This is a genomic window from Corynebacterium sp. J010B-136 (assembly GCF_002967075.1).
Lineage (GTDB): Bacteria > Actinomycetota > Actinomycetes > Mycobacteriales > Mycobacteriaceae > Corynebacterium.
Genome location: NZ_PUGE01000004.1, coordinates 115344 through 304723 on the forward strand (window position 1 = coordinate 115344; position 189380 = coordinate 304723).

172 protein-coding genes, 6 tRNA genes and 2 pseudogenes (1 of these 180 only partly in view) are annotated in these 189380 nt (G+C 55.8%); 109 read left to right on the plus strand and 71 right to left on the minus strand.

The features are described from left to right. From dnaJ to C5Y44_RS07985, 4 genes are all read left to right on the plus strand, one after another. Nucleotides 1-721: the 3' portion of a molecular chaperone DnaJ gene (gene dnaJ / locus C5Y44_RS07970; RefSeq protein WP_066796626.1), read on the plus strand. The gene continues 458 nt to the left of window position 1, outside the view; the window shows 721 of its 1179 coding nt (coding positions 459-1179); its start codon lies beyond the left edge, outside the window; it ends in the stop codon at nucleotides 719-721. 11 nt (nucleotides 722-732) lie between these two features. Then, complete coding sequence (locus C5Y44_RS07975; RefSeq protein WP_105324448.1) at nucleotides 733-1134, plus strand: heat shock protein transcriptional repressor HspR; 402 nt, start codon at nucleotides 733-735, stop codon at nucleotides 1132-1134. 142 nt (nucleotides 1135-1276) lie between these two features. After that, nucleotides 1277-1471, plus strand: a complete 195-nt coding sequence (locus tag C5Y44_RS07980; protein ID WP_105324449.1) for a PspC domain-containing protein — start codon at nucleotides 1277-1279, stop codon at nucleotides 1469-1471. A gap of 158 nt (nucleotides 1472-1629) precedes the next feature. Next, nucleotides 1630-3150: an aldehyde dehydrogenase family protein gene (locus C5Y44_RS07985; RefSeq protein ID WP_105324450.1), complete on the plus strand. Its 1521-nt coding sequence runs from the start codon at nucleotides 1630-1632 to the stop codon at nucleotides 3148-3150. Here C5Y44_RS07985 and C5Y44_RS07990 read toward each other — a convergent pair. Beyond that, nucleotides 3147-4274: an alpha/beta hydrolase gene (locus tag C5Y44_RS07990; RefSeq protein WP_105324451.1), complete on the minus strand. Its 1128-nt coding sequence runs from the start codon at nucleotides 4272-4274 to the stop codon at nucleotides 3147-3149. The genes C5Y44_RS07985 and C5Y44_RS07990 overlap by 4 nt on opposite strands. Before the next feature lie 370 nt (nucleotides 4275-4644). Here C5Y44_RS07990 and C5Y44_RS08000 point away from each other — a divergent pair, with 370 nt between their 5' ends. Beyond that, nucleotides 4645-5460 carry a carbon-nitrogen hydrolase family protein gene (locus tag C5Y44_RS08000; protein ID WP_105324452.1) on the plus strand — a complete coding sequence of 272 codons (816 nt, stop codon included), beginning with the start codon at nucleotides 4645-4647 and terminating at the stop codon, nucleotides 5458-5460. Here the strand turns inward: C5Y44_RS08000 and C5Y44_RS08005 are convergent. Further along, the gene (locus C5Y44_RS08005) at nucleotides 5410-6654 is read right to left on the minus strand and encodes a hypothetical protein (protein WP_105324453.1); all 1245 of its coding nucleotides are present in this window, start codon (nucleotides 6652-6654) and stop codon (nucleotides 5410-5412) included. The two genes, C5Y44_RS08000 and C5Y44_RS08005, sit on opposite strands and share 51 nt — an antisense overlap. Before the next feature lie 75 nt (nucleotides 6655-6729). Here C5Y44_RS08005 and C5Y44_RS13465 point away from each other — a divergent pair, with 75 nt between their 5' ends. The 4 genes from C5Y44_RS13465 (at nucleotide 6730) to C5Y44_RS08020 (ending at nucleotide 8573) form a co-directional block, all read left to right on the plus strand. Continuing rightward, entirely contained in the window at nucleotides 6730-6903 is a 174-nt protein-coding gene (locus C5Y44_RS13465; RefSeq protein ID WP_233189912.1) for a TetR/AcrR family transcriptional regulator, read from the plus strand. A 72-nt stretch (nucleotides 6904-6975) separates the two neighbouring features. Continuing rightward, nucleotides 6976-7299 (plus strand): hypothetical protein, encoded by a 324-nt coding sequence (locus C5Y44_RS13470; RefSeq protein ID WP_233189913.1) that lies wholly within the window; start codon nucleotides 6976-6978, stop codon nucleotides 7297-7299. Between the two features lie 27 nt (nucleotides 7300-7326). After that, nucleotides 7327-7731, plus strand: coding sequence for a thioesterase family protein (locus C5Y44_RS08015; RefSeq protein WP_105324454.1), 405 nt, complete (start codon nucleotides 7327-7329; stop codon nucleotides 7729-7731). An 83-nt stretch (nucleotides 7732-7814) separates the two neighbouring features. After that, nucleotides 7815-8573 carry an amidohydrolase gene (locus tag C5Y44_RS08020; protein ID WP_105324455.1) on the plus strand — a complete coding sequence of 253 codons (759 nt, stop codon included), beginning with the start codon at nucleotides 7815-7817 and terminating at the stop codon, nucleotides 8571-8573. On the opposite strand, the gene C5Y44_RS08025 is transcribed toward C5Y44_RS08020, so the two are convergent. Continuing rightward, on the minus strand, nucleotides 8570-9634 hold the full coding sequence (locus tag C5Y44_RS08025) for an LLM class flavin-dependent oxidoreductase (protein WP_105324456.1): 1065 nt from the start codon (nucleotides 9632-9634) through the stop codon (nucleotides 8570-8572). The two genes, C5Y44_RS08020 and C5Y44_RS08025, sit on opposite strands and share 4 nt — an antisense overlap. Before the next feature lie 254 nt (nucleotides 9635-9888). Between C5Y44_RS08025 and C5Y44_RS08030 the strand changes: the two genes are divergently transcribed. Further along, entirely contained in the window at nucleotides 9889-10539 is a 651-nt protein-coding gene (locus C5Y44_RS08030) for a LysE family translocator (protein WP_105324457.1), read from the plus strand. A 38-nt stretch (nucleotides 10540-10577) separates the two neighbouring features. On the opposite strand, the gene C5Y44_RS08035 is transcribed toward C5Y44_RS08030, so the two are convergent. Then, a complete protein-coding gene (locus tag C5Y44_RS08035) occupies nucleotides 10578-11027 on the minus strand; it encodes an Lrp/AsnC family transcriptional regulator (protein ID WP_105324458.1) in 450 nt (149 codons plus the stop codon). Nucleotides 11028-11078: 51 nt separating this feature from the next. On the opposite strand from C5Y44_RS08035, the gene C5Y44_RS08040 reads away from it, so the two are divergent. The 13 genes and pseudogenes from C5Y44_RS08040 to C5Y44_RS08100 all read left to right on the plus strand — a co-directional run bounded on the left by C5Y44_RS08040 (nucleotide 11079) and on the right by C5Y44_RS08100 (nucleotide 25439). Further along, entirely contained in the window at nucleotides 11079-11420 is a 342-nt protein-coding gene (locus C5Y44_RS08040) for a hypothetical protein (protein ID WP_105324459.1), read from the plus strand. Between the two features lie 203 nt (nucleotides 11421-11623). Continuing rightward, a complete protein-coding gene (locus C5Y44_RS08045; RefSeq protein WP_105324460.1) occupies nucleotides 11624-13021 on the plus strand; it encodes a sodium/glutamate symporter in 1398 nt (465 codons plus the stop codon). A 185-nt stretch (nucleotides 13022-13206) separates the two neighbouring features. Then, nucleotides 13207-14064: pseudogene (locus tag C5Y44_RS08050) on the plus strand (MetQ/NlpA family ABC transporter substrate-binding protein). A gap of 9 nt (nucleotides 14065-14073) precedes the next feature. Next, nucleotides 14074-15096 (plus strand): methionine ABC transporter ATP-binding protein, encoded by a 1023-nt coding sequence (locus tag C5Y44_RS08055; protein ID WP_199186011.1) that lies wholly within the window; start codon nucleotides 14074-14076, stop codon nucleotides 15094-15096. Next, a pseudogene (locus tag C5Y44_RS08060) lies at nucleotides 15096-15764 on the plus strand (methionine ABC transporter permease); the annotation flags it as partial. The gene C5Y44_RS08055 and the pseudogene C5Y44_RS08060, both read left to right, overlap by 1 nt. Nucleotides 15765-15897: 133 nt before the next feature. Next, nucleotides 15898-18453, plus strand: coding sequence for an ATP-dependent chaperone ClpB (clpB, locus tag C5Y44_RS08065; RefSeq protein WP_105324462.1), 2556 nt, complete (start codon nucleotides 15898-15900; stop codon nucleotides 18451-18453). Nucleotides 18454-18551: 98 nt separating this feature from the next. Then, nucleotides 18552-19406: a sulfurtransferase gene (locus tag C5Y44_RS08070; RefSeq protein WP_105324463.1), complete on the plus strand. Its 855-nt coding sequence runs from the start codon at nucleotides 18552-18554 to the stop codon at nucleotides 19404-19406. Between the two features lie 30 nt (nucleotides 19407-19436). Beyond that, nucleotides 19437-20630, plus strand: a complete 1194-nt coding sequence (locus tag C5Y44_RS08075; protein ID WP_105324464.1) for a hypothetical protein — start codon at nucleotides 19437-19439, stop codon at nucleotides 20628-20630. A 42-nt stretch (nucleotides 20631-20672) separates the two neighbouring features. Continuing rightward, entirely contained in the window at nucleotides 20673-21215 is a 543-nt protein-coding gene (gene pyrE, locus C5Y44_RS08080) for an orotate phosphoribosyltransferase (RefSeq protein ID WP_066796556.1), read from the plus strand. Next, a complete protein-coding gene (locus C5Y44_RS08085) occupies nucleotides 21216-21866 on the plus strand; it encodes a TrmH family RNA methyltransferase (RefSeq protein ID WP_066838611.1) in 651 nt (216 codons plus the stop codon). Between the two features lie 46 nt (nucleotides 21867-21912). Beyond that, nucleotides 21913-23106, plus strand: coding sequence for a glycoside hydrolase family 76 protein (locus tag C5Y44_RS08090; RefSeq protein ID WP_105324465.1), 1194 nt, complete (start codon nucleotides 21913-21915; stop codon nucleotides 23104-23106). An 87-nt stretch (nucleotides 23107-23193) separates the two neighbouring features. Next, nucleotides 23194-24228 carry a class II fructose-bisphosphate aldolase gene (gene fbaA, locus C5Y44_RS08095; RefSeq protein ID WP_105324466.1) on the plus strand — a complete coding sequence of 345 codons (1035 nt, stop codon included), beginning with the start codon at nucleotides 23194-23196 and terminating at the stop codon, nucleotides 24226-24228. A gap of 26 nt (nucleotides 24229-24254) precedes the next feature. Further along, nucleotides 24255-25439, plus strand: coding sequence for an aromatic acid exporter family protein (locus C5Y44_RS08100; RefSeq protein WP_105324467.1), 1185 nt, complete (start codon nucleotides 24255-24257; stop codon nucleotides 25437-25439). Nucleotides 25440-25463: 24 nt separating this feature from the next. Here the strand turns inward: C5Y44_RS08100 and C5Y44_RS08105 are convergent, their stop codons facing one another. After that, the gene (locus C5Y44_RS08105) at nucleotides 25464-26339 is read right to left on the minus strand and encodes a hypothetical protein (protein WP_105324468.1); all 876 of its coding nucleotides are present in this window, start codon (nucleotides 26337-26339) and stop codon (nucleotides 25464-25466) included. A 75-nt stretch (nucleotides 26340-26414) separates the two neighbouring features. Between C5Y44_RS08105 and C5Y44_RS08110 the strand changes: the two genes are divergently transcribed. Beyond that, nucleotides 26415-27707, plus strand: a complete 1293-nt coding sequence (locus C5Y44_RS08110; protein ID WP_105324469.1) for an adenylosuccinate synthase — start codon at nucleotides 26415-26417, stop codon at nucleotides 27705-27707. A 65-nt stretch (nucleotides 27708-27772) separates the two neighbouring features. Then, complete coding sequence (gene purT, locus C5Y44_RS08115) at nucleotides 27773-29008, plus strand: formate-dependent phosphoribosylglycinamide formyltransferase (RefSeq protein WP_233189922.1); 1236 nt, start codon at nucleotides 27773-27775, stop codon at nucleotides 29006-29008. On the opposite strand, the gene C5Y44_RS13595 is transcribed toward purT, so the two are convergent. The 3 genes from C5Y44_RS13595 to C5Y44_RS08125 form a co-directional block, all read right to left on the minus strand. After that, nucleotides 28976-29431: an HNH endonuclease signature motif containing protein gene (locus C5Y44_RS13595; protein ID WP_369831079.1), complete on the minus strand. Its 456-nt coding sequence runs from the start codon at nucleotides 29429-29431 to the stop codon at nucleotides 28976-28978. The genes purT and C5Y44_RS13595 overlap by 33 nt on opposite strands. Before the next feature lie 20 nt (nucleotides 29432-29451). Further along, entirely contained in the window at nucleotides 29452-30111 is a 660-nt protein-coding gene (locus tag C5Y44_RS13600) for a hypothetical protein (protein WP_369831080.1), read from the minus strand. Between the two features lie 187 nt (nucleotides 30112-30298). Next, nucleotides 30299-31687, minus strand: a complete 1389-nt coding sequence (locus tag C5Y44_RS08125; protein WP_105324470.1) for an FAD-dependent oxidoreductase — start codon at nucleotides 31685-31687, stop codon at nucleotides 30299-30301. Between the two features lie 253 nt (nucleotides 31688-31940). On the opposite strand from C5Y44_RS08125, the gene pta reads away from it, so the two are divergent. Both pta and C5Y44_RS08135 read left to right on the plus strand, forming a co-directional pair. After that, on the plus strand, nucleotides 31941-33314 hold the full coding sequence (gene pta / locus C5Y44_RS08130; protein ID WP_105324471.1) for a phosphate acetyltransferase: 1374 nt from the start codon (nucleotides 31941-31943) through the stop codon (nucleotides 33312-33314). Next, nucleotides 33311-34510, plus strand: coding sequence for an acetate kinase (locus C5Y44_RS08135; protein ID WP_105324472.1), 1200 nt, complete (start codon nucleotides 33311-33313; stop codon nucleotides 34508-34510). The genes pta and C5Y44_RS08135 overlap by 4 nt, the downstream gene beginning before the upstream one ends. Nucleotides 34511-34554: 44 nt before the next feature. Here C5Y44_RS08135 and C5Y44_RS08140 read toward each other — a convergent pair whose 3' ends face one another. The 3 genes from C5Y44_RS08140 to C5Y44_RS08150 are packed head-to-tail and all read right to left on the minus strand — an operon-like array spanning nucleotide 34555 to nucleotide 39790. After that, the gene (locus C5Y44_RS08140) at nucleotides 34555-37215 is read right to left on the minus strand and encodes a serine/threonine protein kinase (RefSeq protein WP_105324473.1); all 2661 of its coding nucleotides are present in this window, start codon (nucleotides 37213-37215) and stop codon (nucleotides 34555-34557) included. Continuing rightward, complete coding sequence (locus C5Y44_RS08145; protein ID WP_105324474.1) at nucleotides 37212-38306, minus strand: glutamate ABC transporter substrate-binding protein; 1095 nt, start codon at nucleotides 38304-38306, stop codon at nucleotides 37212-37214. The genes C5Y44_RS08140 and C5Y44_RS08145 overlap by 4 nt, the downstream gene beginning before the upstream one ends. Beyond that, nucleotides 38306-39790: a hypothetical protein gene (locus tag C5Y44_RS08150; protein WP_233189914.1), complete on the minus strand. Its 1485-nt coding sequence runs from the start codon at nucleotides 39788-39790 to the stop codon at nucleotides 38306-38308. Before C5Y44_RS08150 ends, C5Y44_RS08145 begins: the two co-directional genes overlap by 1 nt. 118 nt (nucleotides 39791-39908) lie before the next feature. Here C5Y44_RS08150 and C5Y44_RS08155 point away from each other — a divergent pair, with 118 nt between their 5' ends. From C5Y44_RS08155 to C5Y44_RS08170, 4 genes are read left to right on the plus strand one after another with little or no spacing between them, the layout of a single operon-like run. Further along, on the plus strand, nucleotides 39909-40424 hold the full coding sequence (locus tag C5Y44_RS08155) for an NUDIX domain-containing protein (protein ID WP_105324475.1): 516 nt from the start codon (nucleotides 39909-39911) through the stop codon (nucleotides 40422-40424). Nucleotides 40425-40481: 57 nt separating this feature from the next. Next, nucleotides 40482-41426, plus strand: coding sequence for an ABC transporter ATP-binding protein (locus C5Y44_RS08160; protein WP_066796516.1), 945 nt, complete (start codon nucleotides 40482-40484; stop codon nucleotides 41424-41426). Then, entirely contained in the window at nucleotides 41416-42180 is a 765-nt protein-coding gene (locus tag C5Y44_RS08165) for an ABC transporter permease (RefSeq protein ID WP_105324476.1), read from the plus strand. Before C5Y44_RS08160 ends, C5Y44_RS08165 begins: the two co-directional genes overlap by 11 nt. Further along, a complete protein-coding gene (locus C5Y44_RS08170) occupies nucleotides 42181-43380 on the plus strand; it encodes a multidrug effflux MFS transporter (protein ID WP_105324477.1) in 1200 nt (399 codons plus the stop codon). It abuts the gene before it with no gap. Nucleotides 43381-43407: 27 nt separating this feature from the next. Here the strand turns inward: C5Y44_RS08170 and C5Y44_RS08175 are convergent, their stop codons facing one another. From C5Y44_RS08175 to C5Y44_RS08190, 4 genes are read right to left on the minus strand one after another with little or no spacing between them, the layout of a single operon-like run. Next, nucleotides 43408-44910, minus strand: a complete 1503-nt coding sequence (locus C5Y44_RS08175) for a phospholipase D-like domain-containing protein (RefSeq protein ID WP_105324478.1) — start codon at nucleotides 44908-44910, stop codon at nucleotides 43408-43410. A 9-nt stretch (nucleotides 44911-44919) separates the two neighbouring features. Next, nucleotides 44920-45729 (minus strand): exodeoxyribonuclease III, encoded by an 810-nt coding sequence (locus C5Y44_RS08180; RefSeq protein ID WP_105324479.1) that lies wholly within the window; start codon nucleotides 45727-45729, stop codon nucleotides 44920-44922. 3 nt (nucleotides 45730-45732) lie between these two features. Continuing rightward, the gene (locus C5Y44_RS08185; protein WP_105324480.1) at nucleotides 45733-46701 is read right to left on the minus strand and encodes a GNAT family N-acetyltransferase; all 969 of its coding nucleotides are present in this window, start codon (nucleotides 46699-46701) and stop codon (nucleotides 45733-45735) included. 18 nt (nucleotides 46702-46719) lie between these two features. Beyond that, nucleotides 46720-47310, minus strand: coding sequence for a peptide deformylase (locus C5Y44_RS08190; RefSeq protein ID WP_105324592.1), 591 nt, complete (start codon nucleotides 47308-47310; stop codon nucleotides 46720-46722). Nucleotides 47311-47326: 16 nt separating this feature from the next. Here C5Y44_RS08190 and C5Y44_RS08195 point away from each other — a divergent pair, with 16 nt between their 5' ends. The 4 genes from C5Y44_RS08195 to C5Y44_RS08210 all read left to right on the plus strand — a co-directional run bounded on the left by C5Y44_RS08195 (nucleotide 47327) and on the right by C5Y44_RS08210 (nucleotide 50763). After that, nucleotides 47327-47614 carry a DUF3263 domain-containing protein gene (locus C5Y44_RS08195; RefSeq protein ID WP_105324481.1) on the plus strand — a complete coding sequence of 96 codons (288 nt, stop codon included), beginning with the start codon at nucleotides 47327-47329 and terminating at the stop codon, nucleotides 47612-47614. Between the two features lie 10 nt (nucleotides 47615-47624). Continuing rightward, nucleotides 47625-48317 (plus strand): LytR C-terminal domain-containing protein, encoded by a 693-nt coding sequence (locus tag C5Y44_RS08200; RefSeq protein ID WP_105324482.1) that lies wholly within the window; start codon nucleotides 47625-47627, stop codon nucleotides 48315-48317. Between the two features lie 54 nt (nucleotides 48318-48371). After that, a complete protein-coding gene (locus C5Y44_RS08205; RefSeq protein ID WP_233189915.1) occupies nucleotides 48372-49529 on the plus strand; it encodes a glutamate--cysteine ligase in 1158 nt (385 codons plus the stop codon). Between the two features lie 112 nt (nucleotides 49530-49641). After that, entirely contained in the window at nucleotides 49642-50763 is a 1122-nt protein-coding gene (locus C5Y44_RS08210) for an HNH endonuclease signature motif containing protein (RefSeq protein ID WP_105324593.1), read from the plus strand. 59 nt (nucleotides 50764-50822) lie between these two features. On the opposite strand, the gene C5Y44_RS08215 is transcribed toward C5Y44_RS08210, so the two are convergent. The 9 genes from C5Y44_RS08215 to C5Y44_RS08255 all read right to left on the minus strand — a co-directional run bounded on the left by C5Y44_RS08215 (nucleotide 50823) and on the right by C5Y44_RS08255 (nucleotide 61843). Then, on the minus strand, nucleotides 50823-52034 hold the full coding sequence (locus tag C5Y44_RS08215; protein ID WP_105324484.1) for a glycosyltransferase 87 family protein: 1212 nt from the start codon (nucleotides 52032-52034) through the stop codon (nucleotides 50823-50825). A gap of 69 nt (nucleotides 52035-52103) precedes the next feature. Continuing rightward, on the minus strand, nucleotides 52104-52484 hold the full coding sequence (locus C5Y44_RS08220; protein WP_105324485.1) for a monovalent cation/H(+) antiporter subunit G: 381 nt from the start codon (nucleotides 52482-52484) through the stop codon (nucleotides 52104-52106). Next, the gene (locus C5Y44_RS08225) at nucleotides 52484-52756 is read right to left on the minus strand and encodes a monovalent cation/H+ antiporter complex subunit F (protein ID WP_105324486.1); all 273 of its coding nucleotides are present in this window, start codon (nucleotides 52754-52756) and stop codon (nucleotides 52484-52486) included. The genes C5Y44_RS08220 and C5Y44_RS08225 overlap by 1 nt, the downstream gene beginning before the upstream one ends. After that, complete coding sequence (locus C5Y44_RS08230; protein ID WP_105324487.1) at nucleotides 52756-53280, minus strand: Na+/H+ antiporter subunit E; 525 nt, start codon at nucleotides 53278-53280, stop codon at nucleotides 52756-52758. Before C5Y44_RS08230 ends, C5Y44_RS08225 begins: the two co-directional genes overlap by 1 nt. Then, nucleotides 53280-55046 carry a Na+/H+ antiporter subunit D gene (locus tag C5Y44_RS08235; RefSeq protein WP_105324488.1) on the minus strand — a complete coding sequence of 589 codons (1767 nt, stop codon included), beginning with the start codon at nucleotides 55044-55046 and terminating at the stop codon, nucleotides 53280-53282. The genes C5Y44_RS08230 and C5Y44_RS08235 overlap by 1 nt, the downstream gene beginning before the upstream one ends. Continuing rightward, complete coding sequence (locus tag C5Y44_RS08240; protein ID WP_066838692.1) at nucleotides 55039-55530, minus strand: Na(+)/H(+) antiporter subunit C; 492 nt, start codon at nucleotides 55528-55530, stop codon at nucleotides 55039-55041. The genes C5Y44_RS08235 and C5Y44_RS08240 overlap by 8 nt, the downstream gene beginning before the upstream one ends. Beyond that, nucleotides 55531-58590, minus strand: a complete 3060-nt coding sequence (locus C5Y44_RS08245) for a Na+/H+ antiporter subunit A (protein ID WP_105324489.1) — start codon at nucleotides 58588-58590, stop codon at nucleotides 55531-55533. Nucleotides 58591-59088: 498 nt separating this feature from the next. Continuing rightward, a complete protein-coding gene (locus C5Y44_RS08250) occupies nucleotides 59089-60426 on the minus strand; it encodes a M20/M25/M40 family metallo-hydrolase (RefSeq protein ID WP_105324490.1) in 1338 nt (445 codons plus the stop codon). Between the two features lie 76 nt (nucleotides 60427-60502). After that, nucleotides 60503-61843: a dipeptidase gene (locus tag C5Y44_RS08255; RefSeq protein ID WP_105324491.1), complete on the minus strand. Its 1341-nt coding sequence runs from the start codon at nucleotides 61841-61843 to the stop codon at nucleotides 60503-60505. 320 nt (nucleotides 61844-62163) lie between these two features. Here C5Y44_RS08255 and groL point away from each other — a divergent pair, with 320 nt between their 5' ends. The 4 genes from groL to ppk2 all read left to right on the plus strand — a co-directional run bounded on the left by groL (nucleotide 62164) and on the right by ppk2 (nucleotide 66023). After that, nucleotides 62164-63801 carry a chaperonin GroEL gene (gene groL, locus C5Y44_RS08260; RefSeq protein ID WP_066838704.1) on the plus strand — a complete coding sequence of 546 codons (1638 nt, stop codon included), beginning with the start codon at nucleotides 62164-62166 and terminating at the stop codon, nucleotides 63799-63801. Between the two features lie 675 nt (nucleotides 63802-64476). After that, complete coding sequence (locus C5Y44_RS08265) at nucleotides 64477-64773, plus strand: PorH family porin (RefSeq protein WP_105324492.1); 297 nt, start codon at nucleotides 64477-64479, stop codon at nucleotides 64771-64773. Nucleotides 64774-64861: 88 nt separating this feature from the next. Further along, on the plus strand, nucleotides 64862-64987 hold the full coding sequence (locus C5Y44_RS13380; protein ID WP_199186012.1) for a porin: 126 nt from the start codon (nucleotides 64862-64864) through the stop codon (nucleotides 64985-64987). Between the two features lie 136 nt (nucleotides 64988-65123). After that, the gene (ppk2, locus tag C5Y44_RS08270) at nucleotides 65124-66023 is read left to right on the plus strand and encodes a polyphosphate kinase 2 (RefSeq protein ID WP_105324493.1); all 900 of its coding nucleotides are present in this window, start codon (nucleotides 65124-65126) and stop codon (nucleotides 66021-66023) included. 80 nt (nucleotides 66024-66103) lie between these two features. On the opposite strand, the gene C5Y44_RS08275 is transcribed toward ppk2, so the two are convergent. Then, nucleotides 66104-66976, minus strand: coding sequence for a cytochrome b/b6 domain-containing protein (locus tag C5Y44_RS08275; protein ID WP_233189916.1), 873 nt, complete (start codon nucleotides 66974-66976; stop codon nucleotides 66104-66106). A gap of 49 nt (nucleotides 66977-67025) precedes the next feature. Between C5Y44_RS08275 and C5Y44_RS08280 the strand changes: the two genes are divergently transcribed. Then, complete coding sequence (locus tag C5Y44_RS08280) at nucleotides 67026-67532, plus strand: hypothetical protein (RefSeq protein WP_105324494.1); 507 nt, start codon at nucleotides 67026-67028, stop codon at nucleotides 67530-67532. Between the two features lie 415 nt (nucleotides 67533-67947). On the opposite strand, the gene C5Y44_RS08285 is transcribed toward C5Y44_RS08280, so the two are convergent. The 5 genes from C5Y44_RS08285 to C5Y44_RS08305 all read right to left on the minus strand — a co-directional run bounded on the left by C5Y44_RS08285 (nucleotide 67948) and on the right by C5Y44_RS08305 (nucleotide 74309). Further along, nucleotides 67948-68706, minus strand: a complete 759-nt coding sequence (locus C5Y44_RS08285) for an SDR family NAD(P)-dependent oxidoreductase (RefSeq protein ID WP_105324495.1) — start codon at nucleotides 68704-68706, stop codon at nucleotides 67948-67950. Between the two features lie 306 nt (nucleotides 68707-69012). Next, complete coding sequence (locus C5Y44_RS08290; protein ID WP_105324496.1) at nucleotides 69013-72870, minus strand: Pls/PosA family non-ribosomal peptide synthetase; 3858 nt, start codon at nucleotides 72868-72870, stop codon at nucleotides 69013-69015. 3 nt (nucleotides 72871-72873) lie between these two features. Further along, nucleotides 72874-73338, minus strand: coding sequence for a MarR family winged helix-turn-helix transcriptional regulator (locus C5Y44_RS08295; RefSeq protein ID WP_105324497.1), 465 nt, complete (start codon nucleotides 73336-73338; stop codon nucleotides 72874-72876). Between the two features lie 70 nt (nucleotides 73339-73408). Continuing rightward, complete coding sequence (locus C5Y44_RS08300; protein ID WP_075723550.1) at nucleotides 73409-73711, minus strand: rhodanese-like domain-containing protein; 303 nt, start codon at nucleotides 73709-73711, stop codon at nucleotides 73409-73411. Between the two features lie 121 nt (nucleotides 73712-73832). Further along, the gene (locus C5Y44_RS08305) at nucleotides 73833-74309 is read right to left on the minus strand and encodes an inorganic diphosphatase (protein WP_066796430.1); all 477 of its coding nucleotides are present in this window, start codon (nucleotides 74307-74309) and stop codon (nucleotides 73833-73835) included. Nucleotides 74310-74455: 146 nt separating this feature from the next. Here C5Y44_RS08305 and dacB point away from each other — a divergent pair, with 146 nt between their 5' ends. The 12 genes from dacB to C5Y44_RS08365 all read left to right on the plus strand — a co-directional run bounded on the left by dacB (nucleotide 74456) and on the right by C5Y44_RS08365 (nucleotide 85741). Next, nucleotides 74456-75751, plus strand: coding sequence for a D-alanyl-D-alanine carboxypeptidase/D-alanyl-D-alanine-endopeptidase (gene dacB / locus C5Y44_RS08310; protein ID WP_105324498.1), 1296 nt, complete (start codon nucleotides 74456-74458; stop codon nucleotides 75749-75751). Continuing rightward, nucleotides 75720-76835: a tRNA lysidine(34) synthetase TilS gene (gene tilS / locus C5Y44_RS08315; protein ID WP_105324499.1), complete on the plus strand. Its 1116-nt coding sequence runs from the start codon at nucleotides 75720-75722 to the stop codon at nucleotides 76833-76835. Before dacB ends, tilS begins: the two co-directional genes overlap by 32 nt. Before the next feature lie 44 nt (nucleotides 76836-76879). Beyond that, complete coding sequence (hpt, locus tag C5Y44_RS08320; protein WP_105324500.1) at nucleotides 76880-77488, plus strand: hypoxanthine phosphoribosyltransferase; 609 nt, start codon at nucleotides 76880-76882, stop codon at nucleotides 77486-77488. 13 nt (nucleotides 77489-77501) lie between these two features. Continuing rightward, nucleotides 77502-80042: an ATP-dependent zinc metalloprotease FtsH gene (ftsH, locus tag C5Y44_RS08325; protein WP_105324501.1), complete on the plus strand. Its 2541-nt coding sequence runs from the start codon at nucleotides 77502-77504 to the stop codon at nucleotides 80040-80042. 80 nt (nucleotides 80043-80122) lie between these two features. After that, a complete protein-coding gene (gene folE / locus C5Y44_RS08330) occupies nucleotides 80123-80716 on the plus strand; it encodes a GTP cyclohydrolase I FolE (protein ID WP_105324502.1) in 594 nt (197 codons plus the stop codon). Nucleotides 80717-80774: 58 nt separating this feature from the next. Further along, a complete protein-coding gene (gene folP / locus C5Y44_RS08335; protein WP_105324503.1) occupies nucleotides 80775-81650 on the plus strand; it encodes a dihydropteroate synthase in 876 nt (291 codons plus the stop codon). Further along, nucleotides 81651-82028 (plus strand): dihydroneopterin aldolase, encoded by a 378-nt coding sequence (folB, locus tag C5Y44_RS08340; RefSeq protein ID WP_066838748.1) that lies wholly within the window; start codon nucleotides 81651-81653, stop codon nucleotides 82026-82028. A gap of 3 nt (nucleotides 82029-82031) precedes the next feature. After that, nucleotides 82032-82517 carry a 2-amino-4-hydroxy-6-hydroxymethyldihydropteridine diphosphokinase gene (gene folK, locus C5Y44_RS08345; RefSeq protein WP_105324504.1) on the plus strand — a complete coding sequence of 162 codons (486 nt, stop codon included), beginning with the start codon at nucleotides 82032-82034 and terminating at the stop codon, nucleotides 82515-82517. After that, nucleotides 82514-82990 carry a DUF3180 domain-containing protein gene (locus C5Y44_RS08350; RefSeq protein ID WP_105324505.1) on the plus strand — a complete coding sequence of 159 codons (477 nt, stop codon included), beginning with the start codon at nucleotides 82514-82516 and terminating at the stop codon, nucleotides 82988-82990. The genes folK and C5Y44_RS08350 overlap by 4 nt, the downstream gene beginning before the upstream one ends. A gap of 4 nt (nucleotides 82991-82994) precedes the next feature. Next, nucleotides 82995-84200 carry a DUF6779 domain-containing protein gene (locus C5Y44_RS08355; protein WP_105324506.1) on the plus strand — a complete coding sequence of 402 codons (1206 nt, stop codon included), beginning with the start codon at nucleotides 82995-82997 and terminating at the stop codon, nucleotides 84198-84200. 6 nt (nucleotides 84201-84206) lie between these two features. After that, nucleotides 84207-84893: a hypothetical protein gene (locus C5Y44_RS08360; protein ID WP_233189917.1), complete on the plus strand. Its 687-nt coding sequence runs from the start codon at nucleotides 84207-84209 to the stop codon at nucleotides 84891-84893. Then, nucleotides 84890-85741 carry a pantoate--beta-alanine ligase gene (locus tag C5Y44_RS08365; protein ID WP_105324507.1) on the plus strand — a complete coding sequence of 284 codons (852 nt, stop codon included), beginning with the start codon at nucleotides 84890-84892 and terminating at the stop codon, nucleotides 85739-85741. The genes C5Y44_RS08360 and C5Y44_RS08365 overlap by 4 nt, the downstream gene beginning before the upstream one ends. On the opposite strand, the gene C5Y44_RS08370 is transcribed toward C5Y44_RS08365, so the two are convergent. From C5Y44_RS08370 to C5Y44_RS08385, 4 genes are all read right to left on the minus strand, one after another. Next, on the minus strand, nucleotides 85738-86706 hold the full coding sequence (locus C5Y44_RS08370; protein ID WP_199186013.1) for an ArsA family ATPase: 969 nt from the start codon (nucleotides 86704-86706) through the stop codon (nucleotides 85738-85740). The two genes, C5Y44_RS08365 and C5Y44_RS08370, sit on opposite strands and share 4 nt — an antisense overlap. Then, nucleotides 86697-86960: a cory-CC-star protein gene (locus C5Y44_RS08375; RefSeq protein ID WP_105324508.1), complete on the minus strand. Its 264-nt coding sequence runs from the start codon at nucleotides 86958-86960 to the stop codon at nucleotides 86697-86699. The genes C5Y44_RS08370 and C5Y44_RS08375 overlap by 10 nt, the downstream gene beginning before the upstream one ends. Before the next feature lie 3 nt (nucleotides 86961-86963). Then, nucleotides 86964-88679 carry a carbon starvation protein A gene (locus C5Y44_RS08380; protein WP_105324509.1) on the minus strand — a complete coding sequence of 572 codons (1716 nt, stop codon included), beginning with the start codon at nucleotides 88677-88679 and terminating at the stop codon, nucleotides 86964-86966. A gap of 276 nt (nucleotides 88680-88955) precedes the next feature. After that, nucleotides 88956-91046 (minus strand): PhoX family phosphatase, encoded by a 2091-nt coding sequence (locus C5Y44_RS08385; protein ID WP_105324510.1) that lies wholly within the window; start codon nucleotides 91044-91046, stop codon nucleotides 88956-88958. Nucleotides 91047-91262: 216 nt separating this feature from the next. On the opposite strand from C5Y44_RS08385, the gene lysS reads away from it, so the two are divergent. Together lysS and C5Y44_RS08395 are read left to right on the plus strand one after the other, a co-directional pair. Next, the gene (gene lysS / locus C5Y44_RS08390; protein WP_105324597.1) at nucleotides 91263-92846 is read left to right on the plus strand and encodes a lysine--tRNA ligase; all 1584 of its coding nucleotides are present in this window, start codon (nucleotides 91263-91265) and stop codon (nucleotides 92844-92846) included. 63 nt (nucleotides 92847-92909) lie between these two features. Continuing rightward, nucleotides 92910-93461 (plus strand): NADPH-dependent FMN reductase, encoded by a 552-nt coding sequence (locus C5Y44_RS08395; RefSeq protein ID WP_105324511.1) that lies wholly within the window; start codon nucleotides 92910-92912, stop codon nucleotides 93459-93461. Between the two features lie 88 nt (nucleotides 93462-93549). Here the strand turns inward: C5Y44_RS08395 and C5Y44_RS08400 are convergent, their stop codons facing one another. Then, the gene (locus C5Y44_RS08400; RefSeq protein ID WP_105324512.1) at nucleotides 93550-94089 is read right to left on the minus strand and encodes a CAP domain-containing protein; all 540 of its coding nucleotides are present in this window, start codon (nucleotides 94087-94089) and stop codon (nucleotides 93550-93552) included. A 402-nt stretch (nucleotides 94090-94491) separates the two neighbouring features. Here C5Y44_RS08400 and C5Y44_RS08405 point away from each other — a divergent pair, with 402 nt between their 5' ends. The 5 genes from C5Y44_RS08405 (at nucleotide 94492) to C5Y44_RS08425 (ending at nucleotide 102186) form a co-directional block, all read left to right on the plus strand. Then, a complete protein-coding gene (locus tag C5Y44_RS08405) occupies nucleotides 94492-95394 on the plus strand; it encodes a phytoene/squalene synthase family protein (protein WP_105324598.1) in 903 nt (300 codons plus the stop codon). A 6-nt stretch (nucleotides 95395-95400) separates the two neighbouring features. Then, entirely contained in the window at nucleotides 95401-97077 is a 1677-nt protein-coding gene (gene crtI / locus C5Y44_RS08410) for a phytoene desaturase family protein (RefSeq protein WP_105324513.1), read from the plus strand. A 381-nt stretch (nucleotides 97078-97458) separates the two neighbouring features. After that, a complete protein-coding gene (locus tag C5Y44_RS08415) occupies nucleotides 97459-98880 on the plus strand; it encodes an MDR family MFS transporter (RefSeq protein ID WP_105324599.1) in 1422 nt (473 codons plus the stop codon). Nucleotides 98881-99161: 281 nt separating this feature from the next. After that, nucleotides 99162-101879 (plus strand): ATP-dependent Clp protease ATP-binding subunit, encoded by a 2718-nt coding sequence (locus tag C5Y44_RS08420; protein ID WP_105324514.1) that lies wholly within the window; start codon nucleotides 99162-99164, stop codon nucleotides 101877-101879. Between the two features lie 136 nt (nucleotides 101880-102015). Beyond that, nucleotides 102016-102186, plus strand: coding sequence for a DUF4236 domain-containing protein (locus C5Y44_RS08425; protein ID WP_105324515.1), 171 nt, complete (start codon nucleotides 102016-102018; stop codon nucleotides 102184-102186). 73 nt (nucleotides 102187-102259) lie between these two features. Here the strand turns inward: C5Y44_RS08425 and C5Y44_RS08430 are convergent, their stop codons facing one another. Beyond that, nucleotides 102260-103123, minus strand: coding sequence for an A/G-specific adenine glycosylase (locus tag C5Y44_RS08430; protein ID WP_199186014.1), 864 nt, complete (start codon nucleotides 103121-103123; stop codon nucleotides 102260-102262). Nucleotides 103124-103164: 41 nt separating this feature from the next. Between C5Y44_RS08430 and C5Y44_RS08435 the strand changes: the two genes are divergently transcribed. Then, entirely contained in the window at nucleotides 103165-103791 is a 627-nt protein-coding gene (locus C5Y44_RS08435; protein WP_233189918.1) for a carbonic anhydrase, read from the plus strand. 127 nt (nucleotides 103792-103918) lie between these two features. Beyond that, complete coding sequence (locus C5Y44_RS08440) at nucleotides 103919-104656, plus strand: hypothetical protein (protein ID WP_369831081.1); 738 nt, start codon at nucleotides 103919-103921, stop codon at nucleotides 104654-104656. A 13-nt stretch (nucleotides 104657-104669) separates the two neighbouring features. Here C5Y44_RS08440 and radA read toward each other — a convergent pair whose 3' ends face one another. After that, nucleotides 104670-106061 carry a DNA repair protein RadA gene (gene radA / locus C5Y44_RS08445; protein WP_105324602.1) on the minus strand — a complete coding sequence of 464 codons (1392 nt, stop codon included), beginning with the start codon at nucleotides 106059-106061 and terminating at the stop codon, nucleotides 104670-104672. A 335-nt stretch (nucleotides 106062-106396) separates the two neighbouring features. After that, nucleotides 106397-106963 carry a hypothetical protein gene (locus tag C5Y44_RS08450; protein WP_199186020.1) on the minus strand — a complete coding sequence of 189 codons (567 nt, stop codon included), beginning with the start codon at nucleotides 106961-106963 and terminating at the stop codon, nucleotides 106397-106399. Nucleotides 106964-107452: 489 nt separating this feature from the next. Here C5Y44_RS08450 and C5Y44_RS08455 point away from each other — a divergent pair, with 489 nt between their 5' ends. From C5Y44_RS08455 to C5Y44_RS08490, 8 genes are all read left to right on the plus strand, one after another. After that, a complete protein-coding gene (locus tag C5Y44_RS08455) occupies nucleotides 107453-108040 on the plus strand; it encodes a CarD family transcriptional regulator (protein WP_066796361.1) in 588 nt (195 codons plus the stop codon). A gap of 3 nt (nucleotides 108041-108043) precedes the next feature. After that, complete coding sequence (gene ispD, locus C5Y44_RS08460) at nucleotides 108044-108739, plus strand: 2-C-methyl-D-erythritol 4-phosphate cytidylyltransferase (protein WP_105324518.1); 696 nt, start codon at nucleotides 108044-108046, stop codon at nucleotides 108737-108739. A 21-nt stretch (nucleotides 108740-108760) separates the two neighbouring features. Beyond that, entirely contained in the window at nucleotides 108761-109249 is a 489-nt protein-coding gene (gene ispF / locus C5Y44_RS08465; RefSeq protein ID WP_105324519.1) for a 2-C-methyl-D-erythritol 2,4-cyclodiphosphate synthase, read from the plus strand. A gap of 130 nt (nucleotides 109250-109379) precedes the next feature. Further along, a complete protein-coding gene (gene nagE, locus C5Y44_RS08470; RefSeq protein ID WP_105324520.1) occupies nucleotides 109380-111512 on the plus strand; it encodes an N-acetylglucosamine-specific PTS transporter subunit IIBC in 2133 nt (710 codons plus the stop codon). Between the two features lie 130 nt (nucleotides 111513-111642). Continuing rightward, complete coding sequence (gene nagB / locus C5Y44_RS08475) at nucleotides 111643-112407, plus strand: glucosamine-6-phosphate deaminase (RefSeq protein ID WP_105324521.1); 765 nt, start codon at nucleotides 111643-111645, stop codon at nucleotides 112405-112407. Nucleotides 112408-112462: 55 nt separating this feature from the next. Continuing rightward, complete coding sequence (gene cysS / locus C5Y44_RS08480; RefSeq protein ID WP_105324522.1) at nucleotides 112463-113851, plus strand: cysteine--tRNA ligase; 1389 nt, start codon at nucleotides 112463-112465, stop codon at nucleotides 113849-113851. A 24-nt stretch (nucleotides 113852-113875) separates the two neighbouring features. Further along, the gene (rlmB, locus tag C5Y44_RS08485) at nucleotides 113876-114829 is read left to right on the plus strand and encodes a 23S rRNA (guanosine(2251)-2'-O)-methyltransferase RlmB (protein WP_105324523.1); all 954 of its coding nucleotides are present in this window, start codon (nucleotides 113876-113878) and stop codon (nucleotides 114827-114829) included. Between the two features lie 161 nt (nucleotides 114830-114990). Then, on the plus strand, nucleotides 114991-116124 hold the full coding sequence (locus C5Y44_RS08490) for an HNH endonuclease signature motif containing protein (RefSeq protein ID WP_105324524.1): 1134 nt from the start codon (nucleotides 114991-114993) through the stop codon (nucleotides 116122-116124). Nucleotides 116125-116218: 94 nt separating this feature from the next. Here the strand turns inward: C5Y44_RS08490 and C5Y44_RS08495 are convergent, their stop codons facing one another. From C5Y44_RS08495 to C5Y44_RS08510, 4 genes are read right to left on the minus strand one after another with little or no spacing between them, the layout of a single operon-like run. Next, nucleotides 116219-117040: a PHB depolymerase family esterase gene (locus C5Y44_RS08495; RefSeq protein ID WP_105324525.1), complete on the minus strand. Its 822-nt coding sequence runs from the start codon at nucleotides 117038-117040 to the stop codon at nucleotides 116219-116221. An 11-nt stretch (nucleotides 117041-117051) separates the two neighbouring features. After that, nucleotides 117052-118020, minus strand: coding sequence for a metal ABC transporter permease (locus C5Y44_RS08500; protein ID WP_105324526.1), 969 nt, complete (start codon nucleotides 118018-118020; stop codon nucleotides 117052-117054). Beyond that, entirely contained in the window at nucleotides 118020-118721 is a 702-nt protein-coding gene (locus tag C5Y44_RS08505; RefSeq protein ID WP_105324527.1) for a metal ABC transporter ATP-binding protein, read from the minus strand. Before C5Y44_RS08505 ends, C5Y44_RS08500 begins: the two co-directional genes overlap by 1 nt. Nucleotides 118722-118778: 57 nt before the next feature. After that, entirely contained in the window at nucleotides 118779-119819 is a 1041-nt protein-coding gene (locus C5Y44_RS08510) for a metal ABC transporter solute-binding protein, Zn/Mn family (protein ID WP_105324528.1), read from the minus strand. A gap of 159 nt (nucleotides 119820-119978) precedes the next feature. Here C5Y44_RS08510 and C5Y44_RS08515 point away from each other — a divergent pair, with 159 nt between their 5' ends. Further along, complete coding sequence (locus C5Y44_RS08515; protein ID WP_105324529.1) at nucleotides 119979-121097, plus strand: LacI family DNA-binding transcriptional regulator; 1119 nt, start codon at nucleotides 119979-119981, stop codon at nucleotides 121095-121097. 12 nt (nucleotides 121098-121109) lie between these two features. Here the strand turns inward: C5Y44_RS08515 and otsB are convergent, their stop codons facing one another. From otsB to C5Y44_RS08535, 5 genes are all read right to left on the minus strand, one after another. After that, the gene (gene otsB, locus C5Y44_RS08520; RefSeq protein ID WP_199186015.1) at nucleotides 121110-121904 is read right to left on the minus strand and encodes a trehalose-phosphatase; all 795 of its coding nucleotides are present in this window, start codon (nucleotides 121902-121904) and stop codon (nucleotides 121110-121112) included. A 53-nt stretch (nucleotides 121905-121957) separates the two neighbouring features. Next, entirely contained in the window at nucleotides 121958-122488 is a 531-nt protein-coding gene (locus C5Y44_RS08525) for a hypothetical protein (RefSeq protein WP_105324530.1), read from the minus strand. 12 nt (nucleotides 122489-122500) lie between these two features. Further along, nucleotides 122501-123976 carry a trehalose-6-phosphate synthase gene (locus C5Y44_RS08530; protein WP_105324531.1) on the minus strand — a complete coding sequence of 492 codons (1476 nt, stop codon included), beginning with the start codon at nucleotides 123974-123976 and terminating at the stop codon, nucleotides 122501-122503. 45 nt (nucleotides 123977-124021) lie between these two features. Then, nucleotides 124022-124372 (minus strand): hypothetical protein, encoded by a 351-nt coding sequence (locus C5Y44_RS13245; RefSeq protein WP_066796322.1) that lies wholly within the window; start codon nucleotides 124370-124372, stop codon nucleotides 124022-124024. 80 nt (nucleotides 124373-124452) lie between these two features. After that, nucleotides 124453-126210 carry a threonine/serine exporter ThrE family protein gene (locus C5Y44_RS08535; protein WP_233189923.1) on the minus strand — a complete coding sequence of 586 codons (1758 nt, stop codon included), beginning with the start codon at nucleotides 126208-126210 and terminating at the stop codon, nucleotides 124453-124455. Nucleotides 126211-126598: 388 nt separating this feature from the next. Here C5Y44_RS08535 and C5Y44_RS08540 point away from each other — a divergent pair. Then, a tRNA-Thr gene (locus tag C5Y44_RS08540) sits at nucleotides 126599-126671 on the plus strand. Nucleotides 126672-127299: 628 nt separating this feature from the next. Here the strand turns inward: C5Y44_RS08540 and C5Y44_RS08545 are convergent. Further along, nucleotides 127300-127833 (minus strand): TetR/AcrR family transcriptional regulator, encoded by a 534-nt coding sequence (locus C5Y44_RS08545; protein WP_105324532.1) that lies wholly within the window; start codon nucleotides 127831-127833, stop codon nucleotides 127300-127302. After that, a complete protein-coding gene (locus C5Y44_RS08550) occupies nucleotides 127820-129334 on the minus strand; it encodes an MFS transporter (RefSeq protein ID WP_105324533.1) in 1515 nt (504 codons plus the stop codon). The genes C5Y44_RS08545 and C5Y44_RS08550 overlap by 14 nt, the downstream gene beginning before the upstream one ends. A 188-nt stretch (nucleotides 129335-129522) precedes the next feature. Between C5Y44_RS08550 and C5Y44_RS08555 the strand changes: the two genes are divergently transcribed. After that, a complete protein-coding gene (locus tag C5Y44_RS08555; protein ID WP_105324534.1) occupies nucleotides 129523-131274 on the plus strand; it encodes a pyruvate dehydrogenase in 1752 nt (583 codons plus the stop codon). A 47-nt stretch (nucleotides 131275-131321) separates the two neighbouring features. Here C5Y44_RS08555 and C5Y44_RS08560 read toward each other — a convergent pair whose 3' ends face one another. After that, complete coding sequence (locus C5Y44_RS08560) at nucleotides 131322-132662, minus strand: MFS transporter (protein WP_105324535.1); 1341 nt, start codon at nucleotides 132660-132662, stop codon at nucleotides 131322-131324. Between the two features lie 112 nt (nucleotides 132663-132774). On the opposite strand from C5Y44_RS08560, the gene C5Y44_RS08565 reads away from it, so the two are divergent. The 3 genes from C5Y44_RS08565 (at nucleotide 132775) to C5Y44_RS08575 (ending at nucleotide 136062) form a co-directional block, all read left to right on the plus strand. Further along, complete coding sequence (locus tag C5Y44_RS08565) at nucleotides 132775-133566, plus strand: MerR family transcriptional regulator (protein ID WP_105324536.1); 792 nt, start codon at nucleotides 132775-132777, stop codon at nucleotides 133564-133566. Nucleotides 133567-133694: 128 nt separating this feature from the next. Beyond that, nucleotides 133695-134405, plus strand: a complete 711-nt coding sequence (locus tag C5Y44_RS08570) for a response regulator transcription factor (protein WP_105324537.1) — start codon at nucleotides 133695-133697, stop codon at nucleotides 134403-134405. Nucleotides 134406-134421: 16 nt separating this feature from the next. Beyond that, nucleotides 134422-136062, plus strand: coding sequence for a sensor histidine kinase (locus C5Y44_RS08575; protein ID WP_369831082.1), 1641 nt, complete (start codon nucleotides 134422-134424; stop codon nucleotides 136060-136062). Here the strand turns inward: C5Y44_RS08575 and C5Y44_RS08580 are convergent. After that, entirely contained in the window at nucleotides 136059-136499 is a 441-nt protein-coding gene (locus C5Y44_RS08580) for an HIT family protein (RefSeq protein WP_105324538.1), read from the minus strand. The two genes, C5Y44_RS08575 and C5Y44_RS08580, sit on opposite strands and share 4 nt — an antisense overlap. A 68-nt stretch (nucleotides 136500-136567) precedes the next feature. On the opposite strand from C5Y44_RS08580, the gene purD reads away from it, so the two are divergent. From purD to C5Y44_RS08605, 5 genes are all read left to right on the plus strand, one after another. Continuing rightward, nucleotides 136568-137848, plus strand: coding sequence for a phosphoribosylamine--glycine ligase (purD, locus tag C5Y44_RS08585; protein ID WP_105324539.1), 1281 nt, complete (start codon nucleotides 136568-136570; stop codon nucleotides 137846-137848). A gap of 103 nt (nucleotides 137849-137951) precedes the next feature. Next, complete coding sequence (gene purB, locus C5Y44_RS08590; RefSeq protein ID WP_105324540.1) at nucleotides 137952-139391, plus strand: adenylosuccinate lyase; 1440 nt, start codon at nucleotides 137952-137954, stop codon at nucleotides 139389-139391. A gap of 105 nt (nucleotides 139392-139496) precedes the next feature. Beyond that, nucleotides 139497-140384 carry a phosphoribosylaminoimidazolesuccinocarboxamide synthase gene (locus C5Y44_RS08595; protein WP_105324541.1) on the plus strand — a complete coding sequence of 296 codons (888 nt, stop codon included), beginning with the start codon at nucleotides 139497-139499 and terminating at the stop codon, nucleotides 140382-140384. Between the two features lie 36 nt (nucleotides 140385-140420). Further along, nucleotides 140421-142559 (plus strand): S9 family peptidase, encoded by a 2139-nt coding sequence (locus C5Y44_RS08600; RefSeq protein WP_105324542.1) that lies wholly within the window; start codon nucleotides 140421-140423, stop codon nucleotides 142557-142559. Between the two features lie 51 nt (nucleotides 142560-142610). Then, nucleotides 142611-143339 (plus strand): DUF2334 domain-containing protein, encoded by a 729-nt coding sequence (locus C5Y44_RS08605; protein ID WP_105324543.1) that lies wholly within the window; start codon nucleotides 142611-142613, stop codon nucleotides 143337-143339. Here the strand turns inward: C5Y44_RS08605 and C5Y44_RS08610 are convergent. From C5Y44_RS08610 to C5Y44_RS08620, 3 genes are all read right to left on the minus strand, one after another. Further along, entirely contained in the window at nucleotides 143295-144209 is a 915-nt protein-coding gene (locus C5Y44_RS08610; protein ID WP_105324544.1) for an iron-siderophore ABC transporter substrate-binding protein, read from the minus strand. The two genes, C5Y44_RS08605 and C5Y44_RS08610, sit on opposite strands and share 45 nt — an antisense overlap. 168 nt (nucleotides 144210-144377) lie before the next feature. Next, nucleotides 144378-145520, minus strand: coding sequence for an HNH endonuclease signature motif containing protein (locus C5Y44_RS08615; protein ID WP_105324545.1), 1143 nt, complete (start codon nucleotides 145518-145520; stop codon nucleotides 144378-144380). Nucleotides 145521-145729: 209 nt separating this feature from the next. Next, the gene (locus C5Y44_RS08620; protein ID WP_233189919.1) at nucleotides 145730-148813 is read right to left on the minus strand and encodes an ExeM/NucH family extracellular endonuclease; all 3084 of its coding nucleotides are present in this window, start codon (nucleotides 148811-148813) and stop codon (nucleotides 145730-145732) included. Between the two features lie 369 nt (nucleotides 148814-149182). On the opposite strand from C5Y44_RS08620, the gene purS reads away from it, so the two are divergent. The 3 genes from purS to purL are packed head-to-tail and all read left to right on the plus strand — an operon-like array spanning nucleotide 149183 to nucleotide 152390. After that, nucleotides 149183-149425: a phosphoribosylformylglycinamidine synthase subunit PurS gene (gene purS, locus C5Y44_RS08625; RefSeq protein WP_006823163.1), complete on the plus strand. Its 243-nt coding sequence runs from the start codon at nucleotides 149183-149185 to the stop codon at nucleotides 149423-149425. 1 nt (nucleotide 149426) lies between these two features. Further along, nucleotides 149427-150104: a phosphoribosylformylglycinamidine synthase subunit PurQ gene (purQ, locus tag C5Y44_RS08630; protein WP_066796259.1), complete on the plus strand. Its 678-nt coding sequence runs from the start codon at nucleotides 149427-149429 to the stop codon at nucleotides 150102-150104. A 9-nt stretch (nucleotides 150105-150113) separates the two neighbouring features. Continuing rightward, entirely contained in the window at nucleotides 150114-152390 is a 2277-nt protein-coding gene (purL, locus tag C5Y44_RS08635; protein ID WP_105324546.1) for a phosphoribosylformylglycinamidine synthase subunit PurL, read from the plus strand. A gap of 68 nt (nucleotides 152391-152458) precedes the next feature. Here purL and C5Y44_RS08640 read toward each other — a convergent pair whose 3' ends face one another. Beyond that, entirely contained in the window at nucleotides 152459-152866 is a 408-nt protein-coding gene (locus tag C5Y44_RS08640) for a PepSY domain-containing protein (protein ID WP_105324547.1), read from the minus strand. A 209-nt stretch (nucleotides 152867-153075) separates the two neighbouring features. Beyond that, on the minus strand, nucleotides 153076-154713 hold the full coding sequence (locus C5Y44_RS08645; protein WP_105324548.1) for a thiamine pyrophosphate-binding protein: 1638 nt from the start codon (nucleotides 154711-154713) through the stop codon (nucleotides 153076-153078). 291 nt (nucleotides 154714-155004) lie between these two features. Here C5Y44_RS08645 and C5Y44_RS08650 point away from each other — a divergent pair, with 291 nt between their 5' ends. Both C5Y44_RS08650 and C5Y44_RS08655 read left to right on the plus strand, forming a co-directional pair. Beyond that, nucleotides 155005-155247, plus strand: a complete 243-nt coding sequence (locus tag C5Y44_RS08650; RefSeq protein ID WP_105324549.1) for a hypothetical protein — start codon at nucleotides 155005-155007, stop codon at nucleotides 155245-155247. Between the two features lie 409 nt (nucleotides 155248-155656). Further along, nucleotides 155657-156394: a hemolysin III family protein gene (locus C5Y44_RS08655; RefSeq protein ID WP_105324550.1), complete on the plus strand. Its 738-nt coding sequence runs from the start codon at nucleotides 155657-155659 to the stop codon at nucleotides 156392-156394. Here C5Y44_RS08655 and C5Y44_RS08660 read toward each other — a convergent pair. Continuing rightward, nucleotides 156391-157341 carry an acyl-CoA thioesterase gene (locus C5Y44_RS08660; protein WP_105324606.1) on the minus strand — a complete coding sequence of 317 codons (951 nt, stop codon included), beginning with the start codon at nucleotides 157339-157341 and terminating at the stop codon, nucleotides 156391-156393. The two genes, C5Y44_RS08655 and C5Y44_RS08660, sit on opposite strands and share 4 nt — an antisense overlap. A 149-nt stretch (nucleotides 157342-157490) precedes the next feature. Between C5Y44_RS08660 and C5Y44_RS08665 the strand changes: the two genes are divergently transcribed. From C5Y44_RS08665 to purM, 3 genes are all read left to right on the plus strand, one after another. After that, a complete protein-coding gene (locus tag C5Y44_RS08665) occupies nucleotides 157491-157889 on the plus strand; it encodes a sterol carrier family protein (RefSeq protein ID WP_105324551.1) in 399 nt (132 codons plus the stop codon). Between the two features lie 83 nt (nucleotides 157890-157972). Next, nucleotides 157973-159472: an amidophosphoribosyltransferase gene (purF, locus tag C5Y44_RS08670; RefSeq protein ID WP_105324552.1), complete on the plus strand. Its 1500-nt coding sequence runs from the start codon at nucleotides 157973-157975 to the stop codon at nucleotides 159470-159472. A gap of 15 nt (nucleotides 159473-159487) precedes the next feature. Next, nucleotides 159488-160543 (plus strand): phosphoribosylformylglycinamidine cyclo-ligase, encoded by a 1056-nt coding sequence (gene purM, locus C5Y44_RS08675; RefSeq protein WP_105324553.1) that lies wholly within the window; start codon nucleotides 159488-159490, stop codon nucleotides 160541-160543. 255 nt (nucleotides 160544-160798) lie between these two features. Here purM and C5Y44_RS08680 read toward each other — a convergent pair whose 3' ends face one another. Continuing rightward, nucleotides 160799-161017: a DUF3073 domain-containing protein gene (locus tag C5Y44_RS08680; RefSeq protein ID WP_199186017.1), complete on the minus strand. Its 219-nt coding sequence runs from the start codon at nucleotides 161015-161017 to the stop codon at nucleotides 160799-160801. Nucleotides 161018-161368: 351 nt separating this feature from the next. Further along, nucleotides 161369-162469 (minus strand): folate-binding protein YgfZ, encoded by a 1101-nt coding sequence (locus C5Y44_RS08685; RefSeq protein WP_369831083.1) that lies wholly within the window; start codon nucleotides 162467-162469, stop codon nucleotides 161369-161371. Between the two features lie 121 nt (nucleotides 162470-162590). On the opposite strand from C5Y44_RS08685, the gene C5Y44_RS08690 reads away from it, so the two are divergent. Then, entirely contained in the window at nucleotides 162591-163439 is an 849-nt protein-coding gene (locus tag C5Y44_RS08690) for an aminodeoxychorismate lyase (protein ID WP_105324556.1), read from the plus strand. 36 nt (nucleotides 163440-163475) lie between these two features. On the opposite strand, the gene C5Y44_RS08695 is transcribed toward C5Y44_RS08690, so the two are convergent. Further along, on the minus strand, nucleotides 163476-164180 hold the full coding sequence (locus C5Y44_RS08695; RefSeq protein ID WP_105324557.1) for an FABP family protein: 705 nt from the start codon (nucleotides 164178-164180) through the stop codon (nucleotides 163476-163478). An 84-nt stretch (nucleotides 164181-164264) separates the two neighbouring features. On the opposite strand from C5Y44_RS08695, the gene C5Y44_RS08700 reads away from it, so the two are divergent. Next, nucleotides 164265-165290: a diacylglycerol kinase family protein gene (locus tag C5Y44_RS08700; RefSeq protein WP_105324558.1), complete on the plus strand. Its 1026-nt coding sequence runs from the start codon at nucleotides 164265-164267 to the stop codon at nucleotides 165288-165290. Nucleotides 165291-165299: 9 nt separating this feature from the next. On the opposite strand, the gene C5Y44_RS08705 is transcribed toward C5Y44_RS08700, so the two are convergent. Next, nucleotides 165300-166145, minus strand: a complete 846-nt coding sequence (locus C5Y44_RS08705; protein ID WP_233189920.1) for a DUF2993 domain-containing protein — start codon at nucleotides 166143-166145, stop codon at nucleotides 165300-165302. A gap of 73 nt (nucleotides 166146-166218) precedes the next feature. Between C5Y44_RS08705 and mshD the strand changes: the two genes are divergently transcribed. The 5 genes from mshD (at nucleotide 166219) to pstB (ending at nucleotide 171503) form a co-directional block, all read left to right on the plus strand. Further along, complete coding sequence (mshD, locus tag C5Y44_RS08710; RefSeq protein ID WP_105324559.1) at nucleotides 166219-167136, plus strand: mycothiol synthase; 918 nt, start codon at nucleotides 166219-166221, stop codon at nucleotides 167134-167136. A 248-nt stretch (nucleotides 167137-167384) separates the two neighbouring features. After that, a complete protein-coding gene (pstS, locus tag C5Y44_RS08715; RefSeq protein ID WP_105324560.1) occupies nucleotides 167385-168503 on the plus strand; it encodes a phosphate ABC transporter substrate-binding protein PstS in 1119 nt (372 codons plus the stop codon). 184 nt (nucleotides 168504-168687) lie between these two features. Then, nucleotides 168688-169758, plus strand: a complete 1071-nt coding sequence (gene pstC, locus C5Y44_RS08720; RefSeq protein ID WP_066797928.1) for a phosphate ABC transporter permease subunit PstC — start codon at nucleotides 168688-168690, stop codon at nucleotides 169756-169758. A gap of 14 nt (nucleotides 169759-169772) precedes the next feature. After that, nucleotides 169773-170690 carry a phosphate ABC transporter permease PstA gene (gene pstA, locus C5Y44_RS08725; protein WP_105324561.1) on the plus strand — a complete coding sequence of 306 codons (918 nt, stop codon included), beginning with the start codon at nucleotides 169773-169775 and terminating at the stop codon, nucleotides 170688-170690. A 39-nt stretch (nucleotides 170691-170729) separates the two neighbouring features. Continuing rightward, the gene (gene pstB, locus C5Y44_RS08730; protein ID WP_066796200.1) at nucleotides 170730-171503 is read left to right on the plus strand and encodes a phosphate ABC transporter ATP-binding protein PstB; all 774 of its coding nucleotides are present in this window, start codon (nucleotides 170730-170732) and stop codon (nucleotides 171501-171503) included. Between the two features lie 135 nt (nucleotides 171504-171638). On the opposite strand, the gene phoU is transcribed toward pstB, so the two are convergent. After that, nucleotides 171639-172367 carry a phosphate signaling complex protein PhoU gene (gene phoU / locus C5Y44_RS08735; protein ID WP_105324562.1) on the minus strand — a complete coding sequence of 243 codons (729 nt, stop codon included), beginning with the start codon at nucleotides 172365-172367 and terminating at the stop codon, nucleotides 171639-171641. A 109-nt stretch (nucleotides 172368-172476) separates the two neighbouring features. Continuing rightward, nucleotides 172477-173622, minus strand: a complete 1146-nt coding sequence (dusB, locus tag C5Y44_RS08740) for a tRNA dihydrouridine synthase DusB (protein WP_105324563.1) — start codon at nucleotides 173620-173622, stop codon at nucleotides 172477-172479. A 234-nt stretch (nucleotides 173623-173856) separates the two neighbouring features. Between dusB and C5Y44_RS08745 the strand changes: the two genes are divergently transcribed. From C5Y44_RS08745 to C5Y44_RS08765, 5 genes are all read left to right on the plus strand, one after another. After that, nucleotides 173857-175362, plus strand: a complete 1506-nt coding sequence (locus C5Y44_RS08745) for an acetyl-CoA hydrolase/transferase family protein (protein ID WP_105324564.1) — start codon at nucleotides 173857-173859, stop codon at nucleotides 175360-175362. Between the two features lie 187 nt (nucleotides 175363-175549). Then, nucleotides 175550-175625 (plus strand) — tRNA-Lys (locus tag C5Y44_RS08750). A 92-nt stretch (nucleotides 175626-175717) separates the two neighbouring features. Next, complete coding sequence (locus C5Y44_RS08755) at nucleotides 175718-176839, plus strand: cytochrome P450 (protein ID WP_233189924.1); 1122 nt, start codon at nucleotides 175718-175720, stop codon at nucleotides 176837-176839. A 40-nt stretch (nucleotides 176840-176879) separates the two neighbouring features. Next, nucleotides 176880-177371 (plus strand): hypothetical protein, encoded by a 492-nt coding sequence (locus C5Y44_RS08760; protein ID WP_105324565.1) that lies wholly within the window; start codon nucleotides 176880-176882, stop codon nucleotides 177369-177371. Between the two features lie 28 nt (nucleotides 177372-177399). Next, nucleotides 177400-177867 (plus strand): SgcJ/EcaC family oxidoreductase, encoded by a 468-nt coding sequence (locus C5Y44_RS08765; RefSeq protein WP_105324566.1) that lies wholly within the window; start codon nucleotides 177400-177402, stop codon nucleotides 177865-177867. 19 nt (nucleotides 177868-177886) lie between these two features. Here the strand turns inward: C5Y44_RS08765 and C5Y44_RS08770 are convergent, their stop codons facing one another. From C5Y44_RS08770 to C5Y44_RS08795, 6 genes are all read right to left on the minus strand, one after another. Continuing rightward, the gene (locus C5Y44_RS08770; RefSeq protein WP_105324567.1) at nucleotides 177887-178801 is read right to left on the minus strand and encodes an AlkA N-terminal domain-containing protein; all 915 of its coding nucleotides are present in this window, start codon (nucleotides 178799-178801) and stop codon (nucleotides 177887-177889) included. Continuing rightward, on the minus strand, nucleotides 178798-179430 hold the full coding sequence (locus tag C5Y44_RS08775) for a DNA-3-methyladenine glycosylase I (protein WP_105324568.1): 633 nt from the start codon (nucleotides 179428-179430) through the stop codon (nucleotides 178798-178800). Before C5Y44_RS08775 ends, C5Y44_RS08770 begins: the two co-directional genes overlap by 4 nt. After that, entirely contained in the window at nucleotides 179427-180017 is a 591-nt protein-coding gene (locus C5Y44_RS08780) for a methylated-DNA--[protein]-cysteine S-methyltransferase (protein ID WP_105324569.1), read from the minus strand. The genes C5Y44_RS08775 and C5Y44_RS08780 overlap by 4 nt, the downstream gene beginning before the upstream one ends. Further along, on the minus strand, nucleotides 180010-180495 hold the full coding sequence (locus C5Y44_RS08785; RefSeq protein ID WP_105324570.1) for an RNA polymerase sigma factor: 486 nt from the start codon (nucleotides 180493-180495) through the stop codon (nucleotides 180010-180012). The genes C5Y44_RS08780 and C5Y44_RS08785 overlap by 8 nt, the downstream gene beginning before the upstream one ends. Before the next feature lie 36 nt (nucleotides 180496-180531). After that, nucleotides 180532-181047, minus strand: a complete 516-nt coding sequence (locus C5Y44_RS08790; RefSeq protein ID WP_105324571.1) for a methylated-DNA--[protein]-cysteine S-methyltransferase — start codon at nucleotides 181045-181047, stop codon at nucleotides 180532-180534. A gap of 91 nt (nucleotides 181048-181138) precedes the next feature. Next, nucleotides 181139-181471 carry a metal-sensitive transcriptional regulator gene (locus C5Y44_RS08795; RefSeq protein ID WP_105324572.1) on the minus strand — a complete coding sequence of 111 codons (333 nt, stop codon included), beginning with the start codon at nucleotides 181469-181471 and terminating at the stop codon, nucleotides 181139-181141. An 88-nt stretch (nucleotides 181472-181559) separates the two neighbouring features. Between C5Y44_RS08795 and C5Y44_RS08800 the strand changes: the two genes are divergently transcribed. The 7 genes from C5Y44_RS08800 to C5Y44_RS08830 all read left to right on the plus strand — a co-directional run bounded on the left by C5Y44_RS08800 (nucleotide 181560) and on the right by C5Y44_RS08830 (nucleotide 184915). Beyond that, nucleotides 181560-181632 (plus strand) — tRNA-Glu (locus tag C5Y44_RS08800). A 23-nt stretch (nucleotides 181633-181655) separates the two neighbouring features. Continuing rightward, nucleotides 181656-181729, plus strand: a tRNA-Asp gene (locus C5Y44_RS08805). Nucleotides 181730-181937: 208 nt separating this feature from the next. Beyond that, the gene (locus C5Y44_RS08810) at nucleotides 181938-183932 is read left to right on the plus strand and encodes a VWA domain-containing protein (protein WP_105324573.1); all 1995 of its coding nucleotides are present in this window, start codon (nucleotides 181938-181940) and stop codon (nucleotides 183930-183932) included. Between the two features lie 112 nt (nucleotides 183933-184044). Continuing rightward, nucleotides 184045-184118: transfer RNA gene (locus C5Y44_RS08815), tRNA-Asp, on the plus strand. A gap of 25 nt (nucleotides 184119-184143) precedes the next feature. Next, nucleotides 184144-184216: transfer RNA gene (locus tag C5Y44_RS08820), tRNA-Phe, on the plus strand. A 66-nt stretch (nucleotides 184217-184282) separates the two neighbouring features. Beyond that, entirely contained in the window at nucleotides 184283-184567 is a 285-nt protein-coding gene (locus C5Y44_RS08825) for a GNAT family N-acetyltransferase (protein ID WP_066796146.1), read from the plus strand. A 24-nt stretch (nucleotides 184568-184591) separates the two neighbouring features. Then, complete coding sequence (locus tag C5Y44_RS08830) at nucleotides 184592-184915, plus strand: GNAT family N-acetyltransferase (protein ID WP_105324574.1); 324 nt, start codon at nucleotides 184592-184594, stop codon at nucleotides 184913-184915. Between the two features lie 94 nt (nucleotides 184916-185009). Here C5Y44_RS08830 and epsC read toward each other — a convergent pair whose 3' ends face one another. Further along, the gene (epsC, locus tag C5Y44_RS08835) at nucleotides 185010-185582 is read right to left on the minus strand and encodes a serine O-acetyltransferase EpsC (protein WP_066796132.1); all 573 of its coding nucleotides are present in this window, start codon (nucleotides 185580-185582) and stop codon (nucleotides 185010-185012) included. A gap of 121 nt (nucleotides 185583-185703) precedes the next feature. Further along, a complete protein-coding gene (gene cysK / locus C5Y44_RS08840) occupies nucleotides 185704-186639 on the minus strand; it encodes a cysteine synthase A (RefSeq protein ID WP_105324575.1) in 936 nt (311 codons plus the stop codon). A gap of 296 nt (nucleotides 186640-186935) precedes the next feature. Between cysK and ramA the strand changes: the two genes are divergently transcribed. Next, nucleotides 186936-187775 carry an acetate metabolism transcriptional regulator RamA gene (ramA, locus tag C5Y44_RS08845; protein WP_066796122.1) on the plus strand — a complete coding sequence of 280 codons (840 nt, stop codon included), beginning with the start codon at nucleotides 186936-186938 and terminating at the stop codon, nucleotides 187773-187775. Nucleotides 187776-187786: 11 nt separating this feature from the next. Further along, nucleotides 187787-189055, plus strand: coding sequence for a UDP-N-acetylglucosamine 1-carboxyvinyltransferase (murA, locus tag C5Y44_RS08850; protein WP_105324576.1), 1269 nt, complete (start codon nucleotides 187787-187789; stop codon nucleotides 189053-189055). Nucleotides 189056-189380: the final 325 nt, after the last annotated feature.

Genomic DNA, 189380 nt, shown 5'->3' on the forward strand with positions numbered 1-189380 from the left:
CCTCGAATTCCGCGAAGCAGCCAAGGGAACCACCATTCCTTTGCAGCTTTCCGGTGAGGCACCGTGCACAACCTGTCATGGTTCCGGTTCGAAATCTGGCAAGACCACTACGTGTTCTAACTGTGGCGGTACTGGTTTTGCCAGTGAAAACCGCGGCGCTTTCGCATTCTCTAGCCCATGTACCGTGTGTGGCGGCTCCGGCCGCGCGGTTACCGACCCATGTGATGATTGCAAGGGCCAAGGCACCGTGCACCGTACCCGGTCCATCACCGTTCGTATCCCAGCGGGGGTCATCGACGGGCAAAAGGTGCGTTTGGCAGGCCAAGGTGAGGCAGGGCCTAACGGCACTCCATCCGGAGACCTCTTCGTCAAAGTTAAGGTCAAGCCGGATAAGGTATTCACTCGTGAAGGCGACGACTTGCACGTAACCGTGCCGGTAAGCTTTGCGGAACTGACCTTAGGCGACACCATTAACGTGCCAACCTTGGATGCGCCAGTGCGCGTGAAGGTACCTGCAGGCACTCCCGATGGCCGTACCCTGCGTGTACGCGGACGTGGAGTTCCAAAGCGCGGCGGTACTGCCGGCGACCTGATGGTCACAGTCCAGGTAAAGGTTCCTTCGAACTTGGATGCAGCGGCATCGTCAGCATTGCGTACTTACGCCCAGGCAGAAAAGGAATCTGGTTTCAATCCCCGTGCTGGGTGGGCGGGGAATGCGTAGGAGGTGTGAAAATGAGCGAGAAAACTCTCTACGTCATTTCTGTAGCCGCCGAACGTGCCGGGATGCACGCGCAGACGCTGCGCACCTATGACCGTCTTGGTCTGGTGACCCCGGAGCGCACCTCCGGCGGTGGCCGGCGCTATTCCGATCGCGATATTAAGCTGTTGCGCCGAATTCAAGAGCTCTCTCAAGAAGACGGCGTAAACCTAGCTGGAATTAAAGCGATTATTGAGTTGACCGAAGAACGCGACCGACTGCGTGAAGAACGCGATGCGCTAGCGCAAGAGCTGCATGCTGTGCGCTCGGCGCAGGCGCAGGCCCGTGGCCAGCGTGGAGGCGAGCTTGTCCACGTTCCCCGGTCCACGTCCGTGGTCATGTGGAAACCACGACGTCGTCGCAGCAGCGAGTCGTAGAAAAATTTCAGTAGATAAGACCCCGTATTCATGTAGTTGAGTGCGGGGTCTTTTGCCATCAGTGGTGGAGTACTCCCAAGGGCAAGGCTGCGGTGTGAATCCTGTCCTTTAAAAATAGTCCGTGCTGTCATAGGTTGGGGGTGTGAAGCAGAAATACTATCTTCTCTCTGATGGAAAGATACTGGGTGGGGTGTGCTCAGGGATTGCTGACCGGCGCGGTTTTGACCCGAATGTTATCCGGTTTTGGTTTGTGCTTCCCATGGTGTTTGGGGTTCCCATGGTTGCGGTCTACCTGTGGGTGTGGCTGACATTCCCGGAGAAAGCAGAGGTTAATTAAGGGATCTAGCCGCGGCGGGGGTGTCTTGTTAATTTCGTGGCTTAAACATTCAACATGTATTAACATGGTGGCAGACGTGACTTGGTTCATGTTCCATCCATATTGGGGCGTGCATTACTGCTGCGGTTGTGGTGTGCGCATTCGAAGAGAGGCTAATCATGACTGTTTATGCACAACCTGGAACTGAAGGCTCAATCGTCAACTACCGCGAACGCTACGACAACTTCATCGGCGGTGAATGGGTCGCACCGGCTGACGGTGAATACATGGACAACATCAGCCCTGTCACCGGTGAAGTCTTCTGCCAGGTCGCGCGCAGTAAGGCAGCGGATATCGACAAGGCAGTAGATGCTGCGGAGAAGGCTTTTGAAACCTGGGGTAAGACCTCAGCCGCAGAGCGCTCTTTGGTGCTGCTGCGCATCGCGGACATCATCGAAGAGAACCTGGAAGAAATCGCTGTCGCTGAGACCTGGGAAAACGGTAAGGCTGTGCGTGAGTGTCTCGCAGCGGATATCCCATTGGCAGTAGACCACTTCCGTTACTTCGCAGGTGTTCTGCGTGCTCAGGAAGGTCGCCTGTCCCAGATTGATGATGACACCGTGGCTTATCACTTCTATGAGCCACTCGGCGTGGTGGGTCAGATCATTCCATGGAACTTCCCAATCCTCATGGCAACCTGGAAGATTGCGCCAGCACTGGCAACCGGTAACTGCATTGTGATGAAGCCAGCAGAGCAGACCCCAGCGTCCATCTTGTACTTGATTGAAAAGATTAAGGATGTTGTGCCAGCAGGTGTTCTCAACATCGTCAACGGCCTGGGTGAGGAAGCCGGTGCGGCGCTGACCGCGAATGAGCGCATTAAGAAGATTGCGTTTACCGGTTCCACTCCTGTGGGCAAGATGATTAACAAGAGCACCGCCGAGCGCATCATCCCAGTGACTTTGGAGCTGGGCGGTAAGTCCCCATCCATCTTCTTCAAGGACATCATGGATGAGGATGATGACTTCCTGGAGAAGTGTGTTGAGGGCTTTACGATGTTCGCGCTGAACCAGGGCGAGGTCTGTACCTGTCCATCGCGTGCGCTGATCCACGAGGACATCGCAGAGGACTTCCTCAAGCTTGCCATTGAGCGCGTGAAGGCTATCAAGATTGGTAACCCACTGGATACTGAAACCATGATGGGTGCGCAGGCTTCCGTGGAGCAGATGGAAAAGATTAAGTCCTACCTGGAGATTGGCCCAGCAGAAGGTGCAGAAACCCTTATCGGTGGTGGCATCAACAAGATTGATGGCCTGGAAAACGGCTACTACATTGAGCCAACCGTCTTCCGCGGCAACAATGACATGAAGATCTTCCGCGATGAGATCTTCGGCCCAGTCCTGGCAGTGGCAACATTCAAGGACTATGACGAAGCCATCAAGATTGCCAATGACACCAACTTTGGTCTTGGCGGCGGTGTCTGGACCCGTGGCCAAAACACCGCATACCGTGCCGGCCGTGACATCCAGGCTGGTCGCGTGTGGGTCAACCACTACCACGTCTACCCAGCGCACTCCGCTTTCGGCGGCTACAAGGAGTCGGGACTTGGCCGTGAGAACCACCTGATGATGATGTCTCACTACCAAGAAACCAAGAACATGTTGGTCTCTTACTCTGAGAAGCCGGCTGGCTTGTTCTAGCGCGTAGCTATGGTGCGCAGCCCTTCTAAAAACACCGGGTCAGTCCAGTAGGACGTATGGGTTCCTTTCGGTCTGGTGGGGAAGGGCTGCGCACCAAATGTTGGTGCTGTGGGGTCTACTCCATGGGCACCGCCATAGTTGCCGCCAGTAAAAGATATAGGATCTCCATCATTGGTTACCGCTACCACTGAACCGTCAAAGCCCAGTTGAGACGAGTGCGAAACACCGACTCCGGGGCTGCCCACGAGCACTAATTCATCCGCCTCCAAGCCTTCGCGTGCGGCGTATCCAGAAACCACTGACCCGTAAGAGTATCCGGTAACCACCTTTTTGGCAGCGGGAAAGCGCTGGCTTAAGCTGCGTTGAAAGCGCGCTAGCTCACCGCCGGCAGCTTCGGCGGGCGCGGCATGGACGGCACGGGAAAGATTCGCTGGTGCCCTGTATCCCAACCATAAGGCTGTGACGCCGCCGGTGGCATTCGCAATAGAACGCGAACGCTCGATTGTGGTCGGCCATCGAGTTTTATCAGAAGAGCCAACGCCTTCGACAAAAGTCGTCACTGAGCTTGGTGAGGTTTTTACCTCGTGCGGGTCTATGATCGCCACCATGGTGTCCTCGCCGACTTCGAGCAAATACACATCCGGGTTGGCCTCGGCTAAAGCTTGAATTTCTGGCGGAGCTTGGGCCATATTGAGCTCATGAATAGCATCGAGGGAAAGCTCGCCGAACTCATCCAGTCTCTTCGGCGGTGGGGTAGCAACTGGCGTGCATAAAGCATCGATGCTGCGCGCACATGCCCAATCTAAGGCATCGCCGAGCGCGTTGAGATTCGTCATTAAATCTTCGCCCAGGCTGCTCAGCATCAGCTTTTCAGCACGCTGTTGCAAGGTGGCAAATACTTCCAAGACCGTAGAGGCAACGGCCATTTTGTGCACGGGAGCATTTAAGCTTGTCGATGCCTCCTGCACATTTCCCAACGCGATTTCCAAAGCATGACCGCTTAAACCAGCATGGGTAATCTCGCGTTGATAGCCCTCGGATTCCTCACGGAACTGCGCGAGCGAAACGGAGTGCTGGCGCAGCATCGCCGCAGCCTTAAACATTTCAGCACTGTGTAGTTTCATAGAATCCGCCTTAACTGCGCTGCCAGCGAATTATCGTCACTGCGCATTCGCGTTAACATGGCCGCGACAGAATGTAATTGGTCCGCACAGGCGTGCGTTGATTGCGCAATTGCACTAGACCAAGAAGTAGTGGCACTAGATAAGGCATGCGCGGTTAAAGAATCGGGGCGAAGGTGGTGAGCGACCTGCCCAATTTCCTGCGGAAGCAGCGAATTCGTGGTGAGATCTAAATAGTCATGGATGAGGTTTTCACTGGCATTATTAAAGAAAATGTTCATGCCATAATCATTGCGACGCCTATCGTCGCAGTCTAGGGTGGGCACTATTAGCTTGTGGATAACTTCCTCGAGATCCGCGAAGAAAGGCAAACATGAAGGTAGCAGCTGTGCAATTTGTATCCGGCGGAGAGATTGACGCCAATCTTTCGCGCGCGAAAGAGCTGATTTCTACCGCCGCGGGCGAAGGCGCGAAGCTCATCGTGCTGCCGGAGGCTACCGCGCAATCTTTTGCCTCGGGGCGCTTAGATTCTCAAGCGCAAGAACTCGATGGCGATTTTGCGAGCCAGTTAAAAGCGCACGCTGAATCTTTAGGCGTCACGGTGGTCGCGGGCATGTTCCGGCCCGCTGACACCGTGGATAAAGACGGCAAGACTATTAACCGCGTGTATAACACCGCGTTGATTACCGGTCCTGGCGTGCACCTGGGCTACAACAAGATCCACACCTATGATGCTTTCAACTACCGCGAATCTGACACCGTGAAACCCGGCAATGAACTGGTCACTTTTGAACTAGATGGCATAACTATCGGGGTAGCGGTGTGCTACGACGTGCGCTTCCCCGAGCAGTTCAAGGCGCTGGCTCGACAGGGTGCGGAAATCATCGTGGTGCCCACCAGCTGGGCAGACGGTCCAGAAAAACTGGAGCAGTGGCGTTTACTCTCAGCCACCCGGGCGCTCGATTCCACCTCTTTTGTCATCTGTGCCGGGCAAGCGCGCCCAGGCGGGCTGGCCAAGGCCGGAGAAACTTCGGGGCCAACCGGTATTGGGCACTCGGTCATCGTCAGCCCTACTGCCGAGCGCCTGGCCGAAGCGGGCTACGAAGAAGAAATCATCTACGCTGAGTTGGACCCAGAGTTAGTCGCTAAGACCCGGAAAACTTTGCCCGTACTTGAGGCTTTGAGTTAATTGCCCTTCGCCCCAGGGGTGGGTTTCAATAATACAATCGACAATCCCTGCGCGCGCTAGCCCAACATTTAAAATGCCGGCGCCCTCCGTAACCTCATCGGCTGGGCCAACAAGCACGCAGCGGCGGAAGACGTGAGGATTAGAAAGCAACGCCTCCAAAGCCACGTGCGCTGGATTATCAATCACCGTCATTTCCGGGATAGCAGTGTGCTCAGGAAAAGCCCGGTGCGTGCCGTACAGGACGGGGTCGTGGTCCTGGCTGACGGTATGTTGCATGGAAATCTCTGGCGCTAGTTCCACCAGGTTATTTTGCAGCAACAAGTCATAGTGCCCACCGGGGCTTTCCGCGTGCGCTAATACCGCGACCGGTTGGGAATCTCCGTCGGCAATTTTGCCCAGAAGATATGACCTCACCGCCGCCCAACCGGTGCCGTAACAGAGGAAAAGATCAGGGCTGGTTGCTGCATCGCCTAGATAGGTGACGTCAAGATCCTCAGGGAATTTCCCCCGCGCATTGCCTAAAGTCCACACATCACCAGGCCGGGCGAGTGTAAGCAACGTGGAGGCATCGCCAGCATCGGTGATGTGGAAAGACACCTGCGCGGTCTCATCGGAGATATTCGCAGGCGTGAGCAAACGCCACACTCCAGGCAGGTGCGCGGTGGTCACGGGCAGGGCTTGCCCAGGCTGAAAGTCAATCGGAAAAGCCGATTCTAAATGCACCACTGCGGTCTTGCGGTTTGGGCGTTCAACGGCTGCGACCGTGGCAGTATGCGCGGGAGGGATACCATCCCAGTCGGCCTTGACCGCGGCATCTTTCATGATGGTGCAGATGCTGCGTAGGCGGGCGGAGGTGGCATCGATAAGCTTGGGCGACAGGTCAAATAAATCCAGCGCATCAATTAAGCACTGCGCAAAAGTGTCATAAATGTCCGGCGGGAAACCCAAACGGCGGTGGTCTTGGCCCAGCTGGGCAGCCAACGGATCGACTGTGGCGGCCGGATTTTCCAACGCCCACGCAATCGCCACGGTCAAATCCACATGCCGGGAGCTACGCGCGGGGGCAAAGACCTGACGAGCCTCAAAAATTCGGCTAAAGAGCAGCTCATGCACCCTCTCGCGGTACTGCGCATCGGCTTCGCGCAAGGCTAAAGCCAGTTCCCGAAATGTCGTTAAAGTTGAAGTGCCCGTCACAGAAAACCAGCCTACCGCGTAAATAATTTCTGCAAATCCACAGACAGGACTTAACAGACCTGTAAGTTAAGCGGCATGGAGTATTCAGCATCAGGCGAACGCCTCCTAGAAATCGCGTCACAGCTTTTCTACGCCGAAGGTATCGGAGCGATTGGCGTGGACCGCGTGGCCGAGGAAGCAGGGATTTCGAAACCCACGTTGTATGCGCAGTTTAAAAATAAAGCTGGGCTTGCCGCTGCGGTCTTGTAGCGTCGGCGCGAGACACGGGAGCGCACCATCACTGCCTATCTCGACGAGCTACCGGAAGGTGAGCCGAGCAAGGTGTTGGCGCTGTTTGATTTCTTCATCCAAGGGCATGCCAAGCCGGGCTTTCGCGGTTGTCCATTTACCAATGCAGCCGCAGAGCTTCCCGATGCCACCCACCCCGCCCGCCTTGTCATCGGTGAGTACAAAGCGTGGATGCGCAGCCTGCTCACCGAGCTGGCAGAAGCCGATGGATTGGATAGTCCCGCCTGGTGGGGTTCGACGCTGATGCTGCTTATCGATGGCGCCAATGCCCGCGTGATCACCACCGGGGATAAGAACTCCATGAAAGATGCTCGTCAATCTGCGGCCGCGATGCTTCAGGCGCTTCAGCGTCAATAATTCCGCACAATACTAAAGGAGAAGATCATGAAAGATACTTTGCAGCCAGGAATTACCCACACCATGACTTATAAGGTGCCAGACAACCGCACCGTGCCAAATCTTCTGCCCGAGGCACCTGAATTTGTCGCTATGCCAGAGGTTCTCGCAACCGGCTATATGGTCGGCATTATTGAACTTGCCTGCATGCAAGCCCTGCACGGCTACCTTGATGACGATGAAATCACCCTGGGCACGCATGTGAACTTCTCCCATGCCGCGCCAACTGTTCCTGGATCCACGGTGACCGTGGACGTGAAACTCACGGACGTCGACCGCCGCGCGCTGACCTTCGAGATTGAAGCACGCGATGAGCACTCCACCATTAGCACCGGCACGCATCAGCGCGGCGTGGTCAACCGTGAGCGCTTCGAATCCCGGCTGAGCCGCTAGTTAGCGGTTCAGCGAAAGTACGGCAACGGGTGGAAACGAGGCAGCGGTTCAGGCAAATTCAGAACAAAAACAAGGAGAAATTAGTGACCAACAAAGTATTTGATACCCACTTGCACATCATTGACCCAGCGCACCCGCTGCAAGAAAACAACGGCTACATGCCAGATCCTTTCACTGTCGCGGACTACCAGAAGCGCATCGAAGGGCTGAATGTCCAAGGCGGTGCGGTGGTCTCCGGCTCTTTTCAGGGCTTTGACCAGGGCTATCTTATCGATGCCCTCAAAGCGCTGGGCTCTAACTACGTAGGAGTTACGCAGATTCCGGGAGATACGGAAGACGAGCGAATTCTTGAACTACATGAGGCAGGCGTGCGCGCGGTGCGTTTTAATGTCGCACGCGGTGGTTCGGCGAACTTGGATGAGCTCGAAAATCTGGCGCGCCGGGTCTATGACTTGGCTGGCTGGCACGCGGAATTTTATATCGATGCCCGCACTATCGATGAAGACTTATCGCAGCGTATCGCGGCGTTACCAGCGGCCAGCATCGACCACCTCGGCATGCACGAAGATGGCTTGGACAATCTCCTGCGCCTAGTGGAGAAGGGCATCAAGGTCAAAGCCACCGGCTTCGGGCGCGTGGAGTTGGATCCAACCGCAACTATCAAGGCCATTGTGGATGTCGATCCGACAGCGTTGATGGTGGGCACGGATTTGCCATCGACACGCGCAAAGCGCCCTTTTGACAATGCCGACTTTGACCTTATCGCCCAGGCCCTCACCCCTGAGCAAGCCGCGGCAGTGTTCTGGGACAACGCTGCGGCTTTCTACTTGGGTGATAATTAGTCAATTGGGTAGCCGGACGGGCGGCCTTCCGTATTGGGAATCCAGCCTAATGCTGGGGCGACGTGCTCGGCGAAGTTTTGCAGAATCTTCGTGTTCACGTCCACGCCCATGCCGGTAGGAATAGCGATGAGCAGGCTGTCTGCTTCCATCACGGCGGGGTCGGCCTTGAGCTGTTCAATAAGTACGTCCGGCTCGTCGGCGTAGGTACGGCCAAAGATAGCGGCGCCAGCTTCTGGCAGCATGCCGACCTGGTCAGTGCTGGTGCCGTGCAGGCCGAACATGCGGCGGTCGGCGTCATCAACAATCGGGAAGATAGAACGGGAAACGCTCACACGCGGGGTCCACTCGTGACCGGCTTCCTTCCAGGCCGCGCGGTAACGGCGAATCTGCTCCACCTGCACCTCGCCTAAAGTTTCGGCGGAAGTTTCAGAGACCAGGGTCGAGGACATCAAGTTCACGCCATCTTGCGCGGCCTGCTCCGCCGATGCGTGGGTGCCGGAACCGTAGAAAATGCGCTGACGCACGCCAGGAGAATGCGGGAAGACGGGCAGTGGAATGCCTGGCTGATACATGTTCGGGTATTGGCGCTCGAGTGGTGCAGCTGTTGCCATGCCGTGGCCGTCCAAAGCATCCATCAAGCGCAGGAAGTTTGCGCGCGCTAAATCCGCACCATTGGGTGCTTCAGACTTATAGCCAAATGCTTCCCAGCCGCGGTCGGCAGCTTCTGGTGCGCCGCGGGAAACACCCAAAGCAATGCGGCCTTCAGCAATCTGGTCCAGGCTCGCGATCTCCTCTGCCAAATACAGTGGATTTTCATAGCGCATATCAATAACGCCAGTGCCCACTTCAATGTGCTTAGTCGAGCCCGCAATCGCGCCCAGCAGCGGCATGGGGGCGGCGGCCTGTGGTACGAAATGGTGCACGCGGAAAGAAGCATTATTAACGCCAATCTCATCAGCGTTCTTTGCTAGTTCCAGGTGGATTTTCGCCATGTCAGTGGCGTTAGGTTTGTTGTTGCCCAGTGCGTAGTGACCGAAACTTAAAAAGCCAAATGATTTCATAGCGTGCAGTCTACCTCAGATTGTTGATTTGTCACTTAAATGTTGAAGTGATTTCTCTCGCCGTTGTGCCCTGTGTGGCACAGCTTATTCGCACCCGCATTATTGGCTCCGGAAGAATCTTGCGCCCCGCGGGCATTTGCGCGATAAATCTTCCGCAACTTCCCTGTCTGTGCCTGAAAGTAGGGAGCACATTGCGCGGCTTTCGCCGTAGAGTTTTCCCAGGTAAGCAAGCTGAAACTCAAAGGAGAGATACTGTGGAAACAAGCGTAATCATGGCATTCGCGGCGCTGTCTTTGGCGCTCATCGCCGTTCCAGGCGCCGACTGGGCATACATCATCGCAGCCGGAATTCGCGGCCGCGTGGTAGCGCCCGCTGTTAGTGGGCTCATGCTTGGATATGTCGTGATTACGGCTGTGGTCGTGCTTGGTCTAGGTCCAATAGCGGCGAATGCACCGATGTTTCTAGTTCTGCTGACCATCGGCGGCGCGGGATATCTGATTTACCTTGGGATAAAGACACTGCGCAGCACCGCGCAGATGGCAAACATGGAATTAGCGCTCGCGCCGGCTGGCAGTTCCATGGGCTATGTCTGGCGTGGCGCTGCGGTGAGCGGCCTGAACCCGAAGGGCGTGCTGTTCTTCTTGTCCATCTTGCCGCAGTTTGTGCGCACGTCCAGTGACTGGCCGCTTTCGGTGCAGATGGGTGTTTTGGGCCTGGTGTGGATTGTCATTGGCGGCATCTTCTACGCCATCCTCGGCTCCGCTATCGGGCGCGTGATGGCCACCCGCCCGCAGTTTGCGCGGGTTACCACCAAAGTGGCAGGCGTCGCGATGATTATGCTCGGCGTGGTCATGCTGGGTGAGAAGGTCATCGAGTTCAGCCAGACCGGCGGCATGCTGGCGTAAGTCCACTGGACTTACGGGTGATTAAAATTTCAGGCCTATTAAATAGGAGGGTGGTGCGCCACCACCGTCTTCATCACCATGGTGGAGGTTAGCCGCCCCGCGCCGGGCAGCACGGACAGCTTACGGTCATAAAGTTCCTGGTAGTGCAGCTTCGATTTCGCCGCCACCAGCAGCTGATAATCAGGCTCGCCGAACAGGCGGTGGGCTTGCACTACGTTGGGAATTTTGGCCAGGGCCTCTTCAAATTCCAGCACGGCTTTGCCGTTGCTCTCGCGCAGGGTGACAAAAACTAGCGTCTCGAACGGAAAACCCATCAGCTCATGGTTGAGGTCGGCACTAAAACCGCGGATGACACCGGTTGTTTGCAGGTCGCGGAAGCGACGGTGGCAGGCAGACAGACTGAGCTTTACCTTCTGCGCAATCTCAGTCATCGTCGCGCGTCCGTCTTGCTGCAGAAGAGTCAAAATCTCCCGGTCAATTGCATCCATGCCTACAGATTCTACAAAGCCGGCAAGTGTTAGCTGTGCAATAATGCGATTATGGAGATTACGCTTCCTTCTGACTGTGGAAATTCGCCCCGCATGGCGCTGGTCGCAGACCTCGCCGTCGCATGGGCAGCCGATGATAAGGACACGCTAGGGCAGTGGCTTGCCGATGATTCCTCATGGTCCACTTTCGGCCCCTCCTTACCGCAAACCGCGATTTCGGAAGTGGTTGTTCTCGGCGCAATCAATCACGGGCGCGCGGCATCGTGTGATGGTTATCTCGAATTTGCGGACAGCGAACAGCCGCGGGTGCGCTTTAGTCACGTGTTCGCATTTTCCTCCACTACTAAAACAGCCAAGGTCAAAGCAGTACGCACGTATCTCACAGTCTCGTAGCAGAACCGTCACGATTGATGTGTGCGCCTTAGGACATTCGGTTAACAATCGTGGTTTGCGATACAGTACCTAATGACTCTCCTACGATCTAGGGAGAAATATGCAGTTTTTGCTGGTAATCCCAGTAGAAAACGCTCAATCCGTACATGAAATTCTCTAATACATCACAAGAGGGTGCTTACAAAGACTTATAACGTCTTTAAATGAAAGGAAAAGAACACGTGGAATTCTCCGCCTTTGATCTGATGGTAGACGTCGGGTTAATTTCAATCCTGATGGTTGTCGGCAATGTCCTGCGTCACCGCATCAAATTTATTTTCCAGGACCTGCTGCTTCCAGCACCAGTTACTGCCGGCCTGCTGGGCCTTCTACTTGGCCCTAATGTGCTTGGTATCTTCCGCTTTTCGGATTCGATGGGGGATTACACCACCATCTTGATCGCCGTCGTCTTTGCATCTATGGCCTATTCCATGGATGTCGGCGGAAATATGCGTAAGGGTGCGCGGAATATGTGGGCGTATTCCACGGTCATGTTCTTGGGCCAGTGGGGCCTGTTTATCCTGCTCGGTCTGTACTTCTTCCGCCCTGTCTTTGATACGCCAGACTGGTTCGGCATGATGCTGCCCGTTGGCTTTACTGGCGGTTTCGGTACTGCTGCCGCCGTGGGTGGCGCGCTGGAAGACATCGGCGCTTCCGATGCTGCCTCCTTGGGCTTTACTTCCGCTACCGTGGGTACTTTGGCCGCTATCGTCGGCGGTATTATTGCCGCGAACTGGGGTATTCGCCGTGGCAAGGTTGCAGAAGTTCCTTCTGAAGGCCTGCCTGAGGACCTGCGCAAGGGCTACATCGCGAAGGTTGAAGACCGCCCATCTGTGGGCCGTGCAACCACCAACCCTTCTGCGATTGAGCCACTGACCCTGCACTTGGGCTTCATCGTGCTGACCGTCGTTGCTGCTTACGGTCTCAATAACTTTATTTCCAGCATCTGGGAGCAGGTTTCCATTCCGCTGTTCGCGATGTCGATTGTCTTAGGCCTAGTATTCCGCGCGATTATGAATGCCATCGGCGCGAAGGACTACCTGGACCGTGAGACCACCTCTGCGGTTTCCGGTGCTGCAACGGATTACCTGATTGCCTTCGGTATCGCCGCGATTGCACCAGCTGCAATTGCTAGCTACTGGGTGCCACTGTCGATCATGTTCGTGCTCGGCACCATCTTCTGTGTCTTCTTCCTGCTGTGGTTCCCAGCAGAATTCTTCGGCGAGAACTGGATTGAGCGCGCACTCTTCGGCTGGGGCTGGGCAACCGCTGCCGTCTCCACCGGTATTGCGCTGCTGAAGATCGTGGACCCGAAGCTCAAGTCCGGCACTCTGTCCGAATACGGCATGGCATACGTTGGCTTTGGTCCATTCGAAATCGGTATGACGGTTATCGCACCAATCGCGGTGGTTTACGGCATGACTGCTGGACTCGGTTGGCTCTCGGTACTGCTTGCCGTTGGCATCTACCTCCTAGCGAAGTTCGGCGGGTGGATGCCGCCGCGCGGTACGATTTTCGCCCGCGGAATCGGGCATGTGGGAGAAAAGGCTCCCAAGGGCTAGCTTCTAACTAACTAGCTCTTAATTGAATAGAAAAGCACCCAGGCTCTTTTGCCTGGGTGCTTTTCTATCCCTGACCGGGGGTAAATGCACCCTACTGTACCAAGTTGTCTATGTTGTGTGGAATACTCAGTCTTGTCCTGGTGTTGTCATCAAGGCAAGCAGTTTTCCCAAACATTTCCCTACAAGTGAGGTTTTATCATGGCTTTTCCACCGGTAAGAAACTTCTAGCAGCCCTAGCGGCAGGTTCCGCAGTATTTACCCTCGCAGCGTGCAGCTCTTCTGATAGCGACAATGCTGCTGATGGTGAGACCACCCAGATTCGCGTTGGCACCTCTCCAGGTCCTTACTCTGAACTCTTCCGTGAAGGCATCGATCCAATCTTGACCGCGCAGGACTACGAGATTGATTACACGGAATTTACTGACCTGCGCCAAGCTGATGTCGCTTTGAGCGAAAATGATGTTGACCTCAACGTCGACCAGCACACCGCGTACATGAACGTCTTTAATGATGAAACCGGCTCGGATCTGGCCAATATCACTGATATTCCGACCGTTGCGACCAAGATTTACTCCAACGACTTGAAGTCTTTGGATGATGTCGCAGACGGGCAGACCATTGGTATTCCTGCTGATGGATCCAACCAAACCCGCGCATTCCGTTTGCTGATTAAGCTCGGCTGGATCACGGTTAACGAAGATGCCGATCAGAACCTGCTGACTCCATCCGATATCAAGGACAATCCTCATAACCTGGACATCCAGCCTATGGATTCCGCTACCATTCCACGCGCTTTAGGTGACTTGGACTGGGGTGTTATCCCGGGTTCCATCGCATATTCTTCCCAGGTTGACCCAGCGTTAGCGCTCGAAGAAGATCTGACCGATGACCTCATCTAGCAGGCGGTCACCACTGAAGGGCAGGTTGATTCTGACTGGGCGAAGGCAGTTGCTGAGGCCTACCGTTCTGAAGAATTCCTTGATTTCGTGGCCGAGCAAAACGAGGATAACTACTGGTTCATCCCTGAGTCCCTGCAGAAGTAGAGCTAAATTTTGGTAGCTGTTTCATTCCGCAACGTATCCAAAGTCTTCGAGAGCAAGGCCGGCGCAATCACAGCGCTTGACGATGTCAACGCTGAAGTCCCCGCCGGCTCCATCTTCGGAGTAGTCGGCACCTCTGGTGCTGGTAAGTCCACCTTGTTGCGCACCGTCAATGGTCTGGAAAGTCCAAGCTCGGGCACCGTGCAGGTGCTCGGCAAAGAGGTCACCGCCCTGGGCGGGGCAGATCTTCGTGCCTTGCGCCGTGACGTGTCCATGGTCTTTCAGCACTACAACCTGCTTAATAGTCAGTCAGTAGCGCACAATGTCGGCTTGCCGCTGATTTTGGCCGGCACGCCCCGCGCGCAAGTTAAAAAGCGGGTCGCGGAAGTGCTAGCGATGGTGGGGCTTGAAAGCCGTGCGGAAAATGCTCCGAAACAGCTCTCCGGAGGTCAGCGCCAGCGCGTCGGCAATGCCCGAGCGCTGGTGACGAACCCGAAAATCTTGATTTGTGATGAGCCGACCTCGGCACTGGATCCGATTACCGCCAACCAAATCTTGGACGTGTTGATGAAGGTCAACAGCGAGCTGGGGATTACGGTGTTAATTATTACCCACCAGATGTCGGTGGTCTCGCGCATCGCGGACCAGGTCGCGGTGATGGAACATGGCCGCGTGATTGAACAAGGTGATGTCGCGCAAGTCTTTGCCCATCCGCAGCAGGAGTTAACGCGGCAATTTGTTGAAACCGTGGTGCCGCAAAAGCTTCCGCTCGCTATTGAGCAAGAAGTGCACAGCGGCAAGTTCAACCGCGTTATCCGCGCCGTGCACACCGGTGGGGCAGCACGTGACCTCATTTCAGATTTTGGTGCGCAGGGTGTGCACGCATCGTTATTGCATGCCTCTAATGCTGCTTTGCGCAGGCAGTCCGTCGGCACGGTGGTCTTAGGGCTTTCTGCGCAAAACGCCTCGCTTATCGATGCCTCCCTGGCATCCCTATCGAACCGACCCGGCCTGGACGTGGAGGAAGTGAACTAATGGATGTAACCGATATTTTTGACACTCGCGTCGGGTTGGAAAAGTACGGCGAGGCCGCTGTTGAAACCTTGTACATGGTGGGCATTTCTTTGCTCGTCGGCACGCTTTTAGGCGCAGCTCTTGGCGTTATCTTGGTGCTCAACCGACCTAGTGGATTGCGTCCTATTCGGTGGCTGTACGAAGTCGTAAACTTTGTGGTCAACACCGTGCGTTCGCTGCCTTTTATTATCTTGATGGTCGCGATTTTGCCCTTTACCCGCGTGATTGTCGGCTCTTCGATTGGCACTACTGCAGCGCTAGTCCCACTGACCATCTTCATCGCGCCCTTTATGGCTCGTCTGATTGAGCAGTCAGTCCTAGATGTTGATTCTGGAATCTTGAAAACCGCCGAATCCATGGGCGCAACGACCTGGCAAACCATTCGCTACTTCCTGCTTCCCGAAGCCAAAGCCGGCATCATTTTGGCGCTCACGACATCGACCATCACGTTGATTTCTGCCACTGCCATGGCCGGTACCATCGGCGGCGGTGGCGTGGGTGACCTCGCCATTTCTTATGGTTACCAGCAGTTCGACACCATAGCGATCATCATTACCGTGATTATCCTCATTGTGGTCGTCCAGCTCATCCAAGCTTTTGGTACGTGGTGGGCACGCAGAGCCCGCAACGATTACTTGATCCAAATAGGCTCAACTTTTTTCAAAATATTTGAACCTGAGTGGAATAGACTCAACTTGGGCTGCGTTGGAACAAGTGAAGCACCTATGATGGAGGCTGAAGAAATAGCTAAAAGGAGAACTAATGAACTCATTTAATCCCACCACGAAAACCCAAGAAGCCTTGCAGCAAGCGCTCGCCAAGGCTTCCGCTAATGGCAACCCGGATATCCGCCCAGCGCACTTGCTGGCCGCAATCTTGGATCAAAAAGACGGGATCGCTGTCCCCGTATTGAAAGCAACCGGTGTCGATCCTGACACCGTGCTGGCTGAAGCACGCGCATTAGTAGATAGCTATCCCAAGGCTGAGGGCCAGAATATGGCCAACCCTAATTTCAACCGCGATGGTCTCAACGTACTGACCAACGCGCAAGAACTCGCCGGGGAGCTGGGGGATGAATTCGTCTCCACGGAAGTATTGCTCGCTGCTATTGCAGCATCAAAGTCAGATGCCGCAGAGCTGCTTATTTCCCGTGGCGCTACCGCAGAAGCTATTAAAGGCGCATTTCCATCTGTGCGCGGTGCTGCGAAAGTAACCAGCGAGAACCCGGAAGAGCAGTTCCAGGCATTAGAGAAATACTCCACGGACTTAACCGCACGTGCGCGCGAAGGCAAGATTGACCCGGTTATCGGCCGCGATCAAGAAATTCGCCGCGTCGTGCAGGTCCTGTCCCGCCGCACGAAGAATAACCCAGTTCTGATCGGTGAGCCTGGTGTAGGTAAGACCTCCATCGTGGAAGGCCTTGCCCGCCGAATTGTTGCCGGTGACGTCCCAGAGTCACTTAAGGGCAAGACGTTGCTGTCGTTGGATCTTGGTTCCATGATTGCGGGTGCGAAATACCGCGGTGAATTCGAAGAGCGCCTGAAGGCCGTCTTGGATGAAATTAAGGCATCTGAAGGCCAGATTATTACCTTCATCGATGAGCTGCACACGCTTGTCGGCGCGGGCGCTACCGGCGAAGGCTCGATGGACGCCGGCAACATGATTAAACCCATGCTGGCGCGCGGTGAGCTGCGCCTAGTCGGTGCAACCACCTTGGATGAGTACCGCAAGTACATCGAAAAGGACGCCGCGCTGGAACGCCGTTTCCAGCAAGTCTATGCCGCTGAGCCTTCTGTGGAAGACACCATCGGTATTTTGCGTGGTCTGAAAGAGCGCTACGAGGTCCACCACGGTGTCCGCATTATGGACTCCGCGCTCGTTGCGGCAGCAGAGTTGTCGAATCGCTACATCACCAACCGTTTCTTGCCGGATAAGGCTATTGACTTGGTCGATGAGGCCGGCTCGCGCCTGCGCATGGAGATTGACTCCTCCCCGCAGGAAATCGATGAGCTGGAGCGCATCGTCCGCCGTATGGAAATCGAAGAGTTGGCGCTGAAGAAAGAATCAGATGCCGCCAGCCAGGATCGCTTGTCCAAGTTGCAGCAAGAGCTTGCTGATGAACGCGAAAAACTCGGCGAGCTGCAAGCCCGGTGGAATAATGAGAAGAAGTCCATCGATGATGTCCAGCAGGCCAAAGAGGAACTGGAGAACCTGCGCCGCGAGGCAGAAATCGCCGAGCGCGACGGTGACTATGAGCTAGCTTCTGAGCTGCGCTACGGCCGGATTCCGAAGCTGGAAACCCAGGTCGAGGAAGCTGAAGAGCGCGCGAACCAGCAGCACAACACCATGCTGGTGGAAGAAGTCTCCCCAGATGTCATCGCTGAGGTTGTCTCCGCCTGGACCGGTATTCCTGCCGGCAAGATGCTCGAGGGTGAAACCGAGAAGCTTCTGCACATGGAAAAGGTTCTGGGCCGTCGCGTGGTCGGGCAGTCTGAGGCAGTTACTGCTGTCTCCGATGCCGTGCGTCGTTCGCGTGCAGGCATTGCCGATCCGAACCGCCCAACTGGTTCCTTCCTCTTCCTAGGCCCAACGGGTGTCGGTAAGACGGAGCTTGCCAAGGCACTGTCGGAGTTTCTCTTCGATGATGAATCCGCCATGGTGCGCATCGACATGTCGGAGTACGGCGAGAAGCACTCGGTTGCACGTCTTATCGGTGCGCCTCCGGGATATGTCGGCCACGAGGCTGGCGGTCAGCTCACCGAGGCAGTGCGTCGTCGTCCGTACACGCTGGTGCTTTTCGATGAAGTTGAGAAAGCCCACTCGGATGTCTTCGATATCTTGCTGCAGGTGCTTGACGATGGCCGCCTGACCGATGGCCAAGGCCGCACCGTCGATTTCCGCAATACGGTTATCATTTTGACCTCGAATCTTGGTGCCGGTGGTGACCGCGAGCAGGTCATGGCAGCAGTGAAGAAGGCATTCAAGCCGGAGTTTATTAACCGTCTTGATGACGTGGTTGTCTTTGAACCACTGTCTACTGAGTTGCTTGAGGGCATCGTCGATATCCAGCTGCAAAGCCTGGCGTCGCGTCTGGAGCAGCGCCGTCTGGAACTCGATGTTGATCTCTCTGCCAAGCACTGGCTCGCGGAACGCGGCTACGACCCAGATTATGGTGCTCGTCCGCTGCGTCGTCTGATTCAGCAGTCGATTGGTGACCAGCTCGCCCGCGAGCTGCTCGCTGGCCAAGTCCGCGACGGCGATACGGTGCATGTCACCACCGCCGAAGACGGTGAATCACTGACTCTGTCCACCAACTAATCCCACCCTTCTCTAGCGCGCAGCGTCCATTCATTGCGATTCTGCGCGCTAGCGCATTTGCGCTGCCGACTCAGTGCTGAGCTTATAGAATGAGCAGCATGAGTATTTTGGTATCTCCGCAAGCCCTCAATGATCTAATTCATCAAGGTCAGCGCTACACCTTGTTGGCCTCGCTGTGGGGAACTAGCGAATATGACGGCGCACAACAGTTCCAGTCTTTGCACATTCCTACTGCCCAGTACTGCGATACCGCTGGCGCGCTGGCTGGATTGCCTGGCTCGCGTGATGGCCGCAACCCGATGCCTGATCCGAAGCTGTTGCAAAAGCACTTTGAAACCTGGGGCCTGCGCCAAGACCGCCCCGTTATCGTCTACGACGAAGGCCGCGGACTATTCGCTGGCCGCGCCTGGTGGATTTTGCGCTGGGCAGGTGTAAAGAACGTGCAGATCCTCGACGGCGGCTTTGCGAATTGGCGTCGGCATAAGCTGCCAACGCTTACCGGCCCGGGCAATATCTCCGTGGAAACTGATCAGATTGTGGAGCCGCAGCCGCAGATGGTGGCCACGATCGAAGACGTCAAGGCGCATACCGGACTGCTGCTCGATGCCCGTGAAGCCAACCGTTTTGCCGGGCGCCGTGAAAACCTGGACCTAAAAGCTGGCCACATCCCAGGTGCCGTCAATATTCCACAGCGCAACTTCCATCACCCAGACCGCACCTGGAAATCCAAGGAAGAAATCTCCGAGATTTCCGACCAAGCCGGCATCACCAAAGACAATGTCAAAGACGCCATTGTCTATTCTGGCTCCGGCAATCACTCAGCGCTGGCACTTGCGGCGCTGGAATTAGTTGGTCTGACCGGCGCACGGCACTATGTCGGTGGCTGGTCGCAGTGGTCGGCAAATCCCGCTAACCCCGTAGAACGCGGAGATCGCACGGCAATAAGCATTTAAACCCCGTGCAGGCAGTAAAGTAGAGAAGCGATGGCTATTGTACTTCTCCTTCTCTCCCTGGGCGCAGCCGTAGCGGCTATTGCGCTGTGGCGCGCTGCCAACAAACAGGAACTGCCCGCGCCCGCACCAGCTGCGCAGCCAGAAATTGAGGCCGAGGCCCAGCCTGAGCCCGAACCTAAGCTCTCGTCGGAAGCGGAACCAGCACCCTTACCGGAACCTTTGCCCGAACCCATGGCGGAGCCAGAAGCTGAGCCAGATTCCGAACCAGCGCCTGAGCCCGAACCCGAACCCGAGTTACAGCCGCAGCCACAAACACAGGCGCAGCCCGAGCATCACGCTCGCTTGATGCTGCCAGGGGCTCTAAAGCGTGAACGTCGGCACTGGGCAGAGGCGAAGAACTTCGAGTTCTTAAAATCCGATGACTACCTCGCGGATGAGTGGACACGCGGTGCTGCTGCCAGTGGTGCTGCCCCGCGCGATATTGTCGTTGGCAATGTCTTTGGCCACGAAATGCTGCTGATGGATCTTGGCGGAATTAACGTCATGGCCATGCGCACGGGCGCGGCTTCAGAAGAGGTCATTGATTTCCGCCGCGATAATGCCTTGACGCAAGAATCCTCCAATGACTTGCTTGAAGCCTTTTCCGCCGCGGATTTCACCGCGCTGGCTACTGATACCGCCGTGGCTCAGCGCATGCGTGATATCCGCGTGGATGTTGCGCTCGAGCGCATGCCCAAGGAAGTCACGGGCATTTGGATGGAATCCGAATGGGTGCTTGCACAAACCACCAAAAATGCCATGTCGCCGGTCTGGGAAGAGATGCTCGCCCCACTCGCATTGCTTGCCGATGCCGCCCGCACCCTTCCACCACGGCCATCTTCTGGCCAGGAACTGCGCTTAGAAGACGGCGACCCCACCCGTCCCGCACCACCCGCGGGCCCGGTGGAACTTTCGGGGCTGCCCACAATCCGCACGAGCCCGGAGCACTTTGAGCACCCACCCGTGCAAAGGCCGGAAGAACCCATCGAATTGCCCACCCGCGTGATTGATGATTCCCGTGGTGACTTCGATGACAATGACACCGACGCGTACGATATTGGCGCTGATGATGTCGACGCAATCGGCGACCAACCCGCTGAAAATCAGACTCCCAACCCCACGGATGTGCGCATCACCCGCCAACAAGGCACTGATGCTTCCATTTTTGAAGATTACGACGATTAATCAACCGAATAATTGACCCGAATAGAAAGGCCCGAAATTATCATGAGCTTGGACCCGCAACTCAAAGCCCGCCTGGCAGAACTAGTTAAAGAACTTGCTGTTGTCCACGGCAAAGTCACCTTGTCCTCAGGCAAGGAAGCTGATTACTACGTGGATCTGCGCAGGGCGACGTTGCAGCATGAGGCGTCACGGCTCATCGGTAAGCTTTTGCGTGAGCTCACAGCTGACTGGGACTATGTCGCCGTAGGCGGCCTGACCTTGGGTGCTGACCCTGTTGCCACCTCGATCATGCATGCCGACGGCCGCGATATTGATGCTTTTGTAGTGCGCAAGGAAGCCAAGAAGCACGGCATGCAGCGCCGTATTGAAGGCGCGAATATCGTCGGGCAAAAAGTCCTAGTCGTTGAAGATACGACCACCACCGGCAACTCGCCGCTGACTGCTGTCGCCGCGCTGCGCGAAGCTGGCGCTGAGGTCGTTGGCGTCGCCACCGTCGTGGACCGTGCCACCGGCGCCGCTGATGTCATCGCCGCGGAAGGTCTCGAATACCGCTACCTGCTCGACCTTGCTGACCTAGGCCTGTAGATGGAAACACAACAACCCGGCCCCACCGAATGGAATGAAGGCCGCCACGGCGTTGGCCCCTGGGAAGGCGAGCTGCCCACCGATGAGCACTATGATTCGCAATTGCTTGTCGATGGCGACCGCCGCAACGTCGTCGACGCCTATCGCTATTGGAGTCGCGAAGCGATTGTCGCTGATATCGATACCCGCCGGCACTCGCTGCACATCGCGATTGAGAATTTCGAAAACGACGCCAATATCGGCACCGTTGTGCGCACCGCTAATGCCTTTGCCGTTGATACCGTGCATATCGTGGGCCGGCGCCGCTGGAATCGCCGCGGCGCGATGGTGACCGACCGCTATCAGCACCTGCAGCACCACGACACCGTCGGTGAGCTGATGGCCTGGGCACGCGAGCAAGACTTAACCGTGGTGGCCATCGATAACACCCCCGGAAGTGTTCCTTTAGAAACCGCCGAATTACCTTCGCATTGCCTGCTACTATTTGGTCAGGAAGGCCCCGGGGTGACCGAAGAAGCGCAGGCAAGCGCAAAAATGACCTGTTCGATCGCTCAGTTTGGTTCAACACGCTCCATTAACGCGGGTGTAGCAGCGGGTATAGCCATGCACACGTGGATTCGCCAGCACGCAGATTTATCGCGCGCATGGTGATATAAATCTTGTATTGAATACCAACTTGAGGAGTGATAAAGCCGCCGTGGAAGAGAAATGGTCGCATCGCGCCGACCTTGCTGAGTCGGCAATTCATGATCGGCATGCAACGTCTGTGTGGTCATTGCCCCGGACGAACCTAGCGGTCGTGAGCTGGCCACCCGTGTCCAAAGAGCGCCTCTTTGTGCATTGGCACTACTGGTGGCAAGCTCACTATGTCGATTGTCAGGTGGATGCGGCTTTGCGTCATAACACCAAGACTCGACGCAAAAGAATTGCTGACACTCTCCGCGGTATCCGACGTCGCAACATTACGGCTTTGACTAAAAACCGTTATTATGACGACAAGTTGTGGCTGGCTCTGGCCATGGACCGAGTGGCGAAGCTGCCGAAGATGTCACGGCCGAAAAGCCTGACATCGTTGCAAAACAACATCCTTGACGGCCGGGATAAGACCTTCGGTGTGCTGCCGTGGCGCGAAGGCGAGACCTTTTTAAACGTGCCCACCAATGGCCCTGCGGCGATCATGCTCGCGCGCATGGGGCGAATTGATGAAGCCCGGCACATCGTGGACTGGATTTATGACAACTTGGTCGACGATGACGGCTTCATCATGGACGGGCTGCGCATGCGCATGGACGGTCCGGAGCTGGTGCGCAATATCCACCCTTACTGCCAAGGCGTTGTGTTAGGCGCGTGTTTGGAGATCGCATTAGCGTTGCGCGAAGAGGCCGGAGTGGGCTCTTTGGAGCAAATAGATTCAGTCCGCGACGCCGAGCTTGCCGATGAAACCATGCGCTATCTCACCCGCATCCGCGGCCTCGTGCAGGCCGTGGCTTCGGAGATGGCAACGCCTGCTGGTGTTATCGATTGGGACACTGGCGATGGCGACGGCGGGCTGTTTAAAGGCATTCTGGCGCGCTATTTAGCTGAAGTTGCGGTGCGTTTGCCGGCCGATTCTCCGGCGAACCGCGCAGCGCGCAAACTTGCGGCAAGGTTGGTCATGGCCTCGGCAAACTCCGTGTGGGAGCACCGCCTAGAAGTCGACGGCTTGCCAATTTTCGGCACCGACTGGACCGCGGACGCACGCTTGCCCCATAACTACGGCGTCGGGGCGAGCTCGCTTGGAGAAAAAGTCGGTGTCATCCGCATTGCCGAGCGCGATCTTTCGGTGCAGCTATCAGGCTGGATGCTGCTCGAAGCAGCCGCGCGGGTAGCCGGCACGCTCGAAGAAAGTTAATTTCCTAGCTAAGTTCGCGGCAAGAATTCCTTCACGCAGGCATACTAGTTAGTGACATTTCATTCCACGCGTAAGAAGGAAGAATTCATGCCTATCGCAACTCCTGAAATTTATAACGCAATGCTTGACACCGCCAAGAAGGACGGCTTTGCGTTTCCCGCGATCAACTGCACCTCCTCGGAGACCATCAACGCAGCGTTGAAGGGCTTCGCCGAAGCAGAATCCGACGGCATCATCCAATTTTCCACCGGTGGTGCTGAATTCGGTTCCGGTCTGGGTGTAAAGAACAAGGTCGCTGGCGCACAGGCGTTGGCTGCGTTTGCTCATGAGGCAGCGAAGCACTACGGCATCAACGTCGCACTGCACACTGACCACTGCCAGAAGGAAGTGCTCGATGAGTTCGTGCGTCCATTGATTGCGATTTCCCAGGAGCGCGTCGACCGCGGCGAGCTGCCACTGTTCCAGTCCCACATGTGGGATGGCTCCGCTGTGCCTATCGACGAAAACCTCGAAATCGGCCAGGAACTGCTCGCAAAGGCGAGCGCTGCCAACATCATTTTGGAAGTTGAAATCGGCGTCGTCGGCGGCGAAGAAGATGGCGTTGAAGCCAAGGCCGGCGCGAACCTGTACACCACCGAAGAAGACTTCGCCAAGACCATCGATGCCCTAGGCACCGGCGAAAATGGCCGCTACCTGCTGGCTGCAACCTTCGGCAACGTGCACGGCGTGTACAAGCCAGGCAACGTGAAGCTACGCCCAGAGATCTTGGACATGGGCCAGAAGGTCGCCGAAGAAAAGCTCGGCCTCGCTGCTGGTTCTAACCCATTCGACTTCGTCTTCCACGGTGGCTCCGGCTCCGAGAAGGAAAAGATCGAAGAAGCGCTGCGCTACGGCGTTATCAAGATGAACGTCGACACCGATACCCAGTACGCGTTCACCAACCCAATCGCGCGCCACATGTTCGGCAACTACGACGGCGTGTTCAAGATTGACGGCGAAGTCGGCAACAAGAAGGTCTACGACCCACGCTCTTACCTGAAGAAGGCAGAGCAGTCCATGGCTGAGCGCATCATCGAGTCTTGCCAGGACCTTAAGTCTGTTGGCAAGTCCGTCAGCAAGTAAGAGCTTTACGACTAAGCTCGGTATACATGGCAGGAAAGGGCAAAGGCACACACGGCGGCAAGATCAACACCCGTGAGCGACTCCAGGTAGTTGAACACTCGCTTCGTTCGCGAATCAACCGTGTGCGCACCCGCTTTCCGTACATGCTCCAAGCCACCATTGGTGCTGGCTTGGCCTATTGGGTGGCCCACGGATTAGTGGGCCACCCACAGCCGTTCTTCGCGCCGATGTCCGTGGTCATTATCCTCGGACTCTCCGGCGGCGACCGGCTCAGCCGCGCCTTCGAAATGGCGATGGGCGGCGTGATGGGCGTCGCCCTGGGAGATTTGCTCTTCCACTCCACCGGCATGACTGGGCCGCTGCAAATTACCCTCATTGTGTTCATCGCGCTGATTGTCGGCTCGCTGCTGACAAAATCAGTGCTGGTGAGCAACCAGATCGTCATCGGCTCTATCCTTATCGCCACGATCTTGCCGCCCGATGTCTCCAACGGCGGGCTCGAGCGCGCGATAGACGCGCTGATTGGCTGCGTCATCGGTATCGCCACCATCGCGCTATTGCCGAATTCGCCGTTGACCAACGGGCGCAATGAGATTTCCAAGGTACTGGCGATTATCTCCTCGGTGCTTGACGATGTCGTCGCCGGCCTACGCGACAATGACTCCAAAGTCATCGACCAAGCCATGGATGCGGTCAACAACTCACAGACCGAGATCAACAGCATGCTGGCGGCCGCGAAATCCGGCAAGGAAGTCACTAAAGTCTCGCCGTTGATGTGGAGCTCGCGCCGGCAGCTGCGCTCTTTTGAGCGCATGCTCGACCCCGTCGGCAACTGCGTACGCCTGGTCCAAGTGCTCGCGCGCCGGGCTGGCGTGCTGTGTGAAGACGGCGATAAGGTCAGCGATAAACAAATCGCGCTGCTGGAAGAACTCGCCGATATCGCACTGGGGCTATCGTCGGTCTATCAAAAACGCACCAAAGTCATCGAAGCCCAAGAAATCCCCGCGCTAATTAACCGCTTGCGCGACGTTGCCGCAGAATCCGGCACCGAGGTCTTGGATAAAAATTCGGTGCTCTCTGCCTATGCCATTCTCGCGCAGACCCGCTCAGTGGCAGTCGATTTGATGATCGTGTGCGGCATGTCGCGCGAATCTGCCGTGGCACAGCTTAAACCGACCTCGAAGACTCCGGCGTTTCCACCCGAGGTCTAGCCCTCGTCGTCTAGCCCTTGCCGTCTAGCTCTCTGCGCGCACGACCTGTAAATCGCGCAGGTGGCGGTAAAACGTCGAACGCTTCACGGGGCGCTTCGCGCTGACGCCATCGACGGTCACGCGCAAATCAGGCCCACCAGCCTGCAGCGCCCTGCCGGTGAGCGCCGAAGCAGAATCCAACTGCCCCAGCGCTGCTTGACCCGCGACCTTTTGCTTCAACCGCTCCCACCGGCTTTTTGCCTCTGGGTACGCGAAAGGCGTGCGCGCGGCAGCGGCCACGATCCCGGGCGCATCCAGCATCGGCACTAGGCGCGCCCCAAACTGCTGCGACCCGGCAACCAGCGTCGTGTCATCGACAATAATTTCGCCGACTAGCGGCCCGTTCTCCCACGCGCTGATGACCGCGGAACCCGCCACCGCAAGCCCGGTGTCATTGCGAATCAACGGCACCGGATGTACCGAACCCTCCAAGGCCAGCTTCATCGCGGAATCGATATCAGCCGGAATATTCCAGTTCTGCGCGGCAGTGGAGACTTGCGCTCCACTGCCGGCTTTTTTCGACGCTCCTTCGCCAAGGACAGGGACGTAACCGACCTCCGCCCACATATAATCCGCTCGCATCATGCGCGTTAACACAGCTGAAAGCGCGGCATCGTCGCCGATGACCACAATGCGTAAGGGATCATCGATAGGCTGCGGTGCAAACTGCGGCGCGCCCAAATGCGATACATCCGGCTGCTTCGCAATTTCATCCAGCGACGGGGTAGGGTCAACCGGCAAAATTGCCGCCGCAGCTTCATCGATTATTTTTAGTTCTTGACGCGTCGGAATCGCCGATACCTGGTGATATTCAACATCTGGCACCGGGACATCACCGCAGCGCAAAATACGAACCTGCATGGCTAAATACATTATCACTGGCGATAAAGGTAGAGTTAACGCGTATTTAGCCTTAAATCTAGGAAGTGAATAACCATGGCAGCTATCGTTATCGTCGGCGCCCAATGGGGCGACGAAGGCAAGGGCAAAGCTACAGACATCCTGGGTGGACGCGTGGACTACGTCGTCAAGCCCAACGGTGGTAACAATGCTGGCCACACCGTTGTAGTCGGTGGCGAAAAGTACGAACTCAAGCTGCTGCCCGCCGGCATCCTCTCCGAAAACGCCGTGCCAGTGCTGGGCAATGGCGTAGTTATCAACCTCGAAGCACTCTTTGAGGAAATTGAAGGCCTCGAAGCCCGCGGCGCTGATGCCTCCCGCTTGCGCATTTCCGCCAACGCGCACCTAGTTGCGCCATACCACCAGACCTTAGACCGCGTGCAGGAACGCTTCTTGGGCAAGCGCGCGATTGGCACCACCGGCCGCGGTATCGGCCCAGCATATGCCGACAAGGTCGCGCGCGTCGGCATTCGCGTGCAGGACATCTTCGACGAATCCATCCTGCGCCAGAAGATCGAGTCCGCACTGGATATCAAAAACCAGATGCTGGTCAAGATGTACAACCGCAAGGCGATTGACCCGGAGACCATCGTTGAATACTTCCTGTCCTACCGTGATCGCCTCGAACCTATGGTCGTGGACTCCGAGTACGAGCTCAACACCGCGCTCGATGCCGGCAAGCACGTGCTCATGGAAGGCGGCCAGGCCACCATGCTCGACGTCGACCACGGTACCTACCCATTCGTGACCTCGTCCAACCCGACCGCCGGCGGCGCATCGGTAGGCTCTGGCATCGGTCCAACCCGCATCACCCACTCCCTGGGCATCATCAAGGCGTACACCACCCGCGTGGGCGCCGGACCATTCCCAACCGAGCTCTTCGATAAGTGGGGCGAATACCTCCAAACCACCGGCGGCGAGGTCGGCGTCAACACCGGCCGCACCCGTCGTTGTGGCTGGTACGACTCCGTGATTGCGCGCTACGCATCGCGCGTCAACGGTTTTACTGATTACTTCCTCACCAAGCTCGACGTACTCACCGGCATTGGCGAAATCCCCATCTGCGTGGCCTACGACGTCGATGGCGAGCGCTTCGACGAAATGCCACTAACTCAGTCGCAGTTCCACCACGCGCAGCCGATTTATGAAACCATGCCAGCGTGGGACGAAGACATTACCGGCTGCACCACCTTTGAGGAGCTGCCACAAAAGGCACAGGATTACGTGCTGCGCCTCGAGGAGCTGTCCGGCACCCGCATGTCCTACATCGGCGTTGGCCCTGGCCGCGATCAGACCATCGTGCGCCACGACGTGCTCGACGAGAAATAGTAAAAGGAGCAGCCTTGGAGTCCTATATCGGTAGCCCCCTGACCTCGAATGCTGTTCGGGTTCTCATGCTCGGCGGTGGTGAGCTGGCCAAAGGTTTGGTGGGCGCGTTTCAAAATTTGGGCTTGGAAGTCCACGTGGTTGACCGCTATGAGGGGTCTCCAGCGCAGCAGGTTGCACACTTTAGCTACACCGCGGATATCGATGATGAAAAGGCCGTGCTCGATTTAGTCGAGCACATCAAGCCGGCTTATGTCGTGCCAGAAATCGAGGGCGTAGCAGATGAGGCTTTGCATGCGCTTCACGATGACTCCGCTGTCACCGTTGTGCCCACCGCCCGGGCGTGTGAGCTTACAAGTGACCGCAAGAAGCTCCGCGAAGTCGCAGAAAGCCTCGGCTTGCCAACGACCGCGTACAAGGTCGTAGAAACCTTCGACGCTTTGAAAGAAGCGGTGAACGAGCTCGGTTTGCCGTGCATTATTAAGCCAGATGTTGCAACCTCTGGGCGCGGGCATGTGCTGGTCAAAGACGAAGACCAACTCAAAGACGCGTGGGATAATGTGCGTCGCGGCAAAAAGAACTCCTGGGTTGTCGCCGAGCGCTTTGTGGATTTTGACTATGAAGTCATCATCATGGCGGTGCGCTCGATTGACCCAGAAACGGGCAAGCTCGCAACGTGGTTCTCAGAGCCGATTGGCTATGAACATGCGCGTGGCAACCTCGTGGATTGCTGGCAGCCGAAGACGATGAGCCAGCGTGCCTTTGAAAATGCGCGCTCGGTAGCAGCGCGTATTTCTAACGAGCTCGGCGGCCGCGGCATCTTCGCGGTGGAGCTGTTTGTCGCAGGCGACGATATCTACTTCTCCTCGGTGACCCCACGTCCTTCTGATAAAGCGATGCTGACCGAAGCCACCCAACGCTTTTCGCAGTATGAATTGCATGCGCGCGCCATTTTGGGCCTGCCGATTGACATCACGCTGGTCTCACCGGGCGCTAGTTCTTTGCTGCACGCAACCGAAGAGATCGACGAAGTCACCTACTCGGGCGTTGAAGAAGCCCTGCAGGTTGCAGAAACCGATGTCCGCCTATTCGGTAAGCCTTCGGCATACCCCGGTCGGCGCATGGGGCTTATCATGGCCACCGCCGACGATGTCTCCGAAGCCCGCGACCGCGCTGCGATCGCGGCATCGAAGATCACCATTAGCGCCGCCCCGGGGTTAGTTCCTAAACCGGAACTAACCGAAGAGAACGGGGCGACCTCTGAAAAGGAGTTATCCTCCGATGAGGTCGAAAGCTCCGAGTGAGCTATTAAGGTGCGTGTTTGAATACTCGCGCCCGCTTGGGCTGCGATAACGCACACGCCCCCGGCGGTGCATGCGCCCACGCCGGGGTGGCGCATTCGGGTCATCGTCGTTAGCGCCGTTGTGGTACTTGCACAACATCGCAAGATTCTCCGGCGTAGTCTGCCCACCCAGGTTGTGAGGATCTAGGTGGTGCACTGGGCAACGGTCAGCAGGTACTGCACACCCGGGCCACGGGCACACGAGGTTTTCTGCAGTCGCCAAGATGCGCTGTTTCACCGAAGCGAAGCGCGCCTGGTATAAATTCACCGGTCCGCGCGTGGGGTGAAAGAGCCCGGCGAAAATATCGCTACCTAATTGCCCAGCGAGCAGAGCTGAGAGAAACTCCGCGCCGGTCATGGTGGTGCCATCGGAAAGCCCCAGCACTACGTCATCGCCGCGACCTCCTAAGATTTTACGCAGTCATCCAGCCCCACGGCAATTACTGTGCGATACACCGGCTCCACCAGCGCTGCGCCGCTGTCTAAATGCTGCCACAGCGCAGCCAACAGCTGCTTCGAGCGCTTCTGCGGCACAGCTACTCGGGTAGCTGCGGTGCTGCCAGCATCAGTGCGGTGCTTGATTACGGCGTCGAGGGTCTTTTCCAAGTCCGCGATGCGACGCTGCGAATCAGTAACCGACATCGTGCGCATGCCGTGTTTCGGGCGTCCAAAGCGTACCCCAGCCTCGGGCGGCCGCGGGCCTAAAATCTCTTCCACGCGCGCCGCAGCATGCGCGTTGACTTCCTCATAAGAACCAGTCATTGCCACGAGCTCCGCGCGCAAAGCCCACGCTTGCCCGCGGGATTTGAGACGCAGGGCGTGGCGGTTGATCATCGTCAAGCGATCAATGCTTAACCCGGCCTGCTCCGCCGCAGCGACTGTCTCGCGCTGTACCTTCGGCGAATCTGCCGGACCCAGAAAAGACTCCGCCGTGCGCTTCCATGCCTTGGCTTGGGACGGCGAATAACCCAGCTCTATGACGTCATACGCGCTGCGGAATTGGCACGCGCGCATGACCGCAACGCCATGTGCGGCAATCTGAGCAAGCGACTGGAAGATGTCCATGTATTCGAGCTAAGCCCAGCTTCCAAAGCCTGTCTAGCCCAAGCCGCCCGAGCCTGTGGATAACTGCGTTGACACGTCACCCAACCCCCGGAGTTATCCACAGGCAGGCGTTGGGGCATAGGAAAAGCGCGGGAGACTAAAACGTCTCCCGCGCTGAAGGTCTCCCGCGCTGATTCTCTGTTGCGTTTTAAGCCTGTGGGCCTGCGTGGCGGATCATGTCCTCCCACTCCACAATCTTTACGCGCTCGCGCTCGAATTCTTCACCAGCGGCGCGCTCGGCTGCGTCCAAGCGACCCCAGCCTTCCCAGGTGGTGATCGCTACATCGCGGGACTCCAACAGGTTAACAATCGCTTCAGGGTCGCGCTTGTCAGCTGCGGTGAGCTTGCCGGACACGTAGTCCTCAATGAGCATGGTGGTGGTGTCCTTGGCATCGGACTTGGTGTTACCAATCAAGCCGATAGGACCGCGTTTAATCCAGCCGGTGGCGTAGAGGCCAGGGATGGATTCACCGGTGGAAGAGTCGATGACGTGGCCGCCGTCGTTCGGGATGACGGACTTCTTCTCATCGAAAGGCACACCGTCGACGTGCTGTGGGTGGTAACCAATCGCACGGTAGACAGCCTGTACTGGCCAGTCGGTGAACTCGCCGGTGCCGGTGACGTTGCCGTTGCCGTCGAGCTGGGTGCGCTCGGTGCGAATGCCCACGACCTTGCCGTCTTCGCCGACAATCTCGGTTGGAGATTCGAAGAAGTGGATGTAGATCTTGTGCGGGGCATCGCCTGGCTCGCGCATGGCGTAGCTTTCCAGCGTCTGGCAGACCAGGTCAACGGACTTGGACTCGCGGCGCGCAGCTTCCGATGCGGCGTCGTAGTCGATGTCCTCTGGTGCGACGATGACCTCGATGGTTGGGGACTCGTCGAGCTCCTTGAGTTCCTTCGGGGTGTACTTTGCCTGCGCTGGGCCGCGGCGGCCGAACACGTGGACTTCCTTGGCCTTGTTCTCCTTGAGCGACTGGTAGACGTTGTCTGGGATTTCGGTAACCAGCAGCTCATCGGCGGTCTTAGCCAAGATGCGGGAAACGTCCAAAGACACGTTACCCACGCCGATAACAGCGACGGACTCAGCGCTCAAGTCCCATTCGCGCTTGAAGTTAGGGTTGCCGTCGTAAAAGCCCACGAACTCAGCGGAGCCGAAGCTGCCGTCGAGTTCTTCACCAGGCAGACCCATGGCCTTGTCCTGGGTCGCGCCGGTAGCGAAGATGATGGCGTCGTAGTATTCGTGCATTTCATCGACGGTGATGTCGCGGCCGACCTCAATGTTGCCGAGGAAGCGAATCTCATTCTTTTCCATCACGTTGTGCAAAGACTGCACGATGCCCTTGATGCGTGGGTGGTCAGGGGCAACGCCGTAGCGGATGAGGCCGAATGGGGCTGGCATCTTCTCAAACAGGTCAATCTGGACGTCCAGTTCAGATTTCACCAGAAGGTCAGAAGCGTAAATGCCGGCAGGGCCAGAGCCAATAACAGCAATCCGGGCAGGCTGGTTGGACGCGTGGACGTCCGCGGTGGTGCTCATCGGAAGATTCGTCTCCTTGATAATTCGAATAGTGCTTAAAGTCTACGTTGTAGAATAGGCGATGTCTGTGGTAACAATCACCTCTCACCTTGGGTTTTAAGCCCCTCCTAACAGCGTTTGGCCAGTGTATTGGCGGTGCGCGGCGGGTGCATAAAAATATTGCTACTTTTCGTATTCCGCGTGGATTGTGCGCTGCTCGGATAGAATTGAGGGCAGTATCCATGCCTTTAAAACGAAAGGTCTACTTTCAATTATGCCTGAAACCCGTTCGGCGCTTCTGAGCGCGCTTGGTTTGAGTTTCGACGAGATTGATGTGGCCGGCTTGGCTGCAAAATCGGGGGTCGCCGTCGTGCGTCTTTCGCAGCAGCCGCCGAAGGTGGCAGAGATTGTTGCTGCGCAGCCGCTTGCCGATGGCCCCGCGTTCGTCGAAGGCTCCGGCGATAGTCACTTTGATGCTGTGGTGGCAGCGGCGTTGGGAATCCCGTTGGTCATTATTGCTCGCGGGGATTCGCGCGCGGCGATGTTGGCTGAGCGCCACGCTAAGGATATGCACGCCACGGTGGCGGGTGTGTTTAGCCCAGAGCAGCTTAGCGATGAACGCGCGTTGCGCCGTGCGGTGAATTTGAACGTGAAGCCGGTTATGTCGGCGCCGGTCTTTGAGCACAACCTTTTGGAGCAAGCGAAGAAGGTTGGCGCGCACGTGGTGCTGCCGGAAGGCGACGATGACCGCATCTTGTTAGCCGCTGGTGCTTTGTTGGAAAAGGGCGTGGTGAAGCTAACCATCTTGGGTGAGCCGGAAGCTTTGGAATCGCGGGCAGCGCAGCTGGGCGTGGATTTACATGATGCGACCTTGCTGGATCATGTGCGCTCACCGTTGCTGGAGGAATACGCGCAGAAATTTGAGCAGCTGCGTAAATCCAAGGGCGTGACCATCGCGCAGGCGCGTGAGACCATGAAAGATATCTCGTACTTCGCCACCATGATGGTGCACTGTGGCGCAGCCGATGGCATGGTCTCGGGTGCCGCGCACACGACCGCGCACACGATTAAGCCGTCGTTCCAAATCATTAAGACGGTGCCGGAAGCATCTGTGGTTTCGTCGATCTTTTTGATGGTCATGCGCGGGCGCCTGTGGGCATTTGGTGATTGTGCGGTTAATCCCAATCCGACGGCAGAGCAGCTGGGGGAGATCGCGGTGGTCTCAGCGCGCACGGCGAAGCAATTTGGTATCGACCCGCGCGTGGCGATGTTGTCTTATTCCACCGGCACCTCCGGCGCTGGGCCAGACGTTGAGCGCGCGGCGGCAGCGGTTGCTAGTGCCAAGGCGATTGACCCACAGGTCAAAATTGACGGTCCGCTGCAATTTGATGCTGCTTGTGACCCTGGCGTTGCGGCGAAGAAGATGCCGGACTCCGAAGTCGCAGGGCACGCGAATGTCTTTATCTTCCCGGACCTGGAAGCCGGAAATATCGGCTATAAAACCGCGCAGCGCACGGGTGATGCCTTGGCGGTGGGGCCAATTTTGCAGGGCTTGAAAAAGCCGATCAATGACCTCTCACGTGGTGCGACGGTGCCGGATATCATCAACACGGTTGCGATCACGGCGATCCAAGCGGGAGGGAAATAATGTACTGCTTGGTTATTAACTCAGGGTCTTCGTCGATCAAATTTCAGATCGTGGATCCGGAGTCTTCGGCAACTGATGAGCCTTTGGCCTCTGGTCTGGTTGAGCAGATTGGTGAGCCACAGGGCGCTATCAATATCACCGTCGAAGGCGAGAAATCGCGCGAGGAGCTCGAGGTTGTCGACCACACCCAGGGCTTAAAGCGCGCATTTGAGCTTCTCGATGCCCGCGGGGTCGGCCCTTCGCAGTTGGATTTCTTCGCGGTCGGGCACCGCGTGGTGCACGGTGGCAAGCTCTTTTCAGAGCCAGTGCTTATCGATGCCCAAATTGAGTCCATGATCGAAGACTTGATTCCTTTGGCGCCGCTGCATAACCCAGCGAACTTAGATGGCATCCGCGTCGCCCGGGAAATCCTGCCGGACCTGCCGCACGTGGCGGTCTTTGATACGGCCTTTTTCAATCACATGCCGCCGGCAGCGGCGCTATATGCGATCAATAATGAGGTCGCATCGCAGTACGATATTCGCCGTTACGGCTTTCATGGGACCTCGCATGAGTTTATTTCCCAGCAGGTCCCGAAAGTACTCGGCCGGGATCCGGAGCACACGCGGCAGATTACGCTGCACTTGGGCAATGGTGCATCGGCAGCTGCGGTGCACAATGGTCGCGCGATGGATACCTCGATGGGGCTAACTCCGCTCGCAGGTTTGGTTATGGGTACGCGCACCGGCGATATTGACCCCGGCATCATCTTCCATCTGGCGCGTGAGGCGCAGATGAGCATCGACGAGATTGATGTCTTGCTGAATAAAAAGTCCGGTGTCAAAGGCCTGGCCGGTGTCAACGACTTCCGCGCGCTGCGCGAGATGATCGATGACGGCAATTCCGATGCCTGGCTGGCCTATAACATCTATATCCACCAGCTGCGCCGATTCATCGGCTCCTACATGATCATTTTGGGCCGCGTCGACGCGATTACTTTCACCGCTGGTGTGGGCGAAAATGACGTCGAAGTGCGCGCGGATGCGCTTGCGGACTTAGAGGTCTACGGCATCAAGATTGATCCCGAGCGCAACGCCGTGCGCTCCGATGAACCGCGCGTGATTTCCACCGATGATTCCACGGTGAAAGTCCTGGTCGTGCCCACGAACGAGGAACTCGCTATCGCGCAAAAAGCCGCGGCACTTACCCAGGGGTAAGCGCCTGAAAGCATCAACGGTGCGCGGGCGAAAGCCCAAGCGCCCTAGAACATCGTGACGGGACGGACTTGGTTTGCCAAGTCCACTAGCGCGTAGCGGTGACGGCTAAACGGCGCTTGGCGCGCGAGCGCACGCAGCGTATCGGCCAAGCCGTAGCGCAGGCCTCGCTGGGTGAACGGATACTCAAAAAGGTCATTTGGGGAGGCAGCTGCCTTGAGATTGGCGTCGCGCAAGAAGCTTAAACCAGCAGAAATGACGGCGATTTTGATCTGCAAAAAGCGCGGCTCATTCGTTGGGATTTCTTCCAGTCGGCGCGCAGCGCGGCGTACCCGCGATTCGTTGACGTCATAAGAGATGAGCTGCACAATCGTGGTCAACTGCGCCATGCGATGATGCCGTGAAGCATTCGGAACTCGGTCCAAGGTCGCAACCGCCGTTTCCACTTGGTTTTCCGCACGCAGCAAGCGGGCTAGGCCGAAAGCTGAAGAAACGGTCGTAGGGTTGGTGGACCACACCGTGCCATAAAGGCGCAGCGAGTTAAAGCGAATGCGCTTGGGGTCGGTGGTGACGTGTTCCCAGATGGTGGGGTCTTCAAAATAAGACTCGTCGAGCTCGAAGAGGTTCGAGGTAATATTCGCACACGCGCGCGCCACTGGCGGTTCCAAAAGCTGCTGTTCGGAATAGCCCAAAGACTGCAGCAGCAGCTCATTGACTGCCGCGAGCGCAAGCTTTGGCGCAGATTCGCCGGGCAAAATCTCCAAAATATTGGAAAAGTGCAGCTGCGCTGCTTCATAATCTTCCAAAAGCAGCTGGGTCACACCCGAATACCACTGGTAGCGCCAGTCCTGGCCGAGCCTTTGCTCGAGCTTATCCAGCCATTGCTTGGCCTGGCCGGTATAGCCAAGATCCAGCATAGAGCGCACCACGCCGAAAGGAATCTCAGCGGACTTTTCATATTCCACAGCTTGCATCGCCTGGCGCAGCGTTTCTAGCGCTTCCTGGGGCTCAGTATAGGAATAGCCCTGCAGCAGTGCTGCGCCGACATCGTCATGGTCCAGCAGTGGCGTGGGCAGCGCCGATACGACCTCGGGGGCGGTAATACGCACGGTGCGCTCGATGCCATCGATAAGCTGGTCGGTGCGAAACACCATGTGCTTGGTACCGAACGTGGAACGCGCCGGGGAAAATAGCGAGTGCTGCGCCGGGTGCTGGATGCCATCGCGAATGGCGATGATCTCGCGCAGCACACCGTAGAGCTGGGTACGCAGTTCGCTGATATCTTTGAAGCGCTTTTTCGGATCCGGGTTGGTCGCGCGCGTTAACAAGCGGTAGAAGGACACGTGCCGGCGCAGGCGCGGCTGCTCCGTCGGGTTGGGAATACCGGGCAAAAAGACGCCGTCTTCGCTCGGCAATTTCAAGGTCAGCGCAGCCAAAGTACGCCCGATGGTGTAGATATCGCTGGCTACCGATGGTCCTTCGGTGGGGACCTCTGGGGCCTGGAAACCCTTGGTGCCGTAGATATAGCCGAAAGCCCCGATGCCTGAGACCGCGCCCAAGTCAATGAGTTTGACCTGGTCTTCGGTGACAATGATGTTGTCCGGCTTAAGATCGTTGTAGACCACTCCGCGCGAGTGCAGGTAATCCAGCGCCGGCAGAAGCTCCAAGATATAGGCAATCGCGATGCTAAACGGCAAACGCTTATTAGGCAGTTCATTACGCCGTTTGCGCAGCGATGGACCGCCGACGTACTCCATGACGATGAACCCGCCCGGCACGCGCTCATCATCGATGAAGTTGAAGATCTTTACGATGCCCGGGTGAGTAATATCGGCCAGAAATTCCCGCTCGGCTTGCGCGGCGGCAGTTTCATCAGCGGATTTATGCGCCTGCATGCCTTTGAGTACCACCACACGCCCGGAGACAAAGTGGTCGTTGGCCAGGTAAATCCATCCCATGCCGCCGTGCGCAATCACGCCGAGGATTTCATACTGGCTGGCGACGATATCGCCGGGCTTGAGCTGCGGCGGAGAAAGCTTCTTTTCCTTAATAGCCTCCGTCGGGTCCATGAGCGCATCTTCGGGTGCGGTGGGAACCACAAACGGCAAGGTGACCATGCCATCGGCAACTTCGCGGTTGGTGCGCGCTGCCAAGCGCAGCTCGCGGAAAGTATCCAGCGCCTGCTGGCGTGAACGCTGCGAAGTATCTAGTAGATCGCCGCTCTGCTTTTCATTCCGATCGCGCAGCTGGCCCAAGTCTTTAATCAGCGCAGCAATATTATCAGGGTCGGTAAAAGACGCCTCGGAATCGTCGTCATCATCCTCGTCGGCAAAGGGGTCAAAAGCAACAGCGTCAGTGCGCTGGTTATCGCCGTCAGCATCGCCGAATTCATCATCATCGTCGGCAAAAGGATCGAAGGCAACTGCCTCGGTCGCAGCGCCCGTATCGCCATCGCCGCCCGCGGTGTTGTCACCCACAGCGTCGTCACTGGCAGTGCCATGACCAGCACCGACTTGCCGCAGCAGCGCGGCTACCTCAGCATCGGCAGCATTGTGGCTAGCGTCGGTGAATTCATCGTCGTCATCGGCGAAAGGATCGAAGGCAACCGCCTCGGTACCGGGCTCGGTTTTCTCCCCGTCTTCATCTTTGCCCTTATCGTCTTCCGGGGTGAGGTAGTTGAGCTCATCGTCAGAGAAATTATGCGTCATGACTGCTCCTCATCATCGTTGTCGCCGTTGTCGCCGCGGCGGCCTTCTTCTATATACTTCGGCTCCGGCAAAGTGGGAACGGGTAAGTAAGGGCCGAACCATTCATCGAAAAGCGAGCGCCACGTGCCATCTTCTTGGATGCGGTCGAGCGTGGAATTGACCTGGCGGATAAGCCCGCGGGAATCAAAGTGCTGGTCCGGTTTGCGCACGCCAATACCGTAAGTCTCCGTCGCCAAAGACTCACCCACGATGGAGGAGTACGGGTCCTGCGCCATCATCCCGGAAAGCAAAGTGTCATCAACAACTACCGCATTGGTCTGCCCCAACTGCAGCGACATTAAACAATCGCCCCAAGATTTGGTGATGAGCAAATTGGAATGAGGTGCGAAATCGGGGATTTTATCCAGCGCCGTTGAACCTTCCACCGCGCACAATGTACGCCCAGAGGTTTGCTCCACGGAAGTAATCCCGGAGCTTGTAGGCACCAACATGCGCGTATCGGTGATCATGTACGGCTGTGAAAACGCGATTTCCTTCTCACGGTCGGGCGTAATAGTCATCGTGCGAATAACTATATCCACGGTGCCATTAGCCAACGCGCGCGTACGGTCCGCGGACTGCAGGAAACGAAAATCCACTCGGTCGCGGTCGCCAAAGATGTCTTCAGCGATTTCGTGCGCGATCTCGACTTCGAAACCGCGCAGCTCACCGGTGGCGGCATCACGATAGGACAGCAGATTATGCGACTGATCCACGCCCACAATCAACCGGCCGCGCTCAATGATATTGGGCACGCGCTCTTCCGGGTCTTTGTCATCCGGGCGGTATGTACCGCGCAGTTCCGCATCGAAGTTGGACTCTTTCGGCGTGTATTCACTCGCCGGCATCCAGCGTGAGCCCACCGGCAGCGGGGAACCAGCAATGGGCGCGGTCAACGGGTCGGAATTCATTGCGCGCGGCAGTTCATTGGTCTCTTCATTTTGCTGCAGCGCCGGATCCGGCGGGATCTTACCGTCGTTGCGGGTGCCGCATGCGGTCATCGTCAAGCAAGCTGCGAGCAGCAACGCCGAAAGTGCACGAGTCTTAGTCATTAGAGGTACTCCTGCAATCGAGGGCGAATACCCAGCCACACGGCAAAGAGCGCAAGGACCGTGAGCATCATGACGGCAGAGGCCACAAAGGTCATCGCGGCAAGACCTTCGGAGATATAAGCGCGCATGGTTTCGCGCGAATCGGCAATCAGCTTGGTCAAAGCGTTATCCAGCGAGTTAAAGGCGGAGGCAGCGGTGGCGTCTTCGCCGGGGTCGGGGTTGGCTGCGGTGGCAAGGTGCAGGGCATCGTCATAGCGGCCAGAGCGCAGGGCGGAGACAAATTCCTCATGGGATACGCTCCAGGCATCAAGCGCTTCGCGCGCGGTGTTAATGGCCAGCTGGGTGCTGGTCAGGTCATCAGGTTCGGTGGAAGCCGGGGTGGTGGCTTCAAATTCGTCGAGGGCCTCGCGGATAGAGGATTCGACTTGCACGAAGGATACGGAGTCGTCTTCGGAATCGCGGCGCACCAAGGCCAAGGTTTCGGTCGTGCGGGCTTGCTGGGCGGCAATGCGCGAGGTGGTCAATGAGCTCCACGGGCTGGAGGCTTCTTCAAAGGCCTGGGAGCCCGCGGACCAGGTGGCGATATTGGCAATTGAGACCCAGAAAATAGCCAGGGTCATTAGCGAGGTGGCGGTGACAAACCCGCGGTTGAGGCGGCGGCGGGTAACGCGCCACAGCCACCATTGCGCCAGCAGCAGGAAGAATACGGCGGCGAAAAGGCCGGACAGTGGCACCCATTGTGGGGAGGTCAAGCTGCGTTGTTCATCGGCTACGCGCGAGGAGGTTATCGAGTACAGCCGGGAGGCAGCAGGCAGGATTTCTTCACGCATGATGGCCGAAGCATTAGACATGTACGCCGCGGAAACGGCATTGGACATGCGGTGGTTGGCGCGTGCATTTTCGACCATGCCGGTATATACCGGTAATTCGCGCTGGATAAATTGCACAAGTTGCCGGATTTCATGGTCGGCGGTGCCAGCGCCTTGAACGGCTTGGGTGGCAGCTACAGCAGCACGGTCGATGGCCTCGTTGTACTTTTGCCTGCTTTGCGATGATTCCACCCCGCCTTGCACAAAGCCTGTCGATGCCACAGTGTCCGCCAGTGACAGCGAAGTATAGAGATTATGCGCGGCATTGGCGGTGGGCTCAGTAATGGTGAGCAGCCGGTCGAGATCGTCTTGGCGCTCAGCGGAAGAATTCGACATGGATACACCGGCAGCGGCCAAAGCAACAGAAAGGGCGACGGTGATGGCGAACATGCGACCGGGGGTGGTCGTCATGAAATTCCAAATGCGCCGCAAAAGGCGCACGGGCCCTGAGAAGGTGGAGAGCGCGAATTGGGTGGCGGGATTGAACACCGGATTTGAGGGTTCTGTGACCTCATCTAGCCAGTGGTCATGGGAGCCGGGATCGGTTGATTCAGGAGAGGGGAAATCCTCGTCTTTAAGCTGCACATCTCGCTGCGCATCCCGATGCCCGGTCATTGTTTAAGACTAACGCAATCAAAGTGTGATCTTCTACCCACTGACACGAAATGTTGTGAAAATTGGGGCTGATGTGATTCGCTTCGCGCGCGCAGATGCTCGAGTAGGATAAATAACTATGGCTGGACGGGAAGCACTACACGCAAATGGTGACGGTTGGGCAGCAGGGCCCGGTGGGGTTCGCATGTGGGGACGCTATGGTGCTGCCGGGTTATTTCTTCTCGCGCGAAATAGTTCCGGGCCAGTGGTGTTGATGCAGCATCGCGCTGCGTGGACCAATTTCGGTGATACATGGGGCATTCCAGGAGGCGCGCGCGACCTTCACGAAAGTGCCGAAGAGGCAGCTGTGCGTGAAACCGTAGAAGAATGCGCAATAGATCCAAATCACGTCTCGGTGGTGGGGGCGGAAGTAACCGCCGGTCCTTTTGAGGCGGTAGCGGACTTACCCGGCGGGTGGACTTATACCACTGTTATTGCTCAAACCAGTGATGGGAATACGCTTGCTACCACGGCAAATGAAGAATCTAAGGAGCTGCGCTGGGTGCCAGTAGACCAGCTGGAAGAGTTGCAGCTCATTGCGCCGTTTCGGCAGGCACTGCCAAGGATTAGGCAGCTGATTGAACCCTTGATTTAAGGGGTAATCGGTGGGGTCAGCGGCCACACGAGAGGATTTTATGGCAACGTTGTGTGCATGATTGAAGTTCAAGGATTGACGAAACAATATCGGTCAGTCCGTGCGGTTGATGACCTCTCTTTTGAAGTCAAGCCTGGGAAAGTAACTGGGTTTTTAGGTCCTAACGGCGCGGGCAAGTCCACTACCATGCGCATGATTGTCGGACTTGATGAGCCAACCGCAGGTAGCGCGCTCATTCACGGCACGCCTTATTCGAAGCTGAAGAACCCACTGCGCACCATCGGCTGTTTGCTCGACGCCAAGGCAGTACACCCGAACCGCTCGGCGGCGGCGCACTTAAAGTGGATGGCGCAATCCAATGGCATTGCCACCTCACGGGTGAAGGAAGTCTTAGAACTTGTGGGCCTAAGTGATGTGGCCAAGAAGAAAGCCGGCGGCTTTTCGCTCGGCATGGGCCAACGTTTGGGCCTTGCCAGCGCTTTGCTGGGCGACCCAGAGATTTTGATTCTGGATGAGCCAGTCAACGGCCTTGACCCCGAAGGTATCCGCTGGGTGCGCTCTTTGGTGCGCGCGCTGGCGGCAGAAGGCCGCTCGGTTTTGATTTCCTCCCACTTGCTCTCAGAGATGGCCTTGACCGCAGACCACCTGGTTGTCATCGGACGCGGAAAATTGATTGCGGACCAGCCAACTTATGAGTTCGTGAAAGAGCACTCGGCGTCCAATGTCTTGGTGCGAACCGATTTCGTGCCGGAATTTTCCCAAGCTTTGGAAAATGAGAACGTGGAATTTACTTCCACCCACGATGAAGAAGGCCGCGAGCAGCTGCTCATTCGCGATCAAACCACTGATTACGTGGGCAACCTCGCTTATTCGGTGGGCGTGCCGCTGACTGAGCTAACGCTCAAGCGCGCTTCGCTGGAAGACGCTTTTATGGATCTCACTAGCGATTCCGTGCAGTACCATGCTGAGGCTCTACCGGGAGAGGACTCCGATGCTTCTTAATACTTTTCGCTCAGAGCTGACCAAGTTATTTACTACCCGCTCGGTGTGGTGGACAACCGGAGTATTCTTCTTCCTCGCCATCGGCTGGACTTTGTTGATGGTTCTTCCGGGCAACTCCCAGCCGGTGGAAGAGCAGATTCCTGTGCCACCTAATGCTTTAGTCACGGGTGTCTACAGCTTGGCTATGCCAGTGCTGCTCATCCAAGCCGTCATGGTCGTGACCACCGAATACCGCTTCGGGGTCCAAACCAACACGTATATGGCGAATCAAAACCGCGCGATGGTCGCGATTGTGAAAGCCGTGATGTACGCGGCTATCGCCGCAATCCTCGTGGTTGTCGCTATTTTGGCAGTCCTGGTGCTGGCGAAGCTGTTGCTGGCTGGTGAGATGGGCGAGCAATTTGAGATCTTTGACGATTTCACCAAACGCGCGCTGTGGGTCTTCCCGCTGGGCATGCTCATGCTCGTTATCTTTAGCCAGGGCTTAGGCCTGATTATGCGCCAGACCACCGGTGCGGTGGCGCTGTCGCTGATTTTGTACTTAGGTATCGACGGCATGGTGACCATGATTCCGAAAATCGGCGAGGACATCGTGCACTACATGCCATTTTCCGCGCTCAACACGTGGATCATGGATGGTGATGTTGCGGGTGCACCGTGGGATTCCGTGACCGGATCCGGACTGGTCTTTGCGGTCTGGGCGTTAGTAGCCTGGATTATCGGGCTAGTTTTGTTGGTCAAACGAGACGCATAGATGGCCGTTTCTTTACTTTTGGCATTGGCGCTGTTGTCCGCAACAGCGCCTTTTGCGACCGATATGTATCTTCCCACCCTGCCAGCGGTGGGTGCAGAGTTCGGTGCCCCTGACTCGGTAGTGCAGCTGACCCTCTCAGGGTTCTTTGTCGGCATGGCGCTGGGGCAACTGCTGGTGGGCCCGATTTCAGATGTCATCGGCAGGCGCCGGCTGCTCATTGCCGGCGCGATTGTGGCGCTTTTAGCCTCCGCTATCGCAGCACTCTCGCCGAGTATCGCCATCTTTGTCGCCGCACGCTTTTTACAAGGCTTAGGCGGCGGGGCATGCGTGGTGCTTGCGCGCGCCATGGTGCCCGACCTGCTATCTGGGCGCGAAGCCGCCAAGACCTACTCGATGCTGATGGCTATCTTGGCAATTGCCCCCGCCGTCGCACCAATCGTCGGCGGCCTGCTGGCAGAGCCGATTGGCTGGCGCGGCATCTACTGGGTGCTGACTGGCCTACACGGCGTGCAGCTACTAGTGGTCCTAAAAATCGTTCCCGAAACCGGTGGGCAAAGCCCCAGCGGCCAAAACCCCGACGGGCATGGCCCTGTAAATCAGGCTTTCTTGGTGCGCGTGTTATCGAACTACGCCACCGTGCTCAAAAGCCCGCGCTTTTGGGGATTTCTTACCGCGATGGCCTTCGCCTTCGCTTCCATGTTTTGCTACATCGCAGCATCGTCGTTTGTCTTCCAGCAGGAATTTGGGCTCAGCCCGCGCGGCTATGCCGCAGTCTTTGCGCTCAATGCCTTGGGCATGTGCGTGGGAAGTTTTGTGAACTCACGGTGCATCGACAAGCTAGGCACCAAGAAAGTCATGCTGGGCGGGCTGTGCCTGGCGCTCTTGGGCAATGTGCTGCTGCTGATTGCGGTCCTATCCGGCGCCGGACTGGTCTGGATTATTCTTGCGCTGCTGCTGTGCATTTCGCCCAACGGCGTCATCATGGGCAATTCCACGGCGATGGCAACTGGGCTCATGCGCACGCGCGCCGGCTCGGTCACTGCGATTATGGGCTTTGGGCAATCAGTGCTCGCTGCAGTCGTTGGTCCGCTGATGGGCCTAGGCGGAAATACCGCCGTGGTGATGTCCCTGGGTATGTCAGCGTGCATCGCGATTGCAGCGGCTGGCGCTGTGCTGGCAACTCGCGGTTTCACGGATTAGTCGCTGCACGCTGCTAATCCGTAAAAACTATTGCAGAGCCGACGACAGGCGCATGACATTGTCGATATAACGGCGTGCGAAACTGCGCTTATTCCACTCTTCCAAGGTCAATTCATGCGAGACCGCGCGGTAATTGGCGGCGAGCTCATTAAACTCCGTAATCAAATCACCCTGAGCAACCAACATGGTGGATTCATAATTGAGGCCGAAAGAACGCATGTCCAGGTTGGAAGAGCCAAACGCTGCCAGCGGATGCGACTTCAGGCGCAGGCCATCGTGGGTTTCTTCGGGGTCGGCGCGGCCGGCATCGGGGTCGGCGAGCACGAACTTCGAATGCAGCACAAAAGGCTCGGGGAATTGATAAATGTGCACGCCGGCTTCAAGCAGCGTTTGGTAGTACGAGGATTGCGAGTGGTCGACGACGAATTGGTCAGCGCGCCGGGATACATATAGCTCAACGCGGACGTCGCGGTAGGCAGCGGTGGTCACGGCATCGAGGAGTGCTTCATCGGGCACGAAATACGGCGAGCAGATAATCAACCGGCTCTTGGCGTGGTGGATGAGCGAGGTAAACATCCGTAGGTTCGGCTCGGTGGTATAGCCCGGGCCGGAAGGAATCAGCTGCAGATAGTTGGAATCGGGGGTTTCGCCTAGGTCCTCGAGCTCAGTGAGCATTTCGATGTACTCGCCCGACTCGGTGTACCAGTCCACAGCGAAGACCGACTGCAAAGAAACCACGATGGGACCCGTGAGCTCCACCATGTAATCAATCCAGGCGCGGTCTTTGGTCTTATACGCACGTTTGATGAGATTGAGCGAGCCGATGAAACCGCGGTTGCCGTCGATGATGACCAGCTTGCGGTGATTGCGCAGATCGGGGCGGCGGAAGCGGAATTTATGCAGCTGGATGGGCAGCATAAGCCGCCAGTCGACGTCGATGGCGCTGAGCCTTTTCCCAAGCGTGCGATAGCCCTTGTACTTGAAACTGCCAATCTGGTCGAAGAGGAATTTTACTTCCACCCCGCGCTGGCGGGCACGTGCGAGTGCTTGGAAAAAGGGGTCGGTCTCTTCGTCCCAGCTGGTGATGTAGATTTCGACATAGACATAGCGCTCTGCCTTGTCGATGGCATCGGCCATGGCCTGGATGCATTTTTTATAGTCAGCGTGTATGCCGATGTTGTGGCCAACGACCGCAGGAAAGCCCGTCAGGTGGCGGTTGAGCTTGATGATGGATTCGACTTCAGGCTGGATAATCTCAAAAGGATGGTCTGGCACGTCTTTGTGCGCGTCATCGATGGCGTCATCTGCCTGTTGCTGAATGCGGTGACGGCGCCGATTGATCTGCGGAGAACCCATGAGCAAAAACAGCGGCAGACCGATGAAAGGTAGCAGCAAAATAGCCAGCAGCCACGCCGTGGAAGAAGAAGGACGGCGGCCTTCAGGAACGAATCCGACAGCAAAGATTTTGATGGCGTAATCCAAAATGAAAAACGCCGCCTGCCAGAAACTTAAATCCAGGGATAAGCTCATGAAAAGGTACTAACGAACGGAATCGAAATCGGGAAGGTCATAATCTGCCCACAACAATACGTGGTCAGAGCTGCCTTTCTCAGCACGCTCATTTTTATCCAGGCCCGCGCCCGTGACTTTTTCCGCAAGTGAGGCAGAAGCCATCTGGAAATCGATGCGCATGCCTTCGTCTTTTTGAAAGCGCATCGACTTGTAGTCGTAGTAGGTCCAGCGGTCTTTTTCCGTAAAGCGGCGGGTGACTTCTTCCAGACCTGCTTCTTCTAAGCGCTGAAAAGCAGCACGCTCAGGTTCGGTGACGTGTGTCTTGCCGCGAAATAGCTCTAGGTCCCACACGTCTTCATTGCGCGGCGCGATATTAAAGTCACCGGTGAGCAGCAGCTTCTCGCGCTTTTTGCCCTCGGCATAGCGCGCCAAGCCGTAGAGGAAATCTAACTTATAGTCATAGTGGCGCTGAGTGATTTCACGACCATTAGGAACATACAGCGACCAGATTTCGACATTGCGAATCACCGCACCCAAAGCACGCGCTTCAGGGGCCTGTTCTTTTTCCTCATCATTGTGATAGCCCGGCTGGCCCGGAAAACCGGTGATGACCTCGGTAGGTTCTTCACGGCTGACAATCGCCACCCCATTCCACTGGTTCAAACCGTGGAACACGACATGGTAGCCGGCGTCTTCAAATAGGGCCCGGGGAAATTTATCGTCAGCGACTTTGGTTTCTTGCAGACACAACACGTCGATGTCGTGTTTGTCCATCAAGTTCAATGCTCGCTCACCGCGAGTGCGTACCGAGTTAATATTCCACGTGGCTATCCGCATGATTTATAGGTTACCTGGAATAACTTCGATATAGCGATGCCGGTGGTGCTCTAGCATCCCCAACTTCTCATACAGCGCCACCGCAGCGTCATTTCCTACGCTGACTTGCAGGTAGCACTTCTTAGCGCCCTCGGCAGCACCCCAGGCCATGGCAGCGGCAACCAAACGCGCGGCCAAGCGCTGACGACGTGCAGATTCGCTGACTTTCACACATGCAATGCCCAACCACTTGGTGCCGTCTTCGGACTTCGTGATGGTCGCGCGCAGCACTGCGCCGGCAGTCGCGGTGAAAAAGGCGAGGGGGGCATCGATAAGCGATGCATCTGTGAGATCAGTGCCGCCGTGATCAGTAATCTCCAGCCAGGCGGGGGTGGGCTCGGGAGAAATATCAACCTCGAGGGTGTCGTCGAGGTAGGGCTGGATATCGCTTAAATCATCCAGCGTGCGGGTCATGACGATCTTTTCCACATCGATATGCTCGTGCGGAAGCTTCAGCGCCGAATTGCCGATGCGCTCTGGCACCAACAACACGCACGGCAAATTATGGCTTGCGTAAAACGCCATGAGTTCTGCAATCGGCGCGGGCTCGAAACCGGCCGAAGGACCCAGCGGGACCGCAGAATTGGTGCGCTTGGTGATGCCATCGCCGGCGCGCATAAGCCACTGGCCATTGCTCGTCCACTGAGTGGCGTGCCCAAGATAGGACTTAGCCGAGGCGACTTCGACATGGCGAATATCTGAATTACGCACCGTGCGCGGCGACAGCTTTTTCACGACATAAAGCTCTTCTGCCGGGATGACTACCTCCGGCAGCGCAGAAGGAAACCCACCGACCATCTGCGGCCGGATAGTCAGTGGCTCGACTGCCACGACATGGCCGATGACATCGCTGTGCCCACCGCCTTTGAATTTGCGGCGTGCGACCACGCGGTCATCAACGCGGACGGGATCGGAGCGAAATGCCTTAGCCATAATTTAAAAGTGCCGTCTTTACTCGTCGTCGTGTCCAAATGGGTCAATATCTTCACCAGGCATCCAGGTTAAGCCGGCAACATTCCAGCCATTAGCCTTAATAGCCTTCTTGGCGGCGCGCTTATTACGGCCAATGAGAGTATCGGTGTACACAAAGCCATCGAGGTGGCCAACTTCGTGCTGCAGACAGCGCGCGAAAAAGCCGGTGCCTTCAACCTCAACCTCTTCGCCCTTTTCATTCAGGCCCGTAACCTTGGCCCAGTCGGCGCGACCGGTTGGAAAACCTTCGCCCGGCACAGACAGGCAGCCTTCGTCGTCAGAGCCGTCATCGGCAGGCATGGTCTCTGGAATCTCAGAAGTTTCCAGCACCGGGTTGATAACGCAGCCCTTGTGCATGTGGCCGTCATCATCGGGGCAGTCATACACAAAAAGACGCTTGGCGATGCCAACCTGATTTGCCGCCAGTCCCACGCCGTGGGCAGCAGCCATGGTTTCATACATGTCTGCGATAAGTGTTTGTAATTCGGGGGAATCGATCGGCTCCGTGACCGGTTCAGTGGGATTATGAAGGACAGGGTCGCCGTGGATCACAATTGCGCGGATAGTCATGGAATACAGTTTAAGCATGACTAGCGCCAGCGACAGTAACGGGCATGAAGAATTAAGCCCCTTTGATCAGCAAATTTTGGATTTTGAGGCCCACGCGCCCAAAGCCATTGCGTTGAAAGAAAAAGCGATTCGCGCTGAGCTGGATATTTCGCCTGTGCGTTACCATCAGCGCCTCAACGTAATTGTGGAGCTGCCAGCGGCCTTGGCCTATAACCCGGTGTTGGTCAAAAGGCTGCTTAGAAAACGTGGAGAACGCGAAGAAATTCGGCGTGCCGCGCACGAAAACCCATCCTCCGACAACTAGTGTTACTGGTGTGACTAATGAGACTGTAGACAATTCAGGGAACGAAGCTAGCCAATCTGCTGGTGCAGGAGCTACCGCCACCACGTTGCCGCTGCGCGGTTTCGCGATGGTGCTCATCGCCGTTGCGGTCATGTTCGGCCTGTGGGCGCTATATGCCTTCACCCAAGATGACAGCTCTGAGCAAGCGGCTGAGCAAAGCAATGAATCCAGCGAGCAGGAACCAGGCACTGTTGGCGCCGATACCGCCGAGCAATCCACCGATATTCCAGGTGACGAAGCGGGCGATGTGCAGGCTGACGCTGATAATGACAACCCAGAAGCCAAACCTGAGCAAGATGACGCAGACCGTGCTGAAGCTGAAAAGGCCAAGGAGGCATCGACAGGCGATGGCGCACCCGCTGCCGCTCCTGCCGCCCCTGCTGCGCCGCTGAAGGTCAATGTCTTGAATAACTCGATGACCCAAGGCCTAGCTGCCGATGTCGCCGACCGCCTGCGCGCCGATGGCCGCGAGTTGGGCGAGGTAGGAAACTTCGCCGATGAAATCCTGCCCGAAACCACCGTATTTTTCCCCAAAGGCAATGCTGCTGCCGAACAAACCGCGCGCGAGCTCGCCGATCAATACCATGGCGTTGCCCGCGAGCACAGCAATATTTTGCCTGATAACACCCGCGACGGCGTGACCATTGTCTTAACTGACAACTAAAAATTAAAGAATGTAATCACGCCTGGCCTCATGTCGGTTGGGTACGATGGATTAGTGAGTAACACGGAATACGTCGAAGAAATCTTCGCCCGCTCCCCGCAGCCCACGCTGGGGGTTGAGTGGGAAGTCGCGCTTGTTGACCCCGTAACCCGTGACCTGGTGCCACGGGCATCAGAAATTGTGGATGCGGTCGCAGAAATAGCGCCCGAGATTCACCTCGAAAAAGAATTTCTGCAAAACACAGTTGAGCTGGTCACCGGCATTTGCAACACCGTTCCGGAAGCAATTGCTGAGCTCAACACTGGTATTCGCGCCGTGCAAGCCGCTGCGAAGCAACACGATATCCGTGTCTGGGGATCCGGCGGGCACCCCTTTTCGGATTTTCGGAAGAACCCGGTCTCGGAAAAAGAATCCTATTCTGAGATCATCAACCGCACTCAATACTGGGGGCAGCAGATGCTGCTGTGGGGAACGCATGTGCACGTGGGCATTTCCCATGAGGACCGCGTGTGGCCCATCATTAATGCTTTGATGACAAAGTACCCGCACTTGTTGGCGATTTCCGCGTGCTCGCCGGGCTGGGACGGTTTGGACACCGGCTACGCCTCCAACCGCACCATGCTGTACCAGCAGTTGCCAACAGCTGGCATGCCTTATCAATTCAAGGACTGGGCCGCGTGGCAGGACTACATGCGGGACCAGTCGATTTCCGGCGTTATCAACCACACCGGTTCCATGCACTTTGATATCCGCCCGGCCTCGAAGTGGGGCACCGTGGAAGTCCGCGTATCTGATGCTTCCTCGAACCTGCGGGAGCTCTCCGCCGTGGTGGCGCTAACCCACTGCCTGGTGGTGCACCATGACCGCATGATTGATGAGGGCAAACCGCTGCCTATTTTGCAGCAGTGGCACGTTGCGGAAAATAAGTGGCGCGGTGCCCGTTATGGCATGGATGCTTTGGTGATTACCTCGCGCGCTACCGATGAACGCTGGGTTAAAGACGAACTCGCCGACCTGGTCGAGGAGCTAACCCCGCTGGCGAAGGAACTCGGCTGCGCGCGGGAGCTGCAGCTGGTGCTGGAAATCATCGACCGCGGCGCCGGTTACGAACGCCAGCGCAAGCAATTCCAAGCCAGCGGCGATTGGGAGAGCGTTGTTGACATGACGTGCGATGAGCTAGACACTCTATTGCCGCTTGTCGATGAACCCTAAATCACCCGCCTGTGGATAACTTTGCCCGTTGCGTGATGTGTCATCGTAGTTATCCACAGGTTTTTGGCCTTGCCCTAGCGCGGGCTTGCGTTTGCGTTTTAGTGTCGAAGGCATGGATAAATACGAAGAATTTATGGCTCTCACCAGCCAAGCAATAGGCATCTTAAGAGACATGTCTAAACGCTCGCCGTATGACATGGCAAGCGATGGGATGGCTCGCAAGACTGCAAAAAGTTTCACCTCGCTGGCCGATGTTCTTTTCGGCCCCACCGACTCACCGCGGCTGCAACGCGAATCGGTAGCTCTCGCGGAAGAGCGGGGGTTAAGCCTTGAGTATTTAGAGATGGTGGAAAAGCACGCCAAGAAGTTGAAGAAGCGCGGTGCCGCCTGGCGCTTGCGTGCTGAACTTATCGCGTTTGAGGGCACCTTCGAAGAAGTCGAAGCTTACGCCAAGAAACGTGTCACGGAAGAAGGCGGCGACACCAAGAAGAAACCGGGCGTGAGTCTCGGCCGCGTCATTGACGGCCTGCGAACTATCAGCATCACCGATACCCAGCGCCGCATCACCGATTTAGAAAAGACCCTCGACGCCGCCATCACCGATGAAGACCAGCCGCGCTCCGAAGCATTGCTCGAGCCTTTCTGGGACTTAGTCGAGGGCAACGGCACCGGCCTTATCAAGCCCGAGTACCGCACGGTCATCGCCATTGGTCTCGACGATTTCGCGAAAGTCTCGTGCGGTAAAGGCAACGACGTCATCATCGGCCTTTCCGATGGCACGACCATGACTGGCGCAGAGTTCATCAACGCTGTGATGGAAGGTGCACTCGGCGATAAGCTCTACGTCGGACTCTTTCACCCGACCGCAGGCCCGGTCAATCTTTACGAAGCACGGTTCGCCTCCGACAAGCTGCGAACTTTAGCCATGGCGGAGAATCTCGTCTGTCCGTGGCAGGACTGCAATGTTCCGGCTGATAGGTGCCAGGTCCACCATATCGACGCCCACAAGAACGGTGGGCATACAAAGCCGTCGAACCTGACGATGCTCTGTAAGTACCACAACGGTGTGAATGATGATGACGGTCCAGCTTCGCCGAGCCGGAAGAAACGAGGCAAACCGAGTCGCGGGAGAATGCGACGCCACCGCGGCAAGGTCCGCCTGCACACGCCTGGTGGGAAGCTTGTGGGCAACACGCATGACTTGAGCAGCATGGGGGCGATGGACCTGATTTAAAACAGGGGCGATCCCCACAGCTAGCGAAAGCTAACTAGCCAACCGGGCTGGTTGGCCAATTAGGCGATCGCTTTTTCGGAAGGGCGCGTGCGGAGAAGGCCGGTGAGTGCGTAGCCAGCGATAAAAATTACGCCGGTGCCGGTAAAAGCTAGTGCGCCTAAGGTGCCAAAGTCATCGAGGTGCTGATAAGCCGTACCTTCCCAGGCCTGCTTGGCGACAAAGGGCAGCGCGAAGATAATCATCACCACGAATGAAACCAACCCCGCAACCTGTGCGCCGAGGATTCCAGGTAGGCGCTGGCCCAGCCACTGGTTGACAGTGAGCATGAGTGCGAGCAGCAGCGGAAGCACCCACACCCAGTGGTGATACCAGGAAAACGGCGAAATCAGACACGAAGAAATACCGGTCAGCGCCATGGCGATGGTGCTGTTGTGCTGCTTGCACGCAAGAGATACCGCGATGCAGGTTAGTGTGAAGACAATCACGATGGCAATAACCCACCAGAGGCCGCCTTCGATGTTGAATTCGCGCTCTAGAATCGAGCGGATTGATTGCGCCCCGGGATTTGTGTGATCGCCGACGCGCGAGGAATCAAAGATGGCGCGCTCCCAGAAATCCTGGGCATCGGGGATCGTGAGAAAGCCGATCCCCACGGTCAGTGCAAAAGTCACCACCGATATCCCTGCTGCCCACCAGCGACGCTGAAATAACAAGACCAAGCCCAAAAATGCAGGGGTCAGCTTTAGACCCGCGGCAAGGCCGATGCCGATGCCAGGCAGTCGCCGCTTGGGCAAGAAATCTAGGGCCACCAGGAGCATTAAGAAGATGTTGATCTGGCCGAAGAAAAGCGTGCCATGAAAAGGCGCGAGAGCTAGCGCTGCGGCGGTGAGCAGGAGAGATAGCAGCCAATTAGACGCGCGGTAGCCGTAGCCGCGCTCGCGGAAGACCAGCAAAAAGACAGTGAAAAGCGCGAGCGCCGTGCCTGCCTGCCACAGGATAACCAGCCAATTTTCGCTCAAATAACTCAGCGCCATAAAAATGGTGCCGGCGAAAGGCGGGTAGGTGAAAGGCAATTTACCGACGTAGGCTGCATCGTAAAGCTGCCCGCCCGCGGCAACATCTGTGCCTGCGGCCGCATAGATATAAAGGTCCAAAGGCACACGCCACGTCAAAGCGTGGCGGCCATCAAAGTGGAGAATCTGAAAGACTGCCCACGCCGCAAACGCGGCTAGGGCAAGGGCTAGGGAAGTGACTCCCCAGGTCTTTTTCACGCTTGGTATCTCTATCTACTCGTGTGGCAACAGTTGCATTAGAACTACACCAAGCGTACGCGCAGATTTTTATTTGCGCCGCATCTGCTTTGTTGCCGGCTGGTCATTGCGCGACATATCTTCATCGTCGGCATAGAGACCTTCGCGGCGCGAAATACGCGTCATGCGCTGGGCCGTGACCGGGCTGGTAGCCAAGGCAAAGACAACCAGCAAGAATAAAATGCCTAAGTCGCCGCGCTCAGCGACACCGAAAGACTCGGAGCCGGTCACGCGAATAGCTGCGCCCAGGATGGTGAAAATCAAGCCTACGGTCTGCGGCTTTGTGACAAAGTGAATGCGCGACATCGGGTCTTGGAAGCGCGCCACTCCAATCGCCGCGGATAACACCAGCAGCGCACCGGCGAAAATCAGGATGAGGGAAACAACATCGGCAAAAAGTGCGTAACTCATTAGTTATCCCTCTTCCTAAAGCGAGTGACAGAAACCGTGGAAATAAAGCCCAGCAGCGCAACCACCAGCATGGCATTAGTCACCGTGGTATCCAGCGTCCAGCAGATGTAGACGGCTACGGCACACTGGAACATCGCGATGAATCCGTCCATGCCCACCAGGCGGTCCATGGAGTTTGGGCCTTTGACAATGCGCCAGGTGGTGAGAAGGAAAGAGATAACAAACATCGCCGCGGCGATAGACAAAATCGTGTTATAAATTGCGGGATCCATTACTTGTGTTTCCCTTCGAAGATAGAAATCATGCGGCGCTCCAGGCTGACCAAGTTGGCAACTTCGCGGTCGATATCAGCTTGGGTGGTGGCGTCAAGAACGTGCACGGTGAGCATGCGGTTCGCGATATCAATTTCTGCGACCGTGCCTCCGGGCTGCAGGTTATACAAGACCACGGCGAAGCTTAAGACCAGCTCATTTTCAACGCGCATCGGCCCGCGCAAAATAGCGTTCTTAGGCTTTTCTCCGGGACGAATAGCAATCCAGCCGACCTTGACCGAAGCCCATAACAATTCACCGGTCCAGATGAACATGTATCGAATGAGCCGGCCCCAGGAGACGTTGAGCTCAGAAATCGGCATCGCCGGCAGCGGTAGGAAGAAGACAATGCCAAGGCCGACCAGCATGCCGCCGAAGACATTAGCCCAGGTGAACTCGCCCATCAGCAGGCACCACATGATGGTCAGCCACAGGATGAATGAGGGACGGAAACGATGCCGTGCGCCAGTTAAATACTTGTTCACTAGTTCTCCTCCCCAGCATCAGTTGCCGTATCCGCAAAAGAAGCGGAGCCATTAGCTGCCGGCTCAGGTTCTGGAAGCGGGTGGTTGCGGTTTTCAATCGAATCCCGGTCAAGATAACGATCCTGCGGGTCCAAGTGCCGGGTGGGATCATCTGCGTAATCGCCCAAGACGGCATCTTGATAAATCGACTGGTCTTGCGCCGACTCCGCTGAACGCGAGGCGACACCAGAGACAGGACCTGCAACAAAAGTAATGACAGTCGATGCCAGAACCAGCAAAGCAGTAGAACCAAACATGCCAAAAGGCAGGCGGCCAACATCGGCGCGTTCAGAGTAGGCGACTTCGTCGGTGACATCGGCAAGCGGTGCCGGACGAGCCAGGGCTACATGTCCTTCTGGGGCATCGGCGCGGTCGCGCAAGAAGCCCTTTGACCAGACCAAAACCATGACGTACAGGGTCAACAGCGAGGTGACCACGGCGCCGCCGATGAGAACCCAGGACATCCAGGTGCCATTATTAGCGCCGGCCTGCAGCAGCATAATCTTGCCCATAAAGCCGGAGAAAGGTGGAATGCCGCCTAGGTTCATCGCGGGGATGAAGTACAAGATGGCAATCACCGGCGCGGTGTAAAGCAAAGAACCCAAACGCCGCAGCGAGGAAGTGCCAGATTGCCTTTCGATGAGACCCACGACCAAAAACAGTGCGGTCTGCACCAAAATGTGGTGCACGGCGTAGAAGATGGCGCCGGAGAGCCCCTGCGCGGTACCGAGTGCGACACCGAAGATCATGTAACCGATGTGACTGACCAAGGTAAATGACAACAAACGCTTGATATCGGTCTGCGCCATCGCGCCTAAAATACCGACGATCATCGTCGCCAGTGCCACCCACATCAGGAGCCCATCAAGTGAGCCGTCCGTAAAGACAGCCGAGCGCATGCGGATGATGGAGTAGACGCCGACCTTGGTCAAAAGGCCTGCGAAGACTGCGGTAACCAGCGCGGGTGCGGTGGGGTAGGAGTCGGGCAGCCAGGCATCGAGTGGCACCACGGCAGCTTTGATACCGAAGGCAACCAGCAGCACGCCGAAAATTGCGGTGCGTGTGCCCTCGGGGATTTCTTGGATGCGAATACCGATTTGCGCCATGTTCACGGTGCCCACGGCGGCATAGGTCAGGCCGATGCCGAGCAGGAAGATCATGGAGGAGACCATGGAGACCATGACGTAGCCGACACCAGCGCGCACGCGGGCAGGTGAAGCGCCCAAGGTCAGCAGCACATAGGACGCCACCAAGAAGATTTCAAAGCCGACATACAGGTTGAACAAGTCGCCGGCGAGGAAGGAGACATTCACGCCCATCGTCAAAAGCATGTAGGTCGGCAAAAAGACCGTGACGGGTTCATCTTTACCGCCATCGCGCACACCTTGCGAAATGGCGTACCACATCACCGAAAAGAGCACGATGGAGGAGGTAAAGAGCATGACCGTGGACAAGCGGTCCGCGACCAAAGTAATACCAACCGGTGCATCCCAGCCGCCGACCTGCAGGGTTTGAATGCCGTCGATATCAGCTATCAACAACAAAGTCAGGCTGATGATTGACGAGAATGCCAGCATGAAGAAAGCCACCTGGGACTGCAAACGCTGAAAGCGTGCCAGCAGCAACGTCAGGGCTGCGCCCGCGACAGGAATCAAAACCGGCAGCGGGATGAGGAAGCTGGTGTAAGGAAGAAGCAGCTGTACAAAGGATGTAATCAAATCACTCATCCTTGACCCCCTTTACTGGTTCTTCGAAGAAGCGTGGGCCGAAGGTATCGCCTTGCTTGGTATCACGGCCGGTCGTCGGATCAGAAGAAGCATCCAAGTCAGGGGCCGCAGATGGGCGCGTAGCTATCGATGCCACCGCTACGTCATCCACATCATCTTCAATAACGTCATCGGTGCGGTAGCGGTACTGACGATAAGCAAGCGTCAAGATAAATGCTGTCAACGCCATGGAAATAACAATCGCCGTCAAAATCATCGCCTGCGCCAGCGGATCCGCGATCTCTTCGCCGTGCGGCTGGGAATCACGGCCCATAATCGGAGGTGATCCGGCATCGCCGCCAGCCTGAATGATAATCAGGTTGACGCCGTTACCGATGAGCAAGATACCCAGCAGCATTTTCGTCATGGCGCGATCGAGTACCAAGTAAACGCCCGCGGCCATCAAAGCCCCGGAAGCGAGAAGAAACATGAGGTTGGCTTCCATTTACTTCTCCTTTCCGTCATTATTGGTGTTTTGGGCATTTGGACTAGATGATGAATCTGGTCCTTCTTTGCGTGGCGGGACTTCGGTTGGCATATCTATTTCTGCTGTACCGGTTGTATCCGTTGGTGCCTCTGATGTTGAGGAGGAAGGCATAGGTGCCGTGGTGCGCGCGGTAGCTGCGGCTTTGACGCGTGCTTTGCGCTGACGGTTTTTCCGCGCCAGTGAACGTGCACGGTCACGGGCACGCTGCTTACGAATTTCTTCTTCCTCATCGAGCTTGCCGCCCAAGGAGTGCAGGATGTGCATCGTCAAGCCAATGACCACGAGGTATACGCCGAGGTCGAAGACCAACGCCGAAGGCAAGGAGACTGAACCGACCAGCGGGATATCAATCGTGTCGTAGGCAGAAGCCAGCGGTGGAAGACCCCAGAGCATGGGGCCAAGTGCTGCGGCAATCGCGAAGAAGAGGCCTGCGCCCATGATACGGCCGCCATCGATAGGCAATGCTTCTTCGAGCTCCGCGCGGCCACCGGCGAGGTAGCGCAAGATAAACGCCAAGGCTGCGACCAGGCCACCGGCGAAACCGCCGCCTGGGGCGTTGTGGCCGGTGAAGAAGAAGTACAGCGACAACGCAATCATCGATGGGAAAAGCACGCGCGTTGAAACATCAACCATCAGCGAGCGGTTGAGCTGCTGTTCGGTTTCCACGCCCGCTGCCAACCAGCGGCGTCCCGTGGCGCGCAGGGTAGGGCGGCGGGATTCGCGGGTAAAGGACTGCGTGCGGTAGATAAGCGAGGCAACACCGGTCGCAGCGATAACCAGCACGGTGATTTCACCGAAGGTATCCCACGCACGGATATCAACCAGAAGAACGTTGACGGCATTGGCGCCGTGACCGATCTCCTTGGCCAAATCCGGCATGTGAATGGAGATGGATTCTTCCGTGCGGGCATTGACGGCGAACATGGTCAAAATGACCGTGAGCAGGCCGACGCCAATTGCCAACCAGGCGCGCATGCGGTTGTGGCGGGGTTCGCCGCGCCACTCGGTGTTCGGGGGCATTTTGCGCAGAACCAGCATGAACAAGACCATGATGATGGTCTCGACCAGAAGCTGCGTGAGTGCCAAGTCCGGTGCGCCGTGCAGCGCGAAGATAAAGGATAGTCCGTAGCCGGTAATGCCGACGATGATGACGCCGGATAAACGGTTGTGCGTAATCGTGGAGCCCAGCGCCGCAGCGATGATGATAAACGCTGCGAAGAACTGCCACGGGTTTTCCGCGACAATCATGCGCACATTGGTGAGGTCACCGAATATGATGGCGAAAGTTGGCAGCAGGATTAGACACACGAAAATCGTGGTCAAGTTCAGCTGCAGCGAGCCACGCTGGGTATTTGCCGTAATGCGCAGCGAGAGATTACGCAGGCCAACCAGGACGGCATCATAAGCGTTATCCGCATTGCCCAGGGCAGCGTATTCGCCCTGAAAAGGCTTGAGCAGGTGACGCTGCCAGTGCAGCAAGCAACCAGCCAGGATGATGACGGCAGAAATGCCCAACGCCAGGTTGAACCCGTGCCACAGGGAAAGGTCAGAACCTTCAGCGCCGTAGAGACGGTTCAAATGCTGGTTGATGGGGTCGGACATGAACTTCGGGAAGAGTCCGAAAAACACCGTCAGCGCAGTCAGGACAGTGGGTGCAATCCACAAGATTGGTTCAATCTTGTGCATCTTCTCCACGGCTTCAGAGGTTGCGCCGTCCTTTGTTGCAAAAGCTCCCCACAAAAAGCGCAGGGCATAAGCCATGGTAAATACCGAGCCCAGGATGATTGCGATGAGCATCAAATTGCGCGGCATGCCAATCAGCAGTGGCTCATTCATGACCGAATCAATGACGGCTTCTTTGGTGACAAAACCGAACAGCGGCGGGATGCCAGCCATGGACAAAGCGGAAAGAATGGCCAGGCCAAAGATGAAAGGCTCTTTGCGCGCCAGGCCCGAAAGCTTGGGAATCTCACGCGTACCCGTGGCGTGGTCAATGGCGCCGACAATCATAAATAGCGTTGCCTTGAACAAGGAGTGCGCAAAGGTCAGCGCCAGCGCAGCCAGCATGGCCTCGCGTGAGCCGATGGCCATAATCGAGGTGATAAAGCCCAGCTGGGAGACAGTACCGTAAGCCAAGACCAGCTTGAGGTCGATCTGTTTCAGCGCCATCCAGCCGCCCATCAGCATGGTGGCTAAGCCAATGGGGATGACCACCAAGTGCCAGGCGGAAACGCCGTTAAATTCTGGGGCAAGACGCGCAACCAGGTAGATACCGGCCTTGACCATGGCGGCAGAGTGCAGGTATGCCGAGACCGGAGTCGGTGCGGCCATTGCGCCCGGAAGCCAGAAGTGGAACGGGATATTCGCGGACTTTGACAGCGCGCCAGCCAGAATCAGGCACAGCGCCACGGTGACATATGGGGTTTGTGCCCAGCCGTCGTAGCTGGTGATTTCGCTAAAGTGCCACACGCCAGTTTGACGGCCCAAGATGATGATGCCGACCAACATGGCCAGACCACCAGCGGCAGTGACCATCAGCGCCTGGGTGGCAGAGCGGCGCGAGGATGCGCGCTCACCGTAGTACGCCACCAGCAGGAAGGACAGCACCGAGGTGATTTCCCAGAAGACGTACATCAGCAGCAGGGAATCGGAGATGACCAGGCCATACATCGCGGTGGCAAAGCCGATCATTTCCGCACCGAAGAGGTTCAGGCGCCGGGGGACGGTATCAAAATAGCCCCAACAATAAACTAGGACCAGTGCGCCGACTCCTAAGATGATGAGGGAGAAAAGCGCGGCTAGGCCGTCGAGGCGAAAGTCTAGGTTGAGGTGCGCGGCCGGCATCCATTCGATGCTGGCTTTATGGTCTAAGTTGCCTTGGACCAGCTGTTGCACAACCCAGATAAAGCCTCCGGCTGGCACGAGCGCCAGGATTCCGAAGGCAGGCCGACCGAGCGTGTGGATCAAAAAAGGTGCACACAGCGTCGCGGCAATTAGAGCTAACAGCAATATCAGCACAGTATTCGGTGCTCTCCTACTTTAGTTAGCGAAGCAATAGAGCTCCTTAAAACGGACAGGGTAGGGGCCACCGGTTTTCCGTTTATCGACTTTCAACCCGCGCTGTCCCAGCGGCGGCAAAGCAAGCTTCTTTAAAAAGTGCTGTTTCACCTTGAATTACTGCAACATCTAAGGAATCACCAACATGGACTTGCGCATCTCGTGATGAGGGTTACTCAAAGAAACATGTTGAGGCGGCGTCGATAGAAAACGGCGCGGCCAACACAGCCAATAGTAGCGTGACGTGGGATATTTTGAAAGATAATTCAAAAATACACAGTATTATATGGAGCGGGTACGGACTTTCTGTCGATTAACAGTTGATGGGACTTATCTGTGACTGTGCTGTGCGCTGGTTCGTTGTGCACTTAGAGGGACTTTGTGGGGTGTAGAGCCAAGCTTTTCGATGTCCCATCCGCCGCTTTTGTAATCTTTACCACACTATGGGGTAGTGGGTGGCTAGTGAAAGCGCGTGAGGAATAAAGCTTCGGTTTGCACCATGTGTTCAATTTCTGCGGGGTCGACGGATTCTTGCGGGGAGTGGATGGCAGAGGTCAGGTCAGCTGCGCCGAAAAGAGCAATCTCTGAGTCGGGGAAAGCTTCGTGTAGCTCCACCGTCAAGGGGATGGAACCGCCGGTGCCGATTTCGTTGGCATCCATGCCGTAGGCATCGGACATGCACTCGCGCAAGAGGTTAAGAATCTCCCCATCTTCATCAGCGGCATAGGAGCGGTTGATGGCTAAGATTTCGGCACCGACCTGCGCGCCCCACGGCGTGTGCTTTTGCAGGTGCTCGATAAGCAGCTTGGCAGTTTTGGCAGTGGTGATGCGCTTGCCGGCGCTATTGCGCTGCCGGGGTGGGACACGCAGGTTCAAGTGCGCCTGAGCGGTGGCGGGGACGGCGTTGATGGCGTCTTCGACAGGCGTGGAAGAAAAACCGGTAATCGAGACCGCTGGGCGTGCCCAGATGAAACTGGCGATATCTCCTTCGGGCAATTCAGTGCCATCAAGCATGCCGGTATCTGCGCGGAATTTCTCTTCGGGGTATTCTTCACCGCTCCACTCGCCGGTGCAGTCCACGCCATCGATGACGCAGCGACCTTCTTCATCACGGACGGAATCGAGGGCGCGAATGAGTGCTGCGACGGCATCGACAGCAGCGCCGCCAAATTTGCCGGAGTGCACCGGTGCTTCCATGGTTTCGCAGTGCACGCGGATTTGCGCCGATCCGCGTTGTAAGGTGACTATCGATGGCACCCCAGGCTCCGTATTGCCGGTATCGACGACGAAGATTGCTTCAGCCTCGAAAAGTTCTGGGCGCTCTTCTAAAAGGTGCTTGAGGCCGAGCCCGCCGTTTTCTTCCGAGCCTTCAATGACGAATTTGATAGTCGGCAGGTTTGGTTCGTCTTTGATGAGACGCAGCACCTCGAGGTGCATGGCGATGTGCCCTTTGCAGTCCGCGGTCCCGCGCCCCCACCAACGCCCGTCTTTTTCGGTGATTTCTAAAGGCTCGTGGTCCCAGTCTTCGCGTGGGCCCAAAGGCACAATGTCATGGTGGGCATAGAGCAACACCGTGCGCTCATTGGCTGGGTCACCGGGAATCTCGCCGAGGATAGCTAGGGATTTATCAATCCCTTCAATGATCTGGGTTGTAGCCCCGACCTCTACAAACGCATCGTGCACCCACTGCGCGCATGCTTCATACTGCGCGCGCAGTGAGGAGTCGACATGCACCGACTCGAAGGCGACCATCTGTGAGAGGTCATCGAAGATACGTTTTCTGGAGGGGCTAAACATAAAAATAGCTTAGCCCCAATAAATGTGGCCAAGCTAGAAAGACCCTTATGCGTAGGTACTGTAGTTACTGCTGTAACTACTGGTAGCGCTGCAAAAATAGTGCTTCTGCAATAGCGATATGTTCAATCTCCGATGGATCGACGGATTCATTAGGGGAGTGGATAGCACATAGTGGCTCTTCGACACCGAACAGTGCAATCTCTGCATCTGGGTGCGCATCTTGGAGCTCCACCGTCAGCGGAATAGAGCCGCCCATGCCGGTGGTCGTCGTCTCTTTGCCATAAGAATCGGCCAGGCACTGCTCGAGAACCTTCAGCGCCGGCTTGGTGAGGTCAGTTTCGAAGCCGCGTGCAGCTTCGATGATCTCAGCGGTAATGTGCGCGCCGAAAGGAGTGTGCGCCTTTAGGTGTGCAACAACAGCTTCGGCAATTTCTTGTGGGTCGGAGGCGGCGGGCACGCGTACATTGAGCAGCGCTTCTGCGGTTGCAGGCACCGCATTGACCGCTTGGTCAACAGGAGTGGAGGTAAAACCGGTAACAGTGACCGAAGGACGTGCCCACACCAAGTCACCAGGATTAGTGTCTTCATCGCCGGCAATTTCTGTGCCTTCCAGCAAGCGTGCATCCTTGCGGAATTCCTCAGCTGGATAAGGACGACCCTCCCACTTAGCTGCGGAATCGGTGCCGTCGATAACGGTGGCACCGGAGGCATCGTAAAGCGAATCTAGCGTGCGCATCAACGCCTTAACCGCATCTGGTGCTGCACCACCGAACTGGCCGGAGTGCGCGGGGCTCGAAAGCGTATCCATCTGCACGCGAATCTGGGCCGAGCCACGCAGAGAAGAAGTCAAGGTTGGCTCGCCTACGGCCCAGTTGCCGCAATCGGCAATCAAGATGGCATCGGCAGCAAATGCTTCGGGGCTTTGCGCAATCAGCTTGGACAGGCCAGCGCCGCCCATTTCTTCGGAGCCTTCAATGAGCACCTTGATATTAAGGTCCGAACCGCCAGTTTCATCCAGCGCGCGCAAAGCGGCTAAGTGCATAACCACATTGCCCTTGCAGTCTGCTGCGCCGCGGGCGTACCAGCGGCCATTACGCTCGGTGAGGGTGAACGGATCGGACTCCCACTTATCGAGGTCACCTGCCGGCACCACGTCATAGTGCGAATAGAGAAGAACCGTCTTGGCGCCTTCCTTGCCGGCGCGGGTGCCCAAGAGCGTGACGGAGCCATCTTCGGTAACGTGTTCTTCAACCTGAAGACCTGCTTCTTGCAGCGCCGTGGAAACCCACGACTTCGCGCCGTCCATCTGGTCTTTGAGTTCGGCAAAGGTGTGAACCGAGTTGAAACTAACAAGTTCAGATAATTGGGCGAAGATTTTCTCGCGATCGCCTTGAATAATTTCCTTAATGTCAGCCATGTTCCCCAACTTACACCGCGGGCTTGTTCCATTACATGGAATGACCAAGAATGGCAGGGAATGCGACGAAATTGACTGTGTCGGGAGCTTCTGGTCCGATGCTGCCAACTAGGAGAGAAAATAATGACATGTGCAGCCACGCTGGTGAGCTGGAGATTTATGATCGCCAGTAGCTTTTTTCTTGCACTCGAGGGGGCTGAGTGCCAGAATGGTTGCTGACACCAGGTTGAGGTTGGTACACACTCACCAATCCTGCCGTCGCGGGCGCCTGCGTGGAACATAAACCTTGAGTGAAACCCAATCTAGGAGATTAAAACACTATGGCAAAGATTATTGCCTTCGATGAAGAGGCACGTCGTGGTCTTGAGAGTGGTCTTAACACTCTGGCAGATGCAGTAAAGGTGACACTTGGACCAAAGGGACGCAACGTCGTTTTGGAAAAGAGCTGGGGCGCTCCAACCATTACTAATGACGGTGTTTCCATCGCTCGCGAAATTGAGCTCGAGGATCCATACGAAAAGATCGGCGCTGAGCTGGTTAAGGAAGTTGCCAAGAAGACTGATGACGTCGCTGGCGACGGCACCACCACCGCAACCGTTTTGGCTCAGGCTCTGGTTCGCGAAGGTCTGCGCAACGTAGCTGCTGGCTCTAACCCAATGGGCATCAAGCGCGGCATTGAGGCAGCAACCAAGACTGTTGTTGAAGCTCTTCTGGCTTCCGCTAAGGAAATTGAAACCCAGGAGCAGATTGCTACCACCGCTGGCATTTCCGCAGCGGACCCAGCAATCGGCGAGAAGATCGCTGAAGCTATGTACACCGTCGGCAACGGTGCTGTAAACAAGGACTCCGTTATCACCGTCGAAGAGTCCAACACCTTTGGTGTTGACCTCGAGGTTACCGAAGGTATGCGCTTCGACAAGGGCTACATCTCTGGCTACTTCGCAACCGACGTTGAGCGTCAGGAAGCAGTCCTTGAAGACCCATACATCCTGCTGGTCTCCTCCAAGATTGCAAACATCAAGGACCTCGTTCCACTACTGGAGAAGGTCATGCAGTCCGGCAAGCCACTTTTGATCATCGCTGAAGATGTCGAGGGCGAAGCACTGTCCACCCTGGTTGTTAACAAGATCCGCGGCACCTTCAAGTCCGTTGCTGTTAAGGCACCTGGCTTCGGCGACCGCCGTAAGGCAACCCTGCAGGACATGGCAATCTTGACCGGCGGCCAGGTTATTTCTGAAGAAGTTGGCCTGTCTCTAGAGACCGCTGACCTGCCATTGCTGGGTCAGGCACGCAAGGTTGTTGTCACCAAGGATGAGACCACCATCGTTCAGGGTGCTGGCTCCCAGGAGCAGATCGACGGCCGCATCAAGCAGATCCGCGCTGAGATCGATAACTCCGATTCCGATTACGACCGCGAGAAGCTGCAGGAGCGCTTGGCTAAGCTCTCCGGCGGTGTCGCAGTCCTGAAGGTCGGCGCTGCAACTGAGGTTGAGCTCAAGGAACGCAAGCACCGCATTGAGGACGCAGTCCGCAACGCAAAGGCTGCTGTTGAAGAGGGCATCGTTGCCGGCGGTGGCGTAGCGCTGCTACAGGCTGCTGCTGCTCTGGACTCCCTCGAGCTGACCGGTGATGAGGCAACCGGTGCGAACATCGTTCGCTCCGCACTGTCCGCTCCACTGAAGCAGATTGCTTTCAACGCTGGTCTCGAGCCAGGCGTTGTTGCTGACAAGGTTGCGTCCCTGCCTGACGGCCAGGGCCTGAACGCTCAGACCGGTGAGTACGTTGACCTGATGGAAGCTGGCATCAACGACCCAGTTAAGGTCACCCGCTCTGCTCTGCAGAACGCTACCTCCATTGCTGCACTGTTCCTCACCACTGAGGCAGTCGTTGCTGACAAGCCAGAGCCAAACGCTCCAGCTATGCCAGACGCTGACGCAATGGGCGGCATGGGCTTCTAAGTCCATCCCCGCTATAAACGCGGCACAGCGCTTTTAGCGCTTGTTTAAAAGCCCACCGTTTCCTTCAATTAAGGATACGGTGGGCTTTGTCGTGCCTGAAGAGTAGAAGGAGCTCAAGTTTCAGCGGCAGTATTATCTCAAATTGATAACAAAATGTAGGTTTGTCCCCAAAACTAGCCAACTGTGACGTATTAGATATAGATACAAACCCATTCCGTGTTCCGAGCTTTTTCTAAGACTTCAATCAATTTTCGCCATTTCCGGCGGCGTTGAAGATTTGAAGCGCGCTTAAATTAACCCCGGATTTGGGTAGTGATGCCTTCTGCCTTAAAACTTTTTGACCAAAATTTCAGGTACTTAACGGCCGCCTGTCAATAGTTTAAGCGTAAACCAATATTTACCTTGGTGAATTCTGCAAAACTCCACGTAAACACCACATTAAACCCCCTGCTCAGGATCGCAACTTCATGCCCAGGGATTATTGTTAATTAACCTTCTGAAGGAAGGTAAGGCTGCCTTTAGTGGGTTGGCAATATTTCCGGTAAAACTTTTTTCTGTTTTGCCCTTGAAAAGTGACCCAATTGTGACAAGATACATGGAGTGACGCCCGATAGGGTGTCTGCAAATCCGCAAACACCTCCGGGCAAGAGTCCGGACTTCACATAGGAGACCCACATGGATCTGTCTTTCATCAAGGAACAGCTCGAAACCTTCTCTACCTTCGCAGGCGCAATTGGCGACTTCCTGCAGCTTCCTGCACAGATTTTGAGCAAGGTTTTCGGCTGGTTCGGTGACGGCTTCGTAACCGGTGAAGGCGAGAAGGAGGCTACCCACATTTTTGAGAACGACTTGGACTTCACCTCCAGCTTGCTCAGCTCCTCCGACGACACCTCTAACGCTGACACCGGTCTGTCGTCTGAAGGCTCCGATGCTGAAGCTGGCCTGTCTTCCAAGGCAGAAGACGCTGAGTAATTCGGTTGCCATTTAGGCACCAATCAACTATTTATCTTTCAGTGCGCAGTAATAAAGTCTTGTGCATTGCACCCCTAAAGGAGTAAAAATGGATTTTCTCGAAACTTGGAACACCCTGTCCTCTGATGGCGTCATCGGTTCCCTAATCTTGATTTTGGAGCCAGCTGGCAAGTGGGCTGGCGCTGCAGCTAAGCTCATCGGCTTGGTTTCCTAATAACCTTTAGCTACTGCCTTTGTTGTAGCTAACCCGAAGCCCCTGCTTTTGAGCGGGGGCTTTGTTGATCAAACTTAGTGATAAATAACAGGTTGCTCACCGCGCCGGAAATACTTTTAGCGATTAAACTAGCAGCATGGCTGATATTAAAGATGATGAATTACCAGTAATCGATCTGGCAAAGACCGACGGTTATGTCGTCGACGACTCGGACGAGGATGATCCGAGCCTGATTATGCCGGATGGTTCCGCCGTTCAAACTTGGCGCGAGAACTACCCGTATGAAGAGCGTATGTCGCGCGAAGAATACGAAGTTACCAAGCGCGCTCTGCAAATTGAGCTGCTGAAGTGGCAGAACTGGACCAAGGAGACAGGACAGCGCCACATCATCTTGTTTGAAGGCCGTGACGCCGCCGGTAAGGGTGGAACTATCAAGCGCTTTAATGAGCACCTTAATCCGCGTGGTGCGCGCACTGTGGCCTTAGAAAAGCCATCGCCGCGCGAATCTACCTCGTGGTACTTCCAGCGCTACATCAAGCACTTCCCAGCCGGCGGAGAAATCGTATTCTTCGACCGCTCCTGGTACAACCGTTCCGGTGTTGAGCGAGTTATGGGTTTTTGTACCGAATCACAGCACGCGGAATTCTTGCGTGAAGTACCGATGCTAGAAAACATGCTTTTAGGATCTGGAATCTCCCTGACAAAGCTGTGGTTCTCTGTCACTCGTAAAGAACAGCGCACGCGCTTCGCTATCCGCCAGATTGACCCGGTGCGCCAGTGGAAGCTATCTCCGATGGACTTGGCATCTTTGGATAAGTGGGATGACTACACCCGCGCCAAAGAGGAGCAATTCCGTTACACGGATACGGATGAGTCTCCGTGGATTACGATCAAGTCGAATGACAAGAAACGCGCTCGTATTAATGCGATGCGCTATGTCTTAAGCAAGTTTGAATACACCAATAAAGACCATGCGGTCGTGGGGGAGCCTGACGAGAATATCGTCAAGCGTGGTCGTAACCAGATTGGTGATTAATACGGCTTAGTGTCAGTCAAAGAAAAGTGATGGTCGCTGCGAATCTTCGCAGCGACCATCACTTTTTAGAACCTGAGAAACTAGCGGGCTGTCACCTTGCCAAACAGTCGCGCAACTGGCGCTAGCACCATCGGGCGGGCAGCAACCCAAGCGGCTGCAATAGCCACCAGTGCACCGAGGAAGAAGAAGAACCCGGTCCAGTTATTTGCGTACACTGACGGGTCGACATCGCCTTGCGCAGCGAACATGGAGTTGAGGTTTCGCAGCATGCCAGTGCTGACGACAAGTACTACGTGAATCACGATAAAGATGACGAAGTAGAGCATCACAGGCAGGTGAATCTTGCGTGCCACCGGAGCTGGGTAGAACTGGGACGCCTTTGTCCACTTCTTGGACCAGAAGCTGCTGAGTCGGAAACCAGAGATGATAGCCAGGGGAGCAGCGATAAAAATCGTGACAAAGTACGACAGCAACTGAAGCGCGTTGTAATTGACCCAACCATTTTCAGTTGGCCAGTCCAAGGTCAGATATTGCAGACCGGCCGATAGAGCGTTCGGGAACACGTCCCAACTGGTTGGAACAACACGCATCCAGTGACCAGTAACAAACAGCAGAATGATGAAAATTAGACCATTGACAACCCAAAGGATATCCAGCGAGAGGTGGAACCACATGGTCAAGCTGATTTTCTTCTTCGACAGCTTCGGTGTGACATAAGCGCTTGGCTTGCGCTCATATCGGATCTGCAGACCACTGCGAATAATCAGCACGATGAAGAAGAAGTTGAAGAAGTGCTGCCAGCTCATCCAGGCAGGGATGCCGACTGGCGCATCATCAGGCAGCGCCGTGTGTCCGGAGTAGCGGTTAAGAAAATCTGTACCCATCTCTGTCGTGAAGAAATACCTTGCCGCAAAAACTGCTAATGCAAGAAGAACTGCCAGGCCGATGATCACGAGGATTCCTCCACCGATCCATTGTTTTAGCGTGAAGCGACCATAACTCTTGTCAGCGGCCTTCTTTGCCTCGGCGGGCTTTGCAGTCGACTTCGCTGCTGCTGGCTTGTGCGTTGCTGGAGCCGCTGGCTTGGAAGGCGCACTTGCTTGTGGCGCAGCCGGAGTGGAAGGTGCGTTGGGGCTACTCGGTGCCGCAGGGGCGGACGGTGCGCCGGGAACGCTCGGGGCAGCGGGAGCCCCCGGCGCCGCGGAAGTTGGCGCTAGTGGTGCCTGCGGTGCGCTTGCAGCCGCGGGAGCACCAGGAACACTTGGTGCGGCGGGTATCGCGGATGCAGGCGCTGCCGGAGGTGTCGGAGCAGCTGGTGCTTGGGGCGCACTCGGTGCGCCGGGCACAGGTGTGTCCGTACTAGTTGGAGGTGCGGGCGCAGCCGGCGCAGCAGGTGCCGCGGGTGCGGTGGAAGCTACAGGTGTTGCGGGTGCTAGCGGTGCAGCCGCAACATTGGGGGCCGTCGGAGCAGCAGGAACATTTGGTGCGGCAGGTACAGCGGAGGCGTGAGCCGACGGTGTCGGAGCAGCTGGTGCTTGAGGCGCACTCGGTGCGCTGGGCACAGTAGGTTCCGTATTGCTTGGAGGTGCGGGCGCGGCGGGTACGGCCGATGCGGCAGGTGTAGTTGGAGTGGTGGGAGCAGACGGAGCTGAAGGCACGCCAGCGGTGGGAGCAGGAGGGGCAGAAGGCGGTGGTACGTTGCCTTCTTTATTAGGGAGGCCATCGTGAAGATTGCCGGTCATCTATTTGTCCCTTCTACGCTCACTCACGTCACCCAGACTGCAGTTTATCTGGAAGTAATCATCAGTCCTATTGTCTGTGACGAATGCACGGCATCCAAATGGAGAGCCGAATTACCAAAAGTATGCAGGTCTGACTATGAACTTATTTGGTGGGCAGGAAGGAGAACTTTGACGTACTTGTGCTAACGCATTCCCATGCGGATGGCGCCGTCTAGGCGAATGGTTTCTCCGTTGAGCATCGGATTACGGATGATGGATTCCACTAACTGAGCGTACTCAGTGGGCTTTCCCAAACGGGCAGGGTGCGGAACTTGCTTACCTAAAGAGTCTTTAACCTCGTCTGACATAGTCGCCACCATGGGCGTTTCAAAAGTGCCGGGTGCGATGGCAACAACCCGAATGAGCGAACGCGCAAGGTCACGCGCAACAGGCAGAGTCAATCCAGCAATGCCAGCCTTTGAGGCAGCGTAAGCAGCTTGCCCCATTTGACCGTCGAATGCTGCGACCGATGCCGTGTTAACAATCACGCCGCGTTCTTCGCCATCGGCAGGATTATCCAGCATTGCTTGGGCACTCAAGCGGATAACATTAAAAGTGCCATTCAGATTTACGTCGACGACCTTGGTGAAATCTTCGAAGGGAAATGGGCCTTTAGAACCCGCAGTCTTAAACCCGTTAAGCATGCCAGCGCAGTTGACTACGATAGCCAGGTCGTGGTTTTCATTCGCGATATCAACAGCGCGCTGCACGTCGTCCTCGCTGGTGACATCGGCAGGCGCGAAGACAACATCCCCTTCGATGTCATTGAGAAGGCTTTGATCGGCGCTCGGCAGGTCAATGACCACAACACGGGCGCCCGCAAGTGCCAGCATGGTTGTGGTGGCAAGCCCAAGCCCGGAAGCGCCACCGGTTACTAGTGCGGTCTTTGCAGAGATATCCATGATTTATCCTTTTCCAACTGAAGATTTGTGTACATGGCTTTGCCCGCTGCGGAGAACTGCGAGCACTCCGGCAGCAATAGGCGCGGGATTTGGTAAAGCTGTGACGCCCTTGCAAGGCAGAAGTTGTTTCGCCATACTGCTCCTCTCATCCACCAGAAGGTGATGTGGATTACTGTAAAGGCGCGCCCCTGGGGAATCTAGGAATCTGTGAAATTTCGCGATCTGAGCCGGTAAATATGCAGGCCACGTGGGGGTGAACGACATTTTTGCTGAGACGAAAACGCCACACTGTCGAGCTCTACTCGATTAATTCACGGGTTCAATCGGATTACCTTGCCAGGTGGTGTGACCCGGAACTTGGTCCCCGCGCATTACCAAAGAGCCAGGAGCAACCGTTGCGCCGGCATGAATACGAGCTGCTGGTAGCGCCACCGAGTGTGCGGCCAAGGTAGCGCCGTCATCGACAGTGACGGTGTCCAGGCTCATTACGCGGTCCTGGAAAAGGTGCGTTTGCACGACCGTGCCCGGTCCGACGGTAGCGCCGGCACCGATGTGGCATAGGTCCGTTTCGGGGAACCAGTAGGACTCAATCCAGGCGCCGCGGCCGATCTTAACGCCGAGGAGACGCAGGGAGGTATTAAGTTCTGCAGTACCCATGGAGTGGTTGAAAAACCACGGTGCGGCGACGGTTTCCACAAAGGCATCTTGAAGCTCATTCAGCCATACGAATGCCGACCACAATGGGTGATCAGCGGCCTTGTGCTTACCCACGCACACCCACTTGACCACGATTGTTACGGTCACGGCGATGATGCCGGCGGCTATCAGCACCAGACCCGAAAGCAGCCAGGTTAGGCCAAGACCAACGGAATTGAGCAAAACCACCATGGTGCTCAGTACTGCGGCAAGCAGCATGGCAGAGGCAGCAGAAGCCAATAGGCGCAAAGTTTCCACGACACCGCGCGCGACCTTTGCACGCAGTGGCGGGTTGTAGGTCAAAGACTCGCCTTCGCCTACCGATGCTTCCACACGGCGCATGCGCTCCGGTGGGGATCCCCACCAGTTAGCGCCCGACTTAGTCTTCTTTGGTGTTGAAGACAGCACTGCCACCAGGGAGTTCTTTGCCAACTTGCGCCCTGGCGCTGTAATGCCAGAGTTACCAACGAAGGAACGCTTGCCCACTTTGGCAAGTCCGGAGGACATCCAGCCGCCGCCAAGTTCATAGCCGCCGATAAGCGTGTCATCGGCAAGGAAAGCGCCGTCTTTCACTTCGGTGAATTTTGGAACCATCACGGCAGTGGAGATTTCCACGTCCTTGCCAATGGTGGCGCCCAAAGAACGCAGCCACAGCGGAGTTAATTGACCGGCATAGAGCGGAAAGAGATAGGTGCGGGCATCGTCCATCAGCTTTTCGATGGCCCAAATCCGCCAGCCGCGAGCAGAACGAACCGGAAAGACTCCCGGCTGCAGCCCAATCGACAGAATACGAACTCCGAGCCAGGTCTGCACCATGTAGAAGGCGAAGGCAGCAAGCGCGCCGACCGGGGCAAAGAGCACCGCGCCGACAAACCCATTGCCATCGGTGAGCTGAACCAAAGAGATGATGACAAAAGCTGCGAGTGCAATCGCTACCAAAGGCTGAGCCGCGAGCAGCATAGAGGTCGCACCGTAAATAGGGACCCACCAGGCGCGACGGGAAGGTGCGTGGTCCGGGAAGCGGTGCTTAGAACGGCCCACTTTCTTGGCGGGAGAACCCGACCAGCGTGCGTGCGCTTTGACTTTCTTCTCACCGGTGACGGTAGAGCCAGCTTCGATGTGGGCTTCTTCGCCGATAACCGTGCCCGGCATCAGTTGCGAGCGTGCGCCAATACGAGCGCCGGCTTGCACTTCAATGGCACCGACGCGCAGGATATCGCCGTCGAGCCAGTAGCCAGCTAAGTCGACTTCCGGTTCGATCGCGCAGTGCTCGCCTAAGGTCAATAGGCCTGTGACCGGTGGGAGTGAGTGCAAGTCAACGGATTTGCCAACTTTTACGCCCAATAGGCGCGCATACGTCAAAACCCAGGTTGCACCTGCAATAGAGCGTGCGCCCGAGGCATCACTCCAGCGTTCTGCAGCCCAAATGCGCATGTGCACGGAGCCGCCACGTGGGTAATTGCCAGGCGTAATACCGGCTGTGAGCAAGCGCGCGCCAAAAGCTCCAATAGGAATGCGGCCCAATGGGGAAGCAAAGACAAGGAGGAAGACGATGACCAGTGGCCAGGAAGTGTGCGGGGCGAAATCCACGCCGAGCGCGTCGGCAATATTAGAACCGAAGAGTAGCCAGGCTAGCCAATTGGTTGCTGCCAAAGTCATTGTTGGAAGCTGCCATAAAAACTGCAGCAAACGCGTGCCGGCGCCAACGGGTTTCACGTGGCGCTTTTCCATATTTTGTGCCGAAGGCGCAGTGGCATCGATGATTTCTGCCAAAGAACCAAGGCGTGGATGATCATAGAGATCACGCACCGCAACAGTGGGGAAGCGCTCACGGATGCGGCCGACTAAAGTCGCCGCCGCGAGGGAAGTACCGCCGAGGGTGAAGAAATCGGCGTCTTCGTCTTCAACGGAGACGCCCAAAACGTCAACGAAGAGCTGGGCGAGCCACTCTTCGGTCTCGCTTAGACCGACTGCTTCGATACCCACACCAGGTAGTGGCCACGGCAAGGCTTTCTTATCGACCTTGCCGGAGGTACGAATCGGAAGCTCATCCATCACGCAAATGCGCGGAACCAGCGCGGCAGGCATGGTTTCAGCCAGGCGTTCTTTGGCAGCTCGGTGGTCAAAGCCTAAATCTGGGTCTTCTAAAGATACGTAGCCGACAAGTACTGATTCCCCAGCGGCAGTCTTGTTGACCGCGACAGCGGAGTTGTAGACGTTCGGCAAAGCAGCGACGTTGGCTTCGACCTCACCGAGCTCAATGCGGCGGCCACCGATTTTGACTTGGTCATCGACGCGGCCGACAAAGTACAGACCATCTTCTTCCAAGCGCACGTGGTCACCGGTGCGGTAAGCACGTTCCCATCCGACAGAAGGTAGCGGGGCGTATTTCTCCGCGTCCTTTTCGGCATCGAGATAGCGGGCAAGACCCACGCCGCCGATGACGAGCTCGCCGACTTCCCCAGGGCGAACCGGGTTTTCCTCACTATCGATGACAACAAGGTCCCAACCATTAAGCGGCAGGCCAATGGATACGGGGTGATCTGGTTGCAGCATGGCTGCTGAGGCGACGACCGTTGCTTCGGTTGGACCGTAGGTGTTCCACATTTCCCGGTCCGAGGTAGCTAAGCGGTTGACGAGTTCTTGAGAACATGCCTCGCCGCCGACGATAAGCAGGCGGACATTATCTAAAGCTTCTGCTGGCCACAGACCCGCCAGCGTCGGAACGGTGGAGACTACCGTGATGTCTCGGCGGATTAGCCAAGGGCCAAGATCCATGCCAGAGCGCACCAAAGCACGTGGGGCCGGAACCAAACACGCGCCGTGCCCCCAAGCCAGCCACATTTCCTCACAAGAGGCATCGAAAGCAACGGAAAGTCCCGCGAGCACGCGGTCTTCAGGACCGAGTGGGTTATCTTGCAAAAATAAGGCTGCCTCGGCATCAACAAAGGCAGCAGCGGAGCGGTGCGTAACCGCAACGCCTTTGGGCTTGCCCGTGGAGCCAGAGGTAAAAATGATCCAGGCGGTATCTTCTAGATGCGGTTCATCTTGGTCAACGCCGGTGGAAGGGTTGAGCTTGCGAAAGCCCTCATCGGTGAAAATACCATTGATTCCTGCTTCGCCGAAGACCATCTCGGCGCGCTCATCAGGATCGTCGGCATCGACAGGCACGTAGGCGGCACCTGCGGCAAGGGTTGCCAAAATCGCAAGGTAGAGATCGCGTTGGCCAGAGCTCATGCGGATGCCGATGTGGTCACCGCGCATTACTCCATGCTGGCGTAAATCAGCTGCCCAGGCTTCTACATCTTGGATGAGCTCGGCGTAGGTCAAAATTTCGCCGTCATCGATGGCGGCGGCTTCGGGATACTGCGCAGCAGAAGCGCGCACTACATCCCAGAGGGTCCGAGGGGCGGGAGCTTTGTCTTGTAGGAGGTACTGGTCCGGAATAGTGGCCAGGGGGTCGCTCATTTCTTATTGGCCCTCATCTTCTGAGTCGGCATCAATAATGACCTGCGCCAGTTTACGCAAATGCTTCAGCTGCTTCGAGGTGGAATCATTCAAAGCCTCATCCTCAGCAGCAACAACCAGCTCGGCGAGCTCTGCTTGGGTCTTGGTGCCCTTCTTTGTGGAGGCCACAATCTGACGGCGGCGGTCTTTCGGGTCGCGCTCACGCTTGGCCCAGCCACGCTTTTCCAGAGCGTCAATCAAACGCACCATATCGGAGGCATCGATAGCTAGCGTTTCGGAAAGAAAAGACTGGGAGGCAGCGTCTTCTTCCACCAGACAGGTGAGAACCCAGAACTCACGGATGGTGGTCTTATGCGCAGCAAGGGCAGCGTCGACGCAATCGCGGGTGCGACGGCGCAGGCGTTCTAATTGAAAAGATGGGGATTGCAGCAGTGAAGTTGGCACTGCGTGGGAATTAGTGGAACTCATAAGACGATAGTAGCGCCCCTACCATTCGTTGTCTAAATGATTGTGGTTGTCCACTAATTATTTTAGGCGCTTAGCTGGGTGTTTCCATCGGCAAGCCCTGATCGCGCCACGCATCGGTGCCGCCGGCGACGTTGATCACATTGTCCCAACCCAAAGCATTTTCTAGGTAGCCACAGACCTGCATGGAACGTCCACCTGCTTTGCAGATGACGTAGATATCTTTGTCCGGGTCAATTTCTTTGTAGCGTTCGGGGATATCTCCCATGGGAATGTGGATGACGCCTTGGGCGCGGTCGATTGCGTATTCGTCGTCCTCGCGGACATCGATTAGCTGTGCGTTAGCGGGAACATCTTTTGGTGATACCTCATACATGTCCACCATCTTACGTTTGTTTTGCCCAGAGATCGCAAGACCCGGGTAGCAATTCAACCGTTAAATAAGCGGCCGTGCTACCCGGGTGCAAAGTAAGTACTTACTTTGTAGATGTTTGCGACTAGTTACCGAAGCGCTCGATGGCTTCCTTGTGGATTTCTTCTGCTTCAGCCTTGTCGCCCCAGCCGGAACCGGTTACTTCCTTGTTTGGCTCCAGGTCCTTGTAGCGGGTGAAGAAGTGCTCGATTTCATCCTTGATGTGCTGCTCAACATCGCCGATGTCCTGGTAGCGCTCGGAACGTGGGTCGTCGACAACGCACAGCAACTTGTCGTCTCCGCCAGCTTCATCGGTCATCTTGAAGACGCCGAGGATGCGAGCCTTCACAACTACACCTGGGAAGACGGACTCTGGCAGCAGAACCAGTGCGTCTAGTGGGTCGCCGTCTTCGCCCAAGGTGTGGTCAATGAAGCCATAGTCTGCTGGGTAAGCCATTGGGGTAAACAGGTAACGATCAAGGTAGACCTTGCCGGTTTCATGATCGATTTCGTACTTATTACGCGAACCCTTTGGGATTTCAATGGTTACTTCAACGCTCACGATTGACGCGTCCTTTCCTTAACTAACGGTGTAATTTCCCAGTGAGCTACCCATGCTGGTCGCTCACGTATTGCGGGAGGAGATAGTACGAGCCATAGTCTACCTTTTGCCGCCCCGTGAGTTGCCGCGCGCTAGGCTAAAGGGCGATGAAAGCTAAACACGTCGCCTGGATTGCAGTAACAGTTGTCACCGCCGCAGCTGTCGGTTCGACCGCGGCGCTGGGAGTTGCTGTGCATCAGGAGTACAGCGAGCTGGATCATGGCCAGGCTCCGCAGCCGCCCGAGGTAAGTCAGTTGGTGCAGCCGCAACAGCCACAAGCGGTGGATACCGCGGATATGCCCGCGCGTTTAGATGAGATGGCACAAAGCCCAGCGCTGCCGACCTTGGGCGCACAAGTCATCAACACCTCAACGGGGGAAGTGCTGTGGGAGCATGATGCTAAAGAGGCGTTGATTCCAGCATCGTCAACCAAGGTCTTAACCGCGGCAGCTGCCGCATTGCTTATCGATGACAACGAGAAGCTGAAAACCGAAGTCCTGCGCGCTCCGGGCAGTAACACGGTGGTTATTAAAGCTGCCGGCGATGTATGGATGACTACTGAGCAAATGGATGAGCTGGCTGAAGAGATTCAGGCCAGCGGTGAAGGTGCAGACAGTATAGATACGGTCTTGATTGATACCAGCATTTGGTCCGGCGATGACCAAGCGCCTGGCTGGGATCCGACCAATGTGGACGGCGGCTTTGTAGCACCTATGCAGCCAGCGATGTTGTACGGCGGTCGCTTAGGCGATACGGAAGGTGATGTGCCGCGCTCACATACTCCAGCTGTGGATGTGGCCAGCGCACTCGCTGAGCGTATCGATGCCCCCAATGTTGGCACCGGCGAAGTCCCCGAGGGGGCTGAACCTATTGCTGCCGTGGAATCCGAACCTTTTGGCATTCGCGCAGAGCAGATGATGAAACATTCCGACAATGTCATGGCTGAAGCTATCGCTCGGGAGCTTGCTCTGGCCGCTGGTGCTGAGCCGAGCTTTGAGGGTGCAACCAAAGCAACCTTAAAGACTCTTTCGGATGCTTCCTTCAATACTGAGGGCATCACGATTAAGGACAATTCGGGGCTGTCGGAAGATAACCGCATCACCGCGGACTTGCTCACGCACATCATTGCTGATGCTGCTAGCAATGAACCGCTGCGAGAAGTACTGGGATATCTTCCCGTGGCAGGCGGTGAAGGCACCTTGGCTGACCGCTACGCAGACCTATCGGGTAAAGGTTTTGTGCGCGCAAAGACTGGCACTTTGACGGGAGTATCAGCACTAAGTGGAACCGCTCTGGGTGAATCCGGCACAGTGTATGCCTTTACCTTCTTAGTCAATGATGGCGATATCTTAGGTGCTCGTCAGGCTCAAGATGCCATGGCGAGTGTGCTGCGGGAGTACTAAGAACGTGTCTAGCGCACCTTTTTGGCCCCGGAAATCCCCGCACTTTCTGCAAGTGCGCGTCGCAGTCCGGCGTAGCCTTGAAGATTTGGGATACCCCGAGGTCGTGTGCGTCGGACTCTCCGGCGGCGCAGATTCTTTAGCGCTGTGTGCAGCCCTTTGTGCTGAAACCCGTGAAAGAGATACGAGGGTTCTCGCTCTGTGCATCGATCATGGACTGCAGGAAGGATCACGTGAGGTCGCAGAAGCCGCTGCCGCCCAGGCGCGACGCTGGGGTGCCAAGGCACTGGTGATTCCAGTGCACGTTGCACCTGCTGCTGCCGATGGTATGGAAGCCGAAGCGCGCCGGGTTCGCTACGCGGCGTTTTCGGAATCCTCAAACGCCGTGCGGTCTGATCAATCCACTGGGGATGACTTGTCTATGGGGGATGAGCGTTTAGCGAATCCCCCTGTTTTTGTCGCGCACACCGCTGAAGATCAAGCCGAGACGCTGCTTTTAAGTGCGCTGCGCGGGCGTGCCAGGGCCATGTCTTATGAAACCGAGATTGAAGGCGCGCGCATTGTGCGCCCGCTGCTGCAGATTCGTCGGGCCAATACTCAAGGCGCCTGTGCTGAACTGGAAGTGGAAGCTTGGCAGGATCCGCACAATGAGCGCGAGGATTTTCGTCGCGTGGCCATGCGCAAGCAGATTTTGCCAATGCTCTCAGAGATCATCGGCGGAGACGCCATCGCGCCTTTGGCCGCAGCGGGAGATGATATCGCCGCCGATGAAGATTTCTTTGCCACCGTGATTTCAGAGTATGAAAAAGGTGGTGGAAAAAGCATCGAAAAGAGCGAAGAGCTGGACTGCAACAACCTGAGCGCCCTTGCCCAACCTGTAAGAAAGCGAATAATTGCCCGCTGGTTAGTTGCCAAAGATATCTTCGTTTCGCGCGCCGGGCTCGCAGCAATTGACGCTTTATGCAGCGCCTGGAGCGGACAAGGCGGTGTAGCCGTGGGTGATGCGCACGCGAAAAACCCGGATAGTAGGTTGGAAGTCGTGCGAGATGGTGGCAAACTGAGACTATTGCGTTCTAACGCACCCTAAGCCACCTTAAAGGTCCTAAAACCGGCTCATTAGAAAGGGCGACCATGGCTCACAATGAAACTGCGCTAGTAGAATCCAAAGACTTTAACGTCCCACCACACCGTTATGGCAACGACGTTGAATCAGTCCTGATTAGCGAGGAGAACCTCCAAGCAAGAATCCAGGAGCTCGCGGACAAAGTCTCCAAAGACTACGCAGATGCAGAAGAGGACCTGCTGCTCATCTGCGTACTCAAGGGCGCAGTTTACTTCCTCACCGACTTTGCGCGCGCACTGTCTATCCCGTCCCAGATTGAGTTCATGGCTGTTTCCTCTTATGGAAACTCCACCTCATCGTCTGGCGTCGTGCGAATTTTGAAGGACCTGGACCGCGAGATTGAAAACCGCGATGTGCTCATCGTGGAAGACATCATTGACTCCGGCCTGACCCTGTCCTGGTTGCTGCGCAACCTCAAAGGCCGTCACCCGAAGTCTTTGGAAGTTATTACTTTGCTGCGTAAGCCAGAAGTAGTCACCGCCAAGATTGACCTTTATGACGTGGGCTTTGACATCCCTAATGAATTCGCCATCGGCTACGGCCTGGACTATGCAGAGCGCTACCGCGACCTGCCATACATTGGCACTTTGCACCCAGACGTTTACTCCAACCACTAAACTGTAACGCTTGATGAAAAACTCTTCTTGGATTAAATACGGTGGCATCGCTGCAGTCGTACTTGTAGCGCTGTACATCTTCACCTTCTTTTCTGACGACACCCGCTCTTTCATGCGGGTGGATACCTCAATCGCTATTGAGCAGCTCAACAACCAAAACGTTGAGGAAGCTCAAATCGACGACCGCGAACAACAACTTCGCCTGACCTTGCGCGAACCGATCACGGTCGAAGAGCAAGAAGGCGTCGAAGAAGTCATCGCGAAGTATCCAGCGCGGACCTCGCCAGAAATCTTTGACTCCGTGCGCAATTCTGGTGCTGAAAATTACCAGACCAACGTCACGCAAGACTCGATCTTCATGTCGATGTTCTCGTTCTTGCTGCCGATGTTGATCCTGTTTGCGGTGCTGTTCTGGTTCATGTCGCGCATGCAATCGGGTGCCGGCGGAATGTTCGGTATCGGCGGTTCCAAGGCCAAGGAACTGACCAAGGACATGCCGACCAACACCTTTGAGGATGTTGCCGGCGCTGATGAAGCAGTCGATGAACTGCAAGAAATCAAGGACTTCCTTGAAGACCCAACGCGCTATCACGAACTCGGCGCAAAGATTCCACGCGGCGTGCTGCTCTACGGCCCTCCGGGTACAGGTAAGACCTTGCTCGCTCGCGCGGTTGCGGGCGAGGCAGGCGTTCCTTTCTACTCCATCTCCGGCTCGGACTTCGTAGAAATGTTCGTCGGTGTTGGTGCCTCGCGCGTGCGTGACCTGTTTAAGCAGGCCAAGGAAAATAGCCCTTGTATCATCTTCGTCGACGAGATCGACGCGGTTGGTCGCCAGCGTGGCTCCGGCACGGGTGGCGGACACGATGAGCGCGAGCAAACCCTTAACCAGCTGCTGGTTGAAATGGACGGCTTTGGCGACCGCGAAGGGGTTATCCTCATCGCTGCTACTAACCGTCCTGATATTTTGGACCCTGCGCTGTTGCGCCCTGGCCGCTTTGACCGTCAGATCCCTGTCACCCCACCTGACTTGGCTGGCCGTGAACAGATTCTGCGCGTGCACTCGAAGAACAAGCCTTTGGCTAAAGACGTCGACGTCACCCAGCTGGCCAAGCGCACCGCCGGTATGTCCGGTGCGGACCTTGCCAACGTGCTCAATGAAGCAGCGTTGTTGACCGCGCGTATTGGCGGCAACGTGATTACTGCTGACGCACTGGAAGAAGCCACCGACCGCGTCGTTGGCGGACCACGCCGTCAGTCCAAGGTGATCTCTGAGCAGGAAAAGAAGATCACCGCCTACCACGAAGGCGGACATACCCTGTCCGCGTGGGCACTGAAGGATATTGAGCGCGTCTACAAGGTGACCATCTTGGCGCGTGGTCGCACCGGTGGCCATGCGATGACCGCGCAAGAAGACGACAAGGGCATGTACACCCGCGATGAACTTTTCGCGCGTCTGATCTTCGCCATGGGTGGCCGTGCTGCCGAAGAGCTCGTCTTTGGTACGCCAACCACAGGTGCATCTTCTGATATTGAGCAAGCCACCAAGATTGCTCGCGCCATGATTACCGAATACGGCTTTAGCCCGGAATTGGGCACCGTGAAATACGGTCAAGAACAAGGCGACCCAATGTCGTACATGGGCGGCGGCGGAGTGTTGGAATACTCCGATGCTGTTGCGGCGAAGATCGATGGCCAGATCTCCTATCTTCTGGACTCTGCACACCAGCAGGCCTATGACATTTTGGCCGAGCACCGTGACTACCTGGATTCTCTGGCAGAAGCCCTGCTGGAAAAGGAAACCCTGCGTCGACCTGACCTGGAAGCACTTTTCGATGGCATCGAGCCACGCGAATTGCATGAGGTATTCCCGGGCGAAAGCGTGCGCTTCCCAGCCCAAGCAGGCCGCGAACCAGTGAAAACCCCAGTGGAGATTGCCATCGAGCGCGGCGAAGAGCCACCACGCCGCTTTACCTTGTTGGATGCATCGCGCCAGGCGCGTGAACGCCGTCTAGCTCTGGAAGAAGCTGCAGAAAACTCCGGCAATGAATCCGATGCTGACAAGGATTCGCAGGACAAGACTGCCAATGAACCAGAGATTGGCTTTAACTTTGGCCAGCACGCCGGTGACTGGACTGAAGAAGGCTTTAAGCCAGCAAAACCTCAGAAGCCATCGTTTGCGATGTCGGAACCAAAGGATCACGCCGAAACCGCCCCGAAGCCTTCCTTCGCGATGTCTGAGCCGAAGGACTCGACTCCTGAAGACTCGAAACCAGAAGCCCCGAAGCAGAAGGCAGAGGACAAGCCTGCTGAGCGCCAGTCGGTCAAGGAGGAGCCTGCGGAAGCTGAGAAGAAATCTGAGCGTCGTCCAAGTGAAGATGACACGACAGAGATTCCGATTGGCCGCCACCACAAGCCGCCGATGAGCGATGACGAGGGCTGGCAGTCCCCAGGTTTTAACAACCGCGATGCCGCCCGTAACCCTTATGCACCACAGCCTGAGGCTAAGCAACCGGAGGAAGGCAAAGACCGCCACCCCGGTGAAGATAATTACTAGGGGAATTTAGCTGTGTGCTTCCCGAGCATTAGCGTGGGAAGCACCAAGAAAAGTTTTTAAACACAAGGAAATCCGACATTATGAGTGAAAGCTTGATTCCAGCCCGCGCACCTTTTGACCAGGAGCGTGCTGAAGCAGCAATTCGCGAACTGCTGATTGCAGTTGGTGAAGACCCTGACCGCGAGGGCCTTTTAGAAACCCCCGCCCGAGTTGCGCGCTCATATGCGGAAATCTTTGCCGGTTTGCACACCGATCCCACCGAAGTGCTGCACAAGACCTTCGATGAGAATCACCAGGAGCTAGTGCTAGTTCGTGATATCCCTATTTACTCCACCTGTGAGCACCATCTGGTGCCGTTTTACGGCGTTGCCCACATCGGATACATTCCGGGCAAGGAAGGCAATGTCACAGGTCTTTCGAAGCTGGCTCGCTTGGCCGATGGCTTTGCCAAGCGCCCGCAGGTCCAAGAGCGCCTGACGCGACAGATCGCTGATGCATTAACGGAGACTCTGCATGCGCAGTCTGTCATCGTGGTCATTGAGTGCGAGCACCTGTGCATGGGCATGCGTGGAGTGAAAAAGCCTGGCTCTGTGACAACAACATCGGCTGTCCGCGGTGGGTTTAAGACCAACGCTGCATCCCGCGCTGAGGTCTTAAGCCTCATTCGCAGCTAAAGACTACAAGCCGCAGGTGTCCTAGCTGGCCGTCCCTATCTTGAAAAGAGCAATCAATATGCAGGTTTCAGAAATTTGTCCCGATGCCGCCGCCAAGCGCACTTTGGTGATGGGCATCGTTAACGTCACGGAAGATTCTTTCTCTGATGGCGGCAAGTGGATAAATATTGATAATGCTATTGCGCATGGCCGTGAGCTAGTAGCCCAAGGCGCTGACATGATCGATGTTGGCGGCGAATCGACCCGCCCTGGTGCTACCCGCGTCGCTGCAGAGGTCGAGCGGGAGCGCATCACGCCAGTCGTTAAGGCTTTGGCACAAGAGGGCATCATGGTCTCCGTCGACACCATGCGAGCCAGCGTTGCAGAGGCCGCAGTGGAGGCCGGTGCAGTGCTGCTTAACGATGTCTCCGGTGGGCTTGCTGATGAAAATATGTACAAAGTTATGGCGCAAGCCCAAGTGCCGGTGTGCTTGATGCACTGGCGGACCGTGCGCTTTGGCGATGCCGCAGGTTCTGCTGACCACAACGGCGATGTCGTTCAAGACGTGCATGATACTTTGGCACGCTTGACGGATAACGCCCTCAAAGCAGGCGTGGGACCAGAACTTATTTCCTTGGATCCAGGTTTAGGCTTTGCGAAGACTCCCCAGGATAACTGGGCATTATTGAAAGCTTTGCCAGAATTTATCGCCGGCGACTATCCCATCTTGGTGGGCGCATCTCGCAAGCGGTTTTTATCCGCTATCCGCGAAGACCGCGGTGCAGAACACGGCCCGCACCTCGCGGATCCCGCAACTGCCGCGGTGACAGCATTATCAGCGCAGCTTGGTGCGTGGGCCGTGCGCGTTCACGATGTACCTGTCTCACGTGACGCAGTGGATGTTGCTGCAGCTTGGGCAGCAGGGGCCAACTACGTCTCAGGAGGACACAGTTAAATGGCTGATCGTATTGAATTAAAGGGCTTGGAATGCTTTGGCTACCACGGCGTATTTGACCACGAAAAACAGCAAGGTCAAAAGTTCATCGTGGATCTCACCTGCTGGCTGGATTTTAAAGAAGCCGCGGCTACTGATGATCTAGAAAAAACCGTCAGCTATGCCGACTTGGCTGATATCGCAGCAGATATCGTCGAAGGTCCTGCGCGTGATTTGATTGAAACGGTTGCGATTGAAATCGCCGACAAAATCATGGCTAGTGACCCGATCTTATTCGCCGTTGAAGTTACCGTGCACAAACCGGATGCGCCGATTGAGCGCACCTTCCGCGACGTGTCCGTAGTGGCGCGCCGCTCCCGGAAGACAGAACGGCGATAAGTCATGCGCGCAGTATTATCAATCGGGTCTAATATGCAAGGCCGCGTGGAGCACCTCAAGTCGGTCTTTGCTGAATTTCAGGATGAAATTGTTGCCTCGTCATCGGTGTACTCGACTCCGCCGTGGGGAGATACCGACCAAGACGAGTTTTACAATGCGATCATCATCGTCGAGGTTGACCAAACCCCGTTGGAGCTTCTGCACCGCGGGCAGGCCTTGGAACAGGCGGCCGACCGCGTGCGGGAGCGTCACTGGGGACCGCGTACGCTCGATGTCGATATCGTAGAGATTGAAGGGTTTAGCTCTGATACGCAAGAGCTGACTGTGCCTCACCCGCATGCCGCTGAGCGTGGCTTTGTTCTCATTCCTTGGCTTGCAGCGGATGTACACGCTACCTTGGGTGGTAAACCAGTCGCCGGACTCATTGGCAATATCCCGCAGGAAGATATTGACGGCATTAAAGTATTGGGTCGAATCGAGAAGCTGTGAAAAAGACATCAATTGCCGTCCTTGTAGGCGTTGCTGTCTTTACTACCCTGGCGGTGTTTATTCTCACCCGCGGGTTTTATGGCTCCATGATGGCCATTCCCACCACAGTGTCAATCACCTTGTGGGCCATGGCAATTTTATGCGCTGGCCTGGCCTGGAAGGTGCACCAAGCTAAAGGCGAGGACGCCCATGGCATTGGACTAGACCGCAGTCAGATGAATCCCATGACCATCGCGCGCTTTATGGTGGTCGGGAAAGCTTCGGCCTGGACAGGCACCATCGTCGGTGCCGCCTACCTTGGTATCGCGCTGTATGTGGTCCCCATGGCAGGCCAGATTGCCGCAGCTCAAGACGATGTAACTGGGGTAGTAAGCTCCGTTCTTGGTGGCGTGGCGATGGCAATTGCTGGGTTAATCTTGGAGCGACACTGTGAGGTGCCACCTCCAACTGATGGTGCACACGCGATAGAGTAGACACATGACCGCCAACGACGAAGAGAAGACAATCGACTCGGAACGCTTTAAAGACTCAGGCAGCTCTGATCGCTCATCTGATGAGTTTGCAGGTCACGATGTCGATTCGTACTCTAACGACGATTTTCGCGATGATCACTCAACCGGTTCTTCGGCCGGGAAGAAGTTGAACCTAGACAATGGCTCGATCGTAGTAATTGTCTTGGTGGCGCTCGCTGTTATCGCCTCCATTGTGATGTTGATTGCCAGTTCCACAGCTGCGTTAAAGATTGCTTTGCTCGCAGCCCTATGGGCAGCTGTTGGCGGAATCTTCTTGGTTACTCGCTACCGCAACCAGGTACGCGACCGCGAAGAAGAAATGTATGTTCGCGAAGATCTCTACCACGCGGAACTAGATAAGCTGCGTGCAGAGGCAGAGACGAACCAGGCACTGGAGCGTTTAGAAAACTCTCCACACGTGGATATGGACGTGCTGGCAGAGATTCGGGCTGAGCTGGCATCCATTCGTGAGCAGCTCGAAGAACTTTCGGGTCGCGAATTTACTTATGTCCCCGCTGCTTTGCAGGCCGAGGCACGTCGCATCATGGAAATCGAAGCGCGCGCAAAAGCTGCAGAGTCGAATAATTCCAGTTATACCTCCAGCTATGGCGCAGATGTCGATGCCGAGCCAGAAGCTCCAGTCGTGGAATTTACGCAGCCTTCCGGCGGCAAGCCTTCGGCTGATGCGATTGCGGGGCGAATCGGTAATACTCCGACTTATTCCCGCAATGACAATCCACTGGCGGAATTCATCAATGAGATGAATAGCGAATCCACCAATGAGACGCCGAAGAAGGCTGACAAGAGCAGCGCGGCTGGCGCAGGTGGCAAGACAGAAGCAAAGATGGCATCGACAAGCGCTGCTTCTGCGAAGGCTGACTCTAAGCCGGCGAAGCCAGCAGAAGAAAAGCCTGCGGCAAAGACCAAGGAAGTTTCCAGCGATAAGCCCAAGGAATTTAACACTGGTTCGTTCCAGGCAGTTCGTTGGGACACGGGCGGCGATGATGCTGCTAAGACGGGCGCGAAGCACACAGAGAAGGCAGAGTCCGCCGAGGTAGCAGAAGACGACGAGCCACGTCGCGGACGTCGTCGCAGCGATGCTCACCGCGAAGGCACCGTTTCCGTTGCTGAGTTGCTTGCGGCGGCGAAAAAGCGTCAGAAGGATTCTTAAGGTTCAATGCCAGCACCACGCATGGTTGTCGGTTGGTTTGGCCGCGAAAACCGATTTCGAGCACTGCTCGAAGCCCAAGGCCATGACATTGTTGAGCTTTCATCGCCTGCTGCGGCAGTAGATTGTGAAGCCCTTGTCATTGCTACGTCCCAAGCGCAGATAGAAGGCACTGTTGAAGCGCTCGAACCGCACATTCGCCGCGGACAAATTGTCATCCACACCAGTATCGGCTTGGGCGTGCAAGTCCTCGATCCGGTTGAAGTGCACGGCGCATTAGCCATGGCGATAGCCCATGTCGGCGCTGATAGGTGGGTGGTTACCACCAGTGATGAGCTTGCGCAAGGAATTGCTGAAGTTCTTCTGTTTGAATCCGGCCAAGTCAGCCTTGCCAAGACGGATGCCGAGCGCGTCGAGCTCGCGCCAAAGATTGCCTACGCGCAGATGGTGCGCCAATTAGCGCGCGCAGCACATCGAGATTTGAAAGAGCTTCTCGATGAACAAGCCGTGCCCTCAGAGCAAGAACAGGGTGAGTTTTTAGCGCCGCGGTTTGAAGCCAGCGACATTTACGCGGCTTTCCAGTCGATCACGGACCCGGGCTTTCGGAAAGCTTTTGTCGAAGCGGCACGCCGAGTAGGCGAATTGGAACACAATATGGAATTAGAGATGTGGGGATTGCAGGAGGAGCTTCGATGAGCATTGGTCGCGGGCAAGCAACGGTAGTAACCGAGCTAGATATGATTTCTAAGGTGGGCTCAGCCTTTAAAAAGACCGGAGCACCCGTTGTGCTGGTCCCTTTGGGGCGCGGGGTGCATGCTGGCCATATCGCTTTGGTGCGCGCAGCCAAAGCCATCCGCGGGGCCGTCGTGGTTGTGGCGATTGCCTCCGAAGACGAAGGCGATCTCAACGCGTTGCGCACGGAGTCCGTGGATGTCATCTGGCAGTACACGGATGAAAAGCTATGGCCCAAGGGTCAGCACTTGCACCTTGCCGCGAAGCAAGACGGCTTAGAACCTGCCGATGAGCTTTCCGATGCCCTCACGCGCAACCTCGCCTTAATCGGCGCCCTTGCCCCCAGCGATGTCGTGGTCGGCGAAAAGGATTATGAACTACTTATCGCCCTGAACCAGGCTATTCGTGACTTCCACATTCAAGTGCGCCTGCAGGGCGTTCCCACCGTGCGCATGCCCGATGGCCTCGCGCTGTCCTTGCGCAACATGGAAGTCGAAGAATCCGCGCGTGAAAAAGCCAGCACCTTGTCCGCCGCGCTGACCGCTGGTGCCCATGCTGCTGAAGCTGGTGCAGAACAGGTCTTGGACGTAGTCAATACCGTCTTGAATGCCGCCGGCATTGAACCTGAATATGTTGAACTACGTGGCCTGGACCTTGGCCCCGCACCCGAAATTGGCGATGCCCGCCTGTTTGTGGCTGCGAATATCGGTGGCGTGCGCCTGACCGATAACGTTGGTCTGCCTTTGGGCATTGGCTTCCGCAATATCGAAGCGCATGCTGAGGGCGCTGACAACGCACTGGGAACACTCTAAAGGTAAGTAGCGATATCTTCTAGCGCCTGCGGTGAACCAACATCGTGAGCGCGCAGGGGAATCTGCACGACTGGGAGATCCGGCAGGCGACGGTGCAGATCAGCCAGTGCCTCGTCCTCGTATGTGCGGCGAGAGGCTAAGAATTCGCCTTGGTCTGCAGGTGAGCGGCGGTTAACAATAAGCGCGCCGACGTGCACGCCATTGGCAGTGAGCTCGGCGTGGAACTCATCTGTTTCTAACACCGGCAGACGCTCCGCGGTGAGGACAATGTTGAAGGTGCACGCGGTGGCATCGTTAAGCACTGCGCGAAGACGCTCAAACCGGTGACGGCGCTTGAGCAAAATGGAACGCAACTCTTGGTTGCGGCGGTCGACCGGATCGATGGCCGTAGTCACCGTAGTGTCCTTACCCGTCGGTGACATCCCGCGCACCAGATCGGAGAACTTCTCTGATTTCGCGCGGCGTTCCAACAACCCATCAGTCCACGCGGACATGAGCTCCGGCAAGGCCATCAAGCGTGCGGTATGGCCTGAAGGCGCCGTATCAAAGATGATGTGGTCATAACTTTCGCCGTACTCTTCCAACAAGATGGCGATGCGCTCCAAGAGTGCGGCCTCATGCGTGCCTGGCGAATGCTTGGCTAAGTTGAGGTGCTTGCTAACTTCTTTGTGCAAATGCTCCGGCATCATCCGGCGCATCGTGTCGCCAGCTTGTTTGAGATGCTCGTTGGTGGCACGCGCGGGGTCAAGCTCCAGCACATCCACGCCTGGGCGCACCGTGGTTGGGGTATCCCCAACCTTGGTGTTCCACAGGTGACCAACGTTGTGTGCTGGGTCTGTGGATACCACCAATGTGGAAGCATGGGCTGAGAGTTTCAGCGCGGTTGCATTAGCGATGGTTGTTTTACCCACTCCACCTTTGCCACCAAAGAACATGACGGGGGAGGTAGGAACATTTAACAGCACTGAATATTCTCCAACGGTGAGTTTGCCATTCCCATCCGGCGGTGCCAGGCGTGGAAATCCTCATAAATGACAGGAAGCAGCTCGAGGGTATAGAAACTGGCCGGGTTCGGAATGCCGAGAGCCTCGGACATCACCAGCAGCATAAAGAGGTCATCTTCTTGCTGCTGCGCCTTTGCAAAGGCTGCCCGGTAGGGTGCGGAATAGTACTCTTGAAGCTCCGCGCTCAACCGTGCCAGTTTGTCCATTAATGACATGAGCTAAATCCTATTTTCAACCATTTCTGGGGATGGGGCATCGATATCTTCATCGCTCCATTCCACCTTCTTGGTGTGCTTCATACGGCCCACCGCGAGGATAACCTCGACGATGATCCAGATAGCAGCGAGGACGATGATGACGTCCATAACAAACAGCAGCCAGTTGCCATCGCGGTAGAAGGTGCCCAGCTGGATGAAGGCCGCCCACAGACTCATGATGGTCAGGAAGAGAAGTGGGATGAGAATTGGCCAGGTTGGGCGCCGCAGGTGCATGAGAATCAGCAGCAGGATAGATAGCGACAGACCGGCCATGAGCTGGTTGGTGGTACCGAACAGCGGCCAAATGGTCATGCCGCCTGAGCCGTCGGTGCCCTGAGAGAAGGTCAAGCCGAAGGCCACGAGCACCGCGATGCACGTAGCGATGAAGGTGTTGATCTTGATTCCTGCAGTATCGCCCATTTCCTGGACCACGATGCGCTGCAGACGTACGCCGGAGTCCATGGTGGTCGCGGCGAATAGCACGGCCATGGTCGCCAGGATTGTTGCCGAAAGCGAGGTGGAAATCCCGAGGCCCTCATTGAGCAAGTTGCCGCCGCCTTCGACGAAAGCGTTAACACCACCTGCGTTGAATTCGGAGTAGATAGATTCCCATTCTTGGTAAGTGCGGTAGCCAGACGTGGTGGCAATGATCGTGCCCAGTGCGAGTAGGCCTTCGCCGACCGCGCCGAAGTAGCCAACGAAGCGGGAGTCGGTTTCTTTATCTAGCTGCTTCGAGGACGTACCGGAGGCCACCATGCCGTGGAAGCCGGAAATAGCACCACACGCGATGGTCACAAACAGAAGTGGGAACATGCCCGGGGTACCGGCGGGGACGTCATCACGCAATGCGGGAGCAACAATTTCAGGACTGGTGAATAGGAAGGATGCGTATAAAATACCCAAGCCGATAAATAGCTGCAGGCCGTTGATGTAATCACGAGGTTGCAGCAGCATCCACACTGGCAGCAGGGATGCAAAGAAGGCATAGATGAACAAGATGATGATCCAGACACCAGCGGCTGGGATACCCAGGACGGTTTCTGGCAATGAGATTGGGTACTTATCGCCAATGAGCATCAGCGAGTACAACGCCACCACACCAACGATTGAGACCAAAGGCAGATTCCACTTGAAGCGGTAAATAGCCTGGCCAATACATAGCGCAACCGCGATAGCGCCCCAGGTAGGAATGACTGATGACGGGGTGGAAATGAGCAGACCCGAGATAACCACACCGAATGCGGTGTTAACCATCAGCAACAGTAGGAAGATGACCACAAGAAAGAGCATGCGGCCGCGCTTGCCGATGTAGCGTCCCGACAACAACCCGATGGATTGACCACGGTGGCGTTGGGATGCCCAGAGCACACCCATATCGTGCATACCAGCGGCGAAGACCGTACCGATGGTCACCCATAAGAATGCCGGGAACCAGCCCCAAATTACTGCAACGGCCGGGCCGATAATAGGCGCAGCACCCGCAACGGAGGTGAAGTGGTGACCCCACAGGACGTATTTGTTGGTGGGGACAAAATCCACACCGTCTTCCATAGTGTGGGCTGGAGTTTTATAGTTTGGTGAAAGCTGGAAAACCTTCTTACCAAGGAATTTGGAATAGAGAAGGTAGCCACAAATCATCATGGCTACACCGATGAAAACTAGCACTAGAGAGTTCATATGGATTGCTCCGAACACAGTCAGCGGACATGGATTCATCACACATTTATGTGATGTATATCAAAAATAGCTGTGAACATAGCGTAAATCATTGCTGGCGGATTCACGAGGGTTTGTCCAAAATAATTTGTGAATCCAAAGAACTTGAGTGTCCCCGTCGTGGCAAGAAAACTATAAAGCCCCTGCTAAATCTCTATTGGCTAGAGGGGAAGCAGGGGCCGGGATAGACGGAGTATTTAGCTAAGCTTGCTAATGTTTTTCCGCAACTATGGCTTCTTAAGCATCTTGAATGCCGATATTTCCGTCGGTGCGCCATACCGTGACAACAGCTGGACGCGGGGTGGAGTTGCCACCGTCAGGCCAGTTGGAAGTTGGCTTTGCAAACGTCGCGTCGTCGGATTCGCCTGGATGCTGAACGTTGACCATCACGCGTTCATCGGTGACGATCGGACCACAGGTTTCTGCTCCAGCGGGAACGGTGAGGAAGCACTTGAGTTCACCGCGATTGTTGCCCTCGGTGGTTACGGCATAAAGACCATCGTTAGAGCCGAGAGCATTGCCATCGGTAGAAATCCACATCAGACCGTGGTTATCGAAAGCCAAGTTATCGGGACAAGAGATAGGAGATACCTTCTCTTTATCAAAGCCGCCGAAATAAGTTGCTGCTTCCTTTGGATCACCGCAGACGAGCAGTAGGTTCCAAGTGAAGGACTCGCCAGCGTGGTCGTCTTCGATTTCCATGACCAGGCCATTCTTATTTTCTTTGACCGGCGCCCATTCCATTGGGTTTTCCTTGTTGCTATCGGCATTTTCACCGGTTGCACCGCGGTAGGAGTTGTTGGTCAACGCAACGTAGACCTTGGACGAGGTCGGGTGAACTTCAATGTCTTCAGGGCGATCCATCTTGGTTGCTCCCACTTCATCGGCTGCTTCGCGGGTAAAGATTGCTACCTCTTCCGCGGTGAAACCATCAACGTGAGACTCATACTTTCCGTCTTCACAGGTCAAAAGCGGCTTCCAAGAGCCAGTGCCGTCGAAGGCGCCGTCTTCCGGCAAAACTCCAGAGCCGTCGATTTCTTCTTCGGGGGAGTTACCTTCCATGACTGCAACGTACAAAGTGCCGTTGTCCAAGATGGACATGTTGTGCTCGAGGTCGCCTTCGACCATCTTCTTGGAAGAGACGAATTTGTAGATGTACTCAAACCGGGAGTCATCACCGGAATAGCAGACGACTGTGCCGTCATCGGTGATATGAATGTTCCCAGCTTCGTGCTTGAAACGGCCGTTAGCGGAGTGCTTAATTGGGGTGGACTCGGGATCAAAAGGATCGAATTCCACGATGTATCCAAACCGGTTGACCTCATTAGGGGTTTTGGAGACATCAAAGCGGTCATCGAAGTTTTCCCACTTGCGGTCTGATGCTTCATCGCCGAAGCCAAAGCGTTCTAGAGATTTCTGGGTGCGTTCATCATCAGACTTGGCGTTAGCGAAGTACTGGTCAAAGTTTTCTTCACCTGACAAGATGGTGCCCCACGGAGTCACGCCACCTGCACAGTTATTCAGGGTGCCTAACACCGTCTCACCGGTGGGGTCAGCTTTGGTCTTAGTGTATTTAGAACCGGCAGCAGGGCCGACTAGTTTAAATGGCGTAGTAGCGGTGATACGACGGTTGAGAGGTCCAAACTCACGCTTGAGATCGCCGGAACCTTTGACTTTGGAGACTTCTAGAACTGTGAGGCCGTGACCTGCCCAACCAATTTTGACGTGTTCTTCTGAAGGATTCTCAGGATCATAGTCCGGGAACATTTGTGGCTCGGTGGTGTACTCGTGGGAGCAGACGTACACCATACGAGAGTCATCGCTTGGGTGTTCCAGTAGTCCAGCGAAGTCATTGTTGAAACCGAACTGCTTCTCAGCAGCCTCTGCGGTCTGATTCTGCACGTCAAACTCTGGAGCGCCCTCGATGACTGGGTCGCCCCAGGCGATGAGGATAGATTGCTCGTAGCCTTCTGGGATGACAATCGCGTCCTCAGTGTTCGGCTCCACTGGAGTAAATTGCATGCCCTTATCCGAGATGTGCTGTGAAGACGAACTTCCGGGCGTCCCAGTTGTAGACGTTGCCGCAGAAGAGCCGTTTGAACTTGGTGGAGCACATGCTGCTAAAGCGGCACCGCCGCCGACGGTGACAACGGCGAGCCCGCCTGCACGGAGCGCTTTACGCCGAGAAAATTGGTCACCGAAATACGGGTTGCTCGAGGTATTATCGCAGGCTCCAAAACATGCATTGCCGCACTTATAGGTACAGGTCAAAGAAGAACGAGACGATGAAAATAGTGAACTTAGAAGGTTACGACCTTTGAGATCCACGAAACTAGCTCCAGTCTGAAAACATAAAAAGTGTGAAGATCTTTGTCTGGGGAGGACGCATCTAAACTAGATACTTCAGTTGACCTAATGAAGAATTTGAGATGACACTTAGATGAATTAACTTTCCTGTGGTCGAGGTCTGTCCATACTTAAGGTCGAAAGTCCTGCTTGGCCTGTATTTAACGTGGGTGTGGTTGATCGACTAACCTTGTGGACGTGAGCGAGCAGAAGAAAAATACTCAGACCCCAGACGTTCCCGAGCAGCTGCGGATCCGCCGCGATAAGCGCGCCCGCCTGCTAGACAACGGCATCGAGGCTTATCCCGTTAGCGTAAAGCGCACCATTTCTTTGCGCGATCTGCGTGGCCAGTACCAGGTGCTTGCAGAAAATGAGTCTGCAGGCGATGCAGACGGCGTGACTTACTTGGAAGTCGGCCAGGAAACCCAGGATGTTGTTTCCATCGCCGGCCGTCTTATCTTTATGCGCAATACCGGCAAGCTGTGCTTTGCCACCTTGCAAGATGGTGACGGCACCCAGGTGCAAGCGATGCTGTCGCTTGCCGAGGTCGGCGAGGAATCCCTAGCTGCATGGAAGGCTGACGTTGACTTGGGAGATTTTATCTCCGTAACTGGTCGCGTAATTTCTTCTCGCCGCGGTGAGCTCTCCGTCATGGCGAGTGAATGGCAGATGGCTGCTAAGTCGCTGCGCCCAATGCCAGTGGCATTTGCGGATATGGCAGAAGATACGCGCGTGAGACAGCGCTACAATGACTTGATTCTGCGTGAAGAAGCTCGTAAGAACGCCATGACCCGCATTAAGGTCATTCGCGCCTTGCGTCACCACTTAGAAGATGACGGTTTCAATGAGATTGAAACCCCAATGCTGCAGACCCTGCACGGTGGCGCAGCAGCGCGCCCATTCGTCACGCACTCTAACGCGCTCGATATCGATCTGTACTTGCGTATCGCACCTGAGCTTTTCCTCAAGAGGGCTGTCGTTGGTGGTATCGACAAGGTCTTTGAGATCAACCGCAACTTCCGTAATGAGGGCATCGATAAGTCCCACTCCCCGGAGTTTGCGATGTTGGAGATTTATGATGCCTGGAGCGACTACAACGGCATTGCTAAGACCATTAAGGATTCCATCCAAGCGGTAGCTTCGGAAGTCTTTGGATCGCATGTTGTCACGCTTGCCGATGGCACCGAATATGACCTCGGTGGCGAAACCTGGCCAGAGATTGAAATGTACCCATCTCTGAATGAGGCACTGCAGAAGAAGTTCCCAGGCCAAAAGGAAGTCACCATTGACTCCACCGTCGAAGAGCTCAAGGAACTAGCCAAGGTTGTTGGCCTGGATGTTCCAAAGGACGGCGGCTGGGGCCACGGCAAGTTGGTTGAAGAAATCTGGGAGCTTTTGTGCGAAGGCCAGCTGGAAGGCCCAATATTTGTTAAGCACTTCCCAGTGGAGACCTCACCTTTGACCCGTTCACACCGCAGCGAACCAGGCGTTACCGAGAAGTGGGACCTGTACGTCCGCGGCTTTGAGTTGGCAACAGGCTACTCCGAGCTTGTCGATCCAGTCATTCAGCGCGAGCGCTTCGAAGACCAGGCGCGCCTAGCTGCAGCCGGTGACGACGAAGCTATGGTTCTGGACGAGGAATTTCTTTCAGCCATGGAACAGGGCATGCCGCCAACAGGCGGTGCCGGAATGGGCATCGATCGCCTGCTCATGGCACTGACTGGCTTGGGCATCCGCGAGACCGTACTCTTCCCGTTGGTGAAACCTGAATCACAGAACTAGCGCTTAAACCTTTAATCAATTAGGGTAGTTCGTGACATATCAACTATCGAAAGGTTTTTGCTAATGAAGGTCGGAATTGTTCTTGGTTCAATCCGTGAAGGTCGTATGGGTGAAGGCGTTGCACGCTGGGTTAATGACTTAGCTCAGGGCCGCGACACCGGCGTTGAGTACGAGCTGGTGGACTTGAAGGAATTTAACGTTCCACTGCTGGAGAGCCCAGTTATCCCAGGCGCCGCTAACAAGCAGTACGATAACGAGCAGGTTCAGGCATGGTCTGACAAGATCGATTCCTTCGATGGCTTTATCTTCGTTACCCCTGAGTACAACCACTCCGTTCCGGGTGGCTTCAAGAATGCCTTTGATGCTTTGGGTTCCGAGTGGTTCGGCAAAGCAGTAGCCTTTGCTGGATACGGTGCTTCCGGCGGCGTTCGCGCTATCGAAGCATGGCGTCTGATTGTGTCTAACTTCCAGATGCTGCAGGTTCGTGCAGCGCTAGAGTTCAACCTGTTCACCGAGTTTAACGAGAACGGCTTTGCTCCAGCTGACCGCAAGATTGAAGAAGCGGCCAACCTGTTTACCGACCTTGAAGCAATGCTCAAGAAGGTTCACGCTTAAAGTTCTAAGGCATTAAAAAGCCGCGGGTAGCAATCACGTACGATTGCTGCCCGCGGCTTTTGCTTTAAGGGCCTGAAGCTTTTATAAATTAGCGCATGTAGTTTGTCACTACCCACATGCGGCCATCAGAGCTATAAGCAACGCCCACACCGATCTGGTTGAAGTAGGGGTCTGCCTGATTCTGGCGGTGGGATGGCGAATTGTGCCATGCTTGGACTACTTCCTGGGTAGAGGCGCCGCGCCAGTTCTGGTGAACATTCTCGCCGCCTTCCTTCCAGCCTGCTGGGTACTGCTTCAGGTAATTCGGGTTGTGTGCCGGAACGCCGGTACGAGCCATGTGATTAGCCCAGCGCTGTGCGATGCTATCGAGCTGCGGATTAGGTGCCACTGGCGCTACGCCGTGGCGGATGCGGTACTCATTGATAGCTAAGTAGACAGACTGGGTGTTGACTACGTTGCTAGAGGACGGTGGTGTAGCAGCGTTCGCCGTGGCGGTAATTGACTGCGAAGAGCCACCGACGTGAGCACCAATAGACTGCACAACGTCTTGGACGCCGCCGGTAAGGCTACCCGTCGCGGCTGTTATAACGGCGACGATGCCAGCGATCTGAGTTTGAATAGCGTTCATCGAATTCGCTCCACTCGAACCCTGCCTGTAACTGCCGCGAAGATAAAGTGCGGTAGCGCAAGGGGTTCGTTATTTAATCGTTATCAAGGTCTATAAAGGAACCTTAGAACCGAATAAAAACAGGTGCGAGCAACAGGGGTAATCAAGGGGTACACTACTGTGACCTGTGTGTTTGCGTGTTGTTCATGTGGTTAGAGAGGTTTATTTTCGGCTCATGTTCGAGGGGCGAAAAAGGGCGCTTTCCGCTTCGGGATTTGACCCAATGCTTAAGATTTTCACCCTCCGGCTTATAGTCATTGAGTGCTAATGATGGAAAAATTAGCGAATATGAGTTAGCGATTGAACGGAGCACGACGCGTGAAAAACATTGCGTTGAGTGCTCCTCACGGAGGTATGGAAAGCATGTCGGGTGCCTGGCAGGAACAGCCTGCTAAGTTGTTGCACCACTATGACCGCTCCGCACAGCATGCAGCGCATGAGATTATTCGTCGCTACTCCAGCAGCTTTTTCCTAGCTTCTAATTTGCTGCGCGGTCATGTGAAAACCGATATCCGCAGTTTGTACGCAGTAGTGCGCATCGCCGATGAGATTGTGGACGGTGCCGGATATGGCGCAGGCCTTAGCACCGAGCAGTGCAAAGAGCTCCTAGATGAATATGAGCGCAAGGTCCTTGCAGCTCCACAGCAACGCCTACATAGCGATCCGGTGCTGCATGCTTATGCCATCTCAGCGCGCCGCTGTGGATTTACCGATGAGCACCTCGTTGCGTTTTTTGCCTCGATGCGCAGAGACCTAGAAAAACAGACCTGCAATAAACAACAAGAATTTGATGCCTATATCTATGGCTCCGCCGAAGTTATTGGCCTATTGTGCCTGCAAGTCTTTTTAGTTGGGCGCAAGCCAAGTGCTGATGCACGCTTGTCGATGGAACATGGGGCGCGCAAACTGGGAGCGGCATTTCAAAAGATTAACTTCTTGCGCGATATCGCCAATGACACTGAATTCCTTGGTCGGCAGTACTTTCCGCAGCTCAAAGACAATGACTTAGATGATGCGATTAAAGCAGAACTTGTAGCTGATATCCGCACTGATTTAGATACCGCACGCCGCAGCATTTTCTACTTGCCTCTCGATGCCCGGCTGGGAGTAATAGCCGCCCTAGAGATTTTTAGCGAGCTGACAAAAGACATTGACCGGATAAACGCTGCAGAGCTGCTTAAGACTCGCGTTAGTTTGTCACCTGCACGTAAGGCACTGGTTTTAAGCCGCGTTCCTCGCATCGCATGGTCTAGAAAGAACAACTAGGAACTTATGGAAAAGCAATCAGCGGTTGTCATTGGGGCCGGCGTTGCAGGCCTTGCCACGGCTACCTTATTAAGTCGTGAGGGATACCAAGTTACGGTTATCGATCGCCTTGATAAGCCAGGTGGGCGCGCCGGGGAGTTTACGACTACCGATGCCCCAGGCTTTCGCTGGGATGCCGGCCCCAGCTGGTATCTGATGCCCGAAGCTTTCGATCACTTCTATGCGCTGTGCGGCACAAGTACCCAAGAGCAATTGGAGTTAATCGATCTCAGGCCTGCCTACCGAGTAATTTCGGAGCCTGCTGACCCGCACTCCCCAGAACTACTAGATATCAGTCCCGAAACGGTCATCGATACCTTCGAAAAGATTGAGCCAGGTGCAGGGAAGCGTCTGGCACAGTATCTGGAAAATGCGACATTGGTGTATGAAGTCGCAATTCATAAATTTCTCTATAATAATTTCACGCGACCGCTCAACCTCATGACGAGCGAAATGATTGTGCATGCGCGCTTGTTGGCCATCTTGCTCACGCGCAGTCTTGATGCTTATGCCAAAACCGTTGCCCGCGATATTCGCTTGCAGCAGGTCTTAAGCTATCCGGCGGTTTTCTTATCCACGCAGCCGAAGCAAGCGCCAGCGCTGTATTCCCTGATGAGTCACACGGACCTTATCCAGGGACCGAAGTACCCGCGTGGAGGCTTTACTGCGGTCGTTGAGTCTTTGATCAACCTCGCGCGCGACAACGGTGTGCATTTTGAATTGGGCACGGAAGCCACAGAGATAGTCACCTTCGGGAAAGTACAACGCGGCCAACATAAGCTTTCGTCCAAGACCCGTGTAAACCCACGGGTGAGGGGAGTGCGCGTACGGGAGGGGGAGACTACCAGGCTGATTCCGGCAGATATCGTGGTCTCCGCAGCAGATTTGAAACACACGGAAACTAAGCTTTTGCCGCCACACTTGCGTACTTATCCCGAAAAGTACTGGGACAGCCGTGACCCTGGTTTGGGAACGGTCCTTATCTATGCCGGGGTGAAAGGAAAGCTCCCGGAGCTAGCCCATCATTCTTTGCTTTTAAGCAAGGACTGGGACACAGACTTTGACGCTGTCTTTGGTAAAGATGATTCCGCACTCGACTCAAAGTGGTCGCGGTCGATGTATGTCTCGAAGACCTCCGCAACCGATGACAACGTGGCTCCTGAAGGCTATGAAAATCTCTTCGTGCTCATTCCCACCGCTGCAGAGCCAGATCTGGGCCACGGTAATGCTTTTCTAGAAGCCGCCGAGGATTCCGGCGCCAGCGACAGCATGGAAGTACGTGAAGAAGATCCGCGAGTGCGGGACATCGCAAAGCAAGCGATCGACGTCATCGCACGCTGGGCAGGAATTGAAGATTTAGCTTCGCGAATCGTGATTTCCAAAACCGTTGGGCCACAAGATTTCGCGCAGCGCTTTAACGCTTGGGATGGTGGGGCGATTGGTCCTGCGCATACTTTGACGCAGTCAGCGTTTTTCCGCGGCAAGAATATCTCCTCCAAGGTCGATAACCTGTATTACGCTGGGGCAACCACCGTTCCGGGTGTGGGCGTGCCGCTGTGTTTAATCTCTGCAGAAAATATCATCAAGCGGCTACGCGAAGACCACACGACGGGGCCCTTGCCTACTGCGTCGAGATTTTATTAAGCCTGAATCACGGTAGTGGCTTCGGTGGGCTGCTGAACGTGCACCACACACTCGGGTTACTTCCGTGTTTTCAGTTACAACTTTTCGCTGCGGGTACCGAAATGGAAGAAAAATCACTAAGGTCTTGTTAGCTCTAAAGCGGTTGAAGTTCTTATTTTTCATGAACAGAACTTTGGATTGAAATCCCGCATGGGCACTTTTTGCTTTAAGGCCCGCTTCCTACATTTTTGGGTGGTGGTGTCTATTTCCCCTTATTTAAGTGGTCGAACCTTCACCCGTGGGTGAAGTGTCTTTAAATAAATACATGTTTAGTTGAGAAAGAAAATTTGCGTGGCACAGAATAATTTCCCTGCAGCTCCTACTGCAGCTGCCCCAGAAAAAATGTCCGCGGACGTAAAGATCACTTTGGCTGTCTTGGTTGCAGCAGCGACCATCATGATCTTGAATGAAACCTCCCTCTCGGTCGCACTACCCGCGATTATGGCGGAATATCAGGTGCCAGCAACTATTGTGCAGTGGCTACTGACCGGCTTCATGCTGACCATGGCTGTGGTTATCCCTACGACTGGTTTCGTCATTGAGCGTTTTACCACCCGCCAGGTGTTTATTACCGCCTGTCTGCTCTTTATCGTTGGCACCATGGTGGCAGCGCTAGCACCAGCCTTTATCTTCCTGCTTGCTGGCCGCGTTGTGCAAGCAGCCGGTACCGCATTGGTTATTCCACTGCTTATGACGGTGACCATGACTTTGGTTCCCCGTCAGCGCCGTGGTTCCGTGATGGGCATTATCGCCATTGTTATTTCCGTGGCACCAGCACTCGGGCCCACAGTTGGTGGCGCGATTGTTAACTCCATGACTTGGCACTGGGTATTTTGGCTCATGGTGCCATTGATTGCGCTGGTGCTGCTTGGCGGCTGGTGGAAATTGCGCAACGTCGGCGAGAACCGCAACGTACCGCTGGATGTACTGTCCTTCTTCCTATCTGCTTTCGCTTTCGGTGGGCTGATCTACGCATTGTCGTCGATTGAATCGATGCTGGCTGGTGAAGGCACAGTTGCTCTTATCATTCTGGCTATCGGCGTTGTATCCCTCGTGCTTTTCGTTCTGCGTCAGCTCCAGTTGGGTAAGAAAGATAAAGCCTTCTTGGACCTGCGTCCTTTTGCTATCCGTAACTTCACCCTCGCCGTTTCTGTCATCTTGGTTTCCTTCGGCGCGATGTTGGGCTTTGCCACCGTCTTGCCTATCTACCTGCAGACTTCTTTGGGCGTTACCGCGCTGGTGACTGGTCTCGTGGTCATGCCAGGTGGTGTCCTACAGGCGATTATGTCGCCATTTGTAGGCCGTCTCTTTGACTCTTATGGTCCTTTCCCGCTGGCCATTCCAGGTGCCATCTTGATGCTCGCGGGCGTTGGTTCCATGATCTTGCTCAATGAGCATTCCGCAGTGTGGATGGTTATCTGCATGCACGTGTCCTTCTCCGTCGGCATGGCCATGATGATGACCCCGATGATGACCACGGCATTGAGCTCTTTGCCAGATAATCTTTACAGCCACGGCTCTGCTGGCATGAACACCTTGCAGCAGCTTGCCGGTGCAACCGGTACCGCGATCCTCGTCGTCTTCTTGACTCGCGGCACCATCGCAGGCACCGAAGCAGGTCTGTCAGAGGCCGCCGCAACCGCGCAAGGCTCCACCATGGCGTTTACCTTCGCCGCAGCGTGCATGGTGATCGTCGTGTGCTTGGTGCCATTTGTAAAGCGCGTCAACAATGAACCGGAACACGTAGAAGTACCGGCTGCGTAGAACCTTCACTTTCCCCGCCGGTATCGGTAAGCCCCAGCTTCGCACAAGCCGAAAGCATTGCTTATCGATGCCGGCTTTTTCATGCCCAATTCCCGCCACAAAAATTCATCAATTATGGCAGTTTTCCAACCTGTTCGCTACCGGCGTACACCCTTATGACCTGCTGAAATGATTGAAAACAGCTTTGTTGTTGAGCGGAGGGGAAATAGTCGGGGCAAACTCGCGTTAGAGTGGGTGACAACTTAGCAATAAAAATAATCCACATCCAAGGGGTAAGAGTCATGTTCGAGAGGTTTACGGACCGTGCTCGTCGCGTCATAGTTTTGGCGCAAGAAGAAGCGCGGATGCTCAACCACAATTACATTGGTACCGAGCACATCTTGCTCGGCCTCATCCAAGAAGGTGAGGGTGTTGCTGCCAAGGCACTGGAGTCCATGGGAATCTCTCTCGAGGACGTCCGTGGTGAGGTAGAAGCAATTATTGGACACGGAACCCAGCCGCACAACGGCCACATTCCGTTTACTCCACGTGCAAAGAAGGTTCTTGAGCTTTCCTTGCGTGAAGGCCTGCAGATGGGACACAAGTACATCGGTACTGAGTTCTTGCTGCTCGGTCTTATCCGCGAAGGCGAGGGCGTTGCAGCCCAGGTCCTGACCAAGCTGGGCGCTGACCTGCCTCGCGTGCGTCAGCAGGTTATTCAGCTGCTGTCTGGTTACGAAGGCAACCAGGGCGATAAGCCAGAAGCAAGCTCTGGCCCAGTTGGCGCTGGCACTGGTGCCCAGAACCCGGGCCGCCAGGGCCCAGGTAACCAAGGCGAGCGTTCTAACTCGCTGGTATTAGATCAATTCGGCCGCAACCTCACCCAGGCTGCCAAGGACGGCAAGCTGGACCCAGTCGTTGGACGCGAGTCTGAGATTGAGCGCATCATGCAGGTGCTGTCTCGCCGTACCAAGAACAACCCTGTTCTTATCGGTGAGCCCGGCGTTGGTAAGACCGCTGTTGTAGAAGGTCTTGCTCTCGATATCGTTAACGGCAAGGTTCCAGAGACCTTGAAGGACAAGCAAGTTTACTCGCTTGACCTGGGTTCTTTGGTAGCAGGCTCCCGTTACCGTGGTGACTTCGAAGAGCGCCTGAAGAAGGTTCTCAAGGAGATTAACCAGCGCGGCGACATCATCTTGTTCATCGATGAGATTCACACTCTTGTTGGTGCAGGTGCAGCCGAAGGTGCCATCGACGCAGCTTCCTTGCTGAAGCCAAAGCTGGCTCGTGGTGAGCTGCAGACCATTGGTGCAACCACCTTGGATGAGTACCGCAAGCACATTGAAAAGGATGCGGCGCTGGAGCGTCGTTTCCAGCCGGTACAGGTAGACGAGCCTTCCATGGAAGACACCGTTACCATCCTGCGCGGCCTGCGCGACAAGTACGAGGCACACCACCGTGTTTCCTACACCGATGAGGCTTTGAAGGCAGCGGCATCGCTGTCCGATCGCTACATCAACGACCGCTTCTTGCCAGATAAGGCAGTCGACTTGCTGGATGAGGCCGGAGCGCGCATGCGCATCAAGCGCATGACTGCTCCAAAGAGCATCCGCGACGTCGATGACCGCATTGCAGAAGTCCGTAAGGAAAAAGAAGCTGCGATTGATGCGCAAGACTTCGAGAAAGCAGCTGGCCTGCGCGATACTGAGCGCAAGCTCCACGAAGAGCGTTCCACCAAGGAAAAGCAGTGGCGTTCTGGTGACCTGGAAGAAATTGCAGAGATCACCGAAGACCACATCGCAGAAGTTCTTGCGCACTGGACTGGTATCCCAGTTCTGAAGCTGACCGAGAAGGAATCTTCCCGTCTGCTCAACATGGAAGATGAGCTGCACAAGCGCATCATTGGCCAAAACGAGGCAGTCAAGGCTGTCTCGCGCGCCATTCGTCGTACCCGTGCAGGTCTGAAGGATCCACGTCGTCCTTCCGGTTCGTTTATCTTTGCCGGTCCATCCGGTGTTGGTAAGACGGAGCTGTCCAAGGCTTTGGCTAACTTCCTCTTCGGCTCTGATGATGACCTCATCCAGATCGACATGGGTGAGTTCCACGACCGCTTCACCGCGTCTCGTCTCTTCGGTGCCCCTCCGGGATACGTTGGCTACGAAGAAGGTGGCCAGCTGACCGAAAAGGTTCGCCGCAAGCCGTTCTCCGTGGTGCTTTTCGACGAGATCGAGAAGGCACACAAGGAGATTTACAACACCTTGCTGCAGGTTCTGGAAGATGGTCGTCTGACTGATGGTCAGGGTCGCGTCGTGGACTTTAAGAACACCGTTCTGATTTTCACCTCGAACCTGGGTACCCAGGACATCTCCAAGGCTGTGGGCTTGGGCTTTACCTCTTCGAACGAGACCGATTCCGATGCGCAGTATGACCGCATGAAGAACAAGGTCAACGATGAGCTGAAGAAGCACTTCCGTCCAGAGTTCTTAAACCGTATCGATGAGATTGTGGTATTCCACCAGCTCACTCGTGATGAGATTGTCCAGATGGTTGAGCTGCTCATCGGCCGTGTTGAGGTTCAGCTGGCGGAGCGCGACATGGGCATCGAGCTGACCCAGAAGGCCAAGGACCTGTTGGCAAAGCGCGGCTTCGATCCAGTACTGGGTGCACGCCCTCTGCGTCGTACCATTCAGCGTGAGATTGAAGACCAGCTCTCGGAGAAGATCCTCTACGGCGAAATTGGCGCCGGCGAAATCATTTCCGTCGATGTCGAAGGCTGGGATGGCGAGTCCAAGGACAACACCAAGGCAACCTTCACCTTCAGCCCACGTCCGAAGCCACTGCCAGAAGGCACCTTCGACGAGCCTTTGGAGGACACCGAGGTGCGCGACAATGACGGTGCAGATGCTGAAAGCGCTGACACCATCGTTCCGGACACCTTGCCAGAGGAGCCAGTTTCCTCATCGAATGATGATGGCAACAACCCACCACCAGCAGGTGCAGGTGCTCCTTCCGGTCAGTAGTCAGTGACTAGTTAGCAACTAGTCGGTAATTAATGACTAGAGCTCCGATTGAGTAAAAGTCGCCGTTTCCAGGAAATAACCTGGGACGGCGACTTTTTCGTGGCTGAAGTGCTTTTACTGCGCTAGAGTTTTCTATATGGGACTAACTTTTCGCAAGCGTAAAAAGATTGGCAAGAACTCCTGGCTCAACCTCTCTGGTTCAGGAGCTTCAACCTCAACCAGAATTGGGCCGGTAACGCTCAACTCCCGCGGTGGTTTTTGGGTCAACCTCCCCGGTGGGCTTAACTACCGCGGCCGGTGGAAATAAATCCTCCGTGGCAAAGCCAGCAGAAGATTTATTTCCACATCATCAGCTTCGACCGTTAAAAGTTGGAATACTTTTAACGCGGGAGGTGGAAGGTGCCGGTGGGGGTTTGGACGGCGAGGCCGTCATCGACAAGCGAAAATAGCGCGCGGGAACGTTGCGCAGCATCTGGCCACACCACATCCAGCTGAGACTTCTCCACTGGCTCATCGGCGGCGCGCAGCACGTCCATGAGCAGCCCGCGGACCTGGCGGTCAGTGCCGGTGAATTTCTGGACGCGCTTTTTCGCCTTAGCTAGTTCTTCTTCACTCGGCTGTGGGCACCCGAGCTGCTGCCACTGACAACTGTGCGAAATCGGGCACTCGGCGCACTTTGGGCTTTTTGCCGTGCACACCAATGCTCCTAATTCCATCAATGCCGCCGAACACCGCGGACCCGTGGTGATTTCGGCGACTTGGGCAAGTTCTCTGGTCGATGGCTGGGGCTGCAAAAATTGCCCAGTTACCGCGCGGCCATACACGCGGCGCACATTGGTATCGACGACGGGGACGTCCTGGCCAAAATGAAAGCACGCCACCGCACGCGCGGTATAGGCGCCGATACCCGGCAGCGCAAGGAGCTCATCGACATTATCAGGTACCTCGCCGCCGTGCTTGTCGACGATTGCCTGTGCACACTCATGCAAGCGCAACGCACGGCGCGGGTAACCCAGCTTGCCCCACGCGCGAAGAACCTCGGCTTTGCTGGCGTACGCGAAATCAGCGGGAGTCGGCCAACGTTCAATCCATTCTTGCCACTGTGGCGCTACCCGCGACACAGGTGTTTGTTGGCTCATGACCTCACTGATCAAAATCCCCCAGGCTGAGGTGTTTTTCTTCCGCCACGGGAGAGGACGTTCGTGGAGGTCAAACCAGGTAAGTAGCGCAGCAGTATCAATCATGATCATGGATATTGTACTAGGTAGGAGTAAAGTTGTTCTTTGTGACGGAACATACAACTAACATGACCCCGCAGAACGTTTGGAACTCTTTGAAAGAGGGCAACCAGCGCTTTGTAGAAGAACGCGCCGAACACCCCAATATTGACCAGACCCGACGAGTTTCCTTGGTCACTGGCCAAGACCCCAAAGTCGTCGTGCTGTCTTGCTCAGATTCCCGCGTGCCAGTGGAGCTGGTCTTCGACATGGGCTTGGGCGATGCCTTTGTTATTCGTACCGCTGGCCACATCGTGGACAACACGGTCTTAGGCTCTTTGGACTACGCTCTGGAAAACCTTGGCTGCAACTTGATTGTCGTCATGGGCCACCAGTCTTGTGGCGCCATCGGTGCGACTGCGCAATTCGTAGATGGCGATATGCAGATTCCATCTGGCTTCCAGCGCAGCATCATTGAAAAGGTTGCGATGTCCACCCTGCGCGCACAAAAAGAAGGCAAGCGCGACCACGCGGATTATGAGCGTCAGAACGTCATGGACACCGTGCGTCAGATTCTTGCGCGCATGCCTGATTTGAACCAGCGCATTATTCAAGGCGAACTAGGCGTAGTGGGCACGCGTTACCTGCTTGATGAAAGCCGTATTGAACCAGTCGTCCTGCACGGTGTGGTTTAACCACAACCTGCACGCAATTTTAGTGCTCCCTTTCTTCTGCGACACCTTGTGTCTGTGGGAAGGGAGCTTTTATGACACGCCCACCCGCATGGTGTCTGTATGTGGCAAAACCGCATAATATGAGGGTGTGTCTAACCCTAACCAGCCCTCCAATAAGCTGCCGCGCGAGATTTACATGCGACGTCGCATCGCGGCGTTTGTTGTGATCCTGGTCGTGGTAGTTGGTCTGCTGATTGCTTTTAGTGCCTTCGGCGGAAACAGCGACGATGAACAAGCCGCTCCCGAATCCACCCCTGCATCTGCACCGGCGAAACCGGAAGACGAAGGCGCTAGCTCCGAATCCTCCCAAGAGATGGAATCTGAATCGGAAGCACCGTCGACTAGCGAAAGCTCTAAGGCCGATGACGAACGCGACGCGGAGAAGTCCTCGGAGCCAAGCGCCAGTGTTGACCCGGCGTTGGCTGATAAAGACACCTGTGAACTCTCAGACCTCATCATTCGCGCTTCTTCAGATGCCACCACTTATCCCAATGGGGTCCAGCCCAACTTTGGCATGACCGTCATCAACCCCACGGGCGCTGATTGCGAAATCAACCTAGACGAGGAAAGCCTGCGCTTCGAGGTCTACCGCATTTCTGACAACCGCCGGATGTGGGCGGATACCGATTGCTATGACTCCGTGCAGCGCGGCGAGTACAACTTCCCAGCTGGTGAAGAGCGCAGCTTCGATGCCGTCTGGTCACGCCTTGCTTCCGACCGCGACGGTGAATGTAGCGAGCGCCCAGCTGTAGATCCTGGCGCATACTTCCTGCACACCGTCATCGGTGATAATGCTTCGGAGCCTTATACCTTCAACCTGGCTTAGCCTCTCGGCTGCTCTAGCCGTTGATGATAGCTATCGCCTGCCCAAGCGTTGAAGCATAGGCGATATTCATACCCTGGACTTCAGATTTTGCACCAGCCGGAACAATCGCCTGGGTATATCCCAAACGAGCTGCCTCGCTTAAACGACGGTCAATGTTTGGAACGCGGCGTAATTCACCAGCGAGGCCTACCTCACCAATAACCACGGTCTTGGAGGGCAGTGGCCGTTCGTGCAGCGAAGACCACGTCGCTAAAGCAACCGCTAAATCAGTGGCGGTTTCTGTAATTTTCATTCCGCCAACGGTTGCCACGTATGCATCTTTGTCATTGGTGCGCTCATTAGCGCGCGCCTGCAAAACGGCTAGCACCATAGGAACGCGGTTATTATCCAAACCAGTGACTACGCGCCGCGGGTTCTTGCCTACTGGGTCGACCGTCAAAGACTGCACCTCGGCGAGCATAGGGCGCACACCGTCCATCGCGACGGTAACAGCAGAACCATCCGGGGTAGTGCCGCGGTGGGAGAGAAAAAGTCCCGACGGATCCGGTACCTCGCGGATACCACCGGCGGTCTGTTCAAAACAGCCCACTTCATCGGTAGCGCCAAAGCGGTTCTTTATCCCGCGCAGCATTCGCAGACTGGATTGCCTATCGCCTTCAAAGTTTAAGACCACATCGACTAAGTGCTCGAGCACGCGGGGACCCGCGACATTGCCGTCTTTGGTGACGTGCCCGACCAGCAAGATAGGAATATTCGTAGTCTTAGCCAAGGTGGTCAACGCTGCGGTGACAGCGCGTGATTGAGCCACACCGCCGGCAACACCTTCAACTCCGGAGGCGTGCATGGTTTGGACGGAGTCCACGATAATTAGCGAAGGCTTTAGCTGTTCTACATGCCCGAAAACAACGTCGAGGTTAGACTCGGCTGCTAGATACAAAGTGTCATGCAAAGCATTCGTGCGTTCAGCGCGGGTGCGGACTTGGCCTACAGACTCCTCTGCGGTGACATAAAGGGCGGTGCGTGGGTCCTTATCGGCTTGGGTCCAGCGTGCTGCCACCTCAAGCAATAGAGTGGATTTACCCACGCCAGGTTCGCCGGCCATCAGGACAACTGAGCCGGGAATAATGCCATCGCCTAAAACACGATCTAGCTCCCCGATGCCAGTCTTTAATGCCTTGGTGGTGGTGCTGGCTACTTTAGAAATAGGCTGCGCCGGGGACGAAGGCGTTAAACCTTTTGAAACTTGCCCCGTAATTGCAGCAGCGGCGACATTCGCGCTGGCTGTCGCAGGCATCGATTCTTGCAGGGTGCCCCAAGACCCACATTCGGGGCAGCGCCCCAGCCATTTGGGGGAGACATATCCACATTCAGAACAGGTGTGGATGGGACGTTGCTTTTTAGCCATGTCTTCATACTCTAGTAGACCAGCCAGACACTGCATCTCACCAGGAAGCTAGCAGTTGTGGTGCAAGAAAAACCGACGCCCGAAACAAAGGATGTTTCGTGGCGCCGGTTTTAGAAGTAGGACGAATTGAGGGCCAGAGAGAACTAGAAGCCGTAGCGGGCTGCTGCGCGGCGAACTGCCGCTGGGATGCCTGCACCTGGTGCACGGTGGAGGTGTAGTCCGAACGGAGCCTGTATGTTACTTACCTCCGTTAGGGTGAAAAACGCAGAAAGCGCCCTGTGTGCGTGGGGAAATCCACGCACACAGGGCGCTGAAGGCGCTTGTTCTAAGCGGGCTTAGTTAGCTTTGTAACCTTCGGTGCTGGAGACGTCGCGGTCATTCTCGCCAGCGTGCATCTGTGGTGCAGTAATAGCTGCGTTGACCTCAATGTCACCGTTGGAGAAGGTGAAGGTTACTGCACGGTAGCCGCCGATACCGTAGTCATCGTTGTCAAGCTCGGTTGCAACGTACTGGATGCGGTCGTTGTCAGCCTGTGGCTGTGCATCAAGCCAGTCCTGGGAGTTGCCAACGATGGTATCGGTGCGGCCAATTGGCTCAAGGCCTGGCAGGGAAACATCCTGGCCGTCAACGGAGATGGACTCTAAGGTGATCTGCTCGTCGGTGTAGGCCTGGTTGAGGGCGGTGAACTTCAGCGACGCTTCGTTGGTATCTGGCTCTACCTGGATAGCAACGTCGCGGACAGCAATGTTGCCGTCTGCGCTTTCAGCATCGCTGCCATCAACTGCTGCTACCTGGCTAGAGGTTTGGGTAATCTGGCCTGCAGAGCAAGATGCCAGTGCCAGCGCGGCAATAGCAGTGGCGGAAATGGTGGCACCCTTGCGGGTAACAGACTTCAGGGACATCACGTCGAGCGTCCTCCATCGATTGAGATCACGGGGGTTATCAACGACTTAGCTTAGTCCCTTTCGCCACATAATACCCAGTTCCCGCCCTGTCGAGATGCTCACAGTGGCAATTTAGGGGGCATTCGTGGGGTAGTTCGGGGGTGATCTCCGGCAAGCCTTCATCAGTTCTCATGCAGCAGCCCGGGGACGTAAAAGCGGAAACTAAAGCACGCGGCGAAGATAGTGTTCTGCGAGTTGGTGGTAGGTAGTAGGATCGCCCGCCCTAACCGGTCGTGGGGTCGGCGGGCGTGGTAGAATTGACGACCTAAGTGTGTCCTAGGTGTATCTATAGCGCAATTTTGTTATCTCGCGCAGCTGCCAAGCATCGTCGTGACGTGCTTGTAGTTGGGTAAAAGAAGATAGCGGCAACCTGCTGGTGGTTAAAGCCGCAGAGCGTGGTGCGCAACGTGTGCAGGTGCAACGGAATTTTATTTTAAAGGAGCTGCAATGGAGTTCAAGGTCGGCGAGGTTGTTGTTTATCCCCACCACGGTGCGGCGGTGATTGAGGCAATTGAGCACCGCGAAATGGGCGGGGAAATGCTGGAGTACCTCGTGTTGCAGATTAATCAGTCTGACCTTGTGGTGCGCGTTCCCTCTAAAAATGTTGAGCAGGTCGGCGTCCGTGACGTCGTGGGCAAGGAAGGTCTAGAAAAGGTCTTCTCGGTTCTGCGCGAGATTGATGTTGAAGAAGCCGGCAACTGGTCCCGTCGTTACAAGGCGAACCAGGAGCGCTTGGCGTCTGGTGACATCAATAAGGTCGCAGAAGTAGTGCGTGACTTGTGGCGCCGTGACCAAGACCGTGGTCTGTCTGCTGGTGAAAAGCGCATGCTGGCGAAGGCTCGCCAGATTCTTGTCGGTGAGTTGGCGCTGGCGCAGCCGGTCGATGATAAAAAGGCTGACACCATGATGGAAGAGATTGAATCCACCATCGCTCGTCACCGTGCTGCTGGTCTGGTTGAAGATAATTCGATTACTACCTCGATTGATGACGATGCAGATCTAGATGATCTCTCCTTCGATGACGACGAGGATTAAATAGTGGTTTCACGCGTTAGTGCCCTGGTCGCAGCTGCTGGCCAGGGCACTCGTCTAGGTGCAGCATTGCCCAAGGCCTATGTCCAGTTGCAAGGTGCCAGCCTTGTGGAGCGATCAGTTCGTGCCATGTTGGATTCGGGGGTAGTCGATGATGTTGCGGTTATCGTCGCCGCAAGCATGGAAGACTATGCGCACGAAATCTTTACTCAAGCTGGGTTGATAGAGCGCGTGCGGTTTGTCCACGGCAGTGATGAGCGGGCAGATTCCGTATGGGCAGGCTTGCAGTCGATTCCAGATGATAAGGGCATTGTCCTGGTCCACGACGCAGCGCGGGCGTTGACACCGCCGGCGATGATTGCGCGGGTAGTAAAGGCCGCCCAGGCAGGTGCGAAAGCAGTCATCCCGGTGGTTCCGGTGGCAGATACCATCAAACGCGTATCGCATACCACGGTGGTAGATACCCCAGACCGTTCGACGTTGCGCGCGGTTCAAACCCCACAGGCTTTCGACCTGGCAACTTTGCGTGCGGCAAATGAAAAGTACTTCAGCAGCCAGACGCGCAGTTTCGTCGCTACCGATGATGCCAGCTTGATGGAGTGGTTTGGCCAGCAAGTTACCACCGTCGAGGGTGATTCCATGGCGTTTAAAATCACCACTCCGCTTGATTTGACCTTGGCCAATGCGCTTTTAACTTCCTAAAACCAGAAAGAAGTAAAGAACATGACTTCCTCGCAACCGATTATTCCGCGCGTGGGCACGGCTTTCGATGCTCACCAGATTGAAGAAGGCAAAGACTGCTGGATTGCTGGATTGTTATTTGAAGGGGTTGCAGGCTGCGAAGGACATTCCGATGGGGACGTCGTATCGCATGCGCTTGTCGATGCCCTCCTGTCTGCCGCCAACCTCGGCGACCTCGGCTCATTCGTCGGCGTGGGGCGTAAAGAATATGACAATGTCTCTGGTGAGCGTCTGTTGCGAGAATGTCGTGAGCTGCTGGAATCGAATGGATTTGTCATCGGAAATGCAGCCGCGCAGATGATTGCACAAACCCCGAAGATGGGCCCGCGCCGGGAAGAGGCGCAGCGCGTGCTGTCGGATATCCTCGGAGCCCCGGTCTCTATTTCTGCTACGACCACTGACCACATGGGCTTTACCGGCAGCGGTGAGGGCCGCGCGGCGATTGCTACGGCCGTGGTCTGGAAAGCCTAAAACCCATCGCTTTAGCCGCTCATGCGTGTTAGGTTGTAACCAACCGCACAAAGTGTGAGCGAGGTTACCCTTGCTTTGGATCCTGGCCCGCGCTTCTGTGACAAGATCAGCAGAAAGGGGCGCGGGCGCAATGGATAAAATCATGGAGCCGCTGCAGCGACTCGGAAAAGCATTAATGGGTGCGGTGGCGGTCATGCCGCTAGCCGCACTGATGATGGGTATTGGCTACTGGATTACCTCAGTAGGCGGCGAAGGCGCCGTAATCTATGGCGACCTGCTGCTCAAGACCGGCGCAGCCGTATTGGATAACTTAGGCGTTATCTTCGCTATTGCCATTGCCTATGGACTCTCCAGAGACAACAGTGGTGCCGCAGCCCTTGCCGGGTTCGTCGGCTTTGCCACACTGGTTAATCTCATTGGACCGGAAGCCGTGGCGGGCTACCGTGGCATAGAACCCACAGAACTTACCGGCGATGAAGCACTGCGCTGGGCCGAATCTGGTTGGGATGCCGTGGGCTACGGCAACGTTCTATTCGGCATCATGATCGGTATTCTCGCGGCCTGGATTTACAACCGCTTTTATCAAACTCAGCTGCCTGATGCCTTCGCCTTCTTCTCCGGCCGGCGTTTGGTCCCGATTTTGTCTTCTATTTTCTCCGCGGTTGTTGCCGGCATCATGTACATAATCTGGCCGCTGGTCTACTCCGCGCTCTTTTCCTTCGGCGCCTGGATTCAAGGACTCGGCGCCGTCGGCGCTGGTCTCTACGGCTTTGCCAACCGCCTGCTCATTCCCACCGGGCTACACCACGCACTGAACTCCGTGTTCTGGTTCGATGTCATGGGCATTGACGATATCCGCAAATTCCAAGAAGGCCCCGTCACCATCGACGCCGCCGCTGCCGCCACTGACGCGCTTAGCTGCCCTGGCGTATGGGACGGCACCACCTGTGAAGTCATCGGCGTGGTTGGCCAATACCAAGCGGGTTTCTTTCCCATCATGATGTTCGGCCTACCCGGCGCAGCACTGGCCATCTACTTGCGTGCAAAGACCAAACGTCGCAAAGCAGTAGGCGCGCTGATGATGGCCGCAGCCGTAGCCTCCTTTTTCACCGGTGTCACCGAACCGCTGGAATTCTCCTTCATGTTCCTCGCACCGCTGCTGTACCTGGTACACGCCATCCTTACCGGTATCTCATTGGCGATTGCTTCCGCCATGGGCTGGACCGCCGGCTTCGGATTTAGTGCCGGTGCCGTGGACTTCTTGCTCTCCTCGCAAAACCCGCTGGCCAACCAGTGGTGGATGTTGCTGGTCATGGGCGTTATCTACTTCTTCGTCTACCTAGGTATCTTCTACGCCCTCATTGGGCTGCTTAACATCAATACGCCCGGGCGCGATGACGATGAATCGGAAGATGGCGGCGCGAGCTTCGATGCCTTTACCGATATCGCGCGTCCTGGGGCATCGAAAGGCGTCGCTGACAACGCCAATACCCATACCGCCGAGCAAATCATTCAGGGACTTGGCGGCAAGAACAATATCGACTCCATCGACTATTGCTCCACCAGGCTGCGCACACACGTCCACGACGCTTCGCTTGTCGATGAATCCCTCATCCGCAAAGCCGCCGCCTCTGGCATGGTGCGGCCGACAACGCAATCGATTCAAGTCATCGTGGGCACCAAAGTCCAGTTTGTCTATGACGAAGTCGCGCGCTTGCTGGCTCAATCCGGCGCGGATGCTGAGCTTATCGGGGAGCGCCCTGCCTCCGAACTCGATCAGCCGGCCACAGCAGTCCTGACCGGCACGACGGTAGAGCTTTCCAAACCCACCGTCGGCCAAGTGATAGCTCTCGAGGGTGTATCCGATGAGGCCTTTGCTTCCAAGTCCATCGGCGATGGCTTCGCGCTGGTTCCAGCCAGCACGGCTGCCGTCTTTGATGTCTGCGCGCCGGCATCAGGCAAGCTCGACATGGTGTTCAAGACCAACCACGCCTTCTCTCTTACCACCAGTGCTGGTCTAGAAGTGCTCGTCCACATTGGCTTCGATACGGTCAAACTCAAAGGCGAAGGATTCACGCGATTGGTGGAACAAGGCCAATTTGTAGAAACTGGCCAGCCTATCGTGCGCGTAGATGCCAAGGCATTGCGTGCCCAAGGTGTCGATCTCACCATCGCGGTAGTGATGCCGACGAAGACTCAAACATCTTCGGTTCACCTGGCGCAGGGGAAGGGTTCTGTCGCCGCAGAGGTAGCGCTGCGGTAGTGCTGCGGTAGCACTAGAGAGCTCCTACCGGCGGGCTGTGCGCTATACAATGGCGCGCAGCCCGTATTATGAAGAAGGTATCGAAGCCACGGTATTGAACACGTAGGAATTAAAGCAAGGGGAAGCTTCAATGGAAATCATCGTCTGCGATTCACCGCATGATGTTGCTGTGCAGGCAGCGGATATTCTCCAGGGCTACGCCAATGAAGGCGGCGTCCTAGGAGTTGCAACCGGATCGACCCCGTTGCTGACATATCAGGAACTAATCCGCCGCCATGAAGCCGGAGAAGTCAGCTTCGCCGGCTGCACAATGTTCGCACTTGATGAATACGTTGGGCTGCCCATTGAGCACGAACAAAGCTATTACCGCGTGATCCACGATGAACTTTCCGATCACGTCGATATCGACCCGGCAGATGTCCATATCCCTAACGGCCTTGCCGACGATGTTCCTGCCGCATGCGCTGAATATGAACAAGCCATCGTGGACGCAGGCGGCATTGATGTGCAGCTGCTCGGCATTGGCACCAACGGACACGTTGGTTTCAATGAACCATCTAGCTCCTTGTCCTCATTGACGCGGATGAAGACCCTGCACCCGCAAACCGTGGCAGATAACGCACGCTTTTTTAACTCCCTGGACGAAGTCCCCATTCACGTGGTCACCCAAGGACTGGGCACTATTCAGCGCGCCGGGCAGTTGGTGCTTATCGCAACTGGGGAGCACAAAGCCCACGCGGTAGCGCAGCTGGCCGAAGGTCCTTTGAGTGCTTCCTGTCCTGCTTCGGTGCTGCAGATTCACCCGCATGCCACCGTTATCGTCGATGAAGCGGCCGCCAGCAAATTGCACAACGTGGATTATTACAAGTTCATCCAGCAGAATAAACCGCAGTAGCTTCTTTGCGCGTAGTGCCTGAGTAATCCGGAACAACGCCGGTAGACTAGGACTGGTGAACCTACGAATTTATGACACCGCTACCCGTTCGTTGCGCGATTTTGAGCCGATTAGGCCCGGCCATGTTTCGATCTACTTGTGTGGTGCCACCCCACAAGCCAAGCCGCACATCGGCCACCTGCGCTCAGGCGTGGCCTTTGATATAGTGCGCCGCTGGCTTTCCGCCCAAGGCCTAGACGTCGCTTTTGTCCGCAATGTCACCGACATCGATGACAAGATTCTAAACAAAGCCGCCGAGCACAACCGCCCGTGGTGGGAGTGGGTTTCTACCTATGAGCGTGAATTTACCAAGGCTTATAACACCCTTGGTGTGCTGCCGCCTTCGGTAGAGCCACGCGCCACTGGCTTTGTTACCCAGATGGTGGATTACATGCAACGCCTTATTGACCGCGGCTTTGCCTATGAGGCCGAAGGTTCCGTCTACTTCGATGTCGCAGCCTGGGTCAACGCCGAAGGCTCCGACTACGGCTCCCTGTCTGGCAACCGCGTCGAAGAAATGGAACAAGGCGAAACTGATGTCGTGGGCAAACGTAGCCCCCAAGACTTCGCGCTGTGGAAAGCCGCCAAACCAGGCGAGCCCTCCTGGCCAACCCCCTGGGGCGAAGGTCGTCCCGGCTGGCACCTGGAGTGCTCGGCGATGTCGACCTACTACTTAGGCTCGAGCTTTGACATCCACGGCGGTGGCTTGGACCTGCAGTTCCCGCACCACGAGAATGAGATTGCGCAGTCGCACGCGGCTGGCGATGAATTCGCCAATTTCTGGATGCACAACCATTGGGTAACCATGGCTGGCGAGAAGATGTCGAAATCTTTGGGCAATGTTTTAGCAGTAGATAATTTGCTCGATATAGTTCGTCCGCAAGAATTGCGCTATTATCTTGGTTCTGCACATTATCGCTCTGTTCTGGAGTACTCCGAAGGTGCGTTGACCGAGGCAGCCGCAGGCTACCGTCGCATCGAGGAGTACCTAGCACGCTTTGACAACGTGGAATTAGGTCAGTGGACCGAAGGTTTTGAGAAGGCCATGAATGATGACTTCTCCGTTCCGAAGGCACTGGCGGAAATTCACGTTGCTGTTCGTGAGGGCAATAAGGCCCTTTCTGCTTCCGATGAGCAGACTGCACAAAAGCTTGCTGAATCCGTTCGCCGCATGGCTGAGATTTTAGGTTTTGACCCATTGAGTGATCAGTGGGGAGCCAGTGAATCTGATGATTCCGCGGCTTTGGAGGCGTTAGATGTTTTGGTTCAGGCTGAACTTGCACGTCGCGCTCAAGCTCGTGCAGAAAAGAACTGGGCTGTTGCTGATGAAGTCCGCGATCGTCTCGCTGAAGCAGGAATTACGGTGACTGATTCTGCTGATGGCGCTAAGTGGTCGCTGAATTAAACCACCTTTAAGGAGAAACACACTATGGCACGTACTCACGGCCGCGGCGGCGCAGGTCCCCGTAAAACCAATAAGAAGGGTGCTGTGAAAGGCACCGGCGGCCAGCGCCGCAAGGGGCTTGAAGGCAAGGGGCCTACGCCAAAGGCAGAAGACCGCGTTTACCACGCTAAGCATAAGGCGAAGCTGCAGCGTCAACGCCGCGACTCCGGACGCCATGAGAAGGAAACCGCGGAGATGGTCGTTGGCCGTAACCCGGTCATCGAGTGCCTACACGCGAAGGTTCCAGCAACCAACCTTTATATCGCGCAAGGCACGCGTAACGATGAACGCCTGTCCGAAGCCGTAGCCATCGCCAATGCGCGCAACCTTCCTATCTTGGAAGTTCAGCGCCACGTCATGGATCAGATGACCGGCAACGGCATGCACCAGGGCATTGGTTTGCAGATTCCGCCGTACAAGTACGCCGATGTGCATGACTTGATTGCGCGGGCAGCCGACAAGCCAGAACCAGGCATGTTCGTCATCTTGGACAACATCACCGATCCACGTAACTTAGGCGCGGTTATCCGCTCCGTTGCTGCTTTCGGCGGCGACGGCGTGATTATCCCAGAGCGTCGCTCAGCATCCGTGACGGCAGTAGCATGGCGTACCTCCGCGGGTACCGCAGCGCGTCTGCCCGTTGCGCGTGAGACCAACATGACCCGCACCGTGCAGGAATTCCAGAAGAACGGCTACCAGGTCGTTGGCCTAGATGCCGGCGGTGAGCACAACCTGGATACCTACAAGGGCGGCAAAGACCCAGTTGTTATCGTCATCGGTTCTGAAGGCAAGGGCATCTCGCGTCTGGTCAAAGAAAACTGCGACGTTATCATGTCTATCCCAATGACCAGCTGGGTAGAATCCCTCAACGCTTCTGTCGCCGCCGGCGCGGTTCTCTCCGAGTTCGCCCGCCAGCGCCGCGTCGCGCAAGAAAGCTAAAGCTTCTTGCACAAGCCTTAGGAAGCCGACCCGGCTTTCCCAGGGCTAAAATGCCTCGCCTGTGGATAACTTTGCCCGTTGCGTGATGTGTCATCGTAGTTATCCACAGGTTTTTCTTTTTGCACTAGCCAAGACTTGCGGCGGCTTTTACTGTCGAAGGCATGGATAAATACGAAGAATTTATGGCTCTTACCAGCCAAGCAATAGGCATCTTAAGAGACATGTCTAAACGCTCGCCGTATGACATGGCAAGCGATGGCATGGCTCGCAAGACTGCAAAGAGTTTCACCTCGCTGGCAGATGTTCTTTTCGGCCCCACCGATTCACCGCGGCTGCAACGCGAATCGGTAGCTCTCGCTGAAGAGCGGGGGTTAAGCCTTGAGTATTTAGAGATGGTGGAAAAGCACGCCAAGAAGTTGAAGAAGCGCGGTGCCGCCTGGCGGTTACGTGCGGAACTTATCGCGTTTGAGGGCACCTTCGAAGAAGTCGAAGCCTACGCCAAAAAGCGCGTTATGGAAGAAGGCGGCGACAGACCGAAGCAACGCGGTGTACGCCTAGGTCGCGTCATCGATGGCCTGCGCACCATTAGTATTACCGATACCCAGCGTCGTATTACCGACCTCGAGAAAACTCTCGACGCCGCTATTACCAACGACAACCAACCTCGCTCTGAAGCACTACTAGAGCCTTTCTGGGATTTAGTCGAAGGTGATGGCACCGGGCTTATCAAGCCTGAATACCGCACCGTGATTGCTATTGGTCTCGACGATTTCGCCAAAGTCTCCTGCGGTCGCGGCGACGAGGTCATCATCGGTCTCTCCGATGGCACGACCATGACTGGCGCAGAGTTCATCAACGCTGTGATGGAAGGTGCACTCGGCGATAAGCTCTACGTCGGACTCTTTCACCCGACCGCAGGCCCGGTCAATCTTTACGAAGCACGGTTCGCTTCCGACAAGCTGCGAACTTTAGCCATGGCGGAGAATCTCGTCTGTCCGTGGCCGGACTGCAATGTTCCGGCTGATAGGTGCCAGGTCCACCATATCGACGCCCACAAACATGGTGGGCATACAAAGCCGTCGAATCTGACGATGCTGTGTAAGTACCATAACGGCGTCAACGACGACGGTGACCCGGGTAATCCCGGGTCACAGAAAAGAAAAAATAAGCGAGGAAGGCCAAGTCGCGGGAGAATGCGACGCCACCTCGGCAAGGTTCGCCTGCACACCCCAGGTGGGAAGCTGGTGGGCAACACGCATGACTTGAGCAGCATGGGGGCGATGAACCTCATCTAATCGCCGCTGACCAGTGCTTCCACACCCATGAAGCAGGTGCGCCCCAAAAAGGCGCGGCACACCTGCCAATTAGTCATGCGCAAAACCGGAAGGGTTAGGTTAACTCGAAGAATTCCGCTACGACCTCCGCTGCGGTGAAAGAATCCGTGTTCTTTCCCAAGCGGGGGTCGAGTTCTTTCCCAGAAGGCACAACATGGCCCATGTCTTGCACCGTCCACAGCTCCACGCGCTTTTCACCCGGCCAGGTTGTAATTTCTACATCCGGGTAAGGATTGCTCGTCTGCGGTGCGCCGGCGCCGTTGCGCTCGGCAAAGTAGGCACCAGTAGCAGGCGCTGAGAGGACCTCGCCGCGTGTGCGCTTGGCGTGGATGCCGGCCATGCCGCCCTCATAAGGCGCCTTGTCATCCAAGGTGCCGTGAATCATCAACAACGGCGTGGGCTGATAAGCCTCCACCGGATTAGTCGGTGCGAGGTTCTCACCCGCAGCCAACGTTGCGGCGAATAAGGCGGCGCCGGAGAGAAGACCGGGGGCATCGAAAAGCAAGCGCAACACCATCTGCCCACCGTTGGAGTACCCGCAGGCGAAAATCCGGCCAATGTTGTATTCTTCGCGCAGCTCATCAATGATTGCGTGGGTAAAACCGACATCGTCAGTGCCCAGCTCACGCGTGACCTCCGGCAGGTGCTTGCGGGCATCATTGAAGTGGTTCTTGATTCCACCGGGATAGGCCACAATCGTGTTACAGCTAGCCAGAGCATCAAAGGTGAAATCAGTAAAACGCCGGATCACATTCGGCGACTGCAAAGAACCGTGAAAGACCAGCAGCAGATCCTGCGGTGCGTCCTCGGGGTTCTCTGGCGGAATTAGAACGTAACGGCGTTCGGTGTTTTGAAATGTAATCCGGCGTTGTTCCATGAGATTAAAGCTTAATCATCAATATGATCGCAGTGCTCATCATGGTGGCTGGTGTGATGAATTTGGGAAGGATCCGCGTTGCCCATCCGCGGGGAGACGGTCGCGGCGAATTCTGCCTTATCGCGTTTCGCAGCAATATCGTCGCGCACGGCACGGCGGTTTTTGAGCACCCCGACCGCGCGGCACACGAGGTAAATCGCAAAAGAGATGGTGGTGACAAAGACCGAAACCGGCAGCCCTGGTGCCAGGGATAGAATCAGGCCCCCGACCGCAGCGACCTCGGCAAAGATGACAGACCACAGCACGGTCTTTAGCGGCGACGAGGTAATCTGCACGGCCGCGGCGCCCGGGGTGATCAGCAAGGCCATGACCAGCAGCGCGCCGACAATCTGCACGGACTGCGCGGCAGCCAGACCAACCAGCACGGCAAAAAGCACAGAAATCGCGCGCACCGGAATGCCGGAGGCCTGCGCCATGACCGGGTCGGCGGAGGCGAAAAGCATCGGCCGCCAAAAGAGCACGACTGCAGCGACGACAACGATGGTAGTTAGCGCCAGCAGCCATACCGAAGCGCTGGAGACACCAACGATTTGGCCGGTCAGTAAAGTCATTGCCGCAGTCGGGTTGCCGGGATACAGGTGCAGGAAAAGCACGGAAAGTCCCAAGCCGAAGCTCATGACCACGCCAATAGCGCTGTCCTGTTGGCCCCTAAACCCTAAGACCGCAAGCACGATGGCGGCGCCAATCGCACCGGCGATGGCACCCCAGCCGATATTAAGGCCGAAAAGCAGCGCCGCAGCCGCACCCATCAGCGCCAGCTCCGAGGTGGCATGGACCGAAAATGACATCTGCCGCAGCACCACCAACGACGTCATCACGCCAGAGAGCACGCCGAGCAAAGCACACGCAATCAGCGCCTGCTGCACGAAGTCAACCGACAGCAAGTAGCCGGTATCGTCGAGGAAAGTCTGAAAATCCATTAGGCGACAATAATCCTTCCATCAACGTTTAATACTTTGACGCTTGCGCCGTAAAGCTCCGAGAGCACCTCGGTGCGCATGACTTCTTCCACCGAACCCACCACATGTCCGTGCGGCGCGAGATACAGCACCCGGGAGACCACATCGAGTACCGGGTTAATACCGTGGGTGACAAAAATCGTGGCCGTGCCCTTGTCGTGGCGGCGTTTTTGCAGCCTGTCGATGGTCATCGCCTGGCGCGCGGGATCCAGCGAGAGCAGGGGTTCATCGGCAAGAATTACCTGCGGATCATTGGCCAACGCCTGCGCCTGACGCACCAACTGCTGCTGCCCGCCGGAAAGTTGACCCACCCGGCGATCTGCGATTCCTTCGGCGCCGACTTCGGCCAAAAGCTCATCGACTTGCGCTTTAGAGGGCCTTCGCTTTCCGATGACTCCGTGTGCCAATGACAACGACACCAAATCGCGAGCGCGCAACGGTAGCTGCTGGGCAAACATACGCTGCTGCGGGATATAGCCGATGCGTGCATTTACATCCAGCTTTCCGCCGGTGAGTTGGCGCGTGCCCAAGATGGTTCCCAAAAGCGTGGATTTACCCACGCCGTTGGGGCCCAAGACAGCGATGAACTCGCCAGGTTGTACATCCAAATCCAGCCCTGACCACAACGGGTCAACGGCTGCCTGGCTAAAAGAAACTAACATCAAACTCCAAAAGGATGGTTGGGCTTGCATCTTTGGTAATGCACAAGCCCAACCATCTTACGCTTCGAGCGATTCGAGATTAGATACGACTTCTTCAAAGTATTCAAAGAAGTTTTGGTTATCCGGGGGAGTCTCACCAATTTCGACAATCTGGATGCCTTCATCTTCCGCGGTGGTGCGAATCCGTGAGGTCATATCGGTTTGGGTCTGCGGGTTGTAGAGCAACACATCCACGTCACCGGCTTTAAGCTCATCGATAAAGGCTGCCAAGTCCGCGGCTGCTGGTTCACCGTGGCTGAGCGTTGCATGGCGGTAGCCTTCTGGCGTTGCATCAGTCATGTCGGTGTGTGCCAGCATGTAGTCTGCAATCGGCTCGGTCTGTGCATAAGTAACCTCTGGCAGCGCATGCAGGCGTGAATCCAAGTCAGAGATCTTGTTTACTACTTCTTCATCGCTTGCCTGCGCATCGGGGTTGACCTCATTGATGTGCTCCGCGATTTCGTGCGCGACTTCCATCACCGCGGTTGGGTCGTACCAGATGTGCTCATTGCCATCGATGGACGAGACCTCATGCGAGTGGCCCTCCTCGCCATGGTCATGCTCATGATCGTGGTCGTGGTCATGGGAACCTTCTGCTTCGGACGATTCCCCTTCACCGTGGTCGTGGCTGTGCGCGGTCAGTGGCAGGGCATGGATGATCTTGTCTTGATCTTCGATGGTGTCGTAGAGCCAGGCGTCATATCCGCCGCCGCCCACAACAATCACGTCGGCTTCAGCCGCGCGTGCCAGGTCCGCAGCAGTGGGTTCAAAGTGGTGCGGGTCCATGTTGTTGCCTTCAACAATGGAGGTGACTTCTACATCCGCGCCTTCCGCTGAGTCGGCAACCGACTGTGCAATATCGCCCCAAATAGACGTCGAGGTAACAATATTGAGGGCGTCAGAGCCGTTGCTGCCTTCTGATCCGTTGTCAGATGCTTCATCAGAAGATGCCGTTGAGCATGCCGATGCAAAGCCGAGCGCGCCGATGCCTAGTGCAGCTAAAGCTGCACGTCGACCGCGGTGAGTGCGGGAAGTTTTATGAGAAGTCTGTAAATGCATAATTTCTATAATTGCCTTATTGAAAACAATTGTCAACTGAAAATGAAATGAAAATGGCTTAAGGGTTGAACCTATATTTCAAACGCGGTGCTCACGCTATTCATTCCACGGCTGCATAATCATGAAGTAAAACTACGTGGGAGCGGTAAGCTGTAGGGCATGGTTAAACGCAGTCCGGTTCGTAAAACTCTTGCTTCCCTCGCGGCAGAATTAGGGGTCTCGCGAACGACTGTTTCGAATGCTTATAACCGTCCCGATCAGCTCTCTCCCGAGCTGCGCGAGCGCATCTTGACGGCTGCTCGCGCGCATGGCTATTCGGGGCCAGATCCGATGGCTAGGAGTCTACGTACGCGTCGTGTGGGCTCTATTGGCGTGGTGCTGACCGAGGATCTGTCCTATGCCTTCGAGGATGCCGCCTCGGTGGATTTCTTAGCAGGTATGGCGCAAGGATTGGCGGGTAAAAATAGCACGTTGACGCTAATTCCAGCAGGCCCAGATACTGCTGAAGGGACCGGCGCGGAGGAACTTTTGGGTCGCGCGGTTGTCGATGGTTTTGTGGTCTATTCCGTCGGCGGCGATGACCCGTATCTAGCGGCCGCTAGCAACCGCGGCCTGCCGGTCGTGGTCTGTGACCAGCCACGCGATACCGGGCAGCCTTTTGTTGGCATTGATGATTTCACAGCGATTGCCCCGGCGGCGCAAGCGCTCGTCGATGCCGGGCACACCAAAGTCGGTATCCTATCCATCCGTCTGCGCCATGAACGCCTCGATGGCGCAGTCGACCGGAAAAATCTTGCCGCGGCAGAGTTTGATACCCAGCGCCTGCGCGTGCAGGGAGCGTTAAAAATCTTCGCCGATGCCGGTATCGATGCGGATAAGGTTCCCGTGGTCACTCGCCACATCAACACCCGCGACACGGCGCGGGAGGCAGCAGAGGAACTGCTGAGTAATAACCCGGAATTAACCGCAGTGCTTTGCACAACAGACTCAATGGCGCTGGGTGTCTTGGACTTCGCAGAGCGCCAAGGAATCCCCATTCCTGGGGATCTTTCCGTGACCGGCTTCGACGGTATCGAATCCGCTCGCCTGCGCGGATTGACCACAGTGATTCAACCCAACTTCAATAAAGGCGCCGAAGCCGGCCGAATGCTGGCTGAGCTTATCGATGCCTCCGTCGCCAACCTCCCCTCACCCACCAGCGAAGACGGAAAGCCGCTGCGCGTGCTGCTGAAGACCCAGCTCGCGCCGGGTAGGACGATTGCCCGCCCCCGCCACTAGCGTGTCAGCTAGTTAGTCGGTGAGGAACTCTTGGCGCGCTTTCAGTAGAGCCTGCAAGAAAGTGGCTACTTCGTCGATATCGGCAACGCGGAGATGCGCTGCAGTGTCACCCTCGCCGACTTTGACGCCTAAGTCAGTGGGCTGATTCAGCACGGCGAAGCCGTCCTCGTCGGTGACATCGTCGCCAAGAAATACCACAGCAGTGGCATCGACAGTCGTGCGGTGCGTTTCAATCCACGTGCCCTTGTTGGCGGTAGTGGCGGAGAACTCCACTAAGTTCTTGCCGGTGGAAACGAAGTAGTCGCCGGGGTCTACCTCGAGCCCGCGTGCGAGTGCTTCCTCAGCGGCTTGCGGGTCGCGCTCCGATAAAGCCTTGACGTGCAGCCCACGGTGGAAGGGCTTTTGCTCAACAAAAGCTTCCTCGTAGTCCGCGGCAATGGCATTAAGCTCGTCATCCACGCGGTCCAAAAAAGCCTTCATGTCTTCGGTCAAAGCGCTCTCTTCGCCTTCGGTCTCGGCACCGTGCGAACCGCCCAGCATCACGGGCGCGCGCAGCGGAAAGACCCGCTTGAGACCGTCAAGGTGGCGCCCAGATAACGCAGCAGCGTAGGTATCAGGAAGCTTCGCAAAGGCGGAAAGCGCAGCAAGAGAGTCCTGATTAACGGGGACACCATAGATATCCGTCGAGTGCTCGGCAAGAGTGCCATCAAAATCGGAGACCACAAATAGCCGCGGCGTGGACGCTAGCTTATCGATGATCCCTTCCACCCGAGCCGAATCACGAAAATCACAAGGAAAGTCAGACATGGCTACAAGATTACCCACGGAAAGTTTCTCCGGTAAGTTGCTCCGGTGAGTATCTATAGCCCGATATAGCGAATCGCCGGGGAATCGACGCGGCCGTCCTGCAGCGTCAAAATCAGCTGGTTGTTTTTATCAACGGTGATATCGAATTCGTTGCCCTGAGCGTAGAGACGCGAAAGATTATTATGTGTCCACAGCATCTCACCTGTGCATTCCATGCTTCCGGTCTCACCCTCGGTATCGAAGACAATGGAATCAATGCGCACGGCATCGGCCTTGCGTAGCTCAGTCGGGTCTGGGTTCTCGGAGTCGGAAGCATCGCTGAAGTAGGTGACCTTGGCGGAGAATTGTTCACAGCCGGTGGAACCAAGCATGGACGTTTCCCCGAAGACCACGCGCGGAAAGGATAGTGTGTTTTCTGAAATCGCGCCGTTGGTCTCAGGTGAGGTGTACACGCCGATGGCTTGCCAAGTCTTGCCGCCCACGCGGTCATCGCCAAGCGGCTGCGGGGGAGCACCGTCTGGGGTGCTGCAACTAGCTAGGAACACTGCGGCGGCAGCGAGATATCCGACAAAAGATTTCTTCATGGTCCTACTTATTTATGCCGAGTGCTTCTGGTCTAATGCTCCAAGGAATGAATTTGCCCACAGGTCAACGTCATGTTCCATAACCTGGTTATACATCGCGGACATGCGCTCTTTCATAGCTTCAGGGTTATTCTTCAAACCCCAAGTAGCCTGCAACATGGCCTTTTTGATGTCCTCGATATCAAAAGGGTTGCACAAATGCGCCTGGGTTAATTCATCAGCTGCGCCGGCAAATTCTGACAGGACTAATGCACCGGAGGAATCTGCACGGGTTGCAACAAATTCCTTTGCCACCAAGTTCATGCCATCGCGAAACGGCGTCACCAGCATGACATCGGCTAGACGGTAATAGCGCATCAGCACATCTTTGGTCACCGAACGGTGCTGGTAGTGCACCACTGGCCGACCAATCTGCGCAAAGCGGCCATTGATGCGGCCCACCGCTTCTTCCACATTGGAACGGGTGGTGCGATAGCTATCGATGCGCTCACGCGACGGCGTCGCCAGCTGCACTAACGCTACTTCTTTCGGATCCAAAGCACCTGAATCCAGCAACTCTTCAAAAGCCAAAAGCCGCTGCAAGATGCCCTTGGTGTAATCCAAACGGTCCACACCTAAAAATACCGTGGAAGGCGAGCCCATATTGTGATGCATCTGCTCGAGTTCGCCATGGGATTCATGGTGGGTATCCGCTGCTAGAGTCGCAGCGATAGCGGAAGTGTCGATAGAGATCGGAAATACCCCAACGCCTAAAGAATGACCATTCGGCAAGGTAATGGTGATTCCAGCTTCGCGCACTTTAATCTCGCCGCTGACTTCCATGTCGTAGCCGCGGCACAATTCAACAAAGTTGCGCACGTTGGATTCCAGATGAAAGCCGATGAGGTCGGCATCGAGAAGCCCGCGCAACATCTCATTGCGCCACGGAAGCTGCCGGTAGATTTCAGGCGGTGGGAATGGGATATGCAGGAAGAACCCGATGGTGAGATCAGGGCGCAGCTGCCGCAGTATTCCCGGAACCAGTTGCAGCTGATAATCCTGCACCCATACCGTCGCGCCAGGTGCTGCGACCGATGCGACCTCGGTAGCAAACCGTAAGTTGACGTCGCGGTAGGCGTCCCACCAGGAGCGATTGAACTCTGGGGTGACAATCAGGTTGTGGTACAGCGGCCACAAGGTGGCGTTGGAGAAACCTTCGTAGAATTCCTCAAAGTCTTGGCGAGTCAGCTCAACTGGATGCAGGAGCACGCCACGTTCCGTGCGGAAAGGCTCGGGGGCCTCATCGGTCACGCCAGGCCAGCCCACCCAGCAGCCCTGGTGCTTTTCCAGCACGGGAGATACAGCAGAAACCAGACCGCCCGGTGATTCTTGCCATGACTTTGTCCCGTCGGATTCAATAATCATGTCGACGGGGAGTCGGTTGGCGACGACAACAAAGCTGTTGTCTCCGGTGCCTATGGCCGCGCCGTCGGGGGCTGTCTCGCTCATGCGCTCAAAGGCTCCTCAAGATGGTATCTGCTGGAATTTATGAAACTAGCTTGAAGTCTTCTTCGCAGTAGTTTTCTTCGTGCTCTTTTTAGCTGCAGTCTTTTTCGTGGCTTTCTTCGTAGTCTTCTTAGTAGCCTTTTTTGCAGCGGTCTTCTTGGTAGCTTTTTTCGTTGCCTTCTTACGGGTGGTCTTAGGCTCAGATTCTACCTGCTCAGCGAGCACCTTCTTGTGAACTAAGCCTTCTGGCTCAACGCCCAGCATGGACATCAAAGTAACGCCGTCCAAGAAATCTTGAGCATAGGTTGCGACGACGCGGCGAGCTGAGCGCGCGGTCTCTTCCTCCACAGCATGCATCTGCTCCGCTGCTGGCTGTGTGTCAGTGACCTTTGGTGGCACGTGTTCCTCCTAAATGCGTTCCCTGGGCTCATCCAAGGAAAGATGATAATCAACCGTGAGTAGGGTACAGACCGAATATTCTACCGCATTTCCTCGTCTGAAGTCGCCTCGCCCTGCTCTTCAGCGGCTTGCGCTTCTTGTGCGGCCAGTGCTTCCTCAGCGGCCTTGGCTTCATCGGCAGCTGCATGCTGCGCGATGAACTCCTCGGTACCAGGTGAGGTGTACACCGTTGGTGCTTCTTCATCCGGCCAGCTTTGTGCAGGGAAGGTCGTGCGTGGCGGCCAAGTTTCATCGAATACCCGGTCATTGGTTTGCACTTCCCACTGCGAAGTCGGCGAGGCATCTGCATAAACCGCGCTGGTGTCCTCTGGAGCTGTGGCTGGACCTTGGATTGGCGGAAGCTCCGGGCGGTTAGCACGCGGCGCCAACGGCGCTAGTGGCACGCGTGGAATCTTCTGCGCCTTCGCAGCCAAATCCTTTGCCTGGTTTACCGAGTACCGGCCGATGCGCTTGAAAGCTGTGTACGGGCGGAAGAGCTTCGGCCTGCGCAGGCGACGCGCTCCGCGTTCGCCTAAGAGCACGCCAGCTGCCAGGGCGCCGGCGATTGCGAGTGCGGTAACCAAGTTGGCCATGCCCGTGATGAATTGTTCATTCAACGAGGCGTACATGCCGCGGTACAACGTCAAGCCAGGGAGCATCGGCGTGTAGCCCACGACCATGGTAATCAGCGGCGGAATGTAGAAACGACGTGCCAAAAGACCACCGGCAAGCCCCACCACGATGGCGGAGATGCCGGAAGCCACCACGACGCCAGCGCCGAAAGGAATCACGACGAAGTAGTAAAAGAGCATGCCGGCTGCAGCTGTTGCGCCGGAAATCAGCACTTCTTTCCACGCCGCGTGGCAGGCATAGGCGAGCGCCGCGGAGCCCACACCGCCCGCGAGGACCAAAAGTGGAACTTCGTAGTAGACGGGCGCTGACATCGATGCCAACGGTGGTAGTGGGTAGCCAATCCAATCCGAGAACTGAATACCTAAACCGACACCGCCGACAATCGCGGCGGTAGAAAGCAGTGCTTCAAAAAATCGTGCGGTGGAGGTAACTGGGGCTCTGGTGATGCCATCGATAATCGATTGCACCAGCGTAAGCCCTGCAACCAGGACGATGATGCCCATACCGATAACTTGGCTGGGGGAGAAAGCCAATCCTAGCGACGAGGCAATGTTGTAGACGACCGCCGCCGGCACCACGGCCATGAATCCACCAACGACATTGTGATAGAAGGGCGGAATGCGCACCATATCCATCGCGATGATGACGCCAATGATGCTAAACGCGACGAAGAAAGACATCACGGCGACAAAGAGGTTGCCGCCCAGCATCACGGAAAATGCGCCACCCATGGTTGCCCAGCCGAGCAGCTCTGTGAAGATAGTGCGCGGCGATTTCATGGCTTCGATATCATCCAAAGCTTGTTCGGCAACCGATGGCGGAGTGAAACCCGTGTGGATGGAACGAATCAGGCGGTCAACCGCTGATAGCTTGGTGAAGTTGATCGTCCACTTGCGTGCGGAACGCACCACCGTTAGCGGCTGGCGCTTGGCACCCGTGCCGATATTAGTGTGGATGGTAATCGTATTCATGACGATATCGACGTGGCAGTAGTGCAAACCGTAGGAAGCTGCGGCAAGATACACCTGCGCGCGGGCATCGGAATTAGAGCTGCCCGAAAAGATCAAAATCTCCCCGATACGTGCGGCAATTTCCATCACGCCGGTTACCTGCGCCGGGTCAGTCAGATCAACTGGTGCCAGCGGTGAGGGCGGTGGTGCCGCCATCGCTGTATCGACCGTGGCGACGTGATCAGTGTTGAGGTAGCCGTCGGGAAAATCGCCGGTCAAAATGCCGTGCACAGTGGAGTCTTCATCCAACACACCTGAGGTGGCCGAAGTGTCTTCGGTGGAGTTTTCTGGCGTGGCTTTCTTGGACAGGCGTGCCTTTAAAGACTTAAATACAGACAACGAACTTCCTCTACACCAGTGTTAATGAATGACATGAAACTTTTTCGAAATTTACACTGCGCACAGTTGTATTACACGATTTCTTTACTGCACTTTAATCCCGGAATGTACTTCGTGCATATTACCGAGTCAACGCATGTTTTTCCGCTGCATATTCACCTATTTGGAAGTTTGCCAAAGTGGTGTTGTATTCTAGGGAGGCACTGCTGAAGTGGCGCAATTGGTAGCGCAACGCACTTGTAATGCGTAGGTTGCGAGTTCAAGTCTCGTCTTCAGCTCAAATTTTCTCCTATGGCCTGCAAATTAGGCCATAGGAGATTTTCATTGTTCGGCATTGAATGTCGGTCTCTCTGCAGGGCGGGCTAGGCCTTAGCTAGCGAAAACCTAATCAAATAAGGGAAGTGAACTTTTAGTCGGATGAGCATCGGGGAATGAGGAGCGCAAATAACAAGAAAATCGCGGAATGTCAGAACTTAATCCGAATAAGCTGCACAGGCTCAACACGTAGTCGTGAGCCGTCTTAATTGAGTATCAGGCAGAGGAGGAGCCGCTACTTCGCTAGGAACTGAATGTGGACGATTTTGGTCACCTGGATTTTCCACGAGAAATCATCGAGCCTATTCGCGATTCGGAGTTGCATCAGAACACACGCCATGCACTTATAACTAACCTGCGCGGCTGCTGGTATCTCGACCGTTTAGGTGGATCGTGAACTTATGATCCGATCCCAGTTGGGCAACCGTCTCTTTATCTAGGGTTGGGCATTGAAATTTCCAACGGCAGCGGCGCTGTCCTGGCTAATCCCGGAGAGTGAGTGCGGGACGTTATTGAAGATGCGGACATGGATTTCAAAGAAGCTCTCTTCAACGCCGATGCCGAGCCTGCGACGAAGTCTCCGTATGGCAGCTAAATTTGCTTGATACGCGTTAGAAGATTGTCCACCATGAGCTTGCGGTTGGACGCAGACAGTGGGCGCTGCGAGATGTGGTCATAAACCCACAGGCCGTTGGCGATTAGAGAAAGCTCAAGCATTTCAGGGCTCAAGTTTGGATCGGATGCATTGGGAATCCACTTGTTGTCCACGGGAGCCCACTGCTGTGCGAAGTCAGGGTGAGACTTGGTGTGGATGCTCAAAATGAGCTCTACCAGCGGGTCATTTTTGCCAAGCGACAAAATCACCGCGCGTAGGCGATGCTTGGCGTCTAGAGCATCGGCTGGAGCGCCGGCGATGGCGATAAGCTCATCCTCCCAGCGCTGTGCCGACCACGCGTGGATATCAATGAGCATCTCGTGGCGCGACGGGAAGTGATAAATCAGCCCTGACTTGGACATACCGGTCGCTTCAGCGAGCGATTCATAGGTCAATGCGGGGACGCCGTCGCGTTCAATGATGTTCAGGGCTGCTTGAAGCGCTACTTCCTTCTTGCTAGTGCGCGCCACTGTTTCCTCCTGATTTTGGGTTGTCGCGGAAACACCAGAACGTGACGATGGTGAGAACTAATGCGAGCACAGCCACACATCCCACGGTGGTGCCGTAGGCAGAAGCATACGCGGTCGATGCATCCGCATGGCCAAGGCCACCGTGCAGAGCCTCCGTACCCATGTGGCGAAGATGGGTGGGCAGATTACTCAAGTACAAGGCTGGAGTCAGCGAACCGACGAAAGCGACAGACAATAAAGTGCCAAATTCATAGGAGACTTCTTCGACACCCGCAGCCATACCGGAGCGGTGCATCGGTACGGACCCGATAATCGCGATGGAGGAGACAGACATGATGGAACCTGCACCAGCACCTAAGAAGAGCAGACCGGCAATCAAAAGCGGAACTGAATCTGCGTGCGTCGACCACATCGCTAAGCCTGTGCCGATGGTAGCGAGCATGAAGCCACCGGAGATAAGCGGCAAAAAGCCCACGCGGTGCAGGTTCGCACCGCCCAATGCAGACATCGGCAAGGCAGCAATCGCTGCGGCCGCGACGATGATGCCGGCGTGGAAGGGGCTGAAATTATCGGCAAGCTGCAGCTTTTGCGCCGTAATCATCTCCAGCCCCGCCATGATAAACATGGCGCCGGAAGCGGCGATGACACCACCGAGGAAGAGTCGGTTGCGGAAAATATCGAAGGTCAGCAAAGGCTCTTCGAGGCGGTTTTGGCGACGGGTGAACAAGTATCCGCCGATGACACAGGCGATGAAAGCCGCAGCAACCAGAATCCACGATCGGTTGGGGTTGGCTAGTTCTTTAATCGCCAGCGTCAGGCCCGTGAGCGTAATCAACGCAAAGATTGAGGAGATGAGGTCCCAGTGCTTAGCCGGGTTAGGCATATTTGGTGGTGCCAGCAGGGTGGTAGCGATAAGCGCGATAACCACGATGGGCACGTTGATAAGAAATACTGAGCCCCACCACCAGACTTCCAGCAAGGCGCCACCGACAACAGGGCCTGCGGCCGCGCCAACAACGGCGACCGCGCCCCAAATGCCAATCGCGGTGTTGCGTTCTTGTTCATCTTTGAAGGTCAGACGAATCAGCGCCAAGGTCGCGGGCATCATGACAGCCGCACCTAGTCCTAAGACAGCGCGGGCACCAATCAAATAGGCCGGAGTAGGGGAGAACGCCGCGGCTAACGATGCCACGCCGAAGACCACCAGGCCGGTGGTAAACATGCGGCGGTGGCCGATTTTATCGCCGAGTGTGCCGGTGCCCAGGAGTAGTCCGGCGAGGACCAAAGGATAGGCGTTGATGATCCACAGTTGCTGGGTTTCACCCGCGTGGATTTCCTCCGTCAGCGTTGGCAGCGCGGTGAAAAGGATGGAGTTATCCAGCCCAATCATCAGCAAGCCTAAAGAGATTGCAGCGAAAAAAGACCAGCGTTGAGCTGGTGTGGAGTTGCTATCGAATTCTTTGCGTGCGTTCCTCAGGCGTGCGTTATGTCCTATCGTCATGGTCGATTACTGTAACGCACGTTCGGTATAGTAACAAGCGGGAGAAAGTAGTAGGTTGCAAAAATCCCAGCCGAATAAACTGGTGAGGATTAGAACGATTGTGGCGAAAATTTACCTTTGGGCGCACTATGGGGTTACACCCTGCGATTTAGTGGAGTGGCACATCTTTTTAATGAAAGAGGTTAGACATGGCACGTACTTATGCTGACCAGCTGGTTGACACTTTGGAAGCACAAGGTGTGAAACGCATTTATGGTCTAGTCGGTGACTCCCTCAACCCGATTGTTGATGCTGTTCGACGCTCATCTATTGAATGGATTCACGTTCACAATGAAGAGGCAGCTGCTTTTGCTGCCGGTGCAGAATCTTTGATTACCGGTGAGTTGACTGTGTGCGCGGGCTCCTGCGGCCCGGGTAATACACACCTGATTCAGGGCCTTTATGATTCTCACCGCAACGGCGCCAAGGTGCTGGCGTTGGCCAGCCACATTCCATCGCGCCAAATTGGTGGCCAGTTCTTCCAGGAAACCCACCCGGAGATCTTGTTCAAGGAAGCATCCGGTTACTGCGAGATGGTTAACTCCGCAGCCCAAGGCGCTGTCATTACCCACAACGCCATCCAATCCACCATGGCTGGCAATGGTGTCTCTGTCCTGGTTATCCCAGGCGATGTAGCATCTTTCGAAGCAGAAAATGATCAGTTCACGGAATCGGCTATCTCTGCAGGTAACCCGATTACTTTCCCGGATCCTGCTGAAGCAGCAGCACTAACCCAGGCTATTAATGAGGCGGAGAAGATTACTTTCTTCGTCGGCGCTGGCGCGCGTTATGCCCGCAAGGAAGTCCTTGAGCTTGCTGAGAAGGTGAAGGCTCCTGTGGGACATGCCTTGGGCGGCAAGATGTATATCCAGCATGACAATCCTTTTGACGTCGGAATGTCGGGCTTGCTGGGATACGGCGCCGCGCACGATGCCATGAACGAAGCAGACCTGCTGATTCTTCTCGGCACGGACTTTCCTTATGCCGACTTCCTGCCACAGGGCGGTCCTGGTGATACCAAGGTGGCACAGGTCGATATCAACGGCGCACACATTGGCCGGCGCACCAAGGTTTCTTACCCAGTCACCGGTGATGTGGCAGCAACCATCGCGAATATCTTGCCGCACGTCAATGAAAAGAAGAATCGTTCCTTCCTGGATAAGATGCTCAAGCAGCACCACAAGAAACTCACCCAGGTCATTGACGCGTATACCTCCAATATCGAGAAGATGACGCCGCTGCACCCAGAATTTGTCGCTGATGTCATCGACGAAGAAGCATCACAGGATGCCATCTTCACCGTCGATACTGGCATGTGCAATGTGTGGGGCGCACGCTATATCACCCCCAATGGCCAGCGTGAACAGCTGGGTTCATTCCGCCACGGCACCATGGCCAATGCTCTGCCGCACGCGATCGGCGCGCAGTTTGCGGACCTTGACCGCCAAGTCATCACGTTTAGCGGTGACGGCGGACTGGGCATGCTGCTCGGCGAGCTATTAACCGTAAAGCGTCACAACCTTCCAGTGAAGACCTTTGTCTTTAACAACTCTTCATTGGGTATGGTCAAACTCGAGATGCTGGTTGAAGGCATGCCAGAGTTCGAAACCGACCATGAGCAACTGCACTTCGCAGACATTGCCGCCGGTGTGGGCATCAAGTCCATCCGCGTGGAAAAGCCAAAGGAAGTACGCAAGGCTGTGCGCGAAGCACTCGCTTATGACGGCCCGGTGCTAGTCGAGTTCGTCACCGACCCGAATGCACTGTCTATCCCACCAACACTGTCTATTGATCAGCTACTCGGCTTTTCCAAGGCCGCAGCACGCACCGTCTTCGATGGCGGCGTGGGACACATGGTGGATATGGCAGCATCCAACCTGCGCAATATCCCGCGTCCGTAGATTTAGACACAGCTAAATCTACGGGCATGAAGTAGGAGAATCTACGGTTAGAGCGCAGGTTGTGCGGTCTCCGGTTCGTGCTTCTTCGGATCACGGACCGGAATCAGAATGAGCGCCCCAACCAGCAATACGACGGCGATCGCGAGAACACCACCGCGGTCGCCGTCGCCGATCAAAGATACAAAAATGCCAAAAAGTGCTGGGGTCATCCAGCTCACCGCGCGGCCAGTGGTGGCATAAAGCCCAAACATTTGCCCCTCGTGGCCAGCGGGTGCAACACGCGCTAAAAAGCCGCGGGATGCAGACTGCGCGGGGCCGACGAACAGACACAAGATAAGGCCGAAAATCCAGAAGGCCAGAGGACCTTCGACAAAGTACATGGCGCTGCCCGTGCCGGCAAGGATAAATAGCGAGGTCAAGATGATGATCTTGGGGCCGACGATGTCATCGATAAGCCCGCCGATAAGTGCACCAAGGGCGGCCGCGACATTAGCTGCAACACCAAAGATAAGCACGTCCCCGGCGTTGAGTCCGTACACGGAAACACCCAAGACGGCACCGAAAGCGAAGACGCCAGCGAGACCGTCGCGGAAAATAGCCGAGGCAAAGAGGAAGTAGCAGGCGTTACGGTCAACCTGCCAGAGCTCTTTGATATCCCGAAAAAGTTTGACGTAGGAGTCTTTGATGCTCCCAGCCTTTTCACCTGATGGGGGAATCTCCGGTACGCGGAAGAAGCCCGGCAAGGCAGAAAGACCAAACCACACGGCGGCAAGTACTGCCACCAAGCGGATATTGAGCCCGCCCTCGGTGCGAATACCCAGTAAGCCGCCATCGCCGGCAACAAACCCGAAATAGCAAATCAGCAACAAGAAGATTCCGCCGAAATAACCAAAAGACCAACCCAGACCCGAAATCTTCCCCACGTTGTCTTTAGTGGAAATCTGGGCAATCTGCGCGAAGTAGTTGACCTCCGCAAACTCAATGGTGATGGTGCCAATCGCAAGCACCACCAGACCCACCCAGAAATACACTGGGGCGTCATTGCGGATGAAATACAGCGCCGCCATCAACACAAAAGTGATGAAAGACCAAAAGGCCAAGGACCGCCGCCGCGTACCACGGGTGTCAGAACGCTGGCCCATAATCGGCGTGACCGCAAAAATAACCAGCCCGGCCACCGTCATGGCCACCGACAACCACTGCGCCGGGGTACGCGAAGAATCAATCTGCGCACCGACGGAATCAGTCAGATACACCGCGAAGATAAACGTCACCAGCACGGCGTTAAACGCGGCCGAGCCCCAGTCCCACATGGCCCAGGAAAAGACCGTGAGTTTATCTGTGCGCTTGGCCGAATCAGGCACGTTCTCCAATGCAGGGCTAGTCATAGCCCCTAATCCTAGGTCGCACGTGCAATACATGCAGCGCAATCGGGCTCTCAGCAAAAAGTTTAGGATAGGGCTTGAACTTAACGCTGCGTCAAGTAGGAAGATAATTCTTGTGACGGAACAAGACCAGGCTGAATACACCATTGGTGAGGCAGCGGAGATACTCCAAGTATCAACGCGCACCCTGCGCCATTGGGATGACATTGAGTTGTTAACACCCAGTTGGCGCACGTGGGGTGATCATCGTTTGTACTCCGAAGAAGACGTAGAGCGCGGCATGAATATCCTCATCTACCGCGGGGCAGGCGTGGCGTTGAAAGACATCGCAGAGCTTATCGATGCCACCTCATCCTCCCGCACCGCCATCTTGCGCAACCAGCGCAAGATGCTCCTGGACAAAGTCAGTCACATGCAAGAACTCATCACGGCAGTTGACACCCTGTTGACTGCGGAAACCTTAAAGGAAGGAAAGACCATGAGTACTGAAGACAAGATTGCGTTGTTCGGTGAAAACTGGCCGGTCTATGACGAAGAGGCCCGTGAGCGCTGGGGCGATACGGAAGACTATGCCGAAAACCAAAAGATGGTGGCGCAGATGAGCAAGGAAGACATCCTTGCGGCCAAGCAGGTAGCAGAGGAGTTTAAGCAGATGCTTATCGATGCCCACTCCCACGCAATCGCGCCGGGCTCGAAGGAGGCGGAGGAGGTCGTCGACAAGCACATGGCGACTATCAGTCCCTACATGCCGATGAGTCGTTCTAAGCAGGTACTTCTTGCACGCATGTACGTTGCTGACGAGCGCTTTGCTGAGGCCTATGGCGATCACCGCCAGTATCTTTTGGAGCTTATCGAAGCCCAAGCGCAGGCTGAAGGAATCGATCTGTCAAATGTCGCGTGGGAGTAAATTTTAAAGTATAGACTTTGAATTAAGTCTCACAGCTTTCTTGCAGAAAATGTCCAGTAGCTTTGATAGCCTGTGTGCCACACTTTTTAATAGTTGAAGAAGTAGTGAAAATTTTCTAAGGAAGCAACATGGAAGAAAACAGCAACGACCAAGTAACTGTCCTGGTCGTCGACGATGAACCAAATATTGTCGAACTATTGACCGTCTCCCTGAAATTCCAGGGCTTTAATGTGCGGAGCGCAAATTCTGGTACCGAAGCGCTGCGCATTGCGCGTGAGATCAATCCGGAAGCCTACATTATAGATGTCATGATGCCGGGCATGGACGGCTTTGAGCTGCTTGCCAAGCTGCGTGCGGAAGGCCTTGACGGTCCCGTGCTGTATTTGACCGCGAAAGATAGCGTGGACCAGCGCATCCATGGCCTGACCATCGGTGCTGATGATTATGTAACCAAGCCCTTTAGCTTGGAAGAAGTCATCACCCGCCTGCGCGTGATTTTGCGCCGCGGCGGTGCAGGTCAAGACGACAATAGTGATGCCACCATGTCTTATGCAGACCTGACCTTGAATGATGACACCCATGAGGTAACCAAGGGCGGGGAAATCATTGACCTTTCCCCAACCGAGTTCAACCTGCTGCGCTTTTTGATGCAGAACAAGGAAGTCGTGCTGTCCAAGGCGAAGATTTTGGACAACGTCTGGCACTATGACTTCGGCGGCGACGGCAACGTCGTGGAATCCTATATTTCTTACCTGCGCCGCAAGATTGATACCGGCGATAACCCACTGATCCACACCGTGCGTGGTGTGGGCTACGTCTTGCGCACCCCACGCTCCTAAATTTCAGGGGCAGTACGTGAGCAATTCGGCAACAGCAGACAACAACCACGGCGAATTAACGCAGCGCGATCCGCGTTCTTTCAAAGAACGCGTGCGGGGATATTTGTACCCTGGGATGTCCGGCTCGCCGCAGGCGATGCCGCTGCGCACGTGGTTGGTCGTGCTGCTCGTTGTCGTCTCCGGACTTGGCATTATTAGCGCCTCGGTCGCGGTCTCTGCCGTGATGCGCGATGTGCTGTACAACCAAGTGGATGATGAGCTGGTAGCAGCCCAAAACGGCTGGGCGCGCACCACTAATGTTTTCGGGTTGGATTTGACCGGCCGTCCGCCGACAGAGTATTCGCTTATCAAGATTTATCCCGATGGCGCGGTGCGCTACCTCAATCCTTATGAGTCCATGCCGCAGGTCGATGATCTGGTCATCGGTGCTGCGCCGGAAACTGTCGACTCCACCAGCGAATCCAATTCCACTTCCGAGTGGCGCGCCATGGCCACTGAACGCGACGGTGTTATCACCGTGGTGGCAAAAAACCTTGACTCCGAACAAATCTTGCTGCGCGGCTTGGCGCTGGTGCAGCTCATGATTGCCGTGGTCGTCTTGATGCTGATTGCGATAGCCGGATTCTGGTTTATTAGACGCGCGCTGCGGCCGCTGCGCGTGGTGGAAAAGACGGCCTCGGAAATTGCCGCTGGTGACTTGGACAAACGTGTGCCAGAGTGGCCACAACACACTGAGGTAGGCCAGCTGGCCAGCGCATTGAATATCATGTTGGCGAAGCTGCAGGCCTCGGTGGAACAAGCCCAAGGCAAAGAAGAGCAGATGCGCCGCTTTGTCGGCGATGCCTCGCATGAGCTGCGCACCCCGCTGACATCCCTGCGCGGCTATACCGAGCTGTATCGCGCGGGTATTACCGATGACGTCGACATGGTCTTGTCCAAGATTGACGCCGAATCCTCGCGCATGTCTTACCTGGTGGAAGACTTACTCGCGCTGACGCGTGCTGAGGGAACACGGCTGGATATTCGTCCCGTCGATGTCTTGGAACTCTCATTGTCGGTGGCATCGTCAGCGCGCGCAGCTTTCACCGGCCGTTCCGTCAACGTGGCGAATAATACCTCGGGTGTGCCGGTGGTTTACGGCGATGCCAGCCGCTTGCACCAGATCATTTTGAACCTGATCACCAACGGCCTGCGCCACGGTGGCGAAGATGCCGAAATCACCATTGGTCTGGAAAAAGACAACGGTGATGTGCTGATCAAAGTCATTGACACCGGCCGCGGCATGGACCCGGAAGTAAGCTCGCATATCTTTGAGCGTTTCTACCGCGAAGACACTTCCCGCACCCGCGATACCGGCGGCTCCGGCCTGGGCCTAGCAATTGTGAAGTCCCTGGTGGAACAGCACGGCGGTTCGATCTCTGTGGAATCCGAGCTCGGCGTCGGCTCGACCTTCACCGTGCGCCTACCAGCTGCGGAAGAGCCGGAATCCATGGACTCTTCAGAGAGCGAGGATGGTGCTGTGCCACAAGGCAACGCTGTACCGGTGAAAGCCTCCCGGAAAAACCGCAGCCTCCGCAACGGTAAGAAAAACGGTGCGAAGGCCGACAGCGATGCGGGGGAGGCATCGACAAGCGAAAGCGAAAAGCCGGAGGCTTAGCTCAAGCGAAACCCATCCTCGCCGGTGTTGAGGTGCTGGCGGATACGCACCGCAGCCTCATCCATCGCCTTGGGATCGGTGGCATCCATAGCCATGGCCTTGCTGAAGTCGAACTCAGCCATCTTCTCCGTCGGGAACAGGTGGATGTGCGTGTGTGGCACATCGAAACCGGCGATGATAAAGCCCGCGCGCGTGGTGTCGTAAGCGGTCTTGATAGCCTCACCGATTTCCTGCGCGACGCCGGAAATGTGCAGCCAGGTCTCGGCATCCAGGTCGGTCCACTTATCAACCTGCTCAATCGGAACGACCAAGGTGTGGCCGTAGCGCAGCGGCTCAATGCTCAAAAACGCCACGCACTTGTCATCGCGGTATACAAAACGGCCGGGTAGCTCGCCGTTGATGATCTTGGTAAATACAGAAGGCTCAATTTCAGTCATGACCCAATGCTATAGCTTTCTTGGCTGTGAATGGGGTACCCGTCGAGCGAAAAAGTTAAGATAGTCGCATGCGCATTCTTGTAATTGGTTCCGGCGGCCGCGAGCACGCCATTTTGAAAGGCCTTGCGGCCGACCCCGCTACCACTGACCTGCACGTTGCACCAGGCTCACCTGCTTTTGCATCGTTAGCTACTGTGCACGCTGACTACAAAGAAGTAGCGGATCCGGCCCGCATGCTGGAATTGGCTCAGGAGATTAAACCTGAACTGGTTGTCATCGGCCCGGAAATTCCATTGGTTGCCGGCGTTGCTGACGCATTGCGCGCCGAAGGCATCGCGGTCTTTGGGCCGAACGCGGATGCAGCACAGATTGAAGGCTCTAAGGCCTTTGCCAAGGAAGTCATGGAAGCTGCAGGCGTTGCTACAGCGCGTGCGCAGACCCTACCGCCGGGAATGACTGACGACGATATCGAGCATGAGCTCGACTACTTCGGTCCTATGTATGTCGTCAAAGACGACGGGCTGGCCGCAGGCAAGGGCGTTGTGGTCACCGCTGACCGCGCCGAAGCACGCCAGCACATCCATCTCGTGCATGCCGCTGGTAACCCAGTGCTGCTGGAATCTTTCTTGGACGGCCCAGAGGTCTCGCTGTTTTGCCTTGTCGATGGCGAAACTGTCGTGCCACTTCTGCCAGCCCAAGACCACAAGCGTGCCTATGACAATGATGAAGGACCTAACACCGGCGGCATGGGCGCATACACCCCGCTGCCGTGGTTGTCTGCTGAAGGCGTCGACCGCATCGTGCGCGAGGTTTGCGAGCCAGTAGCTAAGCAAATGGTCGAGCGCGGCACCCCATACTCCGGCCTGCTGTACGCGGGTCTGGCATGGGGGCAAGAAGGCCCCTCCGTCATTGAGTTCAACTGCCGCTTCGGCGACCCAGAAACCCAGCCGCTGCTCTCGCTGTTGAAGACGCCGCTGGCAGGGGTTCTCAACGCAGTTGCAACCGGAACTGTGGACGAACTGCCTGCGCTGGAGTGGGAAGACGCCTATGCCGTGACCGTAGTGCTGGCGGCTGCGAATTACCCGGAATCTCCACGCAAGGGCGATGTCATCACCTCGCCAGATTTGGCAGATACTGACAAGATTTTGCACGCGGGTACCGCGGTAAAAGATGCAGAAGTTATTTCCAATGGCGGTCGCGTGCTCAACGTAATTGGCAAGGGTGAAACCCTATCTGCCGCGCGCGCTGCCGCGTATGAGGTGCTCGAGAACATTGATCTGGCCGATAGCTTCTACCGCACTGACATCGGCCAAGCTGCCGAAGAAGGTCGCATTAGCATCGACTCCTAGCATCTCGCCCTTGCTGTTGGCGGGGGGATAACGAGGGCAATTATGTTGGCTTAAGAAATGAAAGGCGCAAGTAGAGTACTTGCGCCTTTTGCCATGTGGAATAATGAAGCCCGTGGCTGATAAGAAGAAGATTTCCAACGTTTTGTCCTCGCGTTACGCCTCCGCAGAGTTATCCAACCTGTGGAGCCCGGAACACAAAATCATCATGGAGCGCCAGCTCTGGATCGCGGTCATGCGCGCCCAAAAAGACCTTGGCGTTGACATTCCATCTGAAGCAATTGACGCATACGAAGCAGTCATTGACCAGGTCGACCTAGGTTCCATCGCGGATCGTGAGCGTGTGACGCGCCATGACGTGAAAGCTCGTATTGAAGAGTTCAATGCTTTGGCTGGGCATGAGCACATTCACAAGGGCATGACCTCCCGTGACCTGACGGAGAACGTAGAGCAGCTGCAAATCTACCGCTCCTTGGAGCTCATTCGCGATAAGGCAATCGCGGTTGCAGCGCGCATCGGTGAGCACGCCGCGAAGTACCAGGCCTTGGTAATGGCGGGCCGATCCCACAACGTTGCGGCGCAGGCGACCACTTTGGGTAAGCGTTTTGCATCGGCTGGCGATGAAATGCTGCTGGCTATCGAGCGCGTAGAAAACCTCCTGGGCCGCTACCCACTGCGCGGCATCAAGGGCCCAATGGGTACTTCCCAGGACATGCTGGACTTGATGGGCGGCGATGAGAACAAGCTCGCAGCACTCGAAACCGCCATCGCGGACCACCTGGGCTTTGCGCGTGTGTTCAACTCCGTAGGCCAGATTTACCCACGCACCCTTGATTTTGATGCGGTCTCCGCGCTGGTTGAGCTGGGTGCCTCGCCATCGTCTTTGGCAACCACCATCCGCTTGATGGCTGGCAACGAAACCGTCACCGAAGGTTTCAAGGAAGGCCAGGTCGGCTCTTCCGCGATGCCACACAAGATGAACGCCCGCTCCTGTGAGCGCGTCGGTGGCCTGCAGGTTATTCTGCGCGGCTACCTCACCATGGTTGCAGACCTTGCTGGTCAGCAGTGGAACGAAGGCGACGTATTCTGCTCGGTAGTTCGCCGCGTGGCGCTGCCGGATGCTTTCTTTGCTATCGATGGCCAGTTTGAAACCTTCCTCACCGTCCTCGATGAGTTCGGTGCATTCCCAGCGATGATCGACCGCGAGCTCGAGCGCTACCTGCCATTCTTGGCCACCACCCGCATCCTCATGGCTGCGGTGCGCGCAGGCGTTGGCCGCGAAACCGCACACGAAGTCATCAAGGAAAACGCTGTCGCAGTAGCGCTGAACATGCGCGAAAACGGCGGCGAGCAGGACTTGCTGGAGCGCCTTGCTGCCGATGACCGCCTGCCCATGAGCAAGGAACAACTGGAAGAAGCACTCGCTGACAAGCACGCCTTTATCGGCGCTGCCGAATCCCAGGTAGATGCAGTTCTTAGCCGCATCAAGGAACTTGCAGACCAACACCCGAAGGCGGCCGCCTACACCCCAGGGGAAATTCTTTAAGAATTTCCCGGAAAGCGTTACGGGAGATTTCGCGGTTAGCTAGCCAGAAGGATTTCTCCCAGACACTAGCGGGGCGCTGTGGGCGCATGCACTAACATTTAGAGCATGCGCCCACAGCTTTCTGATTATCAGCACTTATCCTCCGGCAAAGTCCGCGATATCTACGAAGTAGATGACAACACTTTGCTCATGGTGGTCACCGACCGCATTTCCGCCTATGACTTCGCTCTAGAGCCAGCAATCCCCGATAAAGGCCGGGTTCTTACCGCAACCACCATGTTCTTCTTCGACGCGATCGATTTCCCGAATCACCTGGCAGGACCCATCGATGATGAGCGGATTCCAGAAGAAGTTTTGGGCCGGGCCATCATCGTTAAGAAGCTCAACATGCTGCCCTTTGAGTGCGTTGCCCGTGGATACCTCACCGGTTCCGGCTTGAAGGAATACAACGCCAGCGGCACCGTGTGCGGCATCGAGCTGCCAGAAGGCTTGGTGGAGGCATCGCGTCTGCCAGAGCCAATTTTCACCCCAGCCACCAAGGCAGAGCAGGGCGATCACGATGAGAACGTCAGCTTCGACCGCGTGGTGCAGGACTTAGGCCAAGAGCGCGCAGAGCAGCTTCGCGATGAAACCCTGCGCATCTACTCCGCCGCTGCCAAGATTGCCGAAGAAAAGGGCATCATCTTGGCTGATACCAAGTTTGAATTCGGCCTGGATGCCGACGGCAACCTGGTCCTAGGCGATGAGGTCTTGACCCCGGATTCCTCCCGCTACTGGCCGGCTGACACCTACGCGGAAGGCGTGGTGCAGCCCAGCTTCGATAAGCAGTACGTGCGCAACTGGTTGACCTCTGAGGAATCCGGCTGGGATGTGGACTCGGAAACCCAGCCGCCAGTGCTTCCCGACGACATCGTCGCCGCCACCCGCCTGCGCTACATCGAGGCCTATGAGAGCCTGTCCGGCAAGCGTTTCATCGACTTCATCGGCGGTTAAAACTCCCCATAATTCACGCGGGTAGGGTTGTTCGTTATGACAGATAGCAATCTCGACAACGTTAACCCGCCCATCGCTAAGCAAGAAGCTTTTATCCGTGAATTCCACGGACGCAGCTTTGTTGATGAATATGAGTGGATGCGCAACAAGGAATCCCAGGACACCCTGGATTACCTCAACTCAGAGAACACTTATACCGAGGCGAAGACCGCACATTTGAAGCAGCTGACGGAAAATGTGTTTGAAGAGATTAAGTCCCGCGTGAAGCAAACCGATATGTCCGTGCCGTCGCGCTCGGGGGACTATTGGTACTACGGCCGCTCGGAAGAGGGCAAGGAATATGGCTTTAGCTGCCGCATTCCAGTTTCCGAGGGCCAGGATCCGTGGGAGCCGCCGGTCATTCCGGAGGAAGGCAAGCCCGAGGGCGAGCAGATCTTGCTGGATAATAACGCGCTTGCCGAGGGCCATGACTACTTCGCCCTCGGTGCGGCCTCGGTGACCAAGTCCGGGCGCTATCTGGCTTATTCCACGGACACGGAAGGAGATGAGCGCTTCGAGCTGTTCATCAAGGACTTAGAGACAGGCAAGCTTCTCGATGACCACCTGACCGACATCTTCTACGGCGCCACCTGGGCCGGCGAAGAGTATATTTTCTACCAGAAAGTCGACGACGCCTGGCGCCCGGATACTGTGTGGCGCCACAAGGTCGGCACCGCGCAAAGCGAAGACGTCTGCGTCTTTACCGAAGCAGATGAGCGCTTCCGCGTCGGCGTGGGGTCTACCCGTAGTGAAAAATACCTCATCATCGCGGCCGGCTCCCCGCTGACTTCTGAATACTGGGTACTCGACATGGACAGCCCCGAGGGCGAATTCAAAGTCCTGTGGGAGCGCGAAACCGGTGTCGAATACGACATTGACCACGTGGTCCGCGGCGGCAAAGACCAGTGGCTGGTCACCCACAACGCGCACGGTCCGAACTTCGAAGTCTCGTGGGTGGATGCCGACGCTAGCCCGCTGCCTGGCATCCGCGACTTGGACATCCTAGTCCCGCACAATGATGAGGTGCGCATCGAAGGCGTGGATACCTACCGCGACTTTGCCACCTTGTCCTATCGTCGCGGCGGCATTCCCCGGGTTGCCGTGATGCAGCTTATCGATGACCACTTCGGCGACTTCGAAGAAATAGCCTTCGACGAGGAAATTTACTCTGCCGGTTCTGCCGGCAACCCCGAGTGGGATGCGCCGGTGATTCGTCTGTCGTATACCTCCTATACCCAGCCAGCGCAGCTGTTCCAGTACCGCATCGCTACTGGTGAGCGCACCTTGCTGAAAGAGCAAGAAGTTCCTGGAGGCTACAACGCGGATGAGTATGAGGCTTACCGTGAGTGGGCGATTGCGAAGGATGGAACGCAGATTCCGGTGAGCATCGTCAAGCGCAAAGACCTTGCTACTGATAGCCCACGTCCTGCGCTGCTGTATGGCTATGGCTCTTATGAAGCCAGCATGGACCCAGGCTTTTCTGTCTCCCGGCTCTCGCTGCTGGATCGCGGCATGCTTTATGTTGTCGCGCACGTGCGCGGCGGCGGGGAGATGGGCCGGCTGTGGTACGACGAGGGCAAGCTGATGGCGAAGAAGAACACCTTTACTGACTTCATCGATGTTGCTGACCACCTGATTAATAACCAACTGACCAGCCCAGAGGTACTTGTTGCCGAAGGTGGTTCTGCTGGTGGCCTGCTTGTGGGCGCGGTGGCGAATATGGCTCCCGACCGCTTTAAGGGCATCCAAGCCGTGGTGCCTTTTGTGGACCCGTTGACCTCGATTTTGAAGCCGGAACTGCCGCTGACCGTCGGCGAGTGGGAAGAATGGGGCGACCCGTACCACGACCCGGAAGTCTATGACTACATGGCAACTTATGCGCCGTATGAGAATGTCGCGGCGCAGGATTATCCCGATATTTTGGCTGTGACCTCCCTTAATGACACACGCGTGCTGTACGTGGAACCTGCGAAGTGGATTGCCAAGCTGCGCCAAGTTGCCACCGGCGGGGAGTTCTTGCTCAAGACCGAAATGGCTGCTGGTCACGGCGGTGTTTCCGGGCGTTATGCGCGCTGGCACCAGACCGCTTTTGAGTATGCCTGGACGATTAACAAGGCTACTGGTTTGGTGGAGTAGCTTTATCTGCTCGCCGCGCGGGGTGGGCTTTCCTGTGTGATAATAGGTGGCATGCAAGGGCATCTTCTGGTTTCGATTTCATCTATTTTCGACGACACCCGGAAGTCCGCGGCGCGTTTGATAAACCAGCTGGATAAAGAAGGCGTTCCGGTGTCATTGCTGGTGGCCCCGCACATTGACGGCAACTGGCACTTAGCCAAAGACCCGACCACGAAGCAGTGGCTGCAGGAACAACAAGAATCCGGCCGGTTGTTGATTCTTAACGGCTTTGACCAAGCCGTGCAGGGCCGGCGTGCGGAATTTGCCAACCTTGACGCCCACGAGGCTAACCTGCGCCTCAAAGGTGCCACCCGGCAGATGTCCAAGCTGGGCTTTGAATTCGATATCTTCGCCCCGCCGCGCTGGCGCATGTCTCCTGGCACACTCGATGTGCTGCCGTATTTTGATTTCTCCCTGGCTGTCTCATCGACCGGCATTCATGACCTGCGCACCGAGGACTTCTATCAGTCCCGAAACCTGTCCTACGGCGAAGGTTTCGGCGCTGCAAAGTGGTGGCGCCGTTCCATCATCAGCGCCGCTGAGCGTGGCGCCAGCCGCGGCAATACCGTGCGTTTGTCCGTCTCCGGCCGCAACCTGGGCGAGAAGAAAGTCCAGCACGACTTCCTGCGCGCCATTGGCAAAGCCATCAAAGCCGGCGCGGTGCCTGCCTCCTACGAGGTTTTCGCAAAATGCGAATTAAAGGACGTGAGACTTCAGGCCGTCAAGGATGACATTCGCTGATACTAGAGATGCATTCATGTACCACGAGTCGTAGTCAATCTCGATGGCCTGGTTATTCTTCACTGCTTCAAGCGTTGGCCACAGGGACGTGTCCGCGGGGCTGTCGCTTCCTTCTTGTACGCCGTAGAACAGCCAGTCGGCATCGGCTTCGGCGATGAGCTCTGCTGAGAGATCCTTGCCGGCTTTGTCTGTAAACTGCTGCGCCTGCGGCCGCGCAAAGCCGCAATCGGCTGCGACGGTGCCTGCCATCGACTCGGCACCATACATCTGGAACTCGCCTTTGTTGGTGCGCAAGAAAGACACCGTCGGTGGATTGTCCGATTGGCTGACTTTCACCTCGGCTGCCGATGCCTCGTAGTCATCCAGCATGGCTTGAGCCTCATCGCCCTTGCCAGCGGCGTCGGCAATGGTTATCAAGTCCTGCTTCCAGTTCTCGCCGCCGCCCTCACCGGTAACAACCGGCGCGATGGCGCGCAGCTTTTGCAGCAGAGCTTCATCGCTGCGCAAGTTCGCACAAATCAAAGTCGGCCGCAGTTTAGCGATGATCTCCACATCCGGGTCTTGGCGGAAACCGCAGTCTGCGATGCTATCCAAATCCATGTCATCCCCGAAACGATCCCTCAGGAACTGCGGAATCAGGTCTGCGTTCTTTGCTGCAGCTACACCGACCGGAGTGATACCCAGCAGCAACAGGTTATCTAGCTGACCGGTATTCAGCGCAACAATACGCTGCTCTTCGCCACCTTCAGTTGCAGTGGCTGCCGGAGTTTTCTCGCCTGGCTTATCTGACTGCGTACATGCGGCTAGTGCGATTGCAGCAGCGCCAAGGCTCGCGCCCAGGAAGCCGCGGCGGCTAAGTTTCTTATACATTTACATGAAGTTAGCCTAGCCTAAAAACTTCTGTCAATATTCGTGGTGGATGACACGCGTTGCTGGAAAACGGATCGCGAAATTCCTGCCGATCTGCGTTAGCTTTGGCAGTAGACCGGCAGTCGTGGACGAGCCTTCGACGGTTAAACTAAGCCGAAGGCTGGGAGTTTAGATCAGGTTCATCGCTCCCAAGCTGCTCACGTGGTGGGTGTTGCCCACAAGCTTTCCACCTGGGGTGTGCAGGCGGACCTTCCCGCGGTGGCGGCGCATCCTGCCGCGCTTGGGTTTGCCTTTTCCTCGCTTATTTTTTCTTTTCGGTGACCCGGGATCACCCGGGTCACCGTCGTCGTTGACGCCGTTGTGATATTTACACAACATCGTCAGATTCGACGGTTTCGTATGCCCGCCATTCTTATGCGCGTCGATATGGTGGACCTGGCACCTATCGGCTGGCACGGTGCAGTCCGGCCATGGACAGACCAGGTTCTCTGCCATCGCTAAGGTGCGCAGTTTGTCGGAGGCGAACCGCGTCTCGTAAAGATTCACGGGCCCGGCGGTGGGATGGAAAAGCCCGACATAGAGCTTGTCACCCAAGCTGCCTTCCATCGCGGCGTTGATAAATTCTGCGCCGGTCATGGTCGTGCCGTCGGAAAGACCGATGATGACGTCGTCGCCCTTTCCGCAGGAGACTTTCGCGAAATCGTCGAGTCCAATAGCAATCACGGTGCGGTATTCAGGTTCGATAAGCCCGGTGCCGTTGCCCTCGATGAGATCCCAGAATGGCTCGAGCAATGCTTCGGAGCGTGGCTGGTCGTCATCGTGCTTGATGCCAGCATCAAGCGTCTTTTCTAAGTCAGTAATTCGGCGCTGGGTATCGGTGATGCTGATGGTGCGCAGGCCGTCTATAGCCCGGCCGACGCGTACGCCGCGTTGTTTGGGTTTGTCGCCGCCTTCTTCGGTGACGCGTTGTTTGCCGAATTTATTGACTTCATCCAAGGTCCCTTCATGGGCGATGAGTTCGGCGCGCAGTTTCCAGGCAGCGCCGCGGGTTGTGAGTTTCTTGGCGTGCTTGTTGACCATTTCTAAATACTCGACGCTTAACTGTCTCGCCTCAGCAAGAGCCACAGCATCGCGTTGCACCTTGGGAGAATCAGCCGGTCCGAAAAAGACGGTGGCAAGCCTGGTGTATTTTCGTGCGGTATTCAGTGACATCAGGCCACCGGCTAGGTCATGCGGGGAACACTCATACACATCGCGGAGGATGGTTACTCCGCTGGTGGTGAAGAGGTTTAATATTTGTTGTCCTTTCATAACTTCGACACTAAGGCGTGAACGCAAGCCCGCACCAGAGCAAGTTCAAAAACCTGCCCGAATTACACATGACACGTCACCCAAACGGCGAAGTTATCCACAGGCGCGGCCGAAAACGCTGGAAAACACAGAAAAGGCCTGCTTTCGCACTCCCGGTGGGAGCCAGAAAGCAGGCTTTGAGCGACGCGCGAGCGACGCGTCAGGAGAATCTAGAAGAGGTTGTTGAAGAAGTTCATGATCTGGGCACGCAGGCTCTTTGCCTCCCGCGGCAGGAACTGCTCAACGGAACCGCTAAAAGCTGCGCCCAAACCTAAAGCTGCAGCAATGGCTGCGATAGCAGCGATTACTCCACCGAAGGCACTGGAAGAGCTGCCCTTGCCCGGCTTGTTGCCAGGCTCATCATCGTCGTTGGAGGAATCCTTGGAGATTTCCACGGCGGCTTCGACAAAGAGCTGGTCATTATTAGCACGGTTGATAGTGAATTCATATGCGTCTTCGGCATCATCCGCGGTGGTAATTTCCACTGCACCCGCGCGGTAGCCGTTAACTACCCAACCTTCCGGCAAGTCCTTGACTTCCAGTGCCACCACGAGGTCGTCTAGGTCGGCGAGTTGGGTTGTGTCGGAGTTTGGGAGGGAGGCATCGATAAGCGAAGCTAAAGCCTTTGGCACTGCAACCTTGACGGTTTCACCGGCCTTTACCTCAGCCTCGAAATCAGTGGCTTCGATATCCGCGGTGTCTGGAACCTCAGGCTCAACCGGGGTTTCCTCATCGCTAAGGTTGAAGCCCACCTTGACTGGGTCGTGGTCAGAAGAACGGAATGGGGTGGCGTCGTGGTAATCCACCACGTTGTACAAGCGGCGGGAGTATTCAAAAGCGATGGGCTCATCAGCGTTGATATTCCACACCTGGGCGTCTTGGACATCGACGTGCTCATTGGCCAACACGTGGTCCAAGGAGCCTAGGAGACCATCGAGCTGGTAGGAGGTGGATGCATCGTAGTCTTCCTGTGGCACCGAGTAGCCGCCGTCGCGGAAGACATCGATGGCGTGCTCACGGGTATAAGAGTTCAAATCACCCATGACAAACGTTGCCTTGTCATCCCAGTCGGACTGGGCAGCGAGGTGATCGAGCACCGCCTGGGCCTGCTCAACGCGCAGGTTGGCGTTATTGCCCTGGCCGTCGCCCTGATCGGCGTCGCCACGTGCGATAGAGCCCTTGGACTTAAAGTGGTTGGCAACGGCGACGAAAGATTCGGTGACATCTTCGGCGACAGGCTTAAATTCCTGAGCCAGTGGTTCACGCGCAGTGCCGGTGAAGCGGTCATCTTCGAAGATGCGGGATTCGCCAACTGGCTCCACGCGGTCAGGGTTGTAGATAAATGCCACGCGGATGACATCAGGGGAGGAAGGCACCTTTTCTGGGGACTCGACGTATTCCCAGTTGCCACCTTCAGCGTTGAGTGCGTCCACCAGCGTTGCCAGTGCTTCATCGCGGCGGTCGATATCGCCGGTGACCGCGAAGGTGTCCTCAATTTCCGACAGCGCGATGACATCGGCGTTAAGGCCATTGATGGCGGCAACAATCTTTTCCTGCTGATCGGCTAGTGCGCTTTCGGTGAAGGCACCACGCACGGTGCAGTTGCGGGAAGCGACCGGGTTGCCGTTGATATCGGTGTAGCCGTTGCAGCCACCTTCATCTTCGCCCAGGGAGGTGAAGTAGTTGAGCACGTTAAAAGCAGAGATGGTGTATTCACCAGCGACATCATCGACGGCGTTCAGCTCCGCGGGGCGGGAGTCTTCCCAGGTAATCGGCAAATCGGCAGACGCGGTATTGCCGGTGACCGGAGTGGTGGGCAAAAAGCGCCACAGGCCATGATCTTTCTTCACAACGACCGGGTGTTGGAATTCCACCTGGTCAGTTGTGCGGATGGACTTGATGGTTTCCGCGTTATCGGCAGTGATATAAGGCAGCGGAGTGCGCTTGTCCGACTGCATGTAGTTGCTGGTACGAGCATCATCCAAGGTCACCGATGCTTCCTTGGCAGCTTGCGCCTGCGCGACGGCTTCCGGGCCTGGTGCCATGACATCAGTGGGCTGGCGGAATGCTTCCTCGCCTGGGGCAAGTCCAATTTCGCCGAAGGTGTTGAGCGCATAGTTATTAGACACGGTGTGCGTGCCCGGCAAAACCAGCATGTACTCAAAAGGTTCGCGCTCGGCATCGCCAGCAGGCAGCTTATCGATGCTCAAAGGAATCACCGGCTCAAATTCGCCCTCTGCGACTTCAAAGGAAGGGTTGGAAAGCTGCGTGGAATCAAAGTGCTCACCGGCTTGGCCCTTCACGGTAAGAACCTGGCCGAGTTCTGGGTAGGCGGAGGCAGGACGATTGCCCATGTAGATAAAGATGCCGTGCGATGCATCTTGTGCGGTTGGTACTTCAGCGCCGGTACCAGGGGTCTGAATGACAAAACCGTTGAGTCCGCCTTCGGCATAAACTGCGGTGACCTCACCTTGGGTGGTCACGGTCTTGCCGTTGACAGGGGTGGTAAAACCTGTGCCTTGGATGTCCGCAATCGCGATGATCTCATCCGGGGTTCCTCCACCAGGGGTGTCGTCACCGGGAGTGTCGTCACCGGGGTTTTCCTCGCCGGGTTCGCTTCCGCCTTCGGTCTCACCCGAAGAGTTAGTAGGGGTAGGTGCGCCAGCGGTGAAGTCAGCGGAGTTGTTATCGGTGTCGGTACCGTTGTCATCGCGAGAAGCAGAGGTGGAGTTATCGAGCTTGGCAGCCGCCGCGGTTTCTACCTTGGTAGATGCGCCATAACCAACCAAGTCAACGGACTCTGATGCGTCATTGCGCAGTTCCACGGAACCTTCGGAACCGCTCATATTTACCGACGCGGTGACATCAGCAGTCGGAAGTGCTGGCAAGTCCTTGTTATTTCCAGAAGCTTGCTGGATGAGGAAGTAGCCGCCGGCAGGAATTGAACCGGTCAGCGAGGTCACGCCACCGGAATTGCCGTTCTTGGAGAAGTATTCGACTTTCCAATCCGCGAGATCGATGGCTTCTTCGGTGGGGTTGAATAGCTCAATGAAGTCATGAGAGAAAGGAGCGCGGCTGTTACCACCGCCGCCATAGACTTCGCTGATGACAACGTCATCGCCTTCTGGGGTGGCAGAAGCGGCAGGGATGGTGATGGCAGACAGAGAAGTCGATGCCAGCGCAGCCAACGCGAAGGTGCGCAGGCGACGCGCAGAAGAGCGGGGCTTAGAAGCTGGCTTCGGATGAGAAGACATAGGAGAAAAATCCTTTAAGAAAGTGTGAGTAAAGAGGAAATAGAAAAGGCGCAGTGAAGCAACCTTCTTGTTTCTATTAGCGATACTCAGCCCCAGCAACAGCAGAAAATGAAGCGAGCTGGGAGTTTGCTCACACAAAGCTGAAAGTTCTCCGGCGGTTTAAGAATCGGACACACCGTGTTCATCAACCGGGGGGAGGGGAAATGCATTCTTAGCATTTCCCCTCGGGTTTTCGTATTTAAAAATTCGCGCGCGGGGTTAAAGGTGGGGAGTGCTGGGCACCTGCCGTCTAGGAGTTTTGCATGCCTAACCGCTAAAGTGGGCAATTGCAGACTAGCAGTAGAACTCGCACAGTAAGGCTAAAGAATTATGGCTCGTGTTGTTGTCAATGTCATGCCCAAGGCTGAAATCCTCGACCCGCAGGGACAAGCTGTTGTCCGTGCACTTGGACGCCTGGGTGTAAACGGAGTAAGCGATGTCCGTCAGGGCAAGCGCTTTGAAATCGAAGTCGATGATTCAGTCAGCGCTGAAGACCTAGACAAGGTCGCAGCAAGCTTGCTGGCAAACACCGTCATCGAGGACTACGAAGTTGTAGGGCTGGAGGTCAAGTAAATTGACCGCGAAAATCGGAGTTATTACTTTCCCCGGCACGCTTGACGATGTCGACGCACAACGCGCAGTCCGTCTTGCCGGCGCCGAGGCTGTAAGCCTCTGGCACGCCGACACCGACTTAAAAGGTGTGGACGCAGTAGTCGTTCCCGGCGGCTTCTCCTATGGTGACTACCTGCGCTCCGGTGCGATTTCCGCACTAGCGCCAGTGATGCAGTCCGTTGTTGACCGCGCGCGCCAGGGCATGCCTACCTTAGGTATTTGCAATGGTTTCCAGATTTTGACTGAAGCAGGCCTGCTTGAGGGAGCACTAACCCGCAACAAGGGCCTGCATTTTCATTGCGTGGACACCCACCTCGAGGTTGTAAACAACAACACCGCATGGACCACCGAATTCGAAGCTGGCGATAAGATTTTTGTTCCCGCTAAACACGGTGAGGGACGTTTCCAGGCGGCGCCGGAGACCATCGACAAGCTAGAAGGCGAAGGTCAAGTAGTCTTCCGCTACACCGACAACTTCAATGGCTCACTGAATGACATTGCTGGCATCACGAATGAAACCGGCCGCATCGTTGGCCTTATGCCGCACCCAGAGCATGCCATTGAGACCCTGACTGGCCCATCGACCGATGGCCTGGGTCTGTTTGTATCCGCGATTAATGCCATCACGGCGACTGTTTAGGAGAGTGACATGACTGTTTCCAATGACACAGTAGATAATGCAAAGGCCACTCCCGAGCTAGCCCAGCCGTGGGAAGAACTCGGCTTAAAGCAGGACGAATACGACAAGATTGTGGGCATCTTGGGCCGCCGCCCAACCGATGCTGAGCTGACGGTTTACTCCGTGATGTGGTCGGAGCACTGCTCATATAAGTCTTCCAAGACCCACCTGCGCTACTTTGGCGAGACCACCACTGAGGAAATGGCGTCGAAGATTCTTGCCGGCATTGGCGAGAACGCTGGCGTTGTCGACATCGGCGACGGTGACGCAGTGACCTTCCGCGTGGAATCCCACAACCACCCATCCTTCGTGGAGCCATACCAGGGTGCTGCGACCGGTGTTGGCGGCATTGTTCGCGACATCATGGCGATGGGTGCGCGCCCAATCGCAGTAATGGACCAGCTGCGCTTCGGCCCAGCTGATGCCCCAGATACCGCACGTGTTCTGCCGGGCGTTGTCTCCGGCATCGGCGGCTACGGCAACTCCCTGGGTCTGCCGAACATCGGTGGTGAGACCGTCTTTGATGAGTCTTATGCTGGTAACCCACTGGTTAACGCACTGTGCGTGGGTACCTTGCGCGTGGAAGACCTGAAGCTAGCTTTTGCTTCCGGTACCGGCAACAAGGTGATGCTTTTTGGCTCCCGCACCGGCCTCGACGGCATCGGCGGCGTATCCGTTTTGGGCTCTGCTTCTTTCGAAGAAGGCGAAGAGCGCAAGCTTCCTGCAGTCCAGGTCGGCGACCCATTCGCGGAAAAGGTTCTCATCGAATGCTGCCTGGAGCTCTACGCTGCGGGCGTTGTCGTTGGTATTCAGGACCTCGGCGGCGGTGGCCTGGCATGTGCGACCTCGGAGCTGGCAGCAGCTGGCGACGGCGGCATGGTGGTCAACCTCGATAATGTTCCACTGCGTGCAGAGAACATGTCCGCTGCAGAAATCCTGGCCTCCGAATCCCAGGAGCGCATGTGTGCTGTGGTCTCCCCAGATAACGTGGACAAGTTCCGCGAGATCTGTGAAAAGTGGGACGTAACCTGTGCTGAAATCGGTGAAGTTACCGATAAGAAGGACACTTACCTCGTCTACCACAACGGTGAGCTAGTCGTAGATGCTCCGCCATCAACTATCGATGAAGGCCCTGTCTACGAGCGCCCATACGCACGCCCACAGTGGCAGGATGAGATCCAGCAGGCTCCGGAGATCGCACGTCCGGAATCCTTGGTGCAGGCATTCAAGGACATGGTGTCCTCGCCAGCGCTGTCTTCGCGCGCTTTCATCACCGAGCAGTATGACCGCTACGTGCGCGGTAACACCGTCAAGGCGAAGCAGTCTGACTCTGGTGTGCTGCGCATTAACGAGGAAACTTCCCGCGGCGTCGCAATTTCTGCCGATGCCTCCGGTCGCTACACCAAGCTGGACCCAAACATGGGTGCACGTCTTGCGCTGGCCGAGGCATACCGCAACGTTGCTGTGACTGGTGCGCGTCCATACGCGGTGACCAACTGCTTGAACTTCGGTTCTCCAGAAAACACCGACGTGATGTGGCAATTCCGCGAGGCTGTTCACGGTCTGGCTGACGGTTCTAAGGAACTGAATATCCCAGTCTCTGGCGGTAACGTCTCCTTCTACAACCAAACTGGTGATGAGCCAATTCTGCCGACCCCAGTTGTTGGCGTGCTCGGTGTCATTGATGATGTTCACAAGGCACTGGCACATGACTTGGGCGGCATTGATGAGCCTGAAACCCTGATTCTGCTGGGTGAGACCAAGGAAGAATTCGGCGGCTCCATCTGGCAGCAGGTCTCCGGCGGCGGCCTGCAGGGTCTGCCACCACAGGTGGATCTGGCGAATGAGGCAAAGCTGGCGGACTTCTTTGTCGGCAACACTTCTGTTGCAGCCTCCCACGACCTCTCTGAGGGCGGCCTGGCTATCGCGGCGTTTGAGATGGCGCAAAAGAACAACGTCGGCGTTGACCTTGATTTGAGCGTTGTACACGAGGATGCACTGACCGCACTGTTTAGTGAATCCGCATCGCGTGTTCTGATCTCCACCGCGTCTGATCACCTTGATGGAATCTTGCAGCGTGCTTCCGAGCTGGGCATTCCAGCTGTCGTGGTAGGAACCACCAACGATTCCGGCAATATCACCTTCGCTGGTGAAGAAGTTGCTACCGCTGAGCTGCGCGAGGCATGGTCTGCGACCTTGCCAAATCTGTTTGGTCACGCTGTTGGCGCTAATTCCGTAGTCGAATAAACCGCCGAAGACGCCAGGATAAATGCTTCCTGGCGTCTTCGGTCTTTCTATACTCTGTCGGTACTGGATTAGTCGTCGGTGTCGCGCTCGTAGTCGAGGACCTTTCCGGTGCGAGCATCGATATCGAATTCGTGCTCGACCCAGCCGGTGTTGTATTCGCTCTCCCAGGTTGGGCGACCATCGTCCCAGTCCAGCTCAACGTCGTCGTACTCGGTGACCCGGCTCGCAGTGATTCCTGCGTGCTTGTAGGAAATATCGAGCGCGTGCTGACGAGAGATGGTTTGGGACTTGTTGGTGGATTTGCCGGCAGTGTTATTGGCCTTTGGCGCCGCTTGCTTGACTGCCTGCTCCACTGCATCGCTAGACGATGCCACCTGGGGAGTCGGCTCGGAGGCTGCGGTTGCGGTAGTGGAGATACCAACGGCGGCGAGGACTGCTGCGATGGCACCTGCGACGGCTGCGATTGCGGTTTTCATGACGGGTTCCTTTCAGTGTCTGAGGCTGGAAATCTTGGGTGGTACACCTTCTACATAACCAGCGCCTGAAGTGCCCAGCAAGGGAAAAACCTATCATGAAAAGGGGAAATTCTAAGACATGGCTTTATGAAATGAACATGAAGAGACTCTAATATTCCCCGCCTGATTCGCTATAAGAAAACCCACTGAAAAGGGGTAGCCGAACCAAGTTAACGTGCCATGAGCTCTTGCATAAAGGGTGCGATGATCTCGCGGGAGACCCGACAATCCAGTACGTAGGTCCCGGTTTCTTGGGAATCTACCCAGGTGCGGAAATCTGCTAAGTCTTCCAAAGTTTGAATAACTGTGGCGTGTGCGCCAAGTGCGCTCAATAAGCGGGCAAAGTTTACTTCGGGGATGAGCATGGGCGCTGCGCTGACGCCTTTGGTGGCGTATTGGTGAATCTCTGCGCCATAGGCAGCGTCATTGACCACTACGATAACTCCACGGTGTGCTTGGCGGATAAAGCTTTCAGCGTCGGCCAAAGCCATTAAACCGCCACCGTCGCCGGTGACTAACACCGTCATCTTTTCTTCGCCTGCGGCAGCGGCCACCCCAACAGCGGAGCTAAAACCTAAACCGATTGATTGTGTGGTCGTGCCCAATAAGACCATGTTGTCCGCAGCAGGCACATCCAGGTGAGTATTAGCCCACCCGATGAAGTGCCCGCCATCGGTAACGACCAGGCGTTGGGACGGAATAATCTCGTTAATTGCGTGCATTAAGCTGCGCGGATCCAAGCGTCCATCAGGGGCAAGCGCATTACCTTTTTCGTGGGCTTTTACCTCCGGGCACGGGGAAGGACGCCCCGCTGCGGTGAAATCCTTGGCCTGCAATGCTGATAAAAGCGCAGGCACCGTTGCGTGCGCGCTGCCGCGGAAGAAATGATCGACGCGGGCACAGGTAGCCTGCTCTGTAATATCTATTTGGATGACGGTGGCAGCGGGGTGAAATGCCTGGCCAAAAGCCAGCGTGAAGGGGTTCAGTCCGGCACCGATAACCAGAACGACATCAGCCTGCCCGATTTCTGCTGCGGCAGCTTTCGATGCAAAACCTCCACAAATACCTAAATCACGAAACTTCCCCGTGCTGTTGAAAAGTCCCTGGGCTGGCGCGGAGGTCGCGACATCGGCTTCTAAGAAATCTGCGAGCCGAATGACGTCCGCAGCTGCAGACTTTGCGCCCCGGCCGGCAAGAAGAAGCGGGCGTTGGGCATCGACAAGCAAAGAAGCGATGCTACCTATCTCTTCTGCCCCTGGCACGATGACCTCTGGCTGCGCCATAGGAACTGAAGTGTCTAGCAGCGTTTGCAATCGCTTGTCGATGCATTCTTGCGCCCCAAGGTCATAAGGAATCTCCAGCACTACCGGTGTGCGGTGGGCGCTAGCGTGCGCTAAAGCATTGAAGGTTTGTTGCGCGGCATCGGCAGGGGTTGCGGTAAAGGTCCGAACACCAAAGCTAGCAACTAAGCCGACCTGGTCAATATCCCACGGCCGGGGTGAATGCTGCGGTGCTGAACCGGTGACAAGCACGAGCGGAACGCGCGCTTTGGCCGACTCCACCAGGGCAGTGATGGTGTTGGTAAAGCCCGGGCCATAGGTGGTTGTTGCCACGGCAATCTTGTCGGTGACGCGATGAAAAGCATCGGCAGAAGCCACCGTTGCCACCTCGTGCCGCACGGGAATGATCTCGTGGCCCAATTGCTTCAATGCATCAATAAACCAAGCATTGCCGTTGCCCATGATCCCAAAATAGGTATCTATTCGTGGTGCTAAGACGCGGGCAATAACTTCTGAAACTGAATACATTGTGGGAAAGACTCCTTTGACCTAAACCCTTCTGTGAGCGTGAAAAGGGCTGCAGTAATCGAACCACATCACCTTCCTTGTGAGTAGCTCAGGCTGAGTAGTTGCTGTCTGCCGCCCGAATAAAAACTGTGTTGATGCTGGTAGTGGCAGTGACGGTGAATTAGGTGCTTTAGCAAAGAAAATGATTTTGTGTGCTGACATACCCGCGCTGCTTTGGTAGCGTCAGCCACACGGCGTATTAAGAAACCTTCGGAATGCGCTTACGCCGGACCTCAACTCTAGGAGCACACTATGCGCAAGAGAATCCTGTCCATCGCAGTTGCCGGGGCCGTCGCTTTAGGTATTACTGCACCCGCCCCAGCATTTGCAGTCGTTCAATCCACGCAGCACAGCTCTCAAGCTTTCATTGATGACCCAGTAGCAGCACTCAATAGCATCGTCGGATCGGCGCTGTGGACGCCAGTAATTTTATCGACCATGGCTTCCTCGCTTTTCGGGGAGCAGTGCGGCCTCTTTGACACCCGCGGTTGCTAGCTAAGTTTCACAATCACTTCAAGATCCAACACAGGGAGTACATATGCGTAAGAAGATCTTTTCAATTGCACTATCAGGCGCTCTAGCAGTAGGGATTATGGCGCCTGCGCCGGCAATGGCGTAGGACATCGGTATTGCGCAGCAGGCCGCGCAAACAGCAGGAAACTTTTCCTCAATGCCGCAGGAAAATCTCCTGATGGTTATCGCTGTCGTGTTGTCCCCGGTCTTTTTGTCATCGGTAGCTTTGGCTGAGATTGGCCTTTTGCCATAGCTTTTCGATGCCCCCACGTGGTCCATCGGGGGTACTCAACGTATGTGTTACGCTTCCGTAAGTTAAATACCGCGGAAGAGGACTATTCTTGGAAAAGATAGCAAATTCTGCGCATCGTTGAAATATGAGACGAGACCCATGAAATCTGACCCCCAAGATTTAGCAATGTCCAAGGACCACAACGCAGTCTCTGACCGCATCCAACGCAGCTTCTGGGTTGCTGATAGAGGCCCCCGCCCGGTTACGCGCGGCTGGGGCCATCTCATCGCGGCAATCTTGTCGCTGATTTCTTCCACAGTGCTCATCACTTATGCGTGGATGACACTGGGATGGGTAGCCGCACTTGGCGTGACCATTTATGGCATCGGCCTAGTGGGGCTTTTTGCGGTATCTGCCCTGTATCACCGCTGGCCGTGGCCAACCGCCCGAGCGGTGCAGTGGTGGCGGCGAGCTGACCACGCGACAATCTCCGTCTTTATTGCAGCGACTTACACGCCACTGTGCATCATTGCCTTTGATACGCGTACTACCGCGTGGATGCTCGGCATTGCGTGGACGGGGGCACTGTGCGCCGTCATCTTGAACCTGGTGTGGATCAACCACCCACGCTGGCTTGATGTCATCGTGTACCTGACGCTGGGTTGGTTGGTGGTGCCGCTTATTCCAACGCTATGGACCAACCTGGGGCCTGCCGTGGTGTGGCTGCTGGCTGCTGGCGGATTGTTCTACACCATCGGCGCAGTGGTCTACGGTTTGAAGTGGCCTGGGCGAAATGCCAAATATTATGGCTATCACGAGCATTTCCACACCGCGACTATTGCGGCAGCAGTCGTGCACCTCGTCGCAGTGTGGATGGCTGTCGTGCAAGCCGGTTAGTCGATGTGCTGGTGATTCGGCGCATACACCAGTGGCATCGGCGAATACTGACTGCGCAAGTTACGCAGGGTCGTCGCGTGCTCTGCCAAGCGCTTGTCTTCTTCCGTGTGCGGAATAAATTGGCGCGCAGGCAGTGGATTCCAGTCGCGGTCCATGGCTAGATAAGCCACGGTGGCGTGAATAGCGGTGGAAAGATTCTCGCGTCCGCCGCGGGCCTCACCAGAGCGCACGTGCACAGACATCTGCATCGAACGGCTATCAGTGCGCATCATGCGGGCATCTACCTCGATGAGATCACCGATGTGAATGGGCTTGTAGAAGCGGATGCCGCCGGCATAGACGGCAATGGTCTGCTCGCCTGACCACTCCATGGTGCAAGCCGTACCCGCCTCATCGATCCATTCCATTGCCGTGCCACCGTGGACGTTGCCGCCCCAGTTAATATCGGTGGGCTTAGCCAAGAAACGGTTGACCATGCGAGGGGCATCGGAAGGCCCGTTGTAGGTCTGCTTGTGCATTTCAGTCTCGATGGCCTTGCGCAGATCGATGCGGGACTTTGCCGCTTCCATCACGCGAATTTGTTCATCGGTTTTCGGTACAAAGGTTGGAACGGGGGTAGGACGCTGCGTATCGGCATCCTTTGCGACGAAAATCACCAGGCAGTCACAGGCGCGGGTAAAGATGCCATCGCGGGGGTCCGCAGACCATACTTCATTGATGATGTGCATGGACGACGTACCTGTCATCGCCAAGCGAGAGCGCACCTCCACCAAATGGCCCGACTCAATAGGGCGCATGAAGTGGATATGGCCGACGTAGACGGTCACGCAGTACTGACCTGACCACTGCACGGCACACGCGTAGGCTGCCTTATCGATCCACTCTAAGACGCGGCCCCCTGAAATTCCCTGCGCGCCAGCGATGAGGACATCCGTGGGTGCGGCCATAAACCGCAGGGTGATATTTGGATTTTTGAGGGACTCTTGAGACTGCGCCTCTTGCTTCTTAGCATTTTCATTTAATTGCTCGGTCGAGGACGTGGTTGGCTGTGATTGCGACATATCAAACAAAATAGCAGGTCACTATAATAGCGCGCATGAGTTCTCGACGATCCAAGCCCGACCCGCATGAGATGAAAGCTGCTGTAGATGGCATCGCTAAGTGGCTATATGACGCTGACGCTGCTGCAACACCTTCTCGCAACGAACTAGCTAAGGCCGTGCGCCTTACTGCCCGCACGCTAGAACACGACGCGCCGGGGCACTCAGTAGAGCTTCGAGTACCCCCATTTGTTGCTGTTCAATGCATCGAAGGTCCACGCCATACCCGCGGTACTCCACCCAATGTAGTGGAGTGCTCGCCGCGGACCTGGTTGCTGTTAGCAACTGGATTAATTACCTGGGAGCAGGCGGAAGTTGATGCTTCAGGCACACGCGCTCACGAGATAGCCCAGTGGCTGCCGATCCTCCGAGTTAAACCTTTTGCAGTTGAATAAAATTCGTGTGTACGCCCCCGATTGGGCATGAACAATGTCGCAACAGTTAGTTATCGAGCAGCAAACTTAGTAGAATCAGCGTCGTGGTGAACACTACTTTCCCCAGCGACGTGAATTTAGATGACCAAGGCGAGCAAGAACCCCGCGAAGAGTGCGGTGTCTTTGGCGTCTGGGCTCCTGGTGAAGATGTTGCGACACTGACCTACTTTGGTCTGTTCGCATTGCAGCATCGTGGGCAGGAAGCTGCAGGTATCGGCGTCGGTGATGGAGACCGCCTCGTCGTCTTCAAAGACATGGGCTTGGTCTCGAATATTTTCGATGAGTCCATTTTAAATTCCCTCCATGGCTCCGTGGGCGTGGGGCATACGCGCTACTCGACTGCCGGTGGCAAAGAGTGGTCGAATGTCCAGCCGATGTTTAATACCACCTCAAATGGGGTAGACATCGCTTTGTGCCACAACGGCAACCTGGTGAATTACCAAGAACTGCGCGATGAAGCAGTAGCTCTGGGACTTTACCGAGAGAATGAAAAAACCCTGTCGGATTCCATGATCATGACAGCTTTGCTGGCGCACGGAGTCGGGGAAGGCAACTCCGTCTTTGACGCCGCTAGGCAACTGCTGCCAAGCATCAAAGGCGCTTTTTGCTTGACCTTTACCGATAGCAAGACCTTGTACGCCGCGCGTGACCCGCACGGTGTACGCCCCTTGGTCATTGGCCGCTTGGCGCAAGGCTGGGTTGTTGCTTCCGAGACCTGTGCGCTGGATATCGTGGGCGCGCAGTTTATCCGTGAGGTAGAGCCCGGTGAACTGATCTCTGTCAATGAGGCAGGTATCCACAGTGAGAAATTCGCTGAGCCGAAGCGCCAGGGCTGTGTCTTTGAATACGTCTACCTGGCACGTCCAGACACCGTGATCAAAGGCCGCAACGTTCACGCGACGCGCGTGGATATTGGCCGCGCACTTGCGAAATCCCACCCTGCGCCAGAAGCTGACATGGTCATCCCTGTGCCAGAATCCGGAAACCCGGCAGCTGTTGGCTACGCCCGGGAATCGGGCCTGACGTTTGCGCACGGCTTGGTCAAAAACGCCTACGTGGGCCGAACCTTCATTCAGCCCACCCAGACCTTGCGCCAGCTGGGTATTCGCCTCAAGCTCAACCCGCTGCGCGAGGTCATCGAGGGCAAGTCGCTCGTTGTTGTGGATGACTCTATTGTCCGCGGCAACACCCAACGCGCGCTGGTGCGCATGCTGCGTGAAGCAGGCGCTGCTGAAGTGCACGTGCGCATTGCTTCACCGCCAGTCAAGTGGCCTTGTTTCTACGGCATTGACTTCGCCTCACCTGGTGAATTGATTGCTAATATCAAGCCTTCTGATGATCCTCAGGTAGTAACCGATGCAGTGTGCGAAGCTATCGGAGCAGACTCTTTAGGGTTTGTATCTGTAGATGAGATGGTTGAAGCAACGCACCAACCTATCAATTCCTTGTGCACCGCTTGCTTTGATGGCAACTACGAACTCGGGCTTCCGACCGCTAACCCCAATGCTGACGCTGTGCGAACTTTGCTCAGCCAAAAGAACTGAAAGATTTGATCTGACATGTCTGAAAATACTTACGCCGCGGCAGGCGTCAACATTGAAGAAGGCGACCGCGCCGTTGAGCTTTTTGCTCCACTGGCTAAGCGCGCTACCCGTCCAGAGGTAATGGGTGGCCTCGGTGGCTTCGCGGGTCTGTTTAAGCTCGGCGAATACGAAGAGCCAATCCTTGCAGCTGGCTCCGACGGCGTGGGCACCAAGCTCGCCGTTGCCCAAGCAATGGATAAGCACGACACCATCGGCATTGACCTGGTCGCAATGTGCGTCGATGACTTGGTTGTGTGCGGTGCCGAGCCACTATTTCTCCAGGACTACATCGCAGTAGGCAAGGTAGTTCCGGAAAAGGTCGCGCAGATTGTTGCCGGTATTGCTGAGGGCTGCGTGCAGGCCGGATGTGCACTTCTTGGCGGCGAGACCGCTGAGCACCCAGGCGTAATGAATGAAAATGACTACGATGTCTCCGCCACCGCTGTCGGCGTTGTCGAAGCAGACGAGCTTCTCGGACCAGACAAGGTTCGCGACGGCGATGTTTTGATTGCCATGGGCTCATCCGGACTGCACTCCAATGGTTACTCCTTGGCGCGCCACGTCTTGTTAGAGCAGGCAGGATTGCCACTCGATGGCTACATCGATGACCTTGGCCGCACGCTTGGTGAAGAGCTCTTGGAGCCGACCCGCATTTACGCCAAGGACTGCTTGGCGCTGGTTTCTGAGTGCGACGTTGCTACTTTCTGCCACGTCACCGGCGGTGGCTTGGCAGGCAACCTCGAGCGCGTGCTACCTGAAGGCCTTGTCGCAGAGGTTAACCGCGCATCGTGGACCCCAGCAGCGATTTTCCGCACCATTGCTTCTTTCGGCAAGGTCAGCCTGGAAGAGATGGAAAAAACCTTCAACATGGGCGTTGGCATGATCGCTATCGTTTCCCCTGAAGACCGTGACCGCGCCTTGGCGATGTTGACTGCGCGCCACGTTGATGCATGGGAGCTGGGCTCGATTCGCACCAAGAAGGAAGACGACACCGCAGGCGTTGTCATGCAGGGCGAGCACTCCAACTTCTAAACACTAAAAACAAAAGCCCAGGCTCAGCGCTGAAAAAGCTGCGAGCCTGGGCTTTTGCCTTATCTAAAAGGAGCACTGGAAACACAAAATACTGCGCCTCAAGCCGGAAAAACTAGGAACCGAGAATTCCACGAGGTGCAGTATTTATGTGTTTACAGTGTGGGCGCAGTTGGGGGTTTACTCAAACCTTGAAGCGATCAACCGAGGGCTGAAGGCCGCAAAGTTTTTCAACATCAACGCGGCGCCTAGTTAAACCTAGCGCCGGTCATCAACCTCATCCTGGTCGTCGTCCCACTCATCGACGTAGTCGTCATATGAGTCGCCGTAGTCGTCGTCATCATCCTGAGAACGTGAATCACCTGGACGCTGGGATGCCAGCTCCCTTTGTAGTGAATCCAAGTCCATATCAGGAGTGTTGTACTTTAGTTGGCGTGCAACCTTGGTCTGCTTTGCCTTTGCGCGTCCGCGTCCCATGTGCATGACCCCCTTGAGGTGTGTAGGGCAATCCAGGGAATTCGGACGCCCCATCGGCTGTAATCTTGTATATGTTCCTGTTAGACACAATAGCCTGTACAGCCGGAAAATGCCGCACCGACCCCCGCGCAGCGCTATGACCTGCTCTTTTAGTGAACCCGAGAGGGCGAGTTTTGGGAAAATGGATCAATTAAATGCACTCTACGCGCATATAAATTTCAAATACGCGTGAGCGCTTTCTCTGAGGGACATTTTCTAAGGCTCACATCAACGCTAAGCGGCTGGTTAACACCGGATTCTTCCGGCTAATTACTACCGTCTAGCGCTGAGTCTGATACCTCACAGGTGGCTTTATCTGCCGCGCAACTTATCAATCGCGCTGCGGCCCAACTTCACACCTTCATCCGTCGGCAATGATTCTTCGTCGACCGTGACGGCACAATCACCAATGAGAAGTTCTGCAGCTGGGCTTCCTGCCTTTTCCGGCGTTGGAAGAGCCGAGCGCTTGATCAAGCCCAGGGCAATGGGGCCTAGTTCAAAGTCATCAATGATGGAACCGACACGTCCAACGCGACGGCCACCGGAGGTGATATCAGCGCCGGTTGCTGGAAGCTCCGGAACCGAGCCATCAAGGTGCAAAAGTGTCAGGAGGCGAGGGGAACGGCCAAGGTTTTCTACGCGCGCAACGGTTTCTTGTCCGCGGTAGCAGCCCTTTTCCAAGTGGACTGTGCCAGGAATTTCCCCGCGTCCAATCCAGTGTGCAATTTCGTGCGCAATGGATTTATCGTCCAAGTCCGCTGCCTTTTCTGGCTCGAGGTTACGCACGCGCTCAGCGGTATAAGCCATCAAACCAGCAGGCTTAAAACCAGCACTGATTAGTTCCTTAGCAACGTCTTTGAGCTGCTCGCGCGGAACCGCAATGTCGGTGCGCGGCGTCTGCGTCCAGTTGGGGACCTCGCGCACAAATGCAGCAGATACTGCAACGCTATCAGGAAGCGTAGGATCTTGGCCTAATAAAGTGATGATGGCGAGGTCGGCTTCAGCTACCTCTACTTTTGACCAGAAGACCATCATGGTCAAAAACTTCAGGAAGGATTCAAATTCCGCGTCAGTGGTGTCGAGGTAAAAACCTTCCTCGGTGCGCACAACATCGGCGTAATGGAGAATGCGGCCTTGGATATCTAAGTCCAATGCGGCTGCTGAATAACCTGGTTCAACATTGTCTAGCTTTTGTGACAGCAGGTTATTTAAAAACTCTGGCGCATCAGGGCCAATTACAGAGATAACTCGACGTTGCGAGCGATCTACCAGCACAGGGGTATCTAAATGAATTGCGCGTTGCTCAACTAGCGGGTCTCCGTAGTGCCACGCGACTCCCTGGGAGTCAATCAGCGTGTCATCTTGTACGGCTGCCGCACCCGGCAATTGCATCAGGGGCGAAGTATAACTCACAAGCACCAGCGTACCCGTCTGCTTCGGGAAATGACACCCTTGCCCTTGTCTTGCCTATCCTTGGGGGAGATCAATGGTGAGTTACAAGACCAAACCGAACAAGCGAGGCATAATCAAAACCATGGTTTCACATAAGCCGGTTATCTTTGTCGTTGAACCTTTCGGCGGTTCGATTCGCTGGCATAATCCCTCCCTCCCACTCATTTATTGGGATGATTATGCTGTCACCCGTGGTGATGGCATCTTTGAGTCGATTCTCATTCGCGATGGTCAAGCCGCCAATTTAGAACGGCATGCGCACAGGTTTTGCACCTCCGCGGAGGCACTAGGCTTGCCGGAACCCATTTTGGACTCGTGGATTAATGCCACCCAAGCGGCAATTGAAGAATTTGGGGAAGGGGAAGGCAAGTGCACGTGGACTTATTCTCGTGGACGTGCGTCAACCGGGATCCCCACCGCATGGGTGAGCATCCAGCCCATTTCCGATGTGGTACTTGCTCAGCGTGAGGAAGGCGTGCGAGTGATGTTGAGTGAGCGCGGATGGTCATTTCCTTCAGAGCTGCCGGCGAAGACACTCAACTACGCAGCGACGATGGCAACCTTGCGGTTGGCACGCGAGCGTGGATTTGATGATGTTATCTTTACCGACCCAGATGACGGTCACGTTCTAGAAGGCGCGACTTCGACAGTGGTCACGGTCAAAGGTGACAAGCTGCGCACGCCTTACGATGACACCATTTTGCCCGGCACCACCCAAGCCGCCCTTTTTGCCCATGCCGAAAGCCAGGGCTATCGCTGTAAGCAAAAGGTCATCGATGTGGATTACCTTTTAGCAGCAGACTCCGTGTGGCTAGTCTCTTCTACGCGTGTGGCCGCACGGGTGCGCAGATTGGGCGAAGATAAATTAAAGGCTCCGGATAACGAGTACGAAATCCGAAGCCTTATTGATGCTGCAATGACGCGCGGTTAGCGGGTAATACCGCTAACCGGTGGTACAGCTAGCGGTTTAGCCTGCGACGCGGCGCAGCTCAGCAGACATGTATGGGCGCATCTCATCGTCGACTAGGCGCTCATCCACCCAGCCGAGGTTGTTATTAGGCATCAGACCGTACATGCGCTTGCCCGGGCCGAGATTCTTCGGACCGGTTTCGGTGACCATGGTAGAAGCAGACTGCAGCTGCCATGCGCGTTCATTAAAGACCTCGCCGTAGAAGATCTCCACGATGCCGTTGGAGGAGGTATAAGTGACCTCAATTTCATCCTTGGCGGAGATACGCCAAAAACCGGATTCACGGACATAAGGTTCACCGGCGGTGCCTTCGGAATCAATCTTCCACGTACGTGAGCTAAAGGTGAGGTACTCGCCACCATCGTGGGCAACGACTAGTTGCTGGCCAAAGTGAAATTGCTTGCCTTCAGAATCGTGTGCCTCGCCTTCGCCTTGCCAAACGCCCACGAGTGGCAACAGGCCTAAGAGCGCATCATTGAGGGAAGGACCCTGACGCAGGTTAGCAGTATCGGACTCTAGTGGTTCATCGGCAAACTTAAACGCAGGAATGTTTTGGCCAGCAGCATCCTTCCACGCCTCTGCCGCCATGTTCACTGCTTCATTGCCGTTGAGGCGACCGCTGGTGTTGGTGTTTGCAGCCAGTGCGTCAGCGGCAGAATCTGGAATATTCTGTGCTTTGTTTTCTGGGGTATTTTCGCTCATGGTGCACCAGCCTAGTCGGATTAGCCGAGTGGTTATTAATCCTCACTGATAAAAAGCGATAAACTGGCGCGTGTGCGCGCATTAATGATCTTGAACCCGAACTCAACGACTCAATCTAGCGAATTGCTCCGCGAAATCCTGCCTGCTCTTTTCGCAATTGAGCGGTTGAGTTTATTTGTGCGCTTTACCCAGCATCCCAAACATGCTGAGGAGATGGTTTCGGGGCTAACGCGCAAAGACTTTGACTTGATCATCGTGTTGGGTGGGGATGGAACAGTCAACGAAGTCATCAATGGGCTTTTAGGTTCTGCGGAGACCGAAAACCCGCATCCTGCGACTTTGCCCAAGTTGGCTGTGATTCCTACTGGCTCGGCCAATGTCTTGGCACGCGCACTCGGCTTTTCGGCGGACCCAGTAGAAGCCGTGCACGTGCTTGCCCGCCTCATTGAAAAAGATATCTCACGCACGATATGCCTAGGCACGTGGAATAAGCGGTGGTTTGGGGTCAACGCGGGCTTTGGACTTGATGCTGATGTGCTGGCGCAAGTGGATCGTGTACGTGAGCAAGGATTTGCCGCCACGCCCTTTCGCTACATGATGGTGACCGCGCGCGCAGTATTGCGTGCCCGGAAGAACCCACCGAAGATCAACGTTTCCGCGACTTCTCGCCAGGGCGAAGAAATTCTCCTTGATGAGGTACCAGTTTTACTGGCATCGAATACCAACCCGTGGACATTCCTAGGGCCGCTGCCTGTAGGAACCAACCCCGCGAACTCTTTCGACGAGGGCTTGAGCCTTTTCGGAGTTACCGATATCTCCGGCTTTGGCGGGTTAATCGGAGTCTTGCGCCTTTTCGGTGTGGACAACCAGAAAGTCCTCAGCCGTATCTCGAGTGCTCGAATCATTAACTTCGATTCCGCCAGCACCGCAACTTTAAGCTGCCCCACTCCACATCGCTTCCAAGCTGATGGCGAATCCGAAGGCAAACTAACGAAAGTCGTGTTGCGGTCTGTACCCGATGCGGTCGAGATTTATGCACCACGCTCCGCTCGTGCAGTCCATGAGCGCTCATTACGCGAGATGGTGCGCGACTTCATCCGCGTCTTCTAATTCATGGGGTTAGTTCTCGCGCCCTTCACTGTCATAGCGGCCATCAATTTCGACAGGGGATAGCTGGGAGACTTCTAGCGTGGTGTTGCGGTGCTGGGTTTCAAAAGTAATCGACCCTCCCTGCAGCCGTACCGCGGTCGCTTGTGCTGAAAGCGGCAATTGACGGGTATCTAGGCTGTAGCTAAACGCCTGGGCGACCTTGTCATTTTCAGGATTGACGGGAGTCATGATGAATTTTTCATCGATAAGCCGAAGCGTAACTTCTACTGACGTCGAGTCTTCATCGCCAGGCAAGGTGCCTTCTAGCACCGCTTCCGCCGAGGTGCCTGAGGTGGGCGAGATATTTTTAGGATTGGCAATCTGCAAGTCATTAATGCCCATCAAACGGCCCAAAGAAACCGCATCCACGGAAATCGCCCGCGACCACGTAGAGACTTTTGCGCCAGTGAAATTGCCGCTAAATAGCTGCTCGGGCGTTACTTGCACATCCCGCAAAGTGGTTGAAGCATTAACCAGACCTAGCCGCGGAACCTCAATATCAAGCGCGTTGACCTCCATCAATGGAATCTCGTGGTCAGGTAAAACGGCAGCACCCAAATATGGCATTCCACCGATGTAGACCTGCGGGGTATTTTCTAGCTGAGCCTCGGACTTCACTTGTTGCGCCAAGGTGTGCTCTGCATGCATGGCGAATCCGGTATCAATTGCGCCCAGTACTACCACTGTGGCCACGATGCCTGCGCCGATTTTCAACGGCCGAGCAAAGCGTGCCGGGATGGTCACGGTTGCCTTCGTAGTGCTGCTGACCAAGGCGTCCGAGTCAGGGGCATTCGAGACAGTTAGGGCTTCGCTCACGATGAAATCCTTAGCTAGATGGTGCGATAGTTAAAAGCTTACTAACCCACGGGCGAATCACTAGGGTGGGGATATGACTTTTAACGTGCAAAACATCTCTATTTCTGACAATCCGGAGCTTGCCGCAGCAGTTGAGGCCGCGGCTGCAGAAACCAGCAAGCACGATGGCATTGATCCATTTTCGGAACAGTTTCTTTTTGGACTGCGGGATGCGCGGCTAAACCACCAACATTGGATTATTGAGTCTGCAGGAAAAGTTGAAGCAATTGCCGCAAGCGATGGCAGCAGTGCAGAGCTATTTGTTGTTCCTGACGCACGCCAGCAAGGCCGCGGTACTGCGTTGTTGGATGCTATTTTGCCGACGCCGGTGTGGGCACATGGCAACTTTGACGGTGCACAAGCTTTGGCGAAGGCAAAGGACTTGCGCATTACCCGTCACTTACTGGTGATGTCCATTGAAGATGATGCTCTAAAGGCTGCGGCACAGAAACCACAAACAGAATTAGTGGTAGCAAACTATGCACAATCCGTTGAACGTTTTGGCAAAGAACACGTGGAGAAGCAGTGGTTGAAATCCAATAACCAGGCATTTTCTTGGCACCCAGAACAAGGCGGCTGGGATATTGAACGCCTGCACCGCGGCATGGAGCCTAATTGGTTTGATGAAGACGACGTCATCTTCTTCTGGGGTGTGCCAGCAGATGCTGCTCAACAATTACCGGAAATGGCTGGTTTTCACTGGACGAAGTGGCACGATGAGGTATCGCCAGGCTTTGGCGAGGTATACGTGGTGGGCTTGTCAGATGACTACCGCGGACGCCGTTTAGGTGGGCCATTGCTTAATGCTGGTTTGCAGCGCATGGTGGAAAAAGGTGCCACCCGCGTCATCTTGTACGTCGAGGCTGATAATGAGCCAGCAGTCAAGGCTTATGAGCGTTTGGGCTTCGAAATTGCCGAAAATCACGTGGTTTATGAGATCTCCGATAAGTAGGAAGAGATCTAGTGATGAGATTCACGGGAGAAATTGCCTAAGTTAACCATTTGTTAACCGGAAGGCACTATTGCGGTTAACCCTCGACCGATAGGTTAGCAACTCGTGAGCACAACAGCCTGAGATTCGGCTGCTTAAAACATCTGAAAGATTTCCCAAAAATCTCCACAGAAGCTAGGCGGTAAAGGGCTTGAATGTGCTCGGACAATCAAAGAAATTCCCCTAAAATTAACCGGAAAGGTTTCCCCGTGATTCGCAACTTTAAGCGCTCCGCTGCCATCATCGGTGCCGTCGCAGCTTCCTCTGTCGCACTGGTAGCTTGCTCTGATTCCGCAGATGATTCTGCAAACGGCGGCGAAGCAGCAGCAGAGCTGCCTGGCGGTTACGCGCTCTCTGGCGCTACCGGCGGCCTAGTTGCTGAAGGTGCATCCTCTCAGCAAAACGCCATGGACTATTTCGGTGCGATGTACCAGGAAACCACTGGTGGCGACGCTTACTTGGAGTACAACCCAACTGGTTCCGGTTCCGGCCGTACCAACTTCGTCGCTGGCCAGGTAGTCTTTGCTGGCTCTGACTCCCCACTGGAGGACGACCAGGTAGACGCAGCTGCAGAGCGCTGTGGCGGCAACGATGCATGGCACCTGCCATTCGTTATTGGCCCAGTTGCAATCGCCTACAACCTTGAGGGCGTTGAAGAGTCCATCAACCTGAGCGCCGAAACCCTGGGCAAGATTTTCGCTGGCGACATCACCAAGTGGAACGATGACGCAATCGCTGCTGAGAACGAAGGCGTTGAACTGCCAGATACTGACATCTCCGTGGTTTACCGTTCCGACGAGTCCGGTACCTCTGACAACTTCCAGAAGTTCCTCAGCGCTTCCACCGGTGACTGGGAAGGTGAAGGCACCAACTTCCCAACCGCAGTTGGTGAAGGCGCAAACGGTTCTTCCGGTGTTGCTACCCAGGTTCAGCAGATCAACGGTGGCATCACCTACGTTGAGCACTCTCACGCAGCAGACTCCGGTCTGGGCATTGCGAACATCGACTTCGGCAACGGCCCAACCGAGCTGAACGAAGAGTCCGTTGGTGCGGCACTTGAGGCTATGGAGTTCACCACCGAGGGCAACGACATGGTTGTTGACACCGATGCACTCTTCGCTTCCGATGCAGGCTACCCACTCATCCTGACCACCTACGAGATTGTTTGCTCCGGTGGCTACAGCGAAGATGAGGCAAACTTGGTCAAGGACTTCCTGATGACCGCACTGGCTTACCAGGATGAGGGCCTGTCTGAGGCTGGCCACATTCCAGTAACCGGTGGCCACTACGACCGCCTCGTTGAGGCTGTTGAAGCAATCAACAGCTAATCTAATGGTTGTTCTACGAACAACGTGTACTTCCTAAATTCTCAGGAAATTGGGGAAGTGCAACGCCCCCGCTGGCTTGTATGGTGTGTTTAAGACACTCCTGAATGCCTCCCGGGGGCGTCGCGCCGCGTAGGCGGTGACTGTGACCAATAATAAAATCCATGAAGTTGAAGGGCTGCGCCATATGGCTGACTACAACTCGACCTCGGGCGACCACGTCAAACTGGAAGATAACCGAACCGTTGATACCCATCCGGTGACTGTAAACTCCAGCGGTGCCGCGGCACCTGCAGGTGTAGATAACGGTGCCACTCCGAAAGCCGTTCGTCGCATCGGCGACCGCGTTTTCGAAACGCTATCCACTGCATCCGCAACACTGATTACGGTATTCATTGCCGCCATCGGTATCTTCCTTGTCCTCCGTGCAATTCCTGCACTTAACCGAAACGCCAACGGATTCCTAGGATTCTTTACGTACACCGATACGTGGAATACCTCCGATGTTGAGAACATGTACTTCGGCATTCCGAACCTGTTCGCAGCAACCGTCATGATGTCAGTCTTGGCGTTGATCATTGCTATGCCGATTGCCCTCGGCGTTGCGATCTTCTTGTCCAACTACGCACCAAAATCGATCGTTAAGCCAATGGGCTACTTGGTCGACATGCTGGCTGCAGTTCCTTCCATCGTTTACGGCCTGTGGGGCTGGTTGGTGCTTGGCCCATTCCTATCTGGCTTCTACAAGTGGATTGAGAGCTGGGGCAGCGGCTTCTTCCTCTTTGCGACCTACAGCAACAGCCCATCGTTTGAAACCGGACGTAACCTGTTTACCGGTGGCATTGTTCTTGCAATCATGATTTTGCCAATCATCGCCGCAACTACACGTGAAATCTTCGTGCAGACGCCTAAGGGGCAGGTCGAATCCGCATTGGCTCTCGGCGCTACCCGCTGGGAAGTTGTGCGCATGACCGTGCTGCCTTTCGGTATGTCCGGCTACATCTCCGGTTCGATGCTCGGCTTGGGCCGCGCACTTGGTGAAACCATGGCGCTCTACATGGTGGTTTCCCCATCGACCGCATTCCGCGGTTCGTTATTTGACGGTGGTACGACATTTGCAACTGCAATTGCGAACGCGGCACCGGAATTTAATAACGACATTAAGGCAGGCGCTTATATTGCTGCCGGCCTAGTCCTGTTCCTCTTGACCTTCGTGGTCAACGCGATTGCCCGCTCGATTGTTGCGGGCAAGAAATAGGGAGGTTGTAAAAAATGACTAACATTACAGCTCCTGCACAAACCGGAGTCGGTAAAACCTCCGCGTTCTTGCAAATCTCGGGTCGCCGCAAGGCCACCGACAATATCGCTAAGTACCTCATCTACTTCTGCATGGGCTTAGCAGTAATTCCTTTGATTTTTGTTCTCTGGCAACTGATTTCTAAGGGCCTTCCACCAGTGCTCAACGCAGAATGGTGGACCGATGACATGCTGGGTACCCGCTATGCCCAAGAAGGCGGCGGCGCGATCCATGCGATTATCGGTACCTTGGTGCAGTCGGTTCTAGCATCTATTATTGCTATCCCTATCGGTATCTTCACCGCAATCTACTTGGTTGAGTACTCCCGTGGCGGCTGGCTCGGACGCACCACAACCTTCATGGTGGATATCTTGTCCGGTGTGCCTTCGATCGTTGCAGCACTGTTCGTCTACGCGGCCTGGATTACGGTCCTTGGTTTCGACCGCTCCGGTGTGGCCGTGGCTTGGTCCCTGTTGCTGCTGATGATTCCAATTGTTGTTCGCAACACCGAAGAAATGCTGCGCGTTGTTCCAATGGACTTGCGCGAAGCTGCTTACGCTCTTGGCGTTCCAAAATGGAAGACTATCGCGCGCATTGTTCTTCCAACCGCATTGTCCGGTATTGCAACCGGCATCATGCTGGCGATTGCCCGCATCATGGGTGAGTCTGCACCAGTTCTGATTCTGGTTGGTACCACCCCGGCACTGAAGTGGGACCCCACCGGTGGCCCAATGTCTTCCTTGCCGTTGATGATGCTCGATATGTTCAAGGCCGGTTTGAACCCGAACGTTCTTGACAAGATGTGGGGCGCAGCATTCACGCTGGTTCTGATCATCGCAATTTTAAATATTGGTGCTCGCGTAATTTCCGCGAAATTCTCCATCAAACAGTAGCGCGCCTTTCCACCACCTTTATTTCTTCCAGGAGTATTAATGTCAAAGCTCGAACTCAATGACGTGGACATTTTCTACGGTGATTTCCACGCTGTGCAAAATGTCAATATGCACATCCCGGCTCAGGCAGTGACCGCGTTCATTGGCCCATCCGGCTGTGGTAAGTCCACAGTTCTGCGCAGCATCAACCGCATGCACGAAGTTATCCCTGGCGCATACGTCAAGGGTGAAATCCTGCTCGACGGTGAAAATATCTACGGCTCAAAGATTGACCCAGTCTCCGTACGCAACACCATCGGCATGGTCTTCCAGAAAGCTAACCCATTTCCAACCATGTCCATCGAGGACAACGTGGTGGCGGGTCTGAAGCTGTCCGGCGTCAAGGACAAGAAGAAGCTCAAGGAAGTAGCTGAGAAGTCTCTTCGCGGCGCTAACCTGTGGGATGAGGTCAAGGACCGTCTGGATAAGCCAGGTGGCGGTCTCTCCGGTGGTCAGCAGCAGCGTCTGTGCATCGCTCGCGCGATCGCTGTGGAGCCAGAAGTTCTGCTCATGGATGAGCCGTGCTCGGCACTGGACCCAATTTCTACCCTTGCTGTGGAAGACTTGATCCACGAGCTGAAGGAAAACTTCACCATCGTGATCGTTACCCACAACATGCAGCAGGCTGCACGTGTATCCGATAAGACCGGTTTCTTCTCCTTGGAAGCAACTGGCCGCCCGGGACACCTTGTGGAATTCAACGAGACCAAGAAGATCTTCGAAAACCCAGATAAGAAGGAAACCGAAGACTACATCTCCGGCCGCTTCGGCTAAAAGGGCAACTCCCTACAATTTTGATTGTCCGAGCATAAAGTCCAGCCACACTCTTTTCGAATCAGAGAGTGTGGCTGGACTTTTCTATGCCTGGGGGAGGAGGCCGCTAGGCGCTGTTGGCTTAGCGCCGCTTTCCTAGCGACGAAACTGGCGCTCTAGCGCTTGGAAACGAGCTTCAGCATCTTCACGTTCCTGCTTGCTCTCGCGTTCTGCTAGGTACTCATCTGGGGTCAGCCCCGTGATCAGAAATACGACGCGGGCAGCAACGTTCACGCAGTGATCGGCGTAGCGTTCATAAAAGCGAGATAGCAGCGCGATATCGACTGCGGCACGCGTGGTCTCCGTCCACTCGCGGCGGGTTAAAACGTTGAGTAGATGCTCATTGATGTCATCAACGGCGTCATCCTCACTGGTTAGCCGCAGCGCAACATCGGCGTCTGGATCCACCAAAACGTCACGGGTTAACGTGACCATATCTTCTACTAGGCGTGCCATTTCTTTGAAATAACCTAGGTAGGCATCCGGAATGACCGGCTCTGGGTGGCGCCGGCGTGCGGCATTAGCAATGTGCTTGGCTAGTCCACCCATACGCTGTAGATCTTCGACGATATAGATCGAAGACACGACCTGACGGAGATCCTTGGCAACTGGATTCTCCAAAGCGAGCAGTTCTACCGCGCGTTCTTCTGAGCGGATCCGGACTTCATCTAATTCATCTGAGAGTGAGATGGCTTCTTCCGCGGGCTGCAGCTCAGCTGTCAATAGCGCCTGGGAAGCCTTGTGCATGATCGCCGAAACACCGTCGCACATCACGATAAGGTCGTGGGCGAAGGCGTTCAATTCATCCCGATAAGCGTTACGCATACCGGTAGTTTATGACATTAATCCCCACTACGCGCGGCGAGGGCAAAGAGATTCCCGTGGGTCTGCCCTAAATGTGGGTAATATCAATGATTTTTATCTGAATCTGAGATTATCCGCCAGAGTGCATGAGCTCGGCACCCTCAGGTACGGATTCATCTTCGGGGTCATCAAGCCAGCCTTCTGGCAGCACGACCTTGCCCGGAGAGCCTTGACGACCACGTGGACCATCGGCATCATCGGCAAGCGCTAGCGAATCAGCCCAGGGTGCAAGCAGATTACGCAACTGCTGCAGAGACTCCACGCGCGCTAGTTCAGAGCGAACCTCACCGCCGACTGGGAAGCCGCGCAGGTACCAGCCAATGTGCTTGCGGATATCGCGGGTAGCGTGAGCCTCACCGTCGTAATGAGCCATAAGCTCTGCGTGGCGCACGATGATCTGTGCAACTTCTCCCAAAGTCGGCTCCGAAGGGATGTCCTCGCCGCGCAGCTGTGCCGAAAGCTCAGCGAAAAGCCACGGGCGACCCAGGCAACCGCGGCCGACTACAACGCCGTCGCAGCTGGTTTCCTCCATCATTCGGTGGGCATCGGTGGCTTTGAAGATATCGCCATTGCCCAACACCGGAATTCCGGTGTGCGCGAGGTGTTCTTTCAAGCGCTTGATTTCATTCCAGTTGGCTTCGCCGGAGTAACGCTGCGCAGCGGTACGTGCGTGCAAAGCTACGGCGGCTGCGCCTTCTTCTACCGCGATGCGTCCAGCGTCCAGGTGCGTGTGGTGCTCATCGTCAATGCCGACGCGGAATTTCACGGTGACGGGAATATCGGTGCCTTCGGTCGCTTTGACCGCTGCAGCCACAATATTGCCGAATAAACGGCGCTTATATGGCAAGGCTGAACCGCCGCCGCGGCGGGTGATTTTCGGCACCGGGCAGCCGAAGTTCATATCGATATGATCGGCGAGATTTTCATCGACGATCATTTTCGCGGCCTTGTAGGTGTACTCCGGGTCCACGGTGTACAGCTGCAAAGAACGCGGGTCCTCATCGGGCGCGAAAGTGGTCATCTTCATAGTCTTTTCGTTGCGCTCAACCAGAGCACGCGCAGTAACCATCTCACAGACATAAAGTCCGGAGACGGTTCCAGTACGCTGAACTTCCTGCTCACGGCATAGCGAGCGGAAAGCAACGTTAGTTACCCCGGCCATCGGGGCGAGGATGACAGGGGAGGAAAGGGCGATGTTTCCAATTTCTAAAGACACGCCGCTATTGTCCTCTTTACCTGGGCTGTTTGGCAAATGTGAGTGACATGTACCCATCCCAGCTCAGGATGTGGCAGGGAGTGATTACAGCGAGTGCAAACGATTGGGCATACAATGTAGATGTTAGCTATTGTGGGCTATGTAACTTAAAACAGTGCCACTGCTGAAATTTCACATGTAAAGGTAAAACCGTCACGTGTTGCGGCAGCGTGCCATTACAAGGAGGTAATTAATTTGTCTGACAGGATTGGTAATTACAAGGATCTGGTCATGTCTGCTGAAGAAGCAGCACAGTTCGTCAACCACGGCGACGTTGTAGGCATCTCCGGCTTTACCGGTGCTGGCTACCCAAAGGCTTTGCCAACCGCTATCGCGGAAAAGGCTAAGGCTGCGCATGAAAAGGGCGAAGAGTTCCAGATTGACTTGTACTCTGGCGCATCAACCGCTCCTGATTGTGACGGTGTATTGGCGGAAGCAAACGCACTGCGTTTCCGTTCCCCTTATAACTCCGATCCAGTTCTGCGTAACAAGGCAAACGCAGGCGAGATCCTGTACCAAGATATTCACCTCTCCCACTCCGGTCTGCAGGTTGAGCAGGGCTTCAACGGTGACTTCCAGGTCGCCATTATTGAGGTAGTGCGCATCCTTGAGGACGGCAACATCGTTCCTTCCTCCGCGGTTGGTAACAACCTCGAGTACATCGAAGCTGCTGACAAGATTATCTTGGAAGTTAACTCTTGGCAGTCGGAGAACCTTGAGGGCATGCACGACATCTACCGTGTTGCCAAGCTGCCTAACCGTCAGCCAATTCCAATCACCAAGGTTGAAGACCGTATTGGTGAAACCTTCATCGAGCTGCCTGCGGAGAAGGTTGTCGCAGTTGTTGAAACCAACGCGCCAGACCGCAACGCTCCTTTCCGCGCACCAGATGAGGTCTCGGAAAAGATTGCTCAGAACTTCATCCACTTCCTGGAGGGCGAAGTTGAAGCTGGCCGCCTAGAGTACGACGGTTTCATCATGCAGTCCGGCGTGGGCAACGTTCCTAACGCTGTGATGGCTGGTCTTTTGGACTCCAAGTTCGAAAACATTAAGGCCTACACCGAGGTTATCCAGGACGGCATGCTGGACCTGATCGACGCGGGCAAGATGACCGTTGCTTCCGCTACCTCTTTCGCTTTGTCTCCTGAGTACGCAGACAAGATGAACGAGAACGCTGACCGCTACAAGGAAAGCATCATCCTGCGTCCGCAGCAGATCTCGAACCACCCAGAGGTTATCCGTCGTGTCGGTCTGATTTCTTCCAACGGCATGATTGAGGCCGATATTTACGGCAACATCAACTCCACCAACGTTGGCGGCTCCCGCATCATGAACGGCACCGGTGGTTCTGGTGACTTCACCCGTAACGGCTACATCACCACCTTCGTGTCCCCATCGGTTGCTAAGGACGGCGCTATTTCTGCGATTGTTCCTTTCGCTTCCCACATTGACCACACTGAGCACGACACCATGGTCATCATCACCGAGTACGGTGTAGCTGACCTGCGTGGCCTGGCTCCTCGTGAGCGCGTTGAGCGCATCATTGCGGTTGCGCACCCTGATTACCGTCCAATGCTGCAGGACTACTTCGATCGTGCAATGCAGAACAAGTTCGTTCACACTCCACACGACTTGGCTACCGCGTTCGAGTTCCAGCGCAACTTCGCTGAGTACGGCGATATGCGCGGCGAGCAGAAGTAAGAAAAGCAAGCATCGCTTATCGATGAACCCGCGGTACCCGCGGGCATAGCTGAGGACCTGTCGAAGAAATTCTTCGGCAGGTCCTTTGCTATGGGCCTTGATCCTTATGGCTTTGAGCTGCTCCTTTGTGTTTAAGTGCCCCCGGTTTTCAAATTTCTACCTTGGGGCATTAAGATGGTTTCTCGTTGGGCCTTTAGCTCAGTTGGTAGAGCTACGGACTTTTAATCCGCAGGTCGCGGGTTCGATCCCCGCAGGGCCCACCAAAGAAAAACACCGTTGACACTGTTCAGCGGTGTTTTTCTTTTTGCGTTTGCACCCTTGCTATTAAACACGGTTTTTCTCGTTTAATGATATGATGTGGGTTGTGGATCCGAGAGAATTTGCAGATAAAGCCCTTGATGCAGGGAAGTCAGTAGTTGTCAGCGGAGACGAGTATATTGTTGTTTCTCACGCTGAGGCTGTCGCGGTGGCGCACGATCCGGAGCGGTTTTCTTCGCGCGTATCGGCGCATCTACAAATCCCCAACGGACTGGATGGGCACGAGCACGCTACCGCACGCGCGCTGGTGGATAGCTACCTCGCCTCGGAGCGTGTAAGTAGGTTCCTGCCGCAGTTTCACGCCGCTGCGCAGCAAGTCCTAGATGGCGCCTCGGCACCTGTCGGTGCCACGGATATCGGCGAGCTGGCTCGGTTGTATGCGGTGCGTGCCATGCAAGGGTGGTTGCAGTGGCCGGAGCATTTAACGCAGCGTTTGCTGGATTGGATTCAAGATAATGACCGCGCTCGCGTGAGCGGGGACAGGCAATGGACCAAGAGGGTGGCAGAAGAATTCGATGCCATCATCCGCATCGCTGTAGCAGAGGCCCCTGAAGGGTCAGAAACTCATTTGCTTGCAACTGGGCATGGGCTCTCACATGAGGAAGTTGTTTCCATCCTGCGCAACTGGACGGCAGGTGATTTGGGTTCGATGGCTCGGTGCATTGAAGTTATTGCAGTGGCTTTCGCGAACGCACCTGAACTGCAAGACAGAGTGCGAGTCATCTTGAAGCCAGGCGAGCATGGGGGTCAGCGTGAGTTTGAAGCAATCGCTGATGAAATCTTGCGAAACGACAATCCCTTCGTCAGCAATCGGCGCGTGACCACGTGTCCGGTGGATTTCGGGCAAACACATATTCCGCAGGGCACTCGCGTACACATTCACTGGACGGGTGCGAACCGTGACCCGAAGGTCTTTGAAGGCTTTGACCCCCAAGGGCATGCGAAGGACAACCTAGTGTGGGGGACTGGGCCGCACTATTGCCCAGGAAAAGCACTATCTATGGCGGAATTGAGAGCCTTTTGGACTGAAGCACTCGCGCGCTGCGAAGTAGTTGCGGTGGATGAAGATGGTGCGAGACTCGAGGGCGTGCGCAGTGCCAACGGTGGCTGGGAAAGATCACCTGCGCGGCTGGTTCGGCGTAAAACAGGTGGAGAATAAACCCTTATGGCAAAAGACGATTTGAGGAAGTGACGGCACGATGAGCTACGAGACTAGGGCTAATGCTTCACGGGCGTTGTTGCAGCAATGGTTGATGATTATCGGGGGCGTCTTCGTACTTCTTGGCGGTGCAGTCGCGGCAGTGGCCTCGCCGCTGGGTTTGGAAAAGGGCAGCTGGCTCGCAGCCTATCTCGTGCTCGTAGCAGGCGTTCCGGTGTATTTGGTGGGGCAGTTTATCGCGCACTGGCTGGCCGGCCGTGGCGGCTGGGCGCTGCTGGTCGGGTGGAACCTAGGGAATGCGGCGGTTATCGTCGGCTCGCTGTTGTCTTTGCCTTTGCTTGTCGATGTCGGTGGGGTAGTCCTTCTTATCCCGCTGGTGTATTTGCTGTGGATCGCGTTGAGCTGGCAAGGAGCTGGCGATGTTGCTGCTAGCCGTGCCGCTGTGATTGGTCGCTGGCTGCTTATCGCGGCACTGGTGATTATGATCTTCAGCATCCCCGTTGGCTTGGTATTAGCGCACCTGCGGGCCTAGAAAAATCTAGATTAGAGGCGGATCCGGTATGGAAATTAGAGACACCCCGCTTGCTGTCGCGGAGGCATTCGCCGCCGCTTGGAATGACTATGACGCGGATGCATTAGCCGGGCTCTTTGTGGAGGATGCCGAATTCGTCAACGTGGTTGGACTGTGGTGGCATGACCGCGAACATATTCGCCAGGCACCTGCTTATGGCTTCCGGAAAATTTTTCGCCACTCGCATATGAAACTAGGCAGAACAGCGGTGCGGGAGCTGGGCGCGGACGTCGCGGTCGTGCACGCAGCCTGGACGCTGACAGGCCAAGAATCACATGAAAACCGCGAAGCCGGTAAGCGCCGCGGTGTCATCAGCTTTACCGTGCAGCGCCAAGCGGGTGGCGGGTGGTTGGCAGTCTCCGCGCACAATACTGACCGCATTAACGGTGCAGAAACCCATATTGCAGCAGAAGGCACGCTCAACCCCGCGTACTACGGCAATCAACCCGACGCCTGATTTCTTAACTGGGCGTTGCTTAATTGAGCAACGCCCACAGACGTTGGGCGGCGTAGCTGCGATAAGGACTCCACGCAGCAACACGCGCGGCGTCCTTCTGCTTATCCAAGCCGAGTCCCGGCTCGGCTGCGGCCATCATGCGGCGCAAGACTGCATCGGAAGCCGGAAACGCATCCTTGTCGCTTGCTGCGCGGATGGCTAGAACATCCAATGTCCACGGGCCGATGCCATAGATAGTGGCTAGTTCCTCACGGGGAGGAAGCTCAACGTGTTCGGCATGCGCTCCACGCTCGGCAAAGAACTTCGCTACTTCAGAAACAGTGCGAGCCCGAGAGTTGGTGAGTTTTACTAATGCGCGCAGCTTTTCGACGGGAGTGCTAGCAATTATCTGCGCCGTGGGGAACATGCGTAGCCGAGAAGCAGCTGAGTTTCTCGGCGGTGTTGCTTCGGTGGTCTCTGCTGACGGAGCCGCGCCCAAAGCTTCTACGAGGCGGGCCGCGAAAAGCCGACCGGTGGACAGCGTCACTTGTTGACCCAAGACAGCCAAAATAGTGCCCTCAAAGGGCGCGTGGTGGCGCGTAATGCGAATGCCAGGCCGCAGGTTCACCTGTGACGCAAAGAGCGGGTCTTGGGCCAAATGGGCGTTGATGGGCGCAAGGTCGGTATCCACATCGAACCAGTGCTTCACGCGCCGGGCAATGGCGTCATTGATCGACTCATCCTGCGAGTAGGTGGTGAGGCGTAGGTGGGCATCGATAAGCTGTGCTTGCACAAATTGCTGGGTGCCGGTTACCTCAATCCAGCGCGAGAGCTGCTTGGTTTCCGGGTTGAAATCCTGCAATCCCGTGACCGTATGAGACTTGAGGTTAGTGATGACCGCGTCGTGGTCAAAGGCACCGTTGGCAGTGAGCTCAATGGTGGTTGGAGTACTCATGATGATGCTGAATCCACCGGCCACACCCCGGAGCTGCCGCGCCGGTGGGAATCCAGAAGGTGAGTATCCACGATGCCGACGGCTTCCATCAATGCGTACATGGTGGTGGGGCCAACGAAGTTGAAGCCCTCCTTGCGCAGGGCTTTCGACAAGGCCAGGGATTCCGCAGATTTGGTGGGGATTTCTTCGATGGTGTGCGGGTGCGGTGTGTTATCCGGCTGGAATGACCAAATGAAGTCAGCCAATCCACTCTTTTCCCGCAGCTTGATGGTCGCATGTGCGTTGTTGATAGTCGCCAGGATTTTCCTCTGGTTGCGCACGATGCCCGCGTCATTCATCAGGCGTTCTACGTCTGAATCCTCAAAGCGTGCGACCTTCTCCGGATCAAAGTCGGCAAAAGCAGTGCGGAAAGCCGGACGCTTGCGCAAAATGGTCGCCCACGACAGCCCTGCTTGGAAAGCCTCCAAACTCAAGCGTTCATACAGGCCTTGCTCATCACGAATCGGCATGCCCCACTCGGTGTCGTAATACTCGCGCAGCATTGGATCCACGCTTGCCCACTTAGGCCGCGCCAAGCCGTCCTCGCCGATCACAATCCCGGAATCTAGTTCTTGTGCTTCGTTGCTCATGCTGTTTGCTCCAATTCCAACAGGGCCGTTTTCGCTTCTAACCCGCCAATGTAGCCGCCCAGGGAGCCATCGCTACGCAGCACGCGATGACATGGAACCACGACAGGCAGCGGGTTGGTCGCGCACGCCGTGCCCACCGCGCGCACCGCCTTCGGATTGCCCACGGATTCGGCAACCTCCTTGTAAGAGCGCGTATGGCCATAGACAATCAGCGGAAGGTATTGCTGCACAGTCTGGCGAAACCCCGTGGACAGCGCGTAATCCACGGGAAGTTCAAAGCTGTGCCGGGTCCCCGCGAAGTATTCATCCAGCGCGCTCGCCGCAGCATCTAATCTGCCCGGAGCCTTCAAAATGCGCGGGCTGATTTTTGCCGCAAGTGTTTCCAACACGGCATCGAAACCTTCGCGCTCAAAAGCCACACGCACCAGGCCTTTGTCGGTCGCCGCTAGCAGCAAAGTGCCCACCGGGGTGTCCACATAGCGATAAGCCACATCCAAAAGCCCCAGGCGTTGGGCATTTTCCACCAGCTGGGCATGGAGTTTGTCCGTTGCCCCAGCCTCCACGGCAAAGTGCGATTTATCAATCATGTCGGTAGCTCTTTCGTAGTTTCTTCATTCCATCTGCCGCCGCGCGGCGTACCGCATCCGCATTCGAGTCAAGTAGCTCCGCGGCTTCCCGGTAGCTCAGCCCACCCAGATAGTGATAGGCAATCGCTTGCCGTTGTCTAAGCGGCAAGGCAGCAACCAGCTCCCAGATATCGCAGTTGCTTATCGATGCCTCCACGGCCTTCTCATAATCCTGTAATTCTTCGGGTGGAGCGGGGGAGACCATGCGAGCGCGCCGGGATTGTTGGCGAGTGATGTCTATTGCTTTGCGGTGGGCCACGCGCACCAGCCAGGCCTCAACATTGGTGTTCTCATCTAATTCCGGCCAGGCTTTGAGCGCTGCAAGAAAGGTTTCTGACCAGTCATAATCAGCATCGCTGCCTGGGCCCAACACTGCCCGACACACCCGCAGCACGGTCTCACCGTGGGTTGCTACTGCCTGTTCAAAAGGAAGATTCATCAGCTACACCTTCTAAGGTTTTAAACTCGCTGGAGTCTAAAACAGCCGGGTCTCGGTGACTTCCGCAGGCTCTTCCAGCTCCAAGAGAAAGCGCTTGCGGTCGAGTCCGCCTGCATAGCCGGTCAAGGAGCCGTCTGCGCCAATAACGCGGTGACACGGAATGATGATGCTGACGGGATTGCGGCCTACGACCTGACCCACACGTTGCGCTAAATGTTTGTTTCCTAGCTGCTGGGCAATCTCACCATAGGTCATGGTTTCGCCATAAGGAATCTCTTGCAGCAGCGCCCACACTTCTTGCGGAAAATTATTGCCCTGTGGCTGCACCGCAATGGTAAATTGACTTCGCTGGCCAGCCAAATACTCATCGATCTCCGCTTTTACTGCTTGAAAGAACTCGTCGTTTGTCGCGTCGACGTCCGCGCCAAATGTGGAGGAGTCCGGCAGATGCCAATGCCCGGGGAAATACAGCGCCCGCAGCTTATCGCCGTTAGCCACCAGGGTCAGCTCACCCAGCACCGTGTCGATGGTGCCGTGTCTTAAATCGGGCATAAGGCTTTCCTCCATGGAGCTGGAGCGAATTTCGCCCGGGTCTTAATCCGGGCCTTTACTAGTAGACGCTTGGGTGGCTGAAAATGTGAGATCAGCTTTTGAGAAGTTTCTTAATGGCGCGCATTGCTTCATCGAGCATGTCTTGGTCGACGGTGCCATCGGCTTTCGATGCTCCCGCGACACAATGCGCAATGTGATCTTCTAAAAGGGCCAGCGAAACATTTTCTAAAGCAGATTTCACTGCCGATATTTGAGTAATGATGTCGATGCAATATTGGTCTTCATCAATCATGCGGTGAATCCCGCGCGTTTGTCCCTCAATACGCTTCAGGCGCGCAAGGTATTTTTTCTTCGAATCAACATCAGTGTTATAGCCGTGCTGACCTGGTGCATGGCAACTGCACGTACTATCTTTTCCGGTCATGACCTGCTCTTTTCTTTATTGAGGGGGAGACGATTTTGTTTTAACAGTCTACTTCAAGTATATTTTTGTACGTCGCCAAGAGCGACAGGCCCCCATCGTCTAGCGGCCTAGGACACCGCCCTTTCACGGCGGCGGCACGGGTTCGAATCCCGTTGGGGGTACGGAAGTAATTCCACCGCTAAATGGCCCTGTGGCGCAGTTGGTTAGCGCGCCGCCCTGTCACGGCGGAGGTCGCGGGTTCAAGTCCCGTCAGGGTCGCATTGGGAAATGGAAAGCGTCAGCGAAAGCTGGCGCTTCTTTCGTTTTGTCCTTCTTCTGAAAGCTCAGTACCGGGTAAAGGCTTTGCCTTCTAGCCGATACTGAGCTGTTGTAGTTTGTTTCACTAAAGTTAACCTTATCTAAATACTGTGGCGCTTCGAGTCGCCTATTCCCGGGTGGCTGAATCTCATGTGAAGGAGCCCCCGGTATGGCCAAGGTGCCACGAAGAACGACTTTCCGCCCGCTTGCCCTCATAATGGCCATGGCATTGGCCATCGGATGGACTGCGTGGCCAGCGTTGGCCCAGGACAGCTCGGAATCTGCGGAGGCAGCAGCTGAGGGCTCCAAGATTGCGCTGATTATGGATGCCTCGGATTCCATGAATGAGGAAGACGTCGATGGTGGCACGCGTTTAGACGCGGCAAAGCGTGCATCGCAGCAATTGGTGGACTCAATGCCAGAGACAGCGCAGTTGGGCATGCTGGCCTATGGAGCCTCAGAGTCTAATGCGCCGGATAACCGGGAACGTGGCTGCCAGGACATTGATGTTCTAGCCCCAGTTGAGCGCATCAACAAGGAAGAATTAAACGCAGAAATAGATGCTCTCAAGGCACAGGGCTATACGCCCATGGGCAATGCTTTAAAAGCAGCTGCCGATGAGCTGGGCAGTGCGGGGGAGCGTTCGATCATCTTGGTTTCGGATGGCATCGACACTTGTGCGCCGCCACCGGTATGTGAGGTTGCAGAAGAACTTGCTGGCGATGGTTTTGACCTGGCCATCCACACTGTCGGCTTCAAGGCGGATGCTGCAGCGCAGGAAGAGCTAAAGTGCGTCTCAGACGTCTCGGGCGCCACCTTCGTGGAAGCAGACAACGCTGAAGAACTTGGCAACCAGTTGGAATTCCTTGCGCAGCGTGATGCGCAAGGCTACCAAGTCGAAGGCACCGAGTTCGAATACGCCGTCACGGTAGAAGACGCCAAGTGGCTCGATGAAGGTCAATACCAAACCCGCGTTGAAGTAACGGAAACCGAAGATGACGTGCGCTACTTCCGCGTTGCTGTCCCAGAGGGGCATCATGCGCATATCTCTGTAACTGGAATTCCCAACCGTGATGCCTCGGGGCAGACTTCCGCAGGCCGCGAGGGAGCAGTTTTCGTAGGCGTTGAAGAAGTCTCCAACCATGCTGGTGGTTCCGATTGTCGTTCAGAAGATTTGATGACCATCGCAGGTGGAAAGATCGATCTGAGCAACTACGCTCCCACTGAACCACGTGTTTCTACCATCGAAGGTGACAAGCCCGGCAATTGCGACATGAACGAATGGATTGTTGGCCATTCCTTCTACGGTGATGGAAAGCGCAGCCTAGTAGGAGAGGAAATCTCTGTTGAAGTCAACGTCACCTACGAAGAAATACCTCCAGAAAACCAAGTCCAGCTTGAAGGCGACATAGGCTCACTGGCGCAGGAAGAACCAGAAGTTAAGTTCTCAGACGCTCAGGATATCGAGGCTGGAAACAGCTTCAACAACGCTGTTGAGGTCGAGCCCGGAACCTATGAGAATTCTATTGTTGCTGGTGAAGTGCAGTACTACCGGGTTCCGGTGGAGTGGGGCCAAGTTCCGCAGGTAGCTCTACGCAACCGAGTGAATGAGAGCATTGACCACGCGTGGATGACTGCTCAGCTCCTTAACCCAGTGCGTGCGGTGATTGCCGATAACAACACAACCAGTTCCTCTTCCGATAAGACGAACGTTACGCAGGTGATGGCGGACCGCCCGCTGCGCTACAACAACCGCAATGCGAACTGGGGCGGACATCCGCAGTCTATGGCCGGTGACTATTTCATCGCGGTGTCGATGTCGGTGCCGCGCCAAGAAGAAAGCCTGGACCGCATTGAGCAAGACTATGAGCTTGCCGTCGATGTCACGGGAGCAGTTGATGAAGGAAGCGCGTGGCGCCCGAGTTTTGAGCCTGGTCCTGAGCCATCGGATACTCCGCCGACTTTCGATGCCACCTCGGATGAGGCAACAGAAACTACTACGGCTGCAGATGCGGACGATGATTCTGACATCGCCAATGCCGCAGCGGAAGGAAACTCTGAAGGTGGGTTTACTGGCCTCATTTGGGGCACCGTTGGCGTCTTAATCCTCGGGTTGATTGCGATTATTGGTGTGCTAGTTTTCAAACTGCGGAAGAGACAGTAGGTAAGTAGTGTCATTGCGCGGCTAATTTAGTGTTTGTACTGCTGATTTGTGTTGCTGCTCAGGCATTCTGTAAAGTAACTATTCGTGCCTGAGGGGCACATCAATTAAATAAGGCCCTGTGGCGCAGTTGGTTAGCGCGCCGCCCTGTCACGGCGGAGGTCGCGGGTTCAAGTCCCGTCAGGGTCGCAAGATTGTCCTTGCGGCAATCTTTGGCCAGATAGCTCAGTCGGTAGAGCACACGCCTGAAAAGTGTGGGGTCGCCAGTTCGATCCTGGCTCTGGCCACAACCAAAAGCTCCTAGTGTGAAAACATTAGGAGCTTTGTTGTATTGGCAAGTGTAGACTAGCCACATGGCAAATGAAGTAACCCACAATACTGACCGCAAGCGTTTCGTCATCACCGTTGACGGAGAAACCGCTGGATTCGCTGATTACGTCACTCCAACGGATGATGTCCGGGATTTCAACCACACTGTTATCAACCCTGATTTCCGTGGCCAGGGGCTATCCTCGCCGCTGATTAAGGCAGCTTTAGATGAGACCCGCGAAGCCGGGTTGAAAGCCGTTGCTTCGTGCTCTGCTGTTCAGCATTTTGTCTCTAAGAATCCCGAATACGAAGACCTCATTCGTCGCTAAGCAAAGCGAGCCAAGGAGGAAGCAATGGGTAGCGAAGAGAAAAACATTCAAGTTACGCACGATGCAGAAAACACCAAGTACGTGCTTACCGTGGATGGGCAAGAAGCGGGCGCCGCACACTATGTAAATGTTGCTGACGGGGTGCGCGACTTCAACCACACCGTTGTCGACGATGCTTTCCGCGGACAAGGCCTATCAAAGCCGTTGATTTCCAGCGCATTGGACCAATCGCGCGAGGACGGCGTCAAAGTTATTGCTACCTGTCCAGCAGTGCGAAAGCTCGTGCGCACCACCGGCGCGTACAAAGACATCATTATCAAGGCTTCCGACCTTGAACAGGACAGCTAAAGCTTGAGACTCTTGTAAAGCACGAAAACCTCAAGGGAGCCGCGGCACGAAAACTAACGTGCCGCGGCTCCCTTGTCTTTGAAAGATACAGCGATTAAATAAAGTAATCGGGGTCGACCAACTTGATTTGCTGGTCCTTTTTGCGCGGGCGATTCTTCGAAGGGATACCAGTAGCAGTGTGGTGATCAGGGACGTCCTTGGTAACTACAGCGTTGGCGCCAACCGCAGAGCCTTCGCCAATGGTGACTGGACCTAAGATTTTTGCGCCGGCGCCGACAACGACGTTGTCTTTTAAGGTTGGGTGGCGCTTGGTTTGAGTTAATACTTGTCCGCCTAAGGTCACGCCGTGGTACAGCATGACACCATCGCCAATTTCGGCGGTTTCACCGATAACAATGCCCATCCCGTGGTCAATGAAGAAGCGGCGACCAATGGTGGCGCCAGGGTGAATCTCGATGCCAGTGAGGAAGCGATTGAGCTGCGATAAAATGCGCGCTGGCCCTTTAATGTTGCGCTTCCAGAGCCAATGGCAAACGCGGTGTGTCCAAATTGCGTGCAGACCTGAGTAAACAATGGCGTTTTCTAGGTCTCCGCGGGCCGCAGGATCGTGCTCACGAGCATTTTTCAGATCTTCGCGAATCCGAGAGATGATTGTCAAAGGGTTCATAGCCGAAATCCTACCGTTAAACCTTTAAGTCGCCACCACATAAAAATACCCGGCTACCAATAACATTGGATAGCCGGGAATGACGCGATGAATTTAAAGATGCACCGCAGCCCTGGAATTACTAGTCGCGGATGTCTTCGAACAGAACGGTGGAGACATAACGCTCACCGAAGTCTGGGGCAACTACGACGATGGTCTTGCCCTTGTACTCATCACGAGCCGCGAGCTTAAGTGCTGCAGAAACGTTAGCGCCGGAGGAGATACCAACCAAAAGGCCTTCATCGGTAGCAAGCTTACGAGCCAAAGCGATGGACTCTTCGTTGGTTGCGGTGATAACTTCGTCCAGCAATTCACGATCCAGAACCTCTGGGATGAAGTTTGCGCCCAAGCCCTGAATCTTGTGTGGGCCAGCCTTGCCCTCGGTCAAGATTGGGGAGTCTGCAGGCTCAACTGCAACCAGGTGAAGATCCGCATTCTTTTCCTTCAAGTAGCGACCAGCACCGGTGACGGTGCCGCCGGTGCCTACACCAGCTACGAATGCGTCAACCTTTTGTCCGGAGTCTTCCCAGATCTCTACACCGGTGGTCTCGTAGTGGATCTTGGCGTTTGCCTCGTTGGAGAACTGACGAGCCAGAACTGCGTTTTCCTGCTGTGCCAAGATTTCATTCGCCTTGTCGACTGCACCCTGCATGCCAGCTGCACCTGGGGTCAGGACGATTTCTGCACCGTATGCGCGAAGCAGAACGCGACGCTCAGCGGACATGGTCTCTGGCATGGTCAAGATGACCTTGTAGCCACGAGCTGCGCCGACAAGTGCCAGTGCAATACCGGTGTTGCCGGAGGTTGCCTCCACGACAGTTCCGCCAGGCTTGAGCTCACCGGATGCTTCAGCAGCGTCGATGATTGCCTTACCGATGCGGTCTTTGACGGAGTTTGCTGGGTTGAAAGATTCCACCTTGACCAGCACCTCTGCGCCGAGGTCCTTGGTCAGGTTGTTGAGTCGAACCAGTGGGGTTCCACCGATGGTGTCAAGAATTGAATCGTGAATCTTAGCCATGAAATGGCCTCCTCTTAATAGACAACTTTGTTGGTTTATCGTTAGTGTACACCACAACACTAGACCGGGCGGTATATATATTCTAGACCGACAGGTTGAGGGCTTTGTCGAGTTTGACTCGTTATCGCAGGAAGCGGGTGCACCTGATTGGGTGTCCCTAGAATCATGGAGGACATTGTGAGCCAGATTGGAGTTTCCGTAATGATTTGGGTTAGGATTACCCCCGAATAACGGTTAAACTGTGGATAACCGTGTTGGAATACCCCCGTTTTACGGGCTTTAAGGAGTTTGGGTTAATGGACTCGCATCGGATCAAAGACGACGATGAAGCCGTCCGCACCGCGCTGTCTTCTCTGAAGACTGCTACTGGCATTCCGGTCACGATGTACGGAACTCTGTTGCCGGATAATCGCCTGCAGATTACGCAGTGGGTTGGCTTGCGCACTCCGGCGCTGCAGAATCTCATCATTGAACCAGGTTCTGGTGTCGGTGGGCGTGTGGTTTCGACGCGACGTGCTGTCGGCGTTTCTGATTACATTCGTGCGAACACGATCTCTCATGAAAACGACCGTTATATCCAGGATGAAGGTCTGCACTCTATTGTTGCCGTGCCAGTCATCGTCCAGCGAGAAATTCGCGGCGTTATTTATGTTGGTGTTCACTCTCCAGTGCGCTTAGGTGACAAGGTGATTGAAGAAGTCACTATGACTGCACGCAGTCTGGAGCAAGACTTAGCGGTTAACTCTGCTCTTCGTCGCACTGACGGCAACAAGGCTGGCGCTGGCCGCGGGCACGTTATGAACGGTGCTGAATGGGAGCAGGTTCGTTCCACTCACTCAAAGTTGCGCATGCTTGCTAACCGTGTTGAAGACGAGTCTTTGCGCAAGGAACTAGAAGCACTGTGCGATCAGATGGTCTCTCCAGTGCGAGTAAAGCAGTCCACGAAACTGTCTGCCCGTGAATTGGATGTTCTTAGCTGTGTAGCTTTGGGACATACCAATGTGGAAGCAGCAGAAGAGATGGGCATCGGTGCTGAAACCGTGAAATCCTATCTTCGTTCGGTAATGCGCAAGCTCGGGGCACACACTCGCTACGAGGCTGTGAACGCTGCGCGCCGGATTGGTGCTTTGCCGTAAGATGGTTAGGCGTGAAAGATCTATTTAAAGTTTCCGGTGGAGCGCGCCTGCAAGGCGCTGTGAAAGTTGACGGCGCCAAGAACTCAGTTCTAAAACTGATGGCTGCTGCATTGCTCGCTGAAGGATCTACAACGCTGACTAATTGCCCAGAGATCCTCGATGTCCCTTTGATGCAAAAGGTGCTCGAGGGCCTGGGCTGTTCTGTTGTTATCGACGGTACAACCGTCACTATTGATACCCCAGCCGTACCAAGCAGCGATGCGGACTTTGATGCAGTGCGTCAATTCCGCGCATCTGTTTGTGTCCTCGGTCCGTTGACTGCACGCTGTGGCAAAGCCCGCGTAGCACTTCCTGGTGGGGACGCCATTGGTTCGCGTCCTTTAGATATGCACCAGTCGGGACTGGAAAAGCTGGGCGCAACTACTCATATAGAACACGGCGCAGTTGTAACTGAAGCTGCTGAGCTAGTTGGCGCCAATATCAAGTTGGATTTTCCTTCAGTTGGAGCGACCGAGAACATCTTGACCGCTGCAGTGCTGGCCAAAGGCACCACCGTGCTAGACAACGCTGCCCGCGAGCCAGAAATTGTTGACCTCTGCAGCATGCTCCTAGAAATGGGCGCAGATATCTCGGGTGCAGGAACATCAACCATCACCATTAATGGTGTGGAAAAGCTAAGCCCTACTAACCATGAAGTTATTGGCGACCGCATTGTTGCGGGTACATGGGCTTATGCTGCCGTGATGACTCAAGGAGATATCACTGTTAGCGGTATTGCTCCACGACACTTGCATCTACCACTATCTAAGTTGCGTTCCGCAGGTGCAGACATTGAGACCTACGAGAACGGTTTCCGCGTACGCATGAATGAACGTCCAAAGTCTGTTGATTACCAAACTCTGCCTTTCCCAGGTTTCCCAACTGACTTGCAACCCATGGCGATTGGCCTTTCGGCTATCGCGGATGGAACAGCCGTCATTACCGAGAATGTCTTTGAGTCTCGATTCCGCTTCGTAGATGAGATGCTTCGCCTCGGGGCCGATGCGCAAGTAGATGGACACCACGTTGTTATTCGTGGACAAGAAAAGCTTTCCTCTACAGACGTCTGGTCTTCTGACATTCGAGCAGGCGCAGGTTTAGTGTTGTCCGCCTTCTGTGCAGATGAACAAACCACAGTGCACGATGTCTTCCACATTGACCGCGGATATCCGCACTTTGTAGAAAACCTTCAGGCTTTAGGCGCCACAATTGAGCGCGGCCAGGAAGAAACCAACCAATAACTTCATCTTGATTCAAAACAGTCCCCAGAGTAATTCACATTTATGTGTGTTTACCTGGGGATTTGTGTTGGTTCGTGTGGGTGTGTAACTTTATGTGAGTCAGCGAGACCGACAACGCCCCGCACAGAACATCAAGTTCTGGTGAGAATGGCGGTAGGAAAACAGCCGCTGGCAAAGAACAAAAAGTAATTTTTGACTTTCCATTCACATGTTCTGTGGCGCATCTTGGATGTGGTGTGCAGTGTGTGGTGTGGTTGTTGTCTGAGAACTCAATAGTGTACCAATGTACTAGATTTTATATTTTTGTCTGTGTTGTGTGGATGAG

Excerpts from the sequence above, each read along its gene's own strand:
- C5Y44_RS08070 (WP_105324463.1), top strand. The coding sequence starts at position 18,552 with ATGAGTATTTTGGTATCTCCGCAAGCCCTCAATGATCTAATTCATCAA.
- cysK (WP_105324575.1), bottom strand. The coding sequence starts at position 186,639 with ATGGCTAAGATTCACGATTCAATTCTTGACACCATCGGTGGAACCCCA.
- C5Y44_RS08515 (WP_105324529.1), top strand. The coding sequence starts at position 119,979 with ATGGTTAAACGCAGTCCGGTTCGTAAAACTCTTGCTTCCCTCGCGGCA.
- C5Y44_RS08430 (WP_199186014.1), bottom strand. The coding sequence starts at position 103,123 with ATGATTGATACTGCTGCGCTACTTACCTGGTTTGACCTCCACGAACGT.
- C5Y44_RS08665 (WP_105324551.1), top strand. The coding sequence starts at position 157,491 with ATGAGTTCTCGACGATCCAAGCCCGACCCGCATGAGATGAAAGCTGCT.
- C5Y44_RS08650 (WP_105324549.1), top strand. The coding sequence starts at position 155,005 with ATGCGCAAGAGAATCCTGTCCATCGCAGTTGCCGGGGCCGTCGCTTTA.
- C5Y44_RS08640 (WP_105324547.1), bottom strand. The coding sequence starts at position 152,866 with ATGAAAACCGCAATCGCAGCCGTCGCAGGTGCCATCGCAGCAGTCCTC.
- C5Y44_RS08550 (WP_105324533.1), bottom strand. The coding sequence starts at position 129,334 with ATGACGATAGGACATAACGCACGCCTGAGGAACGCACGCAAAGAATTC.
- C5Y44_RS08770 (WP_105324567.1), bottom strand. The coding sequence starts at position 178,801 with ATGAGTACTCCAACCACCATTGAGCTCACTGCCAACGGTGCCTTTGAC.
- crtI (WP_105324513.1), top strand. The coding sequence starts at position 95,401 with ATGGAAAAGCAATCAGCGGTTGTCATTGGGGCCGGCGTTGCAGGCCTT.
- C5Y44_RS13380 (WP_199186012.1), top strand. The coding sequence starts at position 64,862 with ATGGATTTTCTCGAAACTTGGAACACCCTGTCCTCTGATGGCGTCATC.
- hpt (WP_105324500.1), top strand. The coding sequence starts at position 76,880 with ATGGCTCACAATGAAACTGCGCTAGTAGAATCCAAAGACTTTAACGTC.
- nagE (WP_105324520.1), top strand. The coding sequence starts at position 109,380 with ATGGATAAAATCATGGAGCCGCTGCAGCGACTCGGAAAAGCATTAATG.
- C5Y44_RS07975 (WP_105324448.1), top strand. The coding sequence starts at position 733 with ATGAGCGAGAAAACTCTCTACGTCATTTCTGTAGCCGCCGAACGTGCC.
- C5Y44_RS08375 (WP_105324508.1), bottom strand. The coding sequence starts at position 86,960 with ATGTCATTAATGGACAAACTGGCACGGTTGAGCGCGGAGCTTCAAGAG.
- C5Y44_RS08755 (WP_233189924.1), top strand. The coding sequence starts at position 175,718 with ATGTGGGTTGTGGATCCGAGAGAATTTGCAGATAAAGCCCTTGATGCA.
- C5Y44_RS08780 (WP_105324569.1), bottom strand. The coding sequence starts at position 180,017 with ATGATTGATAAATCGCACTTTGCCGTGGAGGCTGGGGCAACGGACAAA.
- C5Y44_RS08075 (WP_105324464.1), top strand. The coding sequence starts at position 19,437 with ATGGCTATTGTACTTCTCCTTCTCTCCCTGGGCGCAGCCGTAGCGGCT.
- C5Y44_RS08580 (WP_105324538.1), bottom strand. The coding sequence starts at position 136,499 with ATGACTGAAATTGAGCCTTCTGTATTTACCAAGATCATCAACGGCGAG.
- purD (WP_105324539.1), top strand. The coding sequence starts at position 136,568 with ATGCGCATTCTTGTAATTGGTTCCGGCGGCCGCGAGCACGCCATTTTG.
- C5Y44_RS08100 (WP_105324467.1), top strand. The coding sequence starts at position 24,255 with ATGGCAGGAAAGGGCAAAGGCACACACGGCGGCAAGATCAACACCCGT.
- C5Y44_RS08825 (WP_066796146.1), top strand. The coding sequence starts at position 184,283 with ATGGCAAATGAAGTAACCCACAATACTGACCGCAAGCGTTTCGTCATC.
- ramA (WP_066796122.1), top strand. The coding sequence starts at position 186,936 with ATGGACTCGCATCGGATCAAAGACGACGATGAAGCCGTCCGCACCGCG.
- C5Y44_RS08175 (WP_105324478.1), bottom strand. The coding sequence starts at position 44,910 with ATGAGCTTATCCCTGGATTTAAGTTTCTGGCAGGCGGCGTTTTTCATT.
- C5Y44_RS08265 (WP_105324492.1), top strand. The coding sequence starts at position 64,477 with ATGGATCTGTCTTTCATCAAGGAACAGCTCGAAACCTTCTCTACCTTC.
- C5Y44_RS08795 (WP_105324572.1), bottom strand. The coding sequence starts at position 181,471 with ATGACCGGAAAAGATAGTACGTGCAGTTGCCATGCACCAGGTCAGCAC.
- pstC (WP_066797928.1), top strand. The coding sequence starts at position 168,688 with ATGGCTGACTACAACTCGACCTCGGGCGACCACGTCAAACTGGAAGAT.
- otsB (WP_199186015.1), bottom strand. The coding sequence starts at position 121,904 with ATGTCTGACTTTCCTTGTGATTTTCGTGATTCGGCTCGGGTGGAAGGG.
- C5Y44_RS13465 (WP_233189912.1), top strand. The coding sequence starts at position 6,730 with ATGGAGTATTCAGCATCAGGCGAACGCCTCCTAGAAATCGCGTCACAG.
- nagB (WP_105324521.1), top strand. The coding sequence starts at position 111,643 with ATGGAAATCATCGTCTGCGATTCACCGCATGATGTTGCTGTGCAGGCA.
- C5Y44_RS08225 (WP_105324486.1), bottom strand. The coding sequence starts at position 52,756 with ATGGATCCCGCAATTTATAACACGATTTTGTCTATCGCCGCGGCGATG.
- C5Y44_RS08235 (WP_105324488.1), bottom strand. The coding sequence starts at position 55,046 with ATGAGTGATTTGATTACATCCTTTGTACAGCTGCTTCTTCCTTACACC.
- C5Y44_RS08035 (WP_105324458.1), bottom strand. The coding sequence starts at position 11,027 with ATGGATGCAATTGACCGGGAGATTTTGACTCTTCTGCAGCAAGACGGA.
- C5Y44_RS08680 (WP_199186017.1), bottom strand. The coding sequence starts at position 161,017 with ATGGGACGCGGACGCGCAAAGGCAAAGCAGACCAAGGTTGCACGCCAA.
- C5Y44_RS08355 (WP_105324506.1), top strand. The coding sequence starts at position 82,995 with ATGACCGCCAACGACGAAGAGAAGACAATCGACTCGGAACGCTTTAAA.
- folP (WP_105324503.1), top strand. The coding sequence starts at position 80,775 with ATGCAGGTTTCAGAAATTTGTCCCGATGCCGCCGCCAAGCGCACTTTG.
- C5Y44_RS08400 (WP_105324512.1), bottom strand. The coding sequence starts at position 94,089 with ATGAACGCTATTCAAACTCAGATCGCTGGCATCGTCGCCGTTATAACA.
- C5Y44_RS08250 (WP_105324490.1), bottom strand. The coding sequence starts at position 60,426 with ATGTTTAGCCCCTCCAGAAAACGTATCTTCGATGACCTCTCACAGATG.
- C5Y44_RS08605 (WP_105324543.1), top strand. The coding sequence starts at position 142,611 with ATGCAAGGGCATCTTCTGGTTTCGATTTCATCTATTTTCGACGACACC.
- C5Y44_RS08290 (WP_105324496.1), bottom strand. The coding sequence starts at position 72,870 with ATGAGCGACCCCCTGGCCACTATTCCGGACCAGTACCTCCTACAAGAC.
- C5Y44_RS08810 (WP_105324573.1), top strand. The coding sequence starts at position 181,938 with ATGGCCAAGGTGCCACGAAGAACGACTTTCCGCCCGCTTGCCCTCATA.
- C5Y44_RS07985 (WP_105324450.1), top strand. The coding sequence starts at position 1,630 with ATGACTGTTTATGCACAACCTGGAACTGAAGGCTCAATCGTCAACTAC.
- C5Y44_RS08025 (WP_105324456.1), bottom strand. The coding sequence starts at position 9,634 with ATGAAATCATTTGGCTTTTTAAGTTTCGGTCACTACGCACTGGGCAAC.
- C5Y44_RS08105 (WP_105324468.1), bottom strand. The coding sequence starts at position 26,339 with ATGCAGGTTCGTATTTTGCGCTGCGGTGATGTCCCGGTGCCAGATGTT.
- C5Y44_RS08610 (WP_105324544.1), bottom strand. The coding sequence starts at position 144,209 with ATGTATAAGAAACTTAGCCGCCGCGGCTTCCTGGGCGCGAGCCTTGGC.
- C5Y44_RS08180 (WP_105324479.1), bottom strand. The coding sequence starts at position 45,729 with ATGCGGATAGCCACGTGGAATATTAACTCGGTACGCACTCGCGGTGAG.
- C5Y44_RS08170 (WP_105324477.1), top strand. The coding sequence starts at position 42,181 with ATGGCCGTTTCTTTACTTTTGGCATTGGCGCTGTTGTCCGCAACAGCG.
- C5Y44_RS08450 (WP_199186020.1), bottom strand. The coding sequence starts at position 106,963 with ATGTCCCTGAAGTCTGTTACCCGCAAGGGTGCCACCATTTCCGCCACT.
- C5Y44_RS08620 (WP_233189919.1), bottom strand. The coding sequence starts at position 148,813 with ATGTCTTCTCATCCGAAGCCAGCTTCTAAGCCCCGCTCTTCTGCGCGT.
- C5Y44_RS08695 (WP_105324557.1), bottom strand. The coding sequence starts at position 164,180 with ATGAGCGAAAATACCCCAGAAAACAAAGCACAGAATATTCCAGATTCT.
- dacB (WP_105324498.1), top strand. The coding sequence starts at position 74,456 with ATGAAAGCTAAACACGTCGCCTGGATTGCAGTAACAGTTGTCACCGCC.
- mshD (WP_105324559.1), top strand. The coding sequence starts at position 166,219 with ATGACTTTTAACGTGCAAAACATCTCTATTTCTGACAATCCGGAGCTT.
- C5Y44_RS08395 (WP_105324511.1), top strand. The coding sequence starts at position 92,910 with ATGAAGGTCGGAATTGTTCTTGGTTCAATCCGTGAAGGTCGTATGGGT.
- C5Y44_RS08785 (WP_105324570.1), bottom strand. The coding sequence starts at position 180,495 with ATGAATCTTCCTTTTGAACAGGCAGTAGCAACCCACGGTGAGACCGTG.
- C5Y44_RS08415 (WP_105324599.1), top strand. The coding sequence starts at position 97,459 with ATGTCCGCGGACGTAAAGATCACTTTGGCTGTCTTGGTTGCAGCAGCG.
- C5Y44_RS08455 (WP_066796361.1), top strand. The coding sequence starts at position 107,453 with ATGGAGTTCAAGGTCGGCGAGGTTGTTGTTTATCCCCACCACGGTGCG.
- C5Y44_RS08405 (WP_105324598.1), top strand. The coding sequence starts at position 94,492 with ATGTCGGGTGCCTGGCAGGAACAGCCTGCTAAGTTGTTGCACCACTAT.
- C5Y44_RS08615 (WP_105324545.1), bottom strand. The coding sequence starts at position 145,520 with ATGAAAGGACAACAAATATTAAACCTCTTCACCACCAGCGGAGTAACC.
- folE (WP_105324502.1), top strand. The coding sequence starts at position 80,123 with ATGAGTGAAAGCTTGATTCCAGCCCGCGCACCTTTTGACCAGGAGCGT.
- C5Y44_RS08830 (WP_105324574.1), top strand. The coding sequence starts at position 184,592 with ATGGGTAGCGAAGAGAAAAACATTCAAGTTACGCACGATGCAGAAAAC.
- pstB (WP_066796200.1), top strand. The coding sequence starts at position 170,730 with ATGTCAAAGCTCGAACTCAATGACGTGGACATTTTCTACGGTGATTTC.
- C5Y44_RS08000 (WP_105324452.1), top strand. The coding sequence starts at position 4,645 with ATGAAGGTAGCAGCTGTGCAATTTGTATCCGGCGGAGAGATTGACGCC.
- C5Y44_RS08530 (WP_105324531.1), bottom strand. The coding sequence starts at position 123,976 with ATGAGCGAGACAGCCCCCGACGGCGCGGCCATAGGCACCGGAGACAAC.
- C5Y44_RS08600 (WP_105324542.1), top strand. The coding sequence starts at position 140,421 with ATGACAGATAGCAATCTCGACAACGTTAACCCGCCCATCGCTAAGCAA.
- tilS (WP_105324499.1), top strand. The coding sequence starts at position 75,720 with ATGCCATGGCGAGTGTGCTGCGGGAGTACTAAGAACGTGTCTAGCGCA.
- phoU (WP_105324562.1), bottom strand. The coding sequence starts at position 172,367 with ATGCGTAACGCTTATCGGGATGAATTGAACGCCTTCGCCCACGACCTT.
- radA (WP_105324602.1), bottom strand. The coding sequence starts at position 106,061 with ATGGCTAAAAAGCAACGTCCCATCCACACCTGTTCTGAATGTGGATAT.
- C5Y44_RS08040 (WP_105324459.1), top strand. The coding sequence starts at position 11,079 with ATGGAGATTACGCTTCCTTCTGACTGTGGAAATTCGCCCCGCATGGCG.
- C5Y44_RS08525 (WP_105324530.1), bottom strand. The coding sequence starts at position 122,488 with ATGAAGAAATCTTTTGTCGGATATCTCGCTGCCGCCGCAGTGTTCCTA.
- rlmB (WP_105324523.1), top strand. The coding sequence starts at position 113,876 with ATGGCACGTACTCACGGCCGCGGCGGCGCAGGTCCCCGTAAAACCAAT.
- C5Y44_RS08160 (WP_066796516.1), top strand. The coding sequence starts at position 40,482 with ATGATTGAAGTTCAAGGATTGACGAAACAATATCGGTCAGTCCGTGCG.
- C5Y44_RS08165 (WP_105324476.1), top strand. The coding sequence starts at position 41,416 with ATGCTTCTTAATACTTTTCGCTCAGAGCTGACCAAGTTATTTACTACC.
- C5Y44_RS08210 (WP_105324593.1), top strand. The coding sequence starts at position 49,642 with ATGGATAAATACGAAGAATTTATGGCTCTCACCAGCCAAGCAATAGGC.
- C5Y44_RS08300 (WP_075723550.1), bottom strand. The coding sequence starts at position 73,711 with ATGTATGAGGTATCACCAAAAGATGTTCCCGCTAACGCACAGCTAATC.
- clpB (WP_105324462.1), top strand. The coding sequence starts at position 15,898 with ATGAACTCATTTAATCCCACCACGAAAACCCAAGAAGCCTTGCAGCAA.
- C5Y44_RS08495 (WP_105324525.1), bottom strand. The coding sequence starts at position 117,040 with ATGGAACAACGCCGGATTACATTTCAAAACACCGAACGCCGTTACGTT.
- epsC (WP_066796132.1), bottom strand. The coding sequence starts at position 185,582 with ATGAACCCTTTGACAATCATCTCTCGGATTCGCGAAGATCTGAAAAAT.
- C5Y44_RS08535 (WP_233189923.1), bottom strand. The coding sequence starts at position 126,210 with ATGGCGGCACCACCGCCCTCACCGCTGGCACCAGTTGATCTGACTGAC.
- C5Y44_RS08555 (WP_105324534.1), top strand. The coding sequence starts at position 129,523 with ATGGCACGTACTTATGCTGACCAGCTGGTTGACACTTTGGAAGCACAA.
- C5Y44_RS08760 (WP_105324565.1), top strand. The coding sequence starts at position 176,880 with ATGAGCTACGAGACTAGGGCTAATGCTTCACGGGCGTTGTTGCAGCAA.
- C5Y44_RS08285 (WP_105324495.1), bottom strand. The coding sequence starts at position 68,706 with ATGGATATCTCTGCAAAGACCGCACTAGTAACCGGTGGCGCTTCCGGG.
- ppk2 (WP_105324493.1), top strand. The coding sequence starts at position 65,124 with ATGGCTGATATTAAAGATGATGAATTACCAGTAATCGATCTGGCAAAG.
- C5Y44_RS13600 (WP_369831080.1), bottom strand. The coding sequence starts at position 30,111 with ATGGACATCTTCCAGTCGCTTGCTCAGATTGCCGCACATGGCGTTGCG.
- C5Y44_RS08085 (WP_066838611.1), top strand. The coding sequence starts at position 21,216 with ATGGAAACACAACAACCCGGCCCCACCGAATGGAATGAAGGCCGCCAC.
- C5Y44_RS08765 (WP_105324566.1), top strand. The coding sequence starts at position 177,400 with ATGGAAATTAGAGACACCCCGCTTGCTGTCGCGGAGGCATTCGCCGCC.
- C5Y44_RS08295 (WP_105324497.1), bottom strand. The coding sequence starts at position 73,338 with ATGAGTTCCACTAATTCCCACGCAGTGCCAACTTCACTGCTGCAATCC.
- C5Y44_RS08255 (WP_105324491.1), bottom strand. The coding sequence starts at position 61,843 with ATGGCTGACATTAAGGAAATTATTCAAGGCGATCGCGAGAAAATCTTC.
- C5Y44_RS08155 (WP_105324475.1), top strand. The coding sequence starts at position 39,909 with ATGGCTGGACGGGAAGCACTACACGCAAATGGTGACGGTTGGGCAGCA.
- pyrE (WP_066796556.1), top strand. The coding sequence starts at position 20,673 with ATGAGCTTGGACCCGCAACTCAAAGCCCGCCTGGCAGAACTAGTTAAA.
- C5Y44_RS08700 (WP_105324558.1), top strand. The coding sequence starts at position 164,265 with ATGATCTTGAACCCGAACTCAACGACTCAATCTAGCGAATTGCTCCGC.
- purB (WP_105324540.1), top strand. The coding sequence starts at position 137,952 with ATGAAGCCCGTGGCTGATAAGAAGAAGATTTCCAACGTTTTGTCCTCG.
- C5Y44_RS08660 (WP_105324606.1), bottom strand. The coding sequence starts at position 157,341 with ATGGCCGCACCCACGGATGTCCTCATCGCTGGCGCGCAGGGAATTTCA.
- folK (WP_105324504.1), top strand. The coding sequence starts at position 82,032 with ATGCGCGCAGTATTATCAATCGGGTCTAATATGCAAGGCCGCGTGGAG.
- C5Y44_RS08190 (WP_105324592.1), bottom strand. The coding sequence starts at position 47,310 with ATGACTATCCGCGCAATTGTGATCCACGGCGACCCTGTCCTTCATAAT.
- purT (WP_233189922.1), top strand. The coding sequence starts at position 27,773 with ATGCTCGGCGGTGGTGAGCTGGCCAAAGGTTTGGTGGGCGCGTTTCAA.
- C5Y44_RS08420 (WP_105324514.1), top strand. The coding sequence starts at position 99,162 with ATGTTCGAGAGGTTTACGGACCGTGCTCGTCGCGTCATAGTTTTGGCG.
- C5Y44_RS08775 (WP_105324568.1), bottom strand. The coding sequence starts at position 179,430 with ATGAGCAACGAAGCACAAGAACTAGATTCCGGGATTGTGATCGGCGAG.
- C5Y44_RS08510 (WP_105324528.1), bottom strand. The coding sequence starts at position 119,819 with ATGCATTTACAGACTTCTCATAAAACTTCCCGCACTCACCGCGGTCGA.
- C5Y44_RS08195 (WP_105324481.1), top strand. The coding sequence starts at position 47,327 with ATGACTAGCGCCAGCGACAGTAACGGGCATGAAGAATTAAGCCCCTTT.
- C5Y44_RS08505 (WP_105324527.1), bottom strand. The coding sequence starts at position 118,721 with ATGTTAGTTTCTTTTAGCCAGGCAGCCGTTGACCCGTTGTGGTCAGGG.
- C5Y44_RS08140 (WP_105324473.1), bottom strand. The coding sequence starts at position 37,215 with ATGACGCATAATTTCTCTGACGATGAGCTCAACTACCTCACCCCGGAA.
- C5Y44_RS08145 (WP_105324474.1), bottom strand. The coding sequence starts at position 38,306 with ATGACTAAGACTCGTGCACTTTCGGCGTTGCTGCTCGCAGCTTGCTTG.
- pstA (WP_105324561.1), top strand. The coding sequence starts at position 169,773 with ATGACTAACATTACAGCTCCTGCACAAACCGGAGTCGGTAAAACCTCC.
- C5Y44_RS08360 (WP_233189917.1), top strand. The coding sequence starts at position 84,207 with ATGCCAGCACCACGCATGGTTGTCGGTTGGTTTGGCCGCGAAAACCGA.
- groL (WP_066838704.1), top strand. The coding sequence starts at position 62,164 with ATGGCAAAGATTATTGCCTTCGATGAAGAGGCACGTCGTGGTCTTGAG.
- pta (WP_105324471.1), top strand. The coding sequence starts at position 31,941 with ATGCCTGAAACCCGTTCGGCGCTTCTGAGCGCGCTTGGTTTGAGTTTC.
- C5Y44_RS08570 (WP_105324537.1), top strand. The coding sequence starts at position 133,695 with ATGGAAGAAAACAGCAACGACCAAGTAACTGTCCTGGTCGTCGACGAT.
- C5Y44_RS08595 (WP_105324541.1), top strand. The coding sequence starts at position 139,497 with ATGCGCCCACAGCTTTCTGATTATCAGCACTTATCCTCCGGCAAAGTC.
- C5Y44_RS08560 (WP_105324535.1), bottom strand. The coding sequence starts at position 132,662 with ATGACTAGCCCTGCATTGGAGAACGTGCCTGATTCGGCCAAGCGCACA.
- fbaA (WP_105324466.1), top strand. The coding sequence starts at position 23,194 with ATGCCTATCGCAACTCCTGAAATTTATAACGCAATGCTTGACACCGCC.
- C5Y44_RS08500 (WP_105324526.1), bottom strand. The coding sequence starts at position 118,020 with ATGGATTTTCAGACTTTCCTCGACGATACCGGCTACTTGCTGTCGGTT.
- C5Y44_RS08045 (WP_105324460.1), top strand. The coding sequence starts at position 11,624 with ATGAAAGGAAAAGAACACGTGGAATTCTCCGCCTTTGATCTGATGGTA.
- C5Y44_RS08655 (WP_105324550.1), top strand. The coding sequence starts at position 155,657 with ATGAAATCTGACCCCCAAGATTTAGCAATGTCCAAGGACCACAACGCA.
- C5Y44_RS08240 (WP_066838692.1), bottom strand. The coding sequence starts at position 55,530 with ATGGAAGCCAACCTCATGTTTCTTCTCGCTTCCGGGGCTTTGATGGCC.
- C5Y44_RS08110 (WP_105324469.1), top strand. The coding sequence starts at position 26,415 with ATGGCAGCTATCGTTATCGTCGGCGCCCAATGGGGCGACGAAGGCAAG.
- C5Y44_RS08690 (WP_105324556.1), top strand. The coding sequence starts at position 162,591 with ATGGTTTCACATAAGCCGGTTATCTTTGTCGTTGAACCTTTCGGCGGT.
- C5Y44_RS08790 (WP_105324571.1), bottom strand. The coding sequence starts at position 181,047 with ATGCCCGATTTAAGACACGGCACCATCGACACGGTGCTGGGTGAGCTG.
- C5Y44_RS08220 (WP_105324485.1), bottom strand. The coding sequence starts at position 52,484 with ATGAGTTACGCACTTTTTGCCGATGTTGTTTCCCTCATCCTGATTTTC.
- purM (WP_105324553.1), top strand. The coding sequence starts at position 159,488 with ATGTCTGAAAATACTTACGCCGCGGCAGGCGTCAACATTGAAGAAGGC.
- ftsH (WP_105324501.1), top strand. The coding sequence starts at position 77,502 with ATGAAAAACTCTTCTTGGATTAAATACGGTGGCATCGCTGCAGTCGTA.
- C5Y44_RS08425 (WP_105324515.1), top strand. The coding sequence starts at position 102,016 with ATGGGACTAACTTTTCGCAAGCGTAAAAAGATTGGCAAGAACTCCTGG.
- folB (WP_066838748.1), top strand. The coding sequence starts at position 81,651 with ATGGCTGATCGTATTGAATTAAAGGGCTTGGAATGCTTTGGCTACCAC.
- C5Y44_RS08490 (WP_105324524.1), top strand. The coding sequence starts at position 114,991 with ATGGATAAATACGAAGAATTTATGGCTCTTACCAGCCAAGCAATAGGC.
- C5Y44_RS08125 (WP_105324470.1), bottom strand. The coding sequence starts at position 31,687 with ATGAGCACCACCGCGGACGTCCACGCGTCCAACCAGCCTGCCCGGATT.
- C5Y44_RS08365 (WP_105324507.1), top strand. The coding sequence starts at position 84,890 with ATGAGCATTGGTCGCGGGCAAGCAACGGTAGTAACCGAGCTAGATATG.
- C5Y44_RS07990 (WP_105324451.1), bottom strand. The coding sequence starts at position 4,274 with ATGAAACTACACAGTGCTGAAATGTTTAAGGCTGCGGCGATGCTGCGC.
- C5Y44_RS08380 (WP_105324509.1), bottom strand. The coding sequence starts at position 88,679 with ATGAACTCTCTAGTGCTAGTTTTCATCGGTGTAGCCATGATGATTTGT.
- C5Y44_RS08015 (WP_105324454.1), top strand. The coding sequence starts at position 7,327 with ATGAAAGATACTTTGCAGCCAGGAATTACCCACACCATGACTTATAAG.
- purS (WP_006823163.1), top strand. The coding sequence starts at position 149,183 with ATGGCTCGTGTTGTTGTCAATGTCATGCCCAAGGCTGAAATCCTCGAC.
- C5Y44_RS08185 (WP_105324480.1), bottom strand. The coding sequence starts at position 46,701 with ATGGCTAAGGCATTTCGCTCCGATCCCGTCCGCGTTGATGACCGCGTG.
- purL (WP_105324546.1), top strand. The coding sequence starts at position 150,114 with ATGACTGTTTCCAATGACACAGTAGATAATGCAAAGGCCACTCCCGAG.
- C5Y44_RS08645 (WP_105324548.1), bottom strand. The coding sequence starts at position 154,713 with ATGTATTCAGTTTCAGAAGTTATTGCCCGCGTCTTAGCACCACGAATA.
- C5Y44_RS08150 (WP_233189914.1), bottom strand. The coding sequence starts at position 39,790 with ATGACCGGGCATCGGGATGCGCAGCGAGATGTGCAGCTTAAAGACGAG.
- ispF (WP_105324519.1), top strand. The coding sequence starts at position 108,761 with ATGACTTCCTCGCAACCGATTATTCCGCGCGTGGGCACGGCTTTCGAT.